This window comes from Microbacterium hydrocarbonoxydans (genome assembly GCF_900105205.1).
GTDB lineage: Bacteria > Actinomycetota > Actinomycetes > Actinomycetales > Microbacteriaceae > Microbacterium > Microbacterium hydrocarbonoxydans.
On record NZ_FNSQ01000005.1, the window covers coordinates 1,012,963 to 1,237,498 of the forward strand.

The following is a 224,536-nucleotide window of genomic DNA, read 5'->3' on the forward strand; positions in this document are numbered from 1 at the left end:
GCCTCAGGGCTCGAGCGGCTCGACGCCCGCCAGCGGGCATCGACTTCCACAACTCAAGACCTCACCCCACCACATGTCATATAGCGGGCATGTGATCGAAAGGAACACAGAGTGCTTATTGCACAGCGTCCCACACTGACCGAGGAAAAGATCGTCGAGAACCGTAGCCGGTTCATCATCGAGCCTCTGGAGCCCGGCTTCGGTTACACGATCGGCAACGCGCTGCGTCGCAGCCTGCTGTCGTCGATCCCCGGCGCCGCGGTCACCAGCGTTCGCATCGACGGCGTGCTGCACGAGTTCAGCACCATCCCCGGCGTGAAGGAGGATGTCACCGAGATCATCCTCAACATCAAGCAGCTCGTCGTCTCGTCCGAGCGCGACGAGCCCATCACGGCGTACCTGCGCAAGACCGGTTCGGGCGAAGTGACCGCCGCAGACATCTCGGCTCCGGCCGGTGTCGAGGTGCACAACCCCGAGCTCGTCATCGCGACCCTCAACGAGACCGCCAAGTTCGAGCTCGAGCTGACGATCGAGCGTGGCCGCGGCTACGTCTCGGCGACGCAGAACCGCAACGAGTACGCAGAGGCCGGTCAGATCCCGATCGACTCGATCTACTCGCCGGTCCTCAAGGTCAGCTACCGCGTCGACGCCACCCGTGCGGGTGAGCGCACCGACTTCGACAAGCTCGTCCTCGACGTCGAGACGAAGTCGGCGATCAGCCCGCGCGACGCCGTCGCCTCGGCTGCCAAGACGCTCACCGAGCTGTTCGGACTCGCCCGCGAGCTGAACGTCGAGGCTGAGGGCATCGAGATCGGCCCGGCACCGGTGGAGGCAGTGAACTCCAGCGAGCTGTCGATGCCGATCGAGGATCTCGACCTGTCGGTGCGTTCGTACAACTGCCTGAAGCGTGAGGGCATCAACACCGTTTCCGAGCTCGTCGCCCTGTCGGAGACGCAGCTCATGAACATCCGCAATTTCGGCCAGAAGTCGGTCGACGAGGTGCGCGACAAGCTCATCTCGCTCGGTCTGTCGCTCAAGGATTCGGTGCCCGGTTTCGACGGCGCCCACTTCTACGGCGGCAGCGAAGACGAGTCCTTCTGACCCACCCGGATTGTCATCTGGCAGAGGCCAGCTGACCGACCTTTCCTGACCAGGAGCTAGATATGCCCAAGCCCACCAAGGGTCCCCGCCTCGGAGGCGGCCCCGCCCACGAGCGCCTGCTGCTTGCCAACCTCGCGGCGGCCCTGTACACCCACAAGTCGATCAAGACGACCGAGACCAAGGCCAAGCGCCTTCGTCCGCTCGCCGAGCGCCTGATCACCTTCGCCAAGCGCGGAGACCTGCACGCTCGTCGTCGCGTTCTCTCGGTCATCGGTGACAAGGATGTCGTGCACACCCTGTTCGCCGAGATCGCACCGCTGGTCGCTGACCGCGACGGCGGCTACACCCGCATCACCAAGGTCGGCAACCGCAAGGGCGACAACGCTCCGATGGCTGTGATCGAGCTCGTCCTCGAGCCCGTCACCCCGAAGGCGAAGTCCACCAAGAAGGCTGCCAAGGCTGAGAAGCCGGCCGAGGTCGTCGAAGAGGCTCCGGCCGAGGAGGCTCCCGTCGAGGAGGCTCCCGCCGAGGAGTCCGCCGGCGCCGAGTCCCAGGCCGAGGGTGAGGCAGCCGAGGCTGCCGCCGAGGACGCTGTCGAGAAGAAGTCCGAGTAAGCACCTCGCTCACGCGAAGAAGCCCGTCATCCGAGAGGATGGCGGGCTTCTTCGCGTCTGGGCCTCAGTGTCAGGAGCGGGCGCGCAGATCCTTGCGCAGGATCTTGCCGGAGGCCGACTTCGGGATCGCGTCGATGAACTCCACCTGACGCACCTTCTCGTGCGGGGCGGCGTGTCCCGCCACATGCGCCATCACGGCATCCGCGTCGAGCTCCGCACCCGCCTGCACCACGACGAACGCCTTGGGCACCTCCTGCCCGTCGTCGTCGAGTGCGCCGATGACGGCGGCATCGGCGATGGAGGGATGCTCCAGCAGTACGGCCTCGAGCACGGCCGGTGCGACCTGATACCCCTTGTACTTGATGAGCTCCTTCAGTCGGTCGACGATACGGAAGATGCCGTCGTGCGTGACCGTCGCGACGTCCCCGGTGTGCAGCCACCCGTCGGCGTCGAGCATGTCGGCCGTGGCGTCAGGACGGTTGAGGTAGCCCCGCATGACCTGAGGCCCGCGGATGAGGAGTTCGCCCGGTGCGCTCGCACCCTCTGCCGGTGCCTCGACGTCGGCTCCGTCCTCGCCGAGCAGGCGGGCTTCGGTGTCGGCGAGGAGCAGGCCGACCGACGAGCGGTCGATGTCGGGGCGGTCGTAGGGGATCGCATGTGTGACGGGGCTGGTCTCGGTCATGCCGTATCCCTGGCAGACCGTGCAGTCCAGGCGCGTGGCGACGGCCGTGGCGAGGGCGCCGTCGAGCGGAGCGGCACCCGAGAAGATGACCTTGATCGACGAGGTGTCGAACTGATCGACGAGCGGATGCTTCGCGAGCGCCACCGCGATGGGGGGAGCGATGAACACCCAGGTGGTGCGGTGGTCCTGCACGACTCGGAGGAACTCGGTCAGGTCGAACTTGGGCATCGTGACGAGCGCGGCGCGCTGGCGCAGTGCGAAGTTCAGGAGGACGGTCATGCCGTAGATGTGGAAGAACGGCAGGACGGCGAGCACGCGGTCGTCGTCGCCGAGCGAGATCGTGGACCGGCACTGGCTGACGTTCGCGATGAGGTTGCGGTGGGTCAGCATCACGCCCTTGGGGTGCCCGGTGGTTCCCGACGAGTAGGGGAGGACGGCCAGGTGGGTCGCCGGATCGAACGTCACGTCGGGGGCCCGGTGCCCTTGTCCGAGCAGTGCGGGCAGTGACGGATGGCCGTCAGCGCCGTCCAGCACGATCAGGTGATCGTCGGCGATCCCGCGGCTGGCGGCGGCGGCCTTCGCCCCGTGGAGGAGCGGTGACACCGTGATCAGCCAGTCGGCGTCGGCATCCGACAGCTGGTTCGCGATCTCGTCCGGCGTGTACAGCGAATTGATGGTGGTGGTGGTGGCGCCGGCCCGCAGCACCCCGTGGAAGACCGTCGCGAAGGCGGGGACGTTCGGGCACAGGATGCCGATCGTCGTCCCGACGCCCACTCCGCGCACAGCGAGGGCACCGGCGAAGAGGTCGATCTGACCGATCAGCTGCCGGTAGGTCGTGGTCGCGCCGCTGACGCCATCGATGAGGGCGATCGCGTCGAGCCGCTCCTCGTCCACGTCGCCGAACAGGAACTCGTGGATCGAGACCGCCGGGATCTCGACATCGGGATAGGAGCTGCGAACCATGAGATCTCCTTCGATCCGGTCGAGGACGACGACGTCCGATGCGATCCAGTGTCGCACATGTCGATACCCAGTCCCAAGGGATCATCCGAAGTCCGAATCGGGGTTCGTCCGCGAGTAGGCTGAACCGGTGACTGATGCCGAGACCCTGAGCAGAGGGCCTCGCGCCTACACCGCCTTCATCGGGATCGGCCTGATCGCCGGCCTCCTCTCCGGCCTCTTCGGCGTCGGCGGCGGCACGGTCATCGTGCCGCTCCTCGTGCTCCTCCTGCACTTCAACCAGCGCCTCGGCGCCGGCACCTCGCTCGCCGCGATCGTGCCGACGGCTACGGTCGGCGTCATCTCCTACGCGGTGAACGGCGCGGTCGCGTGGATCCCGGCACTGATCCTCGCGGCGGGCGCGGTGGTGGGGGCGCAGATCGGCACCCGACTGCTGCCGAGGATCTCGCAAACGGTGCTGCGCTGGTTCTTCGTCGGCTTCCTCGTGATCGTGATCATCAGCCTGTTCCTCGTCGTCCCGTCGCGCGACGCGGAGTTCGAGCTGCAGCTGCTGAACGGGCTCGCCCTGCTCGTGGTCGGCGTCGGCACCGGCATCCTCGCCGGACTCATCGGCGTGGGCGGCGGCGTGATCGTCGTGCCGGTCCTCATGCTGGCGTTCGGCACCAGCGACCTGGTGGCCAAGGGCACCTCGCTGCTGATGATGATCCCCACCGCGATCTCGGGGACGATCGGCAACCTCCGAAATCACAACGTCGACCTCCGGGCCGCGGCGATCGTCGGGGTGTCGGCCTGCACGACCACGGCGCTCGGGGCGTGGCTGGCGACGCTGATCGATCCGCTCGTCGGCAACATGCTGTTCGCGGCATATCTCGTCGTGATCGCGGTGCAGATGGCGTTGAAGGCGATCAAGGGGCGCAAGAAGAAGGACTGAGGGCGGACCTGTCGCAGGCCCTCGGTAGGATCGAGGGGTGGCAGTGAATCAAGAACTGGTCGGCCGGGCGTTCCCGCCGACGGCCCCGTACCTCGTCGGCCGTGAGAAGGTGCGCGAGTTCGCTCGCGCCGTCTTCGCCGACGCCCCGCAGCACACCGACGTCGACGCCGCGCGTGCCGCAGGCTTCGACGACGTGGTCGCTCCACCGACGTTCGCGATGGTTATCCAAGACCAGACGCTCCAACAGCTTCTCGCAGAGCCCGATTCAGGCATCGTGCTGGCGCGGACCATCCACGCCGAGCAGAAGTTCACGTACTCGCGGCCGATCGTCGCGGGCGACGAGCTCACCGGGCGACTCAGCGTCACCGGCATCCGGATGATGGGCGGCAACGCGATGATCACCAGCGCGGCCGAGATCGTGGATGCCGCGGGCGAGCACGTCGTGACCGCCACCAGCGTGCTGCTGGTCGGCGCAGAAGAAGGAGCCGAGTGATGCCGTTCGCCGTCGGAGACGTCGTCGCAGAGCGCACCGTCCACCTCACGCGCGAGTCCCTCGTGCGATACGCCGGTGCGTCCGGCGACTTCAACCCCATCCACTACCGCGATGACGTGGCAGCGTCGGTCGGTCTCCCCGGCGTGCTCGCCCACGGCATGCTGACCATGGGCATCGCCTCGTCGGTGGTCGTCGCAGCCCTCGAGCCGGGCACGCGGATCGTCGACTACGGAGTGCGCTTCACCAAGCCGGTGGTGGTCGACCCGGTCGACGGAGCAGACCTGCATGTGGTCGCGACCGTGGGTGCCGTCGATGAGGCCTCCACGCGCGTCGACCTCAAAGTGACGTTCGACGAGACGACCGTCCTGGTCAAGGCGCAGCTGCGCATCGCCTCCTGATGGGCGGCGCGGTGCACGAGGTCGAGCCGATCCGGCTCTCGACTCTGACGACCCTGCGCACGGGCGGCGCACCCGAGCGCATGCTCGAGGCGTCGACCACGGCAGAGCTCGTCGACGCGCTCACCGATGTGTGGTCGCGCGGCGAGGACTGGCTCGTCCTGGGCGGCGGCTCGAACCTGTTCGTCGGCGACGAGCCGTTCGAGGGCACCGTCATCCGCATCCTCACCCAGGGCATCGAGGAGCTGTCGTCGCCGCACGAGGGTCGCGTGCGACTGCGCGTGCAGGCGGGGCACGGCTGGGACGACCTGGTCGCCTACGCCGTCGAGCACGGGTACGCGGGCCTCGAGGCCATGAGCGGCATCCCCGGAACCGTCGGCGCCTCACCCGTTCAGAACATCGGGGCGTACGGCCAGGAGATCCAGGAGACGCTGGTCGAGGTCGAGCTGATCGACGAGGCGACGGGCGAGATCTCGGTCGTCCCGGCGGCCGAGCTCGGTCTGGGGTTCCGGACCTCCGTGCTCAAGCACCACTACGGCGGGGTGCCGCAGCGTCGGGCCGTCATCCTCTCCGTCACGGTCGACCTCGTGGTCGCGAGTGAGCGCGTCGTGCGCGGCGAGCAGCTGCGCAGAGCACTCGGTCTCGACTCCGACGCACCGGTGCCGCTCACGTGGGTGCGCGAGCGCATCCTCGCCACGCGCGCGTCGAAGGGGATGCTGCTCGATGAGCACGATCCGGACACCCACGGCGTCGGCTCCTTCTTCCAGAACGCGATCGTGCCGGAGATCGTGGCGCGGTCGCTGCCGCCCGAGTGTCCTCGGTGGCCGGTGACTCCCGACCTCGACGCGGTGACGGTGATCCCCCTGGCCTCCTACGACGGCTTCGTGTCCGCCGTGAAGCCGGAGGCGCCGGATGTGAAGGTGAGCGCCGCGTGGCTGATCGAGCAGGCCGGGATCCGCAAGGGGTTCAAGCTCCCGCGGTCGCGCGCCTCGGTCTCGACCAAGCACGCCCTCGCCCTCACCAATCGGGGCGGTGCGACGGCCGCCGAGGTCTCGGAGCTCGCCCGTTTCATCCAGAGCCGCGTCCACTCGGAGTTCGGCCTCGTGCTGCAGCCAGAGCCGGTGCTGCTGGGCGTCGAGCTCTAGCGACGATGCTCGACTGGCTCCAGGCCGAGTGGCCGCAGGTCCTCGGTTTCGTCACCGGCGCCGTGTGCGTCTGGCTCGCCGGCCGACGCCACGTCGCGAACTACCCGATCGGCATCGCCAACAACATGGTGCTGTTCGTGGTCTTCATCGGCGCGGGGCTGTATGCGACCGCGGTGCTGCAGGTGGTGTACCTGCTCATGGGCGTGCACGGCTGGTGGCGCTGGACGCACGGCGTCGAGCAGAGTCGCACCTACGTCGTCAGCACTCCTCGCCGCGCGTGGCCGTGGCTGATCGCAGCCGCGCTCGCCGGGACGGCCGTGCTCGTCTGGGTGCTCGTGACCTTCACCGACTCGCAGGTCGCGATCGCCGACGCCGCCACGACCGCCGTGAGTCTCGTGGCGCAGTACATGCTGAACCGCAAGTGGATCGAGAACTGGTTCGTCTGGATCGCTGTCGACATTGCGTTCGTCGGACTGTCCATCGCGGCGGGGCTGTGGGTCATCGCTGCGCTCTACACGCTCTTCATCGGGCTCTGCGTGATCGGATACCGCTCCTGGCGCCGGGCGGCCGCCGCTGATCTCGGGGCGGGTGCTGCGGCATCCGTCGTCCGCGCGTGAGGGCGCAGGCGTGAAGGGACGAGCATGAGCGGTCACGGGCTCGGGCACGGACTCGTCATCGGCAAGTTCTATCCCTTCCACAGCGGTCACTCCCACCTGATCCGCTCAGCCCAGCGTGCGAGCGACCGGGTCACCGTGCAGGTGCTGGGGGCCTCGGTCGAATCGATACCGCTCGACGTCCGTGCGGCATGGATCCGCGAGTCCCACCCCGGTGCGACAGTGGTCGCGGCGATGGACGATGCCCCGGTCGACTTCGACTCGGAGTCGGCCTGGGAAGAGCACATGGCGCTGATCGTGTCGCTGCTCGACAGCCCCGTCGACACAGTGTTCTCGTGCGACGCCTACGGCGGCGAGCTCGCCAGGCGACTCGGCGCGCGATGGGTGCAGATCGACGAGGGACGTCGGATCAACCCGGTCTCCGGGACCGCGATCCGAAGCGACGTCGCCGGGCACTGGCATGAGCTCGCCCCGGCCGTGCGGGCCTGGCTCACCTCCAGGGTCGTGGTGCTGGGCGCCGAGTCGACGGGTTCGACGACCCTCGCCGCAGCGCTCGCGGCGCACCTCGGCACGCTGTGGGTCCCGGAGTACGGTCGCGAGCACTCCGTGACCCGTGAGGGCGGCCTGACCGCCCCCTGGCGCAGCGACGAGTTCGACCTGATCGTCGACCGGCAGATCGACCTCGAGCAGCGCGCGCTCCGAGAGGTGCCCGTGCCCGTGCTCGTGTGCGACACCGACGTGCTGGCGACGGCGCTCTGGCACGAGCGCTACGTGGGTCACCAGGCTCGGCGGCTGCACGACGCGGCGGCCGCGCACCGTCCGCTCCTGTACGTCCTGACCGGGGACGAGATCCCCTTCGAGCAGGACGGCATGCGCGACGGCGAGCACATCCGCCACGACATGCAGCAGCGGTTCCGAGACGTACTCGCGGCGCAGGACGTGCCGTGGCTCGAGGTGCGCGGCGATGTGCCGGCGCGCGTCGAGGATGCCGCATCCGCCCTCGCTCCGCTGCTCGCCGAGAGGCTGCGGTTCGCGGTGCCGCTGGAGGCGAGACCCCTCGACGAGCAGCGTGCGCTCCAGTCGAACGCGCGAGCGAGATCGTTAGGATGATCGCATGCCCGACCGCTGGAACCGCGTCTCCGCATCTCCCACGAACCCCGGCAGCGGTCACGGCGTCGAGGCGCTGACCGCCGAGGACCTGTTCCGCCCGGCCGCACGCGCGACCGTGCCTCTCGACGAGAAGCTCCGACAGGTCTACTACTGGATCGTCAACCGTGCGGTGATCTCGCCCTACTACGACATGGAGTTCTCGCACGGCGAGCCGCTGTCGATCGGGCTCGGAGACGCCGGGGCGACGGTCTCGCTGCCGACCCAGGCCTCGTTCTCGTCGAACGTCCTCGTGCCGCTGCTCACCTTCGCTGTCGGCGGGAAGTGCCTGCTGATCGGCGGGCCAGGACGCGGCAAGACGACCGTGGCCGTGCTGATGGGGGTGCTCGCCGGCACGTCGGCCGAGGACGTGCGACGGGCTGTGCAGCAGGGACAGCCGCAGCTCACCGTGAGCGATCTCGTCGGCATCCCGCTTCCGCGCGACCTCGTCGGCGCGGAGCGCCTCGCCGACATCCGCATCGCCTGGCGGGACTGGCTCGGTCTCCCGGTGAAGATCATCGACGAGTACAACCGCATCCCCACCAAGACGCAGTCCGCGCTGCTGACGATGGTGGCGGAGGGATACGTCGAGAGTCACGACCAGATGCGACGCACGGCGCCGGACGGCGGGGTCGAGAGCTGGTTCTTCACCGCCAACGACGACGCCGGTGGTGGGACCTTCCCCGTCATCCAGGCGCTCCGCGATCGGATGGACGTCACGGTGCAGGCGGCGGGCTTCAACAGCCGGTTCTTCGACGAGCTGATCACCCGCGTCGAGGCGGGGGAGAAGCCGGAGGAGCATGTCCCGGCGGAGCTCGCGTTCGACGCCGCGCAGCAGTCCGAGATGCGCGCGCAGATCCGCGCGGTCCCTATCCCGGGTGCGGTGCGGGACCGGCTGCGGTTCTTCCTCAGCCACTTCGAGTTCGTGCAGCACGGAGGGCGCCGGTTCGAGTACCGGACCAAGGATGTCGTCACGACGGCAGGCGGGCGTGTCGGCGATGTCATCGAAGCCAACAGCGGCGCCGACCTCGAGGTCGACCTCGGGGCGCAGACCCGCAACGGGCTGTCGGTGCGAGCCCTGCAGACGCTCATCCTGTACGCGAAGGCGATGGCCTGGTTCCGGGGGATGGACGCGGTCGAGCTCGACGATGTCGCGGCGGTGCTCCCCTTCGTGCTCCGCGGCAAGCTCCTGCCGCACAGCACGCACCCGCGGTTCGACGTCGGTGCCGAACCCGAGCTCAGCACCGACACCGTGAGCTGGCTGGCCGACCTGTTCACGCAGTCCTGCCGCCAGTACGACGCCCTTGGACGGGATGCCGACGATGAGGTGGCGGCCCTGCTCGCGGACTTCGAGCGAGGACTCGACGGGGTCTCGGCGCTGGAGGCCTCGCGGCGCATCACGGCGGTCGAGGCGCAGCTGCGTGGGATCGCCACGGTCGGCAAGCTCTACGGACGCGACTTCGATGACGTGATCGCGCTGAAGTACCTCCACCAGCGCTACACCGCCTACGTGCGCTGGCAGGAGCTGCGAGGGTGAACCGTCTGCCCGTGCAGCTGGCGAACATCGCGGCGCGCTTCACCCCCGCCGAGCTCCCCGATCTGTCCGCCGCGGGACTGGATGCCGCACTGGCAGCCTCTTCCGTGCGAGCGGCTCACGGAGACCCGTTGCTGTTCGCTCACGCGCTCGCCGCGGGCGTCGCGACGGACCCATCGGCGGCGACGGGGCGGGAGCGCGCTCTCGCCCTCGTCGCGATCGCGGCCTGGCGGTCGGGTGCCCTGGCGCTCAGGGCGGATGCTCTCCGCCGGCTCGGCACGGTCGACACCGTGCCCGGTCTGACCGCGGCGGCGGCGACGCTCGGCCTCGAGCCGGAGGTGCTCGATGAGTTCCGACGCCGTCAGCAGACCGACCGGTACTGGTGGCCAGGGCGCGCGGATCAGCGCGGGTACGTGCTGGCCGTCGGCGGCTTCCGCGGCATCGGCGGCACCTGGATCCGTCCGCCGGAGCGGGTGGAGCGGCTGGGCGACGACGGCGCCTTCGCGCTGCTGGTCGCCGGAACGTGGTGGCGGCTGGACAGCGATGTCTGGGGTGCGCGGCTCTCGTCGCTCTCGGAGGAGCCGTCGAACCTTCCCGCTCGCGACGACGGTGTGAGCGTCGTGATCGGACCGGACACCCACCTCGCCTGGGTGCACGTGCAGGAGCAGTGATGGCCCGGCTTCCCGACCGCGTGCCGCTGTCCGAGCAGGCTCGCTCCGCCTGGGAGCGGGCGCTCGCGCTGTGGCGGGTCCGACTGGACGATCCCGCGATCCGACCTGGCGCCGCCGCCGCCCAGGGCGCGCCCGCCTGGTTCGCGTTCCCGCCGTCGGTGACCGTGGATCCGCGCTATCTCGCCGATCACGGGCTCGCCGACGAGCTGTGGAGCATGTTCGCCCACGAGATCGGTCACCATGTGCTGGCCCCCAGCACCCGGATCGACTCGCTCAAGATCGATCACCAGATGGCCAGGGCGGTCGCGGTCGCCTCGCCGCGGCGTGACGCGGGCGACGGGGCGCGGCGGCTGTCGAATCTGTGGTGCGACCTGCTCGTGAACACGAGGCTCGCCCAGCTCCAGCGGGCGGAGCGGGCGCCCGACCTCGTGCCCACCGCCGCCCTGGGCGTCGTCCGCCTCGGGCGCGCGCTGTACCCGGCTCCCGAGGGGAGCACCGACCGTCTCTGGTGGGTCTATTGCCGCGCCTACGAGCTGCTGTGGCAGCTGCCGGCAGGAACTCTGTGCCCAGCCCAGCCCCCGGCGCGGCCAGTGCGGGCGCGCGTCGAATCGACCGAGGTGCCGCTCAGCCGCATCCCGGAGAAGCACCGGGAGCAGGAGCGGCTGCTGCGGGCGGCGCGCGCCGAGAGCGCACGTGTGGCCGCCGAGCTCGCGGGGGCGACTGCGACGAATCCCGCGGTGGACGCCGCTCTCATCGCGGATGCGGTCAGGTCCTTCTCCGCCGACCCTGTCTCGGGAGCGGCACTGTTCGGTGTGATCGCGGCGCCGTACCTCGCGGAGCACGACGGCGCGGGCGGGGTCGGCGATACCCCGAAGGGCGGCGGGCGAGGCAGCAGCGCCACGAGCGGATGCGGGGTCGACGATGCCCCGGCCACCGCGGACGAGCTCGGTCGCATCCTGGCCGATCAACGGCTCCGCAGGGACCTGCCTCGACATCCCGGCGCGCACCGGGAGACGGACGAGGGCATCGACGGCGACGATGCCTCGGACGACGGGAGCGTCGGGCAGACCCTGACGATCGCCCGAACGCTGCAGCTGTACAGCGAGAGCGGAGAGGATGCCGTGCTCGCCGCCTGGTACCGCAACGAGGCCGCAGCGTGGGTGCGCCCCTATACCCGTCGGGCGGCCTCGACGCCGACCGGCGGCATCCCCGGTCCCGTCGAGCTGTGGGAGGTGGGCGACGCACTCGCGGACGTCGACTGGCCGCTGACGATGCGCTCGGGTGCGGTCATCCCCGGGGTCACCACGCGTCGACGCTCGGAGCTCGACGATGAACCGCTCGTGCAGGAGACGAGTCTCGAGCTCGACCTGTACATCGACTCGTCCGGGTCCATGACCCATCCGCGCAACGGTTCGCCCGCCGTCCTCGCGGCGACGATCCTCGCACTGTCGATCCTGCGCGGCGGCGGCAGGGTGCGTGTCACCAGCTTCTCCGGCACCGGCGAGGTGGCCGGCATGACCCGCTTCGGTCGGAACCCGTCCGAGATCATCGCCGCCGTGTCGCTCTTCTTCGGGCGTTCGACCTCCTTCCCGCTCGACCTTTACTCCTCCCGCTATGCCGGACTCCCGCCCGCCGGCGACGAGGCCCAGCGCCACGTCGTGGTGCTCTCCGACGACGGACTCGTGTCGATGTTCGGCGTCGGCAACGAGCCGTACGCGGGGGTCGCGAAGACCGTTCGTCAGGTCCTGACCACCGGTACGCTCGTGCTCATGGATCCTCGGCACCAGGTGGCGCAGCTCGCCGAGCGCGACGGTTACGACGTGGTGTATCTGCGCACGATGGCCGACGCCCCTCGAGCCTGCGCGGCGTTGGCGGAGGCTCTGCATGGCTGAGACGGAAGCGCTTCTCGCGGCGTGGAGCGAACGCTCAGGCGGTGAAGCCGAAGCCTGGGCGCGCGCACGCCCGGGACCCCGCCTCGACGCGATCGCGGCGCGGATCTCCGGGGTCCCGCAGGAGTTCCTCGACGAGCGGATCTCCCTGCGGGCGCTCGCCGGAGACGTCCTCGGCGCACAGCTCGCGGCGCAGCGTTTCGACGACGACCCGCGGGTGCGTCAGGGGGCGGCGATCGGTCTCTGGCTCGCAGCGAGCGAGGGACTGCTCGAGCCCTTCGAGCCGGCCCTCTCGACCGGATGGCCCGCCCTCGCCGTCGACGCCCTGGCACTTCGGGTCGCCCCGGTGGCAGCGCCGTCGGCATGGACCTCCGACGAGGAGAGACGGATCGAGGCTGCGCGCACGTTCCTGCTGTGGTGCGGGTTCCTCCCCGCGGGCGAGGATGCCGCGACGGCCGCCTCGCTGCTCGCCGCTTGCGACTCGCTCGCCCGCAACCGGGCGCTGGCCGAGGCGTACGAGGGGCACCGGCATCGGGCGGACATCGCCCGCAAGCTCCAGGAGGCCCGACGCAAGGAGGCGGCGGCGCGGTACTCCAGTGAGTGACCCGGACCTCGCGGGAGCGCTGGCGCTCGCGGAGTACGCGCAGGGGGAAGCCGCGGTGCTGTCGGATGCCGAGCGCTGGCCGACGATCGACCGGGAGGGGTCGGCGCGGCTGTCGCGCTGGCGCGCGCATCCCGACGCCCCGCACTGGACCCATGCCACCGGCGACAGACTGACCGCCGAGCAGGTGGAGCGGGTGCGCCGGCCGCTCCCGATCGACGGCTGGCTCGAGGAGCACCTCGCCACGGCCCGCCGCACGCTGCGGTATCGCGGGATGCCCGCCGGCTCGGCGCTCGAGGAGCATCCCACGATCTCCCGCACCGACCTCGTCGACGACCTGGCGGCGTTCGTCCCTCTCGACGCCGATCTCTCCCGGATGCTCCACGGCACGAGCTCCGGGTCGACCGGTGCCGCCCTGCTGATCCCGGACGACGTCGAGGAGGTCGCGCGCGGCTTCCACCTGCTCCTGAGCCTCGCCGAACGCGCCGGAGCCACCGTCGTCGCGGACGGTGAGCGGATGGCGGTCGCCAACCTCGTCTTCCAACGGCAGGCGTTCACGTACGTGTCGGTGATCTCCAGCTTCGCGCACCGGGCGATGGCACGGCTCAACCTGCATCCCTCGGCGTGGCCGGAGCCGGCCGCCCGTACCCGCTTCCTCGCCGACGCCGACCCGCAGATCCTCAGCGGACACCCGACGAGCTTGGCCGAGCTGCTGGATGCAGGGCTCGATAGCGCCCTGCATCCCGCGGTCGTCTTCTCCGGGGCGATGGCCTTGTCCGCTCCGTTGCGTGCACGGCTGGAGGCGGCCTTCGCCTGCCCGGTCATCGACGTCTACGGCCTGCACGAGACGCGCCCGATCGCGGCGCGCGCCGACGCCGGTCCGTTCCGGATCCTCGACCGCCGGGTGCACGTCGAGGTGCTGGACCCCCGGCGGGACGTCGCCGTCTCGCCCGGAGAGATGGGCGAGATCGTGGTGACGGCGGGGGAGAACCCGCTCCTGCCTCTGGTGCGATACCGCACCGGCGACCACGGACGTCTGGTGACGCTCGCCGACGGCACACAGGGCATCGCCGATCTCGAGGGCAGGGAGAACACGCGTTTCCTGGCCGCGGACGGCACTCTCGTGCCGTGTGTGGAACTGACCCAGCAGCTGCAGTCGCACGGCGCGGAGGGCTGGTCGATCGCGCAGGACTCCGACGGCGAGATCAGTGCGACGATCGTCGCAGGCGACCAGCGCGCGATCCGCACCGCACTGCATGTCCTGCTCGGGCAGCCGCTGACGGTGCGTCGGGTCGCGCGGCCCATCGACCTCGGCGAGGGGAAGCCGCGCCGCTACCGCAGCGCCGTCCCCGACTGACAAGCTCGACGGTTCGCCGTACACTCGCGGCATGAGCGGACTGATCCCGTACCTGCTGTTCCCCGGCAACGCCGCAGAGGCGCTCGAGCACTATCGCTCGGTCTTCGGCGGCGACCTGCAGCTTCTCGACTACGCACATGCCGGGCGTCACGACGGTCCCGGTGACGCGATCGCGCACGGGCAGCTGTCGGGTCCGGTCGAGCTGGCAGGAGCGGATGCCGGTGCCGACGACGACGCCGTGCAGATGAACGGCATGTTCCTCTCGCTGCTGGGCACCGCGGACGCCTCGACGCTCACCAGCTGGTTCGACCGGCTCGCCGTGCAGGGGCGCGTCATCGATGCGCTGCAGAAGCGCCCGTGGGGCGACTATGACGGTACGCTCGTCGACCGCTACGGAATCCGCTGGCTCATCGGATTCCACGACGAGGACTGAGTCGCGCCGGACTCAGGAGAACAGCCGCTGCAACCGCTGCACGCCCTCGAGGAGCTGGTCGTCTCCGAGCGCGTACGACATGCGGATGTAGCCGGAGGGGCCGAACGCCTCTCCCGGCACGACCGCGACCTCGGCCTGATCGAGGATGAGGTCGGCCAGCTCGAGCGAGGTCGTCGGCGTGACTCCACCCCAGGTGCGTCCGAGCAGCCCCTGCACATCCGGGTAGACGTAGAAGGCACCGAGCGGGTTGGGCACGACGAGGCCGTCGATCTTGGACAGCTCGGAGACGATGAGGCGGCGGCGGCGGTCGAAGGCCTCACGGAACTGTTCCGCCTCGGCCTGCGGACCGTTCAGGGCCGCGATCGCGGCCTTCTGCGCGACGTTGTTGACGTTGCTCGAGAGGTGCGACTGGAGGTTGCCCGCGATCTTGATCGCGTCGGCGGGGCCGACCATCCAGCCCACCCGCCAGCCCGTCATCGCGTACGTCTTCGCCACTCCGTTGACGAGGATCGTCTGGCCGGCGAGATCGGGAACCGCCTCGACGATCGAGGTGGCCGTCGTGCCCTCGTACGTGAGGTTCTGGTAGATCTCGTCCGAGATCACCCAGATGCCGTGCTCGAGCGCCCACTCGCCGATGGCCCTGGTCTCTTCGGCGGTGTAGACGGAGCCGGTCGGGTTCGACGGGGAGACGAACACGAGCACCGTGGTGCGCTCGGTGCGGGCGGCCTCGAGCTGCTCGACCGTGACCTTGTACTCCTGGTCGGCACCGGCGAAGACCTCCACCGGGGTGCCGTCGGCGAGGCGGATCGCCTCGGGGTAGGTGGTCCAGTACGGCGCAGGGAGGAGTACCTCGTCGCCGGGGTTCACGACGGCCTGGAAGGCCTGGTAGACCGACTGCTTGCCCCCGTTGGTCACGATGACCTGGCTGGGGGAGACCTCGAGACCGGAGTCGCGCAGTGTCTTGGCCGCGATCGCCTCACGCAGCGCCGGCAGACCGGGAGCGGGGGTGTACCGGTAGCTCGCAGGGTCGGCGAGCGCCTCGGCGGCCGCATCCACGATGAACTGCGGCGTCGCGAAATCGGGCTCACCGGCGGCATACGAGATGACGGGCTTGCCTTCGGCCTTGAGGGCCTTCGCCTTCGCATCGACCTTCAGGGTCGCCGATTCGGCGATGGCGGACAGCTTGCGAGAGAGGGGAGCGCGTTCGGTCACGAGTACGAGCGTACCCGGGAGGCCCCCGGTCCTGCCGGGCGTGTCGCCGACAAGAACCGAGCTTCTTATCGGTCGGCCAGGCGGCCAGGCGGCCAGGCGGCCAGGCGGCCAGGCGGCCAGGCGGTCAGGCGGTCAGGTGGTCACGCGCCCGGCCGCGTCCGAATCGCTCAGGCCGCGTCGAACCCGTGCGCGCGAGCGACGGCGTCCAGCGTGATCCGTCCGTCACGGACGTTGAGCCCCTTCGCCAGCGCTGCATCGGCGGAGGCCGCGGCATCCCAGCCCTGACCGGCGATGGCCGACACGTACGGGAGAGTGGCGTTCGTGAGGGCACGGGTGGCCGTCTCGGGCACGGCACCGGGCATGTTCGCGACGCAGTAGTAGATCGAGTCGTGCACGGCGAAGGTGGGGTCGTCGTGCGTGGTCGGACGCGATCCCTCGAAGCATCCGCCCTGGTCGATCGCGATGTCCACGAGAACCGAGCCGGGCTTCATCGCGGCGACCATGTCGTCGGTCACCAGCTTCGGTGCAGCGGCACCGGGGATCAGCACCGAGCCGATCACGAGGTCGGCGCTCGCCAGCTCCTCGGCGATGTCGTAACGGCTCGACGCCCTGGTCTGCAGGGCGCCGCCGTAGCGGTGCTCGAGCTCGCGCAGTCGGGGGAGGGAGATGTCGATCACGGTCACCTGCGAGCCGAGTCCGAGCGCGTTCGCCGCCGCATGCTCTCCGGCGACGCCGCCGCCGATCACGACCGTCTTGGCGCGCGGGGTGCCGGCGATGCCGCCGAGCAGCACGCCGCGCCCTCCGGCGGAGCGCATCAGGGAGTACGAGCCCATCGTGACCGAGAGGCGCCCGGCGATCTCGCTCATCGGCACGAGCAGCGGCAGGCTGCGGTCGGGCAGTTGCACGGTCTCGTAGGCGACGGCCGTCGTGCCCGCATCGACCAGCGCCGTGGTGAGGGGGCGATCGGCGGCGAGATGCAGGTAGGTGAAGAGGGTGAGGTCGGGCCGAAGGAAGCCGTATTCCTGGGCGATCGGCTCCTTGACCTTGATCACGAGTTCCGCCTCGCCCCAGGCCTCAGCCGCGGTGTCGACGATCTCGGCGCCGGCCGTGCGGTAGTCGTCGTCGGAGATCCCTGAGCCGACGCCCGCACCCGACTGCACGAGCACGCGGTGGCCCTCGTGCACGAGGCGGTCGGCGCCTGCGGGAGTGAGCGCGGTGCGGTTCTCGTTGTTCTTGACCTCTGTGGGCACGCCGATCTTCATCGATCCTCCAAGTGACGGTTGCGCGAGTGCACTACAGAATCGCAGAAACGTCGATCGATCGACAGATCTCCTGAAGAAGATTCGCTGTCAGGGTGATTCCTGCATAATCGTTCACATGGAGACCTCATCCGAAGCCTCGCCGTCGAACACTCTTCGCGCTCCGGCGCTCGACCCGATCGACGCGCGGATCGTGCAGCTCCTGAGCAGCGACGGGCGCATGACGAACGCGGAACTCGCCGGCCACCTCGGCGTCGCACCCTCGACGGCCCACGCCCGGCTGCGGGCGCTGGTCGATCGCGGGGTCATCAGCGGCTTCCACGCGAGCGTCGACGAGCGGATGCTGGGCGCCGGGCTCCAGGCGATCATCGGCGTGAGCCTGCGACCCAGTGCGCGACGCGAGAGCATCGTCGAGTTCGCCGACCGCGTGCGGGCCCTGCCGCAGGTGATCCAGGTGTTCTTCCTCGGAGGGGACGACGACTTCCTGCTGCACATCGCGGTCGCCGATTCGTCGGAGATGCGCGAGTTCGTTCTCGAGCATCTGTCGGCGCAGAGCAGCGTCGCGTCGACCAGGACCAGCATCGTGTTCGACTACCACCGCAACTCGGTGGCGGCTTCCTTCCGCTGAGCCCCCTCGAACCGCGCCCCGCGAGCATATATATTGCAGGCGCTCTCGCCGCCTCCCTAGGGTGAGGGCGGGAACGGAGCGGCCGACGCGTGAGCGGTCCGCATCCGGTGGGGGTGCGATGAGCCGTGTGCTCGACGACGCGGAGATGGTTGCGTGGCTCGGCCGTCTCTCGGGCGGACTGTGGACGAGATTCGGCGACGACCCGGCCGGTGCGACCGTGCCCGCCTGGTTCGCAGCGGAGGTCCTGAGGCTCGAGGGACAGGTGGGGATGCTCCAGCTGTCGAACTTCGGAACGATGAAGGCGCACGATCCCGACGCGTTCGAGGCGGCCCTGCTCCGGCGTCCGATCGGCGCGACCATGCTCTACAGCACCCTCCAGACCGCCCACACCGTCACCTACGACGGCGGTGCCACCGAGGACGAGGACATCATCATCGTCGGCGTCGCGAATCAGGGCGGTGAGCGGCTGCACACCGCGAGCGGGGTCCAGTTCCTCAGCGTCGGGCGGATGGGCTTCATGTCGAGCCTGGGCGCCTCGACCGTCGAGCATCTGGGCATCAGCGACACCACGGGCGTGGTCGTTCCCGTCTCCGCTGTCCCCGGCTATCGCGAGGTGCTCGCACAGGGAGCTGCGACCTTCCCCGATTCGCCGCTCACCAGGGCGGCCGGCGCATCGTTCGGACGGATGCTGTTCGAATGGTCGAGGGACCCCGACCAGGGGGCCGGGGCCGTGGCCGGCACCGAGGCCTCGCTGATCGCCCTGGTTCGAGGGTTGTTCCGGCAGTTCCCCGCTGACGGCGAGACGGATCGCGCGAGCGAACTCCGCACGGAGGCCGCGAGGATCATCGAGCAGCGCCACCGCGAGCCGGCCTTCGGCATCGAGGAGCTCGCGTCCGACATGCACATGAGCAGGCGGCAGCTGTTCCGGCTCTTCGCGGGCACCGAGGAGACCGTCGCCGGTCGACTGTCGCGCCGACGCTTGGTGACCGCCCGCGAGGAGCTGCTGGCCGTACCGCTTCAGGACCTGGCCACGGTGGCCGCCCGGTCGGGCTTCGCGGATGCGGCAGCCCTGCGCGCGCAGTTCTCGCGTCATCTCGGACTCAGCCCCCGAGCGTTCCGGCATGCCGCCCGCTCGCGGCCGCCGCGGCTGGCGGAGGCGATGCTGCTCAGCGACGAGCAGGCCGGTCCACCCGGCGGCACCCCCGTGCCGCGCTCTGGGTGACGCGTGACCGCGAATAGCGTGCCATCCTCGATGCTCAGCGCCGGAGTGCGCGCGGGTGGTGACAGAAGCCGCCGCGGTGCTTCCTGCCTGTCTCGAGGGTCTCTACTCTGAACCTGCCCGCACCCCCAGGCGGGTCACGACGGCAGGTGATGATGGGTCCGCGGGCCTGGAGATGCCGACCCGTCAGGGCTTCCGGACTCGGCGCATCGCCGGTCCGGAAGCTCGGGTCCGGGTGAGGGAGCCGCGCGATCAGGCGCCGAACGACGAGGGCAACGCGCAGTAGTCGGCGAAGCGACGGCTCGGGTTGTCGGGATCCGTGAGGTCGACGAGCGCGCTCGCGATCGAGTGGGGCGGCTCATCGCCGGCCAGCTGCCACACGATGAAGTTCCAGAGGCCACGGGCTGTCGGGGCCACGAGCATCGCGGGTCCAGAGACCACCAGGACCGTCGGCCCGTCGGCGGCGCGGAAGGGCGCGATGATGTCGGCTCGCAGCGCGGCCTCGTCATCGTCATCGATGTGCCTGCGCTCGACGTGCTGCTCCGCGGCGGTGAGAGCGGCCGTGAGATCATCGGCGGCGCGGCGCGAGCGCTCGGCATCCGCTCCGGAGACCGCGATCAGACGACGGCCTCGCGGGTACAGGTGCAGGAACTCGGAAGCCAGGTCGGACCAGACGGCGCTCATGATTCCAGGCTACGCCCGTACACGCCGTCGGGCCCCTCGGATGCCGATGCATCCGAGGGGCCCGACCCGCGCTCAGGCCTCTTCGACGAGGAACCGGCTGTAGGCGCCGAGCGTCAGGAAGGCGGGGAACTCCTCCTGCAGCGCGACTTCGCGGAACACGGACGCCGCGTCGTCGAAGCGATCGCCGTCGTGTCGGTCGACCTCGCCGAGCACCTGGGTGATCAGGCCCTCCACGAACTCGGCGGTGATGGCGGTGCCGTCCTCGGTCGAGCGATCCTGGTGGATCCACTGCCAGACCTGAGAGCGGCTGATCTCGGCCGTGGCAGCGTCCTCCATCAGGTTGTCGATCGCGACGGCGCCGAGGCCCCGCAACCAGGCCTCCAGGTACCGGATCGCCACCGAGACGTTGTCTCGCACCCCCTGGGCGGTGATCGGTCGACCGATGTGCAGGTCGAGCAGCTGCGATGCGGTCACCAGGACCTCGGGGCGCGTGTGGTCGATCTGGTTCGGTCGCTCGCCGAGCACCGCGTCGAACTCCGCCTGTGCGGTCGGGATCAGGTCGGGATGCGCCACCCAGGTGCCGTCGAAGCCGTCGCCGGCCTCGCGCTTCTTGTCGGCCGTCACCTTCTCGATCGCCCTCGCCGTCACATCGGGGTCGCGTCGGTTCGGGATGAAGGCGCTCATGCCGCCGATCGCGTAGGCGCCCCGCTTGTGGCAGGTCTGCACGAGCAGCTCGGTGTACGACCGCATGAACGGCACCGTCATCGTGACCTCGCTGCGGTCGGGGAGCACGAAGCGTGCGCCGCGGCCGCGGTAGTTCTTGATGATCGAGAAGATGTAGTCCCAGCGTCCGGCGTTCAAGCCTGCACAGTGATCGCGCAGCTCGAAGAGGATCTCGTCCATCTCGAACGCGGCGGGCAGCGTCTCGATCAGCACGGTCGCGCGGATCGTGCCGTGCGGGATCCCGATGTACTCCTCGCTGAACGAGAACACGTCGTCCCAGAGCTTCGCCTCTTCGCTCGACTCGATCTTGGCGAGGTAGAAGTAGGGCCCGCGGCCGTTCGCGATGAGCTCCTGCGCATTGTGGAAGAAGTAGAGCCCGAAGTCGACCAGCGAACCGGATGCCGCGGTGCGGCGGCCAGCCCGATCGGTGAACTGCAGGTGCTTCTCCGGCAGGTGCCACCCGCGGGGGCGCATCACGATCGTCGGCGTGCGCTCGGCGGTGACGCGGTACTCCTTGCCCTCAGGAGAGGTGAAGGAGAGCTGACCGCGGATCGCGTCGCGCAGCGAGAGCTGGCCCTCGATGACGTTCTTCCAGGTGGGGCTCGTGGCGTCCTCCTGGTCGGCGAGCCACACGCGGGCGCCCGAGTTGAGAGCGTTGATCGTCATCTTCGGATCCGTCGGTCCGGTGATCTCGACGCGTCGGTCCTCGAGCCCAGGCCCTGCGCCGGCGACCCGCCACTCGGCATCCGCACGGATGTGCGCGGTGTCGTCGCGGAACCGCGGGTCGTGGCCGTTGCCGATCTCGAACCGACGGCGCATCCGGTCGGCGAGCCGATCGTGGCGGCGCGAGGCGAACCGGTGGTGCAGCTCGGTGAGGAAGGCGATGGCCTCGGGGGTCAGGATCTCGTCGTAGTGCGCGCGCAGCGGACCGGTGATGGTGATCGCGGGGCCCTGCTGCGTCGTCTGGATGGGAGTGGTGGTCGGAGGTGCGGTGGGAGTGGTCATGATCTGAGTCCTTGGGATCGGCTTAGTGGAACTGCGCGGCTTCGGTGGAGCCGGCGAGGGCGAGGGTCGCGCTGTCGGGGTTGAGCGCGGTGGAGATGACGTCGAAGTAGCCGGTGCCCGCCTCGCGCTGGTGCTTGGTGGCGGTGTACCCGTTCGCCTCGGCGGCGAACTCGGCTTCCTGCAGCTCGACGTACGCGCTCATGGCACGTTCGGCGTAGCCGCGGGCGAGATCGAACATGGAGTGGTTGACGGCATGGAAGCCGGCGAGCGTGATGAACTGGAACTTGTAGCCCAGGTCTGCCAGCTCCTGCTGGAACGTCGCGATCTCGGCGTCCGACAGGTGGCGCTTCCAGTTGAAGCTCGGCGAGCAGTTATAGGCGAGCAACTTGCCCGGGAACTCCGCGTGGATCGCCGCGGCGAAATCACGCGCCAGCTCGATGTCGGGCTCGCCCGTCTCGACCCACAGCAGATCGGCGTACGGGGCGAATGCGAGGCCTCGGCTGATGACCGACTCGATGCCGGGGCGGATGCGGTAGAAGCCCTCGGGCGTGCGCTCGCCGGTCGTGAACCGCTGGTCGCGCTCGTCGACGTCGCTGGTGAGCAGGTCGGCGGCCAGAGCATCCGTCCTTGCGATGATCACCGTCGGGACGCCGGCCACGTCGGCCGCGAGACGTGCGGCGTTCAGCGTGCGGATGTGCTGCTGCGTCGGCACCAGGACCTTGCCGCCGAGGTGGCCGCACTTCTTCTCGCTGGCGAGCTGGTCCTCCCAGTGGATCGCGGCCGCTCCGGCCTGGATCAGGGACTGGGCGAGCTCGTACGCATTGAGCGGTCCGCCGAAGCCGGCCTCGGCGTCGGCGACGATCGGGGCCAGCCAGTCCTGGGTGACCTCGCCCTCGGCGTGCTCGAGCTGGTCCTGACGGATCAGTGCGTTGTTGATGCGGCGCACGACCGCCGGCACCGAGTTCGCGGGGTACAGCGACTGGTCGGGGTAGGTCTGGCCGGCGAGGTTTCCGTCGGCGGCGACCTGCCATCCCGACAGGTAGATGGCCTTGAGACCCGCCCGCACCTGCTGCACGGCCTGACCGCCGGTGTAGGCGCCGAGTGCCCGGACGTAGTCCTCGGTGTGCAGGAGGTTCCACAGGTTCTCGGCCCCGCGGTGAGCGAGCGTCGCGTCCTCGCGGACGGAGCCCCGGATGCGGATGACGTCCTCTGCCGTGTAGGTGCGCTCGACGCCGTCCCAGCGGGGATCCGTCTCCCAGATCTCCCGGAGCTCGGCGGCCGTCTGAACCTGGTCGCCGGCACGCAGGCCGGCGGGGCGTGGGGTCTGGTTCTGAGCGGTGTTCGTCATGGTGTCTCCTCCGTTGGATGCCCGGACCGTGAAGCCGGGTGGCGTGTTCCCACTGTGCGTGAAGTTCCGCGCCATCGACGACCGATCCTGGGGTGAAGATCGCGTGAAATTCTGTTTCTGTGACAGAATCGGCCCATGAGCACCCCTGCCGTCGAAGAAGACGCCGACGCCCTCACCATCGGCCGCCGCATCCGCCAGCTGCGCACCGCGCGCGGGATGACCCTCGACGACCTCGCCGCCGCCGTCGATCGGGCACCCAGTCAGCTGTCGATGATCGAGACGGGCAAGCGCGAGCCGAAGCTGACGCAGCTGCAGGCGATCGCCCGCGCTCTCGGCGTCACGATCGACGCGCTGCTCGAGGGCGAGCCGCTCGATGAGCGCAGCGCGATCGAGATCGCCCTCGAACGGGCCATGAAGGGGCAGACGTTCCAGGCGCTCGGCATCGAGCCGTTCCGGATCGCGAAGAGCATGCCGACGGATGCCCTCAAGGCGCTGCTCGCTCTGCACGGCGAGATCGATCGGCTCAAGGACGAGCGCGCGGCGACGCCGGAGGAGGCGCGGAGGGCCAACGTCGAACTGCGCCATCTGATGCGCCGTCAGGACAATCACTTCGCCGACCTCGAGGCCAAGGCGGCGGAGATCCTCGCCGCCGTCGGGCACCCCGGCGGGCCCCTCACGCAGCGGACGGCGTCGGAGATCGCGGCGCACCTCGGCTTCACCCTGCACTACGCGCCCGATCTGCCGCAGACCACCCGCAGCGTCGCGGATCTCGCGAACGGCCGTCTGTACCTGTCGAGCAGCGTGCCGGCGAAGGGCGACGCCAGGACCGCTGTGCTGCAGGCGCTGTCGAGTCGGATCCTCGGTCACGCCGAGCCGCGCAGCTACGCCGAGTTCCTCCGCCAGCGCGTCGAGACGAACTACCTCACCGGCGCGCTGCTGATCCCCGAGGCCCATGTCGTCCCCGCGCTGAAGGACGCGAAGGCACGCAAGGCCATTTCGATCGAGGATCTGCGCGACGCCTACTCGGTGTCGTACGAGACCGCGGCCCACCGGTTCACCAACCTCGCGACGCGCCACCTCGACATCCCGGTGCACTTCCTCAAGGTGCACGAGTCCGGCACCATCACCAAGGCGTACGAGAACGACGACGTGAACTTCCCCACCGACCGGCTGGGATCCATCGAGGGCCAGATGTGCTGCCGTCGCTGGACGAGCAGGGTCGTGTTCGACGAGGACGACCGGTTCAACCCGTACTACCAGTACACCGACACGGGCAACGGCACCTACTGGTGCACGGCGCGGGTCGAGGCGTCGAGCGAGGGGCTGCACTCGGTCAGTGTGGGCGTGCGCTTCGACGACACCCGCTGGTTCGTCGGTCGTGACACCCCGCACCGCGGCGTCTCGAAGCACTCGGTCGAGGTGTGCTGCCGACGGGCGCCGGCCGAGCTCGAAGGGCGCTGGCGCGAGAAGTCCTGGCCGAACGTGAAGACGCCCAGGACGCTGCTCGCCACACTGCCGACCGGGGCGTTCCCCGGGGTGGACACCACCGACGTGTACGAGTTCCTGGACGCGCACGCGCCGCGCTGAGACGCGTCGGGCGGCATCGACCCCGCATCAGCGGGGGTTGATCCAACATCGAACGGGTGTTAGGTTTTCGCGTGTCGGAGCGCTGCGATCGGCAGCGCCGTTCTCGATGAGGAGACACGATGAAGCGATGGATGAGCACGCTGGCGGCGATCGGACTCGTCGTCTCAGCAGTGGGGCTCGCCGGGCCCGCAGCGGCCGGCGGGGGACGACCGGGCACGGCCGAGCTGAACCGCTGGGCAGCGGACACCTGGCGATCCTTGGACGCGATGACCGACGAGCAGACCGGACTGCCGTCGGACAACATCACCGGTGATCTGCAGACGCCTGGCGCCTACACCTCGCCGACGAACATCGGCGGATACCTGTGGTCGACCGTCACTGCTCGCGATCTCGGGATCATCAGCGACGACGAGGCGAGTTCTCGTCTGTCGACCACCCTCGACACTCTCGCGAACCTCGAGCGGAACGAGGCGAGCGGCATGTTCTACAACTGGTACTCGCCGACGACGGGGGAGAAGCTCACCACCTGGCCGGACTCCGGCGATCCGGTGCATCCGTTCCTCAGCACGGTCGACAACGGCTGGCTCGCCGCAGCGCTGCGCATCGTCCGCGAGGCGGAACCGGAGCTCGCGTCAGAGGCCGACGCCCTGTACGACTCGATGGACTTCGCGGCGTTCTTCGACCCCGAGGGTGCGGCAGGTCTTCCGGCCGGCACGAATCGCGGCGGATTCTGGGATGCGGCACCGCCGGACTGCAGTGTCGAGGCTCCGATGTACAACGGATCGGGGGAGACCGCGTACTACACCTGCCACCACTACGACACGACCGTCAGCGAGAGCCGGATCGCGACCTACCTCGGCATCGCGAACGGGCAGATCCCGGCCACGGCCCTGTACGGCACGCACCGCACCATGCCTCCTGGCTGCGACTGGGCCTGGCAGGAGCAGCTGCCGCAGGGCGAGGTCCGCACCTACGACGGCGTCGAGGTCTGGGAGGGCACGTACTCGTACGACGGGATGTCGTTCGTGCCGAGCTGGGGTGGGAGCATGTTCGAGTCGCTGATGCCCGACCTCCTCGTGCCGGAGACCAAGTGGGGTCCGCGGTCGTGGAAGCTGAACCACCCGATCACGGTCGCCGTGCAGAAGCAGCACGGACTCGAGGAGGCCGGTTATGGCTACTGGGGATTCTCGCCCGCGAGCGACCCGTTCGGCGGGTACGCCGAGTACGGGGTGGACGTCGCCGGCATGCGGTCGGACGGCTACACCTCGGATGCCGAGAAGACGGATGTCGACATCGATCGCCCCGGGTGCGCGACCGGTACGAATCCCGCGCCGGAGTTCGGCGACGGGGTGGTGACGCCGCACGCGGCATTCCTGGCCCTGCCCTACGACCGCAAAGGTGCGCTGAAGAACCTGGAGGGCATCGAGGACGAGCTGGGCGCGTACGGCCCCGGCGGATTCTACGACGCCGTCGCGGTGCACAGCGGCACGATCGCCGACCGCTACCTCTCGCTCGATCAGTCGATGATCATGGCGGCGATCGGCAACGAACTCACGAAAGATACACTCAAGGCCTACTTCGTGGACCGCGAGATGGAGCAGCGCCTGCGGCCGGCGATGACGCAGCAGGTATTCGGCTCGTCGTGGGGAGCCGGAGGCGGCCACAAGGGCTGACGCTCCGCATCGCCCGCGTCACGGGAGGGAGTGGACGATGAGCACGGACGAGCGACCGGCCGCGGGGCGCGGACCCCGCGGCCCCTACGCCACGGGACAGGCGCGCAGACAGGCCATCGTCGATGAGGCGCTGGCGGTGTTCTCCCGCACGGGATTCAACGGCGGATCGCTGCGGGAGATCGCCAAGCGCGTCGGCATGACGCCGGCCGGCCTGCTGCATCACTTCGCCGGCAAGGAGGAGCTCTTCGCCGAAGTGCTCCACCAGCGCGACGAGAAGGTGCGAGAGGCCGCCGGGGACCCCGCGGAGCACACGCTGGTCGAGCAGGCCAGGCGGGTGGTCGCGCACAATCAGACGTCGCGAGGTCTGACCTCGCTCTACGCGATCGTCTCGGCGGAGGCGGTCGACCCCGAGCACCCCTCGCACGCGGACTTCGCGGCGCGTTATCGCGACCGTGCCGCCGAGGCCGAGGAGATCCTGCGCCGCGGTCAGCGCGACGGCGAGGTGCGCGACGACATCGACCCTGCGTCGGCGGCACGACTGATCAGCGCTGTCATGGACGGCATCCAGCTCCAATGGCTCCTGGACGAGTCCGTCGACATGGTTTCCCTGTTCGAGGAGTTCGTGGGACGCTACCTCCACCCGGCCGATCCGCTCAGTCGCGCGCCGTCTGCAGCAGCGCCCACAGCTCCGCCCGAGCCGGGAACGACGACAGGTCGATCCCCAGCAGTGCCCCCGACTGCGTGATGCGGGATCTCAGGGTGTGCCGGTGCACTCCCAGTGCGGCAGCGGCAGGATCGACGCGGGCGTCGTGCTCCAGCCAGGTGCGCAGTGAGCCCTCCAGATCGGAGCCCGATCGCGCGTCATGGTCTCGCAGAGGGGCCAGGCGGGACTCGGCCACCAGCCGCGCCTCATCCGTCGCCAGAGCGCTGAGGATGCTGGACCCCACCGTGTCCGCATAGCGGAAGACCCCTGCATCCGCCTGCTGACGGAGAGCCGCCAGTGCCTGAGCGTGTGCACGGGCGAAGGCATCGTACGACTCCGAGCCTGATGCGCCGATGCGGATGCCGAAGCGCGTGGCCACCTCGTCGAGCAGGGCGTCGTCGGCGACCGAGACGCACATCACGACGCCCTCCGTCGACTCGGCGAGGAAGCTCGGGGTGCCGTGCTCGATGCGGCGCCGCTCCCACCAGTCCGTCAGTGGACCGGCCGGGGCGTCGGCAGCGACCGCGACCGTGACCGGTGCTGAGGGGAGTCCGCCGAGCACCTTCCTGGCGAGGGCCGGCTCGTTCTCGAGCAGCGATCCGAGCAACTGCGAGTACAGGCGCCGCCGACTGCGCGCCAGCTGGTCGCTCTGCTCGAGGGCGAGCCCCGCCATCGCGATCACCGAGGTCACGACGGTGCGCGCCTCGGGATCGAGGGCGTCGACGGCGAGCGCGATCACGCCGCGCAACTGCCCGCCGCGTCCGACCGTGAAGAGCATGAACGTCCAGCCGTCGATCGTCAGCGACTGCCCGGCCTCGAGCCCTCTGTTGAGGATCTCGGTGGCGCGCTCGCCGAGGGCTGTCAGCCTGCTCGACGGTGCCGAGGTGCGCGGGTGCGAGAGATTCAGCGCCCCGGAGGCGTCGAACATGCCGACCCAGGCACCCAGCCGGCGGCCGAGCTCGGCGAGCGTGGCGTCGAGGCCGTGCGGGCGGAGCGCCGCGAGAGCGAGCGCGCGTTGCGCATCCAGGGCCCACGACCGGCGGGCGTACGCCTGCGCGGCGATCGCCTCGGAGTGCGCGCGGGCGATCGCGATGAACGGAGTGAGGTAGGGCACCTCGAACAGGGGGATGCCTCGGCTCCGGCATTCTGCGACGAGCTCGTCGGGGATCCCCGCGCGGTGCACCTCGGTGCCGTAGCCGAGACCGCGCACCCCCCGGTCGGCCAGTCGACTCACGTACAAGTCGATCGCCGTGTCGGCGTCGAGCTGGGTGCCGGTCGTGAGCAGGGCGAGGTCCTCCGCGAGGAAGGGAGTGGGGTCGGCGAGGTCGGAGCTGTGCACCCAGCGCAGCGGCTGGTCGAGGGCTCCGGGGGGAAGATCCTCCTCGGGCGACACGAGACGCAGGCCCAGGTCTCGACGGCTCAGCAGCGCGCGCAGTGTCGGCTGCTCCGTGACATCCATGCCCGTCTCCCTCTGTCGTGAGTACGCCTGCTCTGTACAGCGCGGCGATACTCTGGGAGAGATTGTACAGTTCGGCGAATGCATCCGGCTGCTCTCCGGTCGTACGCTCGCCCACATGGCACTCCTCGACACCGCAGCTGTTGCAACTCCCCTCGGCGGACCCGACCTTCCCCAGGAGCGTCGCCTCGTGACCGAGCTCCCCGGCCCCCGATCGGCCGAGATCCTCGCCCGCAAGGCAGACGCCGTGGCCGCAGGCGTCGGGCACACCGTTCCCGTCGCGGCCGTCGCCGCCGGCGGCGGTGTCGTCGTCGACGCGGACGGCAACTCGCTCATCGACCTCGGCTCCGGCATCGCCGTGACGACGGTCGGCAACGCGCACCCCAAGGTCGCCGCCGCGGTGGCCGCGCAGGCCGCCCAGTTCACGCACACCTGCTTCATGATCTCGCCGTACGAGTCGTACATCGGCGTCGCCGAAGCGCTCAACCGGCTCACCCCGGGCGACTTCGCCAAGAAGAGCGCACTGTTCAACTCCGGTGCCGAAGCCGTCGAGAACGCGATCAAGATCGCCCGCAAGCACACCGGTCGCCAGGCCGTCGTCGCGTTCGACCACGGCTACCACGGCCGCACCAACCTCACGATGGCGCTGACGGCGAAGTCGATGCCGTATAAGAGCGGCTTCGGCCCGTTCGCCCCCGAGGTGTACCGTGCGCCGATGTCGTACCCCTTCCGCGACGGGCTCGAGGGCGGCGAGGCCGCTGCCCGCGTCATCCTGCAGCTCGAGAAGCAGATCGGCGCCGATAACCTCGCCGCCGTCATCATCGAGCCGATCCAGGGCGAGGGCGGATTCATCGTCCCGGCCGAGGGCTTCCTCCCCGCGATCCTCGACTGGTGCCGCGCGAACGGCGTCGTCTTCATCGCCGACGAGGTGCAGACCGGGTTCGCGCGCACCGGACACATGTTCGCCAGCGAGATCTTCGGCATCGAGCCCGACCTCATCACCACGGCCAAGGGCATCGCCGGCGGTCTGCCGCTCGCCGCCGTCACCGGGCGCTCCGAGATCATGGACGCCTCGCACGCCGGCGGCCTCGGGGGCACCTACGGAGGCAACCCGATCGCGTGCGCCGCCGCGCTCGCCGCCATCGACGTCTTCGAGAACGACGGGGTCATCGAGCGCGCCCGCGAGATCGGCGAGATCCTCACGGCACGCCTCGGCGCGATCCAGGAGAAGGATGCCCGCATCGGCGACATCCGCGGACACGGCGCGATGATCGCCGCCGAGTTCGTCGACCCGGAGACCAAGGCGCCCGACGCCGCGCTCACCGCGGCCGTCGCCAAGGCCTGCGTCGCCCAGGGCGTCATCGTCCTCACCTGCGGCACCTACGGCAACGTCATCCGCTTCCTGCCTCCGCTCTCGATCGGCGACGACCTGCTGAACGAGGGCCTCGACGTGGTCGCGGCCGCGCTGGCCCAGGCCTGAGACAGACCCGGTCGCGGGGAACCGCGACCCGAACACACGTCCGGTCGTGACTCGTATCGGGGGATTTCGAGTCACGACCGGCACATTTTTTCCAACGAAGGAGATGCAGATGGCTGAGATCACTCGCGACGTGCTGATCGTCGGAGCCGGAGCCGCAGGGCTCACCGCGGCGAACGACCTGCGCAAGGCAGGCCTGTCGGTCGCCGTCCTCGAGGCACGCGACCGTGTCGGCGGGCGACTGTGGACCGATGTCATCGAGGGCGCCATGCTCGAGATCGGCGGGCAGTGGGTGTCGCCCGACCAGGATGCACTCAAGGACACCATCGAGGAACTGGGGCTCGAGACGTACAGCCGCTACCGCGAGGGCGACAGCGTGTACGTGGGCCCTGACGGCCAGGCGCACCGATTCACCGGCGAGATGTTCCCGGTGTCGGCGGAGACCGAGGCGGTCATCGCCGAGATCACCGAGCGTCTCGACGGCATGGTCGCCGAGATCGACCCGGACCGCCCGTGGGAGCACCCGCTCGCCCAGGAGTGGGACTCGATCACCTGGGACGCCTGGCTCCGCGTGCAGACCGACGACGACGAGGCCGTCCGCAACCTCGCCTTCGCCACCGGCTCCGCGATGCTCACCAAGCCCACGCACAGCTTCTCGCTGCTCCAGTCGCTGCTGATGGCCGCATCCGCCGGTTCGTACTCGAACCTCGTCGACGCGGATTTCATCCTCGACAAGCGTGTGGTGGGCGGCCTGCAGAAGGTGCCGCTGCTGCTCGCCGAGCGCCTCGGCGACGACGTGCTCCTGAACCAGCCGGTGCGCTCGCTCGAATGGGGCGACGAGGGCGTCACCGCCACGACCGACGACACCACCGTGCGCGCCCGGTTCGCGATCCTCGCCCACGCGCCGGTGCTGTACAGCCGCATCGCCTTCGTGCCGCCGCTGCCGCGCCGTCAGCACCAGCTCCACCAGCACCTCTCGATGGGATTCGTCATCAAGGTGCACGCGGTGTACGAGCGCCCGTTCTGGCGCGAGCAGGGACTCAGCGCGACGGCGTTCAGCCCCTACGAGATCGTGCACGAGGCCTACGACAACACCAACCACGGTGACGAGCGCGGGACGCTGGTCGGCTTCGTGTCGGACCAGAACGCCGACGGCGTCTTCGAGCTGTCTGCCGAGGAGCGCAAGCAGCGCATCCTCGAGTCGCTCTCGCACTACTACGGCGACGAGGCCAAGAACCCGGTCGTCTACTACGAGAGCGACTGGGGCAGCGAGGAGTGGACCCGCGGCGCATACGCGGCGAGCTTCGACATGGGTGGCCTGCACCGCTATGGTGCGGACCTCCGGTCGGCGGTCGGTCCGATCCACTTCGCCTGCAGCGACATGGCCGGCGCCGGGTACCAGCACGTCGACGGGGCCATCCGCATGGGCCACCTCGCCGCGGCGAACATCGTCGAGTCGAGCCGCACTGCCGGTGACAAGGTCGAGGTCGGCTGATGACCGGCGCGGTCGTCGTCGGCTACACGGCGACGGATGCGGGAGCGGATGCCGCAGCGCTCGGCGCGCGGCTGGCCCGCAGCCTCGGGGCCGTCCTGCACCTCGTGATCGTGCTCCCCTCGGAGGGCACCCGCAGTGCGGCGGTCCCGCCGGAGCGCGCGTATGAGGACCACATCCGCCGCCAGGCGAAGGAGTGGCTCGAGGATGCCGTGGTCCGGCTGCCTCAGGAGCTGACCCGCACCGGGCACGTGCGCTTCGGCGAGTCGTTCGCGGAAGGGCTGATCGCGGCCGGCGAGGAGTTCGACGCCCGTGTGATCGTCGTCGGCACCGCAGGGGGCAGCATCTTCGGCCGCCACCGCCTCGGCAGCGTCGCCTCGGAGCTGCTGCACTCCTCGACCATCCCGGTGGCGCTCGCGCCGGCGGGCACCGCGGACGAGGACGACCACGTCCTGCCCCGCGTGACCGTCGCGGTCGGCAACCGCGCAGGCGCCGACAACCTGCTCGACGAGGCGGCCGCGATCGCGACCGAGTCGCGCGTCGGGCTCCGTCTCGTCTCCCTGGTGCCGTTCGACGTCCCGCCGGGACTCGACACGGGGGCGATCCGCCTGGTCGGCGACGCCCACGCCCACGACGTGCTGGCGGTCGCCAAGGGCCTGCTCCCCGAAGAGCTGAAGGCCGAGGTCGAGGAGGCACCTGGCGACTCCGTCGAAGACGCGGTCGCGAATCTCACCTGGCTGCCCGGCGAGGTCGTCCTCGTCGGCTCCAGTCGTCTGGCGCAGCCGCGCCGCCTGTTCCTGGGCTCCACCGCAGCGAAGATGCTGCACGAACTGCCCGTACCCATGATCGTCGTCCCGCGCACCCGCGCCGAAGCAGGAGTCCGCTGATGAGCAGCACGAACCGGGCGACGGAGCCCGAATCCGGCGTGACCACCGGCATCTCGCAGAAAGGATTGAGTGCAGGGGCCGTCGGCGTCCTCGGAGCCGTCGTGATCGGCGTCTCCACCATCGCCCCGGCGTACACCCTCACCGCCTCCCTCGGTCCGACGGTCGCCGTCGTCGGCACGCAGGTGCCCGCGATCATGCTCGTCGGGTTCATCCCGATGCTCCTGACCGCCTTCGGCTACCGCGAGCTGAATCGCATGATGCCCGACTCCGGCACCTCCTTCACGTGGGGCGTGCGGGCGTTCGGGCCGTGGATCGGCTGGATGACCGGATGGGGTCTGATCGCCGCCACCGTCATCGTGCTGTCGAACCTCGCCGGCATCGCCGTCGAGTTCCTGTTCCTGCTGATCGCACAGGTCAGCGGCAACCCCGCTATCGCGGACCTCGCGTTCAACCCCTTCATCAACGTGGTCGTCTGTCTGCTCTTCATGCTCGGCGCGACACTCGTGTCGTACCGCGACATGCAGACCACCCAGAAGTTCCAGTACATCCTCGTCGGCTTCCAGGTGCTCGTTCTCGTCGTCTTCGCGACCGTCGCGATCATCAAGGCCGTGAACGGCGACGCACCGGAGCCGACCGCATTCTCGTGGTCGTGGTTCAACCCGTTCGAGGTGCCGTCGTTCAGTGCCTTCGCCGCAGGCCTCTCGCTCTCGATCTTCATCTTCTGGGGCTGGGACGTCGTCCTCACCATGAACGAGGAGACGAAGGACCCGGCCAAGACCCCTGGGCGCGCCGCCATGGTCACCGTCGTGGTCGTCGTCGCCCTCTACCTGCTTCTCGCGATCGGTCTCATCATGTTCGCCGGTGTCGGCACGGGGGACTACGGACTCGCGAACGAGGACATCTCCGCGAACGTGTTCTTCGCGTTGTCCGACCCGATCCTCGGGCCGCTCGCGTTCCTCGTCTCGCTCGCCGTGCTGTCGAGCTCGGCGGCCTCCCTCCAGTCGACCGCCGTCGGCCCCGCCCGCACGCTCCTCGCGATGGGACACTACGGTGCTCTGCCCAAGCAGTTCGCACGGGTCAGCCCCCGGTTCTTCACCCCGGGCTACTCGACGATCGTGTCGGCCGTCGTCGCCTCGGTCTTCTATGCGGTGATGCGCCTCGTCAGCGAGAACGTCCTCACCGACACGATCCTCTCGCTCGGCATGATGATCTGCTTCTACTACGGACTCACCGCCTTCGCCTGCGTCTGGTACTTCCGCAAGCAGTGGTTCGACTCGGCCAGGAGCTTCTTCTTCACGTTCCTGTTCCCGCTCGTCGGCGGCGCGATCCTCGCCGTGCTGTTCGTCACGACGCTCATCGACTCGATGGACCCGGCGTACGGCAGCGGATCGAGCATCGGCGGCCTCGGCCTCGTGTTCGTCCTCGGTGTCGGCATCATCGTCGTCGGCATCGCGATCATGATCTGGCAGGCGATCCGTCGTCCGGCCTTCTTCCGTGGCGAGACCCTCGGCGTCGATGCGCCGCCGAGCGTCCGTCGCCGCTGACCTGAAGTCCCCGCCCCCACAGAAAGAGAATCCATGAGCACTCAGACAGAGCAGGCGCTGCTCGACAGCATCCCCACCGGCCTCTTCATCGGCGGAGAGTGGATCGACGGCGAGACCGGTGCCACGTTCGACGTGCACGATCCGGCGACCGGCGCGGTCATCCGCACGATCGCCGATGCCACCCCCGGCGACGGCATCCGTGCGCTGGATGCGGCGGTCGCCGCCCAGGATTCGTGGGCGGCCACCGCGCCCCGCACCCGCAGCGACATCCTGCGCCGCGCGTTCGACCTCGTGCAGGAGCACAAGGAGGACCTCGCGCTGCTGATGACGCTCGAGATGGGCAAGCCGCTCGCCGAGGCGCGGGGAGAGGTCGGATACGGCGGAGAGTTCCTCCGCTGGTTCAGCGAGGAGGCTGTGCGCATCAGCGGCCGCTACGGCATCAACCCCGAGGGCACCGGCCACATGGTCGTCTCGCAGCGTCCGGTGGGGCCGTCGTTCTTCGTGACGCCGTGGAACTTCCCGTTCGCGATGGCGACCCGCAAGATCGCGCCGGCGCTGGCAGCCGGATGCACCGTGGTCATCAAGCCCCCGGCACTCACCCCGCTGACGACGATGTTCTTCACGTCGCTGCTCGAGAAGGCCGGTCTCCCGGCCGGCGTCGTGAACGTCGTGCAGACGTCCAAGTCGTCGGCGCTCTCGGCCCCGATCATCGCCGACCCGCGGCTGCGCAAGCTGTCGTTCACGGGATCCACCGAGGTCGGTCGCAAGCTCATCGCTCAGGCCGCCGAAGGCGTGCTTCGCGTGTCGATGGAGCTGGGCGGCAACGCCCCGTTCGTCGTGTTCGACGACGCCGACCTCGACAAGGCGGTCGACGGGGCCCTGGCCGCGAAGTTCCGCAACATCGGGCAGGCCTGCACCGCGGCGAACCGCTTCATCGTCCACAAGGACGTCGCCGAGGAGTTCGGCCGTCGGGTGACCGAGCGCGTCAACGCCATGAAGATCGGGCGAGGCACCGAGGAGGGCGTCGCCATCGGACCGCTCATCGACAAGGATGCCGTCGCCAAGGCGGGCGAGCTCGTCGATGACGCCGTGGAGCGCGGTGCCACCCTGCTCGCGGGAGGCAAGGCGCTCGAGGGCACCGGCACGTTCTACGAGCCGACCGTCCTCACGGACGTCGTGCCGGGATCCGCCATCCTCCGCGAGGAGATCTTCGGACCGGTGCTCGCCATCGCGACGTTCGAGACCGAGGACGACGCCGTGCGTCTGGCGAACGACACCGAGTACGGGCTCGTCTCGTATGTGTTCACCGAGAACCTGCAGCGCGGACAGCGCATGATCGACCGGCTGGAGACGGGCATGATGGGTCTGAACGTGGGAGTGGTGTCCAACGCCGCTGCCCCATTCGGCGGCGTCAAGCAGTCCGGCGTCGGTCGCGAGGGCGGTCTCGAGGGCATCCACGAGTACCTGTCCACCAAGTACACGCTGATCCCGGTCTCCTGACCGGGCGGCCAGAGGAGGAGAGAACATGACCGATTACGCCGTCATCAACCCCGCCACCGGAGAGACGCTGGCGTCTTTCGACACCTTCACGGACGCGCAGATCGAGGAGGCGGTCGCCGCCGCCGACGCCGCGCACCGCGAGTGGTCGCGGTCCTCGACCGTGACGGAGCGCGCGGGGCTGCTCCGCCGTGCCGCCGAGCTGCACCGCGAGCGCCGCGAGGACCTCGCAGACGTGTTCGTGCGCGAGATGGGCAAGCCCCGCGAAGCCGCACTCGGAGAAGTCGACTTCGCGGCCGACATCGCCGAGTACTACGCCGACCAGGCCGAGGCGATCATGGCCGACCAGCCGATCGCGATCCTCGGAGACGGCTCGGCGATCATCCGCCGGTCCTCCCTCGGTCCGCTCGTCGGGATCATGCCGTGGAACTTCCCGGCGTATCAGATCGTCCGCTTCGCGGCTCCGAACCTGATCGTGGGCAACACCATCCTGCTCAAGCCCGCTCCGCAGTGTCCGGAATCGTCGACCGCGATCGAGGCGATCTATCACGACGCCGGATTCCCGAAGGGCGCGTACCAGAACGTGCTCGCGACGAACGAGCAGATCGCCGACATGATCGCCGACCCGCGCGTGCAGGGCGTCTCGCTCACGGGATCCGAGCGTGCCGGTGCGGCCGTCGCCGAGATCGCCGGGCGCAACCTCAAGAAGGTCGCGCTCGAGCTCGGCGGATCCGACCCGTTCATCGTGCTGTCCACCGACGACCTGGACGCGACGGTGCAGGCCGGTGTCGACGCGCGCCTGGACAACAACGGTCAGGCGTGCAACGGCGCGAAGCGTTTCATCATCGTCGACGACCTGTACGACGCCTTCGTCGAGAAGTTCACGGCGGCGATGGCCTCGGTCGAGGCGACCGACCCGACGCTCGACGACACGGTGCTCGGCCCGGTCTCCTCCGAGACCGCGGCAGAGAACCTGCAGAAGCAGATCGACCAGGCCGTCGAGCAGGGTGCGACGCTGCTGACCGGAGGCACCAGGGACGGCGCGTTCTTCGCCCCGACGGTGCTCGCCGACGTGACGCCCGAGATGAACGTCTACCGCGAGGAGCTGTTCGGACCCGCGGCGGTCGTCTACCGGGTCACCGACGAGGATGCAGCCGTCGCCCTCGCGAACGACACCACCTTCGGTCTCGGCTCGTACGTCTTCACCACCGATGCCGAGCAGGCAGAGCGCGTCGCCGACAACATCGAGGCGGGCATGGTCTACGTGAACCTCGTGCTGGCCGACAGCCCCGAGCTGCCGTTCGGCGGCATCAAGCGCAGCGGCACGTCGCGCGAGCTGGGTCACCTGGCTGCCGACGAGTTCGTCAACAAGAAGCTCATCCGCATCGGCTGAGTGATCGCATCGAGGAAGGGGCGGATGCTGCGGCATCCGCCCCTCTCTGCGTCCCCGGCGGCGCCGAGGAGGTAGGCGCCGCACCGGAGCCGACCTCCGTGACCGGGCGTAGGTTGGATGTATGGCCACTGTCGCAGCGAACATCGTCAAGTCCCTCCGCGCCAACGGCATCGACCGCGTCTACGGTCTGCCGGGCGACTCGCTCAACGGGTTCACCGATGCCCTCCGCAAGGACGGCGGCATCCGCTGGGTGCACGTGCGACACGAGGAGTCCGCGGCATTCGCGGCCGCAGCGGATGCCTCGCTCACGGGCGAGCTCGCAGTGGTCGCCGGCTCCTGCGGGCCGGGCAACCTGCACCTCATCAACGGCCTCTACGACGCGAACCGCTCGCGGGTCCCCGTGCTGGCGATCGCCGCGCACATCCCCACGACCGAGATCGGCACCGGCTACTTCCAGGAGACGCATCCGCAGGAGCTGTTCCGCGAGTGCAGCGTCTACGTCGAATACGTCGCCGATCCGAAGCAGATGCCGCGCCTGCTGGAGATCGCGATGCGCGCGGCGATCGAGCAGCGCGGGGTCGCCGTGCTGGTGATCCCCGGCGATGTCGCGCTGGCCGAGATCGCCGACGACCGCGCCGTGGTCATCGAGCGCTCGCATCCGGTGATCGTTCCCAGCGGTGACGAGCTCGACCGTGCAGCGACGCTGCTGAACGCGTCGAAGAAGACGACGATCCTCGCCGGCGCAGGAGTCGAGGGCTCCCACGACGAGGTCATCGCGCTGGCCGACCGCCTCGGAGCGCCGATCGTGCACGCCCTCCGCGGCAAGGAGTTCATCGAGTACGACAACCCGTTCGACGTCGGCATGACGGGGCTGCTCGGCTTCGCCTCCGGCTACCGGGCGATGGAGGCCGCCGACACGCTGCTGGTGCTCGGCAGCGACTTCCCGTACGAGCAGTTCTACCCGGAGCACGCGACGACGATCCAGGTCGACATCCGCGGGTCGCAGCTGGGCAAGCGGCATCCGCTCGATCTCGGCCTGGTGGGCGACGTCGGCGCGACGGCCGCCGCGCTCCTGCCGCGCCTCGCCGAGAAGAGCGATCGCGACCACCTCGACGACTCGACCGCTCACTACCGCAAGACCAGGGCCAAGCTCGACGACCTCGCGACCCCGACCAGGGCCGGGCGGCCGATCCATCCGCAGTATCTCGCGCGCCTATTGGACGAGCAGGCGGCGGATGACGCGATCTTCACCGCGGATGTCGGCTCGCCGACCGTGTGGGCTGCGCGCTACCTGTCGATGACCGAGAACCGCCGCCTGATCGGCTCGTTCACGCATGGTTCGATGGCGAACGCCCTGCTGCACGGGATCGGCGCTCAGGTGTCGCATCCCGACCGTCAGGTCGTCGCGCTGGCCGGCGACGGCGGTCTGGCGATGATGCTCGGCGAGCTGCTGACTCTCACGCAGAACGGGCTTCCCGTGAAGACGATCGTCGTGAACAACTCGTCGCTGAACTTCGTCGAGCTCGAGATGAAGGCGGCCGGCTTCGTGAACTACGGCACGGAGCTCACCAACCCGAGCTTCGCGGCGATCGCCGAGGCGATGGGCATCTTCGCCCGCAGGGTCGAGAACAGCGAGGACCTGCCGGATGCCGTGCGCGAGGTGCTCGCGCACGACGGCCCCGCCCTGCTCGATGTCGTCACCGAGCGACAGGAGCTGTCGATGCCGCCCGCGATCGAGGCGGCGCAGGTCAAGGGCTTCGCGCTCTACGCGATCCGCACGGTCATGTCCGGCAAGGGTGACGAGCTGCTCGACCTCGCACGGGCGAACTGGCGCCAGTTCCTCTGAGCCGGCCGTTCCTCTGAGGCGCGCGTTCCTCTGAGGCGCGCGTTCGGGAGGAGAACACCTCCTTGGGAGGAGAAGTCTGCGCGGTTCGTCCGCCCGAAGAGGAGATTTCCTCCCGGAGAGGTGACGCCGCTCACCCCTCGATGCGCAGGTCCACCTGGAACTGCTGCACGTCAGCACTCACCGCATCCCCTCCTGTTGCATCCGCCCGCCGAGCCTAACAACAACGGGCGGGCCCCACCCGGTTCGGCTCCGGCCGAAGGATGCCGTATGCTGGACCAGCAGTTGTTGTCTGCATTCTTTCGCCGTGCCCGGTCCCTGCGGTCCGATAGCGGTGGCAGGATGAAGATGACACCCCGAGACCTCCCGGTCTCTAGGGCGGTAGCTCAATTGGCAGAGCAGCGGTCTCCAAAACCGCAGGTTGCAGGTTCGATTCCTGTCCGCCCTGCGCGTCAGCACAGGCTGACACACGAAAGGTACATTCAGGATGGATCAGGACGAACCGCGCGGCGAGGTCGTCGCGGCCGGCGCCACCCGCGAGAACAAGCGCGGGATCGTGGGCTTCTTCGGGAGCATCGCCCTGTTCTTCCGTCAGGTCATCGCAGAGCTGCGCAAGGTCGTCACGCCGACCCGCAAGGAACTGGTCAAGTTCACCGCGGTGGTGCTCGTCTTCGTTCTGATCGTCATGGGCATCGTGTACGGACTGGACACCTTGTTCGCCTGGGTGACGCACATCGTCTTCGGGGTCCCGGGCGCCTGACGCCCACGCGGCCCTGGCCGCAGTGATTGGAAAGAAACAACGTGTCTGAACGATATTCCGACGACGCCGACTGGGCGACGGCTGCCGAGCAGTCGAGCGAAGAGGACGAGGCCCAGGAGGGCAACGTCCTCGCCGCAGAAGAGATCTCGGTCACGTCTGCCGAGCATGTCGCCCTCCACATCGAGGACGTCGACGGCGAGGACGAGACCGACACGCAGGACGACACCGACATCGAAATCGACGACCCGGAGGCGGACGCGATCGTGAACGACGCTCTCAACCTGGACGAAGCGGCTGAGTCTGAGGCTGCCGCTGAGGTCCTGAACGATTCTGTGGCGGAGGAGACCGCCGAGCTCGAGGCCGCAGAGGCCGACGAGGTCACCCCGTACGACGGCCCCGACGTGAACGGCGACGAGGATGCCGACGCCGAGGCGGAGGACGACTCCGAGGAAGACCCGTACGAGGCGTTCCGCCTCGACCTGCGGATGCTCCCGGGCAAGTGGTACGTCATCCACTCCTACGCGGGCTTCGAGCGCAAGGTCAAGGCGAACATCGAGCAGCGCAAGTCGACGCTCGAGGTCGAGGACGAGATCTACCAGGTCGAGGTCCCGATGGAGGACGTCGTCGAGATCAAGAACGGCCAGCGCAAGATGGTCACCCGCGTGCGCATCCCTGGCTACGTGCTCGTGCGCATGGAGCTGACCGAGGACACCTGGTCGGTCGTGCGCCACACCCCCGGTGTCACCGGCTTCGTGGGCAACGCCCACAACCCGACGCCGCTGCGCTTCGAAGAGGCCTTCAACATGCTGAAGTCGCTCGTCGAGGTCAAGGACGTCCCGACCGCCAAGAACATCGCGTCGAAGGGCGGCGTCGCCGTCGCTCGTCCGCTGCCGGCCGAGGTCGACTTCGAGGTCGGCGAGACGATCACCATCAAGGAGGGCTCGTTCGCGGGTCTTCCCGGTTCGATCAGCGAGATCAAGCCCGAGAGCGGCAAGCTCACGGTCCTCGTCTCGCTCTTCGAGCGCGAGACCCCGGTCGAGCTGTCGTTCGACCAGGTCACGAAGATGATCTGACACCTGCTTTCCGAGAACGGCCGTCCCATGCGGGGCGGCCGTTCTCGCGTTCCCGGCGCTTGCCCCGAGCCCGTGCGGGGTCACTTCCGCATCCCCGAGCCCGTGCGGGGTCACTTCCGCATCCGAAACCGGCTGTTCCGCTGCGCAATCGGCCCCGCCTGGCAACCGGTCATCGAGCGGCAGCGCTCCACGTGCACGTGCGGGCCCGTGCGGGTCAGTTCCGCATCCGCGGGCCCGTGCGGGGTCAGTTCCGCATCCGCGAGCCAGTGCGGGGTCACTTCCGCATCCGAAGCCGGCTGTTCCGCTGCGCAATCGACCCCGCCCGGCAACCGGTCATCGAGCGGCAGCGCTCCACGTGCACGTGCCCGGGCCCGTGCGGGTCAGTTCCGCATCCCCGGGCCCGTGCGGGGTCAGTTCCGCATCCGAAACCGGCTGTTCCGCTGCGCAATCGACCCCGCCAGGCAACCGGTCATCGAGCGGCAGTGATCGACATGCCCCAGCATCAGGTAGACTTGTGTGGTTTGTGTGCCGCTTCGGCGTGCGCGCAGACGACCGCAGCCCGGAGATGCCGGGTTCGCGGGAGAGCGGATGCAACCGGCATCCGTTCGATGAAAGGAAGAGGATATGGCACCGAAGAAGAAGGTGACCGGCCTGATCAAGCTTCAGATCAACGCCGGTGCAGCCAACCCGGCGCCGCCGATCGGCCCCGCGCTCGGTCAGCATGGCGTCAACATCATGGAGTTCTGCAAGGCGTACAACGCCGCGACCGAGTCGCAGCGCGGCAACGTCATCCCCGTCGAGATCACCGTCTACGAGGACCGCAGCTTCACGTTCATCCTGAAGACCCCGCCGGCCGCGGAGCTCATCAAGAAGGCCGCCGGCGTGCCCAAGGGCTCGTCGACGCCGCACACGGTCAAGGTCGCGAAGATCACCAAGGACCAGGTCCGTCAGATCGCCGAGACCAAGCAGGCCGACCTGAACGCGAACGACATCGAGGCTGCCTCGAAGATCATCGCCGGCACCGCCCGTTCCATGGGCATCACGGTCGAGGGCTGAGGAGAATAATCATGGCTACGAAGTCCAAGGCTTACAAGGCTGCCGCCGAGAAGATCGAGGCAGACCGTTTCTACACTCCGACCGAGGCTGTCGCCCTGGCGAAGGAGACCGGTTCGGCGAAGTTCGACTCGACCGTCGAGGTCGCGCTGAAGCTCGCCGTCGACCCCCGCAAGGCGGACCAGATGGTGCGCGGCACCGTCATCCTGCCCCACGGCACCGGTAAGACCGCCCGCGTCATCGTCTTCGCCACCGGCCCCGCGGCCGAGGCAGCGATCGCGGCAGGTGCAGATGAGGTCGGCGGCGCCGAGCTCATCGAGAAGGTCGCCGGCGGCTGGACCGCGTTCGACGCGGCCGTCTCCACCCCTGAGCTCATGGGCCAGGTCGGTCGTCTCGGAAAGGTCCTGGGTCCGCGTGGACTCATGCCGAACCCGAAGACCGGCACCGTGACCCCGAACACGGCCAAGGCCGTCGAGGAGATCAAGGGCGGAAAGATCGAGTTCCGCGTCGACAAGCACGCCAACGTGCACTTCGTCGTCGGCAAGTCGTCGTTCTCCGCCGAGCAGCTGAACGAGAACATCGGCGCAGCGCTCGAGGAGATCGTCCGCCTCAAGCCGTCGAGCTCGAAGGGCCGTTACATCCAGAAGGGCGCCGTGTCGACCACGTTCGGCCCCGGCATCCCGCTGGACGTCAACGCCATCTGAGTGTGATCCTGAAAGGCCCCCGCATCATGCGGGGGCCTTTCTGCATACCGGTCCCGACATCCTGCGTCATCCGATGTGGGATGCTGGGCCGAAGCCACGTACTGTAAGTGAGTTCCGCGCCACAGCACTCGCGCCTCACCGCACCCCAGGAGGGTCACATGTCCCGTCGCCTCATCGCCGTCACCGCACTGGTCGTCACCGCCGCAGCACTCACCGCGTGCAGCGGAAGCACCGCGCCCGAGAGCTCGAGCGCGGAGGGCGGCCCGGACTTCGGTCTGGTCAAGGACGGCACCCTGACGGTCGCCACCGAGGGCACCTACCGCCCGTTCAGCTTCCACGAGGACGGCGGCACCGGCGACCTCACCGGATTCGACGTCGAGATCATCCAGGCGGTCGCCGACAAGCTCGACCTCGAGATCGAGTTCCAGGAGACCCAGTGGGACGCGATCTTCGCCGGCCTCGACGCCGATCGCTTCGACGTGATCGCGAACCAGGTCAGCATCAACGAGGAGCGCCAGGAGAAGTACCTCTTCAGCACCCCGTACACCGTGTCTCCCGGAGTGATCGTGGTCGCCGAGGACGACGACTCCATCTCGTCGTTCGAGGACCTCGAAGGCAAGACCACCGCGCAGTCGCTCACCAGCAACTGGTACGAGCTCGCGACCGAGTCCGGCGCCACCGTCGAGGGCGTCGAGGGATGGGCGCAGGCCGTCGAGCTGCTGCGTCAGGGCCGCGTCGACGCAACCGTCAATGACAAGCTGACCTTCCTCGACTACGAGAACACCAACAGCCCCTCTGGGCTGAAGATCGCCGCCGAGACCGATGAGGCCGGCGAGCAGGCGTTCGTGTTCACGAAGGACAAGGCCGACCTCGTCGAGGCCATCGACGGCGCACTCGAGGAGCTGCGCGCCGACGGCACCCTGGCCGAGATCAGCGAGAAGTACTTCGGCGAAGACGTCACCGAGTAATCGATGGAGAACCCCTGGCAGCTGTTCCTCGACTCGCTCGGGCCCATCGCCCTGGCGGGCCTGACGGTGACGGTGCCGCTCGCGCTGGTGTCGTTCGCGCTGGGGCTCGTGATCGCCATCGGCGTCGCGCTGATGAGGATCTCGGTCAATCCCGTACTGTCGGGGATCGCCCGGTTCTACATCTCGGTGATCCGCGGGACGCCGATGATCGTGCAGCTGTTCGTGATCTTCTACGGCCTCGGGTCGATCGATGTGAAGATCGACCCGTGGCCGAGCGCGATCATCGCACTGTCGCTCAACGTCGGCGGGTACGGCGCCGAGGTCGTGCGCGCCGCCATCCTCTCGGTGCCGAAGGGGCAGTGGGAGGCGGCCTACACCGTCGGCATGAACCGCACGCGCACCCTGACCCGCGTCATCCTCCCGCAGGCCGCGCGCGTCTCGGTGCCGCCGCTGTCGAACACGTTCATCTCGCTCGTGAAGGACACCTCGCTCGCCTCACTGATCCTCGTGACGGAGCTCTTCAAGGTGGCGCAGCAGATCGCGGCGGCGACGCTCGAGTTCATGGTGCTCTATCTGGCTGCTGCGCTGGTGTACTGGGTGCTGTGCCTCGTGCTGTCCTTCGGGCAGAGCGCGCTGGAGAGGAGACTGGATCGCAATGTCGCCCATTGACCCCACTCCTGCGGATCCGAACACGAGGGATGCGCTCCTGACCGTCCGCGGTCTGCACAAGCGCTTCGGCGACAACGAGGTCCTGCGAGGCATCGACCTGACCCTGCACCGCGGTGAGGTGGTCGTGCTCATCGGCCCCAGCGGCTCGGGCAAGACGACGGTGCTGCGCGCGCTCAACGGACTCGAGACGCCGGATGCCGGCACGATCGTCGTCGCCGGTGGGCCGGACATCGACTTCGCGCCCGCGCAGCCGGAGTCCCGGCGCGCTCGTGCGCAGAAGCGTCTCGCGCTCCGCGACCGCTCGGCGATGGTCTTCCAGCATCACAATCTCTTCCCGCACCTCTCCGTGCTCGAGAACGTGATCGAGGGACCGTGGCGGGTGCAGGGCAGACCCAAGGCCGAGGTGGTCGCCGAGGCGCGCACCCTCCTCGCCAGGGTGGGGCTCGAGGACAAGGAGAATGCTCGTCCGCACGAGCTGTCCGGCGGTCAGCAGCAGCGTGTCGGGATCGTCCGCGCCCTGGCGCTGCGGCCCGACCTGCTGCTCTTCGACGAGCCGACCAGCGCGCTCGATCCCGAGCTCGTCGGCGAGGTGCTCCTGGTCATCAAGGAGCTCGCGGACGAGGGGTGGAGCATGGTCGTCGTCACGCACGAGCTGAGCTTCGCGCGTGAGGCCGCTGATCGCGTCCTCTTCATGGACGCCGGTGCGGTGGTCGAGGAGGGGCCGCCCGCCGAGATCTTCGCGGCTCCGACGCATGAGCGCACGAAGCGATTCCTCACCCGCATCCTCCGCCCGCTCGACGGGGACTGACGTCGGGCCCGAGGTTCTCAGGTGCCGAGCACCGGTAGGACGAGGCTCACGGCGAGCGTGATCATGACGACGGCGATGAGGGCGTCCAGGATCCGCCACGACCGCTCGGTGCGCAGCCAGCGTCCGAGGAAGCGCGCGCCGAACCCCAGGGCGGTGAACCACAGGATGCTGGCCGCGATCGCCCCGGCTGCGAAGAGCCAGCGCTCGTCGCCGTGCGTGGCCGCGATCGAGCCCAGCATCAGGACCGTGTCGAGGTAGACATGCGGGTTGAGCCAGGTGAGCGCGAGGACCGTGGCGACCACCGGGGCGAGAGCCGTTCGGGGCGCAGTGACCGTCCGGGGCGCAGTGACCGTCCGGGTCGAGCCGGGCGGGGTCGTGCCGGCATCGGCATCCGGCGTCTCGACGCGCAACTGCTCGCCGCCCCGCCACGCGCGTCGCGCGGCGAGCAGACCGTAGGCCAGCAGGAACAGAGCGCCCGCCCACCGGGCGACGACCACGAGCCAGGGGGCGGCTGAGATCACGAAGCCCAGCCCCGCGACGCCGGCAGCGATGAGCAGCGCATCCGACACGGCGCAGATCACGACGACGGCGAGGACGTGCTCGCGACGGATGCCCTGGCGCAGCACGAAGACGTTCTGGGCCCCGATCGCGACGATCAGGGAGAGGCCGAGTCCGAGCCCGGAGAAGACGGAGAGCATGAGTCAACGGTAGGCAGTGCCGGACATCAACACCAGCGAAGATTGCTTGCGAACCATTAGCATCACTAATGTGCGCATCGATCCGGAACTCGCCGCCACCGTCGCCGCCGTCGCCGACGAAGGGACGCTGGATGCGGCGTCGCGCCGCTTGCGGATGACACCCTCTGCTGTGAGTCAGCGGCTGAAGACGCTCGAGCAGCAACTCGGCCGGATCCTCGTCGTGCGGAGCAAGCCGGTGCGCCTCACCGAGGCCGGTGAGACGGTCGTGCGCCTCGCCCGCCAGATGGCGCTGCTCGAGCACGACGCGTGGGGTGGGCTCGGCCTCGACGAGGGCGAGACCGGGCGCACGCGCATCCCGCTCGCCGTGAATGCCGATTCGATGGCGACGTGGTTCCTGCCCCCGCTCGCGCGACTGTCGGCCGGTCACGGTCTGGACTTCGATCTGCACCGGGACGACCAGAACTTCACGGCACGGCTGCTCGAATCCGGCACGGTGATGGCGGCGGTGACGAGCGAGTCGGCGCCGGTCACGGGGTGCTCCGTATCGCCCCTCGGCGTACTCGAGTATCACGCCATGGCCGAGCGCGGCTTCTGTGAGCGCTGGTTCGCGCAGGGAGTGACCGCGCAGGCGCTCGTAGCGGCACCCTTCGTGGACTTCGATCGGCGAGACACCCTCCAGCACGACTGGCTCGAGGCGAAGGGCGTCCCGCATCAGGACGTGCCGAGGCACTACGTGCCGGCATCCGCCGATTACGCGCTCGCGGTGCGGCTGGGGCTCGGCTGGGGGATGGTCCCGGTGCTGCAGCAGACCGAGGGGCTGGTGCCCCTCGGTGGTCCGCCGCTGCGCGTCGAGCTGCACTGGCAGCAGTGGAACCTGCGATCGCCCCTCCTCGACACGATCGCGGGCGAGGTCGCCGACGAGGCGATGCGCGTGCTCTCGCGATGAGGCGCGCAGGAGCTCGCGCCGCGACGTCTGTGCTGTGACCGACGGGTGCGAAAGATCTTTGGACGTTTTTCATGATGAATGCGAGATTGATGCGCTCTCGTGATCGGGATGCCCTTGTTCTCGGCGATATCTTGGACAAAACTGACCGGACCACCTGAACGCGCTGGTGCAGGTCCCGGAAGGGCGGCCATTCCCAGGCATCCGCGGTTCATGAATTCCTGAGGGGGAATGTCATGGCTGACAAGGACACGCAACGCAAGGTTCTCGCCGTACTCGCCGGAGGCCTCGTGCTCGGAGTGGGGATCGGGGTGACACTGGCGGCCTGGAACGACTCGGAGTTCGCGACCGGCACCTTCACTGCCGGGTCGTTCAACCTCGAAGGCTCAATCACGAGCGCCACGACCGGCTACGCCGACCACAACGTCGACGAGGGTGACACCGCGGCGTCGCTCGTCTTCCAGCTGCCGGCAGTGGCCTCGTCGCTGTCGCCCGGCGACGTCGTGTACGCACCGTTCTGGGTGCGCCTGGACAGCACGACGACGAACAGTGCGACGCTGCTGCCGACCGGGGTCACCGCCGGAACCGGCGGGAACGAGGCCAACCTGTCGTACACCGTGACGGCGATCGCGGCCGGCGCCACCTGCGGAGCCGGCGCGACAGGCACCGTGGTGGCGACCGGGTCGACGCTGAGCGCGCAGACCGGGGCCACGTCGGTCGCTCTCGCCGAAGGCACTCCCGCCGGCACCGCCGGCGCCCCCGTGCAGCTGTGCTTCGCCGTCACCGCCGGAGCCGGGCTGACTCAGGGGGCCGCAGCGACAGCGACGTGGGAGTTCACGGCCACCTCGACCGCGGGCTGATCATGACCGGCACCCGCAGAAGCATGCGGGAGGGGAAGCGGATGCTCTCCCGACGGGTTTGCGCCGTACTCGCGGGCGGACTCGTGCTCGGCGTCGGCGCCACGATGACGCTGGCCGCGTGGAACGACTCGGAGTTCGGCGGAGCGACCTTCACCGCCGGACGCTTCGACATCGTGGGCGCGATCGACGGCACGACGTTCTCGAGCCATGCCTCCACGGCTCCGGCGGCCCTGAGCTTCACGGCCCCCTTCAACGCCATCGCGCCCGGCAACACGGTGCATGCGCTGTTCAGCGTGCGCACCGCGAATCCGTCCGTGGCGGGCGCACTTCAGCTGAGCGTGACCTCGACGGCCGGGACGGGGCTCGGCCCCTTCCTGCGGTACGGCGTGCGGACCATCGCCGGCACGACCTGCAATGCAACCACGTACGCGGCGGGCACGGCGGTCGTGCCGGACAACTCCACGATGGCGACCGGTGGCACGGGCACTCAGGCGGTCGCCGCGAACGGAGGATCGACCGTCAACTACTGCTTCGCGGTCACGCTGCCCGCCGGCACCGACAACACGGCCCAGGGGTTGACGGCGATCCAGACCTGGCAGGTGGCCGGCACCTCGAGCTGATGGTGCGGGCGAAGGAGTCTGGGATGGCGAAGGGAGGGGGAGCATGAGCACGCAGACGAGGCGGAGCCTGCGCGAGCAGCGGTCTTCGGATGCCGGCCTCAGCGGGACCTCGGCATCCGCTCCGTCCCCTGTCTCCGCCACCGCACCCCGCCGCGGCGCTGGCCGGGCGCTCGCCGACGGGCTGCTCTGGGTGGCCGCCATCGCCGGAGCCGGATGCATGGTGCTCGTCATCCTTGCCCTCACCGCGAACATCACGCTCATCATGTTCCGCACGGGATCCATGTCGCCCACCATTCCCGCCGGGTCGGTCGCCGTCGTGCAGCGCGTGCCGGCCGCGGACATCGAGGTCGGCGATGTCGTCACGGTCGACCGCGAGGGCGCGTTGCCCGTCACCCACCGCGTCACCTCGATCGCCCCTGGTGGCGGAGGAGCCGAACGCGTGATCACGATGCGGGGCGATGCCAACGCGGCTGACGATCCGTACCCCTACACCGTGCGTTCCGTGCGCATCGTGCTCTTCTCCGTCCCCGGCATCGCCACCGTCATCGTCGCGATGGGCCACCCGTACGTGCTCGGGGGCCTCACGCTCGCCGCGACCGCACTGGTCGTCTGGGCGTTCTGGCCCCGGTCGGGGAGGATCCGGCCCACGAAGAGTGTCGAGGACGACGGATGAGCCCACGGAGGATCGTGACCGCCGTCGGGGCGGCTGCCGCGCTCGGCGTGCTCGCGGCGGCTCCGGCGTGGGCGGCGCCCTCGACGCAGGTCGTGCAGGGCGAGGTGCTGCGCCTCGTCTCGAGCGCCGACTGGGATGCGGCGTCGAGCCTGCTGCCGGGGCAGCCGGTGCGGTGGGACGTCACCGTGAGCGCCGAGGCACCGGATCCCGGCACCGTCGCGGTGGGCATCAGTGCGACCGGTGACGCGGCGCTGCTCGTCGACGTCGCGCTCTGCGCGCAGCCCTGGAGTGAGAGCGGATGCGCGGGAGGGGCGACTCTGCTGAAGACGGACTGGGCACTTCCGCTCGACGGCGTGGAGAACGCGCTCCTCGACATGTCGGACGAGGACGTCGCGCATCTGCGGTTCACGGTGACCCTCGGCGACGGCGGCGGAAGCACCCGGGTGCGGGTGCACGCGAGCGGCGCCGGGGAATCCGCGGTCATCGGGCCGGAAGGCGGCCTCGCGACGACCGGCGGCACGGGCGTTCCCGTGGGGGTCCTCGCCACCGGTCTCGGTCTGGTCGCGGTCGGCACCGCGCTGAGTGCGTCGCGCCGTCGGCGGCGGCTGCGGAGCGATCGGAGGGTCCGGCCATGAGCGCGCGTCGGCGACACCGCATCCTGGCCGGGGCGGCCGGGATCGCGCTGCTGTGCGGGGTGGGACTGATGCCTCCGGCGCAGCTCACGGACGCGGCGTTCACGGATTCGGAGCACGCCAGGGCCACGATCACCGCCCTGCGACTCGTCCCGCCGCAGGTCACGAGCTTCGCCACTTGCATCCGGCCCCCGCTGACCGGCGGCACCTTCCTGCAGGTCGTGTTCCAGTGGCCGAGCGCGACGGCGCCCTACACGACCATGACGGCGAGCAACGTCCAGTGGCGGGTCGGCACCACCGTCATCGTTCCGACGGTGACGGGGCCGGACGGGCAGGGGAGATACACGGCGACGATCACCACCGGCCTGCTCAGCGGTCTGCTGGGATCACTGCTCGGGGCGGATGTGCTCATCGACCTGCGCAGCACCTACAGCGGATGGACCTCGCCGGGATTCAGCAGAGTGACGTACAACGCCCCGCTGGTCATCGGCGCTCCGAGCTGCACCTTCTCGAACGGGACGTGACGCGGCCCGCACGCGGCGGCTCAGTCGGCGAGGGCCAGGGCGCGGAACGCGTCGCGCTCGCGCAGGTGCTCGCGACGACTCGCGGCGGCTGCGGCCGTGGCCTCGGCGATCCTGGTAGGGATCTGCTGTCCGGTGGTGCGACGGTACAGCTCGTCGATCAGGTTCGTGGCGAGGCCGACGAGCTTCGCGATCTCACGGTCGTCGCGGTCGATCCACACGCACCGCGGCTCGTCGTGGATGGGGGAGAAGTCGACGTGCTCCTCCCACACGAACAGCGTCCGCTCGGCTCCGAGCACGTGCTGCTGCCACCACACCTGACGCAGGTAGGTACGAGGGATGCCGCGGAACGCCTTGTTCGTCGTCTTGATCTCGGCCAGCTCGATGCGTCCGGCTGAATCCACGGCGATGCCGTCGGGCGTCGCCAGGTGCCGGTGCTCCACCTCGGCGCGGAACAGTGCGGATGAGGGCAGGATGCCGTGCGTCGCCGCCACCCAGGCCGCGATCTCGGGCTCCCGACGTCGTCCGTGGTCGGTGTAGGCGTTGCCGCCGAAGCGAGGACCGCCGCCGAGCTTGGAGTCCGCGGCACGGGCGATCGACCTCTCGCTGGTCAGCCCCGCCACGTCGGTCGCCGTGATCCCGCGGGACCGCGCTCGCATCCAGGCCACGCGGTCGCGGGAGTCCGCGACGATGCGTGCGTGGAGTTCGGGGGTCACCTATCGAGCGTAACCCCGGCCGGGGACTCTCGATCCCCGTACACGCCGCTCCACGGCATCCCTCCCGGAAGGAGACGTGTGCGGCACGCGGGTCAGCGGTACGCGGGCCATCCCTCGGGGCCGAGGGAGCCTGCGACGTACTCGTCCATCGGCACCTCGTCGCGCTGCCAGGCCTCGAGGATCGGGGCGACGATCCGCCAGCACTGCTCTGCCGCGTCGCCGCGCACGGCGAGCATCGGGTCGCCGTCGAGGACGCCGGAGAGGACCTCGGCGTACGCCTTGAGAGCACCCTCGCCGAGCTCGGCCGACAGCGTCGCGCGCTCCAGCTCGAACGGGTCCTCCGCGGCGTTGAGGTTGAGCTCGAGCGCCATCCGGTCGGGGCCGAGCGAGAACCGGAGGATCGCGCCGTCGAACGAGCCGGTCAGTCCCTGCGGCACATGCCGCACAGGTCGGAAGTGCACGACGATCTCCCTGGCGGGCGTGCCGATGGCCTTGCCCGAGCGGAGCCGGAACGGCACTCCGGCCCAGCGGGCGTTGCGCACCTCGAAGACCGTCTCGGCGAGTGTCTCGGTATGGCGGTCAGGATCGACCCCCGGCTCGTCGACGTACGAGGGCTTCGCGGTGCCGTCGATCTCGCCTGCGGTGTAGCGCGCCCGACGTGACGATGCCGCCGGGTCGTCGCCCCACACGGCCGTCGCGCGCAGCACGGCTCCGGTCGCGGCGCGGAAGTCGACCTCATCGAGGCTCGCAGGCTCGTCCATCGCGAGCACGGCGAGCACCTGGAGGAGGTGGCTCTGGATCATGTCGACCAGCGCACCCGCCCGGTCGTAGTATCCGGCGCGCCCCTCAAGCGCGAGCGACTCGTCGTAGATGATGTCGACGGACTCGATGCTCTCGGCTGACCACAGCGGCTCGAGGATGCGGTTGGCGAACCTCGCCCCGAGGAGGTTCAACGTGGTCGAGCGGCCGAGGAAGTGGTCGACCCGGAAGACCTGGCTCTCCGGCACGAGAGCGGTGAGCGTCCGGTTCAGCTCGCGGGCGCTGGCCTCATCGGTGCCGAAGGGCTTCTCCATCACGAGCATGGTGCCGGCGGGCAGCATGTCGGGTGTGAGCGTCGAGATGCATGCGGCGGCGACCGAGGGCGGCACGGCGAAGTACAGCGCGACCCGCCCGGTCAGACCCGCCGTGAGCGCACGCAGGTCATCGGTCTGCGTGATGTCGGTGCGGACGTAGGTGACGTCCACCCGTGCGGCCGCGTCTTCGGCGTCCATCGACGCGAACGCCGTCCGCACGACGGTCGCGAGCTCGGCATCCGTCCATTCCTCGCGGTCAGCGCCGATGATGCGCACGGCGCGATCGGGCTCGCGGACCAGCAGCTGGCCGAGGGCGGGGAGAAGGAGCCGGGACGTGAGATCGCCGCCGGCGCCGAGGATAACGAGCGTCGTCGCATCGGTCATGCTCTCACCGTAACCGCTCCCGCCGATTTGGGGGAGCGTCGCGGATGGGGTAGCCTGGAGTCAACCGAAGACCGCTGGTCATCGTCGTGCGTGAGAACGCGAGGCGATCGAAGCTCTGCTCAGCAGGGGCCCGCGCAGGACACGAACTTCTCAAAGCTCCGTGCGCTTGCGCCGGAGCTTTTCTGTTGCATGCGGTCCGAGTCGGTGCCTCACCGCCGTGAGGCACCTCGTACACACCAAGGAGTGACCATGGCGCAGAAGGATGCATCGGTCGCCGAGCTCACGAAGTCATTCGAGGACTCGACTGCCGTTCTGCTGACCGAGTACCGCGGTCTGACGGTTGCCCAGCTCAAGGAGCTGCGCAACAGCATCCGTCAGGACGCTGAGTACGCCGTGGTGAAGAACACGCTGACCAAGATCGCCGCCAACAAGGCTGGCATCACCGCGCTGGACGACGACCTCAAGGGTCCGTCGGCCGTCGCGTTCGTGCACGGTGACTTCGTCGCCACTGCCAAGGCTCTTCGTGACTTCGCCAAGGCCAACCCGCTTCTCGTGATCAAGTCCGGCATCTTCGAGGGCAACGCCCTCTCTGCCGACGAGGTCAACAAGTACGCCTCGCTCGAGAGCCGTGAGGTTCTGCTGGCGAAGGCTGCGGGCATGATGAAGGCCACGATGGGCAAGGCTGCCGCCACCATCGATGCTCTTCGCGAAAAGCTGGAGACCGCTGAGGCCGCGTAAGCGACCTGACGTTCTCGATCAACAAACCCCATCAATCTAGGAGATACATCATGGCTAAGCTCACCACTGAGGAGCTGCTTGAGCAGTTCGCAGGCCTGACCCTCGTCGAGCTCAACGACTTCGTCAAGGCGTTCGAGGAGAAGTTCGAGGTCACCGCTGCTGCCCCCGTCGCCGTCGCAGGTGCCGCTGGTGCTGGCGCAGGTGCCGAGGCTGAGGAAGAGAAGGACTCCTTCGACGTCATCCTCGAGGCTGCCGGCGACAAGAAGATCCAGGTCATCAAGACCGTCCGCGAGCTCACCTCGCTCGGTCTCGGCGAGGCCAAGGCTGTCGTCGACGGCGCTCCCAAGGCCGTGCTCGAGGGCGCGAACAAGGAAGCCGCCGAGAAGGCCAAGGCTGCCCTCGAAGAGGCAGGCGCCACGGTTACCCTCAAGTAGTCACCGCGTCACGCAGTTCTGCGAATGCCCCGGGTTCACCCGGGGCATTCGTGCATCCGGGCCCACCCGGGCGGACTCGAGGCGGTCAACGAGGGACGGCCGTCGAGTTGCGCACGACCAGTGCGGATGCCGCGACGATGCGCTGTACCGGAGCATCCGGTCCGTTCATCTGCTCGATCAGGAGTCGCACCGCGTCGTGTCCCTGCTCGCGGGGAGTCTGACGGATCGTTGTCAGCGCGAAGAGTTCTGCGTGCTGATGATCGTCGATTCCGACGACACTGAACTCGGTGGGAACCGCGATGCCGAGCCGCCGGGCCGCGATCACCGCGCCGATCGCGGCCTCATCGCACACCCCGACCACGGCCGTCGGACGATGCCGCCTGTCGCCGAGCAACCCGACTGCCGCCGCATATCCGTCGGAGAGGGTGGGGGACGCGTTGACCACCCGCGCATGGTCGCGGAGTCCCGCGGCATCCAGCGCTGACCGGTACCCCGCTATCCGCCGCATGTCGCCCACGCTTGCCGTCGTGCCGTCGACCGCTCCGCCGATGAACGCGATCGATGTGTGACCGAGCTCGATCAGATGCTCCGTCGCGATGCGTGCGGCCGCCGTGTCATCGATCGACACCGCGCTGGATCCCTCGTTGTACGGCCCGACGCTCACCAGCGGACGTCCTGTACTCTGCAGCCGTTCGAGTTCGTGGTCGCTGGGTCTGATGCCGACCGCGATGATACCGTCGAACCCGCGCCGCGGAAGGACGCTGTCGAAGAGCCGCTTCCTCGTCTCGGACGCCTCGGGCACGCCGTACAGAGACAGGTCGTAGTCGCGCGCGAACAGCGACTCCTGTATGCCGGCGAGCAGCTCGGAGAAGAACCAGCGGTCGACCGGCGGCATGATCACACCCACCGTGTGGGTGCGCCCGGTGGCCAAGCTGGTCGCGGAGGAGTGCGCGACGTACGAGAGCTCGTGCGCCGCATCGGCGACGCGCTGACGGGTCCCCTCCGAGACATAGCCTCGTCCGCTGAGAGCGCGACTGGCGGTGGCTTTCGAGACTCGGGCGAGGGCGGCGACGTCAGAGATCTTACTCATCGGTCCTCCTCGACCCGGTGCGCGAGCGCCACGCTCTTCGTGGGCCGATCACAGCGTAGTCGCCGAGGCGTCCGAAGGGAACCGGTTCCACCAGGGGACCACGGGAGCGCTCCCGCGGTGCCAACCGATATGTCGGTAAAGGTTGCGAGCTTGTGACCTTCACTTGTTGTGTGCGATGCCAAGAGGCCAGTAGGTTTACCTGGAATCGGTTCCCCAATGGATGCGGCGATTGCTCCTCGTGGCGAACGGATGATCTAGCTAAGAGGAGAAATACACATGGCTTTGTCACAGCGATACCGCCTTCTCGCCCCGATCGCCTTCATCGGAGTCGCAACGCTCGCTCTCGCCGGTTGTACCGAGGGAGGCTCGGGCGACGGCGGTGGGGGCGGCGACGCCAACCAGACCGTCCGCATCTCGGGCGGTATCACCGGGCCCCAGGCTGATGACCTCAACGGCGCCTTCGATTCCTTCACCGAAGAAACCGGAATCAAGGTCGAGTACACCGGCGACAAGGGCTTCGAAGGCAACATCGTGACCAAGGTGACCGGTGGTGACGCCCCGGACATCGCCATCGTGCCGCAGCCCGGTCTGCTCAAGACCCTCATCGACACCGGCAAGGTCATCGAGGCCCCCGAGGGTGTCGCGTCCGCGGTCGACGAGAACTGGTCGGAGGACTGGAAGAAGTACGGAACTGTCGATGACGTGTTCTACGCGGCGCCGATGCTCGCCAACGTCAAGGGTTACGTCTGGTACTCGCCGGCGAGCTTCGAGGAGTGGGGCGTCGAGGTTCCCACGACGTGGGACGAGATGATCGCCCTCACCGACACGATCGTCGAGAAGACCGGTCAGCCCGCCTGGTGCGCGGGATTCTCGTCCGAGGCGGCATCCGGCTGGCCGGGCACCGACTGGGTCGAAGACCTGGTGCTGCGCCAGTCCGGCCCCGAGGTCTACGACCAGTGGGTCGCGGGAGACGTCAAGTTCACGGACCCCGAGATTAAGGACGCGTTCGATGCGGTGGGAACCATCCTGCTGAACCCGGACTACGTCAACGCGGGCTACGGCGACGTCAAGAGCATCAACTCGACCGCATTCGGCGACGTCGCAGCAGCGGTCGCTGACGGGAGCTGCGCTCTGACCCACCAGGCCTCGTTCCTCGAGGTGAACTTCCGCGATGTCCAGACGAAGGAAGGCAACGAGCCGGTCGTGGCGCCCGACGGCGACGTGTACGCGTTCATCCTCCCCGGCGTGACCGAGGGCGAGCTCCAGATCGAGGGCGGCGGTGAGTTCGTCGCCGGCTTCAACGACGATGAGGCCACTGTCAAGGTTCTCGAGTACATGGCGTCGGCCGAGTTCGCCGATGCCAGCGTCGAGGCAGGCGGCGTGATCTCCGCCAACAAGAACGCCGATCCGTCCCTCGCATCCAGCGAGTTCCTGACGAGCGCGATGGAGCTTCTCCAGGACGAGAACACGGTGTTCCGCTTCGACGCGTCCGACCAGATGCCGTCCACGGTCGGCTCGGGCTCGTTCTGGAAGGGAATCGTCGACTGGATCGACGGCAAGGACACCGAGACGGTGCTCTCCGACATCCAGGCCGGCTACGAGAACTGATCGTCGCGTCACGATCAGCGTGAGCTGAGTGGGGCCGGGCTCTCGGAGCCCGGCCCCACTTCCTCCCATCCGCACCGCTCGAGTACATAGCTGTACTCAGAAGGGGACACCCATGTCGCACGCGACCGTAGAGAAGCCCGTTGAGGCTGACGCTCTCCCGATGACGACGCATGGCACCGATGCGAAGGGGCGTGCGGTCACCCGCACGGTCCTTGCGATCGGCTTCGCCGTGCTCGTCGCCCTCGCGCTCCTGCTCGTCTTCACCACCTCCAGCGCAGAATCCTCCCGCGTCACGATCGGGTTCTCGCTGAACAGCTTCTTCGTCTTCCTCGGCGGACTCAATCCGCTGCTTCAGATTCCGCTCGTGCTTCTCGCCTTCGGCGTGGTCGTCGCGCTGATCCTGGTGCTCATCGAGTTCGCGCCCCGCGCCGGCCGGGGCTACTTCATCATGCGCCTCGCGGCGTGCCTGGTGATTCCGGTGCTGGCCTTCCTGCTGTTGCGCCCTTATGCCAACGCGGTGCTCTACGTCGTCGCCATCGCTCTGGTCGTCGGCGCACTTCTGTTCTTCGCCGACTTCCGGGCACGCCAGGGCGCGGGGTACCTCTTCCAGCTGATCCTCTTCATGGCGCCGGCATCGATCATGCTGATTCTCGGGCTCATCTACCCGGCGATCTCCACCATCTTCAAATCGTTCTTCAACAAGCAGGGCGACGAGTTCGTCGGCATGGAGAACTACTTCTGGGTCTTCACGAACCCGGTGGGAACGTCGTCGGTGATCAACACCATCATCTGGGCGCTGATCGCGCCCATCATCTCGGTAGTCATCGGCCTGGCGTACGCGGTCTTCATCGACCGGGCACGGGGCGAGAAGCTTCTCAAAGTGCTCGTCTTCATGCCCGTCGCGATCTCCTTCGTGAGTGCGGGCATCATCTGGAAGTTCATGTACGACGCACGCCAGGGCGACCAGATCGGGCTTCTCAATGCTATCGTCACGGCCTTCGGCGGCGACCCCGTGCAGTGGCTCGCGATCAAGCCGGTCATCAACACGCTGATGATCCTTGTGGTCTTCATCTGGACGCAGACGGGCTTCGCGATGGTCATCCTTTCCGCCGCGATCAAAGCCGTGCCGATCGAGCAGATGGAAGCAGCCGAGCTCGATGGGACCAACGCGTGGCAGCGCTTCCGCAACGTCACCGTGCCCGGCATCCGATCGTCGCTCATCGTCGTGCTGACGACGATCACGATCGCCTCGCTGAAGGTGTACGACCTCGTCGCAGTGATGACGGGTGGCCGTGACGACACCAGCGTCCTCGGCTTCGAGATGGTCAACCAGCAGCAGCGCTTCCAGAGCTATGGACATTCCTCGGCCCTCGCCGTGGTGCTGTTCCTGTTCGTATTGCCGCTGATCGTCTACAACGCCCGATCGATGGCCAAGCAGAGGGAGATCCGCTGATGAGCGCCACGCAGGCAGTCACCACCCCCGACAACCGCACCAAGCGACAGGTCGAGCGGGATACGCGCAAGCACGAGGCGATCGCGCACAAGAAGCTGACGTCGAAGGGCGCGACGATCGCGGCCGTCATCATCGCGATCTTCTGGACCATTCCGACCTTCAGCCTCTTCGTCACGTCGTTCCGGCCAGGGGCCGACACTCAGAACAGTGGCTGGTGGACCGCGTTCACGGACCCGGAGTTCACTCTCGACAACTATGTGCAGGCGTGGACCGCCGGCGGCACGTCGACGACGCTCGGCGCAGCGTTCGTCAACTCGCTGGCGATCACGATCCCCGCGACGGTCTTCCCGATCGTGATGGCGGCCTTGGCTGCGTACGCGTTCGCGTGGATCGATTTCAAGGGGCGCAATGCCCTGTTCATCTTCGTGTTCGCCCTGCAGATCGTGCCGCTGCAGATGGCGCTCGTGCCGCTGCTGAGTCTGTTCTCGGACGGCCTCATCATCAACGATGTGCCGATCTTCCCCGGGTTCGGGCTGAGCGACGTGAATTACAGCTTCGCTCGCGTCTGGATCGCCCACGCGATCTTCGCACTGCCGTTGGCGACGTTCATGCTGCACAACTTCATCTCGGAGATCCCCGGAGAGGTCATCGAGGCTGCACGCGTCGACGGCGCGGGTCACGGACAGGTGTTCTTCCGCATCATCCTTCCGCTGGCCACCCCGGCGATCGCCTCGTTCGGCATCTTCCAGTTCCTGTGGGTGTGGAACGACCTGCTCGTGGCGACGATCTTCGCCTCGCCAGGAGCGCTGCCGATCACGCAGGCCTTGAGCTCGCTGTCGGGCACATGGGGGAACAAGTGGTTCCTGCAGTCTGCGGGAACATTCATCGCCATGGTCGTCCCGCTGATCGTGTTCTTCGCCCTGCAGCGCTTCTTCGTCCGAGGCCTCCTGGCAGGTGCGACGAAAGGCTGATGCCGTCTTCGACAGGCTCAGGGCCCCGAAGGGTCAGGAATCCAGACGGCGGATGCCGCGGCGCGCAACACTCCAGCGCCGCGGCGTCCGCCGTTCTACGCTGTGAACATGAAGTACGCGGACTCCATTGTCGACCTCGTCGGCGACACCCCTCTCGTGAAGCTCCAGCACGTCACGGAGGGTGTGGAGTGCACCGTGCTCGTGAAGCTCGAGTACCTCAACCCCGGGGGCTCTGCGAAGGACCGCATCGCGACCCGCATCATCGACGCCGCCGAGGCGTCGGGGGAACTGCAGACCGGGGGCACGATCGTCGAGCCCACGAGTGGCAACACCGGAGTGGGGCTCGCGCTGGTGGCCCAGCAGCGCGGGTACAAGTGCGTTTTCGTGCTGCCGGACAAGGTCGGCGAGGACAAGATCGACGTGCTGCGTGCATACGGCGCTGAGGTCGTGGTCACACCGACCTCGGTGGCGGCCGACAGCCCGGAGTCGTACTACAGCGTGAGCGACCGCCTCGCCCGTGAGATCCCCGGCGCGTTCAAGCCCAACCAGTATGAGAACCCGAACGGGCCGCGTAGCCACTACGAGACCACCGGACCCGAGATCTGGCGCGACACCGACGGCCGGATCACCCACTTCGTCGCCGGCGTCGGCACCGGAGGCACCATCACCGGGACGGGTCGTTACCTGCGCGAGGTGTCGGAGGACCGGGTGCGCATCGTCGGCATCGATCCCGAGGGCAGCGTCTACAGCGGAGGAACCGGCCGTCCGTACCTGGTCGAGGGCGTCGGGGAGGACATCTGGCCGGGAGCATACGACCCGACCGTGCCGCACGAGATCGTGGCCGTCGACGACGCGGAGTCCTTCGCGATGACCAGGCGGCTCGCGCGCGAGGAGGGCATCCTCGTCGGCGGCTCCAGCGGCATGGCCGTCGTCGGGGCGCTGCGCATCGCGAGAGAGCTCCCCGCGGACGCCGTCATGGTGGTCCTGCTCCCGGACGGCGGTCGGGGCTACCTCGGCAAGATCTTCAACGACGGCTGGATGCGGTCCTATGGATTCAGTGACGTGGAAGAGGGCGAGACCGTCGCCGATGTGCTGGCGACCCGTGCCGGCCGCCAGGGCGGAGGCATCCCCGACCTCGTGCACGCGCATCCCACCGACACGGTGCTGGAGGCCATCGGCATGATGACCGAGTACGACGTGTCGCAGCTCGTCGTGCTCAGCGCCGAGCCGCCGGTCATGATGGGCGAGGTCCTCGGCACGGTCGACGAGAAGGGGCTGCTCGATCTCCTCTTCCGCGGAGAGGCGAAGCCTGCGGATGCCGTGGGGACCCATGTGGGGGAGAGGCTGCCGCTCATCGGCATCCATGCTCCGCTGGCCCAGGCGAGGGCCGCGCTCGCCGATGTCGACGCCCTGCTCGTGACGGCCGACGGCAAACCGCACACGGTGCTCACCCGGCAGGACCTGCTGTCGTACATCTCGCGCTGACAGTGTGACGACGTCCGGCGTAACAGGCGCGCCGGTGCCGGCGGCGTCGGACGTAGGCTGAGGGGCATGTCCGAGCACGCATTCGCCACCCGAGCCATCCACGCGGGTCAGGCCCCCGACCCGACCACGGGTTCGATCATCCCGCCGATCTACCAGGCGTCCACGCACGTCCAGGACGGGATCGGCGGCTTCCGCGAGGGCTACGAGTACAACAGGGCGGGCAACCCCACCCGGTCGTCGCTCGAGACCCAGCTCGCGGCGCTCGAGGGCGGGGCGAACGCCCTGTCGTTCGCGTCGGGGCTCGCGGCGGAGGATGCGCTGCTGCGCGGCATCCTGAAGCCCGGCGACCACATCGTGCTCGGCAACGACGTCTACGGCGGCACCTACCGCCTGCTCACGAAGGTGCTCGCACCGTGGGGGATCGAGACCACGACCGTCGAGCTGTCGGATGCGGATGCGCTGCGCGCCGCGATCCGTCCCGAGACCAGGATCGTCTGGGTCGAGACCCCCAGCAACCCGCTGCTGAAGATCGTCGACATCGCACTGATCGCCGAGATCGCGCATGCGGCCGGAGCGATCGCCGTGGTCGACAACACGTTCGCGTCGCCCGCGCTGCAGCAGCCGCTCTCGCTCGGCGCCGACCTCGTCGTGCATTCGACCACCAAGTACCTGGGCGGGCACTCGGACGTGCTCGGCGGTGCGGTGGTGTTCGGCGACGACCGGTTCTTCGAGTCGATCAAGTTCCAGCAGTTCGCGGTCGGCGCGGTCTCCGCACCGTTCGATGCGTGGCTGACGACCCGGGGCATCAAGACTCTCGCGGTGCGGGTGCGCCAGCACTCCGAGAACGCGCAGGCGATCGCCGAGTGGGCGGCCTCGCGCTCGGAGTTCGCGACCGTCTACTACCCGGGACTCGCCTCGCACCCCGGCCACGACGTCGCTGCGCGGCAGATGAGCGGGTTCGGCGGGATGCTGTCGCTGGGCCTGTCCGCCGGAGCCGACGCGGCGAAGTCGTTCGCCGAGTCCACCGAGCTCTTCCAGCTGGCGGAGTCTCTGGGTGGCGTCGAGTCGCTGATCGGGTACCCGCCCGACATGACGCACGCCTCGGTGCGCGGCACTGCGCTCGCCGTGCCGGAGAACGTCGTCCGGCTCTCGGTCGGCATCGAAGGCGTGGGCGACTTGATCGCCGACCTCGAGCAGGCGCTCGCACGCCTGCGCTGACACGGGGGTCGTCCTTCGCCTGGCTGCGCCGTTCGCCTGGTGCCGGATGTCTGCTCAGATGACGGATGCATGCCGAAACAGCTGTTCTCGGCATGCATCCGTCTTCTCAGCATGCAACTGGCTGCGCGCGAGGGGTAGCATGGAGACTTCGCCCGCATCGAATCGATTCGGCCCGGCCATCCAGTCGCCCGACCTCGAGTCGATCCGACCCTCGAGTCGGTCCTGGTGGTCGATTCGGCCACCGCGGATCCCCCACCCGCTGCGGCTCGCACCAATCCCCTCGAACTCCGGAAGGACCGTCGTGCCCGACGCTCCACGCACTGACTCCCTGCCGACCGCACCCGCCGAGCGGACGGCCACCGGCAGCATCCGCATCCCGTCGTCCACCGGCGCGATCCGCACCCTCGGCTCGAACCCGGCCACAGCGCCGATCATGCTGCACCCGGGCGACTCGATCCCGAACCGACGCCGCGCCCTCTACATCGTGCTCCTCGGAGCCCTCACGGCGCTGGGCCCTTTCACCATCGACCTGTACCTGCCCGCGTTCCCCGTCCTCGAGCGCGACTTCGAGACGACGGCCGCGGCGATCCAGCTCACCCTGACCGGCACGATGATCGGCTTCGCGCTCGGCCAGCTGGTGGTCGGTCCGCTCAGCGACAAGGTCGGACGCCGCATTCCTTTGATCGTCGTCACGGCGCTGCACGTGCTCGCCAGCGCGGCGGCCGCCTACGCCCCGACGCTGCCCCTGCTCAGCGGCGCCCGCGTGCTGATGGGCGTCGGTGCGGCAGCGGGAGGTGTCGTCGCGATGGCCATCGTGCGCGACCTGTTCGGCGGTCGGCGCCTAGTCGTGATGCTGTCCCGCCTCGCGCTGGTCTCCGGCGTCGCACCGGTCATCGCCCCGCTGATCGGTTCGTGGCTGCTCACCCTCATGCCGTGGCGGGGCATCTTCGTCGTCCTGGCGCTGTACGGCGTCGTCATGCTCGCGTCGACGGTCGTCTTCGTCCCCGAGACGCTCCCGGTCGCGCGCCGGCAGGAGAAGGGCGGCGCGACCGTGCTGCAGCGCTACCGCTCGGTGTTCTCCGATCGGGTCTTCGTCGGCGTGCTGATCATCGGCGGCATGACCTTCTCCGGTCTGTTCTCGTACCTCTCGGCATCCCCGTTCCTGTTCCAGGAGACGCACGGACTGGATGCTCAGCAGTACGGGTTGCTGTTCGCGGTCAACTCGCTCGGGGTCGTCGCCGGTGTGCAGACCGCCTCGCGGCTCGCGGCGCGCTTCGGCCCGCAGTGGGTCATGGCCTACTCCACGGCGGTGCTGCTGCTGGCGGGGATCGCGATCATCGTGACCGACCAGCTCGGCCTCGGGCTGTGGGGCACGGTCATCCCGCTCTTCTTCTTCATGACGGCGTGCGGATTCACGTTCCCCAACGTCCAGGTGCTCGCGCTCGACCGACACGGCAAGGCGGCGGGAACTGCGGCCTCGGTGATCGGCGCGACGAACTTCGGCGTCGCAGGCCTCATCTCGCCCGTGGTCGGCTGGATCTCGCACGGAGCCGGAATCACGGCGACGACGATGGCCTCGGTCATGGTCGGATGCGCGGCAATCGGCATCCTCTCGCTGTGGCTGATCGTGCGTCCGCGCACCGTCGGCATGCTCGCTCCCTGATTCTCAGCCTCCGACCGGCAGAATGGTGCGATGAGAAGACGGATGCTGCTGTGGTGGGGAACAGGGATGCTCGTCGCGGCGACGCTCCTCGGAGCGGCGATCGTGTTCGGGTACACCGAGCCCCCGGCGTTCGACCGCTGGTGGAACGACGCGGTCGACATGTACCGCACCGACGCCGTGCTGTCGTTCGCCCTGGTGCTGAACAGCATCGGCGGCGGCTGGATCGCGATCCTCCTCGTGCCGCTGCTGCTGATCGCCGCCCTGCTGATCGCACGCCGATGGCGGGCCGCGGTGTTCGCGGCGGTGGCGTTCCTCGCGAGTGCGGGTGCCGTGCAGCTGCTCAAGCAACTCTTCGGACGTGCGCGCCCCGAGGACATGATCGTGGTCAGCGACTACGGCTCGTTCCCCTCCGGTCACACCGCCAACGCCGCGACCATCGCCGTGGTGCTGTGGCTCGTGTTCCCGCGGGTGTGGACCGCTCTGCTCGGCATCCTCTGGATCCTCGCGATGGCGCTCTCACGGACCCTGCTCTCGGTGCACTGGGCGACCGACACCCTGGGCGGGGCGCTGGTCGGCGCCGGCGTAGTGCTCGTGCTCGGCGCGTGGCTGCTGCCGTGGGTGCGAACGTACTCGCGACGGGATGCTGAACACGCGTCGATAGGCTGACAGCACCCCATCTCATCGAGGAGTTCGTCGTGTCCCGCATCCGCCCGTATCGTCCGTCCGATCGAGCCGCTCTCTACGAGGTGTGCGTGCGCACCGCCGATGCCGGAGCGGATGCAACCGGCCTCTTCTCCGATGACGCGCTGTGGGGCGACCTCTTCGCGGTGCCGTACGTCGAACGGCATCCGGACCTCGCATGGGTCGTCGAGACCGACGACGAGCGGGTCATCGGGTACATCGTGGCCACCGATGACACCGACGCGTTCGCGACGTGGTTCCGCGACGAGTGGTGGCCCTCGCTGCAGGAGCGCTACCCGAAGCCGGCCGAGCCGAGCACGCGCGAGGAGCGGATGGTCGACTACGGCTACAGCCAGGGTCCGGGGAAGAACGCGAATGCCGCGGCCTACCCCGCACACCTACACATCGACCTCCTGCCGGAGACTCAAGGTCAGGGCCTCGGGCGTCAGCTGATCGAGACGCTCTTCGCCGAGTTGCGGCGCCGGGGAGTGCGCGGCCTGCACCTCGGTATGGACCCGAACAACACGGGCGCCGCCGCGTTCTACACGCGGCTCGGGATGACGCCGCTGCCGGCCGAACCCGGTGGACAGAGCTTCGGCGTGCTGTTCGACTGAACGGGGCCGTTCCCGGGAGTCCGGAGCGTGGCGGTGACGGCGGGACTCCGATCCTCGCTGCGCTCGGTTCTCCCCGAATCCCCGGTGCTCGATAAAAGCATGAAGGGCCCCCGCTGGCGCGGAGACCCTTCATGCTTTTGGCGGTGACGGCGGGATTCGAACCCGCGGTTGCTTGCACAACACACGCTTTCCAAGCGTGCTCCTTCGGCCGCTCGGACACGTCACCAAGGAACAACCTGAACAGTCTATCCGATCGCGTGCCCCGCCCATGACCAGGGCTCCGGGGGGCGTCCGCGGACGCTCGCCGACTCGGATGCCGCTGCACCGGTATGCGATCGCCGGATTCCTTGCTACGCAGAGCGGTGCTGTCTAGCCTCATATGAGGATGTTCACGCGTCACATGCGGACCTTCCTACCACTCCTGGGAAGGACCTCGATGATCCCCGTCGGTGCCGCACCGTCGATCAGCACCCTTCTGCGCACCGTGCTGCGGATGGCACACACCCGCGCGGTCACGGAACTGGGTCTTCTCTCGCTCGGCCGCGTCCGATTCGGCTGGCGTGACCGATCGATTGGGTCGGTCGTCGAGCGGGCAGGCACGAGGCTGTGGCTGCGCATCGTCTGGGCACGGCGGGAGCAGGCGCGCGGCGACTGGTGGATGGGGAACCATGAGGCGTCGGCGATCACCGGAGTCCCGAAGCCACGCGTGCTCGACGCCAGGGCATGGGAGGAAGGACCCCTCGTCTACCGCGCGGAGCTCATGACGCTGCTGCCAGGCAGGGCCTGTGCGCCGACGGCCGTGCTCGAACGGGCGCCTGCTCTCGACGACGAGTGGTGGTCGAGACTGGACCGCAGCCTCGAGGCGCTCTCTGAGACGCCGACGGATCGCCGGATACTCGACCCCGAGATCATGCGGCGCCGCATAGGCGTGTTCTTCGGGATCGATCTCGACATCGATCCCGAACGGTGGACGGCCAGTCACGGAGATCTGCACTGGAACAACATCCATCGTGATCCGTTCTCCATCGCCGACTGGGAGGCGTGGGGGCGCGCCCCTCGCGGCTATGACGCCGCGTTCCTGCTCGGGCATTCGCTGGCCGTGCCGCAGGTCGCCGAACAGGTGACGCGGCGGTTCCGCGATGACCTCGACTCCGACGGGGGCATCGTGTCGCAGCTGTACGTGATGACGAAGCTGCTGACCAGAGCGGACGCGGGGGAGCACGCGCACGTCGTGCCGTTCGTGCACCGGCACGTCGCACGGCTGCTCGGGACCCGGATGCCGGTCGACCGCAGGTCATCAGCGCGGACGACGTAAAATCGCTGGGTGGCAACCCCCAAGATCGTCCTGTTCTACGTCTTCACCCCGCTCGCCGACCCGGAGGCGATCCGGGCCTGGCAGCGCGATCTCGGCGAAGCCCTCGGGCTGCGCGGACGGGTGCTGATCTCGAAGGACGGGGTCAACGGAACCCTGGGCGGCGACCTTCCGGTGCTGAAGAAGTGGGCCCGCTCCTTCCGCTCGTACGCCCCCTTCAAGGACGCGGACATCAAGTGGAGCGAGGGGAGCGGCGTCGACGACGAGGGCCGCAGCCTCGACTTCCCCAAACTGAGCGTGAAGGTGCGCGACGAGATCGTCTCGTTCGGCGCGCCGGGCGAGCTGCAGGTCGACGAGAACGGCGTCGTCGGCGGCGGCACACGGTTGAGCCCCGAGGCGCTGCACGAGCTGATGGCCGAGCGTGGGGACGACGTCGTCTTCTTCGACGGACGCAACTCCCTCGAAGCGCAGATCGGTCGCTTCCGTGGAGCCGTCGTGCCCGATACCGAGACGACCCGTGACTTCGTGCAATTGCTGGACTCCGGCGCCTATGACGATCTGAAGGGCAAGCCCGTCGTGACCTACTGCACAGGCGGCATCCGATGCGAGGTGCTGTCGAGCCTGATGACCTCGCGCGGGTTCGGTGAGGTGTACCAGCTCGAAGGCGGCATCGTCCGCTACGGCGAGAAGTACGGCGACGACGGGCTGTGGGACGGCTCGCTCTACGTCTTCGACAAGCGCGGATCCGTCGACTTCTCCGACCACGCCGCCGTCATCGGCGAGTGCGTGGGATGCGGTGCGGCGACCAACCGCACGGCGAACTGCCCCGACCTGTCGTGCCGCACGCAGTTCGTGGTGTGCGAGAGCTGTCAGTCGGTTCCCTGCGCGCAGCACGCCGCCTGAGGGCACCAGGAACGAGCGGGACCGGCTCAGCCAGCGCCCGCGGTCAGTGCGAGGTCGGTCCGGCGACTGGCGAAGAGCGACCGCGGAATCAGTGCGGCCCGTACGCGCGGCCATCGATCGACGCTGCGCCGCAGCTGACCCAGCACGGTACCGAGGGCGTCATCCAGATCGGAGGACTGCTCTGACGAGGGACGCGCGTAGCTCGCCCGTTCGATGGCGGCGACGAGGACCTGCATCGCCGCGGCATCCACCCGGTTGTCCCTGATGAGGTCGTCACCGCGCATGCGCGGGGTCTCGGCGTCGGAGAGGGGCAGGTGCAGATCCTGCATCGTGGCGCGCAGCTCGGCCCAGGCGGATGCCGCGTCGCCGCGTCTGGCGGCAGCGCGTCGCGAGGCGGCGATCCCGAAGCGGACGAGCGCCGGGAGCAGCAGCACCACGAGCACGCCGAGCGTCGTCAGCAGCACAGGTGTCGGGTCGAGCCTGCGGAGCTCGCCCGTGCCACCCGCATCGTCGCCGACGTCCTCACGCTCGACCTCCGGACCCGTCGTCGCCTCGGTGCTCGGCGCGGCAGACGGAGCGGGCGTCGCCGAGCCGCCGGACCCGCCGCCCGTGGTCGATGCCGCCTCGAACGCCGTCGGCACGCCCAGCGATGCGGTGGGCTCGAACGGCACCCAGCCGACACCGGGGAAGAGGACCTCCGGCCAGGAATGCAGTTGATCGCTCGAGACCGAGTAGACCGACTCGTCGCCGCGGGTGTTCTCGGTCAGGACTCCCGGGAGGTACCCGACGACGATCCGCACCTCCATGTCGAGGCTCTCGGCCATCAGCGCGAAAGCGCCGGCGAAGTGGATGCAGTATCCGGAGCGCTCGTCGAGGAACTGCGCGACCGCGTCGACTCCGGTGCCGTCGAAGCCCTCGTCGACGGGGGTCTCGAGGGAGTACGTGAACTCGGTGCGGAACCACGACTGCAGAGCCACGAGCCGGTCATAGTCATTGGTGGCGCCGTCGGTCACCTCTTCGGCGGTCGCCCTGATCACCGCGGGCAGATCCACAGGCTCGGATCCCGCGTCCACGACCGGCTCGGCTGCGGGTATCGCCCGGATCTGCTCCAGTGTCGGCGTCACCTCCAGGGAGCGCACCGTGTAGTCGTTGCCGACGGCATCCGCGGCGCGCGAGGTGATGGTGCGGTTGTCCTGGCTCAGACGCCACGCGGAGGGGATTCCCTGCACGCTCACGGCGGGGTACGGGACGGGCAGCCAGGCGCTCGACATGCGGATGATGCGGATCGACGTGCTCGCCTCGGTGGTCTCGACATCCTCGCTCCACTCGTCAGGACCGAATCCGTCCCGCTGGGGGCGCAGGCCTCCGCGATCCGGCTCCCACACCCGTCCGTTGAACTGCGAGAGGGTCGTGAGCCTGAGGTAAGGGGCGGTGTCGGCGGTGGTGGCCACCGTGAGCACCTCGACCGGGTTGGGCTGGCGCAGGTCGTCGCCGAGCCGCAGCGACGCGTCGACCGTGACGCCGACGCCGGTGCCCGCTAGGCTCGCCGCCACCGGGAGCCCTGGCGCGACGAGGACCGTCGCAGCGAGAGCCGCCACACCGACTCCGGAGGCGAGCGCGAGCGACGGGCGTCGCGGCGAGTCGGAGTTCTGCGCGGCCGTGTGGTGCAGCAGCACCAGCATGAGGATGCCGAGCATGACGAACCACACGATGTTCACTCCGCCGAGCGTGACGATCATCGGGACCGAGCCGATCACCGCGGTGAGCACGCAGGCCAGAATCGCACCGCGCAGCGTCACGAGCTGGTCGAGAAGGATGGCGACGAGGGCGAATCCCATGCCCATCATCGCCTGGAGTCCTGGCGAGGCGGCGAGCGGAGCCGACCCGAAGGCGACCTCCTCCCACGCCGCGGCGGCGAGCGCCTGGAAGGTGAACACGGTGGCATCCGTGGGGATGACGCCGAAGAGAGCGGTGTCGCCGGCGACGAGCAGGGTGACGGTGCCGACCGCCGCCAGGATCTGCGCCGCGAGGGTGCCGAGGTCGCGCACCCACTGCGATCGCCGCCTCAGCATCGTGCGCATGACCGTTCCGACGAGGGCGGTGACGACGATGACGCCCAGGACCGCGAGCGACCAGCTGCCCGGCTCGATGACGGACGTGTAGGGCCACATCGCGACGATGCCGGCGCCGGCCGCCAGCACCGACGGCAGCACCGTTCCCGGGGGCAGCTCATGCTCCCGGTGCCAGGTGAGGCGACGTGCGAGGCGACGTGCGCGCGCTTCTCGACGCTCGGCGGCGCTCACCGGGCACGCCCCTGCGGCTCGGCGGGGGCGAGTCCCACACGATCGGGCAGGACGTCCTCCCACGCCTCCGTGATGTCTTCACCGAGGTCCGCGACTCGCCACCCCTGCTGCGCGGCGACATCCTTCGCGCCCGGCTCGAGGGCAGTGGCGAACAGCAGAGGCGCGGCTGCTCCCGCGGGGCGCAGGCGGGCGGCATCCTCCTCGTCGATCCGCCCGGTGATGTAGACCAGCGGACCGGGAGGTGTGCCGCCGACCAGAGCGACCACGTCACGAGCCTCTCCTCGCGGCGCTGTCAGCGCGAGCGCGACGAGCAAGCCGTCCCGGTCGTCTTCGTGGCCGCGCAGCGTGCCCAGGAGCGTCCCGGCGCTGTCGATCACATCGACGCCGTAGCCTTCCTGCACGAGGTGCACGGCGACAGAGGCGCACATCGACACGGCCGTCTCGAATGCAGGGTCGGCCTCGTCGCCGGGGCGCTCCCAGCGCGAGGCGCTGCGGTCGAGGATGACGAGCGCATCCGGGCTGGATTCCTCCTCCTCCTGACGCACCATCAGCTGGCCGCGGTGAGCGGTGGCGCGCCAGTGGATGCGGCGCATCGAGTCCCCGGAGACGTACCGCCGGGGGAGAGGTTGTCGCTCCCCTGCCCCAGGCGGCTCGACGAGGTGTGCGCCGTGCCGCCGGCAGCGCCCACCTTCACGGTCAGAGGGGCGAGGGTGAAGACCTCGGGGACCACCGTCACCGAGCGCGTCTCGCCGAACGCCTGCTCGCGCTGAGCGAGGCCGAAGGGGTCGACGGTTCGGAGCACCAGCGGGCCGATCGGCCAGACACCGCGTCGCACACCGGTGATCAGGTAGCTGAGCTGACCGGTCTCGGACGGGTACTCGCCTGCCGAGTCGCCGCTCACGGCCTCGGGCAGCACATCCCGCCAGAGAGCGCGGGGAACGCGCAACGCGCGCAGCGAGAAGCGCACCGTCACCCTGGAGGTCTCGGAGACCGTGAGCAGATCGGTCGAGATCTGGCGGGCCACCGAACCGGAGCGGCGGGGCGCCCTGACAGCGAGCACGGCGAAGGCCGTGACGGCGATCAGCAGGACGCCGATGTAGAGGAGGATCGGAGCGCCGACCAGGTTGGCCGCGATCAGGCAGCCGAGCCCGGCGACGAGCGCACCGATCCCTCGCGCGGTGAGCGATCGACGACGGGGCATGAGCGGATGCGGTGGGTCAGGAACGGGACGTGACGGGGACGCGCACCCGCTCGACGATCTGCCGGAGGGCGGCTTCGACGGGCTGGGCCCCCGCTCGATGCGCGCCCCGGGCGGGCAGCAGCCGGTGTGCGAGCACGGGGATCAGAAGAGCGGTGACGTCGTCGGGGATCACGAAGTCGCGTCCGTCGAGCGCAGCCCAGACCTTCGCCGCCCTGATCAGCTGCAGGGTCGCCCGAGGGCTGGCGCCGAGGTGAAGATTGGGATCGGCGCGAGTCGCCTGGGCGAGAGCCACCGTGTACTCCTCTAGCGCCGGAGCCACGTGCACGGAGCGGGCCCAGGCGATGAGTCCCGAGATCGAGGCGGCATCGGCGACCGCGGTGACAGCGGCGAGCGGGTTCACGGTATCGCGCTGTCGCAGCATCTCGGCCTCTGCGGCCGCGTCCGGGTAGCCCATCGAGATGCGCATCATGAAGCGATCGCGCTGGGCCTCGGGCAGCGCGTACGTGCCCTCCATCTCGAGCGGGTTCTGCGTGGCCACGACGAGGAACGGGTCCGGCAGCATGTGCGTCGATCCGTCGACCGTGACCTGTCCCTCCTCCATCGCCTCGAGCAGAGCGGACTGCGTCTTGGGGGACGAGCGGTTGATCTCGTCGGCGATCACGATGTGCGCGAACACCGCGCCGCGCTTGAACTCGAACTCGCGATCGACCGGGTTGTAGACGCTGACCCCGGTCACGTCTCCCGGCAGCAGGTCGGGGGTGAACTGGATGCGCCGCACGGTCGCGTCCACGCTCGCCGCCAGCGCGCGGGCCAGCATCGTCTTGCCGACGCCGGGGACGTCCTCGATCAGGAGGTGGCCCTCGGCGAGGAGGCACACGAGAGCGCTGCGCACGGCATCCGGCTTCCCGTCGATCACCCGACTGACGGAATCGACGATCGCCGACGTCTGCACCGCGAACTGCTCGGCGTCGACGACGGTCGGGATCAGGGTCGGATTCTCTGGCATGCGTTCCCTCTCACTGGGCGCTGCGGTGCGCGTGAACCGATCGTAACCCGGCTGCCACCCGATGGGGTGAGAACGGGGGAGTGCGGATGCCGCTGCGCACACAGCTGCACAGCTCGGCTGCGACCTCGGGAGTCGACGGCCTGTCGAAGAGCACGTCCGGACATCGGCTAGACTTGTCGACGGCTCTCCGCGTGGCGGCATCCAGGCCAATTCCCCCAGGGCGGAAACGCAGCAAGGGTAACCGGGCTCTGCTGGGTGCGCGGAGGGTCACTTTCTTTTCTGTCAGCGTCCTCGGGGGCAGCCCTGCCAGGATCGAGACGTGACAAGGCCAGACGTGAACCGCACCGCCGATTCCCCGCGCTCGAGTGCGTTCAGCCGATTCCTGTCGCCGCTCCTGCTGCTCGCGCTGATGTGGGCGATCCAATTCGCCGACGCGGTCCTGCCGGGCTCGTTCACCGGCTTCGGGCTCCGCTCCTGGGATCTCTCGGGCCTCGGGGGCATCCTCCTCGGTCCGCTGCTGCACGCGAACTGGGCGCACCTCGTCGCGAACTCGGTGCCGCTACTGGTGCTGGGATGCCTGGTCGCAGTCGAGGGCTCACGCAGGTTCTGGACCGTCACGGTCATCGCCGCCGTCGTCGGAGGCCTCGGCACCTGGCTCGTGAACGCGCCAGGTGCGCTGACGGTGGGCGCATCGGGACTGGTCTTCGGCTACTTCGGCTACACGGTCATGCGGGTGTTCGCCCCCGGCCGTGTCGCGCATCGGGTGATCTACGCGCTCATCGCGCTCGCAGTGATCGCCGTGTACGGAGGCTCGATGCTCGCCGGGGTCGTCGGGGTGCGTGAGGGCATCTCGTGGCAGGCTCACCTCTTCGGTGCGGTCGGAGGAGGCCTCGCCGCCTTCGTCGGGCGGAACACGTCAGGACGCCGGTGAGCACCACTCGCCGGGGGAGCCGCGCACCCGCGCGCCGCGCACCCGCGCGCCGGACGAAGAAGCGCTCGGGGCGCCGTCGGGGAGGTGCACGGCGGATGTCGCCGCGGCGACGGGCCCAGCGGCGGATGCGGCGCGTGCGCCTCCTGCGACGCATCGCCCTCGCTGCCGCTGCAGTCATCGTCGTCGCGCTCGCCGCGGTGCTGATCCCGCTCGGACTCGCGCACGAGAAGCCCGCCGCGGTCTGCCTCGGCGATCCGAGCACGTTCCCCGAGACGGGTGTGGCGGGCTGGCACGGCGAACAGCTCGAGAATGCGGCCACCATCATGCAGACCGCGACCTCGCTGGGATTCGGCCGCGACGGTCAGGTGCTCGGCGTGATGACGGCGATGGGGGAGAGCAGCCTGCGAAACATCGACTACGGCGACTGGGAGACCAGCGGATTCACGAATCCCGACGGCAGCCGCACGACGAGCATCGGCCTGTTCCAACAGCAGGACTGGTGGGGCACACCCGAGCAGCGGATGGATCCGGCGACCGCCGCGACGCTGTTCTACGAGCGGTTGGCCCGCGTGCGCGGATGGCAGAGCATGGAGCCCTCGCTCGCCATCCACCGCGTGCAGATCAACCTCGACCCCACCTATTACACGCGCTACTCCGACGACGCCGTCGCCGTGGTCGACGCCCTCTCGCACACCTGCTGATCCGGATTCGCACGGCCGGCCGTCCAGCGCCCTCAGGGCGAGGTGCGCCTAGGGTGTAACCGTGGCGCAGAGCATCTACATCACCTCGGCCGAAGGCCATACCGGCAAGTCCACCATCGCCCTCGGCGTGCTCGACGCGCTCATGCGCGTGACGCCCAGGGTCGGCGTCTTCCGACCGATCGCCCGATCGGTGACCGAGCGCGACGACGTGCTCGAGCTGCTGCTCGCCCACGACGGCGTCAATCTCGATTACGAGGACTGCATCGGCGTGACCTACGACGACGTGCGCGACGATCCCGACCGCGCGCTGTCGACGATCGTGGCCCGGTTCAAGGCGGTCGAGAGCCGATGCGACGCGGTCGTCATCATCGGCAGCGACTACACGGATGTCGCGAGCCCTGCGGAGCTGGGGTACAACGCCAGGATCGCCGCGAACCTCGCGGCCCCCGTGCTGCTCGTGCTCAGCGGCCGCGATCAGCAGCGGCAGGCCGAGCAGCTGGGCACGACCACCGCCCGCACCCCCGCAGCCGTGGGCCAGATCGCGGCTCTCGCACTCTCGGAGCTCGAGGTCGAGCGGGCCGAGCTGTTCGCCGTGGTCGTCAACCGCGCAGATCCTGAGGCTCTCGACGAGATCGAATCGGCGGTCGCGGGCGTGCGACCGGAGAAGACCACGCCCGTCTGGGCGATCCCCGAGGACCGCACCCTTGTGGCGCCGTCGATCAGCGGCATCCTCACCGCGGTCGACGGGCGTCTCATCAAGGGCGACCCCGACCGCCTCGCGCGCGAGGCCCTGACTATCGTCGTCGCCGGGATGTCGATGGTGAACGTGCTGCCCCGACTGACCGAGGAATCGGTCGTGGTGATACCGGCCGATCGCACGGAGGTGCTCCTGGCGACGCTGCTCGCCGATGCGTCCGGCACCTTCCCTCGGGTCGCCGGCATCATCCTGAACGGACCGTTCCCGCTGCCGGAGCCCATCGTGCAGCTCCTCGACGGCTTCTCCTCGACCGTGCCGATCATCGCGACCGATCTCGGCACGTACGACACCGCGGTGCGGGTGATGGGCGCGCGAGGGCGCATCTCGCCGGAGTCCCGCGGTCGCTACGATCGCGCGCTGGGTCTCTTCCAGACCCACGTCGACGTCGCCGAGCTCACCACTCAGCTCGGCCTCGCCGAATCGCGCGTGGTCACGCCCCTGATGTTCGAGTACGGACTGATCGAGCGCGCCCGCGCCGATCGCCGCCACATCGTCCTGCCCGAGGGCGACGACGACCGCATCCTGCGCGCCGCGGCCACGCTGCTCGCCAGAGACGTCGCCGACCTCACCATCCTCGGCGACGAGGCAGCGGTGCGAGCGCGTGCGGTCGAGCTGGGGGTCGACATCACGGCAGCGCAGGTGATCAGCCCGAACGACCCCGAGCACGTCGAGCGCTTCGCCGCCGAGTACGCGCGGCTTCGTGCGCACAAGGGGATCACGCTCGCGCAGGCGGCCGACACCGTCACGGACGTGTCGTACTTCGGGACGATGATGGTGCATCTCGGCCTCGCCGACGGCATGGTCTCTGGTGCGGCGCACACCACGGCGCACACGATCCGGCCCTCGTTCGAGATCATCAAGACCAAGCCGGGCGTCGACGTCGTCTCGAGCGTGTTCCTCATGGCGCTCGCCGATCGGGTGCTCGTGTACGGCGATTGCGCCGTGATCCCCGATCCCACCAGCGAGCAGCTGGCCGACATCGCGATCTCCTCTGCCGCGACCGCACAGCAGTTCGGCATCGAGCCGCGCATCGCGATGCTCTCGTACTCGACGGGCGAGTCCGGGACCGGCGCCGACGTCGACAAGGTCAGGGCGGCGACCGCTCTCGTGCACGAGCGTGCACCCGAACTGCTCGTGGAAGGTCCGATCCAGTACGACGCGGCGGCCGATGCCGCGGTCGCGAAGGCGAAGCTGCCGGACTCGGCCGTCGCAGGGCGCGCGACGGTGTTCGTCTTCCCCGACCTCAACACCGGCAACAACACGTACAAGGCGGTGCAGCGGTCGGCGGGCGCCGTCGCGATCGGACCCGTGCTGCAAGGGCTCAACAAGCCGATCAACGACCTGTCGCGCGGAGCCCTGGTCGACGACATCGTCAACACCGTGGCGATCACGGCCATCCAGGCCCAGGCTGCGGAGGCGACGGCATGAGCGCGATCCTCGTCATCAACAGCGGATCGTCGTCGCTGAAGTACAGCCTGATCGACATCGAGAACGAGAACGAGCTCGCCGCAGGGCTCATCGAGCGCATCGGTCAGGATGTCAGCGCGATCACGCACACCGTGCGACCCGACACCTCGACCGGTGCGGTCGTCGCGATGCTCGACGCGTCCTACGAGACCGAGAGGCCCGTCGCCGACCACGACGCCGCGTTCGCGGTCATGCTGGAGCAGTTCGAGGAGCACGGACCGGTGCTCGCGGAGCATCCTCCTGCCGCCGTCGGCCACCGGGTCGTGCACGGCGGCGCCCGCTTCTACGCGCCGACCCTCGTGACGGCGAACGTCGAAGAGCAGATCGAGGAGCTCTCGGTGCTCGCTCCGCTGCACAATCCGGCGAACCTCGCCGGGATCGTCGCGGCCAGGGCCGTGTTCGTCGACGTCCCGCACGTCGCGGTGTTCGACACGGCATTCCACCAGACGCTGCCGCCCGCGGCGTACACCTACGCCATCGACGCCGACCTCGCCGCGGAGCACCGGGTGCGACGCTACGGATTCCACGGCACGAGCCACCAGTTCGTCAGCGAGTCGGCCGCCGCCTTCCTCGGGCGCGATCTCGGCACGCTCCGCCAGCTCGTCTTCCACCTCGGCAACGGGGCGTCGGTGACAGCCATCGACGGCGGACGCTCGGTCGAGACCTCGATGGGGCTCACGCCGCTCGAGGGTCTCGTGATGGGCACGCGATCCGGGGACCTCGATCCCGCGGCCCTCGTGCACCTCTCCCGTCGTGCCGGGTACTCGATCGATGACCTCGATGTGCTCCTGAACTCCCGCAGCGGCCTGCAGGGGCTCGCTGGTCGCAGCGACATGCGCGACATCCTCGCGGGGAGGGATGCCGGCGACGCGGCGGCGACGCTCGCCTTCGACGTGTACATCCACCGGCTGCGTGCCTACGCCGGCTCCTACATCGCCCAGCTGGGTGGTGTCGACGTGATCTCCTTCACGGCCGGCGTGGGGGAGAACGCGGCGGCGGTGCGCGCCGAGGCGATGGCGACCCTCGGATTCGCGGGGGTCGAGATCGATCACGGGCGCAACGCCGCGCGTCAGCGGGGCATCCGACGGATCTCCACCGACACGTCGACCGTCGAGGTGCTCGTGGTGCCGACGAACGAAGAGCTCGAGATCGCCAGACAGACTTCGCGCCTGCTCTGATTCATCCGCCTCGGGGGTTACCGACGGTGCCGCACCGCACTACGCTTGCACAGTGGCACGGAGAGGTGCCGGAACCCTCGTCCTTCTCCTGGAGGCTGCTGTGCCCGAAGCCCTGCCCGATCCGCTCCGCGCCGATGGCGTCCTGTTCGACCTCGACGGCGTGCTGACGCCGACCGCCGAGGTCCACATGCGCGCGTGGAAGGTCGTGTTCGACGACGTCTTCGAACGCTGGGGCATCACCCCGCCGTACTCCGATGCGGACTACTTCGACTACGTCGACGGCAAGAAGCGCTACGACGGCGTCGCGAGCCTGCTGCACAGCCGCAACGTCGAGGTGCCGTGGGGTGCTGTCGACGATCCGCCCGAGGCCGAGACGATCTGCGGCATCGGCAACCGCAAGAACGCCGCCTTCGCCGAATCGCTGCGCGCCGAGGGCATCGCGCCGTTCCCCGGCTCGCTCGCGCTGATCGAGAAGCTCTCCGCCGCAGGGGTGCCCATCGGTGTCGTGTCGAGCTCGAAGAACGCCGAAGAGGTGCTGACCGCCGCCGGCATCCGCTCGTTCTTCCCCGTCGTGGTCGACGGCGTGGTGGCCGAGCGCGACCACCTCGCCTCCAAGCCGGCCGCCGACATGTTCCGTGCCGGCGCCGTCGCGCTCGGGGTGGATCCCGCCCGCAGCATCGCCGTCGAGGACGCGACGTCCGGCGTCGCCTCCGCCGCGGCCGCCGGCTATGCGACCGTCGTCGGCGTCGACAGGGGCGCGGGCGCCGATGCCCTCCGCGAGGCCGGCGCGACCGTCGTCGTCGAGGACCTCGCCGTCTTCCTCTCGGACTCCGGGTCCGCAGCTCCGTCCCCCCAGGCCACCCCCTCCGACCCCGAGGAGACCGCATGATCGACCGCGACCGCTTCCCCGTCGACCCCTGGCGCCTCATCGAGACCCGCTACTCGGAGGACGGAGTGGCCGAGACGCTGTTCGCCGTCGGCAACGGGTACCTCGGACTTCGCGGCAATCACATCGAAGGACGCGGCGCGCACGAGCACGGCACGTTCATCAACGGACTCCACGAGACCTGGCCGATCCGGCACGCGGAGCAGGCCTTCGGCTTCGCCGAGGTCGGCCAGACGATCGTCAACGCGCCGGACGCCAAGGTCATGCGCGTGTACGTCGACGACGAGCCGATCTCCTTCGACGAGGCGGACGTGCGCGAGTACCGCCGCACGCTCGACATGCGCACCGGCGTGCTGGAGCGCGTCGTGGTGTGGGAGACCCCGTCTGGCAAGCGCGTGCGGATGCGCGACGAGCGCATCGTCAGCTTCGAGGAGCGCCACCTCGCGATCCTCCGCCTCGAGGTCGTCGTCGAGAACGCCGACGCCCCCGTGACGATCAGCTGTCAGATGATCAACCGTCAGGACGGTGCCGGCGTGTATGCGGGCACCCCGAACCAGGCGAAGAGCGGCTTCGATCCCCGCAAGGCAGAGAGGATCGCCGAGCGCGTCCTCGAGCCGGCCGAGCACTGGCAGGACGACCTGCGCTCGGCCCTGTCGTACACCGTCGCGGCGTCCGGCATGACCGTCGCCGTCGTCGCCGATCACGTCATCGACACCGAGAACGACTACACCTCCCGCACGCTCATCGAGGAGGACATCTCCAAGAACGTGTTCCGGGTGCAGGCGAAGGCCGGTGTGCCGATCTCCGTCACCAAGCTCGTCAGCTACCACACATCTCGTGGTGTGCCGCCGCGGGAGCTCGTCGACCGCTGCCGTCGGTCGCTCGACCGCGTCGCCTTCGAGGGCGTGCAGGCCCAGTTCGATCGGCAGGCCGAATGGCTCGCCGCGTTCTGGGCGCGCAGCGACGTGCAGATCGGCGCGCACGACGACATCCAGCAGGCGACGCGCTGGTGCCTGTTGCAGCTCGCTCAGGCCTCGGCGCGCGCCGACGGCACCGGAGTGCCGGCGAAGGGCGTCTCCGGGTCGGGGTACAGCGGGCACTACTTCTGGGACACCGAGATCTACGTGCTCCCGTTCCTCACCTACACGTCGCCGCAGTGGGCGCGGAATGCGCTGCGCGCTCGCGTGCTCATGCTCCCCGCCGCCCGCCGCAGGGCCGCGCAGCTCAACGAGGCGGGCGCGCTGTTCCCGTGGCGCACGATCAACGGCGAGGAGGCCTCGGCCTACTACGCCGCCGGCACCGCGCAGTACCACATCAACGCCGACGTCAGCTTCGCGCTCGGCAAGTACGTCCGCGCCACCGGTGACGACGACTTCCTGCGTCGCGAGGGCATCGACATCGCGATCGAGACGGCGCGTCTGTGGGCGACGCTCGGGTTCTGGCGCACCTCGCGCCTCGTCGCCGACACGACAGACGACGACGGCATCGAGACGTTCCACATCCATGGCGTCACGGGGCCGGACGAGTACACGACCGTCGTCAACGACAACCTGTACACGAACGTCATGGCGCGCTACAACCTCCGCTATGCGGCGAAGGTCGTCCGCGAGGCGCAGGAGGCGAACGGCGAGGAGTTCGCCAGGGTCGTCGAGCGCACCGGACTCGCCGAGGGCGAGGCCGAAGGATGGGAGCGGGCAGCGGATGCCATGTTCATCCCGTTCAGCGAGAACCTCGGCATCCATCCTCAGGACTCGCTGTTCCTCGAGCGCGAGGTGTGGGATCTCGCGCACACTCCGGCCGAGCAGCGCCCGCTGCTGCTGCACTTCCACCCGCTGGTGATCTACCGGTTCCAGGTGCTGAAGCAGGCGGATGTGGTTCTCGCCCTGTTCCTGCAGGGCAACCACTTCACGCCGGAGGAGAAGAAGGCCGACTTCGACTACTACGACCCGCTGACCACGGGCGACTCGACGCTCTCTGCGGTCGTGCAGTCGATCCTCGCCGCCGAGGTGGGCTATCAGGACCTGGCGCTGCAGTACTTCCGCCAGTCGCTGTTCGTCGACCTCCACGATCTGCACCACAATGCGGCGGACGGCGTGCACGTCGCATCGGCCGGTGGCGTCTGGACTGCGCTCGTCTGCGGCTTCGGCGGCATGCGCGACTACGCGGGGGAGCTCAGCTTCGACCCGCGTCTCCCCGCGGACTGGCCCTCACTGTCGTATCCCCTCCAGTGGCAGGGATCGGCGCTGCAGATCACCCTCACCACGGGAGAACTGCGCGTGCGGGTGCTCACCGGCGACCCTGTCCCGTTCACGGTGCGGGATGTCGCGTACATCGCGACCGTCGAGCAGGAGGTCGTCGTCCCGCTCGCCGATCAGGGACCGCTGATCCCGGGTCGGCCGTCGCTGCGGCAGTTCGCCGATGCGCTGCGAGAGGACGGGACGCGGCTGTCGGCATCCGTGCCGGTGATCACGACCGCCATCCCGATCATCGAACCGATCGACTGAGGGGTGCTGATCACCGCAGCGCTGTTCGGGCTGGCGCCCGCCCTGCTGCTGCTCGTTCTCGCGATCGTCGAGCGCGCCCGCTCGGTGCAGCGGGTGTCGTCGCCAGGGCCGAGGTTCGCTCCGGCGCCCGGCGCGACGGTGCTGTACGACGCGCTGCTGCTCGACGCCGACCGTCGAGCGATCGCGGCCGCGCTGATCGATCTGGCGGTGCGCCGCAAGGTGCGGCTGCTGGTCGACGCGGATGCCGCACCGCAGGGCGGCGGACGGAAGCGCGCTCCCGTCGCGATCGAGGTCGTCGACGGCGCGACGTTCGCGCCGGAGGAGCTCGGCGTCCTCGAGGCGCTGTTCGGGCCGGACCACACGTCCGGACGCGTGCGGCGGTTCAGCTCGGACGGCCGGGCGCTGCACCGGCGGGTGCGGGCGGTGCTCGATGAAGCCGAGTCGGGACTCGCCGCCGCTGGCCTGCTCGCCCGCGGGCGGCGCGGGTGGGCGACCTACCTGCTCCGCGTGGCGGCCACGCTCGTCGTCGGAGTATGCCTGCTCCTTCTCCTCGCCGCCTGGGCGGTGAGCGAGCCGGGGGCGGCGCTCTACGTCGTCCTGTTCGCCGGTCTTGTCATCGCGATCGCCACCATGGTCGTCGCTCCGGCGCCCTGGCGGCGGTTCCGCCCCGCCGCGCAGCCGATGCGCGAACACCTCGCCGGGATGCGCGAGTACATCGCACTCGCTGAGGCCGAGCCGCTGCGGTTCTCACAGTCGGCCGACGGGGCGGAACTGCGGCAGGATGTCTCGCCCGAGGCGGCGAGCGAGCGATTGCAGCGATTCCTCCTGAACGAGAGGCTGCTGCCCTATGCGGTGCTCTTCGGGCTGGAGCGCTCGTGGACGTCGGTGCTGAGAACCGAATCGCAGGAGCTGCGCCTCGCCGATGGCGTGGACGGCGCGCTCGAGGTCGCCGGAGGCGTCATCGAGGTGATCGAGCTGGTGGGAGGAGTCGTGCATCTCGTGAGCGCGGTCGGCGATCTGATGGACGCCACCGGCGGTGTCGTCGAGGTCGTCGGGGGCGTCTTCGAGGCCGTGTCGTCGTGATCTCGGGTCCGCGAACCGTGCCAGGAGAGGGCACTGAAGCCCACCGCGGTCGGTCGCGCTGTTCCGCCTGCCTGAACGTCCGTGGCACGCCGTAGGCTGTTCTGGTGACCACAGCCCTCTACCGCCGCTACCGCCCCGAGTCGTTCGGCGAGATGATCGGGCAGTCCCAGGTGACCGAACCGCTGATGACGGCCCTCCGTGGCGACCGTGTCGGCCACGCCTACCTCTTCTCCGGGCCGCGCGGCTGCGGCAAGACGACGTCTGCGCGCATCCTCGCCCGGTGCCTGAACTGCGCCGAGGGGCCCACAGACGTGCCGTGCGGCACCTGCCCGAGCTGCGTCGAGCTGTCGCGGGCCGGCGGCGGGTCCCTCGACGTGGTCGAGATCGACGCCGCCAGCCACAACGGCGTCGACGACGCGCGTGACCTGCGCGAGCGCGCGACGTTCGCTCCCAGCCGCGACCGCTACAAGATCTTCATCCTCGACGAGGCGCACATGGTGACGCCGCAGGGGTTCAACGCCCTCCTCAAGCTCGTCGAGGAGCCGCCGGAGCACGTGAAGTTCATCTTCGCGACGACCGAGCCCGAGAAGGTGCTCGGCACGATCCGCTCGCGCACGCACCATTACCCGTTCCGGCTGGTCCCGCCGGCCGCGATGCTCGAATACGTCGAGAAGCTGTGCACCGAAGAGGGTGTGATCGTCGAGAAGGGCGTGCTGCCGCTCGTCGTCCGCGCCGGAGGCGGGTCTCCTCGCGACACGCTGTCGCTGCTCGACCAGCTCATCGCCGGCTCCGACTCGCCTGCAGGCTCCGAGACGGTGACCGTCGCATACGAGCGCGCCGTCGCACTGCTCGGCTACACCCACGCGGCGCTGCTCGACGAGATCGTCGACGCACTGGCATCCGCGGATGCAGCAGCGGCGTTCCCCGCGATCGATCGTGTCGTGCAGACGGGCCAGGATCCGCGGCGCTTCGTCGACGACCTTCTCGAGCGGCTGCGCGATCTCATCGTGATCGCGGCCGTCGGAGCCGGGGCGTCCTCGGTCCTGCGCGGCATCGCCGAAGACGAGCTCGCCCGCATGCGGACGCAGGCGGATGCCTTCGGCGCGGCGCGCCTGTCGCGCACCGCCGACGTCGTCAGCGCCGCCCTCGACGACATGTCGGGTGCGACCTCTCCGCGACTGCACCTCGAGCTCATGGTGGCGCGCGTGCTCGCCGCGGCGAACGACGCTCCGGCCGCGGGAACGCCGGCGGGTGCGGCTGCTCCCGTGCGGGCGAGTGCTCCGGCATCCGCTCCGGCTGCTGCTCCTGCCGCTGCCGCTCCGGCTGTTGCTCCTCCTGCTCCTGCTGCTGCTGCTCCTGCGGCTGCTGCTCCTGCTCCTGCTGCTGCTGCTCCTGCGGCTGCTGCTCCTGCTTCGTCCTCGGCGCACGATGCCGCAGCGACCGCCTCCGCAGAATCGACGTCGTCGGAGTCCGCCGCGGCTCCGGCCGCAGCCGTGCCGGCCGTCGAGCCTCAGGCCGCAGAGCCGGTCGCCGCACCTGTGGGACCTGTGACGCTCGAGCACATCGCTGCGGCGTGGCCCGCCGTCCTCAAGCGGCTAGAGACCATCAGCCGCACCTCGTGGCTGCTGGCGACTGCCGTGCAGCCCCTCGCGTACGTCACGGACACCGAGGTGCTCACCCTCGGGTTCGCCAGCCAGCACGACGTGGCGAAGTTCAAGGGCACGACCCCGGGATCCGGCCCGTCCGACCACCTGCGCACCGCCATCGAGCAGGAGGTGGGCGTACGTGTGAAGTACCTTCCTGCCCCCATGCCGGCCGGGGGAGCGCCTCGTCAGCCCACGACGTCGTCGTCGAGCGGACCCGCCGACGACGCCCCCGTATCGGAGCCTGCGTCAGCGGGGTCCCCCCGATCGCAGAGCCGAGCCACGACCGCAGCGTCGGTGACCGAGTGGGCGGTCGCCCCGATCCCGGCATCGGCCGAGGCAGTGCCGGCTCCCGCGGCGGTGTCCGCACCGGCGCCGTCGACGGCGGCCCGGACAGCGGCTGATGCATCCGTGCCGGCAGGGGATGCCGTCGCGACTTCGCAGCCCGCGCCGCGTGACCGTGACGAGCCGCCGCCTCCCGTCGACGACGAGCCGCCGTATTACGACGACGAACCCCCGTACGATCCGGCCTACGAGCCCGCCCCGCAGGCGAGCGCGTCCTCCGGACGTCCCGCATCCGGAGCATCCGCTTCCGTGCGGCCTGCCGCTCCTGCGCAGTCCGCTGCCGTGCCCTCCACTCCGGCGCGCGCAGCATCCGCCGCACCGGTCGTCACCGAGCGCGCCCCCGCCGGGGGAGTCCAGCGCTACGGCGAGGCCGTGATCCGCCAGGTGCTCGGCGCGACGTTCGTGCGCGAAGAGCCCTACGAGCCCCCGACGAGGTTCTCCTGATGTATGACGGCATCGTGCAAGAGCTGATCGACGAGTTCGGCCGGCTTCCCGGTATCGGACCCAAGTCCGCGCAGCGCATCGCGTTCCACATCCTGCAGACGCCGACGTTCGATGTCGCGCGCCTGTCCGAGCTGCTCGTCGAGATCCGGGTGCGCGTGCGCTTCTGCGAGATCTGCGGCAACGTCGCGGAGCAGGAGCGCTGCGCCATCTGTCGCGACCCGCGACGCAATGCGGCCCTGATCTGCGTGGTCGAAGACGCGAAAGACGTCGCGGCCATCGAGCGCACGCGTGAGTTCCGCGGCCTCTACCACGTGCTCGGCGGGGCGATCAGCCCGATCGCGGGTATCGGGCCCGACGACCTGCGCATCGCCCAGCTCATGACGCGTCTCGCCGACGGGACGGTGCAGGAGGTCATCCTGGCGACCAACCCGAACCTCGAGGGCGAGGCCACCGCCAGCTACCTGAGTCGACTGCTCACGACGATGCAGATCACGGTGTCGCGTCTCGCCTCGGGTCTTCCCGTCGGAGGCGACCTCGAATACGCGGACGAGGTCACCCTCGGTCGCGCCTTCGAGGGCCGGCGCGTGCTGTGAACGCGCAGGGCGGCTTCTCGCGACGCGGTTGGCTGCTCTTCGGGGCGATGGCCCTGCTGTGGGGCGTGCCCTACCTGTTCATCAGCATCGCGGTCGAGTCCATCTCTCCGCCCGCGATCGTGGCCGGGCGCACTCTCATCGCTGCGCTCCTGCTCCTGCCGTTCGCGATCCGCGGGGGTGCGCTGCGCGCCGCCCTTCGACACTGGCCGTGGGTTCTCGCCTTCGGGATCATCGAGATGGCTGGCCCCTTCGTGCTGCTCGGTCACGCCGAGATGACGCTTCCCTCGGGGATGACAGGCCTGCTCGTCGCGACGGTGCCGCTGTTCGCCGCGCTCATCGCGCTCGGAGGAGGCGATCGGGCGGTGCTGCGTCCATCCCGCTCGATCGGACTGCTCGTCGGATTCCTCGGGGTGGCGATCGTCGTCGCCGGTCCCGGACTCTTCGGGGGCCAGGTGAGCCTGCTTGCGGCGGGCGAGGTGCTGCTGGTCGCGATCCTCTACGCCATCGCCCCCTTCATCGTGGCGCGCAAGCTGAACGACGTCCCCTCCCTGGGAACGATCGTGCTGTCGCTGCTGATGATCGGAGTGATCTACCTGCCGATCGGCATCCTCACCCAGCACGAAGTCCCCACACTGCCGTCGGTCGGAGCGCTTCTCGCTCTCGCCGTGATCTGCACGGCTGTCGCGTTCCTCGCCTTCTTCGCGCTGATCCGCGAGGTCGGCCCCGTGCGCGCCCCGCTGTTCACGTACGTCAACCCGGTCGTCGCGATCATCCTGGGCGCGATCGTGCTCGCCGAGCCGCTGACCCCTGGACTGCTGATCGGATTCCCGCTCATCATCGTCGGATGCTGGTTCGCCGCCACCGGCGGTCGCTTCCGCCCTCCGGCATCCTCTGCACCCGAGCTCGTCCCCGCGCCCCTGCCGCCCGCGCCTTGACGCCACCCCTCCGCCCCCTCTGTCCCTCCTCGTCCACCCTCCTCTGTTCCAGACCCCCCGTTCTGCGGGCACAACTTCGGATGCCGCGGGCGGCGCGCCGCCGCATCCTGCAGTCCTCCGGCGTGTCTGCCGCCGTCTCCGAAACTGTGCCCAGGGCGGACGCCGCCGCGCACGCCATCACCAGGACGCCGGCCGCCGCCGACAGGAGGGGCGTCACATGCGACGCAGGGCATATGCGCCGATCGTAGAATGAGCGTGGGCGGATCCGCCCGACATCCCAGGGAGTGATCGTGGCCCTCATCGTGCAGAAGTACGGCGGCTCGTCCGTCGCCGACGCAGAGAGCATCAAGCGCGTCGCCAAGCGCATCGTCGACACGCGTCGTGCAGGTCACGATGTCGTGGTCGCCGTGAGCGCGATGGGCGACACCACCGACGAGCTGCTCGACCTCGCGAACGAGGTCGCGCCGATCCCGGCTCCGCGCGAGCTCGACATGCTGCTGTCCAGCGGCGAGCGGATCTCGATGGCGCTCCTGGCCATGGCGATCCACTCGATGGGCTTCGAGGCACGCTCGTTCACCGGCAGCCAGGCCGGCATGATCACCGACTCCCAGCACGGCGCCGCTCGCATCGTCGATGTCACTCCCGTGCGACTGCGCGAGGCGCTCGACGAGGGCGCGATCGTCATCGTCGCCGGATTCCAGGGGTTCAACCGCGATACCCGCGACATCACGACGCTCGGCCGCGGCGGCTCGGACACGACCGCCGTCGCCCTGGCGGCAGCACTGGATGCCGATGTCTGCGAGATCTACAGCGACGTCGACGGGATCTTCACCGCGGACCCGCGCGTCATCCCCAAGGCGCAGAAGCTCGACCACATCGGCAGCGAGGAGATGCTCGAGCTCGCCGCCAACGGAGCCAAGGTGCTCTACATCCGCGCCGTCGAGTATGCACGCCGACACGGCGTCCTGATCCACGCCCGGTCGACCTTCTCGTCGTCCGAGGGCACATACGTTCTGGGCGAGGGCATGAAGAACCCTCGCGAAGCCGAGGGAGCAGCAGCCATGGAAGAACCCATCGTCGCCGGTGTCGCCACCGATTTCGGCCAGGCCAAGATCACGGTCGCGGGCGTCCCCGACGTCCCCGGCAAGGCGGCCGAGATCTTCAAGATCGTCGCCAAGTCCGGCGCGAACGTCGACATGATCGTCCAGAACGTGTCGGCGACGGGACGCACCGACATCTCGTTCACGGTTCCCAAGGCGGATTCGGCAGCAGCGCTCAAGGCGCTCGCCGGTGAGCAGACCGAGGTCGGCTTCCAGAACCTCGTGCACGACGACCAGATCGGCAAGCTCTCGGTCGTGGGTGCCGGAATGCGCACGCACTCAGGAGTCTCGGCGGTGCTGTTCGAGGCGCTGTCCGCCGGCGGCATCAACATCGAGATGATCTCGACGTCCGAGATCCGCATCTCGGTCGTGCTGCGCGACACCGACCTGGCCGAGGCCGCACGCACCGTGCACACCGCGTACGGCCTCGACGGGGACGCCGAGGCGACCGTCCACGCCGGCACCGGTCGCTGACCCACCGCGGGCGAGTCTTGACCCTCGCACGGCACGGTAGACTCACCGAAACCCTGACATCGGCGCCAGGCGCGGCATCCGCATCCCGACGTCGCGCCTGAAGCCTCGACTGCTGCACTGCACGACGCCAAGGAACATCATGACCCGCATCTCCGACTCAGGACTCTCCGTCGCCATCGTGGGCGCCACCGGCCAGGTGGGCACCGTGATGCGCGAGATTCTCGCCGAGCGGTCCTTCCCGATCCGGGACCTGCGACTGTTCTCATCGTCGCGCTCCGCCGGGACCGCGATCGAGTTCGCCGGTGCGACGGTCATCGTCGAGGACGTCGAGACCGCTGACGCGTCGGGAATCGACATCGCACTCTTCTCCGCCGGCGCGACCGCGAGCCGTGCGTACGCGCCGCGCTTCGCCGAGGCGGGAGCCGTCGTCGTCGACAACTCCAGCGCCTGGCGCAACGACCCCGAGGTTCCGCTGGTCGTCAGCGAGGTCAACCCGCACGCGATCGACGACCGCCCGCGGGGGATCATCGCCAACCCGAACTGCACGACGATGGCCGCGATGCCGGTGCTGAAGGCACTGGATGCCGAGGCAGGCCTCGAGCGCCTGATCGTCTCGACCTACCAGGCCGTCTCGGGCTCCGGCCTCGCCGGCGCTCAGGAGCTCCTCGGCCAGGTCGAGGGCGTGCTGGCGCAGGGCGACACCCTCCGCCTGGTGCACGACGGGTCGTCGATCGACTTCCCCGAGCCCGAGAAGTACGTCGCACCGATCGCCTTCGACGTCATCCCGTTCGCCGGGAACCTCGTCGACGACGGACAGAACGAGACCGACGAGGAGAAGAAGCTCCGCAACGAGAGCCGCAAGATCCTCGAGCTCCCCGATCTGCGTGTCGCAGGCACGTGCGTGCGCGTGCCCGTCTTCACCGGCCACTCCCTCTCGATCAACGTCGAGTTCGCCAACGACATCACCCCTCAGCGTGCGGCCGAGGTGCTGGCAGCCGCACCGGGCGTCGTCCTCGACGAGGTGCCTACCCCGCTCCAGGCCGCCGGCAAGGACCCGAGTTTCGTCGGCCGCATCCGTGCCGACCAGTCCGCTCCTGAGAACAAGGGGCTCGTGCTGTTCATCAGCAACGACAACCTTCGCAAGGGCGCGGCGCTCAACGCCGTGCAGATCGCGGAGATTCTCGCCGAGCGTCTGGCCGTCATAGCCTGAGAGCATCCCCGCGATACCGAACCGGTCTGGCTGAGGAGGCCCGTCTGGTCAGTGGCGCCGCGACCTCGAACTAGACTGTCCTGGTGACCGAAACCGTCGATGTCGTCTTGATCGGTGGTGGCATCATGAGCGCCACCCTGGGTACCCTGCTGCACGAGCTGCAGCCGGATTGGAAGATCGTCGCGTTCGAGCGACTCTCCGATGTGGCGCAGGAGTCGTCCAACCCCTGGAACAACGCGGGCACCGGTCACGCGGCGCTCTGCGAGCTGAACTACATGCCGCAGCAGAAGGGCGCTCCGCTCGACCCCGCCAAGGCCGTCTCGATCAACGAGCAGTTCCAGCAGAGCCGTCAGTTCTGGTCGTCACTCGTCGACCGCGGTGTGCTCGATGCGCCGTCGACCTTCATCAACGCGACCCCGCACATGACTTTCGTGCGGGGTGAGAAGGATGTCGCGTACCTCAAGGACCGCTACGAGGTGCTCAAGAAGCAGCCGCTGTTCGCAGGGATCGAGTACAGCGAGGACTCGCGCGTCATCAACAAGTGGGCGCCGCTCCTCATGCAGCAGCGCCGCAAGGGCGAGCCGTTCGCCGCGACCCGCGTGCCCGCGGGCACTGACGTCGACTTCGGTGCGCTCACGCACCAGCTGTTCGATCACCTCACCTCGAGTGGTGTCGCGCTGCGCACGAACCACGAGGTGAAGAGCCTGAAGAAGCAGAAGGACGGCACCTGGCTCATCAACTACCGCACGACCATCGGACGCACGCCGAACCAGATCAAGGCGCGGTTCGTGTTCGTCGGTGCAGGCGGATGGGCGCTCAAGCTGCTGCAGCGTTCCGGCATCCCGGAGATCAAGGGCTACGGCGTCTTCCCGATCGGCGGTCAGTTCCTCAAGACCACGAACCCGAAGGTGGTCGCGCAGCACAAGGCGAAGGTCTACTCGCAGGCATCCGTCGGCGCCCCTCCCATGTCGGTGCCGCACCTCGACACCCGCGTGGTCGACGGAGAGGCCTCGCTGATGTTCGGCCCCTTCGCGACCTTCAGCCCGAAGTTCCTCAAGAACGGATCGATGCTCGACATCGTGTCTCAGGTGCGCACGCACAACCTGTGGCCGATGCTGCGGGTGGCGTTCGCGAACCCCGACCTCATCACCTACCTCGTGGGCGAGCTGCTGAAGAACCACAAGAAGAAGGTCGACAGCCTGCGCACGTTCATGCCGACGGCGAAGGACGAGGACTGGACTCTGATCGATGCGGGCCAGCGCGCCCAGGTCATGAAGAAGGACCCGAAGAAGGGTGGCATCCTGCAGTTCGGGACCGAGGTCGTCTCGGCGGCCGACGGCTCGATCGCAGGGCTCCTCGGCGCCTCGCCGGGAGCATCCACCGCGGTGCCGATCATGCTCGACCTGCTGAAGAAGTGCTTCCCCGAGGAGTACCCGGGCTGGGAGTCCGAGCTGCGAGAGCTCATCCCGACCTTCGGTGAGCAGCTCAACAAGAACCCCGAACTGGCGGCGACGTCGACGGCGTCGACTGCGGCCACCCTCGGCATCAACGAGTAGCGGCCGGTGGCCAAGCTCTACTTCCGCTACGGGGCGATGAACTCCGGCAAGTCGACCTCGCTGCTCCAGGCCGCCTACAACTACGAGGAGCGCGGGCAGCACGTGCTGCTCGCGAAGCCGGCGATCGACACCAAGGGTGCGTCGGAGATCGCGAGTCGGCTCGGCGTGACCCGCGAAGTCGACTTCCTGATCGCTCCTGATGCGGACGCACGAGCGCTGTTCGCCGAGCACCGTGACCGGGTGCGTCGTGCCGCCGAGGAGGAGCTGATCCCCAGCGGACCGGTCGATGTGGCCTGCCTGCTGATCGACGAGGCGCAGTTCCTCACCGCCGCGCAGGTCGATGATCTGTTCCGGATCGCGATCGAAGACGGCATCCCGGTGATGGCCTACGGCATCCGCAATGACTTCCTCACGCATGCCTTCCCCGGTTCGGCGCGTCTGCTCGCGATCGCGCACTCGCTCGAGGAACTCAAGACGATCTGCCGCTGCGGGCGGAAGGCCGTCTTCAACGGTCGGGTCATCGGCGGACGCTTCGTGTTCGACGGCGACCAGGTCGCGATCGATGAGGGCGCGGACGGATCCGCCGCGCCGGAGCTCACCACCTACGAATCGCTGTGCGGCGCGTGCTACCTCGAGGAGTCCGGCGGGCGCCTGGGCTGACCCAGCCCCCCGTCCTGCCCCCAGCGTTCCGGCGTCGTCAGGACGCCGGCCCGTGCACAACTCAGCATCGATCGGCCCGAGGCGGCGATCCTGCTGCTTCCACGGCATGGTGTGGTCGGACTGTGCTGAGAAGTGAACCGCTACCGCTGGTCTTCGACGCTTCGATTGCGTGGTCTGACCACACGCGCTACTGTGGTCAGACCACAGGAAGGCGCCGGGTGGCGCCGCCTATCGCCGACGACGAGGAGAGCGGATGCCCGAGCAGCCCGCGCGCGCCTGGCGTGCCGTCCTCGAGCACATCGAGCGCGACCTGCTCGAGGGGCGAATCGGCCCCGGCGATCGGCTCGCCTCCGAACGTGACCTCGCCGCCGACCTCGGGGTCGGCCGGTCCAGCGTCCGCGAGGCGTTCCGCGTGCTCGAGGTGCTCGGACTGATCCGCACGTCGACCGGCTCCGGGCCGCAGGCGGGCGCCATCGTGATCGCCACTCCGACCGGCGGGATGTCGACGCTCCTGCGGCTCCAGGTCGCCGCGCAGGGCTTCCCGCTCGCCGATGTGGTGCAGACGCGTCTGCTGCTCGAAGACGCGGTCGTGACCGCCCTCGCGGGCCAGAGCGTGCCGGACCTCGCCGCCGCGCACCGGGTCCTCGACGCGATGGATGCCGCGGGCCTGACCTCCGCCGAGTTCCTCGCGCTCGACGCGCAGCTGCACCTGGCTCTCGCGGAGTCCAGCGGCAACACGGTGGTCGCCGCGATCATGGCGGGCCTTCGCACCTCGATCGAGTCCTACGTGCAGGAGGGCGCCTCTGCGATCAGCGACTGGGATGCCATGGCCGAGGTCCTGCGTTCCGAGCACCGCGCCATCATCGACGCCATCACTGCGGGCGAGGCGTCGACCGCCCGCTCCCTCGTGCGCGCGCACATCACCGGCTACTACACCGCGGCGGGACTGACCCGCAGCACCCGACCGATCGACTGAGAGGACACGACATGGTCCAGCGCCAGGTTCCCAACCCGAAAGAGCTGCTCGAGCTGATGAAGTTCAAGAAGCCCGAGCTCGACGGCAGGAAGCGCCGCCTCGACGGCGCCCTGACGATCGACGATCTGCGCACCATCGCGAAGCGTCGCACGCCGAAGGCGGCGTTCGACTACACCGACGGCGCGGCCGAGGGCGAGCTGTCGCTGACCCGCGCACGCCAGGCGTTCCAGGACGTGGAGTTCCACCCCGGCATCCTGCGCCCCGCGCCGACCGTCGACACCTCCGTCGAGATCCTCGGCGGCCCGTCGGCGCTCCCGTTCGGCATCGCGCCCACCGGTTTCACCCGTCTCATGCAGACCGAGGGTGAGGTCGCCGGAGCCGGCGCTGCGGCTGCGGCCGGCATCCCGTTCACCCTGTCGACCCTGGGGACGACGTCGATCGAGGGCGTGAAGGCGGCCAACCCGCACGGGCGCAACTGGTTCCAGCTCTACGTCATGCGCGACCGCGAGATCTCGTACGAGCTCACCCGTCGTGCGGCAGCGGCCGGGTTCGACACCCTGCAGTTCACGGTGGACACCCCCGTCGCCGGCGCTCGACTGCGCGACAAGCGCAACGGGTTCAGCATCCCGCCGCAGCTGACCCTCGGCACGATCGTCAACGCGATCCCGCGCCCGTGGTGGTGGTACGACTTCCTCACGACGCCGAAGCTGGAGTTCGCGTCGTTGAGCACCACCGGCGGCACCGTCGGCGAGCTGCTCGACGCGGCGATGGATCCGACGATCAGCTACGACGACCTCGCCGTCATCCGCGACATCTGGCCGGGCAAGATCGTGATCAAGGGCGTGCAGAACGTCGAGGACTCGGTGCGTCTGCGTGACGCCGGCGTCGACGGCATCGTCCTGTCCAACCACGGTGGGCGCCAGCTGGACCGTGCGCCGATCCCGTTCCACCTGCTCCCCGAGGTCCGTGCGGCCGTGGGGGAGGACTTCACCGTCATGATCGACACCGGCATCATGAACGGCGCCGACATCGTGGCCGCGGTGGCGCTGGGGGCCGACTTCACCCTGATCGGCCGGGCCTACCTGTACGGGCTCATGGCGGGCGGGCGCGCCGGCGTCGACCGCACCATCCAGATCCTGCGCACCGAGATCGAACGGACGATGCGCCTGCTCGGAGTGGCGTCGCTCGCCGAACTGGAGCCGGCGCATGTCACGCAGCTCACGCGGCTCGTTCCGGTGGCGCGCGCGGCTTCCGACGTGGCTGTTCGCTGAGCACGGCTCACCGAGCACGGCTCGCTGAGCGCTGAGCGCTGAGCACTGACGCCCGCCGGTCGAGTGTGACCGGCGGGCGTCAGAGCGTCTCGAGCAGCTCGTCGAGCTTGTCGGCCGTGTCCTCCCAGCCATCCACGGCCACGGAGGGCACGCCGATCGCCAGCACGGGGTAGTCGTTGCCGCCCTCGTCGAGTCGGTCGCCGTAGAAGAGCATGGAGGCGAGGGGGATGCGGGTGTGCTCGGCGAGCTTGCGCATACCGTAGGCCTTGTCGATGCCGGCGAGGGTGATGTCGATCGACGTCGAGCCGCCCGAGCGCACCTCGAGGTCGGGCAGGCGCGCGGCCACCGCATCCCGCAGAGCCTCTCGCTTGGAGCCGCTCGGATCCCAGTCGTGCTTCGCGTCGCGCGGCGCCTTCTGTCCGAGCGCGGAGAAGGTGATCTGCGAGCCGCGGTCCTCGAGGATGTCGCCCCAGGGCTCCGCTTCCCACAGCCCCAGGCGCTCGGCCTCTTCGCGGAGGGCGGTCAGGGCGTCCGCCTTCTGCTGCGCCGAGAGATCGTGCGCGTACAGTGCGGCGAAGTCGGTTCCGTCGTGGCGCAGATAGCGGGTGCCGCACGTCGGGAGCAGGTGCAGCCGCGCAGCTGCGGCGTCATCCATCTCGCCGAGCCGTGCGATGACCTGTGCGCGGAACTGCGTCTCGTTGCCGCCCGAGATGATCGCCACATCGACCTTGGCGAGCAGCGCATGCAGCTGCGCGGCGATCCGAGGATCGATCGGCCCCTTGGACGGGGCGAGGGTGTCGTCGAGATCGAAGGCCACGAGTGCAGGCGAGGTCATGATGCCTCCAGGGTACGGGGCGGAAGCTGGGAGGGATGCGGGGCGAACAGCAGAGTGCCGGTGATCGCGACGAAGACGCCGATCAGTGCCCCTCCCGAGTTCGCGATGACGTCGGTGAGAGTGGCGGCGCGATGCGGAAGCGCCAGGCGCTGGGCGACCTCGATGGCGAGAGACAGGGCGGGGCCGAGCACGATCGCCAGCGGCCACAGCGGGCGTGGCACCAGGATGAACGCGAGGATGCCGATCGGCACGAACACGAGCACGTTGGCGATGATCTCGAGTCGCGTGAAGTCGAGGGACTCCCACCCGAAGCGATGCGCGCCGGACAGCACGAGATCGAGCAGGTTCGGCATCGACTGCTCGACGCGCGCCGGGGTCAGCGTCAGCAGCGCGAGGGCGGCGACGAAGGGGATCGCGATCCCCAGGGCGATGCCGCGGGTGAGACGACGAGGCGGAGGGAACAAGCGGCTCACGCTGTGCCTTTCGCCTCGGTCGTGTACAGAGAAGGCCGCCCGTGAGGGCGGCCTTCCGGTGTTACTGGTCGGGGTGACAGGATTTGAACCTGCGACCTCTTCGTCCCGAACGAAGCGCGCTACCAAGCTGCGCCACACCCCGTTTTGCAACCCTCCGAGTCTACAGCGAAATGGCCGCAGCACCGAATCGAGGGCTCAGTCGCGCGCCGTGAGCGTCAGCAGTGTCGCCTCGGGGCGGCACGCGAAGCGGACCGGCGCATAGATCGAGTGCCCGCAGCCCGCGCTGACGTTGAGCGGAACCGTCCGCTCGTCCTGCGTCCATGTGCTCAGACCCTTGGCCTGCTTGAGCGGGATGTCGCAGTTCGCGACGAGCGCGCCGAATCCGGGCAGGCAGACCTGCCCGCCGTGCGTGTGCCCGCCGAAGATGGCATCCGCGCCGAGCTCGACGAAGCGGTTCATCACGCGCTGGTAGGGGGCGTGCGTGACGCCGAGCACCGACGTTCCGGCATCCTGCGGCCCGAGCGACTGGATCGCGCCGGGAAGGTCCTCGAGCCGATCCCAGTGTCGGTGCGCATCGCTGACACCAAAGAAGTCGACCGGGTTCCCCGCCACGCTCAGACGTGCGGCGCGGTTGTTCAGATCGGTCCAGCCGAGCTCGTCGGTGAAGAACGAATCCATCGCATCGGTGTCGAGGAAGGTCGGCTCGCGATGCCGCTGCGAGGGTCCGGCGAAGTAGCGGATCGGGTTCCGCGGAGCGGGTCCGTTCACGTCGTTCGAGCCGTGCACGAAGACGCCGGGGATGCCGACGAACGGCTCGAACGCTCGGCGGATGCCTTCGAGGCCCTCCCGGTGGCCGAGGTTGTCACCCGTGTTGATGACGAGGTCGGGCTTCAGCTGCGCGAGCGAGGCGAGCCAGTCCTGCTTGCGGTGCTGCCACGGCGCCATGTGCGCATCGGAGACGTGCAGGACGCGAAGGGGAGCGGAGCCGGGCGCCAGAGCGGATGCCGTCGCCTCGCGCACGGTGAACAGGTAGCGCTCGATCCCGATGCCCCAGATGGCGGCCGCAGCACCAGCGGCCCCCACCGCGCCGAGCGCGATGAGGGCCGGGTGCGCCGTCGGGCGTGAGGTCACTTGCAGGCGACCTTGATGGTCGTGCTCTTGTTCGCCGCGCTGTTCGCTGCAGGGGTGGTCGAGGCCACCTTCGCGCCGTTGCCGTTACAGGACCCGTCGAAGTCGATCGAGGTGAACCCCGCGCCGAAGAGGGCGTTCTGCGCCTCGGCCTGAGACTGCCCCGTGATATCCGGAACCGTCGCCCCCTGACCGTTGCTGGGCGACAGGGTGATCGTCGCACCGCTCGGTGCCTTGCCGGCCGGATCCTGCGCCACGACGATGTTGGTCGCCTTGTCGCTGTCGACCGGTGCGCCGACGGTGACCTGGAATCCGGCGCCCTTGAGCGTCGCCGTCGCCTGCTCGACGGTCTGCCCGACCACGTCGGGGACGTCGGTCAGCACCTGACGGATCAGCTTGTTGTCGGGCTCAGGGAAGCGGTCGCCGCCGTAGATGTTGTTCGCTGCGCGCTGCATGTCCTTGGCGACCCAGTAGCGCATCTCGTTCAGGGCGGTGCCGTTCCAGTACTGGTTGAGGATGCTCGCCTGGCCCTCCGAACGGCCCACCCAGACCGCCGTCGTCACCTTCGTGCTCGACTCGATCATCATCGTTCCCCACTTCTCGTGGGTACCGGTCTTGCCGATCACTGGCACGCCGTCATAGTTGTTCGCCTTGGCGCCGGTGCCGCCGTTCATCACGCCCTGTAGCGCGAACGCGGCCGTTGCAGCGACGGCGGGATCGATGACCTGAGTGCACTTCGACTCGGGCACGGGGAGCTCGTTCCCGTCTCCGTCGACAACCCGGTCGATGGACTTCGGCGTGCAGTAGATGCCCTTGTTCGCGACCGTGGCGTACGCGCCGGCCATCGCGAGGGGCGAGATGTACTTGGAACCAAGGATGTCGTAGGGCACGGCAGGGTCGTCGGTCGTCTTCTTTCCGGAGGCGAGGGTGACGCCCATACGGTCCGCGACCTTGTTGATGTCGCACAGGTCGAGTTTCTCGGCCATAGCGAGGTACCCGCTGTTGAGGGAGTCCGCGGTGAACCGCATCACCGACCCCGTGTAGCCGCCGGCGCGATTGAAGTTGTCGATCTTGGTCGTGTTGATGATCGGGTCGTCACCGCACTTGAAATTCCTGAACACGCGGTTGCTCGCATTCAGCGTTTCGCGGACCGAGTGCCCCTTCTCGAGCCAGTCGATCAGGGTGAAGAGTTTGTAGGTCGATCCCACCGAGAAGCCGTTCGATCCACCGTGCGCCTTGTCGGTCGCGAAGACCAGCGCAGAGTAAGCCTGATCGCCGGTCACCGTCTCGCTGAACGTGGTGTTCTGCGTGATCGCGAGAACACGTCCGGTGCCGGTCTCGAGCGAAACACCCGCGGCACCGAAGTACTGGTTGTCGTATCCAGCAGGAACCAGATTCGCCATGCTCTCGGCGGCCGCGGTCTGGATGTCGATGTTCATCGTCGTGTAGATCTTCAGGCCGCCCTGACGCAGCAGATCCTTGCGGGCCGTCTCATCCGCACCGAAGGCGGGATCGGTCAGCACGACCGACTTCACGTACTCGCAGAAGTAGGCGCTGCGCGCCACGTTGCCGGCCGAGACGCAGCCCTGGGTGGGCTGGGTGATCGCAGGGGTGATGGGGGAGGCATCCGCTTCGTCGTACTGGGCCTGGGTGATCTTGCCGAGCGTGAGCATGCGCTGCAGCACGTAGTGCCGGCGCTCGAGGGTCATCGCATAGCCGTCGTCGGCGGTGTTGTGGGCGACGCCGTCCTTGTCCGTCCACGTCCCCGCGGGCTTGTCGATGCGGTACAGGTTCGGGTTCTGCACCATGCCGGCGATCGTGGCCGCCTGAGCGGCCGTGAGCTTCGCGGCCGTGGTGGAGAAGTAGTAGTTCGCGGCCGACTCGATGCCGTACACCGTGCCGCCGAAGTTGGCGATGTTGAGGTACCCGAGGAGGATGTCGTTCTTCGAGTACTCCTTCTCGATCTGCAGCGCGTACCGCATCTCCTGCAGCTTGCGCTCGATGCCCTCGGCACCCTTCGCGTTCGTGGCGTCCAGCCAGCACTGCTGCAGGTCGTCGGCGTAGGTGCCGGATGCGGGATCCGCCTCCTGCTCGCACTCCTGGATCAGCACGTTCTTGACGTACTGCTGCGTGATCGTCGACGCGCCTCGATCGTCGGTGCCGCGCAGGTTGTCGACCAGAGCCTTCGCCGTCGCGCCGACGTTGATGCCGCCGTGGCTGAAGTAGTCCTTGTCCTCACTCGAGAGGATCGCGTCGTAGACGACCGGGTTGATCTGGTCGTAGGTGACGGGGATGCGATTCTGCTCGTAGAAAGATGCCAGCTCGACCGGCTTCTTGTCTGCGTTCATCGCATAGATCGTCGACTGCTCCATCGGCCGGTTCACCTGGAGGTTGGCGGGGAGCTTGTCGAAGATCGTGAGAGCTTGCGACCCGGCGATGCCGGTCATGGCGAGGACCGGGGTGACGCTGGCCGCGACGAGGAGGCCAGCGACGGCGCTCAGCCCGACGAGTCCGAGGACTCCGCCGAGCGCACCTTTCACCGTGCGATTCTTTTGAGGCATACGCTTGATCGTAGGGGAGTTCCCTGAATACCGCCTTTGACGCATCCGCGCGCGCTGATGCGGCCAGACAGGAGTGCCATGACCACGTGGGAGTACCTGACCACGCCTCTGCTGATCCACAACACCGCCGCGATCCTCAACAACTGGGGCAAGCAGGGCTGGGAGCTCGTGCAGGTCGTCCAGGGGCCGGAAGGCGGGCTCGTCGCCTACTTCAAGCGCCCGGTGACCGCGGATGCCACGGGCAACGCCGCCGGCCTCGCCGCCGCTGCCGAGGCGTCGCGCCAGTTCGAGGGAGGCGCAGCATGAGCATCTCCGCGCGTCTGACCGAGCTCGGCATCGAGCTCCCCACCGTCGCCGCCCCCGTGGCGGCGTACGTTCCCGCCGTCGTCCATGACGGTCTCGTCTACACGTCGGGTCAGCTGCCGTTCACGGACGGCGCTCTTCCTGCGACGGGGAAGGTCGGCGCCGAGGTGTCGGCCGAGGACGCCAACGCCTATGCCCGCACCTGTGCGCTGAACGCGCTCGCCGCCGCGGCGGATGCCGCCGGCGGCGTGGACCGGATCGCGGGAGTCCTGCGAGTGGGCGGCTTCGTGGCATCCACTCCGGAATTCACCGGTCAGCCGGGCGTCATCAACGGCGCGAGCCTGGTGCTGGGCGAGATCTTCGGTGACGCAGGACGCCACGTCCGCGCGGCCGTCGGCGTGCCGGTGCTTCCGCTCGACAGCCCGGTCGAGGTCGAAGTCTCCTTCATCCTCGCCTGACGCATCCATGCAGAACGCCCCCTCCCGGATCGGGAGGGGGCGTTCTGCGTACGGTTCTGTTCGACCTGCGCCTACTTGACCTGCGCCGAGATGATGCTCATGACTGCAGTGTCGGCGAGAGTCGTGGTGTCGCCGACCTCACGGCCCTCCGCCACATCGCGCAGCAGTCGACGCATGATCTTGCCCGAGCGGGTCTTCGGGAGCTCGCCGACGATGTAGACGTCGCGGGGACGGGCGATCGCGCCGATCTGCTCGCCGACCCAGAGTCGCAGCTGCTGCGCGAGTCCGGCCGGATCATGCGCGGAGAGGTAGCTCTCCTTGATGATGACGAAGGCGACGACCGCCTGGCCTGTGGTCTCGTCGGCGGCCCCGACGACTGCGGCCTCGGCCGTCGCCTCGTGTGCGACGAGGGACGACTCGATCTCGGCGGTGGAGAGGCGATGGCCCGACACGTTCATCACGTCGTCGACGCGGCCCAGGAGCCACAGGTCGCCGTCGTCGTCGAGGCGCGCGCCGTCGCCGGCGAAGTAGTACCCCTGCTTCTCGAACTTCTCCCAGTAGGTCTCCTTGTAGCGCTCGGGGTCTCCCCAGATGCCACGGAGCATGCTCGGCCAGGGCTCGGTGATCACGAGCAGGCCGCCGTTGCCCTTGCCGACCTCTTCGCCGGATTCGTCGACCACGTCGATCGAGATGCCCGGCAGGGGGACCTGCGCCGAACCGGGCTTGGTCGCCGTCACGCCGGGCAGCGCCGACACCATGATCGCTCCCGTCTCCGTCTGCCACCAGGTGTCGACGATCGGCGTGGTACCGGCGCCGATCACATCGCGGTACCAGATCCAGGCCTCGGGGTTGATCGGCTCGCCGACCGAGCCGAGCAGGCGCAGCGACGAGAGGTCGAACTTCGCGGGAACGCTGCGACCGATCTTCATGAAGGAGCGGATCGCGGTCGGTGCGGTGTAGAAGATCGAGACCTTGTACTTCTCGATGATCTCCCACCAGCGGCCGGGATGCGGGGAGTCGGGGGTGCCCTCGTAGATCACCTGGGTCGCGCCGTTCGCCAGCGGACCGTAGGTCACGTAGCTGTGCCCCGTGATCCAGCCGATGTCGGCCGTGCACCAGTACACGTCGGTCTCGGGGTGCAGGTCGAACACGTACTTGTGTGAGTAGGCCGCCTGGGTGAGGTACCCGCCGGAGGTGTGCAGGATGCCCTTCGGCTTCCCCGTCGTCCCCGAGGTGTAGAGGATGAACAGCGGGTTCTCGGCCGGGAACGCCTCGGCGGTGTGCTCGGCGGATGCCGCGGGTACGACGTCATGCCACCACAGGTCGCGACCGTCCTGCCACTCGACCTCGTTCTCGCCGCGCTTGACGACGAGAACGTGCTCGACGGTCTGCTGCTCGCCCTCACCGCGGTCGGCGAGGGCCTGGTCGACGGCCGGCTTCAGCGCGGAGACCCGACCCTTGCGGTAGCCGCCGTCGGCGGTGATGACGAGCTTGGCGCCCGCGTCGTCGATGCGGGACCGCAGGCTGTCGGCGCTGAACCCGCCGAACACGACGGAGTGGATGGCGCCGACCCTGGCGACCGCGAGCATCGCGGCGACGGCCTCGGGAATCATCGGCAGGTAGATGGCGACGCGGTCGCCGTGTCCGACGCCCAAGCCCTCGAGCACGTTGGCGACGCGCTTGACCTCCTCGGTCAGCTCGGCGTACGTCAGGGTGCGCGAGTCTCCCGGCTCGCCCTCCCAGTGCAGGGCGACGCGATCGCCGTTGCCGGCTTCGACATGGCGGTCGAGGCAGTTGTACGCGACGTTCAGCTCGCCGTCGTCGAACCACTTGGCGAACGGCGGCGTCGACCAGTCGAGCACCTGCGTGAACGGCTTGTGCCATTCGAGGAGCTCGCGGGACTGCTCGGCCCAGAACGCCTCACGGTCGGCCGCGGCGCGCTCATACAGGGCCGGCGACGACACCGACTGCGCGACGAATGCCTCGGAGGGCGGGAACTGGCGGGTCTCATCGAGAAGATGATCGATCTGGCTGCTCATCGGCAGGCGCTCCTTTGCGGCATAGCAGGTCGTGCAGGCATGACCGCGCGGGGGCGCGATCAGGTCAGGGCGAATCTAGTCTCGGCCGCCGACAGCGCATACTGCCGAAAGTCGGTAGTGCGACGGGTTTTGTCAGGACGGTCGCCTTGCGTACACTCGACGACAGCCGAATTCTCATTCTGGCCTTGGCGCGCCCGATGCCCCCATCGTGCGTCGCGCCGTGGGCGGCATCTCATTCCCCCCGTGAGATGCCGCCCATTTCTTTGGGAGCGCTCTCTGCTAGCTCTCCCGGTGAAGCGGGTCGACGCGTTCCCCTCTGCACTGATCCCGTGTGTTCGGGGTTGCTCACAACCGCTGCAGTGCCGCGGTCTCTCGGCCTCGGTGCGTCGGCTTGCGCGCCTAGCTTCGGGGGATGTCCGATTCCTTCATCATCCGACCTCGCGGCACATCGCCCTGGGTAGAGGGCGTCGAGAGGCACGCGCAGCAGCCCCTGGAACTCGACCCGGTGTTCGGTCCGCTCGCCGAGCACTGCGCCGACGACGCCGTGACGGATCTCTTCGTCAACGGAGCGGCAGGACTCTTCGTCGACAGAGGGCACGGCACCGAGCGGGTGCCGTCGTGGAGTGCGTCCGAACGCGAGGTCCGGGACCTCGCAGTCGCCCTCGTCGGCCTCGGCGGTCGACATCTCGACGACCAGGCTCCGTGCGTCGATGTCAGGCTGGACTCCGGCATCCGGGTGCATGCCGTGCTCGCGCCCGTGTCGACGTCGGGAACGGCCCTCTCCATCCGGATTCCCCGCGTGCGCGCTGCCGATCTCGCCGCACTCGCCGGGCTCGGGGCCTTCGACCCGTCGCAGCACGAATGGCTGCTCGAGCTGGTGGCCGCGAGAGCGAACATCCTCATCACGGGCGGCACGGGCACGGGCAAGACGACGCTGCTGTCCGCACTGCTGACCGAGGTGCCGGCCGACGAGCGCATCATCACCATCGAGGACGTCGCCGAGCTGCGCCCGCGTCATCCGCACCACGTCGCCCTCGAAGCCAGACAGGCGAACCTCGAGGGAGCAGGAGGCATCACGCTGTCCCGCCTGGTGCGCGAATCGCTGCGGATGCGTCCGGACCGTCTCGTGGTGGGGGAGTGCCGGGGAGAAGAGGTCCGAGAGCTGCTGACCGCGCTGAACACCGGTCACGACGGAGGGGCTGGGACTCTGCATGCCAGCGGGCTCGGCGACGTGCCGGCGCGGCTCGAAGCGCTGGGCGCGCTGGCCGGGATGGATGCCACAGCTCTCGCGCGCCAAGTGGTGAGCGCGTTCAGCGTCGTCCTGCACCTGGAGCGCGCTGCGGGTGGGCGACGGCGAATCGCCAAGGCAGGCGCATTCACCCTCACCGGAGATCGTCTCGAGATAGAAGAGGTGCATCCGTGGTGAGGCGGTGGCGACGCTCGGCTCGAATGGCTGGCTCGGATGCCGCGGCCTCTGTGCAGACGCTCGCCGTGCTGCTCCAGGCCGGGGCTGCGCCGACGGTCGCCTGGCGTCATCTCGCGTCAATCGGCGACCGGCACGCCGAGAGCATCGTGCGGCGGCTCGACGATGGCGCACCGCTGGTTGCCGCCATCGAGGCGGAGGGCGGTCCGTGGCGCGACCTCGCCGCGGCGTGGGAGGTCGCGATGATCGTCGGCGCACCACTCGCAGACGTTCTGCGGACGATCGCCGAGACTTTACGCGACGCCGCATCGGCCGCCGACGACGTGCGCATCGCGCTCGCGGAGCCCGCGGGCACCGCCAGGCTGCTGCTGTGGATGCCGTTCGCCGGGCTCCTGCTCGGATTCGCGCTCGGGTTCGACACCATAGCTGCGATCAGCACCCCCGCCGGAGCGGGGTGTGTCGGAGGGGGACTGCTGCTCGTGTTCGCGGCGCGGGCGTGGACGCGACGTCTGTTGCGCCGGGCGAGGCCCGCTCCCGGCACACCCGGAATGCAGGAGGAGCTCCTCGCGGTGGCGCTGTCCGGCGGAGCATCGATCGAACGCGCCCTCAGCCTCGTCGGCCTCAGCGCGGTGCGCCGTGAGGGGGCTGCGGCGGGTGCGGACGACGAGTCGCGGATCCTGTCGGTGCTGGAGCTGTCGCACACTGCCGGCGTCCCTGCCGGTGAACTGCTGCGTGCCGCTGCGGGTCAGGCACGTCACTCGGCACGGATCGAGGGTCGTCTTCGGGCGGCGAAGCTGTCGACCGCCCTGCTGATTCCCCTCGGGGTCTGCACGCTTCCCGCGTTCCTCCTCCTCGGAGTCGCCCCCCTGCTCTTGAGCGTCCTCGCCTCCACCCCGCTGCCCTGACACGCCGACCCGGACCACATCCCAGGACGCGCTCGCGTCCGCCACAGAAAGAAGGAGCACATGAACACCATCCCTCCGCTCACGCGTCGCCGCTCGGCCGCCCTGTTCGGCGACGACAGCGGCGCCGCCACGGCCGAGTACGCCATCACGACCATGGCCGCGGTGGCATTCGCCGGCATGCTCGTGGTCATCATGAGGTCGGACGAGGTGCGTGGCATCCTCACCGATCTCGTGCGCCGCGCTCTCACGGTGTCGTGAGAATCGCATGGGGGAGAGACGACCGAGGGTCGGCGGCGGCAGAACTCGCGGTGGCTCTTCCCGCGGTGGTGCTTGCGCTCCTCCTCGGAGCGGGAGCGCTCGGGGCGGCGTCGCGCCAGGTCGCCCTGCAGGACGCAGCAGCCGATGCCGCACGCCTGCTCGGACGAGGAGAGGGAGAGGGGGCAGCGCATCGCGTGGTCTCCGTGGCCGTGTCCGGAGCAGGGATGTCGAGCCGCGCCTCGAACGACCTCGTATGCGTGAGCGCGCACTCGGTCGTGGCGATCGGCGGGATCATCCGCCTCCCGCTCGAGGCGTCGAGCTGCGCACTCGTCGGGGGGCGCTGATGCCGACCACCGAGAGGGGGTCGTGATGGCGGGCACCGCGCTCGCCGCGGGAATCCTGTCGGCTACGGCTGCGCTGTCCTTCGGCCTCGCCGTCGTCGGAGGTGCCGCCGTCACGGCGCAGCGAGCGGCAGGCGCCGCCGACGCCGCAGCCCTCGCCGCGGCCGACGCGGCGAGCGGGGCGGTCGCGACCGTCGACGACCCCTGTGCCCTGGCCGCTCGCGTCGCCGCCGCCTCGGCCGCGGCGCTGACGGAGTGCTCGCTCGACGGCTTCGTGGCGACCGTGCAGGTGAAGGCGGCGTACGCTGGACTCGCTGCCGTCTCCCGAGCCCGTGCCGGGCCACCCGAGGGGACATGACGGCGGCGCGAAGCACTTTCCCGCGAAAATGCAGGCGACCTCCGTGGACCAACCCATCACGGCGGTGTGTATGGTGTGCTTCGAAGAAAGGATGCTCCCTTGGCTGAAGGCAAGAAGCTCGTCATCGTCGAGTCTCCGACGAAGATGCGGTCGATTCAGGGGTACCTCGGCGACGGCTACGAGGTGCTCAGCTCCGTCGGCCATATCCGCGACCTGGCAGACAAGAAGGACATCCCCGCCGCCGACAAGCAGGCGTACGGGAAGTACTCGATCGACGTCGACAACGACTTCGACCCCTACTACGTCGTCTCCGATCGCAAGACCAAGACGGTCGCCGAACTCAAGCGCGCGCTCAAGACGGCGGACGAGCTCCTGCTCGCCACTGATGAGGACCGCGAGGGCGAGGCCATCGCGTGGCACCTGCTGGAGACGCTGAAGCCCAAGGTGCCCGTGAAGCGCATGGTCTTCCACGAGATCACCAAGGACGCGATCCAGGCGGCCATCGGCAACACCCGAGAACTCGACACCGATCTCGTCGACGCGCAGGAGACCCGCCGCATCCTCGACCGTCTGTACGGCTGGGATGTCTCCCCGGTGCTCTGGTACAAGGTCAAGACCGGCCTGTCCGCCGGACGCGTCCAGTCCGCAGCCACTCGCATGATCGTCGAGCGGGAGCGCGAGCGCATGGCGTTCGTCTCCGCCGAGTACTGGGATGTCGAGGCGCTCGCCTCGACGACGTCCGGCTTCACCGTGCGGCTCGTCCGGGTCGACGGCGGACAGCTCGCCCGCGGCACCGACTTCGACGACGACGGAAAGCTCAAGAAGGCCGTCGTCATTCTCGACGAGCAGAAGGCCGCACAGCTCGCGCTCGCCGTCGATGCGGCGGGCACCGGCGCGGTCACCAAGGTCGAGGCGAAGCCAGGAACCCGCAGCCCCTACGCCCCGTTCACCACCTCCACCATGCAGCAGGAGGCGGGCCGCAAGCTCTCGATGAGCGCCAAGCAGGCGATGAGCGTGGCCCAGCGGCTGTACGAAAAGGGTTACATCACCTATATGCGAACCGACTCGGTGGCGCTGAGCACCCAGGCGGTGCAGGCTGCACGCAGCCAGGCCGTCGCCCTGTACGGTGACAGCGCCGTGCCGCTCAAGCCCCGCGTCTACAAGTCCAAGAGCAAGAACGCGCAGGAGGCGCACGAGGCGATCCGCCCATCGGGCGAGACCTTCCGCACCCCCAAGTCCGTCTCCTCGGAACTCGACCGCGAAGAGCACCGCCTCTACGACCTGATCTGGAAGCGCACCGTCGCGAGCCAGATGGCCGATGCGAAGTACGAGACCACGACCGTGACGATCGCGGTCGACGCCGCAGGGCAGAACGCCGAATTCACCGCATCCGGAACCGTCTACACGTTCAAGGGCTTCCTCGAGGCGTACGAGGAAGGACGCGACGAGAAGCGCAACGACAAGGACGCAGAGGCGAACCAGTCGCTGCCCGCCGTCGCCGTCGGCGACCAGCTGCGCATGTCGGACTCGGAAGCGAAGGGGCACCGCACGACCCCGAAGCCGCGCTACACCGAGGCCTCTCTCGTCAAGGCCCTCGAAGAGCACGGCATCGGCCGCCCGTCGACCTTCGCGAGCATCATCGGCACCGTGATCGACCGCGGCTACGCGACCAAGCGCGGCCAGGCGCTCGTGCCGACCTGGCTCGCCTTCAGCGTCGTCAGGCTGCTCGAGGAGCACTTCGCCGACCTCATCGACTACGACTTCACCGCCGCGCTCGAAGACGACCTCGACGCGATCGCCCGGGGCGAGCAGAAGCGCGTCGAGTGGCTGCGCTCCTTCTATTACGGCTCCGATTCGCATGTCGGCCTCCGTCAGGTCGTCGACAACCTCGGTGAGATCGACGCTCGTGCGTTGAACTCCACGCCGATCACCGAGAACGCGACGCTCCGCTTCGGCAAGTACGGGCCATACCTCGAGGTCGCGAACCCCGAGGCGCCGGACGAGAAGCCGCGCATCGTGAACGTCCCGGAGGACCTCGCGCCGGACGAGCTCACGGCAGCCAAGGCGCAGGAGCTCATCGATGCCCCCGTCGCGGGTGACCGCGTGCTGGGCACGAACCCCGAGAACGGCAAGATCGTCGTCGTGAAGGACGGCCGATTCGGTCCGTACGTGCAGGAGAACGACCCGGTGTCCGACGACGCCGCCGTCGACGAGGCGACCGGAGAGGTCGTGGAGGCGCCCAAGCCGAAGCGCGGAGCGAAGAAGGATGCCGCGCCGAAGCCGCGCACCGCGTCGCTGTTCCGCTCGATGTCGGTCGACACCATCGACCTCGACACGGCGCTGCAGCTGCTGAGCCTTCCGCGCGTCGTGGGCGCCGACCCCGAGACGGGCGACGAGATCACCGCGCAGAACGGTCGATTCGGGCCGTACTTGAAGAAGGGCACCGATTCCCGGTCGCTCGAGAGCGAGTCGGAGATCTTCGACGTGACGCTCGAGAAGGCCCTCGAGATCTACGCACAGCCCAAGTACGGGGCAGGATCCCGTCGCGCGTCGAGCGCTCTCGCCGAGTTCGAGGCCGACCCGGTCAGCGGCAAGCCGATCCGCATCCGTGACGGCCGCTTCGGCGCTTACGTCACGGACGGCGAGACGAACGTGACCATCCCGCGCGGCCAGAAGGTCGAGGACATCACGTTCGAGACTGCCGTGCAGATGCTCGCCGACAAGCGCGCCAAGGGGCCGGCACCCAAGCGCGGTGCGGCGAAGAAGGCTCCCGCCAAGAAGGCTCCCGCGAAGAAGGCAGCCGCGAAGAAGCCAGCCGCCAAGAAGGCTCCCGCGAAGAAGGCAGCCGCGACGAAGTCCACCGCGTCGGATGCCGAGAAGGCTGCCGCGCGATCGGCCGCCGCGAAGAAGGCGGCGGCGACCCGTGCGGCGAACGCGGCGAAGAAGGCCGGTTCGTGACGTCGGACTCCGGTCTCTGGATCACCCTCGAAGGAGGAGACGGCTCGGGCAAGACCACTCAGTCGAATCTCCTCGCGGACTGGCTCGTGGAGACCGGCCGCACCGTCGTGCGGACCCGTGAGCCAGGAGGCTCGGACGTCGGTCAGTTGATCCGCGACATCGTGCTGCACCACCGAGGCGACATCGCGCCCCGTGCCGAGGCGCTGCTGTACGCAGCGGATCGTGCACACCACGTGGCCACGGTCGTGCGCCCGGCGCTCGCTCGGGGCGAGGTCGTGCTGCAGGACCGCTACCTCGATTCATCCGTCGCCTATCAGGGCGCCGGCCGTGTGCTGGACGGTGCGGAGATCCGAGACCTGTCCCTGTGGGCCGCCGAAGGGGCGTTGCCCGACCTCACCGTGCTGCTCGATCTCGATCCAGAGGCGGCGCGGGTGCGTCTCGACTCGGCCGACAAGCCGTTCGATCGCCTCGAGGCGGAGAAGACCGAGTTCCATGCTCGGGTGCGTGATGCCTACCTCGGCCTTGCGGCGGCGGAGCCGGGGCGCTTCCTGGTGCTCGACGCGGCCGGAAGTCCGGAGTCGATCGCCGATCGGATCCGGGAGCGCGTGTCCGCTCTGCTCGACTGAGCGCCGGCATCGCAACGGCCGAGCGCCGGCATCGCCACAGCGGCGGAGATCGCCCGCGTGCCGTGCACGTCGGTGCTCCCGATTAGGCTGAGGACATGCCCCAGACTGTCGCCGCTCCGTTCCCGTGGGCCGACGTGTGGGGGCAGGACGCTGCCGTCGAGACTCTGCGGAGCGCCGCATCCGATCCTTCCGCACTGTCGCACGCGTGGCTCATCACCGGGCCCCCTGGATCCGGGCGATCCACTCTGGCGTACGCGTTCGCAGCCGCGCTGATCGCCGACCACCCCGACGACGAGGCGGCGATGCGCCAGGTCCTCGCCGGCACGCATCCCGATGTGACGGCGCTGCGCACCGACAAGGTCATCATCACCATCGCCGAGGCGCGCGCGCTGGTCGAGCGCTCATACTTCGCGCCGTCGGCCGGACGCTACCGCGTGATCGTGGTCGAGGATGCCGATCGCATGGTCGAGCGCACCTCGAACGTGCTGCTCAAGGCGCTCGAGGAGCCGCCGGAGCAGACGGTCTGGATCCTGTGCGCCCCCAGCGAGGCCGACCTGCTGCCGACCATCCGCTCCCGGGTCCGGTCGCTGCGGCTGCGGGAGCCCGATGTCGCCGACGTCGCCCGTCTGATCACCCTGCGCACCGGAGTCGACGAGGTCGTCGCCGAGCAGGCGGCTCGTCACGCCCAGCGGCACATCGGAATGGCCCAGCGCCTCGCCACCGACGACGCCGCACGGCGGCGGCGAGACGAGACGCTCCGCTCGGTTCTCGCGGTGCGCGGCGTCAACGACGCGGTCGAGGTCGCTGGACGCATCATCCAGGCCGCGACCGACGACGCCAAGGCGCTGACAGCCGAGCGAGACGCCGCCGAGCGCGCCAGCCTGCTGCGGACGGTGGGGATCGCCGAGGGGCAGGCCGTTCCACCGGCTCTGCGCTCGCAGATCTCCGCCCTCGAAGACGACCAGAAGAAGCGCGCGACCCGCAGCCTGCGCGACGGCATCGACCGCGTGCTCACCGATCTGCAGTCCCTGTTCCGTGACGTCGTCATGCTGCAGTTCGGCCGCGGCGACGCCCTCATCAATCGCGAACTGCGCGAAGACCTGGAAGCGCTCGCTGCCGCCTGGCCCGAGACCCGTACGCTTGTCGTACTCGACCACCTTGCCGATACGCGCCAGTCGCTGGAGCGAAACGTCGCACCGCTGCTCGCCCTCGAGAGCTTGCTCGTGACTGTCACGAGCGGGAGGACACCGTGAACAACCGACCGACTTCCCGTCTGCGCCGCGCCGTCGCGGTGATCGCAGGGCTGGCCGCCGCATCCGTCGCGCTCTCCGGGTGCCTCTACGCGATGATCCCCGAGCAGGCTGACCCCAAGCCCTCGGTCACGAACGCCCCCGACACCGAGGGCGTCGCGGAAGACCTGATGCCCTTCTACGGGCAGACCCTCACCTGGACGGAGTGCGGCACCGGCTTCGACTGCACGGACGTGACTGCGCCGCTCGACTGGGAGAACCCCGGCGAGGGAGACATCACCCTCTCGGTCGTTCGCCATCAGGCGACCGGCACTGCGCAGGGCTCGCTGCTCACCAACCCCGGAGGGCCGGGCGCCAGCGGCGTCGAGCTGATCCGCGACAGCCTCGACTTCGCGGTCGGCGCCGACCTGATCGAGAACTACGACGTCATCGGGTTCGACCCGAGGGGCGTCGGAGAGTCGACCGCGGTGACCTGTTTCGACGCGGCCGACATGGACGACTACCTCTACACGATCCCGGAGGCGAAGCGGGGCAGCGCCGAGTGGGAGGCCGAGCTCCTCGAGGCTCACCAGGAGTTCGCCGATGCGTGCGAGGCCAACAGCGACGGCATCCTGCCGTACATCACGACGATCAACGCGGCACGCGACATGGATCTGATCCGCGCGGTCCTCGGCGACACGGAGCTGAACTACCTCGGCTACTCGTACGGCACGTTCCTCGGCGCCACCTACGCGAGCCTGTACCCCGAGAAGGCAGGACGTCTGGTGCTGGACGGCGCGATCGATCCTGCGGTCTCCGGCCTCGAGGTCGGCGCGACGCAGGCGCTCGGCTTCGAGTCGGCGTTGCGTGCGTACATGCAGGACTGCCTCGACTCGGGGGAGTGCCCCTTCAACGGATCGGTCGATGAGGCCATGGCCGATCTCGGCGCGCTTCTCGCGAGCGTCGACGCGTCGCCGCTGCAGAACGGCGACGGGCGGATGCTCGGAGCCGATGCGCTCATGACCGGCATCATCGCCGCCCTCTACTCCGCGGACAGCTGGTCGTACCTCACGCAGGCGTTCGACGAGGCGCTGCAGGGTGACCCGACGACCGCGTTCGTCCTCGCCGACTTCTATAACGGCCGCGAGAACGGCTCCTACCTCGACAACTCGAGCGAGGCCTTCCGCGCGTACAACTGCATGGACTACCCGGTGGAAGACGACCCTGCGGCGGAGGCGGCGACCGAGGCGGAGATCGCCGAGGGCGCCCCCACGATCGCGCCGTACTGGAACGGTCCGGACTCCTGCTCGGTGTGGCCGTATCCGCCCACCGGAACGCGGGGCGAGATCACCGCAGAGGGCGCGGGCCCGATCCTCGTCGTGGGCACGACGAACGATCCCGCGACGCCGTACCAGTGGTCCGAATCGCTCGCGAAGCAGCTCGAGGAGGGCGTCCTCATCACGCGCGTGGGCGAGGGCCACACCGGATACAACAAGGGCAACGTGTGCGTCGACGACGCCGTCGAGGCCTTCCTGCTCGACGATGTCGTGCCCGAGACCGACGTCCGCTGCGAGTGAGACGGGCTCGATTCGCGGTGCGGCTCCGGAACGGGTAATATCGTTCATCGCGCCGCTTTAGCTCAGTCGGCAGAGCATTTCACTCGTAATGAAAAGGTCGTCAGTTCGATTCTGACAAGCGGCTCCAGCAGGCCCCGTGATGCGAAAGCATCCCGGGGCCTTTTGGTTCCCGTCTTGGGGAGCTCGCGTTCTGCGGCGTACGCTCGGAGCATGAGCAGAGCGCTTCTCATCGTCGACGTGCAGAACGACTTCACCGAGGGCGGTGCGCTGGCCGTCGCCGGCGGGGATGCCGTGGCCTCCGCCATCTCCGCCTTCCTCTCGGCGCACGCGGGTGACTATCGCGTGATCGTCGCCTCCCGCGACTGGCATGACGCGGAGGGCGACAACGGCGGTCATTTCGCCGAGACGCCGGACTACGTCGACACCTGGCCGGTGCACTGCGTCGCCGGCACGCCGGGAGCGGACTACGACCCGCTGCTCGTGACGGACGCGGTCACGCACCATGTCCACAAAGGGCAGGGACGGCCCGCGTACTCGATGTTCGAGGGAGCGACGGATGCCGGTGAGACGGTCGGCGCGATCCTGACCGCCGCGGGTGTCCTGCAGGCTGATGTGGTCGGCATCGCCACCGACCACTGCGTTCGCGCATCGGCCCTCGATGCGATCGCGCACGGTGTGCAGGTGCGTGTCCTCACCGACCTGATCGCGGGGGTGGCAGCGGAGCCGAGCGCGGCGGCACTCGCCGAGCTCGCCCACGCCGGTGCCGAGCTCACCCAGGCGAACCCCGAGTCGGCGGAGAGCGGGACTGCGTGACGCGCAGCGTCCTGCTCCTGCGGGCCGTCAACGTCTCCGGCCGCAATCGCGTGCCCATGGCGGAGCTGCGGGCGCTTCTCGCCCCTGACCTCGGCGAGGTGTCGACCTACATCGCGAGCGGCAACATCGTCTGCGAGCATCCGTCCGATCCAGTGGCGGCCTGCGCGCGTGTGCGTGCCCTGATCGCCGCAGAGTTCGGCGTGGACACCCCGGTGGTCCTCCGCACCCATGACGCGCTCGCCGCGTCGGTGCAGCGGCAGCCCTTCGCGGACGCCTCAGAGAAGATGCTGCACGCCATGTTCCTCGAGGGCCCCGCGTCGTCCGGTGCCGTGGAGGCGCTGCACGAGCGTCTTGTCCCCGGAGAGCGGATCGCACTCGTCGGCAATGACCTGTGGATCGACTACGGGGAGGGCGGGGTGCACAGCACGAGGCTCACCAAGGCCGTGCTCGATCGGGTGCTGGGTGTCGCCGGCACGGCCCGTAACCTCCGCACAGTGCGCCGGCTCATCGAGCTCACGGCCTGACGGCGTCGGGATCCCCGGTCGTCTCGCGGCTGAGCGCGGTCGGCGGCGTCTGCGAGTGCGTCTGGAGGTCGACCCGGTGCGCGGAGCATCCGGTGCACCGGACGTACATGACGACGCCCTCGCTGGTCGGATGCCGCGAGTCCACGATCCACGCGTGCTCGTGCGGTCGAACGGTCTGACGGGGGATGGGAAGAGTGTGCAACGAGGTCATGCATCCAGCGTGATGTAATGGCCTTATGCATCTCAACCCTTACGGTGAGTACGCCGTTCTGCTGGCCGCGTCACTGGCCGACGACTTCCCCGCCGACCGGGCCGGAATCGAGGAGCGCACGCTGCAGATGGGGATGACGATGACGTTCCCGCCCGCGCCGGACGATCACGAGCGCGTGCGAGAGGTCGTCGACGACTGGCTGCGGATCGTCGACGCAGAGGATCCGGCAGAGCGCGCGGGGATCCTCAACGCGCAGATGGTCCACGCCGCGGCATACCCGCGACTGACGAACCACGATGGGGAGGGGTGGCACCTGCACTATCGCGACGATGTGCAGTCGCTGCCCTACGTGCTGCGCGCGATCTTCGCCGTCGGCACGTCACTGCACCTGGTGACGCGCGGGATGGATCGGCTGAGTCGCTGCGAGGCGTCGCCGTGCACGAACGTGGTCGTCGATGTGACCCGTAACGGCCGCCAGCGCTTCTGCTCGGTGCGCTGTGCGAACAGAGCGGCGGTCCGGCGTCACAGGGCGCGCGCGGGCGCCTGACACCGGACCGCCGGAGGCTCGGATCACGCGGTCTGTTCGGCGTGCTTCCCCTCGGCGACCTCTTCGATCAGCTTCGCGTTGAAAGCCGGGAGGTCATCGGGGGTACGGCTCGACACGAGTCCGGCGTCGACCACCACCTCTTCGTCGACCCAGGTGGCTCCTGCGTTGCGGAGATCGGTCGCGAGGCTCGGGTAGCTCGTGAGCGTGCGTCCGTCGACCACACCGGCCTCAATCAGGATCCAGGCGCCGTGGCAGATGACGGCGACGGGCTTGTGCTGCTCGAAGAACGAGCGGGCGAGGTCGATCGACGGCTTGTCGAGCCGGAGGTGATCGGCGTTCACGACGCCGCCCGGAAGCACGAGAGCGTCGAACTCATCGGCCGTCGCCTGCTCCGAGGTGAGGTCGACATGCTGAACGTGACCGTTCTTGCCGGTGATCTGCTGTCCGTCGGGTGCGATGAGCGTCGCGCTCGCGCCTTCGCCCTGCACCGCCTCCCACGGACTGGTCAGCTCGCTGTCCTCGAATCCGTCTGTCGCGAGGAATGCCACTCGGCTGTCGGTGAGAGTCGCCATGATGCGTCCTTTCGTGGGGATGGATGTCCCGGATGGGGACGCCACGACTCTCTCGCACCGGACGGATGCCGTTAAGGGGGTGGCCGGATCCGGTCGGCGGTGATAACGGTGGGCCTGCGGTCAGCGCGGGGCGAGACGGCCGGCCATCGCACCGGTACGCCAGTCGCCGTCCATGCGCTCGTAGGTGACGATCGCGTGACAGTTGCGGCAGCGCACGTCGCACTGGCGGATCTCCTCCTCGATCGTGCGAATGCTGAATCCGTTCCGCACCAGCTGCATCACCGCGTCGCGTTTGGGTGCACCGGGCCGGTGGTCGAAGTCGAGGACACGGAGATCTCCGACGCCACAGTCCGCGCAGGGGTGGGCGAGCAGGTACTGGGCGATGAAGGACAGGCTCTTCGCGCGCTGCGCATCCGTCCTGGCGCGGATCACTGCGATGTGGTGCTCGCGCCTGTGGGCGTAGTACCGGCGGGAGGACTCACGATTGCAGTCGCGGCACACCTCTTGCAGGCCGTCCGCTCGCGAGGACTTGCGGTTGAAATCCGTACCCGGCTTCGACGTACCGCACGTCCCGCATCGCTTGACCGACACAGGTGCCACGCCGGCCGATGCCGCATCGCTCATCTCGCCTCCCAGAACGGAGCGAGGGTACCGCGAAGTACCGACACCGACATCGGTCTGTGATGCGCGGTGAGTGGTCTCACATGGTGGGCCCTGTGGGGATCGAACCCACAACCCGCGGATTAACCTGCCACTTCGACTTTCGCCGCCATCCTCACGGATGTTCGTGGTCTGGACTGTCCCTTCACCATGGCTCTCGCCGTAGGTGCCACCCGTCCAGTCTCTACACCTTCCGGACATGCGTCCGGCTTGGCTCGGGATTGCCATCTGTCTCCAGGAAGGGTTCCCCGACTTTGAGTGGTGTCATCCCCGGAGTTTCCCCCGGGGCGCTCCTATTTCGTTGAAGTCCGCTGCTCTGCCAATTGAGCTAAAGGCCCGTGTGTCGGCCCGAAGGCCGACCGTTTCATCCTAGCTTGCGCAAAGAAGGAGCCGTTGACGACGTGTCGTCAACGGCTCCTTCTCCATCTCGCCGCCCTCCCCCGAGCGGCGAGATGGCTTACCGAGTGTCCGCCTCGGCGTTCCCGTGCCTTACTCGGCCGGGGGCATCAGCACCGAGTCGATGAGGTACACGGTCGCGTTCGCGGTCTGGACTCCGCCGCAGATGATGTTGGCGTCGTTGACCATCAGCTCATCGCCGCTGCCGGTGACCTCGAGGTCAGCACCCTGGACGGTGGCGTGGGTTCCCACGATGTCCTCGGGCATGACCTGGCCGGGAACCACGTGATACGTCAGGATCGAGCTCAGCGTGGCGCTGTCGGTCTTGAGTGCCTCGATGGTGGCGGCGTCGATCTTCGCGAAGGCGTCGTCGACCGGCGCGAAGACCGTGAACTCGTCGCCGTTGAGCGTGTCGACGAGGTCGACATCCGGGTTCAGCTGACCGCTGACTGCCGCGGTCAGGGTCTTGAGCAGGGGGTTGTTGGACGCGGCGGTCGCGACCGGGTCGAGAGCCATGCCCTCGACGGATCCTGCGCCGTCCGGCACGGCCTCGGCGTATGCCGCGCAGCCGGGGCCGACGAGGTTCGCTGCCGGGTCCATCGTCTCGGGAGCCGTCGTCTCTTCGGACGACTCGGGGGCCGTCGACTCTGCCGGCTCGTCGGTGGTTCCACCCATGGAACATGCGGAGAGCAGGAATGCGCTCGCCAGCCCGAGGGTGATCGCTGCGGTGACCTTCTTCTTGGTGCTGAACATCTCAAGCTCCTTCAGAACTCAGCCACGGCCTCTCCGTGGCGTTGACAGTCGTTCGGAGCCCCCCGGGGATCGGATGGGAAGAATCGCGAACTTTTTTCGCGGACGCGGATTCCAATCCGTTTCAGGGGGTCACAGCGAACAGCTTTCGACGACGAGCACTTAAGAGGACTCGTTTCCGTCTCTTTCGGGCGGCGGATGCAGGGGAAAGCGTGGTGGATGCGGCATGCTGGTGGAGATGGTCATCGATGGAATGGACGTACCGGAAGACGGTACGGCACGTGATGCTGTCGCTGACCTGCTCGTTCGCATCGGCGACGGTGACCAGCGCGCATTCGCGGAGCTGTACGACTCGCTCTCCGCCCGCGTCTTCGGCCTCATCCTCCGGGTCCTCGTGAACCGCTCTCAGAGCGAGGAAGTGCTCCAGGAGGTCTTCCTGGAGATCTGGCAATCCGCTACGCGGTTCGCTCCGAACAAGGGGCAGGGAAGAACCTGGGTGATGACGATCGCGCACCGTCGTGCGGTCGACCGGGTACGGGCATCCCAGTCCAGTGCGGACCGGGATGTACGGGCCGGATTCAGAGATATCGGAGTCGCACACGACAGTGTCGCGGAGACGGTGGAACTGGGCATCGAGGGCGAGAAGGTCGTTCACGCGCTCTCAGGCCTTCCCGAGGCACAGCGCGAAGCTCTCGTCCTGGCCTACTACGGCGGATACAGTCAGAACGAAGTCGCGGCGCTCGTCGGAGCACCGCTGGGGACCATCAAGACACGGATGCGAGACGGACTCTCGCGCCTCAGGACCGCCATGGGGGTGACGGCATGAACGAGCAGGAATTCGCAGAACTGGCAGCAGGCGCGGCACTCGATGCGCTGTCGCCCGACGACCAGCAGCGCTACCACGCTGCTCTCGCAGCGCATCCTGAGTGGCAGGGCATCGCTGACGAGGATGCCGACAGCGTCGCGTTCCTCGCCGAGGGCACACCGCCCGCCGCTCCGTCGCCCGACATCCGCGCCGCGCTGCTCGCTCGCATCGCCGTGACGCCTCAGGCTGGCGATGCGACCGTGACCGACACGGTGCCGGATGTCGTTCCCGAGACCGAGACCCCTTCCGCGTCGGATGCCGACACCGGCGCGGTGACGCCCTCGACGGAAGCGGCGGCCGCAGCCCCGAAGGCTCCGGCCCATCGACTGCGGATCCTGTTCGCGCTCGCCGCATGCCTCGCGCTGCTCGTCGGCGTGGGTGCCGGCGCCGTCGCGATCAACTCGTACGTGAACCGTCCAGCCAGTGTGGTGGCGCTCGAGGACATCCAGGCTGCCGGCGACGCACAGCAGGCCAGCGTCCCGGTCGAGGGCGGCGGCACTGCGACTGCGCACTGGTCGGCGTCGCTCGGCAAGTCGGTGCTGGTCACCGACGGCATCCCCGAGCTCTCCGAAGGCGAGACCTACGAGCTCTGGTACGTGCGCGGCGAGACCCCGGTCTCCGCTGGTGTCTTCGCGGCGGATGACGGAGAGGCGACAGCCGTCCTCGCGGGCGACATGCAGGTCGGTGACGTCATCGCCGTGACGATCGAGCAGGACGGCGGATCGCCCTCCGGACTGCCGACGACCGACCCGGTCGTCGCGATCCCGACGGCCTGACGCCTCGGATCGCGCGTACCCTGGACTGATGCCTGAGCAGTTCTCCCGTCCCGTGCGTCGTCCCACGAGTGCCTTCGACAACATCGTCGGCAGTCATGACCCGGCGGAGGAGTCGCGGATCGCGCATGCGACCGCATCCGCTCTGCTGACCAGGGTGCGCGCGGACCAGAGCGGCGTGAGCGCCGATCGTCTCGTCGCGTTCACCGACGAGCACGGCATCGACGAGATCGCGGAGCTGTGGTCGAAGTCGCCGTCGCGTACGCTGCCGGGCGCGCTGTGGCGGCTGTATCTCCTGCAGCTCGCGATCCACGGCGACCCGCACACCGCCGCCCTGCTCTACGAGCGCGGGAGGGTGGAGCTGCCTTCGGTGGATGCCGCGATCGCCGGTGCGCCCGTGCCCGCGAACCCCGACGAGCTCGTGGCACTCATCGACGCGATCCTACGCGGAGCGTTCCGGGGCGATTTCGCTGTGGCCCTCGACCGGGCTGCGGCGTTCTGCCGGGTCCAGGCCTCCGGAGCCACCCACACGGCGGACGACTATGAGCCGACCGAGCCCTCTCGCGCCACGGAGCTCACGACCCGGGCGCTCCGGTTGAGCAGCTACGCCCAGGACCTGTCGGCCTCGGCCGTGCTCTGGCGTATGGACGCGCTGTCCTGACGGGGCCCGGCGGACCGGTGCTGGTCGGCGATTCGCCCCGGACATGAAAAGACCGGGCCGCAAGAACGCCTCTCGGCGGAAGGCCGCTCGCAGCGGCAATATTTGGAGCCCGGGGTTATGCGGCCCGGCCATTCCAGTGTAACAAGATCACCGCGTACCTATTCCCGGCCCCCTAGGCTCGGAGCATGACCCGGCGCTTCGCACTGATGATCGATCCCGCGGCTGCAGACGATAGTCGCTCCGACTTCGCCGACACCTTCACGCTGGTGGATGCTGCGGCCCCCGCGCTGAGCGTCGGCGAGCTGAGCACGCAGCGCGGAGACGGAGTCTTCGAGTCGATCGGGGTGGTAGACGGCCACGCACAGGAGGTCGTGCCTCACCTCGAGCGGCTCGCGCACTCGGCGCAGCTGTGCGACCTGCCGATCCCGCATCAGACCCAGTGGCGGCAGGCCGTCGAGCGCGCGGCCGCGCACTGCGAGGAGGGCGAGTACGTCATCAAGCTCATCCTCAGTCGTGGGGTCGAGCACGGTCCGACGCCGACCGCGTGGGTGACGGCGGCTCCGGCATCCGATTTCTCCACCGTCCGTGAGCAGGGGATCCGCGTGGTGACTCTCGACCGCGGATACGACCTCGACATCGCCGAGCGGGCGCCGTGGCTGCTGCTGGGCGCGAAGACGCTGTCGTATGCGGTGAACATGGCCGCCCTGCGCGAGGCGCACCGACGCGGGGCGGACGACGCGATCTTCCTTTCCCGCGACGGCTTCGTGCTGGAGGCGCCGACCGCCTCCCTGATTCTGCGGGTCGGCGACCGCTTCGTGACGCCGGAGCCGAATGGCGGCATCCTGCACGGGACGACCCAGCTCAGCGTCTACGAACACCTCGCCGGGCGGGGCTTCGCGGTGGAGTACGGGCGGATCCCGGCATCCGATCTGCCTCGAGCGGATGCCGCGTGGCTGGTCTCGAGCGTGCGTCTCGCCGCCGCGATCACCGCCGTCGACGGTGCGGACCTGCCCGTCGATCGCGCCCTCACCGCCGAGCTGAACGAGTACCTCCTCTCGCCGCGCGACTGATCGCGTCGCTGCGTTCCCCGGAAAACAGAGACGACGGTGCCCCGCACCGGCGCGTCGTGCTCTGGCACGCCGTGGCGGGTGTCGAGGGTCTCCGAACTCCCACTCAGTCGCGTAGGTCGTGCGCGAGCGCACCCACGATCGCTTCGACCACCATCTCCCAGTCGCGCACGATCATCGCGTACGTGAATCGCAGCGTCTGGTAGCCCTGAGCTGCTGCAACCGCATCGCGCTGCAGGTCCTTCGCTCGCATGTCGTCTCCGTCATGGTTCGCGCGTCCGTCGGCCTCCACGATGAGGCGCGCGCCGATGACGAAGTCGACCTCTCCCACCCCGGCGATGTGGACCTGCGTCCGCACGTCGATGCCGAGCCTGTGCAGGCGGAGACGGATGAGGGACTCCAACCCGCTGTCGGCGTCGGCCCTGGCGAAGGCGACGAGCCACCTCAGCTGTACGGGGAGATGCCGCGTGAGCCAGAGGATGTCACGGGCCCGGAGCAGGGACTTCCGCAGGGCCGACTCGAGAGCGGCGAAGAAGGTGTCCTCATCTGCGCACTGCGCGATCTGCAGGAGGACGTTCGCGATCGGCGGCAGCACGCCGACGCTGACCGTTCCGGCGTCCCAATGGATACGGCAACTCGTGCACGATCCGCGATGAGTCCCCGCTGCGCCCATCCAGACATGAGCGGTTTTCGGCGCGCGGAGGATCCACAAGCCGTATAGGACGCCGGCGGCGCAGCATCCGATCGTGCCGCCGTGCTCAGCCGCGTGGACCAGATCCGGTGACGCGTCAGGAAGGGCATACACGCCTTGGCGTGGCCGGATGATCGCGCCTGCACGCACCGCTCGTGCGAGCTCGGAGTCTGTCACGCCCAGCCGCATCAGTTCTCTGGTGCGGGCCATGCGGCCCACACTGCGCAGCGCCACATCCGCTCGTCTGAAGGACATCCACCGATGATCGTCTGTGCAGCTCCTGGCCGATGCGGCCACAGGCCGGTCTGACCACGACCTGTGTTGAACTTCACGAGCAGCCCCGCCGTGTAGTCGCAGTCATGAACGTGAAAACCCAGACGATCGGATGCCGCGTCGCGTGTCGAGAAGACGACACGCGGCGTGGGGCACCGATGGTCTGGGTTTTCCAAGAGGGGAGAGGGGGAGAGGGGGAGAGGGAAGGGGGAGGGGGAGAGGGGGAGAGGGAAGGGAGGGGGGAAGGGGGGCGGATGCTCAGCCGAAGCGGCCGGAGACGTAGTCCTCGGTCGCCTGCACCGACGGCGTGGTGAACATCGTGCGGGTGTCGTCGTACTCGATGAGCTTGCCCGGCTTGCCGGTGCCCGCGATGTTGAAGAAGGCGGTCTTGTCGGAGACGCGGCTCGCCTGCTGCATGTTGTGCGTCACGATGACGACCGTGTACTGGGTCTTGATCTCGGCGATGAGCTCCTCGATCGCGAAGGTCGAGATCGGGTCGAGCGCCGAGCACGGCTCGTCCATCAGGATCACGTCGGGGGAGACGGCGATCGCCCTGGCGATGCACAGGCGCTGCTGCTGTCCACCCGAGAGGCCGGAACCCGGACGGTCGAGGCGGTCCTTGACCTCGTTCCACAGGTTCGCGCCGCGCAGCGACTTCTCGACCAGGGCGTCCTGGTCGCTCTTCGCCATGCGCGTGTTGTTGAGCTTGACTCCTGCGAGCACGTTCTCCTTGATCGACATCGTCGGGAACGGGTTGGGGCGCTGGAACACCATGCCCACCTGTCGGCGCACGAGCACCGGGTCGACGCCGGCGCCGTAGAGGTTCTTGCCATCGATCAGCACCTCGCCCTCGACGCGCGCGCCGGGGATGACCTCGTGCATGCGGTTCAGGGTGCGCAGGAACGTGGACTTGCCGCATCCGGACGGGCCGATGAAGGCCGTGACGGTGTTGGGCTTGATGTCGATGCTGACGCCTTCGACGGCGAGGAAGTCGCTGTAGTAGACGTTGAGGTCGTTGACTTCGATGCTCTTGGACACGAGAGGGATCCTTTGTTTCAGTCGGGAGTAAGGCTCAGCGGCCGTTGATCTTGGGGGCGAACACCTTGGCGATGATCCTGGCGAGCAGGTTCAGCGCCATCACGATGACGATGAGGGTGAGGGCTGCGGCCCAGGCCCGCTCGAGGTAGGCGTCGACGGGGATGCCGGGGTACTTGGCCTGCATGTACGAGAACACCGGCAATGTCGCCATCTGTCCGCTGAACATGTTCAGGTTCATCCCCTGCACGATGCCGACGGTCAGCAGCAGCGGCGCGGTCTCTCCGATCACTCGGGAGATCGCCAGCATGATGCTGGTCAGGATGCCGGCGATCGCGGTGGGCAGCACGACCTTGATGATCGTCAGCCACTTCGGCACGCCGAGTGCGTAGGCGGCCTCGCGGAGCTCGTTCGGCACGATGCGCAGGAGCTCCTCCGAGCCGCGCACGACGACCGGGATCATCAGCACCGAGAGGGCGAGCGAGCCCATGACACCCATTCGTGTACCCGGCCCGACGATGATCGAGAAGACCGAGTAGATGAACAGACCGGCGACGATCGATGGGATGCCGGTCATGACGTCGACGAGGAAGGTGATGCCGCGGGCGAGCCTGCGGCCTTCGCCGTACTCGACGAGGTAGATGGAGGTCATCAGACCGATCGGCACCGAGATAATCGTCGCGCCGAGCGTGATCAGGAGTGTGCCGTAGATGGCGTGGATCGCGCCGCCGCCCTCGCCCACGATGTTGCGCATCGAGAAGCTGAAGAACTCTCCGTCGAACCGCATGAGGCCGTTGATGACCACGGTGTACAGGAGGGAGATGAGGGGGAGGAGCGCGACGACGAAGGCGCCGGACACGAGGGCGGTCATGAGCCGGTCGATCGCGTGGCGGCGGCTCTCGACCACCGACGAGATGACGAAGATCAGCACCATGTACAGCACGAGGCCGACGACGAGCGCGAGCGCGATGTTGAAGTCGGCGGGGTCGTTGCCCGCGTTGACGAACGCGAAGATCGTGGCCGACACCGCGAAGGCACCCAGCAGGAGCGCCCACGGCGCCCACTTGGGCAGGTGGCCGGCCGAGGTGATGTGCGTCGGCGTCGCGACGGGCGAGGGAGTGAGTGTGGCGGTCATGTCAGTTGGCTCCCGAGAACTCGGCACGGCGCGAGACGATCCAGCGGGCCACGAAGTTGACCGCGAAGGTAACGATGAACAGGATCAGACCGGCGGCGATGAGCGTGTTGACGCCCTCGTCGTGGGCCTCGGGGAACCGCAGCGCGATGATCGCGGGGATCGTCGTGGGGTTCTCGGGGTTGATCAGGTTGAACGTGACGATGCCGAGCGGCGAGAGGACGAGCGTCACGGCCATCGTCTCGCCGAGAGCGCGTCCGAGGCCGAGCATCGCACCGGAGACCATGCCGCTGCGGGCGAAGGGGAGCACGGCCATCCTGACCATCTCCCAGCGGGTCGCACCGAGCGCAAGCGCCGCCTCCTCGTGCAGCTTCGGCGTCTGCAGGAAGACCTCGCGGCAGATGGCCGTCATGATCGGAAGGATCATCACGGCCAGGACGAGGGAGGCGGTGAGGATCGTCTTTCCGGTCCCGGAGGGGGTGCCGCTGAAGAGCGGGATGAATCCCAGGTTCTCGTTGAGCCATTTGTAGAAGGGCACGAGCATAGGGGCGAAAGTGAGCGCGCCCCACAGGCCGAAGACGACCGAGGGGACGGCGGCCAGCAGATCGATGATGTAGCCGAGGAAGCCGGCGAGGCGACGCGGGGCGTAGTGCGAGATGAAGAGCGCGATGCCGATGGCGATCGGGGCCGCGATGACCAGCGCGATGAAGCTCGACCACAGCGTGCCGAAGACGAAGGGCCAGACCCATGACAGGAACGACTGTCCTTCGAGGATGTGGTTGCCGCTCGTGTCGGCGGAGAGCGCCGGGATGGCCTGGACGATGAGGAAGACGGCGACGGCGGCGAGGGTGACGAGGATGATGATGCCCGCTGCCAGCGCGGTGCCGGAGAAGACGAGGTCGCCCCGACGGCGCGGGGTGCGAGACCCGGTGGAACGGGTGGTATCGGGACCCGTTGTGGTTGTGGTCATCGGAGCGACTCCAGGCTCTGAGGGACTTTCGGGGTTTTCATGCGGGTGCCCCCGCAGTGTCGGTCGAGTCCTACGACCGACACCACGGGGGCGTCGGGACCGGAGCTCAGCTGGTGGCTGAGCTCGCGGTCACTCCGTGACGATCGCGTCGATCGCGGTGTTGATCTGGTCGCGCAGGCTGTCCGAGATCGGGGCGCTGCCCGCGGCCTCAGCAGCAGCATCCTGGCCCTCTTCCGAGGCGACGTACTCGAAGTACGCCTTCACGAGGCCGGCGGTCTCGGCGTCGTCGTACTCGACGCAGCCGATGAGGTACGAGACGAGCGCGATCGGGTAGGAGCCGGCGGGTGCGGCTGCCGGGTCGACCGCGTAGGCGAGGTCGTGGTCGGAGCGACCCTCCTCGAGCGGCGATGCCTCGACGAGTGCAGCGGCGGCCTCGGCGGAGTACGCGACGTACTCGCCCTCGACCTCGACCGCGACCTGTCCGAGGTCGGCCGTGCGCGATGCGTCGGCGAAGCCGATGTATCCCGAGCCGTTGGTGATCGCGTCGACGACGCCCGAGGTGCCGTCGCCGGCCTCACCGGTCTGCAGCGGCCACTCGTCGCTGGCCTCGTGGGTCCACACGTCGGGGGCGACGGCGCTGAGGTACTTGGTGAAGGTCTCCTGCGTGCCGGAGGGGTCCGAGCGGTGCACGGGGACGATCGCCTGGTCGGGAAGGTCGACGTCCTCGTTCTGCGACGCGATCGCGTCATCGTTCCACTTGGTGATCGCGCCGGAGAAGATCTTGGCGATGGTCTCGCCGTCGAGGTTGAGCTTGTCGACACCCTCGAGGTTGAACGCGACGGCGACGGGGGAGATGTAGACGGGGATCTCGACGATCTCGTCCGAGGCGCAGGAGCCGAAGCCGCCGGCGGTGATCTCGTCGGCGTTGAACGCGCGGTCCGAGCCGATGAAGTTGGAGGAACCCGCGATGAAGTTCTCGCGGCCGGTGCCGGAGCCCGTCGCGGTGTAGTTGACGGTGGTGTCGGGGTTCGCGGTCTGGAAGGCGGCGACCCAGGACTGCTGAGCGGCCTCCTGCGAGGAGGCGCCGGTGGCCTCGATGGTGCCGGAGAGCGTGGACTCGCTCGGCGCGTCGGTGGAGCCGCCGGTGCCGCCTTCGTTCGCGGCACAGCCGGCGAGAGCGAGAGCGGCGACGGCGCCGATGGCGCCGATTCGTGCGATTCGGGAGATCTTCACTGTGGATCCTTCGATCTTTGATGGGTGAGGCCCGGTGCAGGGCACACAGTGACGCTAAGTGCGGCGGTTAACGAGACTCTCCCGCGCAGGTGAACGGAAGGTGAACGGCGGTCGACTCTCTGGGGCGGATGCCAGAGGGCACACGGGTGCGCGGCAGCCGCGAGCGGACCGATCAGACCTTGGGGATGTGCGTCTCGATCGCGATGATCCCCGACCCGGGGTGGGACGCCGAGACGTGCACGACCGAGAAGGCGGCCGGCTCCAGATCGGCCGCACTGTTCACGTACGACCCCCGGATCGTGCCGGTGGCGAGCGCGATCTCGGTCAGGATGCCGGGGAGCACCGGACCATGGCTGCACAGCACTGCGGGCTTGCCGGCGCGGACCCGTCGTCCGATCACGGAGCGCAGGTCGTCCTGGCCGTCCTCCCAGGCATCCTGACTGATCTTCTCGGTCTTGACGGGTTTGCGGTCCAGTGCCTTCGCGAGCGGGGCGACCGTCTGCACGCAGCGCACAGCGTCGCTGGTGACGATCTTGCGCACGCCGAAGGCGCGCAGGGGACCGACGATCGACTTCGCCTGCTCGCGTCCGCGGGAGGTCAGCGGGCGCGCGGCATCCGCGCCGTCCCAGTCCGACCGTGCGAGCGCCTTCGCATGGCGCAGCGCGATGATCGGGAACGTGCGCAGCGCGCCGTCCTCGACCAGCTTCTCGAAGAAGTCCAGGATCTCCAGGTCCACCGGGTAGCTGAGTCGCGCGCGGGCCTTCTTCAGGCTCACCCATTCGAGGGCGGCGATCTCGCGATTCGGCACGAACGTCGAGGCGCGGATGGCCTCGGGAGTGGCCTCGGCGGCCCAGTAGTGCACGACCTTCTGCTTGCTGGACGGCAGGTGGTAGCGGCTCACCCCGACCGGCACGCCGAGGAAGACGCGGATGCCGGTCTCCTCGTGCACCTCGCGCACGGCGGTCTCTGCGAGCATCTCACCGGGGTCGACCTTGCCCTTGGGCAGCGTGATGTCGCGGTACTTGGTGCGGTGGATGAGCAGGATCTTCAGCTTGTCGTCGACGAGCCGCCAGACGACGGCTCCGGCCGCGTACACGGCCTTGTCCGTCCATTTCGACCGCTCCGTCTCGGCGGTCGACGGCCGGCTCATCGGACCGCCCGTGCGCGACGGCGCCGCTGGATCAACCCCATGGTCTTGTCCTGCAGGTCGATCAGGGGCTTGCCGTCGGCATCCTCGGCATGCCGTGTCCAGACGCCCTCTGCCCCGAGATGCCACGACGTCGTGCCCGGATCCATCGCGAGGTCGAAGAAGTCGAGCAGGTCCTTGAGGTGCACGGGGTCGGTGACCCGCACCAGCGCCTCGACGCGGCGGTCGAGGTTGCGGTGCATCATGTCGGCGCTGCCGATGTACACCTGCGGGTCGCCGTCGTTGTGGAACGCGAAGATGCGCGAGTGCTCGAGGTAGCGGCCGAGGATGCTGCGCACCGTGATGTTGTCGCTGATGCCGTCCAGGTCTGTGCGCAGGCTGCAGATGCCGCGCACCCACACGTCGACCTTCACTCCGGCGGCGCTGGCACGGTACAGCGCGTCGATGACCTCCTCGTCGACCATCGAGTTCACCTTGATGCGGATGCTGGCGGGCTTGCCCTCCTCCGCGTTGCGGCGCTCATGGTCGATCTGGCGGATGAGTCCCTTGCGCAGGTGCAGCGGAGCGACGAGGAGTCGCTTGAACTTCTTCTCGATCGCGTATCCGCTGAGCTCGTTGAACAGACGCGTGAGGTCCTTGCCGACCTGCGCGTCGGTGGTGAAGAGCCCGAAGTCCTCGTAGATGCGGCTGGTCTTCGGGTTGTAGTTGCCGGTGCCGATGTGCGAGTAGTGGCGCAGGACGCCGTCCTCCTCGCGGATCACCAGGGCGAGCTTGCAGTGGGTCTTCAGACCGACCAGGCCGTAGACGACGTGCACGCCGGCCTTCTCGAGCTTGCGCGCCCAGACGATGTTGTTGGCCTCGTCGAACCGCGCCTTGACCTCCACCAGTGCGAGGACCTGCTTGCCCGCCTCAGCGGCGTTGATCAGCGCCTCCACGATCGGACTGTCACCCGACGTGCGGTAGAGCGTCTGCTTGATGGCGAGCACGTGCGGGTCACGGGCGGCCTGCTCGAGGAACGAGACGACGCTCGTGGTGAAGGACTCGTACGGGTGGTGCACGAGCACGTCCGACTTGCGGATCGCCTTGAAGATGTCGGCCCTCGTGTTGCTGCCGGTGGGCTGGAAGGCGACGGCCGTGGTCGGCAGGTGCGGCGGGTACCGCAGGTCGGGGCGGTCGATCCGCGACAGGTCGAACAGCCCCCGCAGGTCGAGCGGCCCGGGGAGCCGGTAGATCTCCTGGTCGGTGATCTCCAGCTCGCGCACGAGGAGGTCCATGGTGACCTCGTCCATGTCGTCCGTGATCTCGAGGCGGATCGGCGGGCCGAAGCGACGCCGCAGCAGCTCGGCCTCGAGGGCCTGGATGAGGTTCTCGCTCTCGTCCTCCTCGATCTCCACATCCTCGTTGCGGGTCAGGCGGAAGGCATGGTGGTCGAGCACCTCCATGCCGGGGAAGAGGTCGCCGAGGTGGTTCGCGATGAGCTCCTCGAGGGTGAGGAAGCGCTTGATCTCGCCGGAGCCCGGAACCTCGACGAAGCGCGGGAGCATCGGCGGCACCTTGAGGCGGGCGAACTCCTGACGCCCGGTGCGCGCGTTGCGGATGCGGATCGCGAGGTTCAGCGACAGCCCGGAGATGTAGGGGAACGGATGCGCGGGATCGACCGCGAGCGGCATCAGCACAGGGAAGACCTGAGCGCCGAAGTAGTCGGACAGCTTCGAACGCTCGTCGTCGGTGAGCTCGGACCACTCGGTGATCTCGATCCCGGATTCCGCGAGGGCCGGGCGCACGAGTGACTTCCAGGCCTCAGCGTGGCGCAGCTGCAGCGCGTGCGCCTCGCGGGCGATGTCTGCGAGGGCGTCGGCGGGGGAGCGGCCGATGTTGGTCGGCACGGCGAGCCCCGTCACGATGCGCCGCTTCAGTCCGGCGACACGCACCATGAAGAACTCGTCGAGGTTGCTGGCGAAGATGGCGAGGAAGTTCGCACGCTCGAGCTCGGGCAGCGACGGATCCTCGGCGAGCTCGAGCACACGCTGGTTGAAGGCCAGCCAGCTCAGCTCCCGGTCGAGGTAGCGGTGGTCGGGGAGGAGTGCGTCCGGCGACTCGATGGCGTCGAAGTCGTCGTCTTCTGCGTCACCGAGACCAGCGTCGGCGAGTGCGGGATCGATCATGGGGTACATCTAAGCACCGTGAGGTGACGCACGCGTGAACGGGCGCCGGATCCGTCACAGAGCGGCGGGCACCGTCTCGTCGTCGTACACGTTGAATCGGTACCCGACGTTGCGCACGGTGCCGATGATCTGCTCCTGGTCGCCGAGCTTCGCGCGCAGGCGTCGCACGTGAACGTCCACCGTCCTCGTGCCGCCGAAGTAGTCGTATCCCCACACCTCGCTGAGCAGCTGCTCGCGGGTGAACACGCGAGACGGATGCGTGGCGAGGAAGTGCAGGAGCTGGAACTCCTTGTACGTGAGGTCGAGCGGACGACCACGCAGCTTCGCGGAGTAGGACTGCTCGTCGATCGTGACGCCAGAGGCCTGGACCCTGGAGGGCTCGGCGACCTCGTCGCGGCGGGCGAGGGCCAGGCGGACCCTGGCATCCGTCTCGGCCGGGCCGGCGGTGGAGAGCAGCACGTCGTCGATGCCCCATTCGCCCGAGAGGGCGCTCATGCCGCCTTCGGTGACGACCAGCAGCAGCGGAGCATCCTGCCCGGTCGCGCGCAGCAGCCGGCACAGCGACTTCGCCCCGACGAGATCGGTGCGGCCGTCGACGATCACGATGTCGTAGTCGGGGGCGCTCACCAGCTGGGCCGGTTCCGCCGGGATCTGGCGCACGCGGTGACTGAGCAGTTCGAGAGCGGGCAGCACCTGCTCCGTCAGTGGAGCATGGGTCAACACCAGGACCTGAGCCACACGCACTCCTTCCGCACGGCGGGGGGAACGCCGTGCGGCAATGATACCGGGCGCTGATGGGTCACAATGGAGTCATGTCGCAACCAGCGCTCGCACCGCGTAACGCGTTCGTCGGCGTGCTCGTCGTCTGGGCGGTCGCCTTCCTCGCCTCCATCGCAGTGGGCATCTTCGTCGCCGAGGAGTGGCGTGTGCCGTGGCTGCTCGTGGCGTTCGGCGGCGTCGTGCTGCTGTCCTTCGCGGTGCAGCTCCGCTACGGCCGCACGGAGGGCTTCATCTTCCGGGTGGGGGGCAGCGCTCTCGGCGCCCTTCTGCTGATGGGCGTCATCTCGGTGGGCTTCGGGCTCGCCGCACTCGTCACCTGACCCGCGAACGAGACAGTCCCTCCGCGCGGAGGGTAAAGTGGTGCCCATGGACCTCATGGCGCTCGAACTCTTCTTCATCGGCCTGCTGGGCCTGGCGAGCCTCGCGATCGCGTTCGTCTCGGTCGTCGTGCTGCGCAACCTCTTCCGCGGTCAGCGCTGAGCGCACCGTGCTCGAGCTGCCCACCGATCTTCCCGCCGACCTCGCGCCGCTGGCGTGGCTGGTCGGCGTCTGGGAGGGGACCGGGGTCATCGACTACCCCGTCGGCGACGATCGTCTGCAGGGCGAGTTCACCCATCGGGTGAGTTTCAGCCACGACGGCGGCCCTTTCCTGAACTACTCCGCGACGGCGACCTTCACGGGTGAGGACTCTGCGGTATCCATCCCACTCGTCGCCGAGACGGGCTTCTGGCGTCTGAGCCGTCCGGCGACCGACGCCGATCCGGGTCCCGGGCTGCTGCCCCCGCGCGCCGAGCAGGCGGTGCGCACGGTCGACGACGTCGAGGCACTGCGGGCCGCATCCGGGGGATTCCCGATCGAGGTGTCGATCGCACACGCCGACGGGATGCTCGAGCTCTACCTCGGCGAGATCAACGGACCCCGCGTCGACATCGCCTCGGACGCGATCGTCCGCGGCGCGGGCGCGAAGGAGTACGGCGCGGCGACGCGACTGTACGGCCTCGTCGGCAACCACATGCTCTGGGCCTGGGACATCGCGGCTCTCGGCACTCCTATGCGGGCACACGCGTCCGCGCGATTGGCCAAGGTCTGACATGACCGGTTTCAGCGACATCCCCGGCGCGGTGCAGAGCGACGACGGGATCGCCCACTTCGGCGACGCTTTCCGCGAGCAGCGCCGACTCGCCGTCGGCGCCGCCATCGTGCCGCTCGACGACCGCACCGTCATCGAGGTCGCCGGCTCGGAACGACTCACCTGGCTCGACTCGATCACCTCGCAGGCGGTCGGTCGCCTCGCACCCGGGGAGAGCACCGAGCTGCTGGTGCTCGACCCGCAGGGTCGGGTGGAGCACGCGGCGGGCGTCGTCGACGACGGCTCGTCGACGTGGCTGATCGCCGACTCCGGCGACGCCGACGCGCTCGCGACCTGGCTGACCCGGATGAAGTTCCGCACGCAGGCCACGGTCGACGTGCGTCCCGACCTCGCGCTCCTCGGCTTCGTCGACGGCGGCACCGCGGCGCAGCGCGCGCTCGCCGCGGCATCCGCTCCCACCGGAGCCGCACTGGTCTGGACAGACCCGTGGCAGCAGGTCAGCGCGGGTGGGCACCAGTACGCCGAGATCTCCGAGCACCCCGGTGCCGAGCTCGCGTGGCGCGTCGCGATCGTCCAGAGGGATGCGGCCGATGCGCTCGCCGCGACCCTCGCGGCCGACGAGGTGGCAGGGCTCCTCGCCGCCGAGGCGCTGCGGGTCGCCGCCTGGCGCCCCCGCTGGTCGGCGGAGGTCGACGAGCGCTCACTGCCGCACGAATCCGACTGGATCCGCACCGCGGTGCACCTGAACAAGGGCTGCTACCGCGGACAGGAGACCGTCGCGAAGGTGCACAACCTCGGGCATCCGCCGCGTCGCCTGGCCGCCCTGCACCTCGACGGCAGCGAAGCGGTGCTGCCGGCCGTGGGCGATGCCGTCTTCGCCGGCGACGACGAGGTCGGACACATCACCTCGGTCGCCCGGCATCACGAGGACGGCCCGATCGCCCTCGCCATCCTCTCCCGACGCACACCGGTCGGCGATCTCGTCGTCCGTGCCGAGGGGGCGGACATCGCCGCGACCCAGCAGGTGATCGTCCCGGCCGACGCCGGAGCCATGGCCGATATCCCGCGCATCACGCGTCTGTCGCGTCGCCCCAGCGCACCGGATCCCCGCCAGGCCGGCTGAACCGGCACGACCGGGAGCCCGGGGTCAGATCAGTGGCGCCACCGCGCTCCAGGGGAGTGTGAGCTCTCCGAGCCTCCAGCGGCTCCTGCCGCCGAGGACCGGCCAGCCCTGATCACGCAGAGCCGAGACGACGGCGAGGAAGCGCTGCGTCGCACCGAACGTCGACAGCGGCGCGGCCCGATCCCACTCGCGGTCGAGATCGAGGAGCAGCGAGTGCACCCGCTCGCCCGGCACGTTGCGGTGGATCAGCGCCTTCGGGAGGCGCTCGGCGACGATGCTCGGGCGCTCGAGCTGCGCCAACCGCAGTGAGAGGGTGAATCGCAGCGGCGCTCCCGTGGGCGCCACGTCGACCCAGCTCGCCACGCGGCCGATCTCGTCGCACGTCCCCTCGACCAGCAGTCCTGCGGTCGAGAGGCGCGATGCCATGGTCCGCCAGGCCTCGCCGACATCCGCCTCGTCATACTGGCGGAGGACGTTCATGGCGCGGATCACCGCCGGACGCCGTCCGGAGGGGAGCGGCACCTCGAAGCCGCCGCGGGCGAACGAGACCCGCAGGTCCCGCGGGAAGGGAGTGCGTCCGGCCCGGACCTCGGCGAGCTGTCCGTCGGCGGTGGCCACCCTCTCCTTGTCGAGTTCGAGACCGCGCACCTCGGCATCCGGGCGCACCCGCTGCAGGCGGGTCGCGAGCTCGAATGCGGTCACCCCGCTCGCTCCGTAGCCGAGATCGATCACGAGCGGGTCGTCGGCGCGGCGGAACGCCGGGCTCGCGGCGATCCAGCGGTCATTGCGGCGCAGACGGTTCGTCCCGGTGGTGCCGCGGGTCGGCCGACCGACAGGAGATGACGCCATGCGTCAATCCTCGCAGGGCCGCGGCATGGACGCGTCGACCTCCGCCGATAAACTGGGCCCATGACTGCGAAGCGCACCCTGATCCTGCTCCGTCACGGCCGGAGCGAGTGGAACGAACTGAACCTCTTCACCGGCTGGGTGGATGTCCGCCTGAACGAGCAGGGCAGGAACGAGGCCCGTCGCGGTGGTGAGCTGCTGGCCGAAGCCGGAATCCTGCCCGACGTGCTGCACACATCGCTGCTCAGCCGCGCCATCCAGACGGCGAACATCGCCCTCGACGCGGCCGACCGTCTGTGGATCCCCGTCACGCGCTCGTGGCGCCTGAACGAGCGCCACTACGGTGCTCTGCAGGGCAAGGACAAGGCGCAGACGCTCGAGGAGTTCGGCCCGGAGCAGTTCCAGCTGTGGCGTCGTTCGTTCGACGTGCCGCCGCCCCTGCTCGACGACGACAGCGAGTTCAGCCAGGTGAACGACGTGCGCTACGCCGGGATCGACGGCGAGGTGCCCCGCACCGAGTCGCTGAAGCTCGTCATCGATCGCCTGCTGCCGTACTGGGACAGCGCGATCGTCCCCGACCTGGAGGCCGGGAAGACGGTGCTCGTGACGGCGCACGGCAACTCGCTGCGCGGCCTCGTGAAGCACCTCGAGGGCATCAGCGACGAGGACATCGCCGAGCTCAACATCCCCACCGGCATCCCGCTCGTCTACGAGCTGGACGAGAACAACGTGCCCACCGGCCCCGGTCGCTACCTCGATCCGGAGGCGGCAGCCGCCGGAGCGGCAGCAGTCGCCGCGCAGGGCAAGAAGTAGCACCGGACGACGAAGGGGGCGGATGCTGACAGCATCCGCCCCCTTCTCGCGTCCGTCGAGGACTCAGGCGTGACCGAACTCCTGCTGCTGCTCGATCGCCAGAGGGATGTCCTCCTCCTCGATGCGCCAGTCGCCCGTGGCCAGGTAGATGACCTTCTTGGCGACGGCGACCGCGTGGTCGGCGAAGCGCTCGTGGTAGCGGCTGGCGAGCGTGGCATCCACCGTCGCGGTGGCCTCGCCCTTCCAGTTGTCGCTGAGCACCTTCTCGAACACGCTGGCGTGCAGCTCGTCGATGTCGTCGTCGGTGTTGCGGATCGTGTCGGCCAGCTTCAGGTCCTGGGTGCGCAGGAGCTCCGAGAGCGTGCGGGAGATCTCGACGTCCAGCTCGCCCATCTTCGTGAAGGTGCCCTTGAGGCCCTTCGGGATGGCGCGCTCGGGGAAGCGCAGGCGCGCGAGCTGGGCGATGTGCTCGGACATGTCGCCCATGCGCTCGAGCGACGCGCTGACGCGCAGCGCGGTGACGACGACGCGCAGATCGCGCGCGACCGGCTGCTGCCTCGCCAGGATCTCGATGGCCTGCTCGTCGAGGGCGACGGCCAGAGCGTCGATCTTCGCGTCGTCCGCGATGACCTCCTCTGCCAGCTCCACGTCGCTCGTGGCGAACGAGCGGGTGGCCTTGTCGATCGAGACCGTGACGAGGTCGGCGATCTCCACGAGCTGGGACTGCAGGTCCTCGAGGGACTGATGGAAGACTTCGCGCATGTCGGCGCAACCTTTCGTTCGGGTCTCGACTGTGATGCCAGCGCGAGACGGCTGGTGCGTTCGCGCGGGAGGAGAGCACAGCGCTCCCGCACAGGCCCGAGAGCGATTGTCTGCTCCGAAGGTTAACGAACGGTGCCCAGCACGTGAATAGTACTTCTCGCGTCGGGGTGAGGGCCGGTGAACCCGCCGAATCGCAGGTGAACGCACTCTACGCTGGGGATATGACCCTGCCGCAGATCGCGCTGCTCGCGTTGGCCGCGGGACTCGTGATCGGCGTCGGCCTCTCGCTCCTGGTGGCCTGGGCGTACCGCGCGAGAGCCCGCGTCGCCGACGAGACGTCTCTCGTGGTCCCGGAGGGCGTGACGGCGGTGCTCGGCAGCATGGACGATGCCGCCTGCGTGGTGGACTCGTCCGGACTCGTCCTCGCCGTCTCGAAGGCGGCGACGCGCTTCGGCATCGAGGTGGGGTCTCCGCTGGAGAACCCCGAGCTGCGTCAGCTCGTGCGGGGCGGGCGCGCAGAGGGCGGCTCCGCCACCGAGTCGCTGCGGCTCACCCGCGGCGGGCTCAGTCTCGACCCGCGCCTGGTGTCGGCACGCGCGAGCGTGATCAGCCCGCGCATGACTCTGCTGATCATCAGGGATGTCACCGAGCAGGAGCGTCTGGATCAGATGCGCCGCGACTTCGTCGCCAACACCAGTCACGAACTCAAGACCCCGGTGGGTGCCGTCACCCTGCTGGCCGAGGCGATCGAGTCGGCAGCCGACGACCCGGCGCAGGTCCGCCACTTCGCGACGCGCATCTCCGCCGAGGCCTCGCGTCTGGGGCAGCTGACCGGCCGCATCATGAGCCTGTCCCGCCTGCAGGCCGAGGATGCTCTCTCCGACGTGCGCCCCGTCGCGATCGACGAGGTGCTCGCGACTGCGCTCGAAGCCCATGTCGTGCAGGCCGATTCCGCCGGGGTCGAGATCGCCCGCGGCGGGGACCGGGGCGTGTGGGTCCGCGGGGACTCGCAGATCCTCATCGAGGCTTTCGGCAATCTCATCGCCAACGCGATCGCCTATTCGCCGCGAGGATCCCGCGTCGGCATCGGCGTGAAGGCCGAGGAGGGCGTCGTCGAGATCGCCGTCTCCGATCAGGGCATCGGGATCGCCGAGGGCGACCGCGAGCGCATCTTCGAGCGCTTCTATCGTGCGGACGAGGCTCGCTCCCGCCGCACCGGCGGCACCGGCCTCGGGCTCTCGATCGTCAAGCACGCGACCCAGCGCCACGGCGGCGAGGTGCGGCTCTGGTCGCGCCCCGGCCGCGGATCCACCTTCACCATCCGGCTTCCGAGGATCGACGCTCCACCGAGGGTCGACAAGGACAAGAAGAGCAAGAAGAAGCGCGAGCGCAAAGAGGCGAAGGCCCCCGCTCGCGTCCGAAACGGAGAGAACGCATGACCCGCATCCTTCTGGTCGAGGACGAGCCCGACCTGGCCGACCCGCTCGCCTACCTCCTGCGCCGCGAGGGGTACGAGGTGGAGATCGCGGAGGACGGCCCCGGCGCCCTCACGGCGTTCCGCGAGCGCGGAGCCGACGTCGTGCTGCTCGACCTGATGCTCCCCGGCATGCCGGGCACCGAGGTGTGCCGACAGATCCGGTCGACCTCCGCCGTGCCGATCATCATGGTCACGGCCAAGGACTCCGAGGTCGACATCGTGGTGGGGCTCGAGCTCGGCGCCGACGACTACGTCACCAAGCCGTACTCGTCGAGGGAGCTGCTCGCCAGGATGCGGGCGGTGCTGCGTCGCGTGGTCCAGGCCGACAGCGAGCTCGACGAGCGGGTCCTCGACGGGGGACGTGTGTCGCTCGACATCGACCGCCACACGGTCTCGGTCGCCGGTCAGCAGATCAACATGCCGCTGAAGGAGTTCGAGCTGCTCGAGGTGCTGATGCGCAACTCGGGTCGTGTCCTCACCAGGGGGCAGCTCATCGACCGGGTGTGGGGGAGTGACTACTTCGGCGACACGAAGACGCTCGACGTGCACATCAAGCGCATCCGCTCACGCATCGAGGAGAACCCCGGTGAGCCGGTGATGCTCGTCACCGTGCGGGGCCTGGGGTATCGCTTCGAGGGCTGAGCGTCGCTGCGCTCTCCCTGACGACCGAAGAGGCCGACACCCCGCGGGGTGTCGGCCTCTTCCGTCAGCGTGCGCTGTGGATCAGTTCTCGGGAGCCGGCGCTGCCGTGTCGGTCGGCATCGGCGTGGGCTCCGGCGTGCTCTCGGTCATATCGGGCACGAGGTCGGCGTAGTACGGCAGCGAGCCGTCGAGGACGGGGACCTCGGTCTTCGTCCCTGCGCCGTCGCCGGACTGGAAGTGGATCTCGACGGTCGCGCCCGGCATCGTGTCGAGGCCGACGATGCGCAGCGGCTCCTCGTCGCCACCGAGGCTGATGGTCTTGCCTGCCGGCACCTGGACGGTGAGCGGGTCGTCTTCGACGCCCGAGACCGTGATCGTGAGCGTCGCCTTGTCGGAGGTCGGGTTCACGAGTGCGCCGACGAAGTTGCCCACGGAGCCGTCTTCGGTCGCGACGACGAAGGCGTTGCGGACGTCGATGGGGCCGTCCTTGTCCGAGACGTTGACGCCGTCGGAGGCGGAGTACTCGATCGTCGTCGCCTGCGGCGAGATGAACGTGCAGCCCGTCGCGCCGAGAAGAACGAGGGCGCTGATGGCGGCAGACGCAACAAGGCGCGATTTCACGGGTCCTCCTGAGGTCCGACGGGATATCCGCATCCCATTCTATGCGTATGCGAGGGGCCGCCAGAGGACGCGGCGGCGCGAACCTTAGCGCATGTCCCCTGTGGTATCCTTGAGGTTGCCGAAAGGACACGTTTTTATGCTTTTTGAGGTTGGCGAAACTGTCGTCTATCCGCACCATGGCGCCGCGACCATCATCGAGGTCAAGGAACGCATCATCAAGGGTGAGGCGAAGAAGTATCTGAAGCTCAACGTCACCCAGGGGGACCTCATCATCGAGGTGCCCGCTGAGAACGTCGATCTTGTGGGAGTCCGCGATGTGATCGGCCGGGAGGGCCTCGACCATGTGTTCGAGGTTCTGCGCGCTCCGTTCACGGAAGAGCCCACGAACTGGTCGCGTCGTTACAAGGCGAACCTCGAGAAGCTCGCCTCCGGCGACGTCATCAAGGTGAGCGAGGTCGTGCGCGACCTGTGGCGTCGGGATCAGGACCGCGGTCTGTCGGCGGGTGAGAAGCGGATGCTGGCCAAGGCGCGTCAGATCCTCATCTCCGAGCTGGCTCTCGCAGAGAAGACCGACGAGGACAAGGCGAGCGCACTGCTCGACGAGGTTCTCGCGTCCTGAGTGGATCGAGACGAGGCGGATGCTCCGGCATCCGCCTTTTTTCGTGCGCGCCGGTAACGTGAACAGGGTGAGCATGCTTCCCGTCCCCGACACCGCGATCATCGTCGTCGCCGCCGGCTCCGGCACGAGGCTGGATGCCGGAGCGCCCAAGGCGTTCGTCGGCATCGACGGCCACTCGATCCTCCGCCACGCGCTCGAGGGGGTCTTCGCCGCAGCGCCCGCCCAGGTGATCGTCGTGGCCCCCGCCGGCTTCGAGGGCGACGCCGAGACCGAGCTGCGGGCGGCAGCGGGACAGCGCCGAGAGTTGGGCCGAGTGGTGACCGGAGGCGACACCCGTCAGCAGTCGGTGGCCGCGGGGCTCGCCGCGCTCTGGGGCGACGTGTCCACGGTGCTGGTGCATGACGCCGCGCGGGCGCTGACTCCGCCCGCCGTCATCGACCGCGTGGCGGATGCCGTCGACGGCGTCGTCGGGGTCATCCCGACCCTTCCTGTGGTCGACACGCTGAAGCGCGTCGACGGCTCGGCGATCGTCGGTCCCGTCGATCGCGACGCGCTGGCGGCGGCCCAGACCCCGCAGGGGTTCCCCCGCGCACTGCTCGAGTCCGCGTATGCGGCGGCGCTCGCATCCGGCATCGAGTACACCGACGACGCGGCCCTGTATGCCGCAGCCGGCCACCGGGTCGGTCATATCCCGGGCGACGCCCGGGGGTTCAAGATCACGACGCCGGCCGATCTCGAGCGCGCGAGGCAGCTGCTGGCCGCCGAGCCCCTGACCGGACCGGCCGTCGCGGCAGCCGATCCGCCGCCGCGCGGGAGTCATCCCCGCGTCGGCATGGGGACGGACGTTCACGCGTTCGGCGGCGAGGGCGATCTCTGGCTCGCGGGGCTCGTGTGGCCTGGGGAACCCGCACTCTCCGGCCATTCCGACGGTGATGCGGTGGCGCACGCGATCGTCGACGCACTGCTGGGCGCCGCGGGCCTCGGCGACATCGGCGAGCACTTCGGAACTGCGCATCCGGAGTACGCCGGTGCTCATGCCGAGGTGTTCCTGGCTCGCACCCGAGAGCTGCTGTCGGAGGCGGGATTCGTGATCGGCAACGTCTCGGCCCAGTTCCAGGGCAACCGCCCTCGCTTCAGCGGGCGGCGCGCGGAGGCCGAGCGGGTGCTTTCCACGGCCCTCGGGGGAGCGCCCGTCTCGGTCACCGCGACCACCACCGACGGGCTGGGCTTCTCGGGCAGGGGCGAGGGGATCGCCGTCACCGCCGTCGCGATCGTCCACCCGCGATGACGGCTCGGTCCGTACGGCGGGGAATGCCCCGGCATCCGCGCTCGTTGTCGCAGGAGGTCGTGCGGTCGTCGCACGCGCAGAGGGAGGCATCATGAGGATTCTCGTCATCGGAGCCGGAGGACAGGTCGGGCGCACGGCGGTCGAGGCGCTGGACGGCCACGAGGTCGTGTCGGCCTCTCGGAGCAGCGAGCCGTCGGTCGACATCACCGACCCGAGCTCGATCGAGCGTCTCTTCGCCTCCACCGGCCAGGTGGATGCCGTGATCGTCGCCGTCGGCGAGGTCCCGTTCCGTCCGCTCGCCGATCTCTCCCACGCGGACTACGAGTCGGCGTTCCGGGGCAAGGTGCTGTCGCAGCTCGACGTTGTCCGCATCGGCACCCCGTATGTGCGCGACGGCGGGTCGATCACCCTCACCTCCGGCATCCTGTCGCGCGAGCCGATCGCCACCGGCGCCGCCGCCTCGCTCGCCAACGGCGCCGTCGAGTCGTACGTCCACGCCGCGGCGACCGAGCTCCCGCGCGGCATCCGCATCAACGCGGTCAGCCCCTCGGTGCTCGAGGACGCCCCGGGGTACCACTCGTCGTTCCCCGGCTTCGTGCCGGTGTCGTCGCACCGCGTGGGGCAGGCGTTCGTGAAAAGCGTGCTCGGCGTGCAGACCGGGCAGGTGTTCCCGGTCGACTGAGCCGGATGCGTCCCGATCTGCGGCCGGGGTCACACCCAGTCAACGCGACCGGCCGCCCGGTAGGCTTGTGCGGTGACTCTCCGCCTCTATGACACCCGCGCGCAGCAGCTGCGGGACTTCGTGCCTCTCGATCCCGAGAACATCACGATGTACGTCTGTGGCGCCACGGTGCAGTCCGGCCCCCACATCGGGCACGTCCGGGCCGCTCTGAGCTTCGATCTCCTCCGCCGCTGGCTGACGCACCGCTACGGTCGGGTCACATTCGTGCGCAATGTCACGGACATCGACGACAAGGTGCTCGCGAATGCGACCGACACCGAGCCGTGGTGGGCGCTGGCCTATCGCATGGAACAGGAGTTCACCGCCGCATATGCCGGGATCGGCATCCTCCCGCCGACGTACGAGCCGCGGGCGACCGCCTCGATTCCGCAGATGCAGGAGATCATCGCGACATTGATCGAGGGCGGTCACGCGTACCCCGCGCCCGACGACTCCGGTGATGTCTACTTCGACGTCCGGTCATGGTCGGACTACGGATCCCTGACGAACCAGTCCGTCGACGCGATGGAGGCGGCGGAGGACGCCGACCCCCGAGGCAAGCGCGCTCCGCAGGATTTCGCCCTCTGGAAGGGCGCGAAGGCCGGCGAGCAGGCGGATGCCACGTGGCAGTCACCCTGGGGAGCGGGCCGCCCCGGATGGCACATCGAATGCTCCGCCATGGCGAAGCGCTACCTCGGCGCAGAGTTCGACATCCACGGCGGCGGACTCGACCTGCGCTTCCCGCACCACGAGAACGAGCTCGCGCAGTCGACTGCGGCCGGAGACGGCTTCGCCCGATACTGGGTGCACAACGGCCTCGTGACCGTCGGCGGCCAGAAGATGTCGAAGTCGTTCGGCAACTTCACCCTCGCCGCCGATGTGCTCGCCGAGCGCGATCCGCAGGTGGTGCGCTACGCCCTGGCGGCCGCGCACTATCGGTCGAGCCTCGACCTCTCCGAGTCGTCCTGGGCCGAAGCGGAGGCGGCACTCGGTCGCATCCGCACGTTCGTCGAGCGCGCCGAGCGCATGCTTCCCCAGACGATCGGCTGGGCGGAGCGCACACCGGTGCCTGAGGCGTTCGCCGCCGCGATGGACGACGACCTCGGCATCCCGCAGGCTCTCGGAGTCATGCACGACACCGTGCGCGCCGGCAACGCGGCGCTCGATGCCGCTGACCTCGACGGGGCGGCGACGGCGAGGCACGAAGTGCTCGCGATGCTCGACGTGCTCGGGTTCGCCCCGGTGGGCGGGGCGACGGGTGGCGGAGCACAGGCATCCGCTCTCGATGCGCTCGTGCGCACGATGATCACCCAGCGCGCCCAGGCACGCGCTGACAAGGACTGGGCGGCGGCCGATCGCATCCGAGATGCGATCGCCGCCGCAGGAATCACGCTGGAGGATTCTCCGGCCGGAACTCATTGGAGTATCGATGGCTAAGCCACAGCGCCCCGGCGCAAGCAACGGCAAGAAGAAGGGCCCCACCAAGGGCACCGGCGGACTCGGACGCAAGTCCCTCGAGGGTCGCGGACCGACGCCCAAGGCGGAGGACCGCGCCTGGCACCCCGCAGGCAAGCGCAAGGCCGCGGCCGAGCGCTACGCCGCATCCGGCGGCAAGGGCAGGCCCGGACAGCAGCGTCAGACGGGCGGGAGCCCGAACCGCTCCGCCCGCGCGAAGGACAACACCACGGATGTCGAGGTCGTCACTGGCCGCAACTCGGTGCTCGAGGCGCTGCGGGCGAAGATCCCGGCGTCGGCGTTCTACATCGCGCAGCGCGTCGAGATGGACGACAGGGTCAAGGAGATGCTGTCGATCGCCACGAACCGCGGCATCCCGGTGCTCGAGGTGACGCGTCAGGAGCTCGACCGCATGGCCGGGTTCGACGGTGTGCACCAGGGCGTCGCCGTCAAGGTTCCCCCTTACGAGTACGCGCATCCGCAGGATCTGCTCGAAGCGGTCATCGACAAGGGCGAGGTCCCGCTGTTCGTCGCCCTCGACGGCATCACCGACCCGCGCAACCTCGGCGCGATCATCCGCTCGACGGGCGCCTTCGGCGGCCACGGCATCATCCTGCCGCAGCGTCGATCGGCCGGAGTGAACTCCGCGGCCTGGAAGACCAGCGCCGGAGCGGCAGCTCGTGTGCCCGTCGCCCTGGCGACCAACCTCACCACGCAGCTCAAGGAGTTCAAGAAGCAGGGCGTCTTCGTCCTCGGCCTCGACGGCGACGGCGACGTGCTGCTCCCCGAGCTGCAGCTGGCCGATCGTCCGGTCGTGATCGTCACAGGGTCCGAGGGCAAGGGCCTCTCGCGTCTGGTGGCCGAGACGTGCGACCAGATCGTGTCGATCCCGATTTCGGCCGTGACCGAATCGCTGAACGCCGGCATCGCGACCTCCGTCGCGCTGTACCAGGTGTCGACCATCCGCAACGCCAAGAAGTAGGGGAGAAGCGCGTCATGGCTCGTATCGTCGTTCTCGGAGGAACCGGCTACGCCGGCCGTCACATCGTGTCCGAGGCGGTGAGCCGCGGCCATGACGTGATCGCGATCTCGCGCAGCATCCCGACGGATGCGGTCGAGGGTGCCTCGTATGTCCAGGGCTCCGCGCTGGACATCTCCTCGCTCGCCAACGCGTTCGACGGAGCGGATGCCGTGGTCTCCGCCCTCTCGCCGCGCGGCGACATGGCCGACCGGGTGCTGGAGGCGCTGACGAACGTCATCGCCGAGCTCGCGGATACGAGCACGCGCCTGGGCGTCATCGGCGGCGCCGGCGGGAGCCTCGTGACTCCCGAAGGTCCGCGCCTGTTCGATCTGGACTTCCCCGAGGAGTACAAGCACGAGGCGCAGGTCGGCATCGATTCGCTCGCGCTGCTCGAGTCCACCGACGCGTCGCTGGACTGGTTCTTCATCCACCCGGCCGAGGTCTTCGGGCCGTGGGCCGAGGGCGAGCGCACCGGACACTACCGCGACGGCGGCGACGTGCTGGTGCGGGATGCCGAGGGCAGGTCGTTCATCTCGGGTGCCGACTTCGCGGTCGCCGTGGTCGACGAGATCGAGCGTCCGGCCCACCGCCGCGGTCGTTTCACCGTCGGATACTGAGCGGATCAGACGAGGTCGCGCCAGTCGACCTCGTCATCGTCGTCGTCTGACACCGGGTTCGCGCCGGTGATGACGGGCAGGCTCATCGTCTCGGTGGGCGGCCCCATGATCGTGGCCTCGTCGCGCCGGTGCCGCAGCACCTCCTTGACGTAGCTCGTCAGCACCTCGGCGAGCGGCACGGAACGCCCCTGCGCCTGAGACAGGTACCAGCGGTGCTCCAGCACCTGGTGAAACACCTCGGCCGGCTCGAGCTTCGCGCGCAGCTCGTAGGGGATCGCGCGCACGACGGGCTCGAACACGCGGGTGAGCCACTCGTGGGCGTACATCTCCTCGTCGGCCCACTGCTTGGTCGACCGGGCGCGGAACTCGTCGAGGTCGTTGAGCAGGCGGCGCGCCTGGTTCTCCTCCACGTCGAGGCCCGTGAGACGGATCAGGCGACGCTGGTGGTGGCCCGCATCGACCACCTTCGGCTGGATCTCCACGACCGTCCCGTCGGAGGTGGTCGACATCGACATCTCGTCGATGTCGAACCCGAGTGCGTTGAGGCGTTCGACCCGCTCGGTGATCCGCCAGGTCTCTGCGGCGGAGAAGGACTCCTGGGCGGTCAGCTCCGCCCACAGCGACCGGTACGACGACACGATGCCGTCCGCGATCGCGATCGCGTCGACGCCGTGCTCGAGACGTCCGCCGGCGGCGAGATCCATGACCTCTCCGGCGATGTTCGTGCGGGCGAGGTCGAGGTCGTACGCCCGCTGGCCGTCGGTGAGGCCCTCTTCGTGCAGCTCACCCGTCTCGGCATCGACCAGGTAGGCGGCGAACGCGCCGGCGTCACGGCGGAAAAGCGTGTTCGACAGCGACACGTCGCCCCAGTAGAAGCCGACGTTGTGCAGTCGCACCAGAAGCACGGCGAGAGCGTCGACGAGTCGGTTGGCAGTGTCCGGACGCAGCACCCGCGTGAAGAGCGCGCGGTAGGGCATCGAGAACCGCAGGTGCGAGGTGACGAGGGCGGCAGGCAGCGGCTCGCCGTCGGCATCCGTCCGTCCGGCGATCACGGCGACGCGGTCGACGCACGGGACGTCCAGGCGAGCGAGGTTGCCCAGCATCTCGTACTCGCGCCTGGCCATCTCGTCGGTCGTCTCCTTGACGGCGACGACACGACCGGACAGGTCGGCGAACCGCACCAGGTGCCGGGAGAGGCCCTTCGGCAGCGACACGATCTTCTCGGACGGCCACTTCGCGAGCGATGTCGACCAGGGCAGGGCCAGCAGGCCGGGATCGATCGAGCTCGCGGTGATCCGCAGCGCATCCTGCATGACTCTCCAGGGGGTGGGGGTGAAACCAGAAGCGGCGCGGGCGACCGAAGTCTGCCCGCGCCGCGTCAGTGGATCCGATCAGGCGGAGACGATCGGCTTGTCGTTCAGACGGACACCCGACTCGATGTCGAAGGCGTGCACGTGGCCCGCGTTCGCAGCGAGGGTGACGGTCTCACCCGCGTTGGGGTGGCTGCGGCCGTCGACGCGGGCGACGAGGTCGGCGCGCTTTCCGTTGATCTCGGTGTGGCCGTAGAGGTAGCCATCGGCGCCGAGCTCCTCGACGAGGTCCACGACGACCGAGAGGCCCTTGCCGTCGGCGGGGCCGACGGTGATGTCCTCGGGGCGGACGCCGACGGTGACCTGCGAGCCGTTCGCACGACCCACGGTGTCGCGGTCGAGCGGGACGACCTCGGTGCCGAAGCGCACGCCGCCGTCGGCGAGGTCAGCGCTGAACAGGTTCATCGCAGGGGAGCCGATGAAGCCGGCGACGAACACGTTCTCGGGCTTCTCGTACAGGTCGCGCGGGGTGCCGACCTGCTGCAGCAGGCCGTCCTTCAGAACGGCGATGCGGTCACCCATGGTGAGGGCCTCGGTCTGGTCGTGCGTGACGTAGACCGTGGTGACACCGAGACGACGCTGCAGCGACGCGATCTGCGTACGGGTTTGCACGCGCAGCTTGGCGTCGAGGTTCGACAGCGGCTCGTCCATGAGGAAGACCTGCGGCTGACGCACGATGGCGCGGCCCATGGCGACACGCTGACGCTGACCACCGGAGAGGGCCTTCGGCTTGCGGGTCAGGTACTCCTCGAGGTCGAGCAGCTTGGCGGCCTCGAGCACGCGGGTGGCGCGCTCTTCTTTGCCGACGCCGGCGATCTTGAGCGCGAAGCCCATGTTCTCGGCGACCGTCATGTGCGGGTACAGCGCGTAGTTCTGGAAGACCATCGCGATGTCGCGGTCCTTCGGGGGCACGTCGGTGACGTCGCGGTCACCGATGAGGATGCGTCCCGCGTTGACCTCTTCGAGGCCGGCGAGCATACGCAGCGAGGTGGACTTACCGCAGCCGGAGGGGCCGACGAGAACGAGGAATTCGCCATCGGCGACCTCGAGGTTCAGCTTGTCGACAGCCGGGCGGGTTCCGCCGGGGTAGAGGCGGGTGGCCTCGTCGAAAGTCACAGATGCCATTGTGTTTCTCCTTCACCGGCAGGTACGTGCCGGACGATCCGTAGTGATAGAGCGGCGGAGCGATCCGCCGTGACCCCTCATCGGGTCGGGTTCAGTATGGCAGATGCCGGTCCATCTGGGTATTTCTCAGCCAGGCTGGTTAACATCGATCTCGGCCGCTTTTCGCGGCGTTCGCCACCCGAGTGGTGTCCGGGGCCACCCTGCCCCCCTGAGACTGTCTAGAGGAACGATGTCGAGCGACGAGACGCCGAACGTCCCCAGCCCTCGCAATTCGCGTGAGGCCGTGCGGGAGAAGGCACAGAAGGTGCACGCCCAGCAGTCGAGGGCGCGCCTGATGCGACGAATCATCCTCGGTGTCGTCGCCGTCGTCGCGGTCGGCGCCATCGGCACCGCCATCACCCTCGCCGTCACGGCGCAGGTGTCCAAGCCGCAGCTGACGCCGGGCGGCATGGACCACGACGGCATCCTCGTCTCCGACATCAGTGCAGCGGCCGTCTCGGACGAGGCGATCGCGACCCCGAGCCCCGACGAGACCGAAGCGGGCGGCGAGTCGACCCCGACTCCCGAGCCCACGACGTCGAGCACCGTCGACATCCACATCTACGTCGACTACCTGTCGCCCGATGCCGGCGAGTTCGAGCGCGCGAATGCCCGCCAGCTCGTCAACTGGATCTCCGAGGGCGCGGCTACCGTGACCTACCACCCTGTCGCGCTCCTGACCGCGAGCTCGAACGGCACCAAGTACTCGCTGCGCTCCGCTGCGGCGGCCGCGTGCGTCGCGACGCACTCGCCCGAGCAGTTCTACGCCTTCAACCACGATCTGCTCGACGACCAGCCCGAGGTGAACACGGACGGCTTCTCGGACGAACAGCTCGCCGACATCGCCGGTGCCGTCGGCTCGGACAACGTCAAGAGCGTCCGGTCGTGCATCGAGGATCAGGACTACGTGACCTGGGCGAAGGATGCCACCTCTCGCGCTCTCGAGGGACCGCTGGTGGGCTCCGATGACCTCGTGCTGACGGCTGCGCCGATGATCGTCGTCAACGGCGAGGCATACGTCGGGGCACTCGACGACCCGAGCGAGTTCTCGCAGTTCGTGCTGACCGTCGCCAGCGACGCGTACTACGCCACGGAGTCGCCGACGCCCACTCCGGCCCCGTCGCCCAGCACCACGCCGTAGTTTCTCGGTGCCCTCCGCCCGTCGCTAAGCTGGGTGGCGTCCGCCGACTTGGCGCAATTGGTAGCGCACCGTACTTGTAATACGGGGGTTGCAGGTTCGAGTCCTGTAGTCGGCACCGCACATGAAGGCCCGCCCCGGGAGAACACGGGGGCGGGCCTTCATCGCACGCTCACCGACCGGCATCCGACATTCGCCGTCACCCACGAAATACTGTGCGGCGGTGGCCGGTTGTCCCTGGCATGACCCGTATCGGACACAGTGACCTCGACGTCTTCCCCCTCGCACTCGGCGGCAACGTCTTCGGCTGGACGGCCGACCGCGACGAATCCTTCGCGGTGCTCGACGCTTTCATCGACGGAGGCGGAGACTTCATCGACACCGCCGACTCGTACAGCTCCTGGGTGCCGGGCAACTCCGGCGGCGAGAGCGAGACGATCATCGGCGAGTGGCTCGCATCCCGCAAGCCCGCGGACGTGACCGTCGCCACGAAGGTGAGTCAGCATCCGGACTTCTCCGGGCTCGCGGCCTCGAACGTCCGCAAGGCCGCCGAGGCCTCCCTCGCGCGGCTGGGGGTCGACACCATCGACCTCTACTACGCGCACTTCGATGACGCGAGCGTGCCCCTCGAGGAGACGGTGACCGCGTTCGGCCAGCTCGTGAGCGACGGCCTGGTGCGCAACGTGGCCGTGTCGAACTACAGCGCCGAGCGCATCCGCGAGTGGATCGAGATCGCTCGTCGCACCGGTGTCGCCCTGCCCGTCGCCGTGCAGCCGCACTACAACCTCGTGCACCGCAACGTCGTCGAGGAGACGATCATCCCGGTCGCCGAGGAGTTCGACCTCGGTCTCGTGCCGTACTACTCGTTGGCCAGCGGCTTCCTCACCGGCAAGTACCGCAGCGCGGACACTGCGGGGCAGACCTCTCCCCGTGCCGCCGGTGCGGCGAAGTACGCCACCGAGGCGGGGCTGCGCATCATCGACGAGCTGGAGCGGATCGGCGACGCGCACGGAGCCACGATCGCAGCGACCGCGCTCGCCTGGCTGCGGGCGAAGCCGACTGTGGCCGCCCCCATCGCCAGCGCACGCACGGTCGCCCAGGTGCCCGATCTGCTCGCCGGGGCACGGCTGGAGCTCACCGCGGACGAGGTCGAGGCCCTCGATCGCGTCTCGGAGTGGACGCCGACCACGGCCTAAGGCCGCCCAGGCTGCCCTCCGGTTCCGCTCACGAGCCGGAGGGCAGCTCCTCGTCAGGGACGAGTCCGAGACGGTGGGCGAGGATCACCAGATGGATGCGGTCGCGAGCACCGAGCTTCGCGAGGACCCGCCCCACGTGCGTCTTCACCGTGGACTCGCTGACGAACAGTGCCGTAGCGATCTCGGCGTTGGTGAGACCCCTGGCGATCTCGAGGAAGACGTCGCGCTCGCGGTCGGTCAGCTCCGAGGTCGGATCCTCGACGGCGGACGGAGCAGCCGCGGCGGCGGTGCCCAGCTGAGGGGTCACGTGCTCCAGGAGCATCCGCGTCACACGGGGAGCGAGAGCCGCGTCGCCGCGATGCACGGCCCGGATGGCGGAGATCATCTCGTGGCGCTGCGCATCCTTCAGGAGGAAGCCGCTCGCGCCCGCGCGGATCGCGCCGAACGCGTACTCGTCGAGGTCGAAAGTGGTCAGCACGAGTACACGGGTCTCGGGATGCGCGCGCACGATCGCCTCGGTCGCGGCGATGCCGTCGAGTCCCGGCATCCGGATGTCCATCAGCACGACGTCGGGATGCAGAGCCGTCGCCTGGGCGATCGCGGCATGACCGTCGGCGGCCTCGCCGATGACGACCAGGTCGTCCTCGGCGTCGAGCACCATCCGGAAGCCGAACCGGATGAGCTCCTGGTCATCGACCAGGAGGAGGGTGATCGGGTCGGTCATGGGCGTTCCTTCGGTTCGTCTACGGGGTCGGGTGTGCGCGTGGGGAGTTCGGCGCGGAGCATCCACCGGCCGTCTTCGATCGGCAGGGAGGTGATCGTGCCGCCCGCATGCGCCGCGCGCTCCGCCAGACCGCGGAGCCCGAATCCCGAGCTGCCGACGGTCGGTCGTGCGCCGTCGTTGACGATCTCGACCGTCACCGACTCCTCCGAGTAGGCGAGCTGCACAGCGATCGACGTGGCCGAGGGTGCGTGACGCATGGCATTCGTGACGCCCTCCTGCACGATGCGACCGACCGCGTGCGCGACCGTCGGTGCGAGGGCTGCGCCTCCCACGACCGACAGCGTCACGGGGTAGCCGGCGCGCTGGGCCTGCGCGACCGTCTCCTGAGGAGGCGTCGGCTCCAGGGGAGCGAGAGGGAGGGGCGAATCGTCGGCGCGGAGCACGCCGAGCATCGCTCGCATCTCGGTGAGAGCGCTGCGCGCCGTCTCGGCGGCGGACGATGCGGCAGCGCGCGCCTGCTCCCGGTCCGGCGTCGCGGCAGCGCCCTCGGACAGGGCCACGATCACGGTGAGGGAGTGGGAGACGATGTCGTGCATCTCCCTGGCGATGCGCGCCCGCTCATCGGCCGCGGCGAGCTGAGCCTGCTGATCGCGTTCGACGAGCAGCTGACGCGACCGGTCGATCACCGCCGCGAGGTAGCGCTTGCGCCCGCCGACGTTGACGCCGATGAGGGTGCCGATCAAGCCGAGCACGACCGACATCAGCACGGCGTTCGCGGCGACCTGCAAGGTGATGACGCCAGTGAGCGTGAGCAGACCTCCGAATGCCGCGAGCGAGGCGACGCCGATGCCGAACCCGGTCCAGGCTGCTCGCGACGAGCGGTACACGGCGAGCGAGTAGCAGGTGACCAGCATCAGCGGCGAGCCGATCGGGGCCAGCGCGAAGAGGAACCCCGCTTCGAGGAGGAATGCCGCCACGAACGGCACCAGGGGACGCGTCCGCCGCCAGAGCAGCGTGGCGCAGGCCGCAAGCACTGCCGCGGGGGTCAGGATCGACAGGCCGATCGCGATCGGCGCCGGCAGATCGCGGGTGATGGTCCCCGCCGGCACCAGCGAGAGAAGCAGGCACACCAGCGCGATCAGCACATCGGCGACCACCGGATGCCGAGCCCAGAACCGGCGCAGCACACCCGGGGGACGCGGCAGCCGCAGCCCCTCGTCCTCTCGGACCGAGGGGCTGCGGCTGCGCGTTCTGCTCACCGGCCGACTCTACGCGGCTGTGCGGGCGGGGGAGTGGTCACGCGTCGCGAGTGCGCAGGACCGCCCACGCGGCGAGCAGGCCACCGGCCACCCACCCGGCCAGCGTGAGGTAGGCGACAGGTCCCTCGAGGGCTGCGCCGTCGGGGAGGATCGCGCTCTGCGCGGCGGCGACGGGCAGGTAGTTCGCGGCATCCATCACCCAGGTCCAGGCCTCGCCGGCGACCGCGAAGAAGCTCGCGACGATCGGCAGCACGAACAGGAGGCCCACGGTCGCGGCGATCGCTCCGGCGCCCGAGCGCAGGATGAACCCGAAGGCGACGCCGATGAGTGCGAACACCGCCATGGCGAGCGAGGACACCACGATCGGCAACAGCGAGGCCGAGGGGTCGGACCAGTCGATGCTCTGATCGCGCGGAGCGACGACGGCCGAGACGGCGACGGCCGCGAGAGTGAAGATGACCAGCGACGACACGAACAGGAAGAGCCCGACGACCACGGCCTTGGCGGCCAGCACCGACCCGCGCTTCGGGTTCGCGGCGAGGGTCGAGCGGATCATGCCCGTCGAGTACTCGCCGGTGACCGAGATCGCGCCAAGGATGCCCGCGAGCAGCATCGTGAACTGGATCGGCATGACCACGGCCTGGATGGGCTCGAACCCGGGCAGGTCGATCGCCTGGGCGATGAGCACGGCGATGCCGATCGTGAGGATCGCGGCGATGCCGATCGACCACCACGTGGAGCGCAGGGTGGACAGCTTGATCCACTCTCCGCGCAGTGCGCGCAAGAAGGAGAGGTGGCGTCCTGTGTCGACGCGCTGACGGGTGAGGGGCGGAGCCTGGACGGTCATGAGATCTCCTTCGTCCGGTATTCGACGGAGTCGCCGGTGAGGGCGAGGTAGGCGTCTTCGAGCGAGCCCGTGGTCGGAGTGAGCTCGTGCAGGGGGATGCCGCGTTCTGCGGCGAGGTCGCCGATGCGGGAGGCGGGGAGCCCGACGATGTCGAGCAGGTCGGGGGCGGAGCTCACGACCTCGACGGAGGGACCGCCCACGGCCGCCACGAGATCGGCCGGCCGCGGCGTACGCACCCTGACCGTGTTCGTGGTCCAGGCGCGGACGAGCTCGTCGATCGGCGCGTCGGCGAGGACACGCCCTCGTCCCATCACGATGACGTGGTCGGCGGTCTGCGCCATCTCGCTCATCAGGTGGCTGGAGAGGAGGACGGTGCGGCCCTCGGAGGCGGCGTGGCGAACGAACTGGCGCACCCAGCGCACCCCCTCGGGGTCGAGGCCGTTGACCGGCTCGTCGAGGATCAGGGTGTGCGGATCGCCCAGCAGAGCCGACGCGATCCCCAGTCGCTGTCCCATGCCGAGGGAGAACTTGCCGGCGCGCTTGCGGGCCACCGGCCCGATGCCTGCGAGGTCGATGACCTCGTCGACGCGAGAGGCAGGGATGCCGTGCGTCGCCGCCACGGCTCGCAGGTGGTTGCGCGCGGTGCGGCCCGTGTGCACGGCCTTCGCGTCGAGGAGGACCCCGACCTCCGTGAGCGGCGCCCGGAGCTTGCGGTACTCGCGGCCGGCGACGGTGGCCGTGCCGGACGTCGGCCGGTCGAGGCCGACGATCATCCGCATCGTGGTCGACTTGCCGGCACCGTTCGGGCCGAGGAAGCCGGTGACGCTGCCCGGCTGGACGGTGAACGACACGTCCTGGACGGCCGTCTTGTCTCCGAATCTCTTCGTGAGGCCTTCTGCTGTGATCATGGGATCGACGCTACCGAGCGTGATCGGGGCTGCGCGTCCTCCCCGGGTACCGTTCCCCGCCGCGCGGGGGTCCTCCGCGCGGAGGATGCCGTAGGGCTGCGGTGCCGGCCTATTGCGCTCCGGTCTGTTCCGGTGCCGGTCGCGCGAACAGCTGCGGATCGACCGGCCGCTGGGCCAGAGGGAGCTTCTCGACCACCAGCAGGTACGACTCCGTCACGAGCTCGGTCACCAGCTCGTCCTCCAGCGAGGAACCCGGCAGCAGCGTGATCCAGTGCTTCTTGTTCATGTGATAGCCCGGCACGATGTCGGCGAACGTCTCCCGCAGCGCCACCGAGTCGTCGGGATGGGACTTCAGGGTCACGCGTCCGGTGCCGTCGAGCGGCACGAGCAGGAAGACGCGTCCTCGGACCTTGTAGACGTCCCACTCCGGCCCGAAAGGGTTCTCCCGGACTGCACCGGGGAGCTCCTCGGCGCGCGATGTCGCCGTGGCGACCAGCTGTGTCGGATCCATGCCGTCAGAAGAGCCGATCCGCGCCCTTGTCGTCCGCTCTCGGAGCGGCGCGCACCCGCTCGTCGAGGGCGGCGGCTGCGGCGAGAGCCTCGTCGATGATCTCCCTGCCCGGCTCGGCGGTCAGCCAGTCGTCGCTCAGCGACGCGGGGATCAGCAGCGGCATCCGGTCGTGGATGCCGGCGAGATGCTCGGGCGCGGGGCGCATCACGATCGAGTAGCAGGTGAACGACTGTCCGTCGGCGGTGCGCCCGCGCTGGGTGACCGCGGCCATGCCGAACAGCGCCCCGTCATCGACCACGAACTCGTGCCACACCCGCTCGGGCTTCTTCATCTCGTACCAGCTGGTCGCCGGCACCAGGGCCCGGCTCTTCAGCCCGCCCGGCCGGTCTTGCAGCCGCTCGGAGCGGGTGTTGATCGAGGGGAACTTCGCCGGCTCTCCGCCGACGAGGAATCCCCACCAGGCGGGCTCCAGCTCCGGCGTGCTGTCGGGCTGCACGACGATGGGGTTGAGGTTGCGGAGGTTCTTGCCGGTCGGACGCACCGTCTCGCGGGCGTTCTGCTCCGCCCAGTCGCGCAGCCCGTCGAGCACCGCCTCGTCGGCGGCAGCGAGGAGCTCGGTGTCGGTGAATCGGGGATCCAGGCCATAACTCGCGCACATGCCGCCAGGGTACGCCCCGTCTCCGACATCCGCGCGGGCCGGGCGCCTCGACCGGCTCGGCTAGGGTCGATGGGTGACCCCGACGCGCAGACTCTCCCCGCCGGTGGCGCTCGGAGGAGCGGTCGCGATCGGCGTCATGACGGCCGTCCAGGCGCGCATCAACGGCGTGCTCGGGGTCCGGGTCGACAACGGCATCGTCGCCGGACTCATCTCCTTCGCCGTCGGGCTCCTCGCGCTCGCCGCGGTGATCGCCTGCATCCCCTCCGCCCGCCGTGGTGTCGTGCGCCTGGCAGGCGGGATCCGACAGCGAACGATCCCGTTCTGGATGCTGTTGGGCGGCGCCTGCGGAGCCCTCACCGTCTCGACCCAGGGCATCACCGCCGGAGTGCTGGGCGTCTCGCTGTTCACGGTCGGAGTCGTCGCGGGGCAGACGCTGCACGGCCTCGTGCTCGACCGCATCGGCTTCGGGCCCGCCGGGGTCGTGGCCGTCACTCCAGGACGCGTCCTGGGCGGCGCCCTCGCGCTCGCCGCCGTGGGCATCTCCCTGAGCGGCGACGTCCTGGCCACCGCGCCGCTGTGGATGCTGCTGCTGCCGTTCGCGGCGGGAGTCGGCATCGCCTGGCAGGCTGCCACGAACGGGCGACTGGCGCAGCGAGTGCAGTCGCCGATCGCTGCGACCTTCATGAGCTTCATCGCCGGCACGATCGCGCTGCTCGTCGCGGCGGGCATCAGCGTCGCCCTGCGCGGAATGCCTGCGCAGCCGCCTGCCGAGCCGTGGCTGTACGTCGGCGGTCTGCTCGGGGCGGCCTACATCCTGCTCGGCGCGTTCATCGTTGCCCACACCGGGGTCCTGCTGATGGGACTCGGGTCGGTGCTGGGTCAGCTCACGGCATCCGTCGTCATCGACCTGGTCTGGCCGGCCGCGGCGGGGCCCCAGCTGTGGCAGCTGCTCGGGATGGTGGTCGTCGCCGTGGCCTCGGTCATCGTCGCCCTCCCTCGGCGCCGCTGACCTACTTCTTCTTCTGCTTGTCCTGCTTGTCCTTCTTCTTCGGCTTCGGGGCCTTCTGCGCCTTCTCCGGATTCGGCTGCGGCGTCGGCATCCGCTGGAGGAACGCGCCGGCGTCGATGGTCTTGCGTCGACCGGGACCCCTGCCGGCAGGCTTCCCGCCGACGTACAGCCACCCGAGCAGCTCCTCGTCCTTGCCGAGACCGTGCGCCGTGGCGACCGCCTTCGCCCGGGTGTAGCGCCCGGTACGCCACAGCACGCCCCATCCGGCCTCATCGAGCAGCAGGCTCAGCGTGTGGGCGACGCCGGAGGCGACGGCCTCCTGCTCCCAGCGCGGCACCTTGTCGCTCTTCCGGTAGCTGGCGACCACGGCGATCAGCAGGGGCGCGCGCAGCGGCTTCGAGGAGGGCGACCGGTCGCCCTCGGCCTTCGCGATCGCCGCCCCCAGCACCTCACGGTCCTCGTCGCGCAGCTCGATGAGACGCCAGGGGCGCAGCGACGAGTGGTCCGCGACTCGACCCGCCGCCTCGACGAGCGCGAGCAGCTCGTCGCGCGAGGGGGCGTCGCCGGTGACCTTCGACCAGGACTGTCGTGCTCTAACGGCGTCGAGCGCGCTCACGACTCTTCGGGGGTGAAGTTCAAGGCGAGGGAGTTCATGCAGTAGCGGTCGCCGGTGGGCGTGCCGAAGCCGTCAGGGAAGACGTGGCCCAGGTGCGAGCCGCAGTTCGCGCAGCGCACCTCGGTGCGCACCATGCCGAGGGTGGTGTCCTCGATCAGCTCCACGGCGTCGGGGCGCACCGACTCGTAGAAGCTCGGCCAGCCGCATCCGGAGTCGAACTTCGTGCCGCTCTGGAACAGCTCCGCACCGCATGCCCCGCACGTGTAGAGGCCGGCGCGCTCCTCGTCGAGCAGCTCGCCGGTCCAAGCGCGCTCGGTCGCAGCCTGGCGCAGCACCGCGTACTGCTCCTCGCCGAGCTCGGCACGCCACTCTTCTTCTGTCTTGTCCACGCTGTACGACATCGGTCCTCCTGAGGGTCTGCCTCCATTCTCTCGCGTTCGCAGCGCGACGGCGCCACGAGAGAATGGACGGATGACGGATGCCGTGCAGCTGCGCTACGCCCGCTTCGCCGAGCAGGAGGCGCCGGGTCGCAGCGACCTGTACGCCGAATGGGCGGCGGGTATCGCCGACGATCCCGAGGTGCAGCGTATCCTCTCTCGCATCCCGGAGAACCGGAGGCAGCCCCCGCTGGTGTTCGCCGTGGCGCGGATGCTGGGCATGCCTCTGGAGGGATACCGGAGTCTGCGGTCCTTCGTCCTCGCGCACGCCGACGAGGTGGTCGCGGAGTGTACGGCTCGGCGTCTGCAGACGAACGAGCCGCTGCGCCTCGCCCCGCTGCTGCCCGTGCTGTCGGAGATCGACGGCCCGATCGCGCTGCTCGAGATCGGTGCGTCGGCTGGACTCTGCCTATATCCGGATCGCTATTCGTACCGCGTGATCGGTGCGGACGGAGCGGTGCGTCGTGAGCTGGATCCGACGGACGGGCCGTCGTCCGTCGTGCTGGAGAGTCGTGTCGAGGGGGAGCTGCCCGCCTGGCGGATGCCGGAGGTGGTGTGGCGTGCGGGCATCGACCTCGCCCCGCTCGATGCGGCGGACGAGCGGGATCGGCGCTGGCTGCAGGGGCTGGTCTGGCCGGGGGAGGAGGGGCGCGAGCAGCGCGTCACGGCAGCCCTCGACATCGCCGCAGCCGATCCTCCGCTCCTCGTCGCGGGCGACGCCGTGGACCACCTCGACGCGCTGGCGGCAGAGGCGCCCGAGCACGCGACTCTCGTGATCACGACCCCCGGGGTGCTCGTGCACATCCCCCGCGAAGCCCGCACGGCGCTGGTGCAGCGCATCCGAAGCCTCCCTGCCCGGTGGATCACGATCGACCCGCCCGCCGTGTTGGACGTGTGGGAGCCGCCGATCGACCAGACCGAATGGACGGGGTTCGCCGTGGCCCTCGACGGGCGCGTGCGGGCTTCGGCAGATCCTCTCGGCCGTTGGTGGGAGTGGCGCCACGGAGAGAGCCCCGCGCGGACCTAATCTGGTCCCATGCTGGGAGAGCTGACCGAGCGCGATCGCGCGATCCTCGCGCTGGAGACCGCCTGGCCGCGGCACGGCGGCGCGAAGGAGGAGGTCATCCGCGCGCAGCTCGGCATGAGCGCGGCGCGGTACTACCAGCTCCTCGGACGTCTGATCGACTCCGAGGCGGCGCTGCAGTACGATCCGATGCTGGTGCGGCGATTGCGTCGCATCCGGGATGCGCGATCCTTCCAGCGGGCCGCGCGCACGCCCGGATTCGTCGGCTGAGACGCCGCCCGCCACGCGCTGGGACGGCAGGGAGCGGATACCGAGGTCGGTGCCGTTAGCATCGAGGGGTGTCAAAGCCCACCCGAGATCGATTCGACGACGTCCCCCGATCGTCCGGACGCGTCGGAGCGCACCGCGCCGAAGCCCCGGGGATGAACGGATGGGTCGTCCTGCTCTGGTCGTTCGTGGCCGCGCTGATCCTCATCATCGGCGGGATCTTCGGAGCCCTCGTGGTCATGGAGCGCATCACGCTGTTCCCCGAAGCGGTGCCCAGTGCGACCCCGACGCCGGAGGAGACCGGCGTCGTCGACGTCACATACTCGGTGATGATCCTGAACGCCTCGCCGGACGCCGGGCTGGACGAGCAGATGCGCGACGATCTCATCAACAGCGGATGGGCGGCGGGCTCGGTGTTCGCCACCGACAGCGACAGCCAGGACTTCACCACCACCACTGTGTACTACATCGCTGACGAGGACGAGCTGGCCGCCATCGGCCTCGCCCGGCTCATCGGCGGAGCCGAGGTCGAGCAGAGCGACGCCTACGCGAGCCTGAACGACACTGGTGCCAAGCAGCTCACGGTCGTCATCGGCGTCGACCGCACGACGACGGCACCCGAGACGCCCGCGCCGTAGTCCGCCCCGCCGTCCCTCCGCGTGGCTTGCACTCGATGGGGTCGAGTGCCAGAATGGCGTTAGCACTCTCTCACTCTGAGTGCTAAACCCAACGTCTACGTCCAGGAGGGACGACAAAACTCATGGCAAAGATCATCGCTTTCGATGAGGAGGCCCGCCGCGGCCTCGAGCGCGGCCTCAACATCCTCGCCGACGCCGTCAAGGTGACGCTCGGCCCGCGCGGTCGCAACGTCGTGCTTGAGAAGAAGTGGGGCGCTCCCACGATCACGAACGACGGTGTGTCCATCGCCAAGGAGATCGAACTCGACGACCCGTACGAGAAGATCGGCGCGGAGCTCGTCAAGGAGGTCGCCAAGAAGACCGACGACGTCGCCGGCGACGGAACCACCACCGCCACCGTCCTCGCTCAGGCGCTCGTCCGCGAGGGCCTGCGCAACGTCGCAGCCGGCGCAGACCCGATCTCGCTCAAGCGCGGCATCGAGAAGGCCGTCGCCGCGATCACCGAGGAACTGCTCGCCAGCGCGAAGGAGATCGACTCCAAGGAGCAGATCGCCGCGACCGCATCGATCTCGGCCGCTGACCCGGCCATCGGCGAGCTCATCGCCGAGGCGATCGACAAGGTCGGCAAGGAAGGCGTCGTCACGGTCGAGGAGTCGCAGACCTTCGGCACCGAGCTCGAGCTCACCGAGGGCATGCGCTTCGACAAGGGCTACCTGAACCCCTACTTCGTCACGGACCCCGAGCGCCAGGAGGCAGTCTTCGAAGACGCCTACATCCTGATCGCGAACCAGAAGATCTCGAACATCAAGGACCTTCTGCCGATCGTCGACAAGGTGATCCAGGACGGCAAGGAGCTCGTCATCATCGCCGAGGACGTCGAGGGCGAGGCTCTCGCGACTCTCGTGCTCAACAAGCTCAAGGGCATCTTCAAGTCGGTCGCCGTCAAGGCTCCCGGCTTCGGCGACCGTCGCAAGGCGCAGCTGCAGGACATCGCGATCCTCACCGGTGGTCAGGTCATCACCGAAGAGGTCGGTCTGAAGCTCGAGAACGCCACGCTCGACCTGCTGGGTCGTGCGCGCAAGGTCATCGTCACCAAGGACGAGACCACGATCGTCGAGGGCGCCGGTGAGGCAGACCAGATCGAGGGTCGCGTCACGCAGATCCGTCGTGAGATCGAGAACACCGACAGCGACTACGACCGCGAGAAGCTGCAGGAGCGTCTCGCCAAGCTTGCAGGTGGCGTCGCCGTCATCAAGGCGGGCGCGGCGACCGAGGTCGAGCTCAAGGAGCGCAAGCACCGCATCGAGGACGCCGTCCGCAACGCGAAGGCAGCCGTCGAAGAGGGCATCGTCCCCGGCGGTGGCGTCGCGCTGATCCAGTCCGGTACGAAGGCGCTCGACTCGCTCTCCCTCACGGGTGACGAGGCGACCGGTGCGAACATCGTTCGCGTCGCGATCGAGGCTCCGCTCAAGCAGATCGCGCTCAACGCCGGTCTCGAGCCCGGAGTCGTTGCGAACAAGGTCGCCGAGCTCCCCTCGGGCCAGGGCCTGAACGCGGCATCCGGCGAGTACGTCGACATGTTCGCAGCGGGCATCATCGACCCGGCGAAGGTGACCCGCTCGGCACTGCAGAACGCAGCGTCGATCGCGGCCCTCTTCCTCACCACCGAGGTCGTCGTCGCCGACAAGCCCGAGAAGGCCGCCGCTCCCATGGGTGACCCGTCGGGTGGCATGGACTTCTGATCCATCTCCATTGACAGAAACGCCCCGACCTTCCGGTCGGGGCGTTTCTGCGTTCAGGATCGGTACTGCGCGGTGCAACGCGGTGCCGTACCGGGCTGCGCCGCCCGTGCCGACTCAGTGGAACAGGCTGGCCGAGAACTGGTCGGCGTCGGCGTACTGGGTCGCCGCGCTGCCCAGGGAATGGCCGATCGATTCGAGCACCTGCTCGACGTGCAGCTGCGCTCCTCGCCACTGATCGGCGCACGACTGGAACGCGGTCGAGGCGGTGCCGACCCACGACGACTGCAGCTGGGTGAGCTGCGACATGAGCGTCGCGGCGTCGGCATGCACTCGTTCCATGGTGGCCAGGGCTGCGGCTTGGGCCGCACCTACGGCTTCGGTGTCGACGGTGAAGACGGACATGGGAACTCCTCTCGGTTGGGGTTCCGACGATAGGAGTCGAACTCGCGCCGAGAGGGGTCGGGCGGCATCCGATCCCGCGCGATGTGCAGAACCCGCAACGGTGCCGCGCCGTGCAGGAGGGACCGCGTCAGAGGTCGAGCGGCTCCAGCGGCTGAGTGTCCTCGAGCAGGTGGGCGGGGGTCGCGCGGGAGGGTGCGAGCGGGAACGTCACGGTGAAGGTCGCCCCGCCGCCCGGGGTCTCGGAGACCGCCACGCTGCCGTGCAGCGCCTTCACGATCGACGACACGATCGCGAGCCCCAGGCCCGATCCGCCGGTCTCGCGGGCGCGGGAGGTGTCGGCGCGCCAGAACCGCTCGAAGATCTGCTCCCGGATCTGCGGAGGGATGCCTTCGCCGTGGTCGACGATCGAGATGCTGCCCGTGCCGCGCACGCGGTCGGCGTCCACGACGAGCTCGATCGGGCTCTCCTCCGGCGAGAAGCGACGTGCGTTGCCGAGCAGGTTCGTGACGACCTGACGAACCTTGTTCTCCTCGCCCAGGACGATCGGCGGGGTGCGCACGGGGATGTCCGCTGCCTCGGTGAAGTCGATGGCGGGGACATCTGCCGCGGAGGTGCGCGGGCGTCGGCGCAGGCGAGCGAGCGTCCCCCGGGAGAGCCCGCGGGGCGCCGGGGTCTGCGGAGCGGGGACGACCGGGTTCGACCGCGTGGTCACGTCGATCAACGGGGCCTCGACCGTGCGGTCGATGACGGTGACCGTGCGGGCGGGAGCGGCTGCGCGCAGATCGAGGGCGGCGTCGCGGGCGATGGGGCGGAGGTCGAGCGCCTCGATCTCCGGTTCACGCTCCTCGTCGAGACGGGCGAGCGCCAGAAGGTCCTCGACGAGCACGCCCATCCTGATCGCCTCCTTCTCGATACGCTCCATGGCGCGAGCGGTGTCCTCTTCGCCCTTGATGGCGCCCATGCGATACAGCTCGGCGTAGCCCCGCACGCTGACGAGCGGCGTGCGCAACTCGTGGCTCGCGTCGCCGATGAACCGGCGCATGTGCTGCACGGTGCGGTCGCGCTGCGCAAGCGACCCGTCGACCCGGTCGAGCATGGTGTTGATCGCGCTGTTGAGGCGGCCGACCTCCGTCGTCGGCTCGAGGTCCGTGAGGCGCTGGGTGAAGTCTCCGGCGGCGATCGACATGGCCGTGGACTCGACCTGTCCCAGCCGACGGAACGTCAGGGTGACCAGGCCTCGGGTGAGCAGAGCGGCGATCAGGATCGTGATCAGGGCGACCGTGATGTAGATGCCGAAGTACTGGCCGATGATCCGGTCCGCGTACTCCAGTGGCATCGCCACGATCTGGATCCGCAGCGAGCCGTCGCCCTCGCCGGGGACCCTGGCCACGGCCGCACGGAAGCTCGACCCCTTGGTGCCCTCCATCGTGAAGCGCTGATCCTCGTTGTTCTGCGCTTCCAGCAGCGAGTAGGTGGAGGGGAACAGAGGCGCGCCATTCGCCGAGCTGCCGGTGGTCGTCTGCAGCTCGCCTTCCGCGTCGTAGATCGCGACGAAGAAGTCGCGCGGCGAATCCGTGGGGGTGTAGATCGTCTTGCCGTCTTCGACCGTCACATCGAAGTACCGGTCGGCGAGGTCGGCCGAGACGAGCGCCGGCAGCTGGGAGTCGATGTTGTCGATCAGCGAGTTGCGGAGGATCGGCGCGGTGCCGATCCCTGCCGCCAGCAGGCCCAGCGCGAGCACGGCGACAGTGACGCCGGTCACCTTCGCGCGCAGGCTGATCGAGCGCCACCAGCGGGTGACCGCGTCAGGCTTGTGCGCCATGCGGTCCTCCCTGAGACGGATGCGGTGCGGCGTCAGTGACCGGCGGTGAGCCGGACTACTTGCCGACCTTGAGCATGTAGCCGAAGCCACGCTTGGTCTGGATGACCGACTCCTCGGTGTGGGGATCGATCTTGCGACGGAGGTACGAGATGTAGCTCTCGACGATGCCCGCATCGCCGTTGAAGTCGTACTCCCACACGTGGTCGAGGATCTGCGCCTTCGACAGCACCCGGTTGGGGTTGAGCATGAGGTAGCGCAGGAGCTTGAACTCGGTGGGGCTGAGCTCGATCGACTCCTTGCCGACGTGGACGTCGTGGGTGTCCTGGTCCATCGAGAGCTCGCCGGCGCGGATGATCGACTCCTCATCGGCCTGCATCGTGCGGCGCAGGATGGCCTGGGCGCGGGCCACGATCTCGTCGAGGCTGAACGGCTTGGTGACGTAGTCGTCTCCACCCGCGTTGAGGCCCTCGATCTTGTCGTCGGTGCCGTCCTTGGCGGTGAGGAACAGGATCGGCGCGGTGAATCCAGCGCCCCGCAGGCGCTTGGTCACGCTGAACCCGTTCATGTCGGGGAGCATGACATCGAGGATGATGAGGTCCGGCTCCTCCTCGAGGACTGCAGAGATCGTGGCGGCGCCGTTGGCGACGGTCTTCACCTGGAAGCCGGCGAAGCTGAGACCCGTGGAGAGCAGGTCGCGGATGTTGGGCTCGTCGTCGACGACCAGGATGCGCGCATCAGTCATGTCCCCATTATGGTGACTTCGGCCATGGGGATGCTGATTATCCGTCGGAGCGGCGCTTTCGCCCTCCGCGTAGCCGCCGCTGCGGCGCACCGTCTCGCCGCTCAGGCCGCGATCGCGTCGGCATCCATGATCGTGTAGCTGTACCCCTGCTCGGCGAGGAACCGCTGGCGATTCTGCGCGTAGTCCTGGTCGATCGTGTCGCGGGCGACCAGGGTGTAGAAGCTCGCCGTGCGTCCTGACTGCTTGGGACGCAGGAGCCTGCCCAGTCGCTGCGCCTCTTCCTGGCGGGATCCGAACGAGCCGGAGACCTGGATCGCGACGGATGCCTCGGGAAGGTCGATCGAGAAGTTCGCGACCTTCGAGACCACCAGCAGCGAGATCTCGCCCTCGCGGAAGGCGCGGTACAGCTCTTCGCGCTCGTCGACGGGCGTGGCACCGGTGATCTGCGGTGCGTTCAGCGACTGCGAGAGGGAGTCGAGCTGGTCGAGGTACTGCCCGATCACGAGGATCCGCTCGTCCTTGTGCTTCGCGATGAGCTCGCGCACGGCGTCGATCTTCGCCGGAGCGGATGCCGCGAGCCGGTACCGCTCGTCGTCGGTCGCCGCGGCGTACTCCAGCCGGTCGTCCGGCGGCAGGTCCACGCGCACCTCGTAGCATGCGGCGGGGGAGATGAATCCCTGCGCCTCGATCTGCTTCCACGGGGCGTCGAACCGCTTGGGGCCGATCAGGCTGAACACGTCGCCCTCCCGGCCGTCCTCGCGCACGAGGGTGGCGGTGAGGCCGATGCGTCGGCGGGCCTGCAGGTCGGCGGTGAGCTTGAAGACGGGGGCGGGCAGCAGATGCACCTCGTCATAGACGATGAGGCCCCAGTCGAGGGCGTCCAGCAGCGCGAGGTGCGCGTACTCGCCTTTCCGCTTCGCCGTGAGGATCTGGTAGGTCGCGATCGTGACCGGCTTGACCTCTTTGGCCTGGCCGGAGTACTCGCCGATCTCCTCCGGGGTGAGACTCGTGCGCTTGAGCAGCTCGTCGCGCCACTGGCGGGCCGAGACCGTATTGGTGACGAGGATCAGCGTCGTCGTCTTGGTCGCAGCCATCGCTCCCGCGCCGACGATCGTCTTCCCTGCGCCGCAGGGCAGCACGACGACGCCGGATCCGTCCTTCGAGAAAGCGTCGACGGCATCCTGCTGGTACGGACGGATCTGCCAGCCGTCCTCGGCGAGCTCGATCTCGTGCGGGGTTCCCGGCGTATAGCCGGCGAGGTCCTCGGCAGGCCAGCCGATCTTCAGCAGCTCCTGCTTGATCTGCCCGCGGGCCCAGGCGTCGACGACGAACGTGTCGGGAGCGGGATGGCCGATCAGCAGGGGCTGGATGCGCTTGTTGTTGGCGACCTGGGCGAGCACGGCGGGATCGCTCGACCGCAGGATGAGGGTGCCTTCATCGTCGCGCTCGATCACGAGGCGTCCATAGCGGTTCACGGTCTCACGCAGGTCGACGGCGACTGACGGTGGCACCGGGAAGCGCGACCAGCGGTCGAGGGTCTCGAGCATGTCCTCGGCGGTATGCCCGGCAGCGCGAGCGTTCCACAGTCCGAGACGGGTGATCCGGTAGGTGTGGATGTGCTCAGGGGCGCGCTCGAGCTCGGCGAAGATCGCCAGCTCGTGGCGGGCGCTCTCGGCATCCGAATGGGCGACTTCGAGCAGCACGGTGCGATCGCTCTGGACGATCAGGGGGCCATCAGACATAGCTGTCCAGTTTACTGCGGGATGACGGATGCGGCGCGGATGCTCGATACCGGCAGCGTGCGCTCGACGTCGGCCGCACGGTCGCGGCCACGCAGGCGGCCGCCGCCGAGACCCGTCGCCTCGAGGATCAGCTCCCTGGTGGATCCGTCCGGCATGCCCACGGTGACGCGTAGCACGGCTTTGGCCCGCACTGCAGCCTCGAGCTCGCGATCGAGCCAGGCGGCGTCGGCGTCCGGTCCCTGATGCGAGCGCAGCGCGGCGATGAGCGGGCCATGGTCGACTGCGGCGGGCACGGAGGTCGTCGTGATCGGGTTCCGTTCGCCGGTGAGCGGGGTGCCGTCGTGGTCGACGAGCGTCGCGGGGTACCGCGCATCCGTCAGTGCCCAGTACACGGTGTCGCGTCCGACCCGCGTCGAGAGGGACTCGACATGCTTCGCCAGTGCGAGCGACCGGAGGCCCTGGTCGACGGCCATCGCCTCGATCAGATTCTGATCGGTGCTCTCGATGCGGGTGCGGCCGGTCTCGGCATCCGTCGACACCCTGACCAGCCCGTGACGCTGCGCGGTCTGGGACACCAGGTAGCGCAGGGGCTGAGGGATGCCGGTGAGAGAGAGGTCTTCGAGGAACTCGAGGATCGATTCCTCGGTCTCGCCGACGACCAGGCCGTGTGCGATCGACTCGGGGGTGAACCGGTAGGACGACGCCTGGGCGGCCGATTCCCGTGTGGCGATCGTGCGCAGGCGCACGTCGAGGGCGGGAGCGAGCGGCCCCGGCGCGATCGCGCTGAGGTCGTTCTGGAGGAAGATGCGGTCGACCTCGGCCGGCAGCAGGGAGGTGAGCGCGGTCGCATCCGCCTCGGCACCGCGACGCAGCGGTGCCGCCCACGCCGGCTCCCTGCCGTCATCCGCGATGAGGCCGAGCAGACGGGCGCGTTCGAGGAGAGCCGCGCTCCGCTCGGGCCAGGCGGCGTCCCAGGGATGCGCCTGAGGCCAGGCGGTCGTGGCGACCCATCCGCCGTTCTCCATGCGGATGCCACGAGGAAGCGCATCACGGAAGCCGGCGACGAGCACACTCCATCGATCGCCCACGGGGGAGCGCAACCAGGCCTCGGTGTGGTCCGTGGCGCCCAGTCGACGGTCGATCGGAGCGGCGAGGTCGGCGTCGAGGGCGATGGTCACGAGGGCGTCGATGGACTCTGCCGGGATGCCGGCCTCGGCCAGCATCCGCTTCTCGCCCGCGCTGACGGTGCCGCCGGTCAGGAGCGCGAACGGCCGCTCACGGGCGAGCAGGAGGAGGTCGGCGAGAGCCGCGACGGTCGTGAACGCACGCTCGGCGGCGTGTGCGGCGTCGGCCTCGTGCGCAGGTTCCGGTTCGGCCGCCCGCAGAGGCTCCGGTGCGTCGCGCTCGGCCACGGCAGTCTGCACCGGAGGGAACGGTGTGCCGTCAGGGCGGAGCAGCGCGAGTCGGGTGAGCGCCTCGCGCTCGGACGATTCCTTCGCGGGGGCGGTGCCGGACGCCGCGGCATGAAGTGCGGTGGCCTCGGAATGCGTGAGCATCGGCAGGATGCGCGCGATCGACGCCGGGTCGAGCAGAGCCTCGGCAGCATCGAAGAAGTCCTGCCACCCGGCATCCGGTCGTACTCGACGGGCCGCGAAGAGCGTGGCGAGGTCGGCATCGCTCGCCTCCGACAGCCATTCGGCCAGCGGGCGGGCGTGCGTGCTCATGACGTGTGCCTCAGGGTCGCGATGCCGCGCGACCCTTTCGGATGAAGCTCATGACGAGCAGCACGATGATCATCAGGAAGGCGACGGGAAGGCCCCAGTACGGGATCGCGGCGACCAGAGGCCAGGCGCCTCCGCCGAAGTCCTTCTGCTCCATGCCGACGGCGGTGCCGATGATGATCGCGAAGAAGCAGAGGATGGATGCCGCGGCGAGCCCGAGCGCCGAGAACGCGAGGATGCGATCCACCCGGCGAACGGGAATCTCGGGCTCAGGGCTCTTGGTGCTCATCCCTCTCAGCCTAGTCGCTGCGCGCAGCCTCGGTTCCGCACCGTGACCTTCGGATTCCTTGTCCGGCGACCGGTAGGCTGGACATGGCCGCACACGTGCGTCCGATCCCGTTCCACACCGACTCAGCGAGGTTTCTCCCATGCCCACCGGCAAGGTCAGGTTCTACGACGAAGACAAGGGTTTCGGCTTCATCGCCTCCGATGACGGCCAGGACGTCTTCCTGCACGCTTCCGCCATGCCCGCGGGCACGGCGGTGAAGGCGGGTGCGCGCGTGGAGTTCGGCGTGGCCGACGGCAAGCGCGGACTGCAGGCGCTGTCGGTTCGGGTGCTCGAAGCCCCGCCCAGCCTTGCGAAGGCCAAGCGCAAGCCCGCAGACGACATGGCGATCATCGTCGAAGACCTCGTCAAGCTCCTCGACGGCATGGGCGGCGACCTGCGTCGCGGCCGCTATCCGTCGTCCGCCCATGGCCGCAAGATCGCGGCCGTCCTGCGCAAGGTAGCCGATGACCTCGAAGCCTGATGCCGACCAGCGCCTGATCGAGGCGCACGATCTCGCCCTCGCCGCGCTGCACGAGATCACTCCGGCGAGCACCGTGGGGCCCGCTGCGGGTTACCTCCGCGAGGACGACGGATCCGTCTCGCTGCGCTTCGAGAACCGGCTTCCCGGGTACCCGGGCTGGTACTGGACCGTCACCGTGGATCGGGTCGATGACGAGGACCCGACGGTGCTCGAGGTCGAACTGCTGCCCGGCGACGGCGCGCTGCTCGCGCCGGAGTGGGTGCCGTGGGCCGAGCGTCTCGCCGAGTATCGCGCGCATCAGGTCGAGCTCGCCGAGCAGGCGGCGGCCGCTGCGGCGGACGTGGCGGAGGTATCCGAGGACGACGATCTCGACGCCGATGACGACCTCGACGACGTCGACGACGACGAGCTCGAGGATGACGACCTCGACGACGACGATGATGACGACGACGATGATGACGACGACGACCTCGACGATGACGAGCTCGCTGCTGAGCCGCGCGAGCTGCATGCCGGCGACCTCGACGGCGTCGACATCGATGAGCTCGACGACTCGGTCGCCGACGACGCGGATGACGAGTCGGACGATGATGAGTCGGACGATGACGAGTCCGACGACGACGACGACGAGTCGGACGAGGACGACGACGCCGACGAGTCGGACGACGAGGAATAGGCCTCCGCGAGCACGACGGCGCGCCGACCTCCTCGACGGCCGACGCGTCTGCGCGCGAGCGCGGCTCCCGTCAGCGCCCGAGGGCGGGGGTGCTCGGGTCAGACGCCCTGTTCGAGCACGTAGTCGAGTGACCGCGTGAGCTGGCGCACGTCGTCCGGATCGATCGAGACGAACGTCGCGACGCGCAGCTGGTTGCGGCCGAGCTTGCGATAGGGCTCGGTGTCGACGATGCCGTTCGCTCGGAGCGTCTTCGCGATGGCTGCGGCGTCGATGCTCTCGTCGAAGTCGATCGTGACGACGACGGGCGAGCGGTGTGCGGCGTCCACGACGAACGGAGTGGCGACGGCGGACGCGGCGGCCCAGTCGTAGAGGACCCCCGAAGACTCGGCGGTGCGCGCTCCGGCCCACGCGAGTCCGCCGTTCGAGAGGATCCAGCGCAGCTGGCTGTCGAGCAGGTGCAGGGTCGTCAGCGCAGGGGTGTTGAGGGTCTGGTTGAGGCGCGAGTTGTCGACCGCGTTCTTGAGGCTCAGGAACTCGGGGATGTACCGGTCCGATGCCGCGATGCGCTCGATGCGATCGACCGCTGCGGGGGAGACGGCGGCGAACCAGAGGCCGCCGTCGGAGCCGAGGTTCTTCTGCGGGGCGAAGTAGTAGACGTCAGCCTGCGCCGCGTCGAAGTCGATGCCTCCGGCCGCGCTCGTCGCGTCGATGACGGTCAGGGCGCCGTCGACCGCCACCCGCTCGATGGGAGCGGCCACGCCCGTGGACGTCTCGTTGTGCGGCCACGCATAGACGTCGACGCCCTCGACGATCTCGGATGCTCCGCGTGAACCGGGCTCGGCCTTGCGGACGTCCGGGGCCTCGAGCCAAGGCGCTGCTGCCGCAGCGGCGAACTTGCCGCCGAACTCGCCGAACACCAGGTTCTGGCTGCGGCGCTCGATGAGGCCGAACGCGGCGGCATCCCAGAACGCGGTGGAGCCGCCGTTGCCGACGATGATCTCGTAGCCTTCGGGCAGGCGGAAGAGCGCAGCGAGCTGCTCGCGGACGCTGCCGACGAGGTTCTTGACCGGCGCCTGACGGTGCGAGGTGCCCAGCAGCGTCGGTGCGTCGGCGAGCAGCGCGTCGAGCTGTTCGGTGCGCACCTTCGAGGGGCCGCACCCGAAGCGGCCGTCAGCGGGCAGGAGGTTGCGGGGGATCTCGATCGCCATGCGTCGATTCTAGGGCGTGCGGCCCCGCGGCCCCTGCCCTGTGACGCCCCGATGTCCCCGCGGGAATGTAGGCTTGCCTAAGAAGACCCGGAGGCCCACATGACGGACTTGATCGACACCACGGAGATGTACCTCCGCACCATCCTCGAGCTCGAGGAGGAGAACATCGTGCCGCTGCGTGCGCGCATCTCCGAGCGCCTCGGTCACTCGGGTCCGACGGTCTCGCAGACGGTGGGTCGGATGGAGCGCGACGGGCTGGTCGTGGTGTCGGAGGACCGCACTCTCGAGCTGACGGATGCCGGTCGCAGCAAGGCCGTCAACGTCATGCGCAAGCACCGCCTCGCCGAGCGTCTGCTGTCCGACGTGATCGGCCTCGACTGGGCGTTCGTGCACGAAGAGGCCTGCCGCTGGGAGCACGTCATGAGCGAGCAGGTCGAGCGCCGCCTCGTCGAACTGCTCGGCCACCCGACGGAGTCGCCGTACGGCAACCCCATCCCCGGTCTCGACCAGCTCGGCGATGCCCCGGCGCGCACGTTCGACGAAGGCGTCATCGGACTGGTGCAGAAGCTGAACGCCGCCGGTGCCCCGATCGACGGCACCGTGCGTCGTCTGGCCGAGCCTGCGCAGGTCGACCCCGAGCTGCTCGAGCAGCTCCGCGATGCGGGTGTCGTGCCCGGCGCGAAGGGCGACTACCGCTTCAACGAGGGCTACGTCCTGATCCAGATGGAGGGCAAGGAAGACGGACTCGAGCTTCCGGTCGAGCTCGCCTCGCACATCTTCCTCGTCGGCGAACCCGCCTGATCGCCGCTGCCAGAGGCCGTCGAGCCGCGGAATTCCGCCTCTCCGAGGATTGCCAGGTTCGCAGGGTGACAGGACCGTTATCTTCCGGTAACCTCGGACGAGTCGTCGAAGAAGCCCGCTGACGACACCCGAGAGGATCCGCCTTCCAGGCTCGTCGACCTCCCGGTCAGACCGCACAACGTACCCGAGCTACATACGTGCCACGAGAGCAGAGTGCCGACGAGCCAGCGCTACCCGAGCGTGCAGGCGCAGGAGGACTAAGTTTTGGCCACAGACATCGAGAAGCCCGCGAAGACAACTGAAGATCGAGCAGTCGCCCGCACCTCCCGTGCGCGGGTCGACGCACGCAAGGTCGTCAAGCCGCTGCGTTCGATCGCCATCTTCGGGGCCGTCGGTGCCCTCGTCGCCGCCGTCGCTCTGCCCGCCTACGCCGCCTCCAAGCCGGCCGAGTCGGCCACCACCGTGCAGCAGATGGCCGCCGTCGACGCCCAGTCGCTCGTCGTCGCCTCCGACGCCGCGGCCGCGCCGCTCAACCGCGGCACGTTCACCGCGACCACGCCGGACGAGATCGAGAAGAAGAAGGCCGAAGAGGCTGCCGCCGCCCGTGCCAAGGCCGCTGCCTCCTCGACCACCGCGACCGCATCCAGCAACTTCGACATCGGCAGCTACGCTCTCGTGTCTCCCGGGTCCGGCGAGGTCCGCTATCCGCTGCCGCAGGGCTCCTACAACGTCAGCCGCACGGTCGGCGGAGCCCACCAGGGTGCCGACATGCTGGCCCCGGCCGGCACGCCGATCTACGCCGCCGCCGCCGGAGTCGTCCGCGCGTCCGCTGAGAACATCGGCGGCTACGGCGTCTGCGTCATGCTCGACAGCGTCGTGGGCGGTCAGCGCGTGCAGACCACATACGGTCACATGATCTACGGTTCGCGACAGGTCCAGGCCGGCGAGACGGTCGCCGCGGGCCAGCTGATCGGCTTCGTCGGCAGCACCGGTCGCTCGACCGCGAACCACCTGCACTTCGAGGTCTGGGTCAACGGCGGCCTGATGGAGCCCATCGCCTGGCTCGGTGCCAACGCGGGCTGATCGCTCGGTGCCAACGCGGGCTGATCGCTCGGTGCCAACGCGGGCTGATCGCTCGATGCGCGACGCGGGCTGATCGCTCGGTGCCAACGCGGGCTGATCGCTCGCCCCTTGGGCCTCGCGGACACGCCTTCGGGCGTTCACCCGCAGTTTGACCCCGCTGCGTGCCTGATGGGTTAGCCTGAACCCGTCGTCGTACAGACGGGAGAAGCAGATGGAGCGAATATCGAGCATCCGAACCATGGATGCCCTCGGTCGTCATGTCCTTCTGCATCGTCCGCAGGGAGTGCACGGTTCTGCCGTGTGCATGAGGCGCTGTCTGTAGACAGCGCCTTTTTTCGTCCCTGCGAGCGCTTCTGCTCTGCGCGGCGTCGTGTGAGTCGAGAGTGCCGGGAAGCCGTCCTGGCGGATCGAGAGGATGACGATGCGCACACTGGTACTGAACGCAGGATACGAACCGCTCGCGATCGTGTCGTTCAAGAGAGCCCTGGTCCTGGTCATGAACGACAAGGCGACCGTGATCGAGCGCATCGAGGACGACCCCGTCTGGGGCAGCCACGGCGTCTACGATCGGCCGGCCGTCATCGTCCTCTCCCGCTACGTGCGCATCCCCTCGAGCCGACGTGTCCCGGTGACCCGGCGCGGCGTGCTGCGTCGCGACAACCATCGCTGCGGGTACTGCGGCAAGGCGGCGTCGACCATCGATCATGTGATGCCACGCTCGCGCGGCGGCGCGGACTCGTGGGAGAACCTGGTCGCATGCTGCCTGCGCTGCAACAACACCAAAAGCGATCGCACGCCCCAGGAGATGCGGTGGGAGCTGCGGTTCTCGCCTCGCCCGCCGCACGGCACCGCCTGGACGGTACGTGGTACCGAGCGCAGCGATCCGCGCTGGGAGCCTTACCTCGCCCTCGCCGCCTGAGCAGGAGGAGGGGGCGCGGGGTCCTCTAGAATGGAACCCGCGCCCCCGTAGCTCAGCAGGATAGAGCAGCCCTCTCCTAAAGGGCAGGTCGCTGGTTCGAATCCAGTCGAGGGCACCCCATCAGTCGCGACCGCTGCGCCACAGCTTCGACGGCCACCAGATCACGCGGCCGAGATCGTAGGCGAGCGCCGGCACGAGCAGCGACCGCACGACGAACGTGTCGAGCAGGACTCCGAAGGCGACGATGAACGCCAGCTGCGCCAGGAACAAGATCGGGATGACCGACAGCGCCGCGAACGTCGCCGCCAGGACGAGACCGGCCGAGGTGATCACGCCGCCGGTGATGGAGAGTCCGCGCAGCACACCCTCCCTCGTGCCGTGCTCGAGGGATTCCTCACGGACCCTGGTCATCAGGAAGATGTTGTAGTCGATGCCTAGCGCCACGAGGAAGACGAATCCGTAGAGCGGGACGGCCGGATCAGCGCCGGGGAAGTCGAAGACGCCGTTGAACACGAGCGCCGAGACGCCCATCGCGGTGCCGAACGACAGCACGGTGGTGAGGATCAGCAGTACCGGCGCGAGTATCGAGCGCAGCAGCATCATCAGGATCAGCATGATGACGACGAGGACCACGGGGATGATCAGGTTGCGATCATGGATCGACGCGTCGTTCGTGTCGATCGCGGTCGCGGTGACACCGCCGACCACGGCATCGACCTCGTCGAGCTGCGTGCGCAGGTCACGGACCGTCGCAGCTGCGGCGTCGGAGTCGGCGGCATCCGTCAGGGTCCCCTGAAGCAGCACCTCGCCGTCGACCACGGTGGGCTCCGGCGCCGGGGTCCCCGGGGGACCCACTGCGGTGATCCCATCCCCGGTGACGGGCGCCGATCCGCTCGGCGACTCCGATGCGGTGACCGAGACGCCGTCGATCCCGTCGTCGGCGAGGAGCGCGTCGGCCGCGTCCTGCATCCGGTCCTCCGCGACGACGACGTAGACCGGGCTTCCCGAGCCGCCGGGGAAGTGCTCGCCCAGCGCCACCTGTCCGTCGCGTGCCTCGGAGGCGCCGAGCACGAGATCGGACTGGGGAACGCCGACGGCGTTGAGCTGCAGGACTCCGGCCGCGCCGGCGAGCAGCACGAGTGTGGTGACGATCCAGATGACGCGCGGCCGCTTGGTGATGAGGCCGGCCAGACGGGCCCACAGCCCCGTCGTGCGCATCCCGTGCTCCTCGGCGACGACGGCGGGCTCGAACTTCGGACGTCGCGGCCAGAACACCGCGCGACCGAAGAGCAGCAGCAGGGCCGGCAGCAGGGTGAGGGCCGCGAGCATTGCGAAGACGATGCCGATCGCGGCGACCGGGCCCAGCGTGCTGTTCGACTTGAGGTCGCTGAGCAGCAGACACAGCAGTCCGGCGATCACGGTGCCGCCGGAGGCGACGATCGGCTCGAACGAGCCCTTCCACGCGGCGAGCACGGCTGTGCCCTTGTCCTGGACGACACGGAGCTCCTCGCGGAATCGAGCCACGAACAGCAGTGCGTAGTCGGTGGCCGCTCCGATCACAAGGATGAACAGGATGCCCTGGGTCTGCCCGCTGAGCAGCAGCACCTCGAACTTCGCCAGCCACCACACCACGAGCAGGGCCACGCACAGTGCGAACAGGCTTGTGGACAGGACGACGAGCGGCAGGAGGAATGAGCGGTACACGAGCACGAGGATCACCAGGACGGCGAGCAGGGCCACGCCCAGGAGCAGCCCGTCGATGCCGGCGAAACCGGCGACGAGGTCGGCGCTGAATCCTGCGGGACCGGTGATATAGACCGTCACGCCGTCGGGGGCGGCGTCGCGCAGCTGAGTGCCGAGAGCCTCGATGGCGTCGGCGAGTTCGGCGTCTCCCTCGATCGGGATGAACGCCTGCACGGCCTGACCGTCCTCGGAGGCGAGGGCAGGGGAGACGTCGGGGCTCACGCCCTCCACATCGGGGGAGTCGGCGACGGCATCCGTGATCGTCTGGAGATCGGATTCGGACAGCTCGTCGTCGGCCACGAAGACGGCGATCGCCGGGATCGCATCGCTGTCGTTGAACTCCCCGAGGAGCTTCTGCACCTGGGTCGCATCGGCCGACTCCGGCAGGTAGCTGGTCTGATCGTTCGACGACACCTCGTCGACCTTGCCGAAGAGCGGACCGCCGAGTCCCGCGCCGACCAGCCAGACGAGGATCAGCGCCACCGGGATGAGGACGCGGACCCAGGAGTGTCGACGCGTCCGCTCGCGGGTCGGCGGGATAGGCGCGTGCTCAGGGCTGGACATCGGGTTCCTCTCGGGGACTGACGGGTCGGGTGACGCGGATGCTCAGGAGATCCAGGCGACGATGAGGATCATCGTCGCGAGGAATCCGGCGAAGTAGTTGAGCGCGATGAAGCGCCGCCAGGCGCGATTCGTGCCGGGGGACGTCTCGTCGGTGACGTTCCACCAGGGGGCGGCGTTCACGATGTAGGGGATGGCCAGTGCCGCACCGAGAGGGCCCGGCCAGCTGGTGAACAGCATGGCGATGCCCGCGAGGGTCCAGAGGCCGATCGACAGCCGGACGGTGGCGCGCGCTCCGATGACGGTGGCGATCGACCCGATGCCGCCCTCCCGGTCCGGCGCGATGTCCTGCACGGCGCCGAAGGCGTGGGCGGCCATGCCCCAGAGGAAGAACGCGACCAGCACGACGACCGCGGTGACGGTCAGCTCGGTCTCTGCCAGCGCGAGGCCGACGATCGCCGGGGTCACGAAGTGCAGACTCGACGTGGTCGAGTCGAGGAAGGGGCGCTCCTTGAAGCGCAGGCCGGGGGCCGAGTACGCGATCACGGCGAACACGCTCACACCGAGCCAGATCCAGGATGCGGGATTCCCGACGATCACGAGGTAGATCAGGAACGGGACATTCGTGATCGCGGCAGCCCACAGCGTCGCCCGGTGGATACGTGGGGACAGCAGCGCCCCCTCGATCCCGCCCTTGCGGGGGTTCGCGAGGTCGGACGCGTAGTCGAAGACGTCGTTGATGCCGTACATCGCGAGGTTGTACGGGATGAGGAAGTACAGGGTTCCGATGATGAGCGTCGGATCGATCTCGCGGGTGGCCAGCAGGTATGCGGCGGCGAACGGGAAAGCGGTGTTGATCCAGCTGATCGGCCGTGACGACAGCACGATCTGAGCGAGATCCCGCCCGAGCGTTCCGCGGGTGGGCGCCGTCATGACGCGCCTCCGTCAGGGGCGGCGCTCTCGCGGTCGCGGCCACGGAGGCGGCCTCGCAGAGCGGCCCACAGCGCGGGCAGCAGGATGGCACCGGCGAGCGGGTAGGCGAAGTCCTCCAGGGGCGCGAGGCCGATGTGCACACCGAGCAGGTGGTCGGGGGAGTAGTGGAAGAGGCCTGTCGCGATCATGATCGTGTCGAAGACCGCGGTCAGGAGGAACAGCGCGACGATCGTCACGACCATGGCCGTGAGGTGGGGGCGATGGCGGGAGACGAGCGAGAGCACGATCGCGGCGACCGCGGCGGCGCCGACGAACCAGGCGGAGAGCTCGATGTACGTCACGGGCGCACCTCCGCCGAGGAACGTCGACGGAGACGGGACAGCAGGCGCACCGCACCCGTGTAGACGACCATGGTGCAGACGACCAGGAACAGCAGGAACACCGGCTCCTCGATCGGGAGCTCCGGGGCCAGCACGATCCCGGTCGCGACCGCAGCCTCGCCACGGAAGAAGATCCCGCCCATGATCCCGGCGATGTCCCAGACCAGGAAGAATGCGAGGCCGACGAGAGTGACGACGGTCGCCGTCACTGCGTCGCGCCAGAAGAACAGACGGAACCGCCGGTCGAGGAGCAGCATGCAGCCGAGAGTCGCGAGCAGGAGCCCCAGGTATACGAAACCCATCACGCCGCCCCGCTCGTCGTCGGCGTCTTCGCGGGGGCGTCGAGCGGTCCGCTCGAGTGGTCGCCTCGGATCCGCTTCAGCACGATCTCGGCGCTGATCAGGCACATCGGCACACCGACGCCGGGCGCGGTGGTGGCACCGGCGTAGTACAGGCCGGACACTCGACGCGACTGGTTCTGCGCCCGGAACATCGCGCTCTGCGACAGGATATGGGCGGGGCCCAGCATCCCGCCGCGCCACGAGTTGTAGTCGTGGAGGAAGTCGGCAGGTCCCTTCGTTTCGCGCACCACGATACGCTCCCGCAGATCGTGGATGCCTGCCCAGCTCGCGATCTGGTCGATGGCGGCATCGGCGGCGCGCTCGATCGTCGGGGATCCGGCTCCGTCGGAGCCACCGGCGCCGAGCGACGTGTCGGCCGGGATCGGCACGAGCACGAACAGGTTCTCGTGTCCCTCCGGCGCCACGGTGGCGTCGGTCGCGCTCGGTCGGCAGACGTAGATCGACGCGGGTGAGGGGATGCGGGGCGAGGCTCCGAAGATGTCATCGAAGTTCGCGTCCCAGTCCTCGGTGAAGAACAGCGAGTGATGGGGCAGCTCGGGGAGGGAGCCACGCACGCCCAGCATGACGAGCACGGCGCCGGGCCCGCTCGTGCGTCGCTGCCACCAGGACTCGGGGTAGGTGCGCAGATCGGCCGGCAGCAGAGCCGTCTCGGTGTGATGCAGATCGGCGCCGGAGACGACGATGTCCGCATCCTCCGAATGGTCGACACCCTGCGGATCCCGCCACTGGATGCCGGTCGCTGTCGCGGTGCCCGAGATCGTGCTCGTACGGATCGTGGTGACGTCGGCGCCCGTGACGATCGTGACTCCCGCCTCCTGAGCGATCGCGGCGATGCGCTCGACGACCCGCCAGAACCCACCCTGCGGGTAGCTGACGCCCTCGTCCAGATCGAGCGCGCTCATCAGGTGGTACATCGCCGGCGCGGTGCGCGGGTCGGTGCCGAGGAAGACGGCTGGATACCCGAGGAGCTGGCGAATCACGGGATCACGGAACCGACGGGCGGCGAACGACTGCAGTCGCGTGCCCAGCAACGTGAAGAGCCGGGGGAGCGCCCGCAGGACCTCGGGCGTCATCAGCGTGCGCAGGCGCGTGAACGGGTTGTAGAGGAAGTAGCGCTCGGCCATCACCCGTGCGTCGTGCGCGGAGTCGAGGTAGGTGTCCAGGGCCGCCGCCGCGCCGGGCTCCCGCGACTCGAACAGCTGCGACACCGCGGCGCGCCCGGTGGGCACCGTCACGGAGGGAGAGGAGCCGCCCTCAGCGCCAGGGGCCTGGAAGACGCGGTAGCCGGGGTTCAGGAGCGTGAGGTCGAGCTGCTCCTCGGTCGAGGTTCCCATCATCGCGAAGAAGTGGTCGAACACCTCGGGCATCAGGTACCACGAGGGGCCGGAGTCGAAGCGGAAGCCGTCGCGCTCGATCGTGCCCGCGCGTCCTCCCACCCTGTCGTTCTTCTCGTACACGGTCACGTCATGTCCGTCGCGCGCGAGGAGCCCGGCGACGGCGAGGCCTGCGACGCCGGCGCCGATGACCGCCACGCGACTCATCGGTCCCGCTCCAGGGATGTGACCAGCACCGCGCGAGCTGCCAGGAGAGCTTTCACCGGGTCGGGCACGCGGACACGACGCTGATAGAGGGACGCGGCCGGCGTCTTCGCGACCCGTCTCGTGAGTGCGCCGAACAGTGCGTGAGCACTGCGCACGGCTGCTCTGGCGTCCTTGGGCAGCAGGGGGATCGATCGGGCCGCGTCGTCGAGCTGCACCGTGATGGTGCGCACCCACTCATCGCGGTCGGCATCCGTGAGCCGATCAGCACCGCCGAGGTAGCCGCGCTGCAGGCGGTCAGTGTCGTCGGCGAGATCGCGCAGGAAGTTCACGTTCTGGAAGGCGGCTCCCAGCTGCCTGGCGCCGCGGGTCAGGATCTCCTGTTCTCGGGCGGTGCGCTGCTCGTCCCTGAGGAAGACCCGCAGGCACATGAGGCCCACCACCTCGGCGGATCCGTAGACGTAGCGCTCGTGCGCAGCGGCGTCGTACGCGGTGAAGTCCGTCGACGTCGCGAGGTCGGCGCTCATCGAATCGAAGAACGGCTGCGTGAGGTCTTCGCCGATTCCGCACTCCCTGGCGGTGCGGGCGAACGCGTGCAGCACGAGGTCCGTGCTGTAGCCCGCCTGCATCGCCTGGTGCGTCGCTGCCACGTAGGACGTGAGCGCCGCTTCCTGTGCCGAGGTGTCGAGGCCCGCCTGTGCGGCGACGCCGTCGACGATCTCGTCGGCGATGCGCACCATGGCGTAGATGTTGCGGATGTGCTGGCGGTGCCGCTCGCCGAGCAGACGCGTGGCGAGCCCGAACGAGGTGGAGTAGGTGCGGATGACCTCGGTCGAGGCGGTGTCGGCGGCGCGACTGAACCGACCGAGACTCTCCTCCGGGGTGTCCGAGGGGGTCGGGGTCATGCCTGACGTCCTTCCAGGCGGGACGCGGAGACGAGGATCGAGCGCGCCGCGTCCGAGGTGATCTCGCCCGCGAGCTCGGCCTCCGCCAGCAGTGCATAGACGGCATCGAGCTGGTCGCCGATGAGGCCGACGACGAACCGTTCGGCCCCGCATTCGCGGAGCAGATCCCGAATGCCCTCGGCGTCCGCGAGGTTGAGGTCGGGCGCGCCGAAACGCGGATCGATCCGAGTCCAGGCACTGGTCGAGCGCGCGAACGCGATGATCGCCGTCTCCTTGCCCTCTCGCAGATCCGAGTAGGCGTCCTTGCCGTGGCTGCGATGATCTCCGAAGACGCACAGCAGGTCGTCCTGCAGCTGGTAGGCGAGACCGAGGTGCCGGCCGACGGTCTGGAGCGTCTCCTCGGCCGATCGGGACGACCCCGCGAGCAGTGCAGCCGCACGCAGCGGGAGCGAGAACGAGTAGGTCGCGGTCTTGTACACGCTCATGCTCAGCACCGTCTCGACGTCGGACGGGATGATCCCGTGGCTGAGAGCCACGTCGGTGTGTTCGCCGGCGACCGTCTCGAGGATCGTCTGCTCGACCAGTTCGAGCAGACGCAGACGGGTCTCGTGAGGCACGTCGGCCCTGGCGAAGCCCATGACCGCGGCCGACAGGATGAGATCGCCCATGAGGATGGCGCTCGATCGCGCCCAGTGCAGCGAGTCCTGCGCGGAGATGCCGGGGGTCCCTGCCGCCAGCGCGCCGATCAGGTTGGGGCGCTGGCGCCTGGTGAGGTCTCCGTCGATCACATCGTCGTGAAGGAGGAAGGCGTAGTGCAGGAGCTCGATCTGGGTGGCGATGTCGACCGCGGCGGTGATCGGGCCGTCACCGGCATCCGGATCGAGCGCATGGTGGACGTCGAGCAGCAGTCGCGGACGCACCAGTTTGCCGCCCAGCGCGTGATCGGCGCCGGCGCGCCAGAGGGCGGCGAACTCGGGGCCGTACGCCTCGGCGGTCGTGCAGTGCAGCGCGAACCGCTCGCGGAGCACCTCTTCGACGCGAGTGTTCAGGTCCTGACGGAGCGCGGTCTGCGTCACGATCAGACCACCCCGAGCTCCCGCAGCTGCGGAAGCTGCTCGACGAGCCATGGGCTGAAGGCGAAGGGGGCGCCGGTCACGGAATCGGCGAACTCGCTCGGATCGGCCCATGCCCATTCGGCGACCTCGTCAGGATCGGGCGAGAGGGGCCCTGCGGCTCTGGCGACGTGGACGGGGCAGATCTCGTTCTCGACGATGCCGCTCGCGTCCACAGCGCGGTACCGGTAGTCGGGAAGGACGAGGGTCACATCGGTGACCTCCAGTCCGAGTTCGTACTGTGCCCGGCGGTGCACCGCCTCGATCATGTCCTCGCCGGGGCGAGGGTGGCCGCAGAAGCTGTTCGTCCAGACCCCCGGCCAGGTGCGCTTGGACAGTGCGCGGCGGGTCACCAGGAGGCGACCGTCCTGATCGAGCACATGGCAGGAGAACGCCAGGTGCAGGGGGGTGTCGGTCGTGTGCACGGCCTCTTTCGAGCGCACCCCGATCGCGACTCCGTCCGGAGAAAGGAGGGTGACCTCATCCATCGCGGGAACCTCCTTGGTTTCGCTAGCTTAGCTAATAATCAACATAACATGAATCCAATGGTGTGTAGCATGATGGCATGTACAACGGATCTGACGCCAGCCCCCGGGCGCATGGCGCGTCGGATGTGCTCTCACGACGCGGGGAAATGTCTCCCGACGGACTCGAGCACTCGGCGATCTACGACGTCGACTCGAGTGATCCCCGCAGCACGCTGATCGACCGCTCGGGAGTCGCGCCGGAGGATCTCCGTCAGATCGCGAAGGTCATGAGCGCGCTCGGCGACCTGAGGGATGCGGAGCAGAAGCTCTCCCTCGCCTCGCGCCGATACATGCGCCTGAACGAGACTGACATGAGGGCGCTGCACTATCTGATCGTGTGCGCCAACAAGGGGGCGACGGCGACACCCGGCGGGATCGCCACGCACCTCGGCATCTCCACAGCCTCGACCACCAAGCTCTTGGACCGTCTGGAGAAGGGCGGTCACATCCGGCGCGCGCCGCACCCCACCGACCGACGGGCGCTCGCCATCAGCATCACCCCCGACACGCGCCAGGCGGCGATGGACACGGTCGGACGCCAGCAGGCCAAGCGCTTCTACTCGGCCGCGCGCCTCACCCCGGAAGAGCGTGACGTCGTCATCCGCTTCCTGGCGGATATGACGCAGGAGATCGCACTGCGCGACGAGCCCTGGGCGCAGGCTGGAGTGACCGCACCCGAATGAGTTCGTCGCGCGCGCGAATCAGCGCGAGCGAATCATCGCGCGGAATGCGCGATGAATCAATGGGCGGCGTTATATGCCTCGACGACGGGAGCCGGAATGCGGCCTCGCTCCGAGAGCGAGTAACCGTTGTCGTTCGCCCACGCCCGGATCGCGGCGACCTCGGGGTTGCGGCCAGGGCGCTTGCGCGAAGACGCGGAGCGTCCTGAGGTCGAGGAGCGTCCTGCGGCCGACGAGCCGGCGCGACGACCGGCGGAGATATACGGTTCCAGCGCCGTGCGCAATTCCTCGGCGTGCTCCGAATTGAGGTCGATCTCGTATGAGGCGCCATTCAGCGAGAAATGCACGGTCTCGCCTTCGCCCACTTCGAGGACGCTGCCGTCGATGTCGTCTACCAGCTGGTGCACAATTCGTCTCGCCATAGGGCAAACAATACCCTGACAAAGGCCATTATGACGATTTATTCGTGACCGGGGTCGATGAGCTTCAATCCGACGATGCATCCGACCAGCCCGAGCAGCAGCAGAATTCGCGGCCAGGAGATGTCGCTGTCTCCGGTGGCCATGGCCCAGACGACCGTCAATGTGGCTCCGATTCCCACCCATACCGCATATGCGGTCCCGGTGGATATCTCGCGCATGGCGAAGGCCAGTCCGATCATCGACAGCACGAGTCCGCCGACGAAGATGACACTCGGCCAGAGTTTGGTGAGTCCCTCCGACTTGCCGAGGGCCGTGGCCCACACCGCTTCGAGGACTCCGGATGCGATCAGCACGATCCACGACATGATGGTCCTTTCGGACCAGTCTTTGCGCTCACCGGGTACTGGTCTGCCTCGTCCGGGGCCGGGGTCACCGACCGGTCCTCATGTTAGCCATCCGTGCTGGGCAGGGCCTGTGCAGGCAGAGCGTTCCCCGGAAGGGCCGCGCTGTCAGGGGAGGATGCCGGCGCGTCGAGCCTTCGCCACCGCGGCGTGCCGAGTGGAGGCATCGAGCTTCGACATGGCGGTGCCGAGGTACGCCTTCACCGTCCCCTCGCGCAGGCCCAGCTGCCCGGCGATCTCGGCGTTGGTGGCTCCGAGAGCGGCGCAGGCGAGGACGTCGGTCTCGCGGCGCGAGAGATGGATCGTCGGGATGGGGGCGGTCGTCGGGGTAGCGGTGTGCTCGGCGAGTGTCACGAGCCGGCGTTCGACCTGGGCGATGCGCGACCTCAATTCGGCGTCCTCGACCGACGCGGCGATGCTGCGGAGCTCGGCGAAGCTCTCGCGCAGCTCCTCGCGGTGCCGGGGAGCGACGGTCTCGCTTCCCGGCGACGCGGCCCGAAGACGCCGATCGACCTCGTCGCGGATACGGAGCTCATCCGCGACAGACTGCGCGACCTGCATCGCGGGGGCGGTCGTGACGCCACCGACCGGCGTTCGCTCCCACGTGCCGGCGTAGAGCACACCCCGCGGGCGTCCCCCCACCACGATCGGCAAAGCGAGGAGGGTGCGGATGCCTTCGCCCAGGATGTACACGTCGTAGTCGTGAGTGATCTGCTGCGACGATCCGTAGTCGTTGGTCATGCGGGGGCGCAGTTCCATGATCGCCCGCCCGCCGAGTCCGCGTTCCGGCTTCACCCGCAGACCGTCGAGGCTGTGCGTGCGATTGCCGACGATGCTCGTGACGTTGACGACGCCCTCGTCTATCAGGCCGCCGAAGGCGATGGGGAAGCGCGTGCGCTGGGCGAGCTCGCGCACCGCGCGGGTGACGAGTTCGGTCTCGGATTCCATCTGGGCCGGTGCGCTCACGACTACCTACTTTCGGGGGTGACGGCGCTGTTCCCCGTTTCGTAGCGTCGACCCTATCATTCGCCCGGCAGGTGCGGGCGAGCCGTAGACCATGAGGCAAGGAGGCCCCATGACCGACCATTCAACGGCGGACCCGACGGGAGCGATCGATTACATCGCCGTCGAGGAATCGCCACGATTCCGAGAATTGAAGAAGACGCAGCGCTCCTTCATCTTCCCGCTCGCCGCATTCTTCCTCATCTGGTATTTCGTCTACGTGCTGCTGGCCGCCTTTGCGACCGAGTTCATGTCGCAGCGCGTCTGGGGCGACATCACCGTCGGGTTGCTGATGGGGCTGGGACAGTTCGTGACCACATTCGCGATCACGATGGGATACGTCGCTTTCGCCAATCGGAAGCTCGACCCCATCGCCACCGAGATCCGTGAAGAACTCGAGAAGGCGCAGGCGGACGCATGAACATCCTGCATGGGGCGACGGGGCAGCCCGCTGTCGAGAGCAACCCCGTCCTGAACATCTCGATCTTCGCCGCGTTCGTCGCGGTGACGCTCTTCATCGTGATCCGGGCCAGTCGGAACAACAAGACGGCGGCCGACTACTACGCGGCGGGTCGTTCGTTCACGGGTCCTCAGAACGGGTTCGCGATCGCCGGTGACTATCTCTCCGCGGCATCCTTCCTCGGCATCTGCGGAGCGATCGCCATCAACGGGTACGACGGATTCCTCTACTCGATCGGATTCCTCGTCGCCTGGCTTGTCGCGCTGCTCCTCGTCGCCGAGCTGATGCGCAACACGGGCAAGTTCACGATGGCCGATGTCCTGTCGTTCCGTCTGAAGCAGCGACCGGTGCGGATGGCGGCGGCCATCACGACCCTGGCCGTCTGCTTCTTCTATCTGCTGGCGCAGATGGCCGGTGCCGGCGGGCTGGTCTCGCTGCTGCTGGGCATCGAAGGCAGGATCGGCCAGTCGATCGTAATCGCCGTGGTGGGCGTGCTCATGATCGTGTACGTGCTCATCGGCGGGATGAAGGGCACCACCTGGGTGCAGATCGTGAAGGCCTTCCTGCTCATCGGCGGCGCCATCGCGATGACCATCTGGGTGCTCGCGATCAACGGATTCAGCCTCAACACGCTTCTCGAGGCGGCGGTGGCGAACTCAGACAAGGGGGAGGCGATCCTCGGACCGGGCCTGCAGTACGGGGCCAATCCGTGGGACTTCCTCTCGCTCGGCATGGCGCTCGTGCTCGGCACGGCGGGTCTGCCGCACGTTCTGATGCGCTTCTACACGGTGCCGACAGCCAAGGAGGCGAGGCGTTCGGTCGTGTGGGCGATCTGGCTCATCGGCGGCTTCTACCTGCTGACCCTCGTGCTGGGCTACGGCGCGGGTGCGCTCGTCGGGGCCGATGTCATCGCTGCGGCGCCCGGCGGCCCCAACTCTGCAGCTCCGCTGCTCGCCCTCTACTTGGGAGGGCCGGTGCTGCTCGGCTTCATCTCGGCCGTCGCGTTCGCGACGATCCTCGCGGTCGTCGCAGGGCTCACGATCACCGCGGCCGCGTCGTTCGCGCACGACATCTACGCCAATGTGATCCAGAAGGGACGCAAGGATGCGGCGGGCAACGCGGCCGAGTCCGACCCCAACGGTGAGGTGAGGGTCGCACGACGCACGGTCGTGGTCATCGGGATCCTGGCGATCGTCGGCGGTATCGGCGCCCAGGGACAGAACATCGCCTTCCTGGTGGCGCTCGCCTTCGCCGTCGCTGCGTCGGCGAACCTCCCGACGATCCTGTATTCGCTGTTCTGGCGTCGGTTCAATACCCGTGGGGCGGTCTGGAGCATGTACGGCGGATTGGCGGCCGCCATCATCCTCATCGTGCTGTCTCCGGTGTTCTCGGGGTCGCCCACGTCGATGATCCCCGGGATCGACATCGTCCTCTGGCCGATGAACAACCCGGGCATCGTCTCGATACCGCTCGGCTTCTTCCTCGGCTGGCTCGGCACCATCACGAGCCGGACGAAGGAATCCCCGCAGCTCGCGGCCGAGATGGAGGTGCGCTCCCTCACCGGGTTCGGCGCCGAGAAGGCGGTGGATCACTGATCCGCATCGCGCCCGCCCCCTCTCGGGGAGCGTGATGCGGCGTGGACCCCGACGGCCTACTCGTCGGGGTCCACGTCATCGTGCAGCTGCAGACCGCCGCCCCGGCTCGTCAGCAGGGACGGGCTCTGCCCGGATGCGGTCAGTGGCCGGACTCGAGGTCGAGCAGGAATCTCTTGCGCTCGGGGTGCGCGCCGTAGTGTCCGGCGGTGCCGTCCGAACGAACGACCCGGTGCACCGGCACGATGATCGAGAACGGCGTCAGCCGGCATGCCGTGCCGACGGCCCTCGCTGCGCCGGGGTGCCCCGCGAGTGCGGCGACCTCGCCGTAGCTGAGCGTCTCCCCCCCAGGCGATCGTCGTGATGGTCTGCAGTGCCGTGCGCGAGAAGCCCTCGCTCAGCCGCCAGTCCAGGGCGAGATGCTCGTGGAAGCGGACCGGCTCTCCGTCGAAGTACTCGTCGAGCAGGGCGACGAGGTCGTCTGCGGCCCCCGGGTCGGGGTCGGGGACGGCGTGCAGCTGGCGGGAGACGTTCTCGAGAAGCCAGGGGACGGACGGATCGTCGGATTCCGAGAGGTCGAATCGGACGATCCCCTCATCGGAGAAGACGGCGAGGGCATCTCCGAAGGGAGTCGGGGCGAAGTCGTAGCGGAACGTCATGCCTCCATACTGACCGGCACCGAGCCGCCATGCGGATCGCGATCGCGGCAACGGGGGAGAGGACGGCGCATCCTTCATCTGGTGCAGGAGCAGTGGGGACGGATCGGGATCGCCGCGTCTACAGGCGGAAATACGGTGAAACCCGCCCGGGATACCGTCGCCAGCGCGAGGCGCGCTTAGTGTGTGAGGGTGTGGCGACGTGAAGGAAAGGCTGCGGACGAGGCAGCGACCGGTGCCTCGGTGACCCTGGGCGACCTGCACGATCCGGCCTCCGGTGTCGGGATGGGCCATGCGGCCGAAGCGGAGCGGACCAGGCTGCGCGCGGAGGCCGCCGATCTCGGCGGGTCTTCGCCGCTCGTGACCTTCCGGGACACCGTCGAGTCCGGGATCGACATCTCCAAGGCGCACCCCGGCAGCCTGCCCCAGTTCATCACCGGCAAGTCGACGCTGCTGTCGAACCTCTTCCGTGACGAGGTGGGCCTACGAACCGCTCGCCTCGCGGCCGAGCGCATCACCGCCAAGAACACCGAGCTGCGCACGGTCCGCGGCATCGAGGCAGTCCACCTCGCCGTCGGTGTGGCGGGGTGGCGCATCGGAGGCGCGGACTTCGCCGCCCCGGTACTTCTGCGGCCGCTCGCCATCCGCCGTCACCACTCGGACTTCGAGCTCAAGCTCCAGGGGGCCTTCGAGGTCAACCCCGAGCTGGTGCGCATCGCACGCGAGCACTTCGGCATCACGATCGACGCCACGGCGCTCGCCGCACTCGCGTACGACGGAGGCGTCTTCAAACCGCAGCCCGTGATCGACAGCCTGCGCGCGACGACCCGCTCGATCGACACGTTCACGGTGCTGCCGCGTCTGGTGGTGTCGACCTTCGCCGACGTGGGCGGAGCGATGGCGCGTGACACGCGCAACCTCGACCACGTCGTGCTGAACGCCCTCGCCGGCCACGTCGGCGACCGCGAAGAGGTCTCGCGCCGCCGCCCGGAGCCGCACCACACCGGACCGGACGACCGGGCACCGGCATCCGACAACCTGCTTCTCGATGCGGATGCCGAGCAGGAGGCCGTCCTCGCGAGGATCGCCGCAGGGCATTCGCTCACGGTCGCGACGCTTCCCGGTACGGGCGGAACGCAGACCGTGATCAACGCCCTGGGCGAGCTGGTGCGCAACGGACGACGAGTGCTCGTGGTCTCCGCCCGTCGCTCGACCCTCGACGGCGTGCGTCACCGTCTGGCAGGGATCGGCCTCGACAGCCTGGCCGTGTCGCCGGCGAGTGCCCGACGCGACCTCGTGCGCGCGATCGGCCGCAACGAGAAGGCCACGGCACCCAAGGTTAGCGACGTCGACGATGCGCTGGTGCGGCTGCGCACCGTGCTGCGCGACTACCGTCAGGCGCTGACGGCCCCCGTCGCCGGAACCACGGCATCCGTGCTGGATGCGACCCGTCACCTCACCAGACTCGCGTCGCTGCCGAACCCTCCGTCGACCACTGCGCGACTCAGCCCCGAGACGCTCCGTCGGCTCGCCGACGATCGCTCGTCGGCAGCCTCGGCTCTCGCGCAGGCCGCGCGGCTGGGGGAGTTCCGCTTCGGCCCTGACGACTCGCCCTGGTACGGTGTCACCTTCTCGAGCACGGAGGCGGCGAAGGCCGCGCACCAGCTGGCCGGCCGACTGCATTCCGACTCGGTGCCCGCTCTCCTCGAGCGTGGGTACGCGCTGATCGCGCAGACCCACATGCGGCCCTTCTCGACCATCGATGAGCTCGGAGAGTACCTGCGGCTGCTGCAGGGCATCCGTGACTCCCTCGACCGCTTCAGCCCGACCGTGTTCGAGCGGCCGCTGGGCGAGCTGATCCAGGCGCACGGCTCGCGGCGTGACGCGCCGGGCCTCTCCGGGGCGAACAGGCGTCGTCTGCGTCGCCTCGCCAAGGAGTATGTGCGTCCCGGCGTCCATGTCACCGAGATGCACGAGGCGCTGCTGCGGATCCAGACCCAGCGCACCCAGTGGCAGCGGTACGTGGATGCGGGCGTCGCGCCCGAGGTCCCACTCGGCCTCGCCGACGTGTACTCGTCGTGGCAGCGCGTGTCGGCGGAGCTGGCAGAACTCGATGCCGCGCTGGGCCGCCGGGAGCCGCTGTCGACGCTCCCCGTCGCTCGCCTGGTGCGCACCCTCGCCGGTCTCGCGGCGAAGTCCGACGTCTTCGACAACCTCGTCGAGCGCGCGCAGCTGCGCGATCGTCTCGCTGACCTCGGCCTCGAGCCGCTCCTCGCCGAGCTCTCGGTCAGGCATGTCTCGGAGAACCGTGTGGGCGACGAGTTGGAGTTCGCGTGGTGGCAGACGCTGCTCGAGCGCGCGCTGCAGGACGACCGCGCGCTGCTCGGCGCGAACACGGCCGTCGTCGACCGCCTCGAGCGGGACTTCCGCCTGGTGGACGAAGCGCATGCCGCGATGGCCGGCCCTCTGCTCGCCTGGCAGCTCGCGAACCAGTGGAAGATCGCGATCGTCGATGAGCCGCAGGAATCTCAGCATCTGCGTCGTGCCCTGAAGCAGCCGATGACGTCGACCGCCGAGATCGTGAGCTCGGCGCCCACCCTCGTCGGGGTGCTCGCGCCGGTGTGGATCTCCTCCCCGTACCTGGTGCCCGACATCCCCGAGTCCGTCGAGTTCGACACCGTGCTGCTCGTGGATGCCGCGGCGATCAATCTCGCCGAGGCCGCGCCAGCGATCCGTCGCGCGCGTCAGGTGGTCGCCTTCGGCGATCCGGTCACCCAGCGTCCCACGCCGTTCCACGTCGCCGTCGATCCCGGCGAGACCTGGGAGCACGAGGTGCCCTTCGACGACACCTCGGTGTTCGAGCGGCTGTCCGAGCTCCTGCCGGTGATGACGCTGACCCGCAGCTACCGCGCGGGCGGCGAGGATCTCGCCGAGCTCATCAACGACGCGTTCTACGGAGGCGAGATCGTATCCCTGCCGTGGGCCGGTTCGTACCTCGGCCGCGGAAGCCTGACCGTCGACTACGTCGAGGGTGGCACCGGGGCACCCGATCCGATCTCCGGCGCCGTCGAGAGCCCGGAGGCGGAGGTGGCGCGCGTCGTCACGCTCGTCGTCGAGCATGCCATCCATCGGCCCGACGAATCCCTGATGGTGGTGACCGCCAGCAGGCGACACGCCGAGCGGGTGCGTGCCGCCGTCACCTCCGCGTTCGCCGGGCGGTCGGACGTCGCGGACTTCGTCGGACGGGACACGGCCGAGCCCTTCGCCGTGCTCACACTCGAGGAGTCCGTCGCCGAGAGCCGCGACCGTGTGATCTTCTCGCTCGGCTACGGCCTCACCAAGCACGGGCGAGTGCTCAGCGACTTCGGCGACCTCTCCACTCCCGACGGCGAACGTCTGCTCACGGTCGGGATGACGCGCGCGCGCCGCTCGATGGTGATCGTCTCGTCGATCCGCCCCTCCGCCTTCGACGACGGGCGACTCGAGCACGGCGCCGCCACCCTCATGTCGATCCTGGGCGGTCTCGCCGCTCGGGGACGCGACGCGCGTCTCGAGGACCTCGCCGACCCGTTGACCCTCGCGCTCGCGCGGGAGCTGCGCCGGCTGGGCGCCGCCGTCGATGTCGACTACCGCGGGCTGCTCCCTCTCGTGGCGCAGCACGGCGGCAAGGCGGTCGTGATCGAGTCCGACCCCGAGTCCCGAGGCGAGTCGCTGCGGGAGACGCTGCGCCTTCGGCCGCACGTGCTGCGCCGGCTCGGCTGGCACTACGTGCGCGTGCACGCCTTCGACCTCTACAGCGACCCGGTGACCGCGGCGTCGCGGATCGCGGGCGTGCTGGGCATCTCGGCATCCGCGGTGCGTGCGGACAACGACACGCAGCCGATCGACCTCGACGATCCGCAGCATGACTGAAGAGCCCGACGAGTCCGAGAATCGGGCGCCGCGGCAGGAGGTCGTGCGGGTCCCTGGGCGCCGGCGCGCACAGCTGACGCCGGTTCCAGGCACTGACACGGATCCGGAGAGCGCCGCGAAGGCCCGGACTGCCGAGAAGAGAGGGCCGAAGGGCCCGAACGACGACCGGCTGATGCAGGACGTCCCTCCGCACTACTGAGCGGAATGAGAAGAGGGGCGCGGTCCGGATTCGGACCGCGCCCCTCTTCTGAGGTTCGGGAGGATCAGCTGCGAGCGTTCCTGGCCAGCAGGTCGCGGATCTCGACGAGCAGCTCGGCCTCGGTCGCCGCGGCCGGCTCCTCCTGCGGCTCCTCGGCAGGGGTGCCCTTGCGTGCCTCGACACGCGCCTTGAACGTGTTCATCGGCAGGACGAAGACGAAGTAGACGACGAGGGCGACGGAGAGGAAGCTGATGACCGCCGAGATCAGGTCTCCCAGCGGGAAGACGACCTTGTCGCCGTAGATGTTGGTCACCGACGGGCCGAACTGGCCCGTCGCGTCCGCCTGGAAGAAGAGGGCGACGAGCGGGTTGATGATGCTGTTCACCACGGCGGTGACGATCGCGGTGAACGCGGTGCCGATGACGACCGCGACAGCCAGATCGATGATGTTGCCGCGGAGGATGAAGTCTTTGAAGCCTTTGAGCATGGAGAGCCTCCGGAGGTGGGGTGGTGCGTCAGGAAGAGGTGGAGGTCGTCGCGGGCGCCGGCTTGGCGCTCGTCGTCGACTCCGTCTTCGATGATGCCGGGGTCTGCGAGGAACCGGCGGACGAGGACCGCGAGTCGGTCCGATAGAAGCCGGACCCGTTGAAGGTCACGCCGATGGAGCCGTACTGCTTGCGCAGCTCGCCACCGCACTCGGGGCAGACCGAGAGTGCGTCGTCGGAAAAGCTCTGCACGGCGTCGAAGGCGTGGCCGCAGGAACGGCAGGCATAGGCATAGGTGGGCATTGCGGTCCTCGTGATGTCAGCGCCGCGGAGGCGACAGGAGAAGGGTCTGCGTGGGGGTGACGACGCCGGTGACCGGCTGGTCGTGCACTTCCCTCGGCAGGAAGTCGAGTACCTCGGAATCATAGATGACCGCGTAGACCGGCGGGCATTTCTGCATCGAGCCGATGGTCTTGTCGAAGTAGCCGCGACCCCAGCCCATGCGCATGCCGCTGCGGTCGACAGCAGCGGCGGGGATCAGCATCAGGTCGACGTCGTTCACCGCGATCGGGCCGAGCACCTCGCCGGTGGGCTCGGGGAGCCCGAACAGACCTTCGGCGATGTCGTCGTCGTCATCGGTCGCGACCACCCAGTCGAGCAGGCCGTCCGAGCGGGTGACGGGGAGCAGGACCCGGATACCACGGCGCACAGCGGCGCGCACGAACTCCCGGGTGCCCGGCTCGGTCGTCGTGGAGAGGAAGCAGGAGATGGAACGCGCGCCGAGGGAATCGACGAGTTCGTCGAGCCGCCTCGTCAGGGCCGTGGCCGCATCCTCGCGCTGCGCGTCGCTCAGCAACTGGCGGCGCTCCCGCAGCTCGGCGCGGAGCGCCCGCTTCTCGTGCTCCACGTCATTCGCCATGCCTCCGAGTCTACGGCGGCATCCCCGCTAGGCTGTGAGGATGGGTGCTCAGAAGATCAAGGCTGTCATTCCCGCCGCAGGACTGGGAACACGATTCCTCCCCGCGACCAAGGCGATGCCGAAGGAGATGCTGCCGGTCGTCGACAAGCCGGCCATCCAGTACGTCGTCGAAGAGGCCGCCACAGCTGGCATCGAGGACATCCTCGTCATCATCGGCCGTAACAAGAACGCGATCTCCAACCACTTCGATTCGGTTCCCGAGCTCGAGGTCAAGCTCATGGAGAAGGGCGACACCGGCCGTCTGCAGCGCGTCATCCACTCCAGCGACCTCGCTGACATCCACTTCGTGCGTCAGGGCGAGCCGAAGGGTCTCGGCCACGCGGTGCTGCGTGCCCGCACGCACGTCGGCGACAGCTCCTTCGCCGTGCTGCTCGGAGACGACCTGATCGACGAGCGCGATCCGCTGCTCACCGAGATGATCGCCGAGCACGAGCGCAGCGGGTCCGCGGTGATCGCCCTCATGGAGGTCGACCCCGCGAACATCCACATGTACGGCGCAGCCGCCGTCGAGGAGATCGACGGATCGGATGCCGTGCGAGTGACCGGACTGGTCGAGAAGCCGGCTCAGGAGGATGCTCCCTCCAACCTCGCGATCATCGGACGCTATGTCCTTCCGGCTTCGATCTTCGAGGTGCTCGAACGCACCGAGCCCGGAAAGGGCGGCGAGATCCAGCTGACCGACGCTCTCCAGGAACTGGCCGCGCGGCCAGAGGGCCCCGGAGTCGTCGGCGTGATCTTCCGAGGCCGTCGCTACGACACGGGCGACCGCGTCGACTACATCAAGGCGATCGTCCAGCTCGCGTCAGACCGCGATGACCTCGGACCCGAGCTCCGGCCGTGGCTGAAGGAGTTCGCGGAACGCCTCTAGGCGTCATCGCGGCGTCGGAACGCTGACATGGATCAGGCGACGGGGATGCGGCACGGTCCTATCGAGCTGCGCCTCGTGCGCTCGCGGGATGCACGGGCGCTGCAGCACGAGCTGCTGAGCAACCGCTCCTGGCTGCAGCCGTGGGAGGCGACCGTGCCTTACGGCTCTGTCTCCTTCGACATGCGCCTGAGCATCCGACGGCTTCTCCAGCAGTACCGGGACGGCGCCGGCTACCCCTTCGTCATGGAGTACGAGGGCGAGATCGCCGGGCAGCTCAACGTCTGGGGCGTGTCCCGCGGATCGCTCTGCTCGGCGACCATCGGCTACTGGGTGAGTGAGCGCTTCGCCGGCAAGGGCATCACTCCCACCGCCGTCGCACTGGCGACCGACGCGTGCTTCACGGAGTATGCGCTGCACCGCATGGAGATCTGCATCCGCCCCGAGAATGCCGCGAGCCTGCGCGTGGTCCAGAAGCTCGGATTCCGGTACGAGGGGCTGCGCCGTCGCTACATCCACATCGACGGGGACTGGCGCGATCACTACGCCTTCGCGCTGACCAAGGAGGACGTGCCCCAAGGAGTCCTCGCGCGCTGGCTGAACGGTCAGGTGCCACCGGACGCCGCGACGATCCCCCCGAGCGACCGGCTCGCGATCTGAGGTCAGGCCTCCACCCGGAACTCGTCGCGACACACGCCCGTACTGAGCGTCGCGACAAGGGATGTTCCCGTACCGTTGTCGACATGGACGGGCCGGTGCTGAGCGGGGGAGTGATAGTCCTCGTCGCCGTGCTCCTGTGGATGCTCTATCTGCTGCCGTCGTGGCGCGGACGCTTCCAGTACGACGCCGCCGAGCGCAACGCGGTCCGTCTCAATCAGGCCCTGCGTGTCCTTGCCGAGACGAGCGAGACCCCGGGCGAGGTCCGTCTCGAACTCACTGCTCGCACCGCTCTCGCACAGCAGAAGCTCGCCAAGCGCGTCCAGTCCGAGAAGGAGGCGGCCGAACTGGCACTCCTTCGTGAGCAGTTGGCGGCGACAAGGGCTGACCCTGCCGTCCGCCAGGCACGTGCGCGTCGCCGGGTCCGCATCGTGGCGACCTCCGCGTTGCTGCTCGGTGTCGCCCTGGCGGGACTCGGTGTCTGGCAGCTGATCGCGACCCAGACCCAGCTGCTGCTCTGGGCGGGAGGGAGTGTCATGCTCGCTTCCGCGCTGGTGCTGCAGCGCATGTCGTCGGTCGCGGCCCGTGCAGCTCGACGATCGGTGCGCACGGTCGAGCAGCCGGTCACGCGGGAGCAGCCTCCACTGCACGATCAGGGACGCGCGACCTGGACGCCGCGCCCTCTTCCCGAACCACTGGTGTCGGTCACCGGTTCCCGTGCCCAGGCGGCGCGCGCCGAGATGGATGCCCAGGAGCAGCGGCGTTCGGCGGCTCGCCTCGCGGAGCTGCGCGAACGTGCCGAGCGCATGGCTCCGCCCGCACCGGTGCAGATGCCGACGACCCCGGTCACTCCCGCGGAGAAGCCGGCGGCGGCGTCGCCCTTCGCGCGGATGGGATACGTCGACGACGCGGAGATCGAGGCGCACGTCCGGGATCTGCTGGCCAAGCGCGCCGCAGGGTGACCGCTCGACACGATGCCCTCTACGAGCGTGATAGCGTAGAAGACGTCAGGGCCTATGGCGCAGTTGGTAGCGCGCCTCGTTCGCATCGAGGAGGTCAGGGGTTCGAATCCCCTTAGGTCCACCGACAGAGGAAGACCCCCCGAGCCCAGCTCGGGGGGTCTTCCTCTGTCTATAGGGCTGAGTGGTTCGGGCAGTGCCGAGGCGACACGCCCGGCGGTCGGCCATGATTTGCCCCATCCCCGGATCCCGCGTAACTTATTACTTGTTCGCCCCACAGGGAAGCGGAGAGGCCGAGAGCCTTACCCCCCTCAAGCGGAGAACCACCTCCACTCGATCATCTCCTCGGAGAAGATCGCAGACACACTTCTGTCTGACCTGGAGCTTCCACTTCGGAGATGCGGTCGATTTGACAGCGACTCCGGAACGGATAAGCTAGTGAAGTTGCCTCGGCGCCTTGAGCCCCGAGCTGCAGATCTGGTTCTGAGCCTCACGGCGTGTCGATTTGACAGCCTGAATGGCACGGATAAGATTGAGAAGTTGCCCTTCGGGCCTGGTTGTGATGACTGGGTCGGGGGAGCGTCCGATCCTTGAGAACTCAACAGCGTGCACTTGTCAAATGCCAAATAACCTCGATTCAGCTTCGGCTGGATGAGATTCCTTTGGATCAAAGACCAACCTCCTTGTGGGGTTGGCATTCGGATGAAGTCAGCAATGAATTTGTCTCTTTGGTCAGCATCAAACTCGCTGCGTCATCGTTTTCCCGGTGTCGTATGCATTTCTTTTTTACGGAGAGTTTGATCCTGGCTCAGGATGAACGCTGGCGGCGTGCTTAACACATGCAAGTCGAACGGTGAACACGGAGCTTGCTCTGTGGGATCAGTGGCGAACGGGTGAGTAACACGTGAGCAACCTGCCCCTGACTCTGGGATAAGCGCTGGAAACGGCGTCTAATACTGGATACGAACCATGAAGGCATCTTCAGTGGTTGGAAAGATTTATTGGTTGGGGATGGGCTCGCGGCCTATCAGCTTGTTGGTGAGGTAATGGCTCACCAAGGCGTCGACGGGTAGCCGGCCTGAGAGGGTGACCGGCCACACTGGGACTGAGACACGGCCCAGACTCCTACGGGAGGCAGCAGTGGGGAATATTGCACAATGGGCGCAAGCCTGATGCAGCAACGCCGCGTGAGGGATGACGGCCTTCGGGTTGTAAACCTCTTTTAGCAGGGAAGAAGCGAAAGTGACGGTACCTGCAGAAAAAGCGCCGGCTAACTACGTGCCAGCAGCCGCGGTAATACGTAGGGCGCAAGCGTTATCCGGAATTATTGGGCGTAAAGAGCTCGTAGGCGGTTTGTCGCGTCTGCTGTGAAATCCGGAGGCTCAACCTCCGGCCTGCAGTGGGTACGGGCAGACTAGAGTGCGGTAGGGGAGATTGGAATTCCTGGTGTAGCGGTGGAATGCGCAGATATCAGGAGGAACACCGATGGCGAAGGCAGATCTCTGGGCCGTAACTGACGCTGAGGAGCGAAAGGGTGGGGAGCAAACAGGCTTAGATACCCTGGTAGTCCACCCCGTAAACGTTGGGAACTAGTTGTGGGGTCCATTCCACGGATTCCGTGACGCAGCTAACGCATTAAGTTCCCCGCCTGGGGAGTACGGCCGCAAGGCTAAAACTCAAAGGAATTGACGGGGACCCGCACAAGCGGCGGAGCATGCGGATTAATTCGATGCAACGCGAAGAACCTTACCAAGGCTTGACATATACGAGAACGGGCCAGAAATGGTCAACTCTTTGGACACTCGTAAACAGGTGGTGCATGGTTGTCGTCAGCTCGTGTCGTGAGATGTTGGGTTAAGTCCCGCAACGAGCGCAACCCTCGTTCTATGTTGCCAGCACGTAATGGTGGGAACTCATGGGATACTGCCGGGGTCAACTCGGAGGAAGGTGGGGATGACGTCAAATCATCATGCCCCTTATGTCTTGGGCTTCACGCATGCTACAATGGCCGGTACAAAGGGCTGCAATACCGCGAGGTGGAGCGAATCCCAAAAAGCCGGTCCCAGTTCGGATTGAGGTCTGCAACTCGACCTCATGAAGTCGGAGTCGCTAGTAATCGCAGATCAGCAACGCTGCGGTGAATACGTTCCCGGGTCTTGTACACACCGCCCGTCAAGTCATGAAAGTCGGTAACACCTGAAGCCGGTGGCCTAACCCTTGTGGAGGGAGCCGTCGAAGGTGGGATCGGTAATTAGGACTAAGTCGTAACAAGGTAGCCGTACCGGAAGGTGCGGCTGGATCACCTCCTTTCTAAGGAGCATCTGACTCTTCGGAGTCCAGAACCCAGTTCGAAGGCACATGTTCTTCGCTGGGAGCTCATGGGTGGAACATTTGACATGGTGCGAAGGATGAAGCTCTCGCTTAGTACACCGCTTGCGGTGGGAACGGGGAGGGTTTCGGATGTCGCACCTGCACGCTGTTGGGTCCTGAGGGACCGGATGCGAGTCTTCGGGCTTGTTTCTGTACCTCTGGGCCTCTTGTTGTTTCCCCTGTGGGGGAGGCGGGAAGGGGTACCGCCCGTACTTTGAGAACTACACAGTGGACGCGAGCATCTTGCAGCCGGCTTCGGTCGGTTGCACAAGATGATCTTAAAGATCATTAGTCAATTTCATGCCAGGCCCTTCGGGGTTTGGTGTCGATTCTGATTCAAACTCATGTGATTTCAAGTCTTTAAGAGCAAACGGTGGATGCCTTGGCATCTGGAGCCGAAGAAGGACGTAGCAATCTGCGATAAGCCTCGGGGAACTGATAAGCAAGTTTTGATCCGAGGGTGTCCGAATGGGGAAACCCCGCTGGGCGGCGTGCCGACCTAGTGACTCCCGCCTGAATATATAGGGCGGGTAGAGGGAACGTGGGGAAGTGAAACATCTCAGTACCCACAGGAAGAGAAAGCAACCGCGATTCCGTTAGTAGTGGCGAGCGAAACCGGAACAGGCTAAACCTAGCGTGTGTGATAGCCGGCAGGCGTTGCACGTTGGGGGTTGTGGGACTTTTCAGTCATCTCTGCCGAGGTGGCGGCGTTACACGATGGTATAGACGAACGGTCTTGAAAGGCCGGTCATAGAGGGTGCCAACCCCGTAGTCGAAATGCCAACCGTGGCGCGAAGAGTATCCCAAGTAGCACGGGGCCCGTGAAATCCCGTGTGAATCTGTCAGGACCACCTGATAAGCCTAAATACTCCCAGATGACCGATAGCGGACAAGTACCGTGAGGGAAAGGTGAAAAGTACCCCGGGAGGGGAGTGAAATAGTACCTGAAACCGTTTGCTTACAAACCGTTGGAGCAGCCTTAGTAGCTGTGACAGCGTGCCTTTTGAAGAATGAGCCTGCGAGTTAGCGATATGTGGCGAGGTTAACCCGTGTGGGGTAGCCGTAGCGAAAGCGAGTCTGAATAGGGCGATTCAGTCGCATGTCCTAGACCCGAAGCGAAGTGATCTATCCATGGCCAGGTTGAAGCGACGGTAAGACGTCGTGGAGGACCGAACCCACTTAGGTTGAAAACTGAGGGGATGAGCTGTGGATAGGGGTGAAAGGCCAATCAAACTTCGTGATAGCTGGTTCTCTCCGAAATGCATTTAGGTGCAGCGTTGCGTGTTTCTTGCCGGAGGTAGAGCTACTGGATGGCCGATGGGCCCTACAAGGTTACTGACGTCAGCCAAACTCCGAATGCCGGTAAGTGAGAGCGCAGCAGTGAGACTGTGGGGGATAAGCTTCATAGTCGAGAGGGAAACAACCCAGACCACCAACTAAGGTCCCAAAGCGCGTGCTAAGTGGGAAAGGATGTGGAGTTGCCTTGACAACCAGGAGGTTGGCTTAGAAGCAGCCACCCTTGAAAGAGTGCGTAATAGCTCACTGGTCAAGTGATTCCGCGCCGACAATGTAACGGGGCTCAAGCACGCCACCGAAGTTGTGGCATTGACATTATTGGTAGGCCTTCGTGGTCCAGCCGTGTTGATGGGTAGGAGAGCGTCGTGTGGCCAGCGAAGCGGCGGTGTAAACCAGCCGTGGAGGCTACACGAGTGAGAATGCAGGCATGAGTAGCGAAAGACGTGTGAGAAACACGTCCTCCGAAAGACCAAGGGTTCCAGGGTCAAGCTAATCTTCCCTGGGTAAGTCGGGACCTAAGGCGAGGCCGACAGGCGTAGTCGATGGACAACGGGTTGATATTCCCGTACCGGCGAAGAACCGCCCAAGCTAATCCAGTAGTGCTAAGTGTCTGAATCCCAGTGACTGATCCCTTCGGGGTGACGCTCTGGGCCTAGCGCACGACCCCATTCTGGTGCGGTTAGCGTATTAACAGGTGTGACGCAGGAAGGTAGCCCAGCCGGGCGATGGTTGTCCCGGTGCAAGTGCGTAGGCCGAGTCGTAGGCAAATCCGCGACTCACATAGGCTGAGACACGATGCGAATAAAAAGTGGGTGATCCTATGCTGCCAAGAAAAGCATCGACGCGAGGTTCTAGCCGCCCGTACCCCAAACCGACTCAGGTGGTCAGGTAGAGAATACCAAGGAGATCGAGAGAATCGTGGTTAAGGAACTCGGCAAAATGCCCCCGTAACTTCGGGAGAAGGGGGGCCTTCGACGTATTAGGACTTGCTCCGAAAGCGTTTGGAGGCCGCAGAGACTAGTGGGTAGCGACTGTTTACTAAAAACACAGGTCCGTGCCAAGTCGCAAGACGATGTATACGGACTGACGCCTGCCCGGTGCTGGAAGGTTAAGAGGACCGGTTAGCCGCAAGGCGAAGCTGAGAATTTAAGCCCCAGTAAACGGCGGTGGTAACTATAACCATCCTAAGGTAGCGAAATTCCTTGTCGGGTAAGTTCCGACCTGCACGAATGGCGTAACGACTTCCCAACTGTCTCAACCGCGAACTCGGCGAAATTGCATTACGAGTAAAGATGCTCGTTACGCGCAGCAGGACGGAAAGACCCCGTGACCTTTACTACAGCTTGGTATTGGTGTTCGGTGTGGCTTGTGTAGGATAGGTGGGAGACTGTGAAGCATGGACGCCAGTTCATGTGGAGTCATTGTTGAAATACCACTCTGGTCACTCTGGATATCTAACTTCGAACCGTAATCCGGTTCAGGGACAGTGCCTGGTGGGTAGTTTAACTGGGGCGGTTGCCTCCCAAAAAGTAACGGAGGCGCCCAAAGGTTCCCTCAACCTGGTTGGCAATCAGGTGTCGAGTGTAAGTGCACAAGGGAGCTTGACTGTGAGACTGACAGGTCGAGCAGGGACGAAAGTCGGGACTAGTGATCCGGCAGTGGCTTGTGGAAGCGCTGTCGCTCAACGGATAAAAGGTACCTCGGGGATAACAGGCTGATCTTGCCCAAGAGTCCATATCGACGGCATGGTTTGGCACCTCGATGTCGGCTCGTCGCATCCTGGGGCTGGAGTAGGTCCCAAGGGTTGGGCTGTTCGCCCATTAAAGCGGTACGCGAGCTGGGTTTAGAACGTCGTGAGACAGTTCGGTCCCTATCCGCTGCGCGCGTAGGAAATTTGAGAGGATCTGACCCTAGTACGAGAGGACCGGGTTGGACGAACCTCTGGTGTGTCAGTTGTTCCGCCAGGAGCACCGCTGATTAGCTACGTTCGGGATGGATAACCGCTGAAAGCATCTAAGCGGGAAGCCGGCCTCAAGATGAGATTTCCATACCTTCGGGTGAGAGGCTCCCAGCCAGACTACTGGGTTGATAGGCCAGATGTGGAAGTGCAGTAATGCATGCAGCTGACTGGTACTAATAAGCCGATGACTTGATAACACACCGTTTGTTGGTGCTACGCGTCCACTGAGTGGTTCTCGATGTACGGTCGAGAACCGCATGACAATGACTTTGTTATGTGTTTGATTGAAACATCAATAGTGTTTCGGCGGCCATAGCGTGAGGGAAACGCCCGGTTACATTCCGAACCCGGAAGCTAAGCCTCACAGCGCCGATGGTACTGCAGGGGGGACCCTGTGGGAGAGTAGGACACCGCCGGACTTCTTTTAAACAGAAAAGCCACCCAATGTTGGGTGGCTTTTCTGCGTTAACGTGCGATCGTGCGACGCGCAGACCTCTGCAGGGATGCGGTCAGCGCTTGAGCCGCGACTCGAGCACACTCGCCGACTCGATCACGGCCTCTGCCAGCATCGTCTCGTCGAGCTCCGCATTCGCCCAGGTCACGGCGACGGCCGCGATCGGCCAGCCGGAATGGTCGAGCACGGCTGCGCCGACGCTGCGCAGCCCATCGGCGATCTCGCTGTCCTCGATCGCGTATCCGCGGGCACGCACAGTGCGCAGCACCTCGCGGAGTTCAGCCGGCTTGCGCGGGCCGACACCGGTTCGATCAGGGAACGCGGTCGCGCTCGGGTACAGCGCACGCACCTGCTCCCGCGGGAGGGCAGCGAGCATCGCCCGGCCGGAGGCGGTGAGGTGCGCGGGCAGTCTCACTCCCACATCGGTGACAAGCGCCGGACGCCGCGGCGCCCGCTCCTCGACGATGTACAGGACGTCGCCGCCGCTCATGACGGCGAGGTGCGCGCTCTCGCCCAAGTGGTCGGACAGCGAGGCGATCACCGGTCGGCCGAGGCGTGCGAGCGGCTGCTGCCGGGCATACCCGCCGGCGAGCTCGAAGGCCGAAGTGCCGAGACCCCAGCGGCGCTCTTCGCGCAGATGCAGCACGAAGCCGTGCGCCGCCAGCGTGGTGAGCAGGTGATACACGGTCGAGCGGGGCAGCCCGAGCTCACGAGCGATGGCCGAGGCCGCCACCGGGGCCGGGCGGCCGGCGAGGTGGCGGAGGATCCGCAGGGTGTTGTCCGCCGCCGGCACCTGCGTGGTCGAAGTCGCGTCGTCTGGGATCACAGACACAGTATGCTCCTTCCCTCTGTGAGGCGCGACCCTCGGGGTGTGAGATCGAATCATGTCTGAAGAGTTCTCCGTCGTCGTCGGCGATGCCCCCCTGAGCCACGCCGACGTCGTCGCCGTCGCCCGTCACGGCGGCCGCGTCGTGATCAGTCCCGCTGCCCTCGACCGCGTCGCCCAGACGCGTCACGTGATCGACGGCCTGGCAGCGGACCCGCATCCGCACTACGGGGTCTCCACCGGGTTCGGAGCGCTCGCCACCACGTTCATCGCTCCCGACCGCCGTCTGCAGCTGCAGGCGAGCCTTATCCGCTCGCATGCGGCAGGCACCGGGGCAGAGGTCGAGCGCGAGGTGGTGCGCGGGCTTCAGCTGCTGCGTCTGCAGACGCTGACCTCGGGTCGCACCGGTGTGCGGCCGGTCGTCGTGGAGACCTACGCCGCGCTCCTCAACGCAGGCATCGTGCCGATCGTGCGGGAGTTCGGCTCTCTCGGCTGCTCCGGCGATCTCGCCCCGCTCGCGCACATCGCTCTCGCGGCCATGGGGGAAGGCGACGTCCGCGATGCGGAGGGCGACCTCATCGCAGCATCCGATGCGCTGGCGGCCGCGGGCATCGAGCCCGTCACCCTGGTCGAGAAGGAGGGTCTCGCGCTCATCAACGGCACGGACGGGATGCTCGGGATGCTGGTGCTCGCCCTCCACGATCTCGAGGCGCTCCTTCTGACCGCCGACATGGCCGCCGCCATGTCCGTCGAGTCCCAGCTGGGCACGGCTGCTGTCTTCGCCGCGGATCTCATGGCGCTGCGTCCGCAGACGGGCCAGGGGGAGTCCGCCGCACACCTGCGCTCCTTCCTGCGGGACTCCCCGGTCGTGCACAGCCACAAGGGTCCGGAAGACGGACGTGTGCAGGACGCATACTCCCTCCGCTGCTCGCCCCAGGTGCACGGCACGGCGCGCGACACCATGGCCTACGCCTCGACCATCGCGGGTCGCGAGCTGGCGAGTGTGATCGACAACCCCGTGATCACGCTCGACGGGCGTATCGAATCGAACGGGAACTTCCACGGGGCTCCGGTGGCAGCGGTCCTCGACTTCCTCGCGATCTCCGTGGCGGACGTCGCCTCGATCTCGGAGCGTCGCACGGACCGTGCGCTCGATCCCGCGCGCAGCCACGGGCTGCCTCCCTTCCTCGCCGACGAGGTCGGGGTCGACTCCGGGCTCATGATCGCTCAGTACGCGGCGGCCGGGATCGTCTCCGAGCTGAAGCGCCTGGCCGTCCCTGCATCCGTCGACTCGATTCCCTCCTCGGCGATGCAGGAGGACCACGTCTCGATGGGCTGGGCCGCCGCGCGCAAGCTCCGCCGGGCGATCGACGGCCTCGGCCGCGTGCTCGCGATCGAGATCCTGACCGGCGCACGCGCCCTCGACCTGCGCGCGCCGCTGCAGGCGGGCCCTGCCACCGGCGCCGTCCGCGACCTGGTGCGCACGGTCGCCGCAGGCCCCGGCCCCGACCGCTTCCTCTCACCCGACATCGAGGCCGTGACCGCACTCGTGCAGTCCGGCACCATCGCCCGCATCGCAAAGGAGCACGCGAATGACTGACACCACCCCCACCGGACCGCGCAGCGTTCGCGCCGCCCGGGGCAACCAGCGCACCGCGAAGAGCTGGGGCGCCGAGGCCGCCAAGCGGATGCTCATGAACAACCTCGACGCCGAGGTCGCCGAGCATCCGGAAGACCTGGTCGTATACGGCGGCACGGGCAAGGCGGCGCGCAGCTGGGAGGCGTATGACGCGATCATCCGCACGCTCGACGAGCTGGAGCCCGACGAGACCCTGCTGGTGCAGTCGGGCAAGCCCGTCGGCGTCTTCCGCACGCACGAGTGGGCACCCCGCGTCCTGATCGCCAACTCGAACCTCGTCGGGGACTGGGCGAACTGGCCGGAGTTCCGTCGCCTCGAAGAGCTCGGGCTCATCATGTACGGCCAGATGACGGCGGGCTCGTGGATCTACATCGGAACCCAGGGCATCCTGCAGGGGACGTACGAGACGTTCGCGGCGGTTGCGCGCTCGCTGGGGCGGGAATCGCTGCGAGGCACCCTGACCCTGACCGGCGGCGCCGGAGGGATGGGCGGTGCGCAGCCGCTCGCAGTGACGCTCAATGACGGCGTCGTACTCATCGTCGACGTCGATGAGTCCCGACTCTCGCGCCGGGTGGAGCACGGCTACCTCGACGAGTACACCACCGATCTCGACGCGGCCGTCGAGCGCGTCACCGCGGCGAAGGATGCCGGCGAGGCGCTCTCGGTCGGTGTGGTCGGCAATGCGGCCGAGGTGTTCCCCGAGCTGCTGCGCAGAGGAGTGCCCATCGACATCGTCACGGATCAGACGAGCGCGCACGACCCGCTGGCGTACCTTCCGGTCGGCATCTCCGTCTCAGAGTGGAAGGCCGCTGCGGAGCGCGACGCCGAGGACTTCACCCGGAGGTCCCGCGAGTCGATGGCCCGCCACGTCGAGGCGATGGTCGCGTTCCAGGATGCAGGGGCCGCCGTGTTCGACTATGGCAACTCGATCCGCGCCGAAGCGCAGCTCGGGGGCTACGACCGCGCGTTCGAGTTCCCCGGCTTCGTCCCTGCGTACATCCGCCCGCAGTTCGAGGAGGGCCGTGGACCCTTCCGCTGGGCCGCGCTCTCGGGCGACCCCGAGGACATCTACCGCACCGACCGCGCGATCGCCGAGCTGTTCCCCGAGGACAAGGCGCTGCACCGGTGGTTGGAGAAGGCCGGTGAGAAGGTGCACTTCGAGGGGCTGCCCGCTCGCATCTGCTGGCTCGGCTACAAAGAGCGCCACCTCGCCGGACTCAAGTTCAATGAGATGGTCGCCTCGGGCGAGCTGACGGCGCCGATCGTGATCGGACGCGACCACCTCGACTCCGGTTCGGTCGCATCACCCTACCGCGAGACCGAGGCGATGAAGGACGGCTCGGATGCGATCGCCGACTGGCCGCTGCTCAACGCGCTGCTCAACACCGCCTCCGGAGCCTCCTGGGTGTCGCTGCACCACGGCGGCGGTGTCGGGATCGGGCGCTCGATCCACGCCGGACAGGTGACCGTGGCCGACGGGTCCGCGCTCGCTGCCGAGAAGCTGGAGCGGGTGCTGACGAACGATCCTGGCACCGGGGTGATGCGACACGTCGACGCCGGGTACGAGCACGCTCGCGACATCGCACGTGAGCGCGGCCTGAAGGTGCCGATGCTGTGAGCACCACGCTGCTGACGAACATCGGCGAGCTGACGACGAACGTCGTCGGTGACGACGGCGACCGCTCCGGAACGCTGCAGAGCGCTGCGGTGCTGATCGAGGACGAGCACATCGCCTGGGTCGGTGCGGCGGCGGATGCGCCCGTCGCGGCCCAGGTCGTCGACGCCCTGGGCCGCGCGGTGATCCCCGGATTCGTTGACAGCCACAGTCACCTCGTGTTCGGCGGGGATCGTGCCGCGGAGTTCGAGGCGCGGATGGCCGGGCAGAAGTATGCCGCAGGCGGCATCCGCTCCACGGTCGCCGCCACGCGAGCCGCGAGCGACGACGACCTGCGAGCGCGGCTGCGGGGATTCATCTCGGAGATGAACGCCCAGGGCACGACGACGGTCGAGATCAAGAGCGGCTACGGACTGAGCGTCCAGGATGAGGAGCGTCTGGTCCGCCTCGCCGCCGAGGTCACGCCCGAGGTCACGTTCCTCGGGGCGCACGTGGTCCCCGCCGATTACGCGGATCGCGCCGACGAGTACGTCGAGCTCGTCACCGGACCGATGCTCGACGCGTGCGCGCCGCATTCGAAGTGGATCGACGTGTTCTGCGAGACCGGTGCGTTCACGGTGGAGCAGTCCCGTCGGGTGCTCGAGGCGGGGATCGCGAAGGGCTTGCGGCCCCGGGTGCACGCGAGCCAGCTCGGTCCGGGCGACGGAGTGCGGCTGGCCGTGGAGTTGGGCGCAGCCTCCGTCGACCATGGCACGTACCTGACCGATGAGGACATCGCCGCGCTCGCCGCATCCGACACCGTCCTCACACTGCTGCCCGGAGTGGAGTTCTCGACGCGGCAGCCGTATCCGGATGCTCGTCGGCTGATCGACGCGGGGGTGACGGTGGCGATCGCGTGCGACACCAATCCGGGCTCCAGCTTCACATCGTCGATGCCGTTCTGCATCGCCATCGCGGTGCGCGACATGGGGATGACCCCGGCCGAGGCCGTGTGGGCCGCGACCGCCGGCGGCGCCCGTGCACTGGGACGAGACGACATCGGCATCATCGCGCCCGGTGCGCGCGCCGATCTCGTGCTGCTGGCGGCACCGACGCGCATCCATCTCGCCTATCGGCCGGGCGTCCCGCTCGTCGAGAAGGTCTGGAAGAACGGCACCGCGGTCTTCGCGGCGTCCGGAACGGAGGATCATGGCTCTCTCGCACGATGAACTCTGGCCGCGAGCCGGATCCTGGCCCGCGTTCGAGGCGGGAGACGACGCGGACGCCGTCCTGCTCGGTGTCCCGACCTGGCGCAGCTCACTGTCCCCGACGGGTGCACATGCCACTCCCGCCGCGATCCGCGAGGCTCTCACCCGGTACAGCGCGACTCTGATGGGCCCGCCCGTCGTCGATCTGGCCGAGACGCTGCGCATCCTGGATGCCGGAGACGTCATCGAGCCCGACGGCGAACGGGGCATCGCGGCGACCGTCGATCGGGTGCGAGGGCTCGCCGACACCGCCCGTCTCGTCATCGCCCTGGGAGGCGACAATGCGCTGACCTATCCAGTGGCGCGCGGCGCCGGGGCGACGGGACTGATCACGATCGACGCCCACTTCGACCTCCGCGACGGCATCTCGAACGGCTCGCCGGTGCGCCGACTCGTCGAGGATGCGCCGGAGGCCGAGCGCGTCGAGCCCACACGGATCGTGCAGATCGGCATCGCGGACTTCGCGAACTCGGCGGCCTACGCTGCACGGGCAGCCGACTGGGGCATCCGGGTGATCACCCTCGACGAGGTGCGCCGTCGTGGCATGGCCGACGTCGTCGCAGAGGCGACGAGCATCGCCGGCGCAGGTGCCGGAGCGCGCATCCATCTCGATGTCGACGTCGATGCGGCGGATCGGTCCGCGGCGCCCGGCTGCCCCGCGAGCGTCCCCGGCGGTCTCGCCGCGTGGGAGCTGCGCGCTCTCGTGCGGGGCATCACGGCAGACCTGCGCGTGGTCAGCGCCGACATCGCCGAGGTCGATGCGACCGCCGACACCGACGACATGCGCACGGTGCGCCTCGCCGCACTGTGCGTCCTGGAGATGCTCGCAGCACTCGCGACCCGGTGACCTCGCGACGACCCGCCCGCGATGTGCGATGCCGGTCAGATCACCCCAGGGCCTGCGCGCAGACCACGGCAGCAGCGGCGGACCATGCCTGGGGGCGACAGGCGGCGGGGTAGGGCACCGGTCTTCCGCCGTGCACGGCCGCATCCCCGGAGTGCAGCTCGGGAACTCGGTACTCGAAGCCCTCGGCCACCTCGAGCAGCTGACGCGCGATCGACCGAGCCTGCTCCCCGAGTCCCGCTCGGAGCATCCCGTGCACGGCGATCGCGGTGTCATGCGTCCAGACGCTGCCGCAGTGGTAACTCAGCGGCCAGTAGCCCTGAGCGCCTGTGGACAGGGTGCGGATACCGTAGCCGCTCGACATCGTGGGATCTGTGAGCAGGGTGGCGCAGAGCCGCTCCTCGTCCGCATCGAGCAGGCCGGTGCCGATCAGATGCCCGATGTTGCTCGTGAGAGAGTCGACGGGGTTGCCCGCGGCGTCCAGCGCCACAGCGGGATAGCGGCCCTCATCTGTCGTGACCCAGAACGAGGCGCGGAAGCGGTCGCGCAGATCAGCGGCCCAACTCCGCAGCGCCTCGCCGCCCGGCTCTCCGAGCTCGTCGAGGAGTGCGGCGCCGCGCACCGCAGCCTCGTGAGCGTACGCCTGCACCTCGCTGAGAGCGATCGGGCCCTCCGCGAGACGGCCGTCCCGCCACTGGATGGAATCGCCGGAGTCCTTCCATCCCTGGTTCGCGAGTCCGTGTCCTGACTCATCGACGTAGTCGATGAATCCGCTTCCGGATGCCGGGCCATGGACGACCGTCCACTCGAGCGCGGAGCGCAGCGCGGGAAGCAGCTCCTCCACCTCTTCGCGGGGCATCCCCGCATCGTGGGCGTCGGCCAGCAGGCATACCCACAGCGGCGTCGCGTCGACCGTCCCGTAGTACAGAGGCGGGAGGTGCACGCCCTCCTTGGGCAGTGTCAGGGCGCCGCTGCGCAGCTCATGGAGGATCTTGCCCGGCGCTTCCGCCGTCGCAGGGTCCGTCGTCGTGCCCTGCAGGCGGGCCAGGACCCGGAGGGTGGATCCCGCCATCGACGGGTCCGCAGCGAGAGCGAGGCGGGCCGCCCAGATCGAGTCACGACCGAAGAGGGTGAAGAACCACGGCGCCCCCGCGGCGTAGAAGGCGTCGTCCGGACGATCCGGCAGGGAGAGGCGGAGCGCAGCGAGGTCGGCCGTCGCGCGCTCGATCCACCGAGCGACCCGCGGATCGTCGGTCTCAGGATGCGTCGACGTCGTCGACGGTCGCGCGGCAGCGACCACGAGCGTGGGGTCGTGCAGATCGACGGACCAGGCCGCCTCGACGCGGCCTCGCGGTGGCACCTCGAGCTCCCAGCGGACGACGAGGTCGTCTCCGTCCGTCGCGGTGGCGGCCTCTGCCGCGATCAGCGAGAAGGAGGCATCCGTGCTGCCCGCGCGTGCTCCGTCCCACTCCCACACGGCGGGCGCGGCGTCCCCGGCCTTGACGGCCTGCATCGGGGCGAAGTCGGGACGCAGGCGCACCTCGACGCCGACGCGCACGGCGCGATCGAGGTGACTGCTCACCACCAGGCGCTCGCCGAATCGCCCGGCGCTCACGGTCCGCTCCCGGTCCAGACGCACGCGCGGATCAGCCGAGTCGTCGTCGAGTCCCCGCAGGACGTCCGTGAAGATCACCCGCTGCGGGGTGGGCGAGGAGCATCCGATCGATTCGAGTTCCGTGCCCGCTATCGAGAGCTCCACCGCGCTGATGTGGCGCAGGTCGCCGTGGTAGATGCCGTGGATCGGTGCGGTACCGATCCGTCCGGCGGCATCCGACCACACCTGAGTCGGCGCCTCGAGCACGATCACGGCGTCGTCCAGCAGGGGCTGCAGAGCGGGGCGGGTGGGGGGAGTGGGGGTCATTCCTTGACGGCTCCTTCGGTGGAGTTCATGATGCGGCGCTGGAAGACGAAGAACATCACGGCGACGGGGATCGTCATGATGAGCGCGGCCGCCAGCTTGAGCGGATACTGCGTCCCCTGGCTGAGCTGTCCGCTCGCGAGGGAGGCGACGCCCTTGGTCAGGGTGGTGAGAGCGGGATCGTTGGTCGACACGATGAAGTGGCTCAGCTCGTTCCACGAGCCCTGGAACGACAGGATCACGATCGTCACGAGAGCCGGCGTCGCCATAGGGAGCACGACCGACCAGAACAGGCGGAACGTGCCGGCACCGTCGATCCGAGCCTGCTCCTCGACCGACACGGGGATCGATTCGAAGAAGTTCTTCATGATGAACACGCCGGCGGCATCCACGAGCAGCGGCAGGATCATCCCCGCGTACGAGTTGAACATGCCGAGCTGGTTGATCACGAGGAACTTGGGGATGAGGAGCACCACGGTCGGCACCGACATGACCGCGACCAGCGCCGCGAAGACCACGCCCCGACCGCGGAAGTGCAGGCGGGCCAGTGCGTAGCCGGCGAGCGAGTTGAAGAACACCCGCCCGGCGGTCACGACGATCGTCACGATCGCACTGTTGACGAACCATGAGGGGAAGTCGCTGCGGGCGAAGAGCCGCTCGTAGGCCGCGAACGTCCACACCTCGGGCACGAGGGAGATGCCGCTGGACGCGGCGTCCTCGTCGGTCTTGAAGCTCGTGGCGATCTGCACGAGGAACGGGTAGATGTAGACGATCGCGAGTCCGATCAGCACGGCATAGAGCACGATCTGCCAGGTGAGCTGCGTGCGCGAGAGTCTCACGAGACGCCTCCCTTCGCGGTGGTCTCGTAGGCGCGGATGCGGCGCCGTGACACCGGCCGGTCACGCAGCACCCAGCGCTGCAGCAGGGTGAAGACGACGATGATGACGAAGAGGATGAAGGCGATCGCGGCGCCCTGACCCCATTCCTGGTTCGAGAACGCGGTCTGGTACGACAGGTAGGCCGGGGTCAGCGTCGTCTTGCTCGGGGCGCCCCGCGTGCCGGTGTAGATCTGATCGAAGACCTGCCAGCAGCCGATCAGGCCGAGGGTCAGGACCGTGAAGAGAGTGGGCCGCAGCTGGGGGAGGGTGACCCTCCAGAACCGCTGCCAGCCGTTCGCGCCGTCCATCATCGCGGCCTCGTCGACGTCGCCGCCGAGGTTCTGGAGGCCCGCGAGGAACAGGAGCATGAAGGTACCGGATGTCGTGAAGATCGCCATCAGGATGTACGCGCTCATGGCGATCGACGGGCCGGCGAGCCACTCCCACCACGACACGCCGAGCATGCCGCCCTGGGTGAGCGCCGCGGGGCCGGAGTCCACTCCGACGCCGCCGAGCACGAGGTGAAGGACGCCCCGCGGATCGTTGAACCAGTTGGGTCCGTTGATCCCGAACCACGACAGCACGCCGTTGACGGCGCCGCTCGCGGAGAACAGGAAGAGCCACAGCACGGTGATCGCGACGGAGCTGGTGACCGACGGGAAGTAGTACGCCGTACGGAAGAATCCGCGGCCGCGGAGCACGGCCCTGTTCACGAGGATCGCGAGGAAGAGGGCGAGTGCGGTCTGCAGCGGTACCACCAGCAGCACGTACCAGGCGTTGTTGCGCAACGCGGTGCCGAAGTCCTTGGTGGCCAGTCCGCCATCGACGAGGACGGCGGAGAAGTTGTCCGCTCCCACGTAGGAGACGGATCCCGACAGGGGGCTGCCTCGGCCTCCCCAGTCCGAGACGCTCACCCAGAGGGCCATCAGGACCGGGACGAGGAGGAACACGCCGAGGATCGCGATCACCGGTCCGGTGAACAGCCACCCGGCAGCGGCCTCGCCGCGGCGGAGCCCGGAGGCCCCGCCGCGACGACGCCCGGTGCGCGTCATCGTCACGGCTACTCGACGATCGCTTCGAGGTTCGACTGGACGGAGCCGAGGATGTCGGCGGGCTCCGCGGTCTTCAGCGATTCGAGCTGCGCGTTGAAGTCGGCGATCACGTCTGCGGCACCGTCCTGGTTCGGCGGGAACTGCGCGTAGTCGGCGCCGGCGAGGAAGGGAGCCAGCGCGGCATTGTCGGTGGTCCAGGCGTCGGCTGCCGACTTGATCGAGGGCATCGGGCCGAAGGCCTTCGAGAAGGCGAGCTGGCTGTCGGCGCTGGTGAGGTACTCGACGAGATCGAGGGCCGCCTGCTGGTTGGGGCTGTCGGCTGCCATGCCCCAGCAGTTCGTGAACTGCAGCGTGCCCTGACCTGCGGGCCCGGCCGGCAGCTCGGCGACCGTGTAGTCGATCGAACTGAAGTCGTTCGCGAGAGCTCCGGTGATCCAGTTGCCCTCGATCACCATCGCGGCCGCGCCCTTGCCGAGCGCCTCGCCGCCCCATCCGGCTCCGACGTCCTTCGCGTAGGCGAACGTCCCGTCGGCGAGGTGCGACTTCACGTACTCGAGGGCCTCGACGTTCGCCTCTTCGTCGGCGATCGCCTTCCCGTCCGCGACGAGACCGCCGCCGGCCTGTGCCATGAATGTGCCGACCCGCTGGAACTCGGCTCCGAAGGCGAGGCCCGCGTGATCCGCGGTGGTCAGCTTCTTCGCCACGGCCGCGAGGTCGTCCCAGCTCTGCGGGAGGTCGGCGTCGGTGAGACCGGCATCTGCCCACATCTGAGAGTTGATCACGAGCGCCAGGCTCGAGAAGTCCTTGGGCGCGCAGTAGAACGTGTCGTCGATGGTGAAGTTCTCCACGAGCGAGGGGTAGAAGTCGTCCTTGTTGCTCAGCTCGTCGCCGTACGCCTGCAGCGAGCCGTTCGACGCGAACCCCGCGATCTGGTCGGTCGAGAGGTAGAAGAGGTCGGCGGGCTCGCCGGCGGCGAATCCCTGGGAGAGCTCCTGTGCGAGGTCGCTGGCCACCTGCAGCGAGACCTTCGTCCCCGACTCCTCGGACCAGGCGTCGAGCGCCTCCTGCACGGCCGCGGTCTCGGCATCGCCGGACGAGCCGATCAGGACGGTGAGGTCGTCATCCGAGGAAGTGAGCTCCGAGGACTCGGTCGGCGCCTCATCGCCGGCGAATCCCGATCCGCAGCCCGTGAGCACGAGCGTGCTGGTGAGGAGCACCGCTCCGGTGCCGAGGACGGTGCGTGTGATGTGCCGTGTCATGGTCTCTCTCCTTTGATGAGTCATTGCGGGCGTCGGCCGGAACGGGTGTCCGGGATGCATCCGGCGGTAATTTGAACGATCAAACTCTGCGTGGAATAGGCTAGGGGCGCAGGCGCGAATGTGTCAAGAGCGCCGGGGAGACGAGGAGGACTGATGGCGAAGGCGCCCACGGTCGAAGACGTCGCCGCCCACGCCGGCGTCTCACGGCAGACCGTGTCCAACGTTCTCAACACACCCGACATCGTCCGTCCCGCGACGAAGCAGCGCGTGCTGGAGGCGATCGACGCACTGGGGTATCGCCGTCACGCCGCGGCTCGGCGCCTCCGCCTGCGCCGAAGCTCGACGATCGGCATCCGCCTCGATCCCTACGTCGGTGGGATCTCCGGCGTCGTGCTCGACCGGTTCGTGCATGCGATCACCGAGCACGCCAGCGAGCGCGGGATGCGGATGCTGGTGTACGCCGCCCGCACGACCGAGGAGGAGCTCGCGCGGCTGTCGGAGCTGTGGGAGGGCTCGGAGATCGATGCGGCGATCATCACCGGCACTTTCCGCGACGATCCTCGAGTCGGCCACCTCGATGCAGAGGGGCTGCCCTTCATCTCGTTCGGCAGGCCGTGGGGCGACGACGATATCGCCGATCCGCTGCACCTGTGGGTCGATGTGGACGGGGCGTCGGGGACACGGGCGGCGACCGCGCACGCTCTCGGATTCGGTGGCCACGTGTCGTTCTTCGGCTGGCCGCCCGGTTCGGGCACGGGAGACGACCGGGAGCGGGGGTGGCGGGAGGCGATCTCGGCTGCGGGCGCACGCGGCGGGCGGGTGATCGCCGAGGATTCGGTACCCGAGGCGCGCGCCAGCATGGCGGCGGCGCTCGACGACGGCCTCGTCACGGACGCTCTCGTGTGCGCGAGCGACTCTCTTGCCGTGGGGGCGCTCCTCGCTCTGGGAGATGCACGCCTCGATCTGCCCGTCATCGGATTCGACAACACCCCGACAGCCGAGGCGCTGGGTTTCTCGAGCGTCGAGCAGCGCCCGGAGGACGTCGCCACCGCAGTCCTCGAGCTGCTGATGGGGCCGACCGGCGACGTCGTGGCACCGCGCCGATTGGAGTCCGGGTCCGCTCACGCCCTCATCACGCCCGAGCTGATCGTGCGCTGACGAAAGCGCTGACGCGCCTGTTCAGACTCCGGGGATCAGCGCGTGGGCGATCGTGAAGATCGCGAGGCCCGCGAGCGCGCCCACGAACGTGCCGTTGAGGCGGATGTACTGCAGATCGCGGCCGACCATGAGCTCGATCTTCTCGGTGGTCTCGACGGGGTCCCAGCGTTCGACCGTGTCGGTGATGATCGAGGCGATGTCGTGACGGTAGCGGTCGACGAGGAACACCGCCGCGTCGGAGACCCAGCCGTCCACGCGACGCTGGAGCGCGGCATCCGTCGTGAGCCGCTCGCCGATCTCCTGCAGGGCCTGGGCTGCACGCACGCGAAGACCGCTCTCGGGATCGGCCAGCGCGGTGAGCAGTCCGGCCTTCGCCGTGTTCCACGCCTCGGCGGCGAGTGCGCCGACGCGGGGGCTGTCGAACAGCGAGGACTTCGCGTTCTCGAGCTTCGCCCTGGTCTCCGGATCGTTCTGCAGGCTGTCGGCGAGGCGGGCGAGGTAGCCGTCGACGGCGATGCGGGCCGGATGCTTCGGATCGGCCTGCACGGCGCGGACGAACTTCACGGCCTCGTTGTAGGCGGTGTCGTCCACGAATCGATGGGCGAGCTTCGGAACCCAGCCCGGGAGGCGGCGAGAGATGAGTCCGGAGAAGGACTCGGCGTTCGCCTCCAGCCAGCGGCCGATGCTGTCGGCGGCGAGGTCGACCGCTCCGTGGTGTGCGTCGGCCTCCACGATCTTCTCGAGCCAGGCGCCCGCCGGGGGACCCCACTCGGGGGAGACCAGGTGCTCTCTCGCGAGGTCGGTGATGAGGTCGCGTACGTCGTCATCGCTGAGTGCGTTGAGCACCGCCGTCGCGATCGTCGCGCCTTCCGCCGCCACGCGCTCGGCGTGTGGCGGCTCGCGAAGCCAGTCGCCGGCGCGCTGCGCGATCGCGGTGCTGGCGAGCTTGGTGCGCACGACGTCCGCTTCGAGGAAGTTCGTCTCGACGAACTCACCCAGCGTGCGACCGATCTCGTCCTTGCGACTCGGGATGATCGCGGTGTGCGGGATCGGCAGTCCCAGCGGACGGCGGAACAGCGCCGTCACGGCGAACCAGTCGGCGAGGGCACCCACCATGCCGCCCTCGGCGGCGGCGCGGACGTACGCCAGCCACGGCTGCCGCTCCTGGAAGGCGAAAGCGATCACGAAGACGACGGCCATGAAGATCAGTGCGCCGAGAGCCACCGCCTTCATCCGGCGGAGAGCGCGCAGTCGTATCTGGTCTGCGGGCGACAGGAGCGCCATCGGGGTTCGCGGCATGACGTCATCCTTTCACGGAGAGTCTCGGCTGAGGTCGGCGAGCGGTGTCCGATCCGCGTCCTCCTGACCATCCGGCACTGTGTAGTACTCTCACTACATCGGGAATCGAGGTCCATCGTGTTCACCATGACCGCTCGGGAGTTCAACCAGTCCGTCGCACGCGCTCAAAGGCTCGCGGAAGAGGAACCGGTCCTCATCACCCGTCGGGGCGAGCCCGCCTACGTACTGCTGAGCATCGGAGCGTATGAACGCCTCCGGCCTGCCGTCCCCACGGAGGACACGCGTTCCTTCCTGGATGTCATCCGTCCCCTCCCTGAAAGGGCAGATCCTGATGACGTCTTCGGTCAGATCATGGACGAGATCGCCGCCGACAGGTCGCGCGACTTCGGACGAGAGACCGATCTGTGACACCCTTCCTGGTCGACACGAATGTGCTCTCGGAGGTGCGGCGGCCTCGGCCCGACGTCGGAGTGACGCGGTGGTTCGACGCGACGCCTCGGGAGGCTGTGCGCATCAGCGTGATCACCGGGCTCGAACTCGAGCGCGGCGTCCTCCTGGCGTGGAGACGGGATGCCGTCGCTGCCGCGTCTCTGGAGCGATGGCTGGACTCCGTGACGAGCGGATTGATGCACCCGGCTCTCGATGTGACGGGCGCGATCGCGCAGATCGCCGCAGCAATCCAGGTGCCGAACCGGCGTCCGCTCGGCGACGCGCTCATCGCGGCCACTGCGCTGCATCATGGGCTGACTCTCGTCACCCGCAACGAGAGGGATTTCGACGTTCCGGGACTTTCCGTCCTGAACCCGTTCTCGGGCTGATCGGCACAGGACCCGAGTACCCTCGAATCGTGATCGAAGACATCAAGAAGCGTGCCCTGCACCGCACCAGCATCCTCGAGGGTCAGATGCGCGGGGTCGCGCGGATGATCGAGAGCGAGGAGTACTGCATGGACATCATCACGCAGTCCCGTGCGATCCAGCGTTCCCTGGAGTCTCTCAACCGACTCCTCCTCGAGAACCACCTGCGTACGCACGTGACGCACATGTTCGAGGAAGGCGGCGAGGAGCGCGACCAGGCGGTCGCCGAACTGCTCAAGGCATTCGACTTCGACCGTAAGTAGCGGAGCCGGGCGGCTTGCGGTTGGTCAGCCGCAGACGCCGCTCTTCAGAACGACGTAAGCGCCCAGATTGTCGACCTTGACCCATTTTCCCGTCATGCCGATACGGTTTGTGGTGCCGAGTTGGACCGCTCCTTTTCCAGCGGGTCGGTAAGCCCGAGCGCAGTACCCAGCTGGGACGTAGAACGCGTCGTAGTCAGTGAATCGATCGCTGAACGCTCCGCGTGAGACGTATGCGGTAGACCCGGTCACGGTCGTTCCGTTCCAGTCCGTGCCAACCCGGATGCTCGTGGTCGAAGAGTTGGTGTTGTAGACCCAGCCGCAAAGAACGCCTGCCGTGCAACCAGCCGCCTGCGCTGGCGCAGCAGATGCGACCAACAAGCTCGTAGCTAGCCCCAAGACCGCACAGGCTGACACTAGAGCGCGAGCGAGCGCCTCTCGCGCTTGTCTTTGGGTCTTCGGCTTCACCTTTGAATCCCACACGATTCCCTCCGATCTGGCTGACGTCAGTGTCAACAGCCACACAATCTCACTCTTCACAACAACTTCACAACCGCTCGTCGGAGTGGATATCGGTATCTGAACAGATTCCGATGCCTCGAACGAAGGGACAGAACAGGCAAGTCGGAATCTACAGCCGGAATTGGCAACGCCCCTTCTGTGAGCCGATCTGGCGCGGGTGCGGCCGAGTTTGACGCCGGCACGCGCAGAAGACGACCCGTCACGCGGGTGAGCCCTCGTCGCGCTTCTGGCTCAGCCCGCGGCGTGCTCGTCTGCGACGGCGAGGGCCTCATCCAGCACGGCGAGGCCGCGAATCAGGTCGTCCTCACTGATCACGAGCGGCGGCGCGACGTGCATCCGGTTGAAGTGGGTGAAGGGCCAGACGCCGGCCTTCTTGGCGGCAGCCGCGAAGGCGGCGACGGGCGCGGCATCCGCTCCGCTCGCGTTGAACGGCACCAGCGGTTCGCGCGTCTCCTTGTCGCGCACCAGCTCGACGGCCCAGAAGAGACCGCGTCCGCGCACCTCGCCGACACTCGGGTGGGTGTCGACCCAGCGGCGCAGCGTCGGCTCGACGATGCGCTCGCCGAGGTCGCGCACGCGCTCGAGGATGCCGTCGCGACGGAACACCTCGAAGGTCGCGACGCCTGCGGCGCACGCGAGCGGATGCCCGGAGTAGGTGAGCCCTCCCGCGAACGGCGTGGTGTCGAAGGCCTTTGCGATGCGCTCGGAGATCACGACGCCGCCGAGCGGCACGTACCCGGAGTTCACGCCCTTCGCGAAGGTGATCAGGTCAGGGCGCCCGTCGTACGCGTCGATGCCGAACCACTCGCCGAGGCGGCCGAAGCCGACCATGACCTCGTCGGCGATGTAGACGATGCCGTAGCGGTCGCAGAGCTCACGAACCCCCTGCAGGTACCCGGGCGGCGGCACGAGCACGCCGTTCGTGCCGACGACCGTCTCGATGATGATGGCCGCGATGGTCGCCGGCCCCTCGAGCTGGATGGTCTGCTCGAGGTGGGCGAGCGCCCGCTCGGACTCCTGCTCCGGGGTCTCGGCGTGGAAGGGCGACCGGTACAGATACGGCCCGAAGAAGCGCACCGCTCCCGAGTCGGGCGAGCCGTTGGCCCACCGGCGAGGGTCGCCCGTCAGCGAGATCGCCGTCGAGGTCGACCCGTGATAGCTGCGGTACATCGACAGCACCTTGTGGCGCCCCGTCGACTGCCGGGCCATGCGCACCGCGTACTCGTTGGCCTCGGCGCCGCCGTTGGTGAAGAAGACCTTCTCGAAGCCCTCGGGCGCGACCTCGACGATGAGCCGGGCGAGCTCGCCCCGCACGTCGTTGGCCATCGCCGGCTGGATGGTGGACAGGCGGCCGGCCTGCTGCTGGATCGCGGCGACGAGGTCGGGATGCTGGTGCCCGAGGTTGAGGTTCACGAGCTGGCTCGAGAAGTCGAGGTATGCGTTGCCGGCGTAGTCCCAGAACGTCGAGCCCTCACCCGCGGCGACGGGCAGCGGGTCGATGAGTCCCTGGGCGCTCCAGGAATGGAAGACGTGGCCGCGGTCGTCCGCCCGCACCTGCGCCTCGGCCTCGGGGGCGGGGAGCGGCTGCGATGCGCCGTGGCGATCGGTGAAGGTCGTCATGTCGTGTGTCGCTCTCTGGCTCAGTGGTTGCTCGGGAAGCCCAGGTCGATCTGCGAGGGCGTGTGGTCGGGCCAGCGCGTGGTGACCACCTTCGACCGAGTGTAGAAGTGCACGGACTCGGGACCGTAGATGTGCGAGTCTCCGAAGAGCGAGTCCTTCCAGCCGCCGAACGAGTAGGCCCCGATCGGCACGGGGATCGGCACGTTGACGCCGACCATGCCGACCTCGATGTCGAACTCGTACTGACGGGCGGTGCCGCCGTCGCGCGTGAAGATCGCCGTGCCGTTGCCGTACGTGTTCGCGTTGACGAGCTCGACGGCCTCGGCGTAGGTCTCGACGCGCACGACCGACAGCACCGGGCCGAAGATCTCGTCCTCGTAGACGTTCATGCCGGGTGCCACCCGGTCGATGAGGCTGACGCCGATGAAGAAGCCGTCGGAGTCGAACTCCTTCGTCGTGCCGTCGACCACGACGGTCGCGCCTTCCGCTGCGGCACCGGTGACGTAGGAGGCGACGCGGTCGCGGTGCTCGCGGGTGATGAGCGGACCCATCTCGCTTGCGGCATCCGTGCCGGCGCCGATCGAGAGCCCCTCGATGCGCGACGCGATCGCCCCGACGAGGTCGTCGGCGATGTCGCCCACCGCGACGAGCACCGAGACGGCCATGCAGCGCTCGCCGGCGGACCCGTAGGCGGCCGAGACCGCGGCGTCGGCTGCGGCGTCGATGTCGGCATCCGGCATCACGACCATGTGGTTCTTCGCACCGCCGAGAGCCTGCACCCGCTTGCCCGCGTTCGCCGAGCGCTGGTAGATCGAGCGGGCGATGGGAGTCGAGCCCACGAAGCTGATCGCGTTCACGCGCGGCGACTCGAGCAGGGCGTCGACGGCCTCCTTGTCGCCGTGCACGACGTTGAGCACACCGTCGGGCAGACCTGCCTCCTGGAAGAGCTTCGCGATCCAGACGGCCGCCGACGGGTCCTTCTCGCTCGGCTTGAGCACGACCGTGTTGCCGCAGGCGATCGCCGAGGCGACCATCCACAGCGGCACCATGACGGGGAAGTTGAACGGGGTGATCGCCGCGACGACCCCGACGGGCTGCTTGACCGAGTGCACGTCGACGCCGCGGGAGACCTGTTCGCTGCGTTCTCCCTTGAGCAGGTGCACGAGTCCGGCGGCGAACTCGACGTTCTCGATGCCGCGCGAGACCTCACCGGCCGCATCCGAGAGCACCTTGCCGTGCTCCGAGGTGACGATCGCCGCGAGCTCCGGCGTGCGCTCCTTGAGCAGCTGGCGTAGGCGGAAGAACACGTCGGCGCGCTTGATGAGGCTCGTCTCGCGCCATGCGGGCAGAGCGGATGCCGCGGCGGCGATCGCCTGGTCGACCTCGGCGGTCGACGCGAAGGCGACCTGCTTCGTCACCTGTCCGGTGGCCGGGTCGAAGACCTGCCCCGTGCGCGCCGCGTCGGCGGTCTCTGCTCCGTTGATGAGGTGACGGACGATGTCCACGGGGCTCCTTCGTGCTGTGCGATCCGTATCGAACACTCTGACCGAGCAGCGATACGCTGGGTTCTCTCCCATGATCACAGAGCACAGAAGGGCGGACAGGTGTCAGAACGTAGCGACTTCGAGCTGAGCCGGACAGAGCGTCCGGAGAGGAGCGCGTTCCTCACCGTCTCCGGTGTGCTCGCCGAGCCCGCCGTGCAGCAGGGCGTCCCGTCGGTGCTCGTCGGCGGCGCCGCCCTCGATGCCCCGGTGCGCTGGGTGCATGTTTCCGACAGCCCGGATGTCGCGCGACTTCTCGACGGCGGCGAACTGCTGCTGACCACGGGGGCCGGGTGGCCGAGCGACGTCGAGCAGCTGCGGGACTTCGCGACCAGCCTGCACCGCGCGGGCATCGCCGGCATCGTGTTCGAACTCGGTACAGCGCGCCCGGCGGTGCCCCAGCCGCTGGTTGACCTGTGCGCGACGGCCGGACTCGCGCTCATCGCCCTGACCCGAGAGGTCAAGTTCGTCGCGGTGACCGAGGCGGTGCATCACGCCCTCATCGCCGCGCAGACGCACGCGCTGCACGAGCGCCAGCATCTGCACGAGCTCTTCACCGCGCTGAGCCTGCAGGGTGCGCCGGCCGATGTCGTGGTGTCCGAGACCGCGCGGGCGCTGCGCGCACCGGTGATCCTCGAGAACCTCGCGGGGGAGGTGATCGCGTCCGAGGGGCTCGATGCGCCCATCGCTGACGTCCTGAGGTCACGCGGTGGCGCCGAGCAGGTACCCGTCCAGGCGCGGGGTGTGCGCTGGGGCACGCTGCTCGCTCTGCCGGGGCCCGCTCATCCCGCCGGACGGGTCACGGTGCTCGAACAGGGGGCGACGGCCCTCGCGTTCGGCTGCATCGCCGACGGCGGCGACACGGAATGGTCGCTGCTCGCGCAGCGCACGGTCATCGATGATCTGCTGGGAGCGCGCTTCGCGAAGGCTGACGACATCGACGCGCGGCTGCGTGCCGGAGGGTTCGCGCTGAACGGCCGGCAGTGTCATGGGATCGTCGCCCGCGGGTCGGCGTCGATCAGCGAGCTCGCGTATCGCGCGCGGCAGGCGGGGTTCGCGGTCATGGCCGCCAAGGTCGAGGGCGACGACGTCGCTCTCCTCTCGCTGCCGGCATCGGCCGTGCTGTTCGACGAGGTCGTACTGCGCATCGCCGGCCCCGATCGCGCGGTGTTCGTCGGCCCGGCCGCCGATGATGTCGTCGGACTGCTCGGCTCGCTGCGCGCCGCGCGCGACCTGGCAGACAGCGACCGCGCCGAGGCAGGGGCGAGAGTGCGGCGCGTCGACGATCGCCCGCTCGAACGCCTCGTCGCCACGCTGCGCGACGATCACCGGCTGCACGAGCACAGCGAGCGGATGCTGGCCCCGCTGATCCGTCATGACCGCGAGCGCCGCGGTGACCTGCTCGCCGTGCTGGCAGCTCTCGTCGCGCACCCGGGCAACCGCTCGGCGGCGGCCGCCGCGAGTCACCTCTCGCGGTCGGTCTTCTATCAGCGCCTCACTCTGATCGGCGACCTGCTCGGTGCCGATCTCGACGACGGTGAGACGATCGCGGCGCTCCACCTCGCGCTCCTCGCGAGGCGGCGCACCGCGGCATCCGACTGAGCCTCAGAGCGCGGCGTCAGAGCACCGACTGCGCGTCGGTGAGGACGCTGCGCAGGATCTGCTCGATCTGACGGAACTCGGCAGGTCCCACCGTCAGCGGCGGAGCGAGCTGGATCACGGGGTCGCCGCGGTCGTCGGCGCGGCAGTACAGCCCGGCTTCGAACAGGGCGGGGGAGAGGAAGCCGCGCAGCAGCCGCTCGGACTCGTCGTCGTCGAACGTCTCGCGCGTCGCCTTGTCCTTCACGAGCTCGATGCCGAAGAAGTACCCGTCACCGCGCACATCGCCCACGACCGGGAGATCGAGCAGCTTCTCGAGCTCGGCGCGGAACAGCGGCGAGTTCTCGCGGACGTGCTCGTTGAGCCCCTCCTCATCGAAGATCGCGAGGTTCTCGAGGGCCACGGCCGCCGACACCGGGTGACCGCCGAACGTGTAGCCGTGCGGGAAAGACATGTCGCCCTTCGAGAACGGCTCGTAGATCCGGTCGCTGATCACGGTGGCGCCGATGGGGGAGTAGCCGCTCGTCATGCCCTTGGCGCAGGTGATCATGTCGGGGACGTAGCCGAGGCCCGTGCACGCGAAGGTGTGGCCGAGTCGGCCGAACGCGCAGATGACCTCGTCCGAGACGAGCAGCACGTCGTGGCGATCGCAGATCTCGCGCACCCTGGCGAAGTATCCGGGAGGGGGCGGGAAGCATCCGCCGGAGTTCTGGACCGGCTCGAGGAACACGGCGGCGACGGTGTCTGCACCTTCGAAGAGGATCATCTCCTCGATGCGGTCGGCCGCCCAGCGTCCGAAGGCCTCGAGGTCGTCGCTCGGGCCGCCCATCTCGGCCGCGCGGTAGAAGTTGGTGTTCGGCACCCGGAAACCTCCAGGGGTGACGGGCTCGAACATGGCCTTCATCGCCGGGATCCCGGTGATCGCCAGTGCGCCCTGCGGAGTGCCGTGATAGGCGACCGAGCGGGAGATGACCTTGTGCTTGGTGGGCTTGCCCATCAGCTTCCAGTAGTGCTTCGCGAGCTTGAAGGCGGTCTCGACCGCCTCGCCTCCGCCCGTCGAGAAGAACACGCGGTTGAGGTCGCCGGGCGCCTCGTCGGCCAGACGGTCGGCCAGCTCGATCGCCGCGGGGTGCGCATACGACCACAGCGGGAAGAACGACAGCTCGGATGCCTGCTTCGCCGCGGCCTCCGCGAGCCGCCGGCGGCCGTGCCCGGCGTTGACGACGAAGAGGCCCGCGAGGCCGTCGAAGTACTCCTTGCCCTTCGAGTCCCAGATGCGGTGACCGTCGCCCTTGACGATGATCGGCACGCCGTTCTTCTCCATCGTGGACTGCCGGGTGAAATGCATCCACAGGTGGTCCTTGGCCATCGCCTGCAGTTCTGCCTCGGACGGGGTCGTGCGGTGCGTACTCATCTGGTCCCCCAGTTGTAGAGCTGCTTCTGCAGCTTGGCGTAGATGAAGGTCTCGGTCGACAGGACGCCGTCGATCGGTCGGATGCGGTCGTTGATCAGGGCGAGCAGGTCCTCGTCGTCCTCGCAGACCACCTCGGCGAGGATGTCGAACGAGCCGACCGTGATCACCACGTAGTCGATCGCCGCGATCTCGGAGATCGCCTCGGCGACCACCCTGGTGTCGCCGGAGACCCGGATGCCGATCATGGCCTGACGGGGGAAGCCCAGCTGCATCGGGTCGGTGACCGCGACGATCTGCATGACGCCGGACTCGGTGAGGCGCTGGACCCGCTGGCGGACGGCCGCCTCGCTGAGCCCGACCTCGCGGCCGATGTCGGAGTACGAGCGTCGTCCGTCTTCCTGGAGCAGCTCGATGATCGTCTTGGCGACGTCATCCAATGGGGGATGCTTCTTGGGGGACATCATGATGCGATCTTCGCACCGTGACGGACTCTCTTCAACCGATTCCGCAGATTCCCTGACCGTTCAAGGGTGAAACCGCAGATTCTGAGGTCAGGACTCGATCGGTCCGAGCCATGAGCTCGCGGCCGTGGCGTGTGCAGATTCAGGGTCCGAAGGGTGGAACGCCCCTGCGAGCACATCGCGGTACAGCCGGGACAGCTCGTTCGAGGAGAAGTACGAACCGCCTCCGGCGACGAGCATCGCCTGGTCGACGACATGCTTCGACATCGTGATCGCGCGGTGCTTGACGCCCGAGAGGAGGGCGAACCACCGGGCGCCGTTGTCGACCTTCTCGTCGACGTCGCGGGCGAGCGCGGCGATCTGCGGCGGCAGCGCGTCGTACGCCAGTCCCATGTCGGCGATGCGCCAGCGGATGTCCGGATCCTGACTGTAGGCGACGCCGGTCTTCTTCGAGCGGCGCTGCTGCGCGGTCAGCACGGCGAGGTCGAGCGCCCGGCGCGCGATGCCGGTGTACACGGACGCGAGCAGGATCTCGAAGACGGAGAAGATCCCGAAGACGATCGGATCGGGGTTCGGGCCGGGATCGATGCGGCGCACCACATGCGCAGCATCCGCCCTTGCCCCATCGAGCCGGGTCGTGCGGCTCTGCGTCGCGCGCATCCCGAGCGTGTCCCAGTCGTCGCCGGTGACGACCGCATCGGTGCGCTCGACGAACGCGAACACGAGCTTCGGCGCGTCGGCGCTCGTCGTGTCGAGGCCGTGGAGTCCGAGCCTCGTCCACACCGGCGCGAGCGAGGTGAAGATCTTCGTGCCCGTGAACGCGTAGCCGCCGTCGTCGGTGGGCACGGCGTCGGTGTCGCTGCCGAACAGCACGAGGTCGTTCCCCCCTTCGCTGATGCCGAAGGCGAAGACCTCTCCCGCCGCGGCGCCGTCCTGCACGAACTCGAGCCCGGGGACGCCCCGATCGGAGAAGACCTTGGCGACGCCGGTCCACACCAGGTGCATGTTGATGGCGAGAGCCGTCGCGGGCGCGGCCGTCGCGAGGCGCTGCTGCAGGACCGCCGCCTCCGCGAGGCCGAGCCCTGCACCGCCGCGCTCGACGGGCACCAGGATCGACAGGTACCCGGCGGTGCGGAGCTCGTCGAGGTCCTGCTCGGGGAACGTGTTCTCGCGATCGTGGATCGGCGCGCGCTCGCGGATGCGCTCGAGGAGGTCGTCCGGCAGGTACGCGGTCGGGTCGAACGTGCTCATGCGAGTGCCTCTCTCAGCTGTCGGATGGTCTCGTCCGGCTTGTCGCGGTGCAGCGAATGACCGGCTCCCTCGATCACCGACATCGTGACGAGCGAGTTCGAGGCGAGCACGGAGGCCGCGACCTCGCCGGTGAAGATGCTGTACACCTCGGGATCCGAGGCGATGACGTGGGTCGCGACCGTCAGTCGGGCGGCATCCGCGGTGACGTCCCACGGCGTGTTCTGGGCGCTGGTCTGCTCGACGGCCCACGCGCTGGCGCGGTGCACGGCGTCGACCTTGAGTTCGCAGTCCTGCGGGTGCCAGTGCGGATGCTCCTGCTGCACCAGCTCGATCCTGTTGTCGGCGAACGCGCGCTCCTGGCTGCGGCGCACGATCGCGGCATCCCGCCCTCCGACAAGGATCGCGGGGTCGAGGAGCACGAGTCGCCGGGTCCACCCCGGAGAGGCGGATGCGGCAGCGGTGCTGGAGGCTCCACCGAGCGAGTGGCCGATCACGGCATCCCAGGCGCCGCCGTGCTCCGGGGAGGTCGCCGCGAGGTCCGCCCCGTAGGCGGCGACGGAGTAGTCGAGCGCCCGCGGCGCATCGCCGTGTCCGCGGAGGTCCACAGCGGTGGCGTTCCAGCCGTCGTCGGCGAGTGCCGTGCCCAGTCGCCACATCAGCGCGGCCGAGGAGCCGAGTCCGTGCACGAGCAGGGCGTGGCGGGCGGATGCCGGGTCGCCCCAGGAGATGCGGGGCAGCGTGAGCGGTGCAGGCATGCTCTCAGCCTACGACCGGGGCCGGGATCAGGCCGGGTCGGCCGGCTGGGTCGGGGCTGGTGGAGGCGAGGTGGGTTCAGGCGATCGGCGGCAGATCGCCGTGCGTGGTGAGCACCCGTGCGGCGGCGGCGTGCCCGGCGGAGAGCCGCTCCGCAAGGTCCGCGTCGTCGAGGGATGCCGCGAGGAACCCCGCAGCGAAGGCGTCGCCTGCGCCGACCGGCTCGACGACCTCGACGCGGGGAGCCGGGACGAACACAGGCTCCTCGTCACCGCGGAACGCGGTCGCACCGACATCCCCGTCCTTCACGACCAGGAGGCCGCAGCGGGGCAGATGCCTGCGGATGTCGGATGCCGTCGCCGTGCCCCAGATCCGCTCGGCCTCGTCGCGACCGACGAACGCGATGTCGGCGGCGTCGGCGAGGCGGGTGAGGGTGGCGGCGGCATCGTCGCGGGACCACAGGGCACGGCGGTCGTTCACGTCGAACGAGACCAGTGCTCCGGCCGCGCGGGCTGTGCCGTAGAGCTCGTCGACCATGTCGCGGCACGAGGCGGAGAGCGCGGGCGTGATGCCGGTCGTGTGCACGATCCTCACCCCGCCGAGCTGCGCGGGGGTGAGGAAGCCCGGGGCCATCAGCGAGGCGGCGGACCCTCGTCGGTAGTAGTAGACGGATGACGACTCGATGCCGGGGTCCTTGAACATGACGCCGGTGGGAGCATCCGCATCGGTCGTGGCCCACAGCTGCACCCCGCGGCGTCCCAGCTCCGTCGCGATGCGCGTGCCGATCGGATCGTCGCCCAGACGCGAGGCCCACGCGGCAGGGTGACCAGCCGCGACGAGGCCGACCGCGACGTTGCCCTCGGCGCCGGCGATCCCGAGCGCCGCCGTCTCGGTCTCGGCCAGCGGTGCGCCGAGCGCGGTGAGGAGTCCCATGGACTCGCCGACGCAGACGACCTCGGGCGTGCGGGGCAGGGGAGAGGACGCGGAGCTCATGAAGGGGTGACCGCCAGGGGTTCGGTGTCGGGATGCGGGCTCGCGTCGCGATGACGCAGGTCGGGGAACGCGCGGACGAAGACGATGGAGACGACCAGCCCCGCGGCGGCGAACAGCGTCGCTGCGAGGTAAGCGCCGCGCGGGTCTGTGGCGTCGACCAGGAATCCGGCGACGGCGGATCCGGCTGCGGCGCCGATGAGCTGACCGGTGCCCGCCCACCCGAACGCCTCGGCGGTCTGGCTGAACTTGACGCTCGCCGTCGTGATCGCGAACAGCACGGCGAGCGCGGGGGCGATGCCGATGCCGGCGAGGACGAGCGTGCCGCCGAGCCAGAACACATTCAGGGAGACCATGGTGAGCGCGAGGCCGACGGTGACGATGGCGAGTCGGCGGGCCATGGCCCACGGGCCGATCGGGATGTGCCCGAACGCCAGACCGCCCGCGAGGCTGCCGACCGAGAACACGGCGAGGACGAGACCTGCGGCGAGGCTTCCGTGCTCGAAGGTCGCGACGACTCCGACCTCGACGGCCGAGCACGCGCCGATCAGCAGGAATCCGATGACGGTGGCGAGCAGCACAGGAGGCTTGAGGACGACCGTGCCGAACGCGTGGCGGCTGCGCGGGATGCGCACGCGGCCGACCTCGGGGGAGAGGATGAACCACGCGCCGCCGCCCACGAGCACGACGGCGACGAGCAGCAGGCCCTCCGACGTCCCGATCTGGGTCGACACGAGGGTGATCACGACCGGCGCCAGGACCCAGATGATCTCCTGCAGTGAGGCGTCGAGTGAGAAGAGGGGTGTGAGCTGCTTCGCGTTCACGAGCTTCGGGTAGATGGTGCGGACGGCCGACTGGACCGGCGGGGTGGAGAGTCCGGCGATCATGCCGAGCGCCATGTAGCCCGCGACGCTCAACGGCAGCAGGGCGAGGCCGAGCACGGCGACGACGCACACGCTGAGGGTCAGGGTGAGGACCCGACGCATGCCCCAGGCGCCCATCCACCGGCTGGTGATCGGGCCGGCGACGGCCTGGCCCACGCTGGTGGCAGCGAGCACGAGACCGGCGGAACCGTAGGACCCTGTCTGCTGCTCGACGTGCAGCAGGATCGCCAGCGACGTCATCCCGTTGGGGAAGCGGGCGGTCAGCTGTGCAGCGATCATGCGCGCCACTCCGGGCGTGCGAAGAAGGTCCCGATATCCCGCCACGGGTCCACGCTACCGGGAGCCGGTCACCGTGGTCGAAGCGGGTCCGACGCGACACGCCGCGACACGCCGAATCGTCGATTCCACAGAAAATCGGATGTCCGAACCCCCTCGTATCGTCCCCCCTGTGGATGGATCTCTCCCAGGTGCTTCCCAGCCGCGATTTCTCGCGGTTCGGAGGCGCTGTCAAGGGGGCTGCGCCTGTGGAAGAAACGGTGGAGAACCTGTGTTGTATCAGTGGAGAGCGGTGGAAAACTACACGGATGTAACTACTAGCCCTTGTGGTCCGTCTGAATGTCCGCACCTATATGTAGTATTGAGTTCCCGGCGCGGGTCTGCCGGAAAACACCTGCTCGAGGGGGCAGGTCAGAGATTTGAGGGGAAGCGAAAAGATGTCGATCACCGTCTACACCAAGCCGTCCTGCGTTCAGTGCAACGCCACCTACCGCGCGCTCGACGCCAAGGGCATCGAGTACGAGATCCTCGACCTTTCGGAAGACGCCACGGCGCTCGAGCAGGTCAAGGCGCTCGGCTACATGCAGGCACCCGTCGTCGTCACCGACGAGGGTCACTGGTCGGGCTTCCGTCCCGACAAGATCGACGAGCTCGCCTCGCGTCTGGCGTGATCGCCCATGAGCGCCGTCGCGACCGCTGCGCCGCTCCTGGTCTACTTCTCGAGCGCGTCGGGTAACACCGCACGCTTCGTCGAGAAGCTCGGGCTTCCGGCCCGACGCATCCCCCTTCACCGCCAGGACGAAGAGCTCGTCATCGACGAGCCCTACGTCCTGGTCACCCCCACCTATGGCGGGGGTGAGGGGCGCGGCGTCGAACGAGGCGCGGTGCCCAAGCAGGTCATCCGGTTCCTCAACGACGAGCGCAACCGGCGTCATATCCGCGGAGTCATCTCTGCGGGAAACACCAACTTCGGCGACTCGTTCTGTCTCGCCGGTGACATCATCAGCCGCAAGTGCAACGTGCCTCACTTGTATCGGCTCGAGATCTTCGGCACACAAGACGATGTTGATCGCGTGAGCGACGGATTGGAGCGACGGTGGGTACCGCAGTTGACGAGCAGGCAGGAGCCGACTCAGTGACGGATACGGTGGCGTTCAAGATGAACCCGACCTACGAGGGCCTGGACTATCACGCCCTCAACGCGATGCTGAACCTGTACGACGCGAACGGCAAGATCCAGTTCGATGCCGACAAGCGCGCGGCCCGCGAGTACTTCCTCCAGCACGTCAACCAGAACACCGTGTTCTTCCACTCCCTCAAGGAGCGTCTGGACTACCTGGTCGAGAAGGAGTACTACGAGCCGGCGGTCATCGAGCAGTACTCGCTCGAGTTCATCCAGAAGCTCAACGACCTCGCGTATGGCAAGAAGTTCCGCTTCGAGACCTTCCTCGGCGCCTTCAAGTACTACACGAGCTACACGCTGAAGACCTTCGACGGCAAGCGCTACCTCGAGCGCTTCGAGGACCGCGTCGTGATGACGGCACTCGGCCTCGCCGACGGCGACGAGCAGCTCGCCGTCGCCCTGGTCGAGGAGATCATCTCCGGCCGCTTCCAGCCCGCGACCCCGACGTTCCTCAACGCGGGCAAGGCCCAGCGCGGCGAGCTCGTCAGCTGCTTCCTGCTGCGCATCGAAGACAACATGGAGTCGATCGCCCGCGGCATCAACTCGGCCCTCCAGCTCTCCAAGCGCGGTGGCGGCGTGGCGCTGCTGCTGTCGAACATCCGTGAGGCCGGCGCACCGATCAAGCAGATCGAGAACCAGTCCTCCGGCATCATCCCGGTCATGAAGCTCCTCGAAGACAGCTTCAGCTACGCCAACCAGCTCGGAGCCCGTCAGGGTGCCGGTGCGGTGTACCTCAACGCGCACCACCCCGACATCATGCGCTTCCTCGACACCAAGCGTGAGAACGCCGACGAGAAGATCCGCATCAAGACGCTGTCGCTGGGTGTCGTCGTCCCCGACATCACGTTCGAGCTGGCGAAGAACGGCGAGGACATGTACCTCTTCTCGCCGTACGACGTCGAGAAGGTCTACGGCGTCCCGTTCGGCGACATCTCGGTCACCGAGAAGTACCGCGAGATGGTCGACGACCCGCGCATCAAGAAGACCAAGATCAACGCGCGCGAGTTCTTCCAGACCATCGCCGAGATCCAGTTCGAGTCGGGCTACCCGTACATCATGTTCGAGGACACGGTGAACAAGGCCAACCCGATCAAGGGCCGCATCAACATGTCCAACCTCTGCAGCGAGATCCTGCAGGTGAACACGCCGACGACCTACAACGACGACCTGTCGTACGACCAGATCGGCAAGGACATCTCCTGCAACCTCGGCTCGATGAACATCGCGCTGTCGATGGATGCCGATGACCTGGGTCAGACCGTCGAGACCGCGATCCGTGCGCTGAGCGCGGTCAGCGACCAGAGCCACATCCGCTCGGTCCGCTCGATCGAGGACGGCAACGACCGTTCGCACGCGATCGGCCTCGGCCAGATGAACCTGCACGGCTACCTCGCTCGCGAGCACGTCCACTACGGGTCCGAAGAGGGCATCGACTTCACGAACATCTACTTCTACACGGTGCTGTTCCACGCGCTGCGCGCCTCGAACAACCTCGCGATCGAGCGCAAGCAGGCCTTCGACGGCTTCGCCGACTCGACCTACGCGTCGGGGGAGTTCTTCGACAAGTACATCGAGCGCGCCTGGGTGCCCGAGACCGAGAAGGTCAAGGAGCTCTTCGCGGGCAAGCACATCCCGACGCAGGAGGACTGGGTGGCGCTGAAGGCGTCGATCCAGGAGCACGGCATCTACAACCAGAACCTGCAGGCTGTGCCCCCGACCGGCTCGATCTCGTACATCAACAACTCGACGTCGTCGATCCACCCGATCGCGTCGAAGATCGAGATCCGCAAGGAAGGCAAGCTCGGCCGCGTCTACTACCCGGCGCCGTTCATGACGAACGACAACCTGGAGTACTACCAGGACGCGTACGAGATCGGCTACGAGAAGGTCATCGACACGTACGCCGCGGCCACCCAGCACGTCGATCAGGGCCTGTCGCTGACGCTGTTCTTCAAGGACACCGCCACGACGCGTGACATCAACAAGGCTCAGATCTACGCATGGCGCAAGGGCATCAAGACGATCTACTACATCCGTCTGCGTCAGATGGCGCTCGAGGGCACCGACATGACCGAGTGCGTCTCGTGCATGCTCTGACCTGTTGTTGACCTAGAACCAGGCTGAACACGAGAAACGACGAAGAATCATGACTCCTCACCCCCCGCTCAAGCTGGTCGACAGCGTGCAGGCGATCAACTGGAACCGCATCCAGGACGACAAGGACCTCGAGGTCTGGAACCGCCTGGTGAACAACTTCTGGCTGCCCGAGAAGGTGCCGCTGTCCAACGACGTCCAGTCGTGGAACACGCTGACGCCCGAAGAGCAGCTGCTCACCATGCGGGTCTTCACCGGACTCACGCTGCTCGACACCATCCAGGGCACCGTCGGCGCGGTCTCGCTGATCCCCGATGCGATCACCCCGCACGAGGAGGCCGTGTACACCAACATCGCCTTCATGGAATCGGTGCACGCGAAGAGCTACTCCTCGATCTTCTCGACCCTCGCGTCGACGAAGGAGATCGACGAGGCGTTCCGCTGGTCCACCGAGAATCCGAACCTTCAGAAGAAGGCTCAGATCATCATGGACTACTACCAGGGCGACGACCCGCTCAAGCGCAAGATCGCCTCGACGCTGCTCGAGTCGTTCCTGTTCTACTCGGGCTTCTACCTGCCGATCTACTGGTCGTCGAAGGCGAAGCTCACCAACACCGCCGACCTCATCCGCCTCATCATCCGCGACGAGGCCGTGCACGGGTACTACATCGGCTACAAGTTCCAGAAGGGTCTCGAGAAGGAGACCGAGGAGCGTCGCCAGGAGCTGAAGGACTACACCTTCAACCTGCTGTTCGAGCTCTACGACAACGAGGTGCAGTACACGCAGGACCTCTACGACGGCGTCGGCCTGACCGAGGACGTCAAGAAATTCCTGCACTACAACGCCAACAAGGCGCTGATGAACCTCGGCTACGAGGCGATGTTCCCCTCGACCGTCACGAACGTGAACCCGGCGATCCTGTCGGCGCTCTCGCCCAACGCGGACGAGAACCACGACTTCTTCTCGGGCTCCGGCTCCTCCTACGTCATCGGCAAGGCCGAGGCGACGGAAGACGACGACTGGGACTTCTGAGTCACGGGATATGCGCGCATTTGGGGCACTCTCGGCCTACGACTTCGAAATCCTCGTTCGCGACCTTCTGCAGGCAGAATGGAAAGTCCTCCTCGAGTCTTTTTCTCCGGGGAAGGACGGCGGCACGGATGTGCGACTACTTCGTGGCAAGAACTTAAGGACCGTGCAGTGCAAGCACCATCCAGACAGCGCGTTGAGCGGAATTCAGGCGAAACTTAAGAAAGAGCAGGCGAAGCTAGGAGGGTTGAAATTCGGAGAGTACTGGCTCGCGACGAGCGCACGAGCGACGCCGGCCTCGAAGAAGTCAACCAGCGAACTCTTCTCTGACCAGGGGCTTGTGCCAGAGCGCGTCCTCGGAGTCGTTGACCTCGAAAACCTCTTGAGTCGCCACCCGAACGTGGAACGCACTCATGTAAAGCTTTATCTCTCAAGCCTCGCGGTCCTAGAAGATGTGCTAAATCATGCGATTCTGGATCGACAAAGGTACTTTCTCGAAAGGGCCACGTCGAAGGTTAAGTACTTTGTTTCTAGCGACGCGGTTAGTGATGTTCACGACATCCTTGATCGGGATGGAATGTGTATCATCACCGGCCCGCCCGGGGTTGGTAAGACGACAATCGCGGAGTCGATCGCGCTCACGTAC

Annotated in this window: 212 protein-coding genes, 7 tRNA genes, 3 rRNA genes, 1 other RNA gene and 1 riboswitch (1 of these 224 cut by a window edge); of the genes, 140 read left to right on the forward strand and 83 right to left on the reverse strand. The window is 68.4% G+C overall.

Translation table 11 applies throughout. The features are described 5' to 3' along the window. The first annotated feature begins 111 nt into the window (after positions 1-111). Both BLW44_RS05185 and rplQ read left to right on the forward strand, forming a co-directional pair. Positions 112-1,101 carry a DNA-directed RNA polymerase subunit alpha gene (locus tag BLW44_RS05185; RefSeq protein WP_060927221.1) on the forward strand — a complete coding sequence of 330 codons (990 nt, stop codon included), beginning with the start codon at positions 112-114 and terminating at the stop codon, positions 1,099-1,101. Positions 1,102-1,163: 62 nt separating this feature from the next. Continuing rightward, on the forward strand, positions 1,164-1,715 hold the full coding sequence (rplQ, locus tag BLW44_RS05190) for a 50S ribosomal protein L17 (protein ID WP_060927220.1): 552 nt from the start codon (positions 1,164-1,166) through the stop codon (positions 1,713-1,715). A gap of 70 nt (positions 1,716-1,785) precedes the next feature. Here rplQ and BLW44_RS05195 read toward each other — a convergent pair whose 3' ends face one another. Then, positions 1,786-3,360 carry an AMP-binding protein gene (locus tag BLW44_RS05195; RefSeq protein WP_060927258.1) on the reverse strand — a complete coding sequence of 525 codons (1,575 nt, stop codon included), beginning with the start codon at positions 3,358-3,360 and terminating at the stop codon, positions 1,786-1,788. 127 nt (positions 3,361-3,487) lie between these two features. Here BLW44_RS05195 and BLW44_RS05200 point away from each other — a divergent pair, with 127 nt between their 5' ends. Genes BLW44_RS05200 through BLW44_RS05255 form a run of 12 tightly spaced genes read left to right on the forward strand, consistent with a single transcriptional unit; the run spans position 3,488 to position 14,566 of the window. Next, entirely contained in the window at positions 3,488-4,288 is an 801-nt protein-coding gene (locus tag BLW44_RS05200; RefSeq protein WP_060927219.1) for a sulfite exporter TauE/SafE family protein, read from the forward strand. A 37-nt stretch (positions 4,289-4,325) separates the two neighbouring features. Beyond that, positions 4,326-4,781 carry an FAS1-like dehydratase domain-containing protein gene (locus tag BLW44_RS05205; RefSeq protein WP_060927218.1) on the forward strand — a complete coding sequence of 152 codons (456 nt, stop codon included), beginning with the start codon at positions 4,326-4,328 and terminating at the stop codon, positions 4,779-4,781. Then, positions 4,781-5,179, forward strand: a complete 399-nt coding sequence (locus BLW44_RS05210; protein WP_060927217.1) for a MaoC/PaaZ C-terminal domain-containing protein — start codon at positions 4,781-4,783, stop codon at positions 5,177-5,179. The genes BLW44_RS05205 and BLW44_RS05210 overlap by 1 nt, the downstream gene beginning before the upstream one ends. A gap of 11 nt (positions 5,180-5,190) precedes the next feature. Further along, positions 5,191-6,321 carry a UDP-N-acetylmuramate dehydrogenase gene (locus BLW44_RS05215; protein ID WP_060927257.1) on the forward strand — a complete coding sequence of 377 codons (1,131 nt, stop codon included), beginning with the start codon at positions 5,191-5,193 and terminating at the stop codon, positions 6,319-6,321. Positions 6,322-6,326: 5 nt separating this feature from the next. Further along, the gene (pnuC, locus tag BLW44_RS05220) at positions 6,327-6,938 is read left to right on the forward strand and encodes a nicotinamide riboside transporter PnuC (protein ID WP_060927216.1); all 612 of its coding nucleotides are present in this window, start codon (positions 6,327-6,329) and stop codon (positions 6,936-6,938) included. Positions 6,939-6,962: 24 nt separating this feature from the next. After that, positions 6,963-8,045, forward strand: a complete 1,083-nt coding sequence (locus tag BLW44_RS05225) for an AAA family ATPase (RefSeq protein ID WP_060927215.1) — start codon at positions 6,963-6,965, stop codon at positions 8,043-8,045. A 4-nt stretch (positions 8,046-8,049) separates the two neighbouring features. Continuing rightward, positions 8,050-9,618 (forward strand): AAA family ATPase, encoded by a 1,569-nt coding sequence (locus tag BLW44_RS05230; RefSeq protein WP_060927214.1) that lies wholly within the window; start codon positions 8,050-8,052, stop codon positions 9,616-9,618. Next, the gene (locus tag BLW44_RS17715) at positions 9,615-10,286 is read left to right on the forward strand and encodes a potassium transporter Kef (protein WP_254775118.1); all 672 of its coding nucleotides are present in this window, start codon (positions 9,615-9,617) and stop codon (positions 10,284-10,286) included. Before BLW44_RS05230 ends, BLW44_RS17715 begins: the two co-directional genes overlap by 4 nt. After that, entirely contained in the window at positions 10,286-12,178 is a 1,893-nt protein-coding gene (locus BLW44_RS05240) for a VWA domain-containing protein (protein ID WP_060928521.1), read from the forward strand. The genes BLW44_RS17715 and BLW44_RS05240 overlap by 1 nt, the downstream gene beginning before the upstream one ends. Further along, positions 12,171-12,779, forward strand: coding sequence for a hypothetical protein (locus BLW44_RS05245; protein ID WP_060928520.1), 609 nt, complete (start codon positions 12,171-12,173; stop codon positions 12,777-12,779). The genes BLW44_RS05240 and BLW44_RS05245 overlap by 8 nt, the downstream gene beginning before the upstream one ends. Beyond that, positions 12,772-14,133, forward strand: coding sequence for an AMP-binding protein (locus BLW44_RS05250; protein ID WP_060928519.1), 1,362 nt, complete (start codon positions 12,772-12,774; stop codon positions 14,131-14,133). The genes BLW44_RS05245 and BLW44_RS05250 overlap by 8 nt, the downstream gene beginning before the upstream one ends. Positions 14,134-14,164: 31 nt before the next feature. After that, complete coding sequence (locus BLW44_RS05255; protein WP_060928518.1) at positions 14,165-14,566, forward strand: VOC family protein; 402 nt, start codon at positions 14,165-14,167, stop codon at positions 14,564-14,566. A gap of 12 nt (positions 14,567-14,578) precedes the next feature. Here BLW44_RS05255 and BLW44_RS05260 read toward each other — a convergent pair whose 3' ends face one another. Beyond that, complete coding sequence (locus BLW44_RS05260; RefSeq protein WP_060928517.1) at positions 14,579-15,778, reverse strand: pyridoxal phosphate-dependent aminotransferase; 1,200 nt, start codon at positions 15,776-15,778, stop codon at positions 14,579-14,581. Positions 15,779-15,945: 167 nt separating this feature from the next. Next, entirely contained in the window at positions 15,946-17,040 is a 1,095-nt protein-coding gene (gene ald, locus BLW44_RS05265; protein ID WP_060928516.1) for an alanine dehydrogenase, read from the reverse strand. A 115-nt stretch (positions 17,041-17,155) separates the two neighbouring features. On the opposite strand from ald, the gene BLW44_RS05270 reads away from it, so the two are divergent. Together BLW44_RS05270 and BLW44_RS05275 are read left to right on the forward strand one after the other, a co-directional pair. Next, positions 17,156-17,665: an Lrp/AsnC family transcriptional regulator gene (locus BLW44_RS05270; protein WP_060928515.1), complete on the forward strand. Its 510-nt coding sequence runs from the start codon at positions 17,156-17,158 to the stop codon at positions 17,663-17,665. A gap of 118 nt (positions 17,666-17,783) precedes the next feature. Next, positions 17,784-18,887, forward strand: coding sequence for a helix-turn-helix domain-containing protein (locus BLW44_RS05275; protein WP_082724651.1), 1,104 nt, complete (start codon positions 17,784-17,786; stop codon positions 18,885-18,887). 249 nt (positions 18,888-19,136) lie between these two features. On the opposite strand, the gene BLW44_RS05280 is transcribed toward BLW44_RS05275, so the two are convergent. From BLW44_RS05280 to aceA, 3 genes are all read right to left on the reverse strand, one after another. Next, a complete protein-coding gene (locus BLW44_RS05280; RefSeq protein WP_060928513.1) occupies positions 19,137-19,568 on the reverse strand; it encodes a hypothetical protein in 432 nt (143 codons plus the stop codon). A 72-nt stretch (positions 19,569-19,640) separates the two neighbouring features. Then, complete coding sequence (aceB, locus tag BLW44_RS05285; protein ID WP_060928512.1) at positions 19,641-21,296, reverse strand: malate synthase A; 1,656 nt, start codon at positions 21,294-21,296, stop codon at positions 19,641-19,643. Positions 21,297-21,318: 22 nt separating this feature from the next. Further along, on the reverse strand, positions 21,319-22,644 hold the full coding sequence (gene aceA / locus BLW44_RS05290; protein ID WP_060928523.1) for an isocitrate lyase: 1,326 nt from the start codon (positions 22,642-22,644) through the stop codon (positions 21,319-21,321). 135 nt (positions 22,645-22,779) lie between these two features. On the opposite strand from aceA, the gene BLW44_RS05295 reads away from it, so the two are divergent. From BLW44_RS05295 to BLW44_RS05305, 3 genes are all read left to right on the forward strand, one after another. Continuing rightward, entirely contained in the window at positions 22,780-24,231 is a 1,452-nt protein-coding gene (locus BLW44_RS05295) for a helix-turn-helix domain-containing protein (RefSeq protein WP_060928511.1), read from the forward strand. A 119-nt stretch (positions 24,232-24,350) separates the two neighbouring features. Continuing rightward, positions 24,351-25,904, forward strand: a complete 1,554-nt coding sequence (locus BLW44_RS05300; RefSeq protein ID WP_060928510.1) for a glucoamylase family protein — start codon at positions 24,351-24,353, stop codon at positions 25,902-25,904. Positions 25,905-25,941: 37 nt separating this feature from the next. Further along, on the forward strand, positions 25,942-26,649 hold the full coding sequence (locus BLW44_RS05305; RefSeq protein ID WP_082724650.1) for a TetR/AcrR family transcriptional regulator: 708 nt from the start codon (positions 25,942-25,944) through the stop codon (positions 26,647-26,649). Here the strand turns inward: BLW44_RS05305 and BLW44_RS05310 are convergent. Beyond that, positions 26,558-28,066 (reverse strand): PucR family transcriptional regulator, encoded by a 1,509-nt coding sequence (locus tag BLW44_RS05310; RefSeq protein WP_074731624.1) that lies wholly within the window; start codon positions 28,064-28,066, stop codon positions 26,558-26,560. The two genes, BLW44_RS05305 and BLW44_RS05310, sit on opposite strands and share 92 nt — an antisense overlap. 115 nt (positions 28,067-28,181) lie before the next feature. Between BLW44_RS05310 and gabT the strand changes: the two genes are divergently transcribed. The 15 genes from gabT (at position 28,182) to BLW44_RS05385 (ending at position 44,231) form a co-directional block, all read left to right on the forward strand. Next, positions 28,182-29,543: a 4-aminobutyrate--2-oxoglutarate transaminase gene (gabT, locus tag BLW44_RS05315; RefSeq protein ID WP_060926654.1), complete on the forward strand. Its 1,362-nt coding sequence runs from the start codon at positions 28,182-28,184 to the stop codon at positions 29,541-29,543. Positions 29,544-29,652: 109 nt separating this feature from the next. Continuing rightward, the gene (locus tag BLW44_RS05320; protein ID WP_060926655.1) at positions 29,653-31,035 is read left to right on the forward strand and encodes a flavin monoamine oxidase family protein; all 1,383 of its coding nucleotides are present in this window, start codon (positions 29,653-29,655) and stop codon (positions 31,033-31,035) included. Then, positions 31,035-31,919, forward strand: coding sequence for a universal stress protein (locus tag BLW44_RS05325; RefSeq protein ID WP_060926656.1), 885 nt, complete (start codon positions 31,035-31,037; stop codon positions 31,917-31,919). The genes BLW44_RS05320 and BLW44_RS05325 overlap by 1 nt, the downstream gene beginning before the upstream one ends. Beyond that, positions 31,919-33,463: an APC family permease gene (locus BLW44_RS05330; RefSeq protein ID WP_060926657.1), complete on the forward strand. Its 1,545-nt coding sequence runs from the start codon at positions 31,919-31,921 to the stop codon at positions 33,461-33,463. Before BLW44_RS05325 ends, BLW44_RS05330 begins: the two co-directional genes overlap by 1 nt. A gap of 33 nt (positions 33,464-33,496) precedes the next feature. Further along, complete coding sequence (locus tag BLW44_RS05335; protein ID WP_060926658.1) at positions 33,497-34,963, forward strand: NAD-dependent succinate-semialdehyde dehydrogenase; 1,467 nt, start codon at positions 33,497-33,499, stop codon at positions 34,961-34,963. Between the two features lie 25 nt (positions 34,964-34,988). Then, positions 34,989-36,353 (forward strand): NAD-dependent succinate-semialdehyde dehydrogenase, encoded by a 1,365-nt coding sequence (locus BLW44_RS05340; protein ID WP_060926659.1) that lies wholly within the window; start codon positions 34,989-34,991, stop codon positions 36,351-36,353. Between the two features lie 121 nt (positions 36,354-36,474). After that, positions 36,475-38,199, forward strand: a complete 1,725-nt coding sequence (gene poxB / locus BLW44_RS05345; protein ID WP_060926660.1) for a ubiquinone-dependent pyruvate dehydrogenase — start codon at positions 36,475-36,477, stop codon at positions 38,197-38,199. Between the two features lie 372 nt (positions 38,200-38,571). Beyond that, positions 38,572-38,644, forward strand: a tRNA-Trp gene (locus tag BLW44_RS05350). Positions 38,645-38,683: 39 nt separating this feature from the next. Beyond that, positions 38,684-38,956 carry a preprotein translocase subunit SecE gene (gene secE, locus BLW44_RS05355; RefSeq protein ID WP_060926661.1) on the forward strand — a complete coding sequence of 91 codons (273 nt, stop codon included), beginning with the start codon at positions 38,684-38,686 and terminating at the stop codon, positions 38,954-38,956. A gap of 41 nt (positions 38,957-38,997) precedes the next feature. Then, positions 38,998-40,029, forward strand: coding sequence for a transcription termination/antitermination protein NusG (gene nusG / locus BLW44_RS05360; RefSeq protein WP_060926662.1), 1,032 nt, complete (start codon positions 38,998-39,000; stop codon positions 40,027-40,029). 624 nt (positions 40,030-40,653) lie between these two features. Further along, positions 40,654-41,085 (forward strand): 50S ribosomal protein L11, encoded by a 432-nt coding sequence (gene rplK, locus BLW44_RS05365; RefSeq protein ID WP_053097443.1) that lies wholly within the window; start codon positions 40,654-40,656, stop codon positions 41,083-41,085. A gap of 11 nt (positions 41,086-41,096) precedes the next feature. After that, positions 41,097-41,786, forward strand: a complete 690-nt coding sequence (gene rplA / locus BLW44_RS05370; RefSeq protein ID WP_060926663.1) for a 50S ribosomal protein L1 — start codon at positions 41,097-41,099, stop codon at positions 41,784-41,786. 158 nt (positions 41,787-41,944) lie between these two features. Beyond that, complete coding sequence (locus tag BLW44_RS05375) at positions 41,945-42,754, forward strand: amino acid ABC transporter substrate-binding protein (RefSeq protein ID WP_060926664.1); 810 nt, start codon at positions 41,945-41,947, stop codon at positions 42,752-42,754. Between the two features lie 3 nt (positions 42,755-42,757). Then, complete coding sequence (locus tag BLW44_RS05380) at positions 42,758-43,423, forward strand: amino acid ABC transporter permease (RefSeq protein ID WP_060926665.1); 666 nt, start codon at positions 42,758-42,760, stop codon at positions 43,421-43,423. Then, a complete protein-coding gene (locus BLW44_RS05385; protein WP_060926666.1) occupies positions 43,410-44,231 on the forward strand; it encodes an amino acid ABC transporter ATP-binding protein in 822 nt (273 codons plus the stop codon). The genes BLW44_RS05380 and BLW44_RS05385 overlap by 14 nt, the downstream gene beginning before the upstream one ends. 17 nt (positions 44,232-44,248) lie before the next feature. Here BLW44_RS05385 and BLW44_RS05390 read toward each other — a convergent pair whose 3' ends face one another. Then, positions 44,249-44,929 (reverse strand): LysE/ArgO family amino acid transporter, encoded by a 681-nt coding sequence (locus BLW44_RS05390; RefSeq protein ID WP_060926667.1) that lies wholly within the window; start codon positions 44,927-44,929, stop codon positions 44,249-44,251. A gap of 70 nt (positions 44,930-44,999) precedes the next feature. Here BLW44_RS05390 and BLW44_RS05395 point away from each other — a divergent pair, with 70 nt between their 5' ends. The 6 genes from BLW44_RS05395 to BLW44_RS05420 all read left to right on the forward strand — a co-directional run bounded on the left by BLW44_RS05395 (position 45,000) and on the right by BLW44_RS05420 (position 49,181). Then, the gene (locus tag BLW44_RS05395) at positions 45,000-45,875 is read left to right on the forward strand and encodes a LysR family transcriptional regulator ArgP (RefSeq protein ID WP_060926668.1); all 876 of its coding nucleotides are present in this window, start codon (positions 45,000-45,002) and stop codon (positions 45,873-45,875) included. Positions 45,876-46,108: 233 nt separating this feature from the next. Beyond that, a complete protein-coding gene (locus BLW44_RS05400) occupies positions 46,109-46,732 on the forward strand; it encodes a SipW-dependent-type signal peptide-containing protein (protein ID WP_060926669.1) in 624 nt (207 codons plus the stop codon). A 41-nt stretch (positions 46,733-46,773) separates the two neighbouring features. Next, a complete protein-coding gene (locus BLW44_RS05405; protein WP_245647388.1) occupies positions 46,774-47,352 on the forward strand; it encodes a SipW-dependent-type signal peptide-containing protein in 579 nt (192 codons plus the stop codon). Positions 47,353-47,395: 43 nt separating this feature from the next. Next, positions 47,396-48,025 (forward strand): signal peptidase I, encoded by a 630-nt coding sequence (locus BLW44_RS05410; protein WP_060926670.1) that lies wholly within the window; start codon positions 47,396-47,398, stop codon positions 48,023-48,025. Beyond that, positions 48,022-48,660, forward strand: a complete 639-nt coding sequence (locus tag BLW44_RS05415; protein ID WP_139305241.1) for a hypothetical protein — start codon at positions 48,022-48,024, stop codon at positions 48,658-48,660. Before BLW44_RS05410 ends, BLW44_RS05415 begins: the two co-directional genes overlap by 4 nt. Further along, positions 48,657-49,181: a hypothetical protein gene (locus BLW44_RS05420; RefSeq protein WP_060926672.1), complete on the forward strand. Its 525-nt coding sequence runs from the start codon at positions 48,657-48,659 to the stop codon at positions 49,179-49,181. The genes BLW44_RS05415 and BLW44_RS05420 overlap by 4 nt, the downstream gene beginning before the upstream one ends. Positions 49,182-49,201: 20 nt before the next feature. Here the strand turns inward: BLW44_RS05420 and BLW44_RS05425 are convergent, their stop codons facing one another. Continuing rightward, entirely contained in the window at positions 49,202-49,894 is a 693-nt protein-coding gene (locus BLW44_RS05425; protein ID WP_060926673.1) for a YqaJ viral recombinase family protein, read from the reverse strand. 92 nt (positions 49,895-49,986) lie between these two features. Then, positions 49,987-51,351, reverse strand: a complete 1,365-nt coding sequence (locus tag BLW44_RS05430) for a glucose-6-phosphate dehydrogenase (RefSeq protein ID WP_060926674.1) — start codon at positions 51,349-51,351, stop codon at positions 49,987-49,989. A gap of 249 nt (positions 51,352-51,600) precedes the next feature. On the opposite strand from BLW44_RS05430, the gene rplJ reads away from it, so the two are divergent. Beyond that, positions 51,601-52,089: a 50S ribosomal protein L10 gene (rplJ, locus tag BLW44_RS05435; RefSeq protein WP_060926675.1), complete on the forward strand. Its 489-nt coding sequence runs from the start codon at positions 51,601-51,603 to the stop codon at positions 52,087-52,089. A gap of 50 nt (positions 52,090-52,139) precedes the next feature. Continuing rightward, positions 52,140-52,523 (forward strand): 50S ribosomal protein L7/L12, encoded by a 384-nt coding sequence (gene rplL / locus BLW44_RS05440; RefSeq protein WP_060926676.1) that lies wholly within the window; start codon positions 52,140-52,142, stop codon positions 52,521-52,523. 85 nt (positions 52,524-52,608) lie between these two features. Here rplL and BLW44_RS05445 read toward each other — a convergent pair whose 3' ends face one another. Continuing rightward, positions 52,609-53,613 (reverse strand): LacI family DNA-binding transcriptional regulator, encoded by a 1,005-nt coding sequence (locus BLW44_RS05445; RefSeq protein WP_060926677.1) that lies wholly within the window; start codon positions 53,611-53,613, stop codon positions 52,609-52,611. 276 nt (positions 53,614-53,889) lie between these two features. Between BLW44_RS05445 and BLW44_RS05450 the strand changes: the two genes are divergently transcribed. The 8 genes from BLW44_RS05450 to BLW44_RS05490 all read left to right on the forward strand — a co-directional run bounded on the left by BLW44_RS05450 (position 53,890) and on the right by BLW44_RS05490 (position 63,306). Next, positions 53,890-55,221: an ABC transporter substrate-binding protein gene (locus tag BLW44_RS05450; RefSeq protein ID WP_060926678.1), complete on the forward strand. Its 1,332-nt coding sequence runs from the start codon at positions 53,890-53,892 to the stop codon at positions 55,219-55,221. A 112-nt stretch (positions 55,222-55,333) separates the two neighbouring features. Then, positions 55,334-56,674, forward strand: a complete 1,341-nt coding sequence (locus tag BLW44_RS05455; RefSeq protein ID WP_082724512.1) for a carbohydrate ABC transporter permease — start codon at positions 55,334-55,336, stop codon at positions 56,672-56,674. Next, positions 56,674-57,645: a carbohydrate ABC transporter permease gene (locus BLW44_RS05460; protein WP_060926679.1), complete on the forward strand. Its 972-nt coding sequence runs from the start codon at positions 56,674-56,676 to the stop codon at positions 57,643-57,645. The genes BLW44_RS05455 and BLW44_RS05460 overlap by 1 nt, the downstream gene beginning before the upstream one ends. A 108-nt stretch (positions 57,646-57,753) precedes the next feature. Beyond that, on the forward strand, positions 57,754-59,130 hold the full coding sequence (locus tag BLW44_RS05465) for a cystathionine beta-synthase (RefSeq protein ID WP_060926680.1): 1,377 nt from the start codon (positions 57,754-57,756) through the stop codon (positions 59,128-59,130). Positions 59,131-59,196: 66 nt separating this feature from the next. Beyond that, positions 59,197-60,348: a cystathionine gamma-synthase gene (locus BLW44_RS05470; protein WP_060926681.1), complete on the forward strand. Its 1,152-nt coding sequence runs from the start codon at positions 59,197-59,199 to the stop codon at positions 60,346-60,348. Positions 60,349-60,649: 301 nt separating this feature from the next. Further along, positions 60,650-62,011, forward strand: a complete 1,362-nt coding sequence (locus BLW44_RS05480; protein WP_174521352.1) for a multidrug effflux MFS transporter — start codon at positions 60,650-60,652, stop codon at positions 62,009-62,011. Positions 62,012-62,041: 30 nt separating this feature from the next. After that, positions 62,042-62,677 (forward strand): phosphatase PAP2 family protein, encoded by a 636-nt coding sequence (locus BLW44_RS05485; protein WP_245647389.1) that lies wholly within the window; start codon positions 62,042-62,044, stop codon positions 62,675-62,677. Between the two features lie 29 nt (positions 62,678-62,706). Continuing rightward, entirely contained in the window at positions 62,707-63,306 is a 600-nt protein-coding gene (locus BLW44_RS05490) for a GNAT family N-acetyltransferase (protein ID WP_060926685.1), read from the forward strand. 138 nt (positions 63,307-63,444) lie between these two features. Here the strand turns inward: BLW44_RS05490 and BLW44_RS05495 are convergent. Beyond that, a tRNA-Ser gene (locus BLW44_RS05495) sits at positions 63,445-63,532 on the reverse strand. Between the two features lie 210 nt (positions 63,533-63,742). Here BLW44_RS05495 and BLW44_RS05500 point away from each other — a divergent pair. Continuing rightward, positions 63,743-64,621, forward strand: coding sequence for a protein kinase family protein (locus tag BLW44_RS05500; protein ID WP_060926686.1), 879 nt, complete (start codon positions 63,743-63,745; stop codon positions 64,619-64,621). Between the two features lie 9 nt (positions 64,622-64,630). After that, positions 64,631-65,521: an oxygen-dependent tRNA uridine(34) hydroxylase TrhO gene (trhO, locus tag BLW44_RS05505; protein WP_060926687.1), complete on the forward strand. Its 891-nt coding sequence runs from the start codon at positions 64,631-64,633 to the stop codon at positions 65,519-65,521. A 26-nt stretch (positions 65,522-65,547) separates the two neighbouring features. Here the strand turns inward: trhO and BLW44_RS05510 are convergent, their stop codons facing one another. From BLW44_RS05510 to BLW44_RS05520, 4 genes are read right to left on the reverse strand one after another with little or no spacing between them, the layout of a single operon-like run. Then, positions 65,548-67,824 (reverse strand): transglutaminase TgpA family protein, encoded by a 2,277-nt coding sequence (locus BLW44_RS05510; protein ID WP_060926688.1) that lies wholly within the window; start codon positions 67,822-67,824, stop codon positions 65,548-65,550. After that, positions 67,821-68,417, reverse strand: a complete 597-nt coding sequence (locus BLW44_RS18205; RefSeq protein WP_254775119.1) for a DUF58 domain-containing protein — start codon at positions 68,415-68,417, stop codon at positions 67,821-67,823. The genes BLW44_RS05510 and BLW44_RS18205 overlap by 4 nt, the downstream gene beginning before the upstream one ends. Further along, positions 68,372-69,025 (reverse strand): DUF58 domain-containing protein, encoded by a 654-nt coding sequence (locus BLW44_RS18210; RefSeq protein ID WP_254775120.1) that lies wholly within the window; start codon positions 69,023-69,025, stop codon positions 68,372-68,374. Before BLW44_RS18210 ends, BLW44_RS18205 begins: the two co-directional genes overlap by 46 nt. 16 nt (positions 69,026-69,041) lie before the next feature. Next, entirely contained in the window at positions 69,042-70,031 is a 990-nt protein-coding gene (locus tag BLW44_RS05520) for an AAA family ATPase (protein ID WP_060926690.1), read from the reverse strand. Positions 70,032-70,209: 178 nt separating this feature from the next. On the opposite strand from BLW44_RS05520, the gene ffs reads away from it, so the two are divergent. The 17 genes from ffs (at position 70,210) to BLW44_RS05605 (ending at position 90,745) form a co-directional block, all read left to right on the forward strand. Continuing rightward, positions 70,210-70,306, forward strand: an RNA gene (ffs, locus tag BLW44_RS05525) — signal recognition particle sRNA small type. A gap of 44 nt (positions 70,307-70,350) precedes the next feature. Next, a complete protein-coding gene (locus tag BLW44_RS05530; RefSeq protein ID WP_245647390.1) occupies positions 70,351-70,962 on the forward strand; it encodes a rhomboid family intramembrane serine protease in 612 nt (203 codons plus the stop codon). Positions 70,963-71,087: 125 nt separating this feature from the next. Beyond that, a complete protein-coding gene (locus BLW44_RS05535) occupies positions 71,088-71,663 on the forward strand; it encodes a hypothetical protein (protein ID WP_074731626.1) in 576 nt (191 codons plus the stop codon). 61 nt (positions 71,664-71,724) lie between these two features. After that, positions 71,725-73,848: a phosphate acetyltransferase gene (gene pta / locus BLW44_RS05540; protein WP_060926692.1), complete on the forward strand. Its 2,124-nt coding sequence runs from the start codon at positions 71,725-71,727 to the stop codon at positions 73,846-73,848. Then, positions 73,845-75,065, forward strand: a complete 1,221-nt coding sequence (locus tag BLW44_RS05545) for an acetate/propionate family kinase (RefSeq protein WP_060926693.1) — start codon at positions 73,845-73,847, stop codon at positions 75,063-75,065. The genes pta and BLW44_RS05545 overlap by 4 nt, the downstream gene beginning before the upstream one ends. Positions 75,066-75,117: 52 nt before the next feature. Continuing rightward, on the forward strand, positions 75,118-75,954 hold the full coding sequence (locus BLW44_RS05550) for an HAD family hydrolase (protein WP_420811369.1): 837 nt from the start codon (positions 75,118-75,120) through the stop codon (positions 75,952-75,954). Then, positions 75,951-78,455, forward strand: a complete 2,505-nt coding sequence (locus BLW44_RS05555; RefSeq protein WP_060926695.1) for a glycoside hydrolase family 65 protein — start codon at positions 75,951-75,953, stop codon at positions 78,453-78,455. Before BLW44_RS05550 ends, BLW44_RS05555 begins: the two co-directional genes overlap by 4 nt. Before the next feature lie 3 nt (positions 78,456-78,458). Beyond that, positions 78,459-79,538, forward strand: coding sequence for a DUF2207 family protein (locus tag BLW44_RS05560; protein ID WP_060926696.1), 1,080 nt, complete (start codon positions 78,459-78,461; stop codon positions 79,536-79,538). A 104-nt stretch (positions 79,539-79,642) separates the two neighbouring features. Next, positions 79,643-81,970, forward strand: a complete 2,328-nt coding sequence (locus tag BLW44_RS05565; RefSeq protein ID WP_174521353.1) for a DNA polymerase III subunit gamma and tau — start codon at positions 79,643-79,645, stop codon at positions 81,968-81,970. Continuing rightward, entirely contained in the window at positions 81,970-82,563 is a 594-nt protein-coding gene (gene recR, locus BLW44_RS05570; protein ID WP_060926698.1) for a recombination mediator RecR, read from the forward strand. The genes BLW44_RS05565 and recR overlap by 1 nt, the downstream gene beginning before the upstream one ends. Beyond that, positions 82,560-83,498, forward strand: coding sequence for a DMT family transporter (locus BLW44_RS05575; RefSeq protein WP_074731629.1), 939 nt, complete (start codon positions 82,560-82,562; stop codon positions 83,496-83,498). The genes recR and BLW44_RS05575 overlap by 4 nt, the downstream gene beginning before the upstream one ends. A gap of 290 nt (positions 83,499-83,788) precedes the next feature. Beyond that, positions 83,789-85,072, forward strand: a complete 1,284-nt coding sequence (locus BLW44_RS05580; protein ID WP_056376285.1) for an aspartate kinase — start codon at positions 83,789-83,791, stop codon at positions 85,070-85,072. Positions 85,073-85,211: 139 nt separating this feature from the next. Beyond that, positions 85,212-86,282 (forward strand): aspartate-semialdehyde dehydrogenase, encoded by a 1,071-nt coding sequence (locus tag BLW44_RS05585; protein ID WP_060926699.1) that lies wholly within the window; start codon positions 85,212-85,214, stop codon positions 86,280-86,282. An 83-nt stretch (positions 86,283-86,365) separates the two neighbouring features. Then, on the forward strand, positions 86,366-87,838 hold the full coding sequence (locus BLW44_RS05590) for a malate:quinone oxidoreductase (protein WP_060926700.1): 1,473 nt from the start codon (positions 86,366-86,368) through the stop codon (positions 87,836-87,838). Between the two features lie 6 nt (positions 87,839-87,844). Beyond that, positions 87,845-88,498, forward strand: a complete 654-nt coding sequence (locus BLW44_RS05595; RefSeq protein ID WP_060926701.1) for a thymidine kinase — start codon at positions 87,845-87,847, stop codon at positions 88,496-88,498. 253 nt (positions 88,499-88,751) lie between these two features. After that, complete coding sequence (locus BLW44_RS05600) at positions 88,752-89,474, forward strand: FadR/GntR family transcriptional regulator (protein ID WP_060926702.1); 723 nt, start codon at positions 88,752-88,754, stop codon at positions 89,472-89,474. A gap of 11 nt (positions 89,475-89,485) precedes the next feature. Next, positions 89,486-90,745, forward strand: a complete 1,260-nt coding sequence (locus tag BLW44_RS05605) for an alpha-hydroxy acid oxidase (RefSeq protein WP_060926703.1) — start codon at positions 89,486-89,488, stop codon at positions 90,743-90,745. Positions 90,746-90,824: 79 nt separating this feature from the next. On the opposite strand, the gene BLW44_RS05610 is transcribed toward BLW44_RS05605, so the two are convergent. From BLW44_RS05610 to BLW44_RS05630, 5 genes are all read right to left on the reverse strand, one after another. Further along, positions 90,825-91,580 (reverse strand): HAD-IIB family hydrolase, encoded by a 756-nt coding sequence (locus BLW44_RS05610; RefSeq protein ID WP_060926704.1) that lies wholly within the window; start codon positions 91,578-91,580, stop codon positions 90,825-90,827. Next, positions 91,577-92,053, reverse strand: coding sequence for a VanZ family protein (locus tag BLW44_RS05615; RefSeq protein WP_139305242.1), 477 nt, complete (start codon positions 92,051-92,053; stop codon positions 91,577-91,579). The genes BLW44_RS05610 and BLW44_RS05615 overlap by 4 nt, the downstream gene beginning before the upstream one ends. Before the next feature lie 65 nt (positions 92,054-92,118). Beyond that, a tRNA-Pro gene (locus BLW44_RS05620) sits at positions 92,119-92,195 on the reverse strand. Between the two features lie 53 nt (positions 92,196-92,248). Then, positions 92,249-93,184, reverse strand: a complete 936-nt coding sequence (locus BLW44_RS05625; protein WP_060926706.1) for a metallophosphoesterase — start codon at positions 93,182-93,184, stop codon at positions 92,249-92,251. After that, the gene (locus BLW44_RS05630; RefSeq protein WP_060926707.1) at positions 93,181-95,742 is read right to left on the reverse strand and encodes a penicillin-binding protein; all 2,562 of its coding nucleotides are present in this window, start codon (positions 95,740-95,742) and stop codon (positions 93,181-93,183) included. The genes BLW44_RS05625 and BLW44_RS05630 overlap by 4 nt, the downstream gene beginning before the upstream one ends. A gap of 78 nt (positions 95,743-95,820) precedes the next feature. Between BLW44_RS05630 and BLW44_RS05635 the strand changes: the two genes are divergently transcribed. Both BLW44_RS05635 and BLW44_RS05640 read left to right on the forward strand, forming a co-directional pair. Then, positions 95,821-96,048: a Sp36 family protein gene (locus tag BLW44_RS05635; RefSeq protein WP_060926708.1), complete on the forward strand. Its 228-nt coding sequence runs from the start codon at positions 95,821-95,823 to the stop codon at positions 96,046-96,048. Continuing rightward, on the forward strand, positions 96,045-96,503 hold the full coding sequence (locus tag BLW44_RS05640; RefSeq protein WP_060926709.1) for a RidA family protein: 459 nt from the start codon (positions 96,045-96,047) through the stop codon (positions 96,501-96,503). Before BLW44_RS05635 ends, BLW44_RS05640 begins: the two co-directional genes overlap by 4 nt. A 71-nt stretch (positions 96,504-96,574) precedes the next feature. Here BLW44_RS05640 and acs read toward each other — a convergent pair whose 3' ends face one another. Beyond that, a complete protein-coding gene (gene acs / locus BLW44_RS05645) occupies positions 96,575-98,542 on the reverse strand; it encodes an acetate--CoA ligase (protein ID WP_074731631.1) in 1,968 nt (655 codons plus the stop codon). Between the two features lie 412 nt (positions 98,543-98,954). Here acs and BLW44_RS05650 point away from each other — a divergent pair, with 412 nt between their 5' ends. The 12 genes from BLW44_RS05650 (at position 98,955) to BLW44_RS05705 (ending at position 109,554) form a co-directional block, all read left to right on the forward strand. Continuing rightward, entirely contained in the window at positions 98,955-99,968 is a 1,014-nt protein-coding gene (locus BLW44_RS05650; RefSeq protein WP_082724671.1) for a TadA family conjugal transfer-associated ATPase, read from the forward strand. Between the two features lie 23 nt (positions 99,969-99,991). Further along, positions 99,992-100,870, forward strand: coding sequence for a type II secretion system F family protein (locus tag BLW44_RS05655; RefSeq protein ID WP_060928766.1), 879 nt, complete (start codon positions 99,992-99,994; stop codon positions 100,868-100,870). A gap of 60 nt (positions 100,871-100,930) precedes the next feature. Continuing rightward, positions 100,931-101,128 (forward strand): DUF4244 domain-containing protein, encoded by a 198-nt coding sequence (locus BLW44_RS05660; RefSeq protein WP_060928765.1) that lies wholly within the window; start codon positions 100,931-100,933, stop codon positions 101,126-101,128. Positions 101,129-101,178: 50 nt separating this feature from the next. Beyond that, positions 101,179-101,472, forward strand: coding sequence for a TadE family type IV pilus minor pilin (locus BLW44_RS05665; protein WP_338061379.1), 294 nt, complete (start codon positions 101,179-101,181; stop codon positions 101,470-101,472). A gap of 25 nt (positions 101,473-101,497) precedes the next feature. Continuing rightward, a complete protein-coding gene (locus tag BLW44_RS05670) occupies positions 101,498-101,827 on the forward strand; it encodes a helicase (protein ID WP_074731633.1) in 330 nt (109 codons plus the stop codon). A 99-nt stretch (positions 101,828-101,926) separates the two neighbouring features. Further along, the gene (topA, locus tag BLW44_RS05675) at positions 101,927-104,785 is read left to right on the forward strand and encodes a type I DNA topoisomerase (protein WP_060928618.1); all 2,859 of its coding nucleotides are present in this window, start codon (positions 101,927-101,929) and stop codon (positions 104,783-104,785) included. Then, positions 104,782-105,411 carry a dTMP kinase gene (gene tmk, locus BLW44_RS05680; RefSeq protein ID WP_060928617.1) on the forward strand — a complete coding sequence of 210 codons (630 nt, stop codon included), beginning with the start codon at positions 104,782-104,784 and terminating at the stop codon, positions 105,409-105,411. Before topA ends, tmk begins: the two co-directional genes overlap by 4 nt. A gap of 95 nt (positions 105,412-105,506) precedes the next feature. Beyond that, positions 105,507-106,664: a DNA polymerase III subunit delta' gene (locus BLW44_RS05685; RefSeq protein ID WP_060928616.1), complete on the forward strand. Its 1,158-nt coding sequence runs from the start codon at positions 105,507-105,509 to the stop codon at positions 106,662-106,664. Further along, positions 106,661-108,217: an alpha/beta hydrolase gene (locus BLW44_RS05690; protein ID WP_060928615.1), complete on the forward strand. Its 1,557-nt coding sequence runs from the start codon at positions 106,661-106,663 to the stop codon at positions 108,215-108,217. The genes BLW44_RS05685 and BLW44_RS05690 overlap by 4 nt, the downstream gene beginning before the upstream one ends. A 51-nt stretch (positions 108,218-108,268) precedes the next feature. Next, positions 108,269-108,344, forward strand: a tRNA-Thr gene (locus tag BLW44_RS05695). Positions 108,345-108,427: 83 nt separating this feature from the next. Then, positions 108,428-109,030, forward strand: coding sequence for an isochorismatase family protein (locus BLW44_RS05700; RefSeq protein ID WP_060928614.1), 603 nt, complete (start codon positions 108,428-108,430; stop codon positions 109,028-109,030). Further along, entirely contained in the window at positions 109,027-109,554 is a 528-nt protein-coding gene (locus tag BLW44_RS05705) for a DUF1697 domain-containing protein (RefSeq protein WP_060928613.1), read from the forward strand. The genes BLW44_RS05700 and BLW44_RS05705 overlap by 4 nt, the downstream gene beginning before the upstream one ends. Here BLW44_RS05705 and BLW44_RS05710 read toward each other — a convergent pair. After that, positions 109,544-109,765: a hypothetical protein gene (locus BLW44_RS05710; RefSeq protein WP_060928612.1), complete on the reverse strand. Its 222-nt coding sequence runs from the start codon at positions 109,763-109,765 to the stop codon at positions 109,544-109,546. The genes BLW44_RS05705 and BLW44_RS05710 overlap by 11 nt on opposite strands. A gap of 25 nt (positions 109,766-109,790) precedes the next feature. On the opposite strand from BLW44_RS05710, the gene BLW44_RS05715 reads away from it, so the two are divergent. Beyond that, on the forward strand, positions 109,791-110,312 hold the full coding sequence (locus tag BLW44_RS05715; protein ID WP_060928611.1) for a CGNR zinc finger domain-containing protein: 522 nt from the start codon (positions 109,791-109,793) through the stop codon (positions 110,310-110,312). Between the two features lie 23 nt (positions 110,313-110,335). Here the strand turns inward: BLW44_RS05715 and BLW44_RS05720 are convergent, their stop codons facing one another. From BLW44_RS05720 to BLW44_RS05730, 3 genes are all read right to left on the reverse strand, one after another. Beyond that, positions 110,336-110,884 (reverse strand): type 1 glutamine amidotransferase domain-containing protein, encoded by a 549-nt coding sequence (locus BLW44_RS05720; protein ID WP_060928610.1) that lies wholly within the window; start codon positions 110,882-110,884, stop codon positions 110,336-110,338. A gap of 120 nt (positions 110,885-111,004) precedes the next feature. Continuing rightward, complete coding sequence (locus BLW44_RS05725; RefSeq protein WP_060928609.1) at positions 111,005-111,508, reverse strand: hypothetical protein; 504 nt, start codon at positions 111,506-111,508, stop codon at positions 111,005-111,007. Positions 111,509-112,033: 525 nt separating this feature from the next. After that, positions 112,034-112,693: a fasciclin domain-containing protein gene (locus tag BLW44_RS05730; protein ID WP_060928608.1), complete on the reverse strand. Its 660-nt coding sequence runs from the start codon at positions 112,691-112,693 to the stop codon at positions 112,034-112,036. A gap of 223 nt (positions 112,694-112,916) precedes the next feature. Between BLW44_RS05730 and sigK the strand changes: the two genes are divergently transcribed. The 4 genes from sigK to BLW44_RS05750 all read left to right on the forward strand — a co-directional run bounded on the left by sigK (position 112,917) and on the right by BLW44_RS05750 (position 116,059). After that, complete coding sequence (gene sigK, locus BLW44_RS05735; protein WP_174521387.1) at positions 112,917-113,516, forward strand: ECF RNA polymerase sigma factor SigK; 600 nt, start codon at positions 112,917-112,919, stop codon at positions 113,514-113,516. Beyond that, on the forward strand, positions 113,513-114,331 hold the full coding sequence (locus tag BLW44_RS05740) for an anti-sigma factor (RefSeq protein ID WP_060928607.1): 819 nt from the start codon (positions 113,513-113,515) through the stop codon (positions 114,329-114,331). Before sigK ends, BLW44_RS05740 begins: the two co-directional genes overlap by 4 nt. Positions 114,332-114,359: 28 nt before the next feature. Beyond that, positions 114,360-114,989 carry a hypothetical protein gene (locus BLW44_RS05745; RefSeq protein WP_060928606.1) on the forward strand — a complete coding sequence of 210 codons (630 nt, stop codon included), beginning with the start codon at positions 114,360-114,362 and terminating at the stop codon, positions 114,987-114,989. Positions 114,990-115,174: 185 nt separating this feature from the next. Then, a complete protein-coding gene (locus BLW44_RS05750; protein ID WP_074731635.1) occupies positions 115,175-116,059 on the forward strand; it encodes an aminodeoxychorismate lyase in 885 nt (294 codons plus the stop codon). Positions 116,060-116,162: 103 nt separating this feature from the next. Here the strand turns inward: BLW44_RS05750 and BLW44_RS05755 are convergent, their stop codons facing one another. The 8 genes from BLW44_RS05755 to BLW44_RS05790 form a co-directional block, all read right to left on the reverse strand. Then, positions 116,163-117,002: a DUF559 domain-containing protein gene (locus tag BLW44_RS05755; protein ID WP_167347457.1), complete on the reverse strand. Its 840-nt coding sequence runs from the start codon at positions 117,000-117,002 to the stop codon at positions 116,163-116,165. A gap of 276 nt (positions 117,003-117,278) precedes the next feature. Then, positions 117,279-118,058: a phosphate ABC transporter ATP-binding protein PstB gene (pstB, locus tag BLW44_RS05760; protein WP_056312627.1), complete on the reverse strand. Its 780-nt coding sequence runs from the start codon at positions 118,056-118,058 to the stop codon at positions 117,279-117,281. A gap of 34 nt (positions 118,059-118,092) precedes the next feature. Further along, a complete protein-coding gene (gene pstA, locus BLW44_RS05765; RefSeq protein ID WP_060926583.1) occupies positions 118,093-119,190 on the reverse strand; it encodes a phosphate ABC transporter permease PstA in 1,098 nt (365 codons plus the stop codon). 1 nt (position 119,191) lies between these two features. Next, the gene (pstC, locus tag BLW44_RS05770) at positions 119,192-120,157 is read right to left on the reverse strand and encodes a phosphate ABC transporter permease subunit PstC (protein ID WP_060926584.1); all 966 of its coding nucleotides are present in this window, start codon (positions 120,155-120,157) and stop codon (positions 119,192-119,194) included. Positions 120,158-120,286: 129 nt separating this feature from the next. Then, positions 120,287-121,390 (reverse strand): phosphate ABC transporter substrate-binding protein PstS, encoded by a 1,104-nt coding sequence (gene pstS, locus BLW44_RS05775; protein WP_060926585.1) that lies wholly within the window; start codon positions 121,388-121,390, stop codon positions 120,287-120,289. Positions 121,391-121,562: 172 nt separating this feature from the next. Next, the gene (locus tag BLW44_RS05780; protein ID WP_060926586.1) at positions 121,563-122,540 is read right to left on the reverse strand and encodes an NUDIX hydrolase; all 978 of its coding nucleotides are present in this window, start codon (positions 122,538-122,540) and stop codon (positions 121,563-121,565) included. Further along, on the reverse strand, positions 122,537-124,702 hold the full coding sequence (locus BLW44_RS05785) for an RNA degradosome polyphosphate kinase (RefSeq protein ID WP_060926647.1): 2,166 nt from the start codon (positions 124,700-124,702) through the stop codon (positions 122,537-122,539). Before BLW44_RS05785 ends, BLW44_RS05780 begins: the two co-directional genes overlap by 4 nt. Positions 124,703-124,756: 54 nt before the next feature. Further along, the gene (locus BLW44_RS05790; protein ID WP_060926587.1) at positions 124,757-125,440 is read right to left on the reverse strand and encodes a winged helix-turn-helix transcriptional regulator; all 684 of its coding nucleotides are present in this window, start codon (positions 125,438-125,440) and stop codon (positions 124,757-124,759) included. A 74-nt stretch (positions 125,441-125,514) separates the two neighbouring features. Between BLW44_RS05790 and BLW44_RS05795 the strand changes: the two genes are divergently transcribed. From BLW44_RS05795 to ygfZ, 3 genes are all read left to right on the forward strand, one after another. Continuing rightward, on the forward strand, positions 125,515-125,802 hold the full coding sequence (locus BLW44_RS05795; protein ID WP_060926588.1) for a hypothetical protein: 288 nt from the start codon (positions 125,515-125,517) through the stop codon (positions 125,800-125,802). A 167-nt stretch (positions 125,803-125,969) separates the two neighbouring features. Continuing rightward, positions 125,970-126,572 carry a nitrobindin family protein gene (locus BLW44_RS05800; protein WP_060926589.1) on the forward strand — a complete coding sequence of 201 codons (603 nt, stop codon included), beginning with the start codon at positions 125,970-125,972 and terminating at the stop codon, positions 126,570-126,572. A 1-nt stretch (position 126,573) separates the two neighbouring features. Beyond that, the gene (gene ygfZ, locus BLW44_RS05805) at positions 126,574-127,695 is read left to right on the forward strand and encodes a CAF17-like 4Fe-4S cluster assembly/insertion protein YgfZ (protein WP_060926590.1); all 1,122 of its coding nucleotides are present in this window, start codon (positions 126,574-126,576) and stop codon (positions 127,693-127,695) included. Positions 127,696-127,719: 24 nt separating this feature from the next. On the opposite strand, the gene BLW44_RS05810 is transcribed toward ygfZ, so the two are convergent. Continuing rightward, on the reverse strand, positions 127,720-128,544 hold the full coding sequence (locus tag BLW44_RS05810; protein WP_060926591.1) for a hypothetical protein: 825 nt from the start codon (positions 128,542-128,544) through the stop codon (positions 127,720-127,722). A 60-nt stretch (positions 128,545-128,604) separates the two neighbouring features. Here BLW44_RS05810 and BLW44_RS05815 point away from each other — a divergent pair, with 60 nt between their 5' ends. Next, complete coding sequence (locus BLW44_RS05815; protein WP_060926592.1) at positions 128,605-129,354, forward strand: phosphoglyceromutase; 750 nt, start codon at positions 128,605-128,607, stop codon at positions 129,352-129,354. Between the two features lie 63 nt (positions 129,355-129,417). On the opposite strand, the gene phoU is transcribed toward BLW44_RS05815, so the two are convergent. Further along, a complete protein-coding gene (phoU, locus tag BLW44_RS05820; protein ID WP_060926593.1) occupies positions 129,418-130,116 on the reverse strand; it encodes a phosphate signaling complex protein PhoU in 699 nt (232 codons plus the stop codon). 221 nt (positions 130,117-130,337) lie between these two features. Between phoU and BLW44_RS05825 the strand changes: the two genes are divergently transcribed. After that, on the forward strand, positions 130,338-131,555 hold the full coding sequence (locus BLW44_RS05825) for a sensor histidine kinase (RefSeq protein ID WP_060926594.1): 1,218 nt from the start codon (positions 130,338-130,340) through the stop codon (positions 131,553-131,555). After that, a complete protein-coding gene (locus BLW44_RS05830) occupies positions 131,552-132,235 on the forward strand; it encodes a response regulator transcription factor (RefSeq protein WP_060926595.1) in 684 nt (227 codons plus the stop codon). Before BLW44_RS05825 ends, BLW44_RS05830 begins: the two co-directional genes overlap by 4 nt. Positions 132,236-132,316: 81 nt before the next feature. On the opposite strand, the gene BLW44_RS05835 is transcribed toward BLW44_RS05830, so the two are convergent. Further along, positions 132,317-132,856: a hypothetical protein gene (locus BLW44_RS05835; RefSeq protein ID WP_060926596.1), complete on the reverse strand. Its 540-nt coding sequence runs from the start codon at positions 132,854-132,856 to the stop codon at positions 132,317-132,319. A 136-nt stretch (positions 132,857-132,992) separates the two neighbouring features. Between BLW44_RS05835 and BLW44_RS05840 the strand changes: the two genes are divergently transcribed. The 6 genes from BLW44_RS05840 (at position 132,993) to BLW44_RS05865 (ending at position 138,577) form a co-directional block, all read left to right on the forward strand. Further along, entirely contained in the window at positions 132,993-133,475 is a 483-nt protein-coding gene (locus tag BLW44_RS05840) for a CarD family transcriptional regulator (protein ID WP_056312597.1), read from the forward strand. Positions 133,476-133,548: 73 nt separating this feature from the next. Further along, positions 133,549-134,763, forward strand: coding sequence for a 2-C-methyl-D-erythritol 4-phosphate cytidylyltransferase (gene ispD, locus BLW44_RS05845; RefSeq protein WP_420811381.1), 1,215 nt, complete (start codon positions 133,549-133,551; stop codon positions 134,761-134,763). 91 nt (positions 134,764-134,854) lie between these two features. Continuing rightward, complete coding sequence (locus BLW44_RS05850) at positions 134,855-135,445, forward strand: short chain dehydrogenase (protein WP_060926597.1); 591 nt, start codon at positions 134,855-134,857, stop codon at positions 135,443-135,445. A 72-nt stretch (positions 135,446-135,517) separates the two neighbouring features. Continuing rightward, on the forward strand, positions 135,518-136,921 hold the full coding sequence (gene cysS, locus BLW44_RS05855) for a cysteine--tRNA ligase (protein ID WP_060926598.1): 1,404 nt from the start codon (positions 135,518-135,520) through the stop codon (positions 136,919-136,921). Then, complete coding sequence (gene rlmB / locus BLW44_RS05860) at positions 136,914-137,921, forward strand: 23S rRNA (guanosine(2251)-2'-O)-methyltransferase RlmB (protein ID WP_060926599.1); 1,008 nt, start codon at positions 136,914-136,916, stop codon at positions 137,919-137,921. Before cysS ends, rlmB begins: the two co-directional genes overlap by 8 nt. A 14-nt stretch (positions 137,922-137,935) precedes the next feature. Beyond that, a complete protein-coding gene (locus BLW44_RS05865) occupies positions 137,936-138,577 on the forward strand; it encodes an NAD(P)-dependent oxidoreductase (RefSeq protein WP_060926600.1) in 642 nt (213 codons plus the stop codon). 5 nt (positions 138,578-138,582) lie between these two features. Here the strand turns inward: BLW44_RS05865 and BLW44_RS05870 are convergent, their stop codons facing one another. Together BLW44_RS05870 and BLW44_RS05875 are read right to left on the reverse strand one after the other, a co-directional pair. Continuing rightward, the gene (locus BLW44_RS05870) at positions 138,583-139,890 is read right to left on the reverse strand and encodes a DUF4032 domain-containing protein (RefSeq protein WP_060926601.1); all 1,308 of its coding nucleotides are present in this window, start codon (positions 139,888-139,890) and stop codon (positions 138,583-138,585) included. 78 nt (positions 139,891-139,968) lie between these two features. Continuing rightward, positions 139,969-141,072, reverse strand: a complete 1,104-nt coding sequence (locus BLW44_RS05875) for an ABC transporter ATP-binding protein (RefSeq protein ID WP_060926602.1) — start codon at positions 141,070-141,072, stop codon at positions 139,969-139,971. A 229-nt stretch (positions 141,073-141,301) separates the two neighbouring features. Between BLW44_RS05875 and BLW44_RS05880 the strand changes: the two genes are divergently transcribed. From BLW44_RS05880 to BLW44_RS05890, 3 genes are all read left to right on the forward strand, one after another. Further along, entirely contained in the window at positions 141,302-142,252 is a 951-nt protein-coding gene (locus BLW44_RS05880) for a DsbA family protein (protein ID WP_060926603.1), read from the forward strand. 42 nt (positions 142,253-142,294) lie between these two features. Continuing rightward, positions 142,295-142,367, forward strand: a tRNA-Thr gene (locus BLW44_RS05885). Between the two features lie 124 nt (positions 142,368-142,491). Further along, on the forward strand, positions 142,492-143,445 hold the full coding sequence (locus tag BLW44_RS05890; RefSeq protein WP_060926604.1) for an aldo/keto reductase: 954 nt from the start codon (positions 142,492-142,494) through the stop codon (positions 143,443-143,445). A 28-nt stretch (positions 143,446-143,473) separates the two neighbouring features. Here the strand turns inward: BLW44_RS05890 and BLW44_RS05895 are convergent, their stop codons facing one another. The 6 genes from BLW44_RS05895 to BLW44_RS05920 form a co-directional block, all read right to left on the reverse strand. Beyond that, positions 143,474-144,169 carry a response regulator gene (locus BLW44_RS05895; protein WP_060926605.1) on the reverse strand — a complete coding sequence of 232 codons (696 nt, stop codon included), beginning with the start codon at positions 144,167-144,169 and terminating at the stop codon, positions 143,474-143,476. Further along, positions 144,166-145,428 carry a sensor histidine kinase gene (locus BLW44_RS05900; RefSeq protein WP_060926606.1) on the reverse strand — a complete coding sequence of 421 codons (1,263 nt, stop codon included), beginning with the start codon at positions 145,426-145,428 and terminating at the stop codon, positions 144,166-144,168. The genes BLW44_RS05895 and BLW44_RS05900 overlap by 4 nt, the downstream gene beginning before the upstream one ends. A 37-nt stretch (positions 145,429-145,465) precedes the next feature. After that, on the reverse strand, positions 145,466-146,275 hold the full coding sequence (locus BLW44_RS05905) for an ABC-2 transporter permease (RefSeq protein WP_060926607.1): 810 nt from the start codon (positions 146,273-146,275) through the stop codon (positions 145,466-145,468). After that, entirely contained in the window at positions 146,272-147,183 is a 912-nt protein-coding gene (locus tag BLW44_RS05910; RefSeq protein WP_060926608.1) for an ABC transporter ATP-binding protein, read from the reverse strand. Before BLW44_RS05910 ends, BLW44_RS05905 begins: the two co-directional genes overlap by 4 nt. Positions 147,184-147,292: 109 nt before the next feature. Beyond that, a complete protein-coding gene (locus BLW44_RS05915; protein WP_060926609.1) occupies positions 147,293-147,694 on the reverse strand; it encodes an MmcQ/YjbR family DNA-binding protein in 402 nt (133 codons plus the stop codon). 4 nt (positions 147,695-147,698) lie between these two features. Then, positions 147,699-148,352 (reverse strand): SOS response-associated peptidase family protein, encoded by a 654-nt coding sequence (locus BLW44_RS05920; protein WP_060926610.1) that lies wholly within the window; start codon positions 148,350-148,352, stop codon positions 147,699-147,701. 103 nt (positions 148,353-148,455) lie between these two features. Between BLW44_RS05920 and BLW44_RS05925 the strand changes: the two genes are divergently transcribed. Beyond that, positions 148,456-149,361, forward strand: coding sequence for a DMT family transporter (locus BLW44_RS05925; RefSeq protein WP_060926611.1), 906 nt, complete (start codon positions 148,456-148,458; stop codon positions 149,359-149,361). A 1-nt stretch (position 149,362) separates the two neighbouring features. Here the strand turns inward: BLW44_RS05925 and BLW44_RS05930 are convergent, their stop codons facing one another. Both BLW44_RS05930 and msrB read right to left on the reverse strand, forming a co-directional pair. Then, a complete protein-coding gene (locus tag BLW44_RS05930) occupies positions 149,363-149,977 on the reverse strand; it encodes a nitroreductase family protein (protein WP_060926612.1) in 615 nt (204 codons plus the stop codon). Further along, positions 149,974-150,378, reverse strand: a complete 405-nt coding sequence (gene msrB / locus BLW44_RS05935) for a peptide-methionine (R)-S-oxide reductase MsrB (RefSeq protein ID WP_060926613.1) — start codon at positions 150,376-150,378, stop codon at positions 149,974-149,976. The genes BLW44_RS05930 and msrB overlap by 4 nt, the downstream gene beginning before the upstream one ends. 70 nt (positions 150,379-150,448) lie before the next feature. On the opposite strand from msrB, the gene BLW44_RS05940 reads away from it, so the two are divergent. The 4 genes from BLW44_RS05940 to groL all read left to right on the forward strand — a co-directional run bounded on the left by BLW44_RS05940 (position 150,449) and on the right by groL (position 154,085). Further along, on the forward strand, positions 150,449-151,441 hold the full coding sequence (locus BLW44_RS05940; RefSeq protein WP_060926614.1) for a DUF2332 domain-containing protein: 993 nt from the start codon (positions 150,449-150,451) through the stop codon (positions 151,439-151,441). Between the two features lie 9 nt (positions 151,442-151,450). Continuing rightward, positions 151,451-151,708: a DUF3263 domain-containing protein gene (locus BLW44_RS05945; protein ID WP_060926615.1), complete on the forward strand. Its 258-nt coding sequence runs from the start codon at positions 151,451-151,453 to the stop codon at positions 151,706-151,708. A 68-nt stretch (positions 151,709-151,776) separates the two neighbouring features. Continuing rightward, the gene (locus BLW44_RS05950; RefSeq protein WP_245647386.1) at positions 151,777-152,343 is read left to right on the forward strand and encodes a LytR C-terminal domain-containing protein; all 567 of its coding nucleotides are present in this window, start codon (positions 151,777-151,779) and stop codon (positions 152,341-152,343) included. A 122-nt stretch (positions 152,344-152,465) separates the two neighbouring features. Next, the gene (groL, locus tag BLW44_RS05955; RefSeq protein WP_060926617.1) at positions 152,466-154,085 is read left to right on the forward strand and encodes a chaperonin GroEL; all 1,620 of its coding nucleotides are present in this window, start codon (positions 152,466-152,468) and stop codon (positions 154,083-154,085) included. A 114-nt stretch (positions 154,086-154,199) separates the two neighbouring features. Here the strand turns inward: groL and BLW44_RS05960 are convergent, their stop codons facing one another. From BLW44_RS05960 to BLW44_RS05985, 6 genes are all read right to left on the reverse strand, one after another. Beyond that, entirely contained in the window at positions 154,200-154,487 is a 288-nt protein-coding gene (locus BLW44_RS05960) for a WXG100 family type VII secretion target (RefSeq protein ID WP_060926618.1), read from the reverse strand. Positions 154,488-154,614: 127 nt separating this feature from the next. Next, positions 154,615-156,309, reverse strand: a complete 1,695-nt coding sequence (locus BLW44_RS05965; RefSeq protein ID WP_074731637.1) for a sensor histidine kinase — start codon at positions 156,307-156,309, stop codon at positions 154,615-154,617. A 55-nt stretch (positions 156,310-156,364) separates the two neighbouring features. Beyond that, positions 156,365-157,051: a response regulator transcription factor gene (locus BLW44_RS05970; protein ID WP_042539813.1), complete on the reverse strand. Its 687-nt coding sequence runs from the start codon at positions 157,049-157,051 to the stop codon at positions 156,365-156,367. Between the two features lie 101 nt (positions 157,052-157,152). Further along, positions 157,153-158,793, reverse strand: a complete 1,641-nt coding sequence (locus tag BLW44_RS05975; RefSeq protein WP_060926619.1) for a DNA repair helicase XPB — start codon at positions 158,791-158,793, stop codon at positions 157,153-157,155. Between the two features lie 11 nt (positions 158,794-158,804). Then, entirely contained in the window at positions 158,805-160,517 is a 1,713-nt protein-coding gene (locus BLW44_RS05980; protein ID WP_060926620.1) for a helicase-associated domain-containing protein, read from the reverse strand. A 10-nt stretch (positions 160,518-160,527) separates the two neighbouring features. Beyond that, entirely contained in the window at positions 160,528-160,803 is a 276-nt protein-coding gene (locus BLW44_RS05985; protein ID WP_060926621.1) for a hypothetical protein, read from the reverse strand. Positions 160,804-160,942: 139 nt separating this feature from the next. On the opposite strand from BLW44_RS05985, the gene BLW44_RS05990 reads away from it, so the two are divergent. Both BLW44_RS05990 and BLW44_RS05995 read left to right on the forward strand, forming a co-directional pair. Next, on the forward strand, positions 160,943-161,323 hold the full coding sequence (locus tag BLW44_RS05990) for a cold-shock protein (RefSeq protein WP_060926622.1): 381 nt from the start codon (positions 160,943-160,945) through the stop codon (positions 161,321-161,323). Next, positions 161,307-161,999: a DUF3027 domain-containing protein gene (locus tag BLW44_RS05995; protein WP_060926623.1), complete on the forward strand. Its 693-nt coding sequence runs from the start codon at positions 161,307-161,309 to the stop codon at positions 161,997-161,999. The genes BLW44_RS05990 and BLW44_RS05995 overlap by 17 nt, the downstream gene beginning before the upstream one ends. A 98-nt stretch (positions 162,000-162,097) precedes the next feature. Here BLW44_RS05995 and serC read toward each other — a convergent pair whose 3' ends face one another. Continuing rightward, positions 162,098-163,207 (reverse strand): phosphoserine transaminase, encoded by a 1,110-nt coding sequence (serC, locus tag BLW44_RS06000; protein WP_060926624.1) that lies wholly within the window; start codon positions 163,205-163,207, stop codon positions 162,098-162,100. Between the two features lie 99 nt (positions 163,208-163,306). On the opposite strand from serC, the gene BLW44_RS06005 reads away from it, so the two are divergent. From BLW44_RS06005 to BLW44_RS06020, 4 genes are all read left to right on the forward strand, one after another. Next, a complete protein-coding gene (locus tag BLW44_RS06005) occupies positions 163,307-164,008 on the forward strand; it encodes an iron-dependent transcriptional repressor DtxR (protein WP_060926625.1) in 702 nt (233 codons plus the stop codon). A gap of 264 nt (positions 164,009-164,272) precedes the next feature. Next, positions 164,273-165,091: a M23 family metallopeptidase gene (locus BLW44_RS06010; RefSeq protein ID WP_082724511.1), complete on the forward strand. Its 819-nt coding sequence runs from the start codon at positions 164,273-164,275 to the stop codon at positions 165,089-165,091. A gap of 421 nt (positions 165,092-165,512) precedes the next feature. Beyond that, a complete protein-coding gene (locus BLW44_RS06015) occupies positions 165,513-166,010 on the forward strand; it encodes an HNH endonuclease (protein ID WP_060926651.1) in 498 nt (165 codons plus the stop codon). 41 nt (positions 166,011-166,051) lie between these two features. Continuing rightward, positions 166,052-166,125 (forward strand) — tRNA-Arg (locus BLW44_RS06020). 5 nt (positions 166,126-166,130) lie between these two features. On the opposite strand, the gene BLW44_RS06025 is transcribed toward BLW44_RS06020, so the two are convergent. From BLW44_RS06025 to idi, 8 genes are read right to left on the reverse strand one after another with little or no spacing between them, the layout of a single operon-like run. Further along, the gene (locus tag BLW44_RS06025; RefSeq protein ID WP_060926626.1) at positions 166,131-168,317 is read right to left on the reverse strand and encodes an MMPL family transporter; all 2,187 of its coding nucleotides are present in this window, start codon (positions 168,315-168,317) and stop codon (positions 166,131-166,133) included. Between the two features lie 42 nt (positions 168,318-168,359). Beyond that, positions 168,360-169,247: a prenyltransferase gene (locus tag BLW44_RS06030; protein WP_060926627.1), complete on the reverse strand. Its 888-nt coding sequence runs from the start codon at positions 169,245-169,247 to the stop codon at positions 168,360-168,362. Then, a complete protein-coding gene (locus BLW44_RS06035; RefSeq protein WP_060926628.1) occupies positions 169,244-169,588 on the reverse strand; it encodes a lycopene cyclase domain-containing protein in 345 nt (114 codons plus the stop codon). Before BLW44_RS06035 ends, BLW44_RS06030 begins: the two co-directional genes overlap by 4 nt. Next, positions 169,585-169,929 carry a lycopene cyclase domain-containing protein gene (locus tag BLW44_RS06040; RefSeq protein WP_060926629.1) on the reverse strand — a complete coding sequence of 115 codons (345 nt, stop codon included), beginning with the start codon at positions 169,927-169,929 and terminating at the stop codon, positions 169,585-169,587. The genes BLW44_RS06035 and BLW44_RS06040 overlap by 4 nt, the downstream gene beginning before the upstream one ends. Further along, on the reverse strand, positions 169,929-171,530 hold the full coding sequence (crtI, locus tag BLW44_RS06045; protein WP_060926630.1) for a phytoene desaturase family protein: 1,602 nt from the start codon (positions 171,528-171,530) through the stop codon (positions 169,929-169,931). Before crtI ends, BLW44_RS06040 begins: the two co-directional genes overlap by 1 nt. Continuing rightward, entirely contained in the window at positions 171,527-172,432 is a 906-nt protein-coding gene (locus BLW44_RS06050) for a phytoene/squalene synthase family protein (protein WP_060926631.1), read from the reverse strand. The genes crtI and BLW44_RS06050 overlap by 4 nt, the downstream gene beginning before the upstream one ends. After that, on the reverse strand, positions 172,429-173,559 hold the full coding sequence (locus tag BLW44_RS06055) for a polyprenyl synthetase family protein (protein WP_139305243.1): 1,131 nt from the start codon (positions 173,557-173,559) through the stop codon (positions 172,429-172,431). The genes BLW44_RS06050 and BLW44_RS06055 overlap by 4 nt, the downstream gene beginning before the upstream one ends. Further along, a complete protein-coding gene (idi, locus tag BLW44_RS06060) occupies positions 173,511-174,032 on the reverse strand; it encodes an isopentenyl-diphosphate Delta-isomerase (protein WP_060926632.1) in 522 nt (173 codons plus the stop codon). The genes BLW44_RS06055 and idi overlap by 49 nt, the downstream gene beginning before the upstream one ends. Positions 174,033-174,178: 146 nt before the next feature. On the opposite strand from idi, the gene BLW44_RS06065 reads away from it, so the two are divergent. Further along, the gene (locus BLW44_RS06065; protein ID WP_060926633.1) at positions 174,179-174,754 is read left to right on the forward strand and encodes a MarR family winged helix-turn-helix transcriptional regulator; all 576 of its coding nucleotides are present in this window, start codon (positions 174,179-174,181) and stop codon (positions 174,752-174,754) included. A gap of 56 nt (positions 174,755-174,810) precedes the next feature. On the opposite strand, the gene BLW44_RS06070 is transcribed toward BLW44_RS06065, so the two are convergent. The 3 genes from BLW44_RS06070 to BLW44_RS06080 form a co-directional block, all read right to left on the reverse strand. Then, complete coding sequence (locus BLW44_RS06070) at positions 174,811-175,173, reverse strand: histone-like nucleoid-structuring protein Lsr2 (protein WP_060926634.1); 363 nt, start codon at positions 175,171-175,173, stop codon at positions 174,811-174,813. Between the two features lie 38 nt (positions 175,174-175,211). Next, on the reverse strand, positions 175,212-175,538 hold the full coding sequence (locus BLW44_RS06075) for a DMT family transporter (RefSeq protein ID WP_060926635.1): 327 nt from the start codon (positions 175,536-175,538) through the stop codon (positions 175,212-175,214). Between the two features lie 10 nt (positions 175,539-175,548). After that, a riboswitch (guanidine-III (ykkC-III) riboswitch) is annotated at positions 175,549-175,615 on the reverse strand. 67 nt (positions 175,616-175,682) lie between these two features. Further along, positions 175,683-176,540 carry a LuxR C-terminal-related transcriptional regulator gene (locus BLW44_RS06080; RefSeq protein WP_060926636.1) on the reverse strand — a complete coding sequence of 286 codons (858 nt, stop codon included), beginning with the start codon at positions 176,538-176,540 and terminating at the stop codon, positions 175,683-175,685. Between the two features lie 109 nt (positions 176,541-176,649). Between BLW44_RS06080 and BLW44_RS06085 the strand changes: the two genes are divergently transcribed. Together BLW44_RS06085 and BLW44_RS06090 are read left to right on the forward strand one after the other, a co-directional pair. After that, positions 176,650-176,997, forward strand: a complete 348-nt coding sequence (locus tag BLW44_RS06085; RefSeq protein ID WP_060926637.1) for a DUF485 domain-containing protein — start codon at positions 176,650-176,652, stop codon at positions 176,995-176,997. Next, a complete protein-coding gene (locus tag BLW44_RS06090) occupies positions 176,994-178,631 on the forward strand; it encodes a solute symporter family protein (protein ID WP_060926638.1) in 1,638 nt (545 codons plus the stop codon). Before BLW44_RS06085 ends, BLW44_RS06090 begins: the two co-directional genes overlap by 4 nt. Before the next feature lie 56 nt (positions 178,632-178,687). On the opposite strand, the gene BLW44_RS18710 is transcribed toward BLW44_RS06090, so the two are convergent. Beyond that, positions 178,688-179,287, reverse strand: coding sequence for a hypothetical protein (locus BLW44_RS18710; RefSeq protein WP_439950942.1), 600 nt, complete (start codon positions 179,285-179,287; stop codon positions 178,688-178,690). 189 nt (positions 179,288-179,476) lie between these two features. Between BLW44_RS18710 and BLW44_RS06100 the strand changes: the two genes are divergently transcribed. Further along, positions 179,477-183,196, forward strand: a complete 3,720-nt coding sequence (locus BLW44_RS06100; RefSeq protein ID WP_060926639.1) for an ATP-binding protein — start codon at positions 179,477-179,479, stop codon at positions 183,194-183,196. Continuing rightward, entirely contained in the window at positions 183,189-183,395 is a 207-nt protein-coding gene (locus tag BLW44_RS06105; protein WP_060926640.1) for a hypothetical protein, read from the forward strand. The genes BLW44_RS06100 and BLW44_RS06105 overlap by 8 nt, the downstream gene beginning before the upstream one ends. 64 nt (positions 183,396-183,459) lie before the next feature. Here BLW44_RS06105 and mscL read toward each other — a convergent pair whose 3' ends face one another. From mscL to BLW44_RS06120, 3 genes are read right to left on the reverse strand one after another with little or no spacing between them, the layout of a single operon-like run. Continuing rightward, positions 183,460-183,882, reverse strand: a complete 423-nt coding sequence (gene mscL, locus BLW44_RS06110) for a large conductance mechanosensitive channel protein MscL (RefSeq protein ID WP_060926641.1) — start codon at positions 183,880-183,882, stop codon at positions 183,460-183,462. Between the two features lie 28 nt (positions 183,883-183,910). Beyond that, positions 183,911-184,183, reverse strand: coding sequence for an FmdB family zinc ribbon protein (locus BLW44_RS06115; RefSeq protein ID WP_060926642.1), 273 nt, complete (start codon positions 184,181-184,183; stop codon positions 183,911-183,913). A gap of 16 nt (positions 184,184-184,199) precedes the next feature. Next, positions 184,200-184,799 carry a 5-formyltetrahydrofolate cyclo-ligase gene (locus BLW44_RS06120; protein ID WP_060926643.1) on the reverse strand — a complete coding sequence of 200 codons (600 nt, stop codon included), beginning with the start codon at positions 184,797-184,799 and terminating at the stop codon, positions 184,200-184,202. Positions 184,800-184,839: 40 nt separating this feature from the next. On the opposite strand from BLW44_RS06120, the gene galU reads away from it, so the two are divergent. From galU to rrf, 7 genes are all read left to right on the forward strand, one after another. After that, the gene (gene galU / locus BLW44_RS06125; protein ID WP_060926644.1) at positions 184,840-185,727 is read left to right on the forward strand and encodes a UTP--glucose-1-phosphate uridylyltransferase GalU; all 888 of its coding nucleotides are present in this window, start codon (positions 184,840-184,842) and stop codon (positions 185,725-185,727) included. A gap of 45 nt (positions 185,728-185,772) precedes the next feature. Next, a complete protein-coding gene (locus BLW44_RS06130; protein WP_060926653.1) occupies positions 185,773-186,384 on the forward strand; it encodes a GNAT family N-acetyltransferase in 612 nt (203 codons plus the stop codon). Between the two features lie 83 nt (positions 186,385-186,467). Continuing rightward, a complete protein-coding gene (locus BLW44_RS06135; RefSeq protein ID WP_060926645.1) occupies positions 186,468-187,343 on the forward strand; it encodes a hypothetical protein in 876 nt (291 codons plus the stop codon). Between the two features lie 48 nt (positions 187,344-187,391). Continuing rightward, positions 187,392-187,464: transfer RNA gene (locus tag BLW44_RS06140), tRNA-Ala, on the forward strand. A gap of 661 nt (positions 187,465-188,125) precedes the next feature. Next, a 16S ribosomal RNA gene (locus tag BLW44_RS06145) occupies positions 188,126-189,650 on the forward strand. A gap of 410 nt (positions 189,651-190,060) precedes the next feature. After that, positions 190,061-193,163, forward strand: a 23S ribosomal RNA gene (locus tag BLW44_RS06150). A 105-nt stretch (positions 193,164-193,268) separates the two neighbouring features. Further along, positions 193,269-193,385 (forward strand): 5S ribosomal RNA (gene rrf, locus BLW44_RS06155). The 16S, 23S and 5S rRNA genes sit together here, the layout of an rRNA operon. A 90-nt stretch (positions 193,386-193,475) precedes the next feature. Here rrf and BLW44_RS06160 read toward each other — a convergent pair. Beyond that, positions 193,476-194,252, reverse strand: coding sequence for an IclR family transcriptional regulator (locus tag BLW44_RS06160; protein ID WP_060926845.1), 777 nt, complete (start codon positions 194,250-194,252; stop codon positions 193,476-193,478). Between the two features lie 52 nt (positions 194,253-194,304). Here BLW44_RS06160 and hutH point away from each other — a divergent pair, with 52 nt between their 5' ends. The 4 genes from hutH to BLW44_RS06180 are packed head-to-tail and all read left to right on the forward strand — an operon-like array spanning position 194,305 to position 199,594. Next, on the forward strand, positions 194,305-195,846 hold the full coding sequence (hutH, locus tag BLW44_RS06165) for a histidine ammonia-lyase (protein WP_060926846.1): 1,542 nt from the start codon (positions 194,305-194,307) through the stop codon (positions 195,844-195,846). Beyond that, positions 195,839-197,503: a urocanate hydratase gene (gene hutU, locus BLW44_RS06170; protein WP_060926847.1), complete on the forward strand. Its 1,665-nt coding sequence runs from the start codon at positions 195,839-195,841 to the stop codon at positions 197,501-197,503. Before hutH ends, hutU begins: the two co-directional genes overlap by 8 nt. After that, positions 197,500-198,708, forward strand: coding sequence for an imidazolonepropionase (gene hutI, locus BLW44_RS06175; protein WP_060926848.1), 1,209 nt, complete (start codon positions 197,500-197,502; stop codon positions 198,706-198,708). The genes hutU and hutI overlap by 4 nt, the downstream gene beginning before the upstream one ends. Next, positions 198,689-199,594, forward strand: coding sequence for an arginase family protein (locus BLW44_RS06180; protein WP_060926849.1), 906 nt, complete (start codon positions 198,689-198,691; stop codon positions 199,592-199,594). Before hutI ends, BLW44_RS06180 begins: the two co-directional genes overlap by 20 nt. A gap of 40 nt (positions 199,595-199,634) precedes the next feature. On the opposite strand, the gene BLW44_RS06185 is transcribed toward BLW44_RS06180, so the two are convergent. The 4 genes from BLW44_RS06185 to BLW44_RS06200 are packed head-to-tail and all read right to left on the reverse strand — an operon-like array spanning position 199,635 to position 204,698. After that, positions 199,635-201,512, reverse strand: coding sequence for a glycogen debranching N-terminal domain-containing protein (locus BLW44_RS06185; protein WP_060926850.1), 1,878 nt, complete (start codon positions 201,510-201,512; stop codon positions 199,635-199,637). After that, a complete protein-coding gene (locus BLW44_RS06190) occupies positions 201,509-202,348 on the reverse strand; it encodes a carbohydrate ABC transporter permease (RefSeq protein ID WP_060926851.1) in 840 nt (279 codons plus the stop codon). The genes BLW44_RS06185 and BLW44_RS06190 overlap by 4 nt, the downstream gene beginning before the upstream one ends. Further along, complete coding sequence (locus tag BLW44_RS06195) at positions 202,345-203,439, reverse strand: carbohydrate ABC transporter permease (protein WP_060926897.1); 1,095 nt, start codon at positions 203,437-203,439, stop codon at positions 202,345-202,347. Before BLW44_RS06195 ends, BLW44_RS06190 begins: the two co-directional genes overlap by 4 nt. Positions 203,440-203,447: 8 nt before the next feature. Continuing rightward, positions 203,448-204,698, reverse strand: a complete 1,251-nt coding sequence (locus BLW44_RS06200; RefSeq protein WP_060926852.1) for a sugar ABC transporter substrate-binding protein — start codon at positions 204,696-204,698, stop codon at positions 203,448-203,450. Positions 204,699-204,851: 153 nt separating this feature from the next. On the opposite strand from BLW44_RS06200, the gene BLW44_RS06205 reads away from it, so the two are divergent. Then, positions 204,852-205,856 (forward strand): LacI family DNA-binding transcriptional regulator, encoded by a 1,005-nt coding sequence (locus BLW44_RS06205; RefSeq protein ID WP_060926853.1) that lies wholly within the window; start codon positions 204,852-204,854, stop codon positions 205,854-205,856. 21 nt (positions 205,857-205,877) lie between these two features. Here BLW44_RS06205 and BLW44_RS06210 read toward each other — a convergent pair whose 3' ends face one another. Next, on the reverse strand, positions 205,878-207,155 hold the full coding sequence (locus BLW44_RS06210) for a DUF445 domain-containing protein (protein WP_060926854.1): 1,278 nt from the start codon (positions 207,153-207,155) through the stop codon (positions 205,878-205,880). 126 nt (positions 207,156-207,281) lie between these two features. Between BLW44_RS06210 and BLW44_RS06215 the strand changes: the two genes are divergently transcribed. Genes BLW44_RS06215 through BLW44_RS06225 form a run of 3 tightly spaced genes read left to right on the forward strand, consistent with a single transcriptional unit; the run spans position 207,282 to position 208,275 of the window. After that, a complete protein-coding gene (locus BLW44_RS06215) occupies positions 207,282-207,563 on the forward strand; it encodes a type II toxin-antitoxin system prevent-host-death family antitoxin (protein WP_074732041.1) in 282 nt (93 codons plus the stop codon). Next, positions 207,560-207,973, forward strand: coding sequence for a type II toxin-antitoxin system VapC family toxin (locus BLW44_RS06220; protein ID WP_060926856.1), 414 nt, complete (start codon positions 207,560-207,562; stop codon positions 207,971-207,973). Before BLW44_RS06215 ends, BLW44_RS06220 begins: the two co-directional genes overlap by 4 nt. 29 nt (positions 207,974-208,002) lie before the next feature. Continuing rightward, a complete protein-coding gene (locus tag BLW44_RS06225) occupies positions 208,003-208,275 on the forward strand; it encodes a metal-sensitive transcriptional regulator (RefSeq protein ID WP_060926857.1) in 273 nt (90 codons plus the stop codon). 750 nt (positions 208,276-209,025) lie between these two features. Here BLW44_RS06225 and BLW44_RS06230 read toward each other — a convergent pair. Continuing rightward, a complete protein-coding gene (locus BLW44_RS06230) occupies positions 209,026-210,414 on the reverse strand; it encodes an aspartate aminotransferase family protein (protein ID WP_060926858.1) in 1,389 nt (462 codons plus the stop codon). Between the two features lie 20 nt (positions 210,415-210,434). Then, positions 210,435-211,919 carry a CoA-acylating methylmalonate-semialdehyde dehydrogenase gene (locus BLW44_RS06235; RefSeq protein WP_060926859.1) on the reverse strand — a complete coding sequence of 495 codons (1,485 nt, stop codon included), beginning with the start codon at positions 211,917-211,919 and terminating at the stop codon, positions 210,435-210,437. A 99-nt stretch (positions 211,920-212,018) separates the two neighbouring features. Here BLW44_RS06235 and BLW44_RS06240 point away from each other — a divergent pair, with 99 nt between their 5' ends. After that, positions 212,019-213,557: a PucR family transcriptional regulator gene (locus BLW44_RS06240; RefSeq protein ID WP_074731640.1), complete on the forward strand. Its 1,539-nt coding sequence runs from the start codon at positions 212,019-212,021 to the stop codon at positions 213,555-213,557. A 16-nt stretch (positions 213,558-213,573) separates the two neighbouring features. Here the strand turns inward: BLW44_RS06240 and BLW44_RS06245 are convergent, their stop codons facing one another. The 6 genes from BLW44_RS06245 to BLW44_RS06270 form a co-directional block, all read right to left on the reverse strand. Next, positions 213,574-214,968 (reverse strand): aspartate aminotransferase family protein, encoded by a 1,395-nt coding sequence (locus BLW44_RS06245; protein WP_060926860.1) that lies wholly within the window; start codon positions 214,966-214,968, stop codon positions 213,574-213,576. Next, complete coding sequence (locus tag BLW44_RS06250) at positions 214,965-215,432, reverse strand: Lrp/AsnC family transcriptional regulator (protein ID WP_060926861.1); 468 nt, start codon at positions 215,430-215,432, stop codon at positions 214,965-214,967. The genes BLW44_RS06245 and BLW44_RS06250 overlap by 4 nt, the downstream gene beginning before the upstream one ends. Before the next feature lie 87 nt (positions 215,433-215,519). Then, on the reverse strand, positions 215,520-216,680 hold the full coding sequence (locus BLW44_RS06255) for an acyl-CoA dehydrogenase family protein (protein WP_060926862.1): 1,161 nt from the start codon (positions 216,678-216,680) through the stop codon (positions 215,520-215,522). Continuing rightward, complete coding sequence (locus BLW44_RS06260) at positions 216,677-217,435, reverse strand: alpha/beta fold hydrolase (protein ID WP_060926863.1); 759 nt, start codon at positions 217,433-217,435, stop codon at positions 216,677-216,679. The genes BLW44_RS06255 and BLW44_RS06260 overlap by 4 nt, the downstream gene beginning before the upstream one ends. 76 nt (positions 217,436-217,511) lie before the next feature. Beyond that, a complete protein-coding gene (locus tag BLW44_RS06265; RefSeq protein ID WP_060926864.1) occupies positions 217,512-218,426 on the reverse strand; it encodes a sugar kinase in 915 nt (304 codons plus the stop codon). Beyond that, positions 218,423-219,586, reverse strand: a complete 1,164-nt coding sequence (locus tag BLW44_RS06270; protein ID WP_060926865.1) for an MFS transporter — start codon at positions 219,584-219,586, stop codon at positions 218,423-218,425. The genes BLW44_RS06265 and BLW44_RS06270 overlap by 4 nt, the downstream gene beginning before the upstream one ends. A gap of 434 nt (positions 219,587-220,020) precedes the next feature. Here BLW44_RS06270 and nrdH point away from each other — a divergent pair, with 434 nt between their 5' ends. The 5 genes in view from nrdH to BLW44_RS06295 are tightly spaced (at most 49 nt apart) and all read left to right on the forward strand, a layout consistent with a single transcriptional unit that may run on beyond the window. Then, entirely contained in the window at positions 220,021-220,254 is a 234-nt protein-coding gene (nrdH, locus tag BLW44_RS06275; RefSeq protein ID WP_042537838.1) for a glutaredoxin-like protein NrdH, read from the forward strand. Positions 220,255-220,260: 6 nt separating this feature from the next. Beyond that, complete coding sequence (gene nrdI, locus BLW44_RS06280) at positions 220,261-220,722, forward strand: class Ib ribonucleoside-diphosphate reductase assembly flavoprotein NrdI (protein WP_060926866.1); 462 nt, start codon at positions 220,261-220,263, stop codon at positions 220,720-220,722. Between the two features lie 20 nt (positions 220,723-220,742). Next, positions 220,743-222,863, forward strand: a complete 2,121-nt coding sequence (nrdE, locus tag BLW44_RS06285; protein WP_060926899.1) for a class 1b ribonucleoside-diphosphate reductase subunit alpha — start codon at positions 220,743-220,745, stop codon at positions 222,861-222,863. A 49-nt stretch (positions 222,864-222,912) separates the two neighbouring features. Further along, complete coding sequence (nrdF, locus tag BLW44_RS06290; RefSeq protein WP_060926867.1) at positions 222,913-223,893, forward strand: class 1b ribonucleoside-diphosphate reductase subunit beta; 981 nt, start codon at positions 222,913-222,915, stop codon at positions 223,891-223,893. Positions 223,894-223,903: 10 nt separating this feature from the next. Beyond that, positions 223,904-224,536: the start of an nSTAND3 domain-containing NTPase gene (locus tag BLW44_RS06295; protein WP_060926868.1), read on the forward strand. It continues 1,581 nt past the right edge of the window; 633 of the gene's 2,214 nt are visible here — the first part of the coding sequence; the start codon lies at positions 223,904-223,906; the stop codon falls past the right edge of the window.

What these genes read in the sequence shown, in the direction of transcription:
- BLW44_RS05305 (WP_082724650.1), top strand. Translation starts at nt 25,942, where the DNA reads ATGAGCACGGACGAGCGACCGGCCGCGGGGCGCGGACCCCGCGGCCCC.
- BLW44_RS06120 (WP_060926643.1), bottom strand. Translation starts at nt 184,799, where the DNA reads ATGGCGAATGACGTGGAGCACGAGAAGCGGGCGCTCCGCGCCGAGCTG.
- BLW44_RS05795 (WP_060926588.1), top strand. Translation starts at nt 125,515, where the DNA reads ATGTCGCAACCAGCGCTCGCACCGCGTAACGCGTTCGTCGGCGTGCTC.
- BLW44_RS05630 (WP_060926707.1), bottom strand. Translation starts at nt 95,742, where the DNA reads ATGCCTCAAAAGAATCGCACGGTGAAAGGTGCGCTCGGCGGAGTCCTC.
- BLW44_RS05390 (WP_060926667.1), bottom strand. Translation starts at nt 44,929, where the DNA reads ATGCTCTCCGTCTTCTCCGGGCTCGGACTCGGCCTCTCCCTGATCGTC.
- nrdE (WP_060926899.1), top strand. Translation starts at nt 220,743, where the DNA reads ATGAACCCGACCTACGAGGGCCTGGACTATCACGCCCTCAACGCGATG.
- BLW44_RS05990 (WP_060926622.1), top strand. Translation starts at nt 160,943, where the DNA reads ATGCCCACCGGCAAGGTCAGGTTCTACGACGAAGACAAGGGTTTCGGC.
- BLW44_RS05460 (WP_060926679.1), top strand. Translation starts at nt 56,674, where the DNA reads ATGAGCGCCACGCAGGCAGTCACCACCCCCGACAACCGCACCAAGCGA.
- BLW44_RS05210 (WP_060927217.1), top strand. Translation starts at nt 4,781, where the DNA reads ATGCCGTTCGCCGTCGGAGACGTCGTCGCAGAGCGCACCGTCCACCTC.
- pstA (WP_060926583.1), bottom strand. Translation starts at nt 119,190, where the DNA reads ATGACCGCCACACTCACTCCCTCGCCCGTCGCGACGCCGACGCACATC.
- BLW44_RS18205 (WP_254775119.1), bottom strand. Translation starts at nt 68,417, where the DNA reads ATGCGCCGCATCCACTGGCGCGCCACCGCTCACCGCGGCCAGCTGATG.
- BLW44_RS05430 (WP_060926674.1), bottom strand. Translation starts at nt 51,351, where the DNA reads ATGACCGATGCGACGACGCTCGTTATCCTCGGCGCCGGCGGCGATCTC.
- BLW44_RS05785 (WP_060926647.1), bottom strand. Translation starts at nt 124,702, where the DNA reads ATGATCGATCCCGCACTCGCCGACGCTGGTCTCGGTGACGCAGAAGAC.
- BLW44_RS05520 (WP_060926690.1), bottom strand. Translation starts at nt 70,031, where the DNA reads ATGCCAGAGAATCCGACCCTGATCCCGACCGTCGTCGACGCCGAGCAG.
- nrdF (WP_060926867.1), top strand. Translation starts at nt 222,913, where the DNA reads ATGACTCCTCACCCCCCGCTCAAGCTGGTCGACAGCGTGCAGGCGATC.
- phoU (WP_060926593.1), bottom strand. Translation starts at nt 130,116, where the DNA reads ATGCGCGAAGTCTTCCATCAGTCCCTCGAGGACCTGCAGTCCCAGCTC.
- BLW44_RS06090 (WP_060926638.1), top strand. Translation starts at nt 176,994, where the DNA reads ATGAACATCCTGCATGGGGCGACGGGGCAGCCCGCTGTCGAGAGCAAC.
- BLW44_RS05230 (WP_060927214.1), top strand. Translation starts at nt 8,050, where the DNA reads ATGCCCGACCGCTGGAACCGCGTCTCCGCATCTCCCACGAACCCCGGC.
- BLW44_RS05470 (WP_060926681.1), top strand. Translation starts at nt 59,197, where the DNA reads ATGTCCGAGCACGCATTCGCCACCCGAGCCATCCACGCGGGTCAGGCC.
- BLW44_RS06115 (WP_060926642.1), bottom strand. Translation starts at nt 184,183, where the DNA reads ATGCCCACCTATGCCTATGCCTGCCGTTCCTGCGGCCACGCCTTCGAC.
- BLW44_RS05275 (WP_082724651.1), top strand. Translation starts at nt 17,784, where the DNA reads ATGAGCCGTGTGCTCGACGACGCGGAGATGGTTGCGTGGCTCGGCCGT.
- BLW44_RS05880 (WP_060926603.1), top strand. Translation starts at nt 141,302, where the DNA reads ATGTCGAGCGACGAGACGCCGAACGTCCCCAGCCCTCGCAATTCGCGT.
- BLW44_RS05655 (WP_060928766.1), top strand. Translation starts at nt 99,992, where the DNA reads ATGGCTGGCTCGGATGCCGCGGCCTCTGTGCAGACGCTCGCCGTGCTG.
- BLW44_RS06265 (WP_060926864.1), bottom strand. Translation starts at nt 218,426, where the DNA reads ATGAGCTCCGCGTCCTCTCCCCTGCCCCGCACGCCCGAGGTCGTCTGC.
- BLW44_RS06135 (WP_060926645.1), top strand. Translation starts at nt 186,468, where the DNA reads ATGGACGGGCCGGTGCTGAGCGGGGGAGTGATAGTCCTCGTCGCCGTG.
- BLW44_RS05960 (WP_060926618.1), bottom strand. Translation starts at nt 154,487, where the DNA reads ATGTCCGTCTTCACCGTCGACACCGAAGCCGTAGGTGCGGCCCAAGCC.
- BLW44_RS06015 (WP_060926651.1), top strand. Translation starts at nt 165,513, where the DNA reads ATGCGCACACTGGTACTGAACGCAGGATACGAACCGCTCGCGATCGTG.
- BLW44_RS05635 (WP_060926708.1), top strand. Translation starts at nt 95,821, where the DNA reads ATGACCACGTGGGAGTACCTGACCACGCCTCTGCTGATCCACAACACC.
- BLW44_RS06055 (WP_139305243.1), bottom strand. Translation starts at nt 173,559, where the DNA reads ATGGCTCGTCGAGCAGCTTCCGCAGCTGCGGGAGCTCGGGGTGGTCTG.
- BLW44_RS06005 (WP_060926625.1), top strand. Translation starts at nt 163,307, where the DNA reads ATGACGGACTTGATCGACACCACGGAGATGTACCTCCGCACCATCCTC.
- gabT (WP_060926654.1), top strand. Translation starts at nt 28,182, where the DNA reads ATGGCACTCCTCGACACCGCAGCTGTTGCAACTCCCCTCGGCGGACCC.
- aceB (WP_060928512.1), bottom strand. Translation starts at nt 21,296, where the DNA reads ATGACCACTCCCACCGCACCTCCGACCACCACTCCCATCCAGACGACG.
- nrdH (WP_042537838.1), top strand. Translation starts at nt 220,021, where the DNA reads ATGTCGATCACCGTCTACACCAAGCCGTCCTGCGTTCAGTGCAACGCC.
- BLW44_RS06270 (WP_060926865.1), bottom strand. Translation starts at nt 219,586, where the DNA reads ATGATCGCTGCACAGCTGACCGCCCGCTTCCCCAACGGGATGACGTCG.
- idi (WP_060926632.1), bottom strand. Translation starts at nt 174,032, where the DNA reads ATGGATGAGGTCACCCTCCTTTCTCCGGACGGAGTCGCGATCGGGGTG.
- BLW44_RS05330 (WP_060926657.1), top strand. Translation starts at nt 31,919, where the DNA reads ATGAGCAGCACGAACCGGGCGACGGAGCCCGAATCCGGCGTGACCACC.
- rplK (WP_053097443.1), top strand. Translation starts at nt 40,654, where the DNA reads ATGGCACCGAAGAAGAAGGTGACCGGCCTGATCAAGCTTCAGATCAAC.
- BLW44_RS05255 (WP_060928518.1), top strand. Translation starts at nt 14,165, where the DNA reads ATGAGCGGACTGATCCCGTACCTGCTGTTCCCCGGCAACGCCGCAGAG.
- BLW44_RS05660 (WP_060928765.1), top strand. Translation starts at nt 100,931, where the DNA reads ATGAACACCATCCCTCCGCTCACGCGTCGCCGCTCGGCCGCCCTGTTC.
- nrdI (WP_060926866.1), top strand. Translation starts at nt 220,261, where the DNA reads ATGAGCGCCGTCGCGACCGCTGCGCCGCTCCTGGTCTACTTCTCGAGC.
- rplL (WP_060926676.1), top strand. Translation starts at nt 52,140, where the DNA reads ATGGCTAAGCTCACCACTGAGGAGCTGCTTGAGCAGTTCGCAGGCCTG.
- ald (WP_060928516.1), bottom strand. Translation starts at nt 17,040, where the DNA reads ATGAAGATCGGCGTGCCCACAGAGGTCAAGAACAACGAGAACCGCACC.
- acs (WP_074731631.1), bottom strand. Translation starts at nt 98,542, where the DNA reads ATGAGCAGCCAGATCGATCATCTTCTCGATGAGACCCGCCAGTTCCCG.
- rlmB (WP_060926599.1), top strand. Translation starts at nt 136,914, where the DNA reads ATGGCTAAGCCACAGCGCCCCGGCGCAAGCAACGGCAAGAAGAAGGGC.
- BLW44_RS05975 (WP_060926619.1), bottom strand. Translation starts at nt 158,793, where the DNA reads ATGTCTGATGGCCCCCTGATCGTCCAGAGCGATCGCACCGTGCTGCTC.
- BLW44_RS05980 (WP_060926620.1), bottom strand. Translation starts at nt 160,517, where the DNA reads ATGAGCACGCACGCCCGCCCGCTGGCCGAATGGCTGTCGGAGGCGAGC.
- BLW44_RS06025 (WP_060926626.1), bottom strand. Translation starts at nt 168,317, where the DNA reads ATGTCCAGCCCTGAGCACGCGCCTATCCCGCCGACCCGCGAGCGGACG.
- BLW44_RS05400 (WP_060926669.1), top strand. Translation starts at nt 46,109, where the DNA reads ATGGCTGACAAGGACACGCAACGCAAGGTTCTCGCCGTACTCGCCGGA.
- BLW44_RS05870 (WP_060926601.1), bottom strand. Translation starts at nt 139,890, where the DNA reads ATGCAGGATGCGCTGCGGATCACCGCGAGCTCGATCGATCCCGGCCTG.
- BLW44_RS05755 (WP_167347457.1), bottom strand. Translation starts at nt 117,002, where the DNA reads ATGTCCTTCAGACGAGCGGATGTGGCGCTGCGCAGTGTGGGCCGCATG.
- BLW44_RS06230 (WP_060926858.1), bottom strand. Translation starts at nt 210,414, where the DNA reads ATGACGACCTTCACCGATCGCCACGGCGCATCGCAGCCGCTCCCCGCC.
- BLW44_RS05740 (WP_060928607.1), top strand. Translation starts at nt 113,513, where the DNA reads ATGAACGAGCAGGAATTCGCAGAACTGGCAGCAGGCGCGGCACTCGAT.
- BLW44_RS06180 (WP_060926849.1), top strand. Translation starts at nt 198,689, where the DNA reads ATGGCTCTCTCGCACGATGAACTCTGGCCGCGAGCCGGATCCTGGCCC.
- rplJ (WP_060926675.1), top strand. Translation starts at nt 51,601, where the DNA reads ATGGCGCAGAAGGATGCATCGGTCGCCGAGCTCACGAAGTCATTCGAG.
- BLW44_RS05965 (WP_074731637.1), bottom strand. Translation starts at nt 156,309, where the DNA reads ATGGCGCACAAGCCTGACGCGGTCACCCGCTGGTGGCGCTCGATCAGC.
- BLW44_RS05850 (WP_060926597.1), top strand. Translation starts at nt 134,855, where the DNA reads ATGAGGATTCTCGTCATCGGAGCCGGAGGACAGGTCGGGCGCACGGCG.
- BLW44_RS05825 (WP_060926594.1), top strand. Translation starts at nt 130,338, where the DNA reads ATGACCCTGCCGCAGATCGCGCTGCTCGCGTTGGCCGCGGGACTCGTG.
- BLW44_RS05610 (WP_060926704.1), bottom strand. Translation starts at nt 91,580, where the DNA reads ATGACCTCGCCTGCACTCGTGGCCTTCGATCTCGACGACACCCTCGCC.
- BLW44_RS05890 (WP_060926604.1), top strand. Translation starts at nt 142,492, where the DNA reads ATGACCCGTATCGGACACAGTGACCTCGACGTCTTCCCCCTCGCACTC.
- BLW44_RS05725 (WP_060928609.1), bottom strand. Translation starts at nt 111,508, where the DNA reads ATGAGCGATGCGGCATCGGCCGGCGTGGCACCTGTGTCGGTCAAGCGA.
- BLW44_RS18210 (WP_254775120.1), bottom strand. Translation starts at nt 69,025, where the DNA reads ATGCCCCGTCGTCGATCGCTCACCGCGCGAGGGATCGGTGCGCTCGTC.
- BLW44_RS05455 (WP_082724512.1), top strand. Translation starts at nt 55,334, where the DNA reads ATGTCGCACGCGACCGTAGAGAAGCCCGTTGAGGCTGACGCTCTCCCG.
- BLW44_RS05865 (WP_060926600.1), top strand. Translation starts at nt 137,936, where the DNA reads ATGGCTCGTATCGTCGTTCTCGGAGGAACCGGCTACGCCGGCCGTCAC.
- BLW44_RS05815 (WP_060926592.1), top strand. Translation starts at nt 128,605, where the DNA reads ATGACTGCGAAGCGCACCCTGATCCTGCTCCGTCACGGCCGGAGCGAG.
- BLW44_RS05650 (WP_082724671.1), top strand. Translation starts at nt 98,955, where the DNA reads ATGTCCGATTCCTTCATCATCCGACCTCGCGGCACATCGCCCTGGGTA.
- pstC (WP_060926584.1), bottom strand. Translation starts at nt 120,157, where the DNA reads ATGACCACAACCACAACGGGTCCCGATACCACCCGTTCCACCGGGTCT.
- sigK (WP_174521387.1), top strand. Translation starts at nt 112,917, where the DNA reads ATGCTGGTGGAGATGGTCATCGATGGAATGGACGTACCGGAAGACGGT.
- BLW44_RS05780 (WP_060926586.1), bottom strand. Translation starts at nt 122,540, where the DNA reads ATGAGCCGGCCGTCGACCGCCGAGACGGAGCGGTCGAAATGGACGGAC.
- BLW44_RS18710 (WP_439950942.1), bottom strand. Translation starts at nt 179,287, where the DNA reads ATGACGTTCCGCTACGACTTCGCCCCGACTCCCTTCGGAGATGCCCTC.
- BLW44_RS05225 (WP_060927215.1), top strand. Translation starts at nt 6,963, where the DNA reads ATGAGCGGTCACGGGCTCGGGCACGGACTCGTCATCGGCAAGTTCTAT.
- BLW44_RS05270 (WP_060928515.1), top strand. Translation starts at nt 17,156, where the DNA reads ATGGAGACCTCATCCGAAGCCTCGCCGTCGAACACTCTTCGCGCTCCG.
- mscL (WP_060926641.1), bottom strand. Translation starts at nt 183,882, where the DNA reads ATGCTCAAAGGCTTCAAAGACTTCATCCTCCGCGGCAACATCATCGAT.
- BLW44_RS05420 (WP_060926672.1), top strand. Translation starts at nt 48,657, where the DNA reads ATGAGCGCGCGTCGGCGACACCGCATCCTGGCCGGGGCGGCCGGGATC.
- BLW44_RS06075 (WP_060926635.1), bottom strand. Translation starts at nt 175,538, where the DNA reads ATGTCGTGGATCGTGCTGATCGCATCCGGAGTCCTCGAAGCGGTGTGG.
- poxB (WP_060926660.1), top strand. Translation starts at nt 36,475, where the DNA reads ATGGCCACTGTCGCAGCGAACATCGTCAAGTCCCTCCGCGCCAACGGC.
- BLW44_RS05895 (WP_060926605.1), bottom strand. Translation starts at nt 144,169, where the DNA reads ATGACCGACCCGATCACCCTCCTCCTGGTCGATGACCAGGAGCTCATC.
- BLW44_RS06250 (WP_060926861.1), bottom strand. Translation starts at nt 215,432, where the DNA reads ATGATGTCCCCCAAGAAGCATCCCCCATTGGATGACGTCGCCAAGACG.
- BLW44_RS05375 (WP_060926664.1), top strand. Translation starts at nt 41,945, where the DNA reads ATGTCCCGTCGCCTCATCGCCGTCACCGCACTGGTCGTCACCGCCGCA.
- BLW44_RS05280 (WP_060928513.1), bottom strand. Translation starts at nt 19,568, where the DNA reads ATGAGCGCCGTCTGGTCCGACCTGGCTTCCGAGTTCCTGCACCTGTAC.
- BLW44_RS06185 (WP_060926850.1), bottom strand. Translation starts at nt 201,512, where the DNA reads ATGACCCCCACTCCCCCCACCCGCCCCGCTCTGCAGCCCCTGCTGGAC.
- BLW44_RS05745 (WP_060928606.1), top strand. Translation starts at nt 114,360, where the DNA reads ATGCCTGAGCAGTTCTCCCGTCCCGTGCGTCGTCCCACGAGTGCCTTC.
- BLW44_RS05810 (WP_060926591.1), bottom strand. Translation starts at nt 128,544, where the DNA reads ATGGCGTCATCTCCTGTCGGTCGGCCGACCCGCGGCACCACCGGGACG.
- BLW44_RS05415 (WP_139305241.1), top strand. Translation starts at nt 48,022, where the DNA reads ATGAGCCCACGGAGGATCGTGACCGCCGTCGGGGCGGCTGCCGCGCTC.
- BLW44_RS06205 (WP_060926853.1), top strand. Translation starts at nt 204,852, where the DNA reads ATGGCGAAGGCGCCCACGGTCGAAGACGTCGCCGCCCACGCCGGCGTC.
- BLW44_RS06215 (WP_074732041.1), top strand. Translation starts at nt 207,282, where the DNA reads ATGACCGCTCGGGAGTTCAACCAGTCCGTCGCACGCGCTCAAAGGCTC.
- BLW44_RS05875 (WP_060926602.1), bottom strand. Translation starts at nt 141,072, where the DNA reads ATGGCATCTGTGACTTTCGACGAGGCCACCCGCCTCTACCCCGGCGGA.
- BLW44_RS05920 (WP_060926610.1), bottom strand. Translation starts at nt 148,352, where the DNA reads ATGTGCGCGAGTTATGGCCTGGATCCCCGATTCACCGACACCGAGCTC.
- BLW44_RS06050 (WP_060926631.1), bottom strand. Translation starts at nt 172,432, where the DNA reads ATGACCCCGACCCCCTCGGACACCCCGGAGGAGAGTCTCGGTCGGTTC.
- aceA (WP_060928523.1), bottom strand. Translation starts at nt 22,644, where the DNA reads ATGACGAACACCGCTCAGAACCAGACCCCACGCCCCGCCGGCCTGCGT.
- BLW44_RS05405 (WP_245647388.1), top strand. Translation starts at nt 46,774, where the DNA reads ATGCTCTCCCGACGGGTTTGCGCCGTACTCGCGGGCGGACTCGTGCTC.
- BLW44_RS05310 (WP_074731624.1), bottom strand. Translation starts at nt 28,066, where the DNA reads ATGGATGTCACGGAGCAGCCGACACTGCGCGCGCTGCTGAGCCGTCGA.
- BLW44_RS06065 (WP_060926633.1), top strand. Translation starts at nt 174,179, where the DNA reads ATGTCTCCCGACGGACTCGAGCACTCGGCGATCTACGACGTCGACTCG.
- pnuC (WP_060927216.1), top strand. Translation starts at nt 6,327, where the DNA reads ATGCTCGACTGGCTCCAGGCCGAGTGGCCGCAGGTCCTCGGTTTCGTC.
- BLW44_RS05905 (WP_060926607.1), bottom strand. Translation starts at nt 146,275, where the DNA reads ATGACCGTCCAGGCTCCGCCCCTCACCCGTCAGCGCGTCGACACAGGA.
- BLW44_RS05720 (WP_060928610.1), bottom strand. Translation starts at nt 110,884, where the DNA reads ATGGCGACTCTCACCGACAGCCGAGTGGCATTCCTCGCGACAGACGGA.
- BLW44_RS05500 (WP_060926686.1), top strand. Translation starts at nt 63,743, where the DNA reads ATGATCCCCGTCGGTGCCGCACCGTCGATCAGCACCCTTCTGCGCACC.
- BLW44_RS05325 (WP_060926656.1), top strand. Translation starts at nt 31,035, where the DNA reads ATGACCGGCGCGGTCGTCGTCGGCTACACGGCGACGGATGCGGGAGCG.
- BLW44_RS05335 (WP_060926658.1), top strand. Translation starts at nt 33,497, where the DNA reads ATGAGCACTCAGACAGAGCAGGCGCTGCTCGACAGCATCCCCACCGGC.
- BLW44_RS05670 (WP_074731633.1), top strand. Translation starts at nt 101,498, where the DNA reads ATGGCGGGCACCGCGCTCGCCGCGGGAATCCTGTCGGCTACGGCTGCG.
- BLW44_RS05295 (WP_060928511.1), top strand. Translation starts at nt 22,780, where the DNA reads ATGAGCACCCCTGCCGTCGAAGAAGACGCCGACGCCCTCACCATCGGC.
- BLW44_RS05640 (WP_060926709.1), top strand. Translation starts at nt 96,045, where the DNA reads ATGAGCATCTCCGCGCGTCTGACCGAGCTCGGCATCGAGCTCCCCACC.
- crtI (WP_060926630.1), bottom strand. Translation starts at nt 171,530, where the DNA reads ATGAGTCGCGTGGCGGTCATCGGCGCCGGCGTCGCAGGCCTCGCCGTC.
- BLW44_RS06255 (WP_060926862.1), bottom strand. Translation starts at nt 216,680, where the DNA reads ATGAGCACGTTCGACCCGACCGCGTACCTGCCGGACGACCTCCTCGAG.
- rplA (WP_060926663.1), top strand. Translation starts at nt 41,097, where the DNA reads ATGGCTACGAAGTCCAAGGCTTACAAGGCTGCCGCCGAGAAGATCGAG.
- BLW44_RS05910 (WP_060926608.1), bottom strand. Translation starts at nt 147,183, where the DNA reads ATGATCACAGCAGAAGGCCTCACGAAGAGATTCGGAGACAAGACGGCC.
- rplQ (WP_060927220.1), top strand. Translation starts at nt 1,164, where the DNA reads ATGCCCAAGCCCACCAAGGGTCCCCGCCTCGGAGGCGGCCCCGCCCAC.
- ygfZ (WP_060926590.1), top strand. Translation starts at nt 126,574, where the DNA reads ATGACCGGTTTCAGCGACATCCCCGGCGCGGTGCAGAGCGACGACGGG.
- BLW44_RS05545 (WP_060926693.1), top strand. Translation starts at nt 73,845, where the DNA reads ATGAGCGCGATCCTCGTCATCAACAGCGGATCGTCGTCGCTGAAGTAC.
- BLW44_RS06245 (WP_060926860.1), bottom strand. Translation starts at nt 214,968, where the DNA reads ATGAGTACGCACCGCACGACCCCGTCCGAGGCAGAACTGCAGGCGATG.
- recR (WP_060926698.1), top strand. Translation starts at nt 81,970, where the DNA reads ATGTATGACGGCATCGTGCAAGAGCTGATCGACGAGTTCGGCCGGCTT.
- BLW44_RS05945 (WP_060926615.1), top strand. Translation starts at nt 151,451, where the DNA reads ATGCTGGGAGAGCTGACCGAGCGCGATCGCGCGATCCTCGCGCTGGAG.
- BLW44_RS06040 (WP_060926629.1), bottom strand. Translation starts at nt 169,929, where the DNA reads ATGGGTTTCGTATACCTGGGGCTCCTGCTCGCGACTCTCGGCTGCATG.
- BLW44_RS05380 (WP_060926665.1), top strand. Translation starts at nt 42,758, where the DNA reads ATGGAGAACCCCTGGCAGCTGTTCCTCGACTCGCTCGGGCCCATCGCC.
- BLW44_RS05985 (WP_060926621.1), bottom strand. Translation starts at nt 160,803, where the DNA reads ATGAGCACCAAGAGCCCTGAGCCCGAGATTCCCGTTCGCCGGGTGGAT.
- serC (WP_060926624.1), bottom strand. Translation starts at nt 163,207, where the DNA reads ATGGCGATCGAGATCCCCCGCAACCTCCTGCCCGCTGACGGCCGCTTC.
- BLW44_RS05750 (WP_074731635.1), top strand. Translation starts at nt 115,175, where the DNA reads ATGACCCGGCGCTTCGCACTGATGATCGATCCCGCGGCTGCAGACGAT.
- BLW44_RS05410 (WP_060926670.1), top strand. Translation starts at nt 47,396, where the DNA reads ATGAGCACGCAGACGAGGCGGAGCCTGCGCGAGCAGCGGTCTTCGGAT.
- BLW44_RS06105 (WP_060926640.1), top strand. Translation starts at nt 183,189, where the DNA reads ATGACTGAAGAGCCCGACGAGTCCGAGAATCGGGCGCCGCGGCAGGAG.
- BLW44_RS05685 (WP_060928616.1), top strand. Translation starts at nt 105,507, where the DNA reads ATGCCCCAGACTGTCGCCGCTCCGTTCCCGTGGGCCGACGTGTGGGGG.
- BLW44_RS05970 (WP_042539813.1), bottom strand. Translation starts at nt 157,051, where the DNA reads ATGACTGATGCGCGCATCCTGGTCGTCGACGACGAGCCCAACATCCGC.
- BLW44_RS05830 (WP_060926595.1), top strand. Translation starts at nt 131,552, where the DNA reads ATGACCCGCATCCTTCTGGTCGAGGACGAGCCCGACCTGGCCGACCCG.
- BLW44_RS05585 (WP_060926699.1), top strand. Translation starts at nt 85,212, where the DNA reads ATGACCCGCATCTCCGACTCAGGACTCTCCGTCGCCATCGTGGGCGCC.
- hutH (WP_060926846.1), top strand. Translation starts at nt 194,305, where the DNA reads ATGTCTGAAGAGTTCTCCGTCGTCGTCGGCGATGCCCCCCTGAGCCAC.
- BLW44_RS06030 (WP_060926627.1), bottom strand. Translation starts at nt 169,247, where the DNA reads ATGACGGCGCCCACCCGCGGAACGCTCGGGCGGGATCTCGCTCAGATC.
- BLW44_RS06070 (WP_060926634.1), bottom strand. Translation starts at nt 175,173, where the DNA reads ATGGCGAGACGAATTGTGCACCAGCTGGTAGACGACATCGACGGCAGC.
- BLW44_RS06200 (WP_060926852.1), bottom strand. Translation starts at nt 204,698, where the DNA reads ATGACACGGCACATCACACGCACCGTCCTCGGCACCGGAGCGGTGCTC.
- BLW44_RS05840 (WP_056312597.1), top strand. Translation starts at nt 132,993, where the DNA reads ATGCTTTTTGAGGTTGGCGAAACTGTCGTCTATCCGCACCATGGCGCC.
- BLW44_RS06260 (WP_060926863.1), bottom strand. Translation starts at nt 217,435, where the DNA reads ATGCCTGCACCGCTCACGCTGCCCCGCATCTCCTGGGGCGACCCGGCA.
- BLW44_RS05600 (WP_060926702.1), top strand. Translation starts at nt 88,752, where the DNA reads ATGCCCGAGCAGCCCGCGCGCGCCTGGCGTGCCGTCCTCGAGCACATC.
- ispD (WP_420811381.1), top strand. Translation starts at nt 133,549, where the DNA reads ATGCTTCCCGTCCCCGACACCGCGATCATCGTCGTCGCCGCCGGCTCC.
- msrB (WP_060926613.1), bottom strand. Translation starts at nt 150,378, where the DNA reads ATGTCGTACAGCGTGGACAAGACAGAAGAAGAGTGGCGTGCCGAGCTC.
- BLW44_RS06085 (WP_060926637.1), top strand. Translation starts at nt 176,650, where the DNA reads ATGACCGACCATTCAACGGCGGACCCGACGGGAGCGATCGATTACATC.
- BLW44_RS05555 (WP_060926695.1), top strand. Translation starts at nt 75,951, where the DNA reads ATGATCGACCGCGACCGCTTCCCCGTCGACCCCTGGCGCCTCATCGAG.
- BLW44_RS05195 (WP_060927258.1), bottom strand. Translation starts at nt 3,360, where the DNA reads ATGGTTCGCAGCTCCTATCCCGATGTCGAGATCCCGGCGGTCTCGATC.
- BLW44_RS06130 (WP_060926653.1), top strand. Translation starts at nt 185,773, where the DNA reads ATGCGGCACGGTCCTATCGAGCTGCGCCTCGTGCGCTCGCGGGATGCA.
- BLW44_RS05485 (WP_245647389.1), top strand. Translation starts at nt 62,042, where the DNA reads ATGAGAAGACGGATGCTGCTGTGGTGGGGAACAGGGATGCTCGTCGCG.
- hutU (WP_060926847.1), top strand. Translation starts at nt 195,839, where the DNA reads ATGACTGACACCACCCCCACCGGACCGCGCAGCGTTCGCGCCGCCCGG.
- BLW44_RS05915 (WP_060926609.1), bottom strand. Translation starts at nt 147,694, where the DNA reads ATGGATCCGACACAGCTGGTCGCCACGGCGACATCGCGCGCCGAGGAG.
- BLW44_RS05240 (WP_060928521.1), top strand. Translation starts at nt 10,286, where the DNA reads ATGGCCCGGCTTCCCGACCGCGTGCCGCTGTCCGAGCAGGCTCGCTCC.
- BLW44_RS05995 (WP_060926623.1), top strand. Translation starts at nt 161,307, where the DNA reads ATGACCTCGAAGCCTGATGCCGACCAGCGCCTGATCGAGGCGCACGAT.
- BLW44_RS05465 (WP_060926680.1), top strand. Translation starts at nt 57,754, where the DNA reads ATGAAGTACGCGGACTCCATTGTCGACCTCGTCGGCGACACCCCTCTC.
- BLW44_RS05450 (WP_060926678.1), top strand. Translation starts at nt 53,890, where the DNA reads ATGGCTTTGTCACAGCGATACCGCCTTCTCGCCCCGATCGCCTTCATC.
- BLW44_RS05730 (WP_060928608.1), bottom strand. Translation starts at nt 112,693, where the DNA reads ATGTTCAGCACCAAGAAGAAGGTCACCGCAGCGATCACCCTCGGGCTG.
- groL (WP_060926617.1), top strand. Translation starts at nt 152,466, where the DNA reads ATGGCAAAGATCATCGCTTTCGATGAGGAGGCCCGCCGCGGCCTCGAG.
- BLW44_RS05700 (WP_060928614.1), top strand. Translation starts at nt 108,428, where the DNA reads ATGAGCAGAGCGCTTCTCATCGTCGACGTGCAGAACGACTTCACCGAG.
- BLW44_RS05385 (WP_060926666.1), top strand. Translation starts at nt 43,410, where the DNA reads ATGTCGCCCATTGACCCCACTCCTGCGGATCCGAACACGAGGGATGCG.
- BLW44_RS06195 (WP_060926897.1), bottom strand. Translation starts at nt 203,439, where the DNA reads ATGACGCGCACCGGGCGTCGTCGCGGCGGGGCCTCCGGGCTCCGCCGC.
- BLW44_RS05300 (WP_060928510.1), top strand. Translation starts at nt 24,351, where the DNA reads ATGAAGCGATGGATGAGCACGCTGGCGGCGATCGGACTCGTCGTCTCA.
- secE (WP_060926661.1), top strand. Translation starts at nt 38,684, where the DNA reads ATGGATCAGGACGAACCGCGCGGCGAGGTCGTCGCGGCCGGCGCCACC.
- BLW44_RS05710 (WP_060928612.1), bottom strand. Translation starts at nt 109,765, where the DNA reads ATGACCTCGTTGCACACTCTTCCCATCCCCCGTCAGACCGTTCGACCG.
- BLW44_RS05535 (WP_074731626.1), top strand. Translation starts at nt 71,088, where the DNA reads ATGCGGCGCGTGCGCCTCCTGCGACGCATCGCCCTCGCTGCCGCTGCA.
- BLW44_RS05445 (WP_060926677.1), bottom strand. Translation starts at nt 53,613, where the DNA reads ATGAGTAAGATCTCTGACGTCGCCGCCCTCGCCCGAGTCTCGAAAGCC.
- galU (WP_060926644.1), top strand. Translation starts at nt 184,840, where the DNA reads ATGGGTGCTCAGAAGATCAAGGCTGTCATTCCCGCCGCAGGACTGGGA.
- BLW44_RS05715 (WP_060928611.1), top strand. Translation starts at nt 109,791, where the DNA reads ATGCATCTCAACCCTTACGGTGAGTACGCCGTTCTGCTGGCCGCGTCA.
- BLW44_RS06210 (WP_060926854.1), bottom strand. Translation starts at nt 207,155, where the DNA reads ATGCCGCGAACCCCGATGGCGCTCCTGTCGCCCGCAGACCAGATACGA.
- BLW44_RS05320 (WP_060926655.1), top strand. Translation starts at nt 29,653, where the DNA reads ATGGCTGAGATCACTCGCGACGTGCTGATCGTCGGAGCCGGAGCCGCA.
- BLW44_RS05605 (WP_060926703.1), top strand. Translation starts at nt 89,486, where the DNA reads ATGGTCCAGCGCCAGGTTCCCAACCCGAAAGAGCTGCTCGAGCTGATG.
- BLW44_RS05340 (WP_060926659.1), top strand. Translation starts at nt 34,989, where the DNA reads ATGACCGATTACGCCGTCATCAACCCCGCCACCGGAGAGACGCTGGCG.
- BLW44_RS05245 (WP_060928520.1), top strand. Translation starts at nt 12,171, where the DNA reads ATGGCTGAGACGGAAGCGCTTCTCGCGGCGTGGAGCGAACGCTCAGGC.
- BLW44_RS05940 (WP_060926614.1), top strand. Translation starts at nt 150,449, where the DNA reads ATGACGGATGCCGTGCAGCTGCGCTACGCCCGCTTCGCCGAGCAGGAG.